Below are 230,686 nucleotides of genomic sequence, written 5' to 3'. Positions count from 1 at the left end.
ATCTTCGCCAATTGAAAAAACTGATCCAGCAGCTCATACATCGAGCGGGATTTCTTATAAGCGATGTTCATGAATTGTTTCTGCTCCGCACCGCTCAGATTCTTATCGGTTTGCAGTACCTCTAAATAGCCCATCACAGAGGTCAAAGGGGTGCGTAAATCATGCGAGATATTCGATACCAGCCGTTTATGCGCGTCCTCTGCTTGCCTTGTACGGGATTCAGCATTTTGCAGACGATCCAGAAGACTGTTAATGCCGGAAGCTAACTTGCGAAGTATAGGGTTTTCGCTAAAGATCCGAACTCGCTCATTGGGCAGAGTCTGTCCGGGTTCGGTGAAGGTAGTCTTGTTCAAAAGAAACTCATGGACATGACTCAGTTCGCGATGAAGCCGCAGTAAGCGGAAGATAAGGACTATGGCCAACAGGACAGCAAGAATCAGGCTGATAGTAAGGACAAGAACCGTCATACTTCACCCCATTTGTAGCCCATTCCCCAGACTGTGATGATATGCCGGGGGAGGGAAGGGTCTTCTTCAATTTTGGAGCGTAGGCGGCGAATGTGTACAGAAATGGTGTTTTCCGCACCCGCACCTGCATAATCTTCACCCCAGATTCGGGTATATAGATTTTCCCGGGTGAACACTTTTTTGGGATGAGAGGCCAGCAAATAGACGATTTGAAATTCCGTGGCCGTCAGACCGAGGGAGACACCGTTTTGCAGGACTGAGCACTGTTCGGGATCAATTAGTAGATCGCCGCAGGAGATGTATGGATTGCTCTGTTCAAGGAGAGGATCGGCTGAAAAATCAATATACCGCCGGATAAGTGCCTTTGCACGGGCTATTAATTCAAAGATACTGAAAGGCTTAATAATATAGTCGTCAGCTCCGCTGCCAAGACCGATGATCTTATCCGTTTCCCCGTCTTTGGCGGTCATAATCAGCACGGGCACGTAGCTGACCGCACGGATTCTTCGCAGCACCTCCAGTCCATCCATCCCTGGCAGCATCAGATCGAGCAGTACAAGCTGAAAAGGGCCGTTGCGCTCAAAAGCTGCCTTTGCCTCAAGGCCGTTCCCGATCCGCACGCATTCCATGCCTTCCTTATGAAAATATCGTTCGAGCAGCCCGGAAATTTCCAGATCATCTTCAATGACAAGAATACGAATCATGTGATTTCTCCTTTGATATGACCGTTTAGCATATTTTTTGCTATTATAATATAATTAAAGCGATTTTTTAGCCGATACTAATCATAGACGGAATTTCAGCTATCATGTAATCTAGAGCATAAGACGTGAATTCACAGTAAAGAATGTAAGAAGGGAGCCGCTGCCGAAATGAATTTAGACAATTGTCCAAAGTGCGGCCGGTTATATGTCAAAAATATCATGGACCTGTGCCAGCCCTGTCTCAAAGAGCTTGAACATCAATATGAAATCTGCGTAGAATATCTGCGCAAAAACAGAGGCACCAATATTCAGGAGCTGTCCGATGCTACGGAGATTCCGATCAAGGAAATCACCCGTTTTATTCGCGAAGGCCGAATTTCCATAGCAAATGCGCCTAATATGATGCTGCCGTGCGAAGTATGTGGAACCTTGATCCGCGAAGGGCATATGTGCGACAGCTGCCGCTCCCGTCTGACGAAAGATCTTGCAAATGCTGCTAAAGAAAGTGCCGCTGCAGAACCTGTTAAGAAGTCATCTGAGGGCGCCTACCGGGCAGTCGATAAGCTCCGCGGTATATAAATTCTGTAAAAAAACGTTTGCAGCTATAAAGAATGTTTCAACGTAGGCCGATAAACTTAGTAAAGATTATCGGTTTTTTTATATCAAAAGGAAGGTGGAAGTTATGAAAATTAACGAGACCGGACGAATTAATGCGATTAATCCGTATCAACGCAGTGCGGAATCGCAAAGGCAGGAACAAATGAAGAAGAGTACGCGTAAAGATGAGGTTTCTATTTCTGACGAAGCTATTAAGCTCTTGCAAGCCCAGAACAGCGGCAAGGTTGATGCAGAACGCGCACTTAAGATTGACAGCTTGAAGCAACAGGTCTCCGCAGGTACCTATGAAGTAGACGCAGCCAAACTCGCAGAGAAACTCGCCCCTTATTTTAAGCAATCCTCCGAGAATTAGGTGAACCCATCCATGGCATTGACGAAATTGCTTGAATTGCTTGAGCGGCTGGACGAAGTGCATCTTCAGATGCTGGATCTGGCCGCTGTCAAGAAACAGACGATTATGGACAACAAGGTGGATGGTCTTATTGACATCATGAACCGTGAGTCCAAATTAATGAAGCTGATTGGACAGCTTGAAGAGCAGCGCACGGAGGCTGCGTATGCCTTTTTGCAGCATGTGGGCATACGCTCCAACCTGAATCTGAATCTGACAGAGCTGTCCCGGCTTGTATTTGACCCTGAAGACAAATTACGGCTGCTGCAAATTCAGCAGAAGCTTTCAGACACAGTGCGTCGCTTGAAGAAAGCCAATGAGCTGAACCAGAAGCTGATTGAGCAGTCGCTTACCTTTATAGATTATTCCCTGGATTTGCTTGTCGGAAGACCGAACCAGGACTTTACCTATCATCATCCATCCGACAAGGGCAACAGCGCAGCACGGCCGGGCCTTTTTGACACCCGCGGATAAAATTGTATTTATTACTGGCTGTTTTGCCGGAGCAATCACAAGGGAGGACCAAGTAGCATGACATCGACATTTCATTCAATTGAGACCGCAAGACGAAGCCTTTTTACGCAGACTGCTGCGCTCAATACAACCGGACACAACATTGCCAATGCAAATACGGAAGGCTATACCCGCCAGCGCGTAAACATGAAAGCCGCCTCGCCGATTGAGGCGTATGGACTCACTAATTCTACCGTTCCCGGCCAGCTGGGTACTGGTGTAGAATTCACCTCCATCGAACGGATCCGGGAAATGTTCCTGGATGACCAGTACCGTGGAGAAAGTGCCGCCAGCGGCAACTGGACCATCCAATCGGATACCCTCGATAAGCTGGAAGCTATTGTAAATGAACCTTCAAATACAGGCATCCGGACCGTACTCGATAACTTCTGGAAGTCCTGGTCAGATTTGAGCAAGAATCCAGAGGACCCAACGGCCCGTAAGATTGTAGTGCAGACCACACAATCGCTCACTGATGCAATCAATTATATGAGCACCCAATTAAATAATCTTGACCGTGATCTTACCTCCAATATTGATGTAAAGGGGAAGGAAATTCAAACCTACCTCAGTTCTATCGTTGACCTGAACCAATCCATTGCCAAGATTGAAGGCATGGGCGATCAAGCCAATGATCTGCGGGATCAACGTGACCTGTTGACGGACAAGCTCTCCAAGATTGCTAATATCACGGTGGTAGATACGGATGCCGGATATAACATCTCATTGGGGGGGCGGAATCTTGTGCAGGGAGCAGCGCTCAGCGCAACGGTAGACAGCGCGTTCCTTAATGCTGCTTATGACTCTGGAGATCTGAAGGCTGGAGAAGCTTACGGGATGATATTTTCCAACAGAACTTATGTCACGGATTACAAGAAACAGCTTGATACCTTGGCTAATACGATTGCTAACGGAGAGGTGCAGGTTACTATTCCGGCAGGCTCTACTGTTCCCGCAGGAACTACTGTACTCAAAGACTCAGAAATCATAAATGTGGACGGGACAAAGACCCCGCTGCTTGCAGGTGCTGCAATTCCTATTCCTCTAACTGGTGATCTAAAGACTACTGTTAAGGGCTTGAACGGCTTGCATCAGTTAGGATTTGGTATGGATGGCAGCTCAGGCCGCGCATTCTTTACCCCTGCTGTCGCAGGTGAAGCTATCACTGCCGGCAATATTCGGTTGAATCCGGAGATTGCAGCCGACCCAAGCCTATTTGCCACTTCGATGCGTGCAACTACTGATACCGCTGGCAAGGTTTCAGTGATCAAAGGCAATAATACCTTGGCCCTAATGTTCAGCAATCTCAAAGATAACAATACATTTACTACAGCAAGCGGCTCTACAACAGGCACTGTCGGGTCCTACCTCAGCTCTATGGTCGGCCAGCTTGGTATCCAATCACAAGAGGCTGCCCGCCAGGCGAGCAATTCGGACTTTCTGGTCGAGCAAGTGAATTCCCGCCGCCAGTCTGTAAGCGGGGTATCACTGGATGAAGAAATGTCGAATATGCTGGTATTCCAGCACGCTTACAGCGCTGCTGCTCGCTTTATGACAACTTTTGATGAAATGCTCGATAAATTGATTAATTCTACCGGCACCGTCGGCAGATAGAGGAGGAAGAGCATATGTTGAGGGTAACCTCCAATATGATGAATTCACAGCTGCTGCTTAACTTGAACCGCAATGCGCGTACCATGAACGATACACAGCTGCAGCTGGCCACTGGGCGGAAGATCAACAAGCCCTCCGACGACCCTGTAGGGATTACATATTCCTTGCGTTACCGTGCGGAGCTTTCGTCAAATGAACAATATACCAAGAACGTAGACAGTGCAGTCTCTTGGCTGGATTATAATGATACAGTGTTAGGACAGGCTGGGGAGGTTGTTCAAAAGTTACGGGAGTTGACGGTGCAAGCATCGACGGGCAGTAATCCGCAGTCTGCTTTAGACAGTATTAATAAGGAAGTCCTGCAGCTCCAAGAACAGCTTGTGGATATTTCAAACAGCAAGCTCAACGGCAAATACATCTTTAATGGTGAGAAATATGATACCAAGCCGTATGATTTTGCCAAAAACGCTGACGGTACCTATAATACTACTCAGGCTGTAATAACAGATCCTGGTCAAATTCAGTATATCGTAGGTGAAGGTGTGCAGATGCCTATTAATTTAACCGGAAATGAGGTGTTTGGAGATACTGCTGATCCCGACAATCTCTTTAAGATTATTAATGATATTTCAGCGGCATTGAGCTCCGGAAATTATTCTGCAGTCTCAGCACAGCTTACTAATATCGACACACGAATGGAGACTATATTAGCAGCCCGCTCTGAGATAGGTGCCAAAACCAATCGTGTTGAATTAATGCAGGATCGTCTAAGTGACCTGAATGTGAATCTTACGGATCTGCAAGCCAAGACAGAGGATGCTGACTACGAGGGACTGATCATGCAGTCTAAGATTCAGGAGAACATCTATAATGCTTCTCTATCCGTGGGTGCGAAGATCATCTCTACTTCTCTGGTTGATTTCATAAGATAGTGGAGGTGATCTCTGTTGATCCAACCTGTCGTACAAATACGCCAGTCTCCTGCTGTTATGAACATAGATGCAGATCCAGGCACATTTTCTATAAGACAGCCCAAGGCTGATGTGAGCATAACGACTACTCCAGGAGAACTTACCGTTCACTCCACCCGTCCAGAGCTAACCGTAGATCAATCAAAAGCATGGGCAGCGTATAACGGTGGTAAAATGCTGGAAATGAATAAACGTATCTATTCCGGTATTGAGCAGTTGTATTTACAAGGAATTGCCAGACGGGTAGAGCAGGGAAATCGGATGGCCGAATTTTTCAAGCCAGGGAATACAATTAGTGAAGTGTATGGAACGGATACTTTGCCGAACTCCTTTCCTGAGATGCGTGGTCCTGCATCCTATGACAATGTGGACATTCATATTCAAACGCAGGCGCCGCAGCTTAGTTACCGGCCTGCACAGGTGGATGTGGAGATCGAAAGGAATGCTCCTGAGATTGAGTTCACCCGTGGCAAGCTGGATATTTATATGCAGAGTTACGGCTCTTTACAATTTATTCCCCCGGAAATCAATGTTCAAAGGTAGCTTCCAAGCTATAGACGTGCCTTACAGCGCCTCTATAGCTTTTCTGCTTTATATTTTTTAAACAACTTAATTTATACTTTAGGAGTGAATAACTTGATTATAGAAACGTTGTCTTGGGGTAGACTTGAAGTGAGTGAAGAACAGATCTACCATTTTCCCAAAGGGCTGCCGGGTTTCGATGAGGAAACTGAGTTCGCCTTAATAGCTATGGAGGAAGCGCCGTTCTGGTATTTACAGTCTGTGAACGATCAAGGATTATCCTTTCTTCTCGGTGATCCGTTTGCGTTTTATCCGACTTATGAATTCGAGTTACCTGATGAGGAGGCGGAAGAACTGGCAATTGGTTCAGATGTTGTTGTCCGCTGTATTATTACGCTTAAGGAGCAAACGGAGCAGTCCACCCTTAACTTGCTTGCTCCAGTTGTACTGAATCCTTTGGAGAGACTTGGTAAACAGGTGGTCCTGCATAGGAGCCCTTATCATACCAAACACAGCCTATTGCAAGATCAATCAGTAATTGACGGAAAGGATGGTGGATGAAATGCTGGTATTGTCCCGTAAAAAAGGCGAGTCCATCGTCATACAGGATCACATTGAGCTGACCGTACTGAGTGTGGAGGGAGATACCGTAAAGATTGGCATTTCAGCTCCGAAGCATGTCGATATTTTTCGTAAAGAGGTATATTTGTCTATTCAGGAAGCCAATCGTGAATCAGCGGCACCGCAGCAGTCCGATCTTCATGCGCTAATTCATAGGCTTCGCGGTTGATTTCATCTAAAAGGTGCACTTCTCTTTGGGGAATGTCGCAGTTGACAAACGCCATTCCACCAAAGAAAGTAGCCCTTTTTTTGTTTTTAATAAGGTAACTTTCGAAATGAATAATATCTTTTAAAAAAAATATAGAAAAACTTTCTGTTTGCTCTACATAGTTTGCCTGGGGTTGTCGATATATAATTTAGACGCTGATCCTGCAGGGCGGCCGACCTTAATGGTTTGGCGTTTACCACATGGATGTGGAACTAACTTAATTTCAGGGAGGAAATATCAAATGATTATCAACCACAATATCGCGGCGATGAACACTCACCGTCAACTGACTACTAACACAGCCAACACTAACAAAAATATCGAGAAATTGTCTTCCGGTCTTCGTATCAACCGTGCCGGTGACGATGCTGCCGGTCTGGCAATCTCCGAAAAAATGCGTGGTCAAATCCGTGGTTTGGATATGGCTTCCAAGAACTCACAAGATGCCATCTCTTTGATTCAAACTGCTGAAGGTGCATTGAACGAATCCCACAGCATCCTGCAACGTATGCGTGAGCTGGCTGTTCAATCTTCGAATGATACCAATACAGATGCTGACCGTAAAGAACTTCAATCCGAAGTTAAACAATTGGTTACTGAATTGGATCGTATCGGTAACACTACTGAGTTCAATACCAAGAAGTTGTTGGATGGTTCTGCAAAAGGCGTAACTGAAGCAGTAGCAGGTACTGCTAAAGTTAACAATAACTCCGGTGTCAAAATTGATGCTACAGCTCTTGAAAATTTGAATAAAGCAGCTGGAACTTCTACAACAAAGTCTAACACCGACGGAGCTTACATGATCGTAAGAACTGGAGTTTCTGATCCTGCTACTACAGGATTTAATGCCGCTGATTATAAAATTATCGGGCCAAATGGTGCCGATTCTACTGGTATTGCAATAACAAGTAAAGATCTACTTACTTTTGACGCTGGAGTTCTTACAGGTGGCGCAACCACATTGGCAGTTGGAGATCTACATGTAAATATGAAGGTCGGAGAAAGTATGACTTTTGTATTCGGTAAAGACGTGGATGCTGGCAGTGATCTGAAAAACTCTATAATGACACAAATTGGTGCGAATGCTGGTCAAACGGCATTTATCTCCGTAGGAGATATGCGTGCGGACGCTCTTGGCGTTAAAACAATTGATATTTCCTCTAAATTCGGTGCAGCTACTGCAATCGAAACGGTTCAAAACGCTATGCAAAAAGTTTCTTCCCAACGCAGTAACTTGGGTGCTATGCAAAACCGTCTGGAACACACTATCAACAACTTGGGTGCTGCTTCCGAGAACTTGAGTGCTGCTGAGTCCCGTATTCGTGACGTTGACATGGCTAAAGAAATGATGCAACAAACGAAGAACAACATCCTTGCTCAAGCTTCACAGGCTATGTTGGCACAAGCTAACCAACAGCCACAAGGTGTTCTGCAATTGCTTCGTTAATTTCTTCTCGTTTGACCAAAGCTCCGGGGAAACCCGGAGCTTTTTTTCTTTTTTTTTGCTTGACAGGGATCAAATCCTAAATTATCCCTAAATGAAACCGATATATACAATATAAATAGCGTTGCTGGAGGTCAGGATAATGAATGTACAGTTTTCACTTACTGCCAGTTCCACAATAAGCAGGCCTAACGGTACAGAGAGCAATCACAGCACAGAGTCGACATCACAGGTGAAACCACTTTCTCCAATTCAAGATACTAAGGAGATGAATTTGAGAGAGAAGCAAGGCGTGAACGTATCTGTGGCCGAAGAACAGCTTATTCGAACCATTGAGCGAGCAGTGAAATCTCTACAAGGGCCTCAGACCACGCTGGAGATCAGCATCCACGAGAAGACGCATGATATTATGGTCAAGGTACTCAATAAAGATACCGGTGAGTTAATTCGTGAAGTTCCCCCAGAGAAAACACTGGATCTCGTTGCTAAAATGATGGAAATCGCAGGAATACTTGTAGACGAGAAAGTCTAACACTTGGAGGTGCTGATTTGGTTACAAGAATCAATGGATTTTCTGGCATGGATATTGACAGTATGGTCAAGAGTATGATGGCAGCTAAACGGGTGCCACTGGATAAGCTCAATCAGGATAAGCAAGTATTACAGTGGACTAGAGAAGGATACCGTGAGCTGAACAGTGTGCTGTATGATTTTCGTACAAATAAACTGAACGATAAATATAAAAAATCCGACTCCTTAAATGCGAATAAGGCCGTGACCACAGGGAATACAACTGCAGTGAAAGCCGAAGCTACAGCAACGGCAAATGGAGTCGATATGAAGGTAAGTGTAAGTAAGCTTGCTACCAAAACCACTCTTCAGACCCCCGGCTTAGGTCAAGGTATACCCAGTTCAACTTCATTGGCACAGCTTGATGGTGTAGCTTTGTCAGAGCTCTCTGAAGAAGAAGAGGCTGCATATCTCAAGAAAGGCTTCGACATTACCATTAACGGGGTGAGTTTCAAGGATAGTGCAGGTAATTCTCTGTTTAATGGTCTTACATCTATCTCTTCCCTGGTGGCAGCGATAAACACCAATACAAAGGCTAATGCTGTTGCAAGTTATGATGAGATTACAGGAAAGCTGTCGATTGCATCGAAGGTTGGGGGTGCAGATGGGAAGATTAAAGTCGAAACCCCGGCTGGAAGCAATTCATTACTGGCACTCTTTTCAAAGAAAACAGTGGTCGAGACTAACGGAGCTGGCCCAGGCGTCACAGATGACAAAACATTGGCTGACCTGCAGAAGATGTTGGATGGGAAAGACCCTGCTCCGGGTGCTCCGGAGAGGTATTATGATTTTGTTATTAACGGGAAGCAGTTTGTATTTACTGCATCGACCTCAATTGCATCAGTAGTGACAGCAATCAATACAAAACCCGATGTCAATGTGACGGCAAGCTTCACAAATGGTAAACTAACGATTACCGGTAACTCTGGTGGAGAAGTGAAGATGGATGGAGCCTCCTACGAATTTTTAGGTCTATTCAAAGGAGCTGTACCTTTTGCTGAAGGCCCGGAGCCGATTAAAGAGGTTATCAAGGGTGAAAATGGAATAGTCACGATTAATGGTGAAGTTATTAATAACGTTACTAGCAACGTTTTCACTATTAATGGGGTTCAGCTAACATTATTGGATGTGACCAAGGATAGCAATGGAACGGATATTCCTGCGAATGTTAAAACTCAAAGTGATCCGGATAAAGCTCTGGAATCCATCAAGGGTTTTATGGATGACTACAATGCCTTAATAAAAGCACTTAATACCAAAGTTAATGAAACTAGGTATCGTGACTTTAAACCACTGTCAGATGAGCAAAAAAAGGAAATGAAAGAAGGCGATATTGACAGCTGGACAGTAAAAGCCAAAAGCGGTTTATTCAAAAATAACGATATTATCACAAGTCTTCTATCCAAAATGCGAGAAGCGATTACCGAGAAACTTGGAAGCCTTAATGCCATTGGTATAACTACAGGGAATTATATGGAGAATGGTAAGCTGGTCATAGCGGATGAGACAAAGCTGAAAAATGCGATAAGCGCCAATCCTCAACTTGCGCTCGATCTTTTTCAAGGTCCCGCCAATGCTCCGGAAAAAGGTATCTTCAACAAATTAACGAATAGCATTACCGGCACCTTAGATATGATCACTGAGCGGGCGGGTACCAATAAATTTTCCATGGACTTAAATAGTACATTTAAAGAGGAAAGTGTCATTGGGAAACAACTTAAAGGTTACAATAATCGGATTTATATTATGCAGAAAAATCTTCAAATGGTAGAAAATCGTTACTATAAGCAATTCTCAGCAATGGAAAGTGCAATGAACAAGCTGACGACACAGTCCTCCAGCCTGATGTCCAGCTTGGGACTATCTTAAAATAAAGGGTGAGACTATCTTGCTTAAATCTCCTTATGAGAAATACCGACAATCCTCTATCCAAACTTCCACGCCTGCACAGTTAGTTGTAATGCTGTATGACGGTGCAATTCGTTTCGTGAGAACGGCAATGGATGGGCTGAGCAAGCACGATTTGGAGAAAACTAATCTTAATCTCGGCAAAGCTCAGACCATTGTCAGTGAGCTGATGAGTACCCTTGACTATACCTATGAAATATCGAAAAACTTATACTCCATGTATGAATATACGAATTTCCTGCTGGTTGAAGCCAATATTCGTAAAGACATGACTAAGGCAGAAGAAGCACTGGGTTACTTAACTGAACTGCGGGAAACCTGGCTTCAGGCTTCGAAGATCGCAGCAGGTCAGGGGCCAGAGCCGACATCTACGGAAAGTGCTAATGGATAAGGACAAGCTTATTGCAGAATTGCAGCAATTGACGCAGAATATGATGGGGCGGTTATATGAAGCTGAATTCGAAGACTTGGAGTCTTTCGTGGAAGAACGGCAGAAGCTGATTGATGACATCATCCGACAGTTCTCGTCGATTCCTGCATCGGCGGCGCAAAAAGTCGAAATCGAACGAATCCTGCAGCACGATCCAGAAATCACCGCCCGCATGAACGCCCTACGCCTGGAAGCTCAAGATTGGCTTTATAAGCGTAACCAAGCTAAGCAACAACGCAATGCCTACGAGGCCGGATACACCCCGGACAGCTTCCTGATGGACCGAAAAAAATAGTGATTTCCTGATGATTCACCACAGGAGCAGGCGGGTATTAAATAGCGTCTGCTCCTTTTTTGATGAAAATATCACAAGTATGACGACTTTATATTAAATTTAGGGATGGTAATTTATTGAAAGAAAACATTTACTATTCCAATTGACAATAAAGAAGCAGCGGTGGTATAGTCGATTTGTGAGCAAGACTCACGTTCATCTGATGACGAAGGGAATGTTTAATCAATGGAAGGTAAAGTTAAATGGTTTAACGCAGAAAAAGGTTATGGCTTCATCGAAACTGCCGATGGTGGCGACGTATTTGTACACTTCTCCGCGATTCAAACTGACGGTTTCAAGACTTTGGATGAAGGACAATCCGTAGAGTTTGATATCGTAGAAGGCGCACGCGGACCACAAGCAGCTAACGTCATCAAATTATAATCATCCGGCGCAGCCGACCTACATATATGGTAGATGGTTAGCAATTGAGACTACGCTAGCGCGGACCTTGGGACTACTCCCGGGGTCCTTTTTTGTTGTACATCAGAGGGTGGATTTATATAGATTACCAATTGAATGTTATGTTCAACCAGTTTCTGGGTAATGTAAACCGTTGGGCTAATTATATGACTCGACACAATTTACTTACTTAGGCGTATGCTTCCGGGAGGATGTGGAAGAAGCGATGAGTGAAGCCTATGCCCATCAAACACTCAGGAGGATGAACAGCTGAATGAAGAAAACATGGCGTGGATTTATGACCGTACTACTTGGAGTTAGCATGTTGTTCGGGGCTCTGGGCAGTGTTTCTGCCGCTTCGGTGCCAAAGGATATTAAGGGACACTGGGCACAAAGCCAACTGCAGAACTGGCTGGACAAAGGATATTTGGGTGGATACCCTGATGGTACGGTTAAGCCCAATAAGGTGATTACCCGGGGCGAATACGTTGCTTTTGTAAACCGCCTCTTTGGATTCACGGATACGGCGGCTATCAGCTTCAAGGATCTTAAAAAATCCAACTGGGCTTACAATGAAGTAGCGAAAGCTGTAAAAGCCGGATATATCGCCGGTTTTAGCGACAAAACCTTTCGCCCTTTAAGCCCGCTGACAAGACAGGAAGCAGCGGCAATTACTGCCAGATTACTTAGTCTGAACACAGGCAGCACTACACTTGCATTCAAGGATAGTGCCCAGATTTCTGTGTGGGCACGGGGCTCCGTTGCTGCGGTAGCCAATAAGAAGATTATTAACGGGTATACAGACGGAACCTTCGGCCCTAAGAAATCGCTGACAAGAGCTGAAGCGGTTACCATCATCGGAAATTCGGTAGCTAACCGGCCGGGTGGCTCTGGTGGTACTGTAACACCTACACCTACGCCTACGCCTACAACAGCACCAACCGCGACACCTGCACCTTCGGCAACACCTGCACCAACACCAATTCCAACTAGCGGTACAGGCGGAGGCAGCGGTGGTGGAGGAGGCAATGGCGGTGGTGGTGGCATCATTGTTCCATCCGTAAGTGGTGTAACCTACGGCCATGTTGGTGTTGTTACAGCTGATGTGTATCTTACACCTTCAGTGACCGGAGCTGTCTATTATGTTGTGGCCCCTTACAGCAGTACTGTATCGGCGCCGAGCGCGTTGCAGATAAGAGATGGTCTGACCAGTGCCGGAACAGCTGGTGTCAATAGCGGGAAGACTGCAGCGACAGGCAATACAACTGTATCCTTCTCTGTCTATGGCTTGCAGGCGGGTACTGAGTATGCAGCCTATGTAACGCTTGCTGATTCTTACGGAAACTGGTCAGAAGTATCGACACTGCGTTTAACCACTGCTGCAAGCAGTGCAACGTCTATTACTGCTGTTAAACCAGGGGAGATAGGTACGGTTACAGCAGATGTGTATGTCACCTACGGGCAGGCAAGTGGGACTGCTGCACCGGTAAGATACGTGGTGTTGCCGGCTAATGCAGCTGATCCGAGTGCAGCCCAAATTGCCCAGGGAAAAGATAGTGCCGGAACAGCGCTGTCAGCTCCTTGGACGGGTTTAATCAGTCCTGCACCTGCTCCTGGAGTAAGACAGACACTGGCGCTAACCGGCCTGACTGCGAATACCAGCTACAAGGTATATCTCATTACCGGCAGTGAAAACACATGGTCACCGGTGGAGATCCTGCGCATTCATACTAAGTAGAAGTAACTGACTTTGGTCCGGAAGAGGGTGATTAAAAACTGCCCTTTCCGGGCCAATTGTGTATTTTCGGGGATTTCATAGCATCTTATGTTAGCTAAATGTAAAGGCTGTCATGATTTGTTTTTTACTTAGCGCTGACAATTTGGTATAATGAAAATGTAAACAAAGGAGGAGTGCCCATGCAATTCAGCATTCGAGGTCAACAAATTGAAGTGACCGACGCTTTGAGAGAATATGTTGATAAGAAGCTCAGCAGACTTGAGAAGTATTTCGATGCACCCCCTACCTCAGAAGGATATGTGACGCTTGGCGTTGTCCGCGGCCTTCATACGGTGGAGGTAACCATTCCACTGGCAGGTGTGACGCTTCGTGCCGAGGACCGCAGTGATGACATGTACGCTTCCATTGATGCTGTTGTGGACAAGCTGGAACGCCAAATCCGCAAGCACAAGACCAAACTTAATCGCAAGTTCCGCCAGGAAGGAAGCCTGAAGACGCTGTTTGTAGAAGGAGCCCCTGGGGCTGTTGCTGTAGAGGAACAGGATTATGATGATTTGGAGGTTGTGCGTAACAAGCGGTTTACCTTGAAGCCTATGGATGTCGAGGAAGCGATCCTGCAAATGAACATGGTTGGACATAATTTCTTTGTGTTCTCCAACATCGACACTTCTGAAGTGAGTGTTGTTTACAAACGAAATGATGGAAAGTATGGCCTGATTGAACAGAACTAGATTCTGAAAATCAGCAAGGCAATAGCTGAGGCTGCGTTATTCGTCTCAGTCTGACGTAGAAAATTAACCGAGCCCCTATTCGTGTGAATCGAATAGGGCTCTTGTGCGTATATAAACGGAGACAGAAAAAAGGGCAACATTGCCCTCCAAAGGTACAGCGGCATTTCAGCGAAAATATGAAGTTAAAACGCGACTGAACTTTTTTTGTAAAATAAGGTTGCGGCCTGCTCGTATTGCGGCATCTCTTACAAACTGTTACAATTTATGAAGCAGCGGAATCGAAATAATATATGGCCCTTTCAATTTTGTGGGATGGGCTCGATTCCACCATCTGTGTTGCATGAAAGGGGTTAACCATGCTAGGACTTGTAAAGAAAATATTCGGCGACACCAATGAACGGGATGTCAAACGTCTAATGAAGACGGTCGAAGTAATTAATGGACTGGAGCCGGATTTTGTGGCGCTTTCGGATGAAGCGCTCAAAGCTAAGACTGAAGAATTCCGCGCCCGTATTGAGAAGGGCGAAACCTTGGAAGAGATTCTTCCCGAGGCCTTTGCAACCGTACGCGAAGCTTCCAAACGGACGCTGGGCATGCGGCATTTTGACGTACAGCTGGTTGGGGGAATGGCGCTGCATGAAGGCCGGATCTCTGAGATGAAGACAGGTGAAGGTAAGACACTGGTAGGAACGCTGCCGGTATATTTGAATGCATTGCTGGGTAAAGGCGTGCATGTTGTAACCGTAAATGACTATCTCGCTCAGCGCGACAGTGCGCAAATGGCACAAATCTATAACTTCCTGGGCTTGACCGTCGGGGTGAACCTGAACGGTATGGACCATGCTGATAAACAAAACGCTTATGCCTGCGACATTACGTATGGCACGAACAATGAATTCGGCTTCGACTACCTGCGTGACAACATGGTGCTCTACAAGGAGCAAATGGTACAACGCCCGCTATACTTCTGTATTATTGATGAGGTTGACTCCATCTTGATTGATGAAGCCCGTACCCCTCTTATTATTTCCGGACAGGCTGAGAAATCGACAGAGTTGTATTACGCAGCAGACCGTTTCGTGAAGAAGCTGACTGCTGAAGAGGACTACACGATTGATATTAAAGTGAAGTCCGTGGCTTTGACCGAGAAGGGTGTCGCTACGGCTGAACGTGCTTTTGGCATTGAGAATCTATATGACCATGCCCATGTAACCTTGAACCATCATATCGTACAAGCTCTCAAAGCTAATGCTATTATGCGCCGCGATGTGGATTATGTAGTAAATGATGAAGAGGTTGTTATTGTCGATGAATTCACGGGCCGTCTGATGGCAGGACGCCGTTATAGTGACGGACTGCATCAAGCGATTGAAGCCAAGGAAGAGATTGAGGTACAGAATGAGAGCATGACGCTCGCTACAATTACGTTCCAAAACTACTTCCGGATGTACCGCAAGCTGGGTGGTATGACAGGTACTGCGAAGACGGAAGAAGAGGAATTCAAGAAGATCTACGGGCTGGAAGTTCTCCAGGTGCCGACCAATAAACCTAACAAACGTGATGATATGCCAGACGTCGTGTACAAGAGCGAAAACGGCAAATTCAACGCTGTAGTAGCGGAGATTGTAGAGCGCCACAAAAAGAACCAGCCGGTACTGGTAGGTACAGTATCCATCGAAAATTCCGAACGCGTATCTGAAATGCTGAAACGCAAGGGTGTTAGACACCAGGTACTGAATGCCAAACATCACGAGGCGGAAGCAGAAATTATCTCTCATGCCGGACAACCGGGAACAGTAACTATCGCTACGAATATGGCTGGCCGTGGTACGGATATTGTACTGGGTGAAGGTGTGACCGATCTTGGTGGCCTGCATATTATTGGTACGGAGCGGCATGAATCCCGGCGGATTGATAACCAGCTGCGTGGACGCGCGGGACGTCAAGGCGACCCGGGCTCAACTCAATTTTATCTGTCGCTTGGCGATGAGCTGATGAAACGCTTCGGAGCGGACAATGTCCTGAATATGATGGACCGTCTCGGATTCGAAGAAGATCAGCCGATTGAGAGCCGTATGATTACCCGTGCAGTGGAATCTGCCCAGAAGCGGGTAGAAGGCAACAACTTTGATATCCGTAAGGTCGTATTGCAATATGATGACGTAATGAATCAGCAGCGTGAGATTATCTACAAACAACGCCGCGAAATTCTAGAGTCTGACAACATTAAAGATATCGTAGTAGAAATGATCAAACCGGTCATTGACCGTGTGGTTAACGCCCACTGCAGTGATGATATTCCGGAAAACTGGGAGCTTCAAGAGGTTGCTGATTATGTAAACAGCAAACTGTTGGAAGAAGGCGTTTTGACACGTGACGATCTCTGGGGCAAGGAAGTTGAAGAGATCATTGAGTACATCTTCACCCGTGTGCTGGAGAAATATGCAGCCCGTGAAGAACGTCTGGGTGCCGAACTGGTACGCGAATTCGAGAAGGTTATCGTACTCCGTTCCGTAGACAGCAAATGGATGGATCATATTGATGCGATGGATCAGCTTCGTCAAGGGATTCACCTGCGTGCTTACGGCGGTACCGATCCGCTTCGCGAATATCAATTCGAAGGCTTTGAAATGTTTAATGCCATGACCGCCAGCATTCAGGAAGAAGTAGCAACCTACATTATGAAGGCGCACATTGAGACGAATCAGGAACGCCAGTCGGTAGTGGAAGAGGACAAAATCTCCACAAATGCCGAGCCTGCCGAGAAACGTCCGGTGCATGTAGAGTCTGCGATTGGCCGCAACGACCCTTGCCCTTGCGGAAGCGGCAAGAAGTATAAGAACTGCCACGGACAGAACGCGTAAGACATTTGGATGATATTCAGATGTCCGGTCTTCCGGTACAATAGTGAGAAGATCTGAAGCTGCGAATGTTTTTTACCAAGTGCGCTTTAGGTCTTGTCCATTGCTTCAAAGGTTATAATGACAATAAAAAGCGGCTGGGCCCGGGGGACTCCCCCCGTTTTGCGGCCCGGCCGCTTTTTTGGACTTTGGGATCTTTTGGTGACCAAGAAGCGGACCACGCGGAATTGTTCTTTAGAACCTAGCCATGAAGGTGAGAGTAACGGAGGGGAAGTTTGGAACTGGAGGAGCGATAGCGTCCGCCTTTATATTTGGATTTCTACCGTGACTATATAAATTGAACTTAAATACTTGAGATAAGGAAAAGGAGCAATGGAGGGGGATTTTGGAACTGGAGGAGCGGTAGTGTCCGCCTTTGTCTTCGGATTTCTACCGCTAATAGCGGATAAAATCAAGAAATCTGAAGACAACAGCGGCCGGAAGTCCAAATATTCACCGTAGTTGCGACTGATCCTGTACTCTAAAACCTTAAGTTCAATCTATATAGCGGTTTAAATCAGGAAATCCAAACATAACATCGGCCGGAAGTCCAAACATTCCACGCAGTTACGGGCATCACCGAATAATACGCTTTGTTCTGAAGAACAATTCCGCCAGCGAAGCGCGTTGGTCTCTAGAAACGCCTAAGTCCAATAAGCCGCCCGGCGCAACCACTTATTTTTGAAAGGTGAAGTGAACCATATGATCGATGCTAACGTGAAGCAAGACCTGCGTGAAATAGGCAAGAAACTAACCAACCTTAGGGGGTCTCTTTGACTTAGATCTGAAGCAGGAGATGATCGCAAACTTTGAGGAGAAAATGGCTGCTCCCGGATTTTGGGATGACCCCGAGAAGGCGCAAGGTGTGATCGCCGAGATGAACGCGGTAAAGTCTAGCGTGGATCAGTATGAGAGGCTGCAGCAGGATTATGAAGATGCCGCAATGATGGCTGAGCTTGCCGATGAAGAAGGCGACGACGCCCTGGCAGCAGAGATTGCCGGAACCATCCGAAGTGTGGGCAGCAAAGTCGATGAGTTCGAGCTTCAACTGTTGCTGAATCAGCCGTATGACAAGCTGAATGCAATTCTGGAGCTGCACCCGGGTGCTGGCGGAACGGAATCCCAGGATTGGGGCCAGATGCTGCTGCGGATGTATACGCGGTGGGCGGAAAAGCACGGATTTAAAGTAGAGGTGCTCGATTATCTGCCGGGTGATGAAGCAGGGATTAAGAGTGTTACACTGCTGATCAAGGGTTTTAATGCCTATGGCTATTTAAAGACTGAAAAAGGGGTCCACCGGCTGGTGCGCATTTCACCGTTCGACTCTTCCGGAAGACGTCATACTTCTTTTGTCTCCTGCGATGTCGTTCCGGAAATAGCCGATGATGTAGAGGTGGATATTCGTACAGAGGATCTGAAGATCGATACGTACCGGGCCAGCGGCGCAGGCGGTCAGCATATCAATACGACCGACTCAGCTGTGCGGATTACTCACTTGCCAACAGGTGTGGTGGTAACCTGCCAGAACGAGCGCTCGCAGATCAAAAACCGGGAACAGGCAATGAAAATGCTCCGTTCCAAGCTGTATGAGCGGAAATTACAGGAACAACAGCAGCATTTGGATGAGATCCGCGGCGAGCAATCTGAAATTGCCTGGGGAAGCCAGATTCGCTCTTATGTATTCCATCCCTATAGCATGGTAAAGGATCACCGCACTTCCGTGGAAACCGGAAATGTCGGAGCGGTCATGGACGGCGATTTGGATCTGTTCATTGACGGGTACTTGCGGAGCCAAATCAAAACAGAGGTTGAATAAGCGGAACTGTATTCCTACGCGTCTTCGGAGGTGTAGGAATTTTTGTGATGTAAGAATGAAATGCCTGTAATTCCCGCAAAGTAGTTGAAACGCTCTGGAACAACAACTTGACTTGGCGGCGATATATAAGCAAGATCACATCTTAAGGAGAAAAGGCATACATGCAAAAAATCAATTCACGCAACAAACCCCCGTTGATCCCGCTGAACGGGCCGCTGCGCCATACCGTAGATATTGTGCTCATCCTGGTCGGGTCGCTGATTACCGCGCTTGCTTTTAATCTGTTTTTCTTGCCGAACCAGATTGCATCCGGCGGGGTATCGGGATTGTCCGTACTTGCCGAAGCCTGGTTTCATGCGGAGCCGGCATTTACGCAGTGGGCGCTGAATATCCCGCTGTTTGTGCTGGGGATCATCTTTCTCGGCAAACAATATGGAATCCGCTCCTTGCTGGGGAGCTTTGTGCTGCCGCTGTTTATTTTCCTGACCAAAGATGGGCCTGTTCCTACAACAAACCCGCTGCTGGCTTCCATCTATGGTGGTATCGGCGTGGGTCTCGGTCTGGGTCTGGTTTTCCGCGGGCGCGGTTCGACAGGTGGTTTGACCATTCTGGCGCAGATTATCCAGAAGATCACCGGGTTCAGCTTCTCACTCTCCGTTGTGCTGCTGGACGGCACGGTCATTACGCTGGCTGCTTTTGTACTGGGGATGGAGCAGGCGATGTACGCATTGATCGGTCTGTTCGTTACAGGCAAAGTAATCAACGCGCTTGAGGTAGGCTTTAGTACGACCAAGGTTGCGTATATTATTTCAGACCAGACGGAAGAGATATCGCAGGCGATCTTAAACGACCTGGACCGTGGTCTGACCAAGCTGAAGGCTGAGGGCGGATACACCGGCGACAATCGTACGGTGCTCATGGCAGTTGTCGGGCAGAATGAGATTACGAGGCTGAAGGCCATTGTCCGCTCGGTCGATCCGGGGGCGTTTGTCATTATAACGGAGGCTCATGAAGTATTGGGCGAAGGTTTTAAAAGAGAAGCATAGATTTTTCCTTAGGGGGAAGCTAAACGCTTCTCTTTTTTCTTAGTTATCGGGTCACGGGCTGAGGTAGAAATTCTAAAAATGCTTTTGAACAAAGTTGACGTTATGTGTTGTATTTATATTAATTCGGACGTATAATAATACATATTTGCAGGACGGTATTCATTCAATTTATGAAGCAGGAAGTGGGGATGACAGTGGAAGGCAAGCTGAGAGCGGCAATTGTCGGATCAACGGGTTATGGAGGCGTGGAGCTGATTAGGCTGCTGCAGAACCACCCTGATATAGAGGTTACTTCAGTGATCTCCTCATCGAGTGCGGGCGAGCCCATTGAGAATGGATTCCCCCACTTAACGGGAATTATCCAGCGCAATCTGGATGGTGTAGACCCGGCAGAGATCGCCGGAAGGGCGGATGTTGTGTTCACGGCTACGCCGTCGGGAGTCAGTGCGAAGCTGGTGCCGCAATTGCTGGAGGCAGGACTGAAGGTCGTCGATTTATCGGGTGACTTCCGGCTGAAAGACGGTGCGGAGTATGAGCAGTGGTATAAGCATCCGGCTCCCCCTCAAGCTTACCTGGAGCAGGCGGTCTACGGCTTATGTGAGGTATTCGGGGAACGTGCCGCCGGCGTGGATTTTATCTCTAATCCGGGCTGTTATCCTACGGCAACACTGCTGGGGCTGATTCCGGCACTGAAGGCAGGCTGGATTAAGCATGACAGTATCATTATTGATGCAAAATCGGGAGTTTCCGGGGCAGGGCGCGGAACGAGTCTGATGGTCCATTTTGCCGAGATCAATGAGAATCTCAAAGCCTATAAAATCAACAAACACCAGCATATCCCGGAAATTGAGCAGGTGCTCACGGAGATTGCCGGAGAGAAGGTAACCGTAACGTTCACCACGTATCTGGTTCCGATGAACCGGGGGATTATGAGTACGATGTATGCCGGGATGAACGGAAATTATAGCGAGCAGGATTTTGTGGAATTATACCGTGAGTATTATGAAGGCAGACCGTTTGTCCGTGTCCGCGGGGCTGGCGTGGTTCCGGCGACGAAAGAAGTCAGCGGCTCCAACTACTGCGATATCGGGTTTGCCACAGATGCCCGTACAGGCCGGGTTACCATAGTGTCCGTGATTGACAACATCGTTAAGGGCGCAGCAGGGCAAGCGATTCAGAACCTGAATTTGATGATGGGATGGGAGGAAACCCGTGGCCTTGGCTACACGCCTGTGTATCCATAAGGTTCAGCGGTCAAACATACAATGAATGAGAGTAAAGCTTATACCGTCGTGGAAGGCGGAAGTATAACTGCACCGAGGGGATTTACCTCTGGAGGGCTGCACTGCGGCCTCAAAAAAACCGACCGTAATGACCTTGCGGCCATCCTTTGCGAGGTGCCTGCCACGGCTGCTGCTGTCTATACGACCAATATATTTCAGGCTGCTCCGCTGAAGGTGACACGGGAAAGTCTGGCGAACGGGGTGTTGCAGGCGGTAATCGTAAACAGCGGAAACGCCAATGCCTGCACTGGTGAACAGGGAGAAGCCGATGCCTACGAAATGCGCGCCGCCGCTGCACGTCATCTCGGTGTGAATGAGCTGGATGTTGCAGTTGCTTCTACCGGGGTAATCGGTGAGCTGCTGAAGATGGATTGTGTACGCAGCGGGATTGCCGGACTTCCGGAGAAGCTGGATGGGGGAGCGGGTGGTGCGGAGGAATTCTGCCAGGCTATTTTGACTACCGATCTGGTGAAAAAAGAATGCTGCGTAAAGGTACAGGTCGGCGGCGAGGAAGTTACAATTGCCGGAGCGGCTAAAGGTTCGGGAATGATTCATCCCAATATGGCCACGATGCTGGGCTTCATGACCACGGATGCGGCCATTGACGGGGAAGCTCTGCTAAACCTGCTGCGCACGGCTACCAATTCAACGTTTAATATGATCACGGTAGATGGAGATACGAGTACCAATGATATGCTGGTAGCGATGGCCAGCGGTCTGGCCGGGAACGAGAAGCTGACGCGGCAACATCCCGATTGGGAAGCTTTTGCTGCTGCGTTTATACATGTCTGCAAGACGTTGGCCAAGGCAATTGCCCGTGACGGCGAAGGTGCAACAAAGCTTATTGAGGTGCAGATCAGCGGGGCAGTCCATGATGAGGCTGCAGGTGCGATTGCCAAAACGGTGGTCGGCTCCAGTCTCGTCAAATCGGCGATATTCGGTGCGGATGCCAACTGGGGACGAATCATTGCTGCGGTGGGACGCGCGGGAGTGCCTGTATCACCGGAGCGTGTAGACATATCGCTGGGTGAGATTGAGGTGCTGAAGCAGTCGCGTCCGGTTGCTTTTGATGAAGAGAAGGCACTTCACTATTTGCAAAAAAGCGATACGATATTGATTACCGTAGCTTTATCTGATGGGGACGGTTCGGCTACAGCCTGGGGCTGTGATCTCACTTATGATTATGTGCGGATCAATGCGGCCTACCGTACCTGACCAACCTGTTGCATAAGTCCATGGGAAGGATACCGATACTATGACCGAAGAACGTATAGAGAAGAATAGGGCCGGCGGGCTGTTCGTGATGAAATGCGGCGGCAGTACGCTGGCGGCATTGCCTGACTCTTTTTTTGAGGATTTAAGAGAGTTGCAGAGCAGCGGTGTGAAGCCTGTTATCGTGCACGGCGGCGGCCCGGCGATCTCCGGAAATTTGGCGAAGCTGGGTATTGAGAGCCGTTTCGTGAACGGCCTGCGGGTGACGACCGAGGAAGTGCTGGATGTGGTGGAGATGACCTTGGCCGGGAGTATCAACAAGGCGATTGTCCGAAGAATTCAGGGCAGCGGCGGGCAGGCACTTGGCCTATCTGGTGTCGACGGCAATCTCATCATGGCGGGGCCGGTAGCGAACAGCGATGAAGTGGGCCAGGTCGGTGAAGTAACCGGGGTCAAAGCTGAGATCATCAAGGGCATTCTTGATTTGGGTTATATTCCTGTAATTGCCCCTATCGGTGTGGATGCAGCAGGCCAGCGCTACAATATTAATGCGGATACAGCAGCTGGAGCGGTGGCTTCTTTTGTAGATTCGCCCAAAATGATTGTAGTAACGGATGTTCCCGGCATTATGCGTACAGTGGAAGGACAGAAGATTGTGCTTCCATCGGTGACGGTGGCGCAAATTGAAGAATTGATCGAAAGCGGCGAAATCTACGGCGGGATGATTCCTAAAGTGCGGGCCGCGATGGACTGCATTCAGGGCAGTGTGTCGGAGGTCGTTATTGTGGACGGCAAGGAGCCGAAAGTACTCAGCCGGGTGCTGCAGGGCGAAGAGCTGGGAACGAGAATTATCTCATCCTAACAGAAATTGATAGAATGCAAGAGAAGATGTACTGCACAGCCATATTGCTGATTGGAATCACAAAATACAGCGCTGCCGGAATACCGGAAGCAGCATGGTGGGAGAGTGACTAAGAATGAGTAAGCTTACGCAAGCGGAAAAGGATTCTTTGACAGGGGCAACGGAAAACCGTTCAGCGGAACTGGAGGATCGGGGGGCTGCTCCTGCCAAGCTGGGTGCGGTATTCCCGTCCTACGCCAGATATGACATCAGTCTGGTCAAGGGCAAAGGCAGCTGGGTATGGGATGATCAGGGGAATAAATATCTCGATTTCATGTGTGGTCTGGCTGTGACCAGTCTGGGGCACGCTCCGGAGAAGGTTGGCGCGAAGCTGAAGGCGCAGATCGATACGCTATGGCATGTGTCGAACCTGTTCCACATTCCGGGCCAGGACCGGGTGGCAGCGCTGCTTACCGGCAACAGCTGTGCGGATCAGGTGTTCTTTTGCAACAGTGGTGCAGAAGCGAATGAGGCTGCGATCAAGCTGGCCCGCCGCTATCACCAGAAGGTAAAGGGCACGGGGCGTTATGAGGTTATTACGTTCGAACAATCCTTCCATGGCCGCACATTGGCGACACTTACGGCTACCGGCCAGCAAAAGGTGAAAGAAGGCTTCCTGCCGCTTCCGGCAGGCTTTAAGACGGTGCCTTTGCATGATCTTCCGGCGCTTAAGGAAGCGATCTCCGAGAATACGGCAGCCATTATGCTGGAGATGGTGCTGGCGGAAGGCGGCGTGCTTGAAGTGAAGCAGGAGTTCCTGGACGCAGTGGTGGAACTGTGCAAGGAGCATGGTCTGCTGCTGATCGTCGATGAAGTGCAGACCGGCATGGGCCGTACCGGCAAGCTGTTTGCACATCAGCATTACGGCATTGAGCCGGATATTTTTACTTTGGCTAAAGGTGTGGCCAGCGGTTTTCCGGCGGGGGTTATGCTGGGCAAAGGCTATTTGCGTGAAGCGTTCAGCCCGGGCAGCCATGCGAGCACCTTCGGGGGCACGCCGCTTGCCGCAGCGGTGATGGAAGCGACCATCGAGACGATGCTTGAAGATGAGCTGCCGCAGCGCGCAGCCGAAATGGGCCGGTACCTCACCGGATTGCTGGGAGAGAAGCTGGCAGATACGCCGTTTGTGAAGGAGATCCGCGGCAAAGGCTTGTTGATCGGCATCGAATGCCAGTCGCCGGTAAGCGATATTGTGCTGGCCGGACAGAAGCAGGGATTGCTGTTCGTACAGGCCGGACCGAATGTGATTCGGCTGCTGCCTAATTTATATGTAAGCAAAGAGGAGATCCACCAGGCGGTGGACATCCTTTCCGAACTAATTCATACTTATGCTAACAAAGAAAACGGGGAGGCAGGTTCATGAGCCAGGGTGTACAAAACGCTGCGAATACAATTGCACAGCAGCTCAAAGGCCGTGATTTACTGGAGCTGAACGATTACAGTCCGGAAGAAATCATGTATTTGATCGATTTGGCCATCGAGCTGAAACAGAAGCAAAAGAACGGCGAGGTCTATCAGCCGCTAAAGGGCAAGACGATCGGACTGATCTTCGAGAAATCCTCAACCCGCACACGCGTTTCATTTGAAGTGGGGATGTATCAGCTGGGCGGACATGCGCTTTTCTTAAGTAAAAATGACATTCAGCTCGGACGCGGAGAAACAGTCGGCGATACGGCGCAGGTAATGTCCCGTTATCTTGACGGCATCATGATCCGTACCTTTGGTCATGATAAAGTGGAGGATCTGGCGCGTTATGCTTCAGTTCCTGTAATCAACGGACTGAGCGACCTGGCTCATCCTTGCCAGGTGCTGGCCGATTACCAGACGGTCTATGAGCATAAAGGCAAGCTTAAAGGGCTGAAGCTGGCTTATATCGGCGACGGCAACAACATGGCACATTCCCTGCTGATCGGCGGAGCCAAGCTGGGTGTGCATGTCTCCATCGCCGGACCGGAAGGCTATGAGCCGGATGCCGCCGTGGTCGCGGAAGCGCGTGAGATCGCCAAGGAGACCGGTTCTGTCATCGTCATTACCCGCAGCCCGCAGGAAGCGGTGCAGGATGCCGATGTCATCTACACGGACGTGTGGGCGAGCATGGGCTTTGAGGCCGAGCAGCTGGCCCGCGAAGCGGCATTCAAGGACTATCAGGTCAATGAGGAACTGGTCAAAGGCGCGAAGAGCGACTACCTGTTCCTGCACTGCCTGCCGGCCCACCGCGAGGAAGAGGTCAGTAGCGGTGTAATCGACGGCCCGAATTCGGTCATTTTTGACCAGGCCGAGAACCGTCTGCATGCGCAGAAGGCTCTGATGGCCGCACTGATGGGCTAATTAATTTTGCCTTAGGCTTAGAGTAAATCAAGATTGATCTTGCAAGGGTCTTGCTTGGTCTTATACTATATAAAACACTATATAGGTTGAACTTAATAAACAGCGTTAGAATTCCGGTGCGGAGCAACGGAGTGAAAGTTTGGAACTGTAGGAGCGATAGCGTCCGCCTTTATAATCAGATTTCTCCCGTTGTACGCGGGCTTATAAATCATAGAAATCTGATTATAACAGCAGCCGAAAGTCCAAACCTTTCACGCAGTTGCGCCTGATCACCAGAGTTCTATAAGCGAATTTTTGAAGTTCATCCTATACCCCTCACACGAAAGGAAGTTGCTTCTTCATGGCTAAAGAAAAAATTGTACTCGCCTATTCCGGCGGACTGGATACCTCGGTCATTCTGAAATGGCTAAAAGAAACCTATGATGCGGAGATCATTGCTTTTACAGCCGATATCGGCCAGAAGGAAGAGCTGGATGGTCTGGAGGAAAAAGCACTGGCGACCGGCGCCTCCAAAGTCTACATTGATGATCTGCGCGACGAGTTCGCGAATGACTTCATCTACCCGATGTTCCAATCGGGCGCACTTTATGAAGGACAGTATCTGCTGGGCACCAGCATTGCCCGTCCGCTGATTGCCAAACGGATGGTGGACATTGCCATCGCTGAAGGCGCTACAGCAATTGCCCATGGCGCAACAGGCAAAGGCAACGACCAGGTTCGCTTTGAGCTGGGCGTAGCTGCACTGGCTCCGAACATCAACGTTATCGCACCTTGGCGGCTCGAAGAGTTCCGCAACCAGTTCCCGGGCCGTGCAGAAATGATCGCTTATGCGGAAGCCAACGGAATTCCGGTACAGGCCTCAGCGGCCAAGCCATATTCCATGGACCGCAATCTGCTGCATATCAGCTATGAGAGCGGCGTGCTGGAGGATCCTTGGTTTGATCCAAGCGCACCTGAGAACAAGGGAATGTTCCTGCTCAGCAACGCGCCGGAGGATGCTCCGGACGAGGCGGAATATTTGGAGCTGGATTTCCTCAAAGGCGATTGTGTTGCGCTGAACGGCGAAGCTTTGACCCCGCTGCAAGTCATGGAGAAACTCAATGAACTGGGCGGCAAGCATGGTATTGGTCGCGTAGATATGGTAGAGAACCGTTTTGTCGGTATGAAGAGCCGCGGCGTGTATGAAACTCCGGGCGGAACGATCCTGTTCACGGCACACCGCAAGATGGAGTCCATTACCATGGACCGTGAAGTGATGAACCTGCGCGACAGCCTCATTACCCGTTACAGCACCTTGGTATATAATGGATTCTGGTTTGCGCCTGAACGTCTTGCTCTACAGGCTCTGGTCAAAGAAAGCCAGCAGAACGTGACCGGTACGGTGCGTCTCAAACTCTACAAAGGCAATATCATCGGTGCCGGCGTCAAGAGTCCGGTCAGCCTGTACAACCCGGATATCGCGACGATGGAAGCTGACCCTACACAAGCTTATGACCAAGGCGATGCCACAGGATTTATCCGTCTGAATGCCCTGCGTTTGAAAGTATCAGCAGGTGTAGCGGAATCTAATAAGTAGAGTGTTTTAACCGCGCGTCGGTATTAATCAAGAAATAAGCTCAGCTTAATTAAGCAGACATCGGAAGGCCGTTCCTCCCGTCAGGACAGGAGCGGCCCTTCTGGCGTCAACAGAGGAGGAAACAACAGGTGAGCAAGCTTTGGGGCGGACGTTTTACCAAAGGAACAAATAAGCTGGTGGAGGAATATACGGCTTCCATCGGGTTCGATAAGGCTTTGGCCGAAGAGGATGTGCAGGGCAGTCTGGCCCATGTCACAATGCTGGGCAAATGCGGAATTCTGCCGCAGGACGATGTAGAAACGATCAAGGCGGGTCTGAATAAGGTGCTGGATAAGGTTCGGGCGGGAGAAATTGTTTTTTCCGTAGCAGATGAAGACATTCATATGAATATTGAAAAGAACCTGATTGAGGAAATCGGTCCGGTCGGCGGGAAGCTGCACACCGGACGTAGCCGTAACGATCAGGTGGCGACCGACATGCATCTATACCTGCGTAATCGGGTGGTAGAGCTGGTCGGGCTGCTGCATGAGCTGCAGGAAGCGCTGATTGGTCAAGCGAAGGATAATGTGGAGACGATTGTTCCCGGTTATACGCATTTGCAGCGGGCACAGCCAATCCTGTTCGCCCACCATCTGCTGGCTTATGTGTCGATGTTCCGCCGGGATGCGGAGCGCCTGACGGACAGCTACAAGCGGATCAATGTGCTGCCGCTGGGAGCGGGCGCGCTGGCGGGGACCACGTTCCCGATTGACCGCCATTTTGTAGCGGAACAGCTTGGCTTCGACAGTGTGTACGAGAACAGCCTGGATGCAGTCAGCGACCGTGACTTTATCGTGGAGTTTCTGGCGAACGCCTCGCTGATCATGACCCATCTGTCCCGGCTCAGTGAGGAGCTGGTGCTGTGGAGCAGCACAGAATTCAGCTTCGTGGAGCTGGATGATGCCTTCTGTACCGGCAGCAGCATTATGCCCCAGAAGAAGAACCCGGATGTACCGGAACTGGTGCGGGGCAAAACCGGCCGAGTCTACGGCAACCTGATTGGCCTCCTGACCGTACTGAAGTCGCTGCCGCTGGCTTACAACAAGGATATGCAGGAAGACAAGGAAGGCATGTTCGACACAGTAGCCACTCTTACAGGGGCGCTGCAGCTGTTTGCACCGATGATCTCCACCATGAAGGTGAACAAGGGGCGGATGCGTGAAGCGGTGAATACCGATTTCTCCAACGCGACCGATATTGCAGACTTCCTGGTCGGTAAAGGCTTGCCTTTCCGCCAGGCCCATGAAGTCATTGGCAAAACCGTACTGTTCTGCATTAACGAGGGGAAATTCCTGCTCGATCTGACACTGGAGGAATTCAAGCAATTCTCGCCGCTGTTCGACGAGCAGATCTATGCAGTCCTGCAGCCGGAAGCGGTGGTGGATGCGCGCAACGTGTACGGAGGCACAGCCACTGTGCAGGTGAAGGCAGCGATTGAACGGGCAGAGGCTTCCTTGCTTGAGGCCAATAAATGGGTAGCGCAGCATGGGAACGCGCTGAATAGTTAACTTTAGGCCAACGCATCATCGAAAGAGCTTAAATCAAGAAAGACTGTCTTCAAGCCGTATCTTAGGATGCGGGAGGACAGTCTTTTTTCTATGCTAGGGAAAAACTCTGTATTGGCAATGAAAAGCCTATTTAGATAATGGCAGCCAGGCCAGCACATCGCGGATCTTGGTATCCCAGTAGCCCCATTCATGTTCGCCCGGGCCTTCCTCATAAGTGAGGGGCAATGAGGTCTTGCTGCAGGCTTCACGGAAGGCCTGATTATCCTCGTACAGGAAATCCTCGGTGCCGCAGCATTGGTAGAGCAGCGGTTTGGGTCCCTTCGAGCCGTCAACTTCTTGAAGCAGCCACAATAAGTCATCCGGAGTGCCTGCGATGTCTTTCTTGCCAAAGATCAGTTCGTATTCTTCACTTTTCTTCGAGGCATCTTCCCAGTTCAAGAAATGATGGGCCATATCGAGTGCCCCCGACAGACTTGCAGCAGCGGCAAAAACCTCCGGCTTGCGCAGCCCCAGCTTGATCGCCCCATAACCGCCCATCGACAGGCCGGCCACGAAGTTATCCTCACGTTTCGCTGACAACGGAAAAAAGGAGCGCGCCAGCGCAGGCAGTTCCTCACTGATAAACGTCCAGTAATTGCCCCCTGAGGCCATATCTGTGTAAAAGCTGCGATGTACCTGCGGCATAACCACAGCAATCCCCAGTTTCGCAACATACCGTTCGATTGAAGTCCGGCGCAGCCAGATAGAGTCATCATCAGACAAGCCATGCAGCAAAAACAGCGTCGGATGAAGATCACCCCGTTTTACATTGCTGAGCCCGATCTGTGTAGTGGTTTGCTGCGGCAAAATGACAGTCATCGAAGTGTTCAGTCCCAATACTTCCGAATAAAATTTGCATTCTATTAAAGCCATTTATTCACTCCTCCTCTCAGCCAAATATAGCACAATGCAAATCCGATATACATCCTCGGCGGAGTTTTTTTGTGCTTGCCGGACATCAATCCGTTTTCATAAGAAGAGGGATTGGGTATTTTAGCTTACGGGACACCGTAAGCTATAAAGTAGCTATCGCTGCAATGGAAGCATTTGAGCACTGCTGATTTTTAAAGACAATGAAGGAGGCGTTTAAAGGATGAACAAGAAGTGGATGATCGGTTCGTTAGCTCTCTCCCTGGGGCTGATGTCTGCGGGAAGCGGGGCACTGGCGGCTTCACTGCCGCTCCCGAATACGGGAGTAAAAAGCGTGGCCGCAGTGGCACCGGGCAAAGAGGGGCCGGTACTGATCAATAATTTGACAGTCAATAGCGTGGTTCCGCTGGTGGCCCATGCCAAAGCTTTGTATACGTATACGCATCGCGGAGGAAGTTCATATATGCCGGAGCTATTTCATTATAATGCTATGGAATACCGGTATCTTTCCAGTGATCTCGGAACGAAGCAGAAGCTGCTCAGTTACATAAAACGTGCGTATACCCACAAGGCCGCAGCTTATTATGTACAAAATCAATTTCTTGAGTATAAGGGGAGAATGGCGCAGGTGAATGCCGACATGGGCAATTCACTGCAATATGAGAAGGCCAAGGCCAGAATGGTTTCCAAAACCACAACCTCAGCAGTGTTCGAGCTTACTGTGCCTTATCCAGAGGGCCAGGGCCCGACAGAAAATGTAGTCGTCGAACTGAAAAAAGTGAACGGGTACTGGAGGATTGACACGTCACCGGACATTCTTTTCTAAGAGGCAGTGAGTGGGTTTGCTATTCGGGCTGAGGTAGATCTGAAGGGTAGACAACACCGGCGAACTTGCCGTTGCTTGTAATAATAATGCAATCATTTCTCATAGGCTCGGGGCGGTTCATTGCTTCAGTCCGCACGTTGGCCGGGGAGGCGGAGAGGTCTGCAATCAGCGGCTTGCGGTTCATCAGCTTGGTTATAGATTCTCTGTAGAAATGATCCATGCCCAAACGTCCGGTGGCTTTCAAAAAGAAGCGCTCGCACATCAGCAGGCCAACAGGTTCATTCACGGAATTGCAGACGACGATACATTTGGATTCCGGATGCTGAAACATCACACGCAGCGTTTCACGGCAGGTGCGCGAGGCGTAGACGGCAGGAGCGCTGCGGACGACGGAGGGAAGTCCGGATGCAAGTATTGTGCTCATAATAATTCATCCTTTCAGATGCTAGTTTACTGTCAGTGTAACGTCATATCATTAACAGCGGTGGCGCTGTAGATTATCAGAGTGTAAAATGGATATATACATTTGTGAAACTTATACTTATATTGCCCAAAAAGACGGTCAGAGCATCCGCTGCTGACCGTCTTTTTCGAATTTCCGGAATGCCCGCCAGTAAAGGGAAGGCTCACTGCTGTTGATTGCTGCGTACGCCATCCTCAACCAGTTGTTTTTTGGGCGATTCCGGCAGAGTGGATTTGCTCATGCCGCCGCGGTTGATGGCGATGACCCGTTTTTGCGCCGGGTACACATCGCGTGAGAGCTTTGTTTTCTCTACGGCCTTGCCGTCCTCATAGCGGGTAATATAGGTCTCAACCACATACCCGGTTTTGCCGTTATGCAGTACCCGTGTTCCGCCGGGAGGCAGCGAGGAGTCGCCTACATATTTATCGGTTGGCGGCAGCACCTCCACGGTCTGGGAGTGGACAGCATAGGTAACGTTCTTCGGGAACGTTCCGAACAGCTTTACAGTTAAGGTGCGCCCCTGTACCGCAGCTTTAATAATCAAGTATTTACCAGTGTTGTTGCGGAAGCGGAAATTGATGTAGCCCTGGGCGAAAGTTGCATCCTGTCCCTTGGGCAGATAGCTGACCGGCAGCGAATGATTGCGCCGCTCCACAATTTCCAGCCCCGAGCGGAGTGCTGCGTTGTAGAGGGTGCTGGAGACCTGGCAGATTCCACCGCCAGTACCGGGCTGCAGCTTTCCGTTCACAATGACCGGTGCTTCACGGAAGCCGTATTCAACCTGAGCTTTTTCAATCGCTTTACCGTAATCGAACACAGCGCCCGGCGGGAGCATTGTGCCGTTAACGGCTTTGGCGGCGGCTTCTACGTTAAAGGACCGCCCGGGTCCGCTTGTACCGAGTGAAGTGCTGAATTGGGTGATTTTCCGTTCAATCCCCTGGTCTTTCAAAGCCCTAAGTGTGACTGCAGGTTCCTGGACGGCCAACGGCACTTCAAGAGTGATCCCTTTACCCTGCAAAGAATCTACGGTACTGAGTGTGGTTGGCAGGGCTGCCTGGAGGGCAAGCTCCAGTCCGTGCCAATCCACCTCGTAGGAGGTCTTCTCTGGTGTATAGACTACCCGGTCATCTTCAGTAATCCGCCGCGTGGCGTCAACGGGAATGCCAAAAGACTCTCTTTCCCAGGCCGGGCTTAAGCTGTTCTGGAGCTGGCTGATCTCCAGATGGGCACCGAAGCTCCAGCTGCGGGGGAAACTCCGGCGGGCACGTACCCGGTCCAAGAGTTTTCCGTCTGTCAGCTCCTTCAGTCCCCGGAGGAAATGTTCCGCTTCGTAGGTCATTCCCGCTTGCTTCAGCGTGAGGGTCAACTCCGTATTACCCTCCGCCTTCAGGATAAGAGGGACCGCCTCCAGCGCCTCCAGCCGCGCATTTAATCCGTTGCGGACCTCGCCGATGTCCATTCCGCCGATGTTCCAGCCTGCCAAATGGGTGTCCTTCGGAATGGTTTTTTGGCTCCCATATAAATGAAGCGCTCCGGCGAAAAGAGAACCGGCAAGGATGAGCCCGGTCAGAGCGATAAGCGCAGCATGGATTTTTTTCATGAAAATTCTCCTTCTGGGGGCGGATTGGCGCTTGAAGCGGCGCGGGCCATAGTAACAATGCTATGTAGTAACAATGCTTAAAGAACGGTTTCTGCAACCGATATATATGTACAGGGGACAACAATCACGCTTTTATATATGTATATGTGCGGCTCCGGCAAAACTTTCGGGTACTCAATCGGTTACGGATTTGTTACAATAGATACGCCTGCGATAATAATGCAGTTTATGGAAGCTCCCGCTGTTTACTGTCGAAAGGCAGGAGCCGGAGCAATATGTCAGAATCGGGAAGTGATAAGATGATCGAAATGCAGGACGTATGGAAGACCTACCCGAACGGAACCCATGCCCTTCAAGGTGTATCCGTTAAGATCGATCGTAATGAATTTGTTTATATCGTCGGACCGTCCGGCGCAGGGAAATCAACGTTCATGAAATTAATTTATAGAGAAGAAACACCGACCAAAGGACAGATATCTGTAGGCGGGTTTAATATAGGTAAGCTTAAGCCGCGCAAGATCCCTTATGTCCGCCGTAATATCGGCGTTGTATTTCAGGATTTTCGCCTGCTGCCCAGGCTGACAGCATACGAGAATGTCGCTTTTGCTATGGAGGTTATTGAAGCACCGAAGAAGATCATTAAGAAGCGTGTCAATGAAGTGCTCGACCTGGTAGGTCTCCGCAGCAAAGCGGGCCGTGAGCCGTCGCAGCTGTCGGGCGGGGAGCAGCAGCGGATCGCGATTGCCCGGGCCATCGTCAACAATCCTTCTGTTATTATTGCGGACGAGCCCACCGGCAATCTGGATCCCGAGACCTCATGGGGAATTATGCAGCTTCTTGACGAGATTAATTTTCGCGGCACAACCATTGTCATGGCTACCCACAACAGAGATATAGTCAACAAAATGCGCAAGCGGGTGCTGGCTATAGAGAACGGTAACATTGTTCGAGACCAGGTGAGAGGGGAATACGGTTATGAGTTTTAAGACCTTCTTGCGGCATGTGCGGGAAGGCTTCAAAAACGTATTCCGCAACGGTTGGATGTCGGTGGCTTCCATCACGTCCATTGTCGTCTCTCTCTTCGTCCTAGGCGTATTTATATTGCTGGTGCTTAATGTTAATTCCGTAGCAGACAAGGCGGACAGCCAGGTGCAGATCAATGTGCATTTAGCGCTGAATACGGATCAGAAGATGCGTGAAACGGTGGAGAACGAAATCGGCAGCATGCCGGAAGTCAGCAAGGTTGAGTTCGTCTCCAAGGAGCAGGGGCTAAAGGAATTCCGCGAAGATATGGGCCCGGATGCCGCCGAGCTTTTGGAAGGTTTTGATGTAGACAATAATCCGCTGCCGGACAAGCTGCTGGTGGAAGTTATCGAACCAACAACCGTTCCTTTTGTCTCCGAAAAGATTGAAGCACTCAACAAGACCCATAAAGAGCAGCCAATCTTTAAAGTTAACTACGGCAAAGGATCGGTAGAGACGCTGTTCAAAGTAACGCGTGCAGTACGCAACATCGGCTTTATTTTTGTGGCAGGACTTGCGCTGATGTCGATGTTCCTGATCTCCAATACGATCCGGGTGACCATTCTTGCCCGCCGCAAGGAGATTGGCATTATGAAGCTGGTGGGTGCGACGAATTATTTTATCCGCTGGCCGTTCTTTATTGAAGGTGCGCTTATTGGCCTGATCGGATCACTGGTCACTTCAGGTGCTCTCTACGTTGGTTACAGCAGTCTGGTGTCTTCCGTACAGGGAGATCCGATGCTTGGGCTGAAACTTGTTCCCTTTGAGGATATTTGGTTGATGCTCTGCGGGCTGCTGGTTGGCCTGGGAGTGCTGATTGGTGTGTGGGGAAGTACCGTGTCGATCCGCAAGTTTTTGAAAGTATAAGTCTTCATTCAATACTACTGAAATTTCGAAATGATATATATTTGAGAATAAAGGATGGGGAGTGCGATTTGAAGAAGATTGCCGCCGGATTAGCCGCTGCACTGCTGGTTGTCACTTTAGTAGGACCCTCTGACGGATATGCCAAGAAGACAAGTGTCGCTGAAATTGACAAGCAATTGAAGAAGCTGCAGCAAGAGGTGCAGACGGCCAAGGCTGCACAGGAAAAAGCGGAATCACGCAATCAGGAAGCCCAGCACTATAAGAACAAGACAACGCTTAATCTCCAGCTTGTGCTGGAGCAAATAGATCAAGTGAAAGGCGAAATGAAGACCACCTCCGGCAAAATCGCCAGCACCGAAGAGTCGCTTAATGTTACCGCGGCCGAGCTGGATGAAGCAGAAGCGCGTGTAGCTTCCCGGGAGAAATTACTGGAATCTCGCGTTCGGCTGATGTATACAGATGGGGCGGTATCGTACCTTGATGTGCTGCTGTCTTCAAAGAGCTTTGCGGATTTTCTCGACCGGGCCGATTCGCTGAAGATGATTGTGGATCAGGATCAGGATTTGCTGGTGCAGCACAAATTGGACAAGCAGACCGTTATTGTGAAGAAGCAGGAGCTTGAAGGGCAATATGCCCAGGCCAAGCAGCTGTACACGAATCTTGAATCCCAGCGCAGCGTGCTTAAGGAAAGGGAAGCGCAGAGACAGGAACTTATCGCTTATTATGACAAGGAAATACAAGATACGGATGATATCAGTGAAGAGCAGAATGCTAAGCTAGTGCAGCTTGCCAGTGAACGTTCCGCTTTGGAAGTGCAGAAGGATAAGATTAAGGCTGAAGAAGCGGCACGCAGGGCAGCAGCAGCGAAAGCGGAGGCGGCCCGCAGAGCGGCGGCAGCGGCAGCTAGAGCGAAGGAGGCTGCGAACGCTAGCAGCTCCAGTTCCGATTCGAATTCCAGTTCGAGTTCTTCGGAATATGTTGGAGGCAGTGGTCCTTTCCTGATGCCGGTAGGCCAGGCGCGTATTTCTTCTCCTTTTGGTCCGCGTACCCATCCGGTTACGGGAGAGGTCGGTAAAATGCATACGGGTGTGGATTTTGCAGTTCCGCAGGGAACAAGCATCCATGCAGCGGATTCCGGCACCGTTATTATTGCAGAATGGTGGAGCGGTTACGGAAACTGTGTAATTATTGACCACGGCGGCGGTGTCTGGACACTGTATGGGCATATCCGTGAAGGCGGCATTAAAGTGAGAGCAGGCGAAAAGGTAGAACGAGGCCAAGTGATTGCTGAATCGGGATCGACAGGGCGTTCAACGGGGCCCCATCTGCATTTTGAAGTCCGGATTGATCAAAAAGCGGTTAATCCAATGCCTTATCTCTAATTTTTAGCACTAATAAATATAAATTCGTTATACGGCATATACTGGGAGAGATACCGTTCTTTCCTGGACGGACTAATGTGGGTTTTACGAGATGGACAAGAAGGGACGGTGGGAACGTTATGTTAAAGAAAAGCACAGCGGCCTTTATGATCGTCGCCGCCTTGCTGTGCGGCAGCCTGCTGACCTTGGGCGTAACCGGATATGTGCAAGTATTTGGACAAGCCGCAGGCGAAGGCCTGGCGGCGTCGGTGCGGCCGACCGGTGGCCTGGAGGACAAGGAGTCACAGAAGCTTGGAACCGCTCTGAGTTTGATTGAGGGCAATTATTACGAGACTGTGGACCGGGAAAAGCTGATAGATGGTGCGGTCAACGGTATGATGGAAGCCCTGGGCGACCCTTATTCCAACTATATGGGCAAGGAAACGGCAGAGAAGTTCGAGGAGAGTATCGAAGGCTCCTTCTCGGGAATCGGTGCGGAGGTTTCCTTGGACAACGGCAAGGTCGTGGTGGTGTCCCCGATTAAGGGCTCACCTGCCGAAAAAGCCGGAATTCAGGCCAAGGATGTTATCCTGTCGGTGAACGGAGAATCGCTGGAGGGGTTGGAGCTGAACGCGGCTGTAGCCAAGATACGCGGCCCGAAAGGCAGCGAAGCCACGCTGCAAATCCAGCGGGCAGGTTCTGCAGTGCCGCTGAAATTTGTAATTACCCGTGCTGACGTGAAGCTGGAGACTGTGTATGCGACCATGGAGAAGAACGGGGTGGGTGTTATCGAAGTGACCCAGTTCTCCATGAATACCGCCGAACGCTTCAAGACAGAGCTGGCTAATCTGGAGAAGCAGGGCATGAAGGGACTTGTCCTTGATGTCCGCAACGATCCCGGGGGTGTGCTGCAAAGAGTCATTGAGATGGCAGAGCAGTTCGTACCGTCCGGCAAAACGATTGTCCAGGTCGAGAATAAGGACAAAACGCGCGAGGTCAGTACCTCAAAGGGCTCAAGCAAGAAATACCCGGTAGTCGTGCTGATGAACAAAGGCAGCGCAAGCGCATCGGAGATTCTTGCCGGGGCATTGCAGCAATCGGCCGGGGCTAAGCTGATCGGTGAGAATTCATTCGGCAAGGGCACGGTGCAGACCAGTTTTGAAAAGGAGCTTGGCGATGGCAGTCTGCTCAAGATTACCATTGCCAAGTGGCTGACGCCGGATGGCACATGGATTCACGGCAAGGGAATTAAGCCGGATATCGCCGTAGCCCAGCCTGATTACTTCTCGGTGGCACCTATTAACAAAAGTGCCACACTGCAATTCAATATGAACAGTTCCGATGTGAAAAGCGCACAGACGATGCTGGAGGGTCTGGGCTACAAGCCGGGCCGCAAGGATGGATATTTTGACGCAGGCACGAAGGAAGCAGTCAAGAAATTCCAAAGCACGGCAAAGCTGAAAGCGACGGGTGTCATTGACGCCAAGACTGCAGAAGCTATGGAGCTGGCGCTGATCAAGGTTATTCAGGACCCGGTCAATGATAACCAGCGGAACAAGGCAATCGAAGAGATTCAGAAGGAAATCAAGGCAACAGCGTCGAAAAAGTAAGAAGGCTGAATTTAGCCTTCTTTTTTTCTATGACGGGTAGACGATAGTGGATTACACTGCAATAGGAGTCAAGCCAGGGAGATAAGGAGTGTGACGAACGCATTGAATGTGATGACGGAACTGCTTACAAGCTGGGGGAATGCGGTCATACATCTGCTTCTTCAGCCTTACTACTATATCGCACTAATATTTATAGCACTGTATTACCGCAGGCAGGTTGCACTGGAGCGGAAGCTGATTCATGTGAAGCAGCATAGCTGGGGGAAGGAAACATGGCGGACGATCTGGAGCGGGCTGGTCATGGGGCTGCTTGTCTCGCTTGCCGCGATCGCCCTGGGCATTTCACTGCCCGGGGCTGCGGTAGCTCTCATCTGGGTGGTCAGTCTGGTATTGATGTTGTTCCGTGTGCGTTTTTTATGCTTCGCCTATTCCATAGGCTTGCTGGGAGTTGCGCAATTTGTGCTTTCTTTCTTCCCGGATAGCCTGCAGAGCGGAGGCGTAAGCACCTTCGCCACGGCGCTGCGGGATATGGATATCCCGGCGCTGCTGGTGCTGGCCGCGTTGCTTCATCTCGCGGAGGCGCTGCTGGCGCGCTGGCAGGGCGCGCGCCTGGCAACCCCGCTCTTCCTGGCAGGGAAGCGCGGCAAGGTCGTCGGCGGCTATCAGCTGCAAGCCTTCTGGCCGCTGCCGTTGTTCCTGCTGATTCCCTCAGGCACGGGAATCGGCGACCTGCCCTGGCAGCCGCTGCTGGGCGGCGGCCTTGGGCTGGTCTCGCTGCCGGTGATCATCGGCTTCAGCGAGATGACCCAGAGCATGCTGCCCGGGCGCAAGGCGGCCCGCACGGCAGGACGGCTGCTGCTATACAGCATCGTCCTGCTGGGCATCAGCCTGCTTGCGGCCTGGTGGAGCCCGCTGACCGTGCTCGCGGCGCTCGCCGCTGTTCTGCTGCACGAAGGCTTAAGCTGGTACAGCGCTCTGGAGGAGCGCAGTACCAGTCCCATCTTCGTGCATCCCCCGGCCGGCCGCAAGGTGCTTGCCGTGCTGCCGGACAGCCCCGCGCAGGAGATGGGCATCCTGCCGGGCGAGATTCTGCTGAAGGTCAACGGGGTCCTGTTGACCGAAGCGGCGCAGCTGCATGAAGCGCTGCGCATGAACCCGGCGTTCTGCAAGCTGGAGGTAAAGAACCGGGAAGGCGAGAGCAAATATCTGCAGCGGGCAATATATGACGGCGACCATCACCAGCTCGGGATGATTTTGGTGCCGGAGCCGGATGAATTGCGTACTGCTGAGGCCAAACCTTCCAGCATCTTCAGCATCATCGGGATGAAGACCGGAACCCGTCGCCGCAGCCTTCCGGCAGATGGACTCAAGCGGACCCAACCTGCCGGTGCTGAACCCAAACAGGAAAACGCCGGAGGCTGATCCTGCTGCAGTATTCGTAAGTGGATTCCATCCACACACATCAACTAAACCAATAAAAGGCCTGCATTCCCGCTAACTGCGGGAGGCAGGCCTTTTTCTAACTGAGTGAATCTATGTATTCCAATCCGTAGAGAAACCGGGAGCGCCTTTCTGTCCGTGAACTACTTCCCCGTTCCACAACCGTTCTCTTTAACGTAATTCCGGCTGGCCATCACTTCTCCTGCTGGTTTTTCAAATAGAATATCGCAATCTGTGTCCGGTCACGCAGTCCGAGCTTACTGAGAATATCGGTAATGTAGTTTTTTACGGTACCTTCACTCAAGTACAGCTTGGCGGCAATTTCTTTATTGGTAAGACCTTCGGCAATGGAAGCGACGACGGCCAGCTCTGCTTTGGTTAAGCCGAAGGATTCCAGCGGCTGGCCCTGTGCGGACACTGTACGTGAGGCGGGCTGCAGAAAGCCGGCCATTTTGCGTGCGATGTCGGGATGGATCAGCATGTTGCCTTCATGCACCGTCTTAATGCCCTGGATGATGCGGTCCGGCGGGATGTTCTTGAGCAGATAGCCGCTGGCGCCGTTACGGAGTGCCTCAATGATATATTCATCATCATCAAAGGTGGTCAGCATGAGCACGGAGATATTGGGATAAGTCTCCTTGACGAGACGGGTGCCCTCCACGCCGGAGCAATTCGGCATTCGGATATCCATTAATACCACATCTGTTTGCGGCAGCGACTGCAGCAAGGCTAATACTTCATTGCCATCGCCTGCTGCACCAACAACCGCAATGTCGGGGTCCAGTCCTACCAGCACTTTTAGGCTTTCACGGATAAAAGAGTCATCGTCAACAATTACTACATTAATCATAGCGGGAAAACTCCTTATCTCTAATTTATGATCACTTGCTGCACCTACGGTTCTTCATGCAACGTTACCTAATCTCCGCCTGCCTATAAACCGGCAGACGGGTAATTGCGGTGAATTGCGGCTCCGTACGCAGCTCCAGTGTTCCGCCGATCAGGTTTGTCCGCTCGGTCATGCCTTTCAGGCCCATGCCGCCGCTGCCCTGCATTCTTCGCAGCTGGTCGCCTTCGGGCACTTTGCCGTTGTTGCCAACCTCCATCACAACCTCTTGCTCACTATAGGACAGTGTGATCCATACTGCCGCTGCTTTTCCGTGCCTTAGGGCGTTTGTGATGGCCTCCTGGGCATTTCTATAAAGTACGACCTGGGTACTTGGATACAGCGGATAAGGATACCCATGTATGGAATACGTGGTTTCAATCCCTGTATCCCGCCCGGTTTCTTCCAGCAGGCGGTCCAGGGCATAAGCCCCTTCAAGCTGTGGCGCAACATTAATCCGTCTTACGGCAGCTCGCATATCGTCCATGCTTGCCGCGAGCTGATCGCGGATCTGGTCCATCATCTTCATTCCGGATTCAGGAGCAGCCGGCAAGGTATGAATGGCAGCTTCAACCATCATTTTGACCCGGATCAGCCTGTGGCCGATATCATCATGAAGCTGGCGGGAAATCCGTACCCGTTCCTCCGATTGTGCGGCATTCTCTACCTGAGAGGTGAACTGCAGCAGCCGGCTACGGGCTTCTTCCAGCTCAAAATGCTTGCGGCGCAGCTCATCATAGAGAAACTGCGTTTCCTCGCGGCCGCGGCCGGTCCGCAGGAGCAGTACATTGAGAAAAACAGCCAGCAGGAAGGTAAGATTCATCACTCCCCATTCGGCAGGTGTTGATTGACTGAAGGCGATATTCAGGACAGCCAGATGAACGTAGGTGAACACGACAGATACCGCCTTTGACTGTTGCCGTGAATAATGCAGCAGCGCCGAGATGGCCGGGAATATCATCAGCGTACCGTACTGGCGGCATAGCCAGGCCGTGAAGAGCAGTTCTATGCAGGACAGCAGCGGCAGTGATTTCGGCAGCCGGTACTCAAGCGTCACCACAAGCAGCAGCAGCAGGAAATGCAGGGTGAATAATTCATAGTCGGCATAGTCGTAGACATATATAGTGATCACCGCAGGGAGCAGAATGAGGCCGCAACGCAAAGAGTTCAGTTCTCTAATCAATAGAAGTCATCCTTTTTTCAATGGAATGCCCGAATCTATCATTCTATTTGTTCTTATGTTCATCTTAGCATATTCCCCGGCCATTTCAGGAGATGACTTTAGTCACCCCAGAAGATGACCTTTCGTACCTTCGGTGATGTTGTTGGCGCGTTACAATAAGAGCATAGAGATTGAGGAACAGGGGAGATGAAGAGATGACACTTGCGGTACTCAGTAATGTAGTGAAACGGTACGACCAGAAATTAACGGTAGATCATGTGAATCTGAGCATCGAGGAAGGCGAAATTTTCGGTTTGCTCGGCCCAAACGGCGCCGGGAAAAGCACAACCATCAGTATGATTTGCGGCTTGCTGAAGCCTGACGGCGGCGAGATTATCATCGACGGGCTGTCGGTGGCAGCAGCTCCGCTAGAGGTGAAAAAAAGAATAGGTCTGGTTCCGCAGGAACTGGCCTTGTATGAAACGATGACGGCTGAGGAAAATGTGAGATTTTTTGGCAAGCTGTATGGCCTGCGCGGCAAGCTGCTGAAAGAACGGGTGGAAGAGGCGCTGGAATTCACCGGACTAAGCGACCGGACGAAGGATAAACCGGCCACCTTCTCCGGGGGAATGAAACGGCGGCTGAACATTGCCTGCGCGATTATGCACCGCCCGAAGCTGATCATTATGGATGAGCCTACGGTAGGTATTGATCCCCAATCGCGGAATCATATCCTCGAGTCGGTCAAGACGCTGAACAAGCTGGGGTCGACCATCATTTACACCAGCCATTACATGGAGGAAGTCGAAGCGATTTGCGACCGTGTAGCAATCATGGATAAAGGTCATGTTATTGCCTGCGGCACAGAGAAAGAACTGCGGGAGAAGGTTGCCCATGAAGAAAAAATTGTCATCAAGGCTGTCAATATCTCGGCTGCCCTGATTAAAGAGCTTAGTCTTCACCCGAGGATTAACCGCGTCAAGGAAGTGGAGCAGGCGGTGGAGCTGTACCTTCCATCCTCACAGAGCGAGCTTCAGGACATTTTGTTTATCTTTTCCAAGCATGAGGGGGTCATTGTCTCCCTGCATATCGAAGAGCCGGATCTGGAGACGCTGTTTCTGAGCCTGACCGGACGGACCTTGCGCGATTAAAGGAGGGGGAACCTGAAATGAACATTTTGATAATTGCGGTGTACGAACTGCGCAGGCTGACCCGTTCACGGTGGGTGCTGATGACTTTGTTCCTGCTGCCGCTGGTGCTGATCTTCCTGCTTGGCGCGTCGCTCTCCGGGGTAGTAGGAGACAAAGAGGCTGAAACTATCGACCCGGTGAAGGTAGCTGTAGTGAATGCCGGGGGGACAGGAAGCTCCAAGATGATCAAGACTTTTCTGGATTCAGCCCAAGTTAAGGATTATATTATTCCCCAAGAGGCCAAAACCAGGCAGGAAGCAGAGAGCGGGCTGCGGTCCGGGATCTACGGCTATGCGGTGATTGTGCCGAAAGAATTTGACAGTGGAGTACAGAGCGGGGGAAAGGCTGAACTGGAGTTCATTCTTGGTAATGACCGGATGGATAACACCGTTGCTGGAACAGCCTTTGACAATTTTCTCAGCATCATGAATTACAAGCAGGCCGCAGCCATGACCCTAGGACCGGAAGCTGTTGGCGCCGGAGCTGATTCCCACCAAGAAGGGACAGCCGTAAAACTTGGCGATTTGAGTAATGGAGGAAGAACTTACACAGCCTCGCAATTTTATGCAGCCTCAATGCTGTTGATGTTTCTGCTGTATAGCGGCCTTACGGTGACTCATTCGCTGTTCAGCGAGAAGGACAATCACACGCTTTATAGAATCAACTCCATGCCGGTTAAAGGGTCGGATTTGTTTATAGGAAAAATGCTGGGCATTGCGATTGTCACCATGCTTCAATGTGCGGCCATCATTCTGTTGTCTCATTGGCTGTTCGGTGTGTATTGGGGCAATCGTCCGGGTCTGCTGGCGCTGTTCTGCCTGCTGATGATCCTCGCTTCCCTGACCTTTTCTGTAATTGCGTGCATGTTCAGCAAAAAAGAGACGGAAGCCACGAGTATCATCAATGTCATTACAGTAGGGATGACCTTTCTTAGCGGCGGCATGGCTCCGCTTCCTGATTCGTGGGTGAACAGTATTGGAGCGTTTACGCTAAATCATTGGACGCTGCAAGCCGTAATCCGAATGATGCTGCACTCAGATCTAGAGCAGATTCTGCCTAATTTATGGATGATGCTGCTGATCTGCCTGATTTTGTTCTGTGCGGCAATTCTCTCATACCGGAAGGTGGGATACCATGAATAACATATTTACGATTGGCTGGAATATGGTCAAGCGAACGATAGGTTCCCGCAAAGGGCTGCTGCTGTATATCCTGTTACCCTCTCTAGTGGTAGCTGGTATTGTCTCCGTTACCGGCGGCATGGAAGATAGCAAGGCGGTTCTGCTGTATACCAACAAGGATACTGGAGCAGCCGGGAATCATCTGATTGTTGAACTGGAGAATAGCGGGGATTACAAGCTTATCGAGCGCAGCGATGAGGCTGATTTGAAGGAAGGTGTCACCTCGCAGGACGGTGCGGCCGGATTGTGGATTCCGGAGGGCTTTACCTCGGGAATTCTGCAGGGGAAAGCGCAGCAGCTTACCGTATATGAGCTGAAGACGACAGAGGATTCTATACTAATCAAGATGAAAACCGATGCTATCGCTGTAGAAATGCTGTCAACCGCAGCTACGGTGAGAAAGGCTTCTGCAACCGGGAGTACGGATTCGGAGGAGAGATTCACCGCGATTCTGAAGCAGGCGGAAGAGCATAATGTAGGCAGTATCCGAACCGATTATAATCTGTACCCGCGGCAGACACTGGGTGTTATTACAGGTATGACACTGATGTTTCTGATGAGCCTCGTGACCAGCAGCGTGTCGCTGATTATGGCAGACCGCAGGGGGCGGACAATGATGCGGATGTTCAGCGCACCGGTACGCTCCTATGAAATTGCGCTCGGCAATTTCCTCGGCAGCTCTATGGTAGGACTGATCCAGATCGCTGTTGTGCTATCGCTGGGTAAGTGGGTGCTCCGTTATGACTATGAGGTGCCGATGTATTTGTACTTTCTGGTCCTCGCTGCATTCATGCTCGTATCCATGGGAATCGCCGGGACGGTGGCAGGTCTGATCCGCAATCCGAACAATACCGGGACGCTGAATTCGCTGATCCTTACACCGACCTGCATGCTGGGCGGCTGCTTCTGGCCGCTGTCCATCATGCCGGATTACATGCAGAAGGCGGCTAATTTCATGCCGCAGAAATGGGCGATTCAAGCGGTGGACATTGCCGCAGCCGGTGGAGGCTGGGATGAGCTATGGCTGCCCTTTGCCATTCTGGGCCTGATGGCCGTTATTCTGCTGGCCATCGGCTCCGCGATTCTTCGCCCTAATGAAGCGGGAATCAAAGCGTAGGAAGAATGAACTGTAACACAAAGCCTTTATTTCTCACAGCAGCAGAAGAGGACTGCTGCTGGCGGGGGATAAAGGCTCTTCGTTCTAAATAATCCTTTGATTACCCAATATTCCCCATAAAAAGAGTTGCTAAAGTTATGATGGAAGCGGTATCATTAAATATTGCGAAGCATGTTTTATCCGTAGTTCACTCAATGAAGTAATGCTAACAAAACTTAAGTGTATGCTTTCCAAGTGAGTTTTGTACGAAGTGGATTCAACGAAGTAATGCTAACAAAACATTTAGGAGGTCGGGAAGATGAGCAGTAACAAGTTGGCTTGGACCTGGAAGGTGAAGGAAGAGGACCTGGAGGAATATGTGCAGATGCACCTGAACCCTTGGCCGGAAATCCTTGAGGAGCACAGCAAAGCAGGAATCAGCAATTATTCGATCTTTCAGAACGGTAATCAGTTCTTCTACTGCTTCGAATGTGAAGACAAAGAGGCGGCTTTTGCCTACATTGCCCAGAGCGATGCCTGCAACCGGTGGAACGCCATTACCTCTAAAATGGTTGAGGGCTCCTTTGATTTTAACGAAGCAACACCGATGGAACCGCTCCGCGAGGTATTTTATTTGAAATAGTACGGTTGCTCATATAAACAATTTGTTGATCAACCGAACATTTGTTTGAATTTGAAGAAGCCTGTCCATATGGGCTTCTTTTTGTTTTTTTTTATCGAAAGATTGTACTGGCGGTTTGAGGCAGAACGAGTGGATTATTTTAGGTTTATATTGTGCTGCTTCGGCCAGGCTTTGGCTTATTTGGAGGGGCTCCATCCCGGGAATGGGGTCACGTCCGCCTCGGGACTGAGCGCGAAACCCTTCGTTGGGCGGTTTTGACTTCGGTCAAAAGCTACTACACTAAAGCAGGAAAGCAATGCTTGATACATAAGGGATCAGTCTTAAAGAGAGCAATCAATAATGGAGTGGAAGGGGAAAAAAGAATGACATGGTTAACGAAATGGTCGTTTGGCAATAAGGGGGCTGTAGGTCTTCTAGTTGTCATGGCACTGGTGGTGGGGATAATGAGCTACACCTCGCTGCCGATGGAATTCATGCCGGAGGCCGATAATCCACAGATCACGGTTACAGTGCTTGGACCCGGTCAGGATGCGCATTCGATGGAAACCTCGGTTACCAAGCCGATTGAGGCGGCGACCTCTCAGGTGAAGGGCAAGACCGAACAAATGTCTACCTCCGGAGACGGATATGCCAAGGTAGACATATATTTTGACGGCAAGTCTGATATGAAGGAGGCGGCGCAGGAAGTCGAGAAAGCTGTGGGTACACTGCAGTTTCCCGAAGGTGTGATGGACCCGTTCATCATTCAGCTGAACACCTCAATGATTCCTGTCTCCCAGCTTACGCTGTCGTTCGATGATGGGCTCACCAAGAATAACCTTGAGATTGCCGAGAATACCATCATCCCTGAGCTGCAGAAGATCGAAGGGGTAGCCAGCGTAGCTTTGTATGGCAAGACAGCTCCTCAAGTTAGAGTGAAGCTTGATCCGAAGGCGATGGCGGCAAAAGGGGTACCCACTGCGCAGGTATTGGGGCTGCTTCAGGGGCGCAATGTTTCCGCCTCCATCGGCGAGCAGACGATCGGCGGCCAGACGGGGAATGTGAATGTAATCTCTTCGATCGACAGTATAGATACCTTGAAGCAGCTGCCGGTCGGGGCTGGAGCAAAGCTGCAGGATATTGCCGCTATTGAGGCCAAGATAGACCAGGAGAGCGTCAGCCGCTCCAATGGTAAAGATGTGCTGTTCGTCGTAATTACCAAGGAAGCAAATGCCAATGCAGTGGATGTAGGCGATAAGGTGCGCAGCGCTGCAGACGATATCAATGACAGAATTAAAAATGCCGAGGCCTCCGTCATTTTCAGCACCTCTGATATGGTGGTCACCTCCGTCAACAGCATGATGCGTGAAGTCCTGCTCGGTGCGTTGTTTGCCACAATCGTAATCCTGCTGTTCCTGCGCAACATCCGGGCTACGCTGATCACGGCGATATCCATTCCGCTGTCCCTGGCGGTTACCCTTTACCTGCTTAAGGTGTCGGGAATTACCCTGAACATTGTTACCTTAGGCGGGGTTGCCGTTGCTGTCGGACGGCTGGTGGATGACAGCATCGTGGTCATTGAGAATATTTACCGGCGTATGCAGAAGGAACCCTTGTCCCGTGATATGGTGATCAGCGCAACCCGCGAGGTGGCCAGAGCCATAACCAGCTCAACGCTTGCTACGGTGGCGGTATTTCTGCCGATGGGGCTGCTGCGCGGCGGACTGCAAGCTTTCTTGCTTCCGTTTGCCTTGACGGTAACTTACTCCTTGCTGACTTCGCTTGTTGTGGCACTGACCGTCGTTCCGCTGCTAAGCTCCTGGCTGCTGCGCGGCTCTTCCCTGAAGGAACATGAGCCCGCCGGATGGTTCACCCGTTTTCTCGATTGGAATCTGCAGCGCAAATGGCTCACGCTGAGCCTGGGTCTGGTGCTGTTAGTCGGCTCTATTGGCGCTTATATTGCCATGCCGAAGGCCGCTCTGGATGCTAGCGATGCCAGCAATGTCTCCGTTCAACTGGTATATCCGAATGATGTTCCGGTTTCGGAGGTGTTGAAGAATGGCAAGCTGCTGGAGCAGGAGCTGATGAACCAGCCGCAGGCCCAGACGGTCATCATGCAATCCGGGAACAGTGCCGATTCGGCGAAATGGGGCAGTGTTACCTCGCTGACCCAGGTGGATTATACAGTAATGATCAAAGAAGGAACAGATGCACAGGTATTTTTGGATCAAGTCCGCAGTCTTCAGGCTTCCTATACGGGGGCAACGCTGACCGCAAATGAAGCCAGCATGATGGGCTCAAGCTCCACCAGTGAATATGTCGATATTGTCGGCAATGATGTCGCAGCTATCAATACAATTGCTGAAGAGGTCGCCGCCAAGGTGAAGAGTATAGAAGGTGTGCAAAAGGTCAGCAGCAACATGGAGGATACCAAGCCGGTATTTGCCTTCAAGGTGAATCCTGCTGAAGCTAACGCCCAGGAAATCTCCATGCAGCTGGGGGCGATGCTCAATCCGGTTCCGCTGGGACAGATCCAACTGGACGGTTCTCCTGCCGGCGTTATCCTTGAACCTGTCATTCAGGCGGAATCACAGGAAGACCTGAAGAATATAACCATCATGACCGCCGCTGGTCCGCAGCCATTGTCGCAAGTGGCAGCCCTTGAGGTCACGGATCAGCCGGCCATGCTGTACCATAAGGACGGCAAACCTTATGTACGGATTACCGCAGAAGTGGATCCGAAGAAGGTATCAGCCATCGGTGCCGATATTAAAAAGCAGACAGACGGCATAACGCTGCCGGACGGTGTAACTCTGTTCGCAGGCGGAGCATCGGCAGACCAGGCCGGGGACTTCGGTGACCTTGGAATGACGGCGCTGATCTCAATCGGCCTGGTGTACCTGATTATGGTGCTCACCTTTAAGACGCTGCGTGCACCACTGGCAATTATGTTCTCGTTGCCGCTTGCAGCCATCGGAGCAATTGTAGCCCTGATCATATCCGGGGTAACGCCCGACTTCACCGCGTTGTTCGGCGCATTGATGCTGATTGGCATCGTGGTCACCAATGCGGTGGTGCTGATCGACCGCATCAAGCAGAATGAAGCGCATATGTCGATCCGCGAGTCCATTCTCGAAGCAACCGGCACACGGATGCGCCCGATTCTAATGACGGCGATTGCCACTGTCTGCGCCATGTTACCGCTGCTCTTCGGACATTCCGAGCAGGGCAGCATTGTCTCGCAGAGTCTGGCCATCGTAGTAATCGGCGGATTAACCGCAGCCACTCTGCTGACGCTGCTGGTCGTGCCGGCCATCTACGAGCTGCTGTACTTCCGCAAATCCGCCAAGGAACGTAAAAAGGCGGCAAAAGCTGCGGTTGCAGCATAGGCCGAACAAGGCAGGGAAGGCTTGTATCAGTGACAATTAAGGTCTTAGCTTGTGTTCGACACTTCCATTACGGAATGTGGAGTTCATGAGCTAAGGCTTTTTCATTTATCCTTATAAAATATTTACAATCAATAATATACATATAAAAACAAAATCCCCTACTGAATTATGTAAAATAATATGATTTTTTGTGTAAATATATAGTTTTAACACATATTCATATATAAAATACTTGTTTTTCCATGGGAATATATGTATGATTAATCTTGTAATAAAATAATAGGCGAGGGGGGAAGTTTTTCTTTTCGCTACACAATTTCTGTCGCCCGGTTTAGTAGTGTTCTTGTAAGTAGCAAGGATATGGTGAAGGATTCATTCCAACTCAATTACTAAAAGGAGATGTTTAATTGTGAAAAAAATTCAAAAATCAGCAATTGCGGCACTTTCTACTATGGCCATGCTCTTAGGATCTGTACCGGCTGCGTTCGCCGATGAAGCCGTTACTCCTGCTGCTGCTCCTGCGGCGCAGGAAGTTCAGGCAGCAAGCGGCGTTGTTACACCGCTGGCATTAGCTTATGGAAATGTAGGGGATCCGACTACGTATTATTATTTCGGCGGCACTACTACTGTTAATGTTTATGGCGTACCTGGAGGTGTTTACACAGTGTATGCTATCGACGAAAATGGTTCTTTTATCGACATAGGCATTGGTCAAATCACTTATCAAGGTTCTGTAAGCAGACAATTATGGGGCTATCACAAAATTTACGTATCTTCCAGTTTCCCAGGAACATTTTCCTTTAACTATTAATAATTATGGATTGATTTCTCCGCAATCGTAATTACTATCTTCATATAAACGTCAAAACCCCACCTGCCCAAATGGACAAGTGGGGTTTTTAGTATTTTCACTCTGTTCTTTAATAATCAGTCCGCTCTTTACGGATCAGTTCCCCGTGCTTTCATACCGCGACAGTCCGAAGCGGAAAATGCCGTAGGCCGCAGCTGCACTTCCTATCGCAGCTACCGGGGCCAGCATCCACCAGCCGGACCATTCGCTTTTGCCGAAGATATAAGCCGCCGGATAAAAGCTGATAAACGCATAAGGAAGCACAGTGGAGATAAACACCCGTACGGCCTGCGGGAACAGCGTGATCGGATATTTGGCCAGGTCGGACAAATTATGCACCATTAAGGGAAAGGCATTGCCGGCATTACGGATCCAGAAGGCTGCCGAATTGCCGGCCAGATTGATCGACACGCGGATAACTACTGCTGTCACAAGAAGCAGGGCAATAATTATGATTTTGCCAAAGGTCCAGTGGAGATGGGTGTGGACCAGTGCTTGCCAGACAATAACGCCGCCGATCAGCAGATTTCCGAGGCCGTTAATGCCGATGCCGGTACAGAACACCTGAAGCACGACAGGCACCGGCCGCAGCAGATAGCGGTCCATTTCTCCCATGTTGACCAATCTGCCCATACGCCAGGTCCCCTCGAAGAACAGGGAGGCAATGCCTTCGGTCAGAAAGATCATCGCGTACATAAAGGTGACTTCCCAGAACTGCCAGCCGTTGATGTCGGGAATCCGGTCATAGATGACCCAGAGGAAGACGAATCCCAGCACCTGTGTTAAGGCAGCTGAACACATTAGAATATAGAAATCCTTATTATATTCCATGATGGCTTTTAACTGCTGTATGTAGAGCCTTTTGTATAGATAGAACATGCGTGATAACTTCATGCTTCGCTCTCCTTCCGCCTAACCTCCATGAATCGTTACCTGACGTACTGCCCAGTTCCACATGCATTTTCCGGCAATCCAGAGTGCAATCCCCCAGAAGAATTGCAGGCCGATCAGCCTGACGCTCTCCCAAGTGTCCGCCTGTTCCAGAAAGATCATCGTCGGTGTGTGAATAATACTCTGAAAAGGCAGGAACAATGCGAGCTTTTCCAGCCAATCCGGGAAAAAGGCCAAGGGTACCAGCGCTCCGGATAGCAGGTTGGTCAGGGCGATTCTTGTCCAGACAATACCCATGGAGCCGGTCGACCAGAAGCATAATAATGCCGCAAGATAGACAACGCCGAACTTTACCAGGATCGCTCCGAGCAGACTGACGGCGAACAGCAGATAGACCAGCGCCGACTGCGGGAAGGTTACACCGGTCAGGAAGGTGGCAAACAGAACGAGCAACACCGTGCTCATTCCTCCTTCAAGCAGGTTGGAGCCCAAGGTTTCCGCAAATCTTGCGCTTTGAAAATCAATGGGCTTAAGCAAATCTACGGCAACGCTCCCATCGAGGATTTTGCCGGAAATGGATGTTTCGGAATACCAGGACAACACAGAGTTGGCCAGAAAGGTAACGAGCAAGTAGGTTTTCATCTGGTCCCAGGAATACCCGCCTACGATATCGCGGCCGCTATAAATGCCCTGCCACAAAAAGTAGATTGCCAGCAGATTGATCGAATTGGCCAGAAAGGTGATCACGTAAGAAGTCCGGTAAGCGAGAACATTTTGCAAGGACCGGTTGGCAATACTTCTGTATTTCTTAAGATTGGGTACAGGCATGACTGCGTTCGCTCCTCCTTATGCACCGGTTTCGTTCAGGTTCAGATTTCCGTCGTATACGGCTTTGATGACTTGCTCGATATTGGCATCCTCCATCCGGAAGTCAATCACCTCGCCATGCTTCATCACCCGGCTAACCACTTCGCTGGCGGTATATTCATAACGGTCAAAGGATACGGAGAACTCCTGATCATTCTGCAAGTCCAGCTTCATTCCCGGAGTCTGCGAAAGCTGCTGGTACAGCTCGGGCAATGGCGAGCCCACCTGGAAGAAGATCACCCGGTTTCTGGCGAAACGGGATTTGACTTCACTTAAGCTGCCGTCATAGATAATGGAGCCGTGGTCGATGATAATCAGCCGTTTGCAGAGGTCCTCAATATCACCCAGATCGTGGGTAGTCAGCATGACTGTAGTCTGCTGCTCTTGGTTGATCTTTTTGATGAATTCGCGGATCTTCTGCTTCACGGAGACGTCGAGGCCAATCGTCGGTTCATCCAGATACACAATCGGCGGGTTATGTAATAAAGCAGCAGCCAGATCCGCTCGCATACGTTGGCCGAGGGAGAGCTTCCGGGCAGATAAGTGAATAAATTCACGCATACCCAGCATCTCAATAAACATCTCCAAGTTGGTCTTGTACACAGCATCAGGGATCTGATAAATATCCTTCAGCAGGGAAAAGGACTCCACAATCGGAATATCCCACCACAGCTGTGTGCGCTGCCCGAATACCGCTCCGATCTGGGCGGCATTCTCCATTCTTTTCCGGTAAGGGTTGATACCGTTTACAGAAATACTGCCCGCGGTAGGCATTAGTATACCGGTCAGCATTTTGATGGTGGTGGACTTGCCAGCCCCGTTCGGCCCGACATAGGCCACCGTCTCACCTGCCTCGATGCTAAGGTCCAGCGACTGCACCGCCATCTTCTCAATATGCCTCGGGATCAGCAGATGCTTGACCGCGCCTTTGAGGCCGGGCTCCTTCACCGCCTGCATAAACGACTTGCTCAGTCCTTTAGCTTCAATAATACTCAAGGGTCATCCTCCTTCAGTGTTGATATTCCCATAAAAAGGCGTGTTCCGTTAATATAGCATTGCTGTAATGTCGAAAACTATCACAATAAATCGAAAGAATTATATTTTTATTAGTTTATGACGAATCCTGCAAAAAAACCTCTGTCTGATGAACATACGGATTTTATAGTGGAGCTATATCTGTCCATACTAGTCAATCTAATGATGCATGTTCTTAATTCGCTGATTTATGTTATAATACGTTTTTCTGAAATCGATTATAATAGATTATGGTAAAAATGGAGGTGGAGCTATTTGAGTATCTTTGACAAGACGAGAGTCTGGTGCCTGCCCGGGGACTTGAAGGAGGAACAACTTAAATTATTCCAGCCAGTCGCCATACAAGAAGGAGCAATACCTGCTGAATTGACAGCGGTTTCTTCGAATGAAAAAGGCAAGGACCGTATTTATCATACAGCAATGATTGCTTCCATCCGCAACGAAATGAAAAAAATCAGCCATTTTATCTCCATTCCTTATGTTGTGTTCTTAACTGGCAAGGAGGGCGTCATTCTGGAGCTGGTATCTTCCTCTCCAGATCTTCAAGCGGATATGCTTCAGGCCGGTGTGGGTGTCGGTGTCAGCCTAGGAGGGCAATATTCTGGTTTAAATGCGGTCTCGTTGGCTATGGAAATGAACTGTATAGGTGTAGTTAGAGGCGAGGAACATTCCAATATTGTATTTAAAGGATGGAATTGCGTATGTGCTCCGCTGCAGAGAGATGGCATAGTGTATGGTTATGTGGATATTTCCTTCAATAAAAATGAACAGATTGAATTTGCCATCCCCTTCGTGCAGCAGGTGGCTGAGAACATTTCGGAGAAGTGGATGGAGCAGCACCCGGAGATGCAGCAGTACCGGCTGGAGGCCAGTTTTCAGGAATTTAGACTGACTGCGCGCGAACAAGATGTGTCCCGGTTATGGCTGATGGAGAAAAGTGCGCTGCACATTGCCAACGAGCTGGGGATTAGCGAAGGCACAGTGCGTAACATGGTCAAGAACATCTACAGTAAAATGCGTGTGAATGACCGGTGGCAGTTCACCAAAAAGCTTGCGCATTAACAGATTTTATACATATAAAAAGAGCCGGCCCGCGATAATTGGTATCCAGGGCCGGCTCTTATTCAATTCTTATAGGGCCGGTTTAGGGATAATCAGCTTTAACCGCAAGAGCAGTTCAGTACTGGCTTGCGTGCGGCCTGCGTTTCATCCAGACGGCTGATCTCCGTAGTATGCGGAGCATTGATGACGATTTCCGGGGTCTCATGGGCTTCCTTGACGATTTGAATCATCGTTTCGATGAAGCCATCCAGCGTTTCCTTGCTTTCGGTTTCGGTCGGCTCAATCATCATACACTCTTCCACAGTCAGCGGGAAGTAGACGGTTGGCGGGTGGTAGCCGAAGTCGAGCAGGCGTTTGGCTACGTCCAGCGTGCGCACGCCGTATTGCTTAAGATTCTTGCCGGACATCACGAACTCGTGCTTGCAGACACCCGGATACGGAATTTCAAAATACGGTGCCAGCCGGTGCATCATATAGTTGGCATTCAGCACGGCGTTCTCGGAAACCCCGCGCAGGCCGTCCGGCCCGTAGGTGCGGATATAGGCATAGGCACGGACGAGAATTCCAAAGTTGCCGTAAAAGGCTTTGACCCGCCCGATGGATTCCGGGCCGCCATAGTTCAGCGAGAAGCTGTCATCTTCATTCTTGACCACTGTAGGCTGCGGAAGAAAAGGAATCAGCTTTGCCTTCACGCCGACAGGTCCGGCTCCCGGGCCGCCGCCCCCGTGCGGGGTGCTCATCGTCTTGTGCAAATTCAAATGCACCACATCGAAGCCCATGTCTCCGGGACGGGTAATGCCCATAATGGCATTGGAGTTGGCTCCATCGTAATAGAGCAGTCCGCCCGCTTCATGCACAATTGCGGCAATCTCCACAATCTGCGTTTCGAACAGGCCGAGTGTGCTGGGGTTGGTCAGCATCAGCGCGGCGGTATCGCTGCCGACAGCTGCCTTCAGCGCTTCAAGATCAACCATTCCTTTAGTATTGGAAGGAATCGTCACCGTATCAAGTCCGGCTGCTGCGGCGCTGGCCGGGTTGGTGCCATGCGAGGAGTCCGGCACAATCACCTTCGTGCGGGTTTCGCCGCGGCTCTCATGGTAGGCGCGAATCATCATCAGGCCAGTCCATTCACCATGTGCGCCTGCAGCAGGCTGCAGGGAGACGGCATCCATGCCGGTCAAAGCGGAAAGATCATTTTGCAGGGTGTACATCAGTTCCAGAGCACCCTGAATGCTTTCTTCCGGCTGGTAAGGATGAATCTTTGCCAGTCCCGGGAAGCGGGCAACATCTTCGTTGATCTTCGGATTGTATTTCATCGTGCAGGAGCCGAGCGGATAGAATCCGTTGTCAACGCCGAAGTTGCGGCGGGACAGCGCGGTGTAGTGGCGGATGACATCCACTTCGGATACTTCCGGCAGCACGGCCGGCTCGCTGCGGAGAAGTCCTGCAGGGATCAGTGCATCAAGGTTCTCGTCCTGCGGAACATCACACTGCGGCAGGGAGTAGGCCGAGCGGCCGGGACGGCTAAGCTCAAAGATCAGACTTTGTTCCGGTTTCATAAACAGCCCTCCAGTGCGCTGGCGAATTGGTCAATTTCGGTTTTGCTTCTTTTCTCCGTGACGGCAACCAGCATATGTCCGGCAAGCTCCGGATAATCACGGCCCAGATCGTAACCGCCGAGATAACCTGCTTTAATGAGCTTGGAATTAATCTCGCTGACTTCACTTCCTTTCGGAAGCTTCAGGACGAATTCGTTAAAGTAAGGAGCTGAGAACGCAGCTGCAGCACCGTTTATTTCACCAAGTTTGCCGGCGGCATAGTGGCTCTTGCGGATGTTCAGCCCGCCAACCTCGCGCATGCCTTCTTTGCCCATCACGGACAAATAGACGGAAGCGCACAGCGCCAGCAGCGCCTGGTTAGAGCAAATGTTCGAAGTGGCTTTTTCACGGCGGATATGCTGCTCGCGGGCTTGCAGCGTCAGCACGAAGCCGCGTTTGCCGTTCCGGTCAACGGTCTGGCCGACAATCCGGCCCGGCATGCGGCGCATCAGATGCTCCGCTACGGCGAAGAATCCGCAGGTTGGTCCGCCCAGCGAAGCCGGAATGCCCAGCGGCTGCGCGTCACCGACGACGATGTCGGCGCCGAGCTTGCCCGGCGTTTCCAGCACGCCGAGCGCCAGTGGGTTGGCGCTGACAATGAACAGACCTTTGACGCCGTGAATCAGCGGCTCGATGGCACCGAGATCTTCTATCGCGCCGAAGAAGTTCGGTGACTGCACCAGGACAGCCGCCGTGTCGCCGTTGATGGCTGCGGCAAGCTTCGCTTGGTCGGTTACACCGTCTTTATAGTCAATCTCTACGACATCGAGGCCCCAGGCACCTGCCGAAGTGCGCAACACCTGGCGGGCCTCCGGATGAACAGTTCGGGAGACAATCAGCTTTTTGCGTTTGGTGGCACCAGCTGCAAGTACTGCCGCTTCTGAGAAAGCCGTAGCGCCATCGTACATGCTGGCGTTGGCCACCTTCATGCCGGTCAGCTCACAAATGTAGGACTGGAATTCAAAGATCGCCTGCAGCTCGCCTTGGCTGATTTCCGGCTGGTAAGGAGTATAAGCAGTGTAGAATTCCGAACGGGAGATGACATGATTGATAACGACCGGGATATGATGGTCATAGAGGCCGGCGCCGAGGAAGCTGGCGTGGGTATCGAAATTGGCATTTTTGTCGGCCAGCTCTTTCATATGGCGCAGCAAGGCGTATTCATCCAGTGCCTCCGACATCGGCATAGTTCCCTGATAACGGACGGCCTCGGGGATATCGGAGAACAGCTCCTCCATGGACTGAATTCCGACTGCTTCCATCATTTCGTGGCGGTCTTGTTCAGTCATTGGCAGATAACGGTGCTTCATTGCGGCTTCACTCCCTGGCTCTTTTTGTAGAATGGCGCTTTGACCACGACAGCCTTGAGCTGCTTGCCGCGGATCTCTATGTTTACCTCTGTACCTATTTCACTGTAAGCTGCATCCAGCAGCGCAAGTCCGAGATTGCGTTTGAGTGTTGGAGACTGTGTTCCGGTAGTCACTTCACCGATCTTTACTCCATTCCCGTATACAGGGTAGTGGGAACGCGGAATGCCGCGGTCGATCATTTCCAGACCGACGAGGCGGCGGGGCAGACCGTCAGCCTTCTGCTTCAGCAGCGCATCACGGCCGATGAAATCTTCTTTATCCAGCTTCACGAAGAACTGCACGCCTGCTTCCAGCGGCGTAATATCCGCCGACAGCTCCTGGCCGTACAGCGGCAGCTTGGCTTCAAAGCGCAGCGTGTCGCGTGCGCCAAGACCGGCCGGTGTCAGGCCGTGTGGAGCCCCCGCTTCCAGCAGGCCGTTCCACAGCGCAGCCGCCGTATCCGGCGGCGCGTAGAGCTCGAATCCGTCCTCGCCGGTATATCCGGTGCGGGAGAGCAGAACGTTCACACCGCACACCTCGGCGTTCTCGATGAAGTGGAAAGGCTTCAGCTCAGCAATGGGAGCCGTTGTAACTTTGGAGAGGATGGCCTCAGCCAGCGGGCCCTGCAGGGCGAGCAGAAGAGTCTCATCCGAGATATTGCTCAGGCTGACTCCGCTGAATTCTGCGGTGAGATGATGCTGCAGCCACTGAAAGTCCTTGTCGATGTTGGAGGCGTTCACGACAAGCATGTAACGCTCTTCACCGAGGCGGTATACGAGCAAATCATCGACAACACCGCCGTTTGGATATAGAAGCAGCGTGTACTGCGCTCCACCGTCTGCCAGCTTGCTGACATCGTTGGTCGTCATTTTTTGCAGGAAGGCTTCCGAGCCGCTGCCGCTAACCATGAATTCACCCATATGTGACACATCGAACAGTCCGGCTTGTCCGCGGACGGCCTCATGCTCCTTGACGATTCCGGTAAACTGCACCGGCAGCTCCCAGCCGCCGAAGTCAATGCATCTGGACTCCGCATAAGCAGAATATAGGTCATAAAAAGGCGTTCTTTTCAAAGCGTTCATGTGCTCACTCCCTTGGTCTGATTACATGCAAGCCTAACGGGATTTCCTTTGCCGGCAGGGACGGAGTCCGTTTCTGCCCATTAAAAAAAGGACAGGCGGAAGCCAAATATGCGCACGCGCATATAGACTTCCGCTCTGTCCTTTGTACCTGAGAGTTACCCTGCTGTGAACCCGGCAGGTTTCCCCGTTGGTGACCAGTACGCTGCAATTGCAGGGCCTGATGCTCTCCAGAGATGCGTCCGGCAAAGGTCCTTTTGCCTGAGAGATTCACCCCGTAGAGGGCTTACTCCTTCGGCGCCGTCTTCAAGAGACGGTCTCTCCCTATGCCATCATTCGCAAACCGTATAATTTTCTGCTGTCTCCATTAAAGCGGGTATGGAGGTGCACTGTCAACAAAAAAACGTCAAAAAGATGACAAATTTTTATTTCCTGTCAGTTATATTGACATTGAGCAGGACGATAACTTAGTCTATAACTAAATTCACAACTCCAATTCGGAAATGAGGCGGCTTGAAATGAGTGAAGTGCTAGATAACCTGCTGTACAGCGAAGAGCATGAATGGGCGCAGCAGGGCGAAGGACGGTTAATACGTGTTGGGATTACGGACCATGCCCAGCATTTACTAGGCGATATCGTATTTGTGGAATTTCCTGAAGTTGGATCGGCTATTTCTGCCGGGGACAGCGTGGGCAGCATTGAATCCGTGAAGACGGTTTCCGAATTATACTCACCGGTATCGGGAACGGTTACCAAGATTAACGATGCACTGGAGAACAGCCCGGAGCTGATTAACGATCAGCCGTACAGCGGGGGCTGGATTTTTGAACTGGAGATCGAAGGCGAGTATGCTGACGCCGTATCGGGACTGCTGGACGCAGCCGCTTACCGTGAACGGGTTGGGGAATAGCAATTGGTTTTGTGGAAAATTAATTAAAGACGGATTTCGCGCATTAGCTGCACTAATGTGAGGAGTCTGTCTTTTTTGCGCTTTCAGCGGCTTGGGAAATCTGCAAGTCCCGGATAAAAATGTGGAGCCATCCGCCACAAGAGGGGCAGCAGTGCAAGGCCAATCATGACGAATAAACAGCATAGAAGGATAAATCTGTAGACTTTGCGAGGGGGTGCAGCCGGTCTGAGCACAAAGTAGTAAACGCCGATAGAGTAAAAGGGGTACAGCAGGACAGCTGCCATGGCCATGCAGACAAAAAAGGTCATCTCACCGGCTGAGCTGGGGATCATTGTGTCCGGGTAATACACGGGATCAAGCTGCAAAAAGATAACCACAAGCGGCACATAAGCGAAAAACAGGTGCAGAAAAAAGCAGCGGATGCGTCCGTTGCCGGCCAGACCGTAGAGCATCCACCAGACTCCCAGCCAGGGCAAGGCAAAAGCGCCGCCCGCAAGCAAAAAACGAACGGCGATTTGAATCAGCTTGCTTAGCGGATATACATTGGCTTGTTCGCCCCAGAAAAGGGAGTACGACGAGAGTAAAAGGAAATAAGCCATGCCCCAACGAAGAACGTAATGATTCCCTGGAGAAACGCGGTAACCAATAGCGAGACTAGTAGACGCAGATTCTTTAAAAATCGGGCGGGATCAGGTGATGCTGCGTTTAGAGTTTCCATACCTGCTCAGACTCCTTTAGAAGCAAATGTAACCTTTCATCATCTGCTGCTCTCCGGGCTGAAAGGCGGAATTATTCTTCGTCTTGAAGCTGCCGCAGCACGATTAGCTCGACACGGCGGTTTTTCTGTTTTCCAAGCAGCGTAGTATTGTCGGCAGCGGGCCGGGTATCGGCATAGCCTGCATACTGGAAGGTATCCGGATCCAGTCCTTCATTGTCGAGGAAGAAACGCAGGATGGAGAGCGCCCGTGCGCCTGACAGCTCCCAGTTGTCGTTATAGCGTGAGCCAACCGACACCGGGGTATTGTCGGTATGCCCCTCAATGCTGATGGATGCACCGATGCCGCGGAACAGGCCCGAGAGCTGGCGGAGCGCAGGGAATGCAGGTGCTTTCAGCTCGGCTTTGCCGGCATCGAACAGGAAACGGTCGCTAAGCGTAATGGCAATGCCCTGTGGTTTATCTGCAACAAAGATCTGATCCCCGAGGTTGTTGTCTTCAACATATTTGGTGATGACGCCCATCAATGAGGCCAGCTTTGCTTCCTGTTCCTTGAAAGCCAGTTCACGTGACGAAGGCGGCTGAGCCGCCTCTCCGGCATCGGCTGTGCCTGCAGCTTCGCTTCCTGTCCCATTATCCTGACTGTTTGCTGAGCCGCTGTTTTCCGTTTCTTGTTGGCTCTCCAGAATGCCATCGCCACCTTCAAGCACGGGGTTGCCGCTCCTGAACGTTTCTGAAAGGGAACCGGTGACAATCTTGTATTTCTGCACGTCCAGACTGCTCATGGCGAACATAATGACGAAAAATATAAGTAAAAGTGTAATGAGATCGGCATAAGTGATCATCCAGCGGTCATTGCTCTCCCGGCCTTCGGCGTGCTGCTTACGCCGGTTTCTCTGCCTCATAGCAGCCCTCTTGCATACTCATGCTCACGGCTTCCGGCAGAGTCCGCAGTGAAGGAGCTAAGCTTCTTGCGCACCAGCTGCGGATGATCCCCGTTCTGCAGGGCCAGAATGCCGACCAGCAGCATCTCCATGCCAGCCAGCTCGGTTTGGCTGCGGGATTTGATCTTGGAGGCAATGGGTAAAAATATTAGATTAGCGCTGGCTACACCGTAAAGCGTCGCTGTAAAAGCGACTGCGATGGATGCTCCCAGATTGGAAGGATCGGTCAGATTGCTGAGGACATGGATCAGTCCCATGACCGTCCCGATAATCCCCATCGTGGGTGCGTAGCCTCCGGCCGCCTCAAAAATTTTGGCGTAGCCGTTGTACTTTAACTCTTTGGCATCCATGTCCAGCTCCAGAATCTGGCGAACCTCGTCAGCATCTGTGCCATCAACGATCAGCAGCAATCCTTCACGGGTAAAGGGATTGGGATGTTCTTCAGCTTTTTGCTCCAGTAAGAGCACACCGCCGCGCCGGGTAATAGCAGCCATGGAGATCAGCTCCTCCGCGTTCTGCTCACTCAGGTCCGGATGCCTGCCGAAGGCCATGCGCAGTGCAGCAGGGATATGGCGCAGTTTAGATGCTGGAAAGCTGATGAGAACAGCGGCGAATGTGCCGCCAAAGACAATTAGTGCAGCATTAGGCTGCAGCAATCCGGAGAGATTGCCGCCTTCCCAAAAGAAGCCGCCGAGCATAGCGGCCAGTCCAGCCAGGAGGCCGATAATTGCGGTGATATCCATAGGTTATGACTCCTTACTTTTCTATATATTATGGTTTGCATGAATGTAGGCAACACTGTATAATAAACGGGAACAAGTATTCTTATCTTCCATATTTTTCAGGATTGTATGGAGAGCCAGTACTTAGGGCCACAATTATACTATACTACTATATTTTAGACGATAGAGGGGAGACGGGCAAATGAGCGATATTGTCGTCAGTACGAAGACTTTTGAACTGGAGTCCGAATACACACCCCAGGGCGATCAGCCTCATGCCATTGAGGAATTATTGGACGGCATCCGGCAGGGCAAGAAGCACCAGACGCTGCTGGGAGCGACGGGTACAGGTAAGACATTCACCGTCGCACAAGTGATTTCCAAGTTAAACCGCCCCACGCTGGTAATTGCGCACAACAAGACGCTTGCTGCGCAGCTGGCGAGTGAATTCAAAGAGTTTTTTCCGAACAATTCGGTAGATTACTTCGTCAGCTACTACGATTACTACCAGCCAGAGGCTTACATTCCCTCCTCCGACACCTACATCGAGAAAGATTCCAGCATCAATGAAGAGATAGATAAGCTGCGCCACTCCGCGACCAGTTCATTGTTTGAACGGCGTGATGTCATTATTGTAGCGAGCGTATCTTGCATTTATGGCCTCGGTTCGCCGAAGGAATACGGAAGCCTCCTGCTCTCGCTGCGGGTAGGGATGGAGAAGCCACGCAACCAGATCTTAAGCAGATTAGTAGATATCCAGTATCAGCGCAATGACATGAATTTTGTCCGCGGTACATTCCGTGTGCGCGGCGATGTGGTTGAGATCTTCCCGGCATCACAGGGAGAACATGCCATCCGGGTAGAACTGTTCGGCGACGAGATTGAACGAATTACCGAGATTGACGTGCTGACCGGAGAATTAATCGGTGAACGTGAGCATATCGCGATCTTTCCGGCATCTCACTTTGTAACCCAGGAAGAAACGATGAAGGTAGCGATCGTCAACATTGAACGTGAACTGGAGGAACGGCTGGCCGTTCTTCGCGACGCAGGCAAGCTGCTGGAAGCCCAGCGGCTGGAGCAGCGGACGCGTTATGACATCGAGATGATGAAGGAGGTCGGCTTCTGCTCCGGGATTGAGAACTATTCGGGACCGCTCACCTTCCGTGAGCCGGGAGCAACCCCTTATACCTTGATGGACTACTTCCCGGATGACATGCTGATTATTATTGATGAATCTCATGTTACCCTCCCGCAGATCAGGGCCATGTATAACGGTGACCGTGCGCGGAAGACCGTCCTGGTAGAGCATGGATTCCGCTTGCCGTCAGCGCTGGATAACCGGCCGCTTCAGTTTGAGGAGTTCGAAGACAAGGTAAGCCAGATTGTCTATGTGTCCGCTACGCCAGGTCCATACGAAATGGAACACTGCGATACGATGGTGCAGCAGATTATCCGCCCTACCGGTCTGCTTGATCCGATTATTGAGGTGCGTCCAACAGAAGGCCAGATCGATGATCTGATCAGTGAGATCCGCGAGCGTGTGGAACGCGATGAACGGGTACTGGTAACGACACTTACGAAGAAAATGTCTGAGGATCTGACCGATTACTTCAAGGAGATCGGGATCAAGGTCCGATATATGCATTCTGACATCAAGACGCTGGAGCGGATGGCGATTCTGCGTGATCTGCGTCTCGGTACGTTCCATGTCCTCGTGGGTATCAACTTATTAAGAGAAGGACTGGACCTGCCAGAGGTATCCCTTGTCGCGATTCTCGACGCCGACAAGGAAGGTTTCCTCCGTTCTGAGCGCTCACTGATTCAGACTATCGGCCGTGCCGCCCGTAACTCTGGCGGCCGCGTCATTATGTATGGTGACCGTATTACGGATTCCATGGAGAAAGCTATGAGCGAAACCGAACGCCGCCGGGCGATCCAGATTGCCTATAATGAGAAGCATGGAATCACCCCGACGACGATCAACAAGAAAATCCGCGAAATCATCGAGGCGACCAAGGTCGCCGAATCCAAGGCCGAATATCTCACTGGCGTGGGCGGCAAGATGAGCAAGAAGGACCGCCAAAGCCTGATGCAGCGTCTGGAGGCCGAGATGAAGGACGCCGCCAAGAACCTGCAATTCGAGCGCGCCGCCGAGCTGCGTGATGCTTTGCTGGAGCTGCGTGCCGAGTAAATATTTAAGCGAGTACCGGAACGGCGCTTCCCAGGCCGTTCTTTTTAGATAAACTGCTCCGTTGGCTGTTGTCAGCGCATCCCGAAGGGACAGCCGTCTTGGCGGTTTCCAGTTTTAGCGCATCCCGAAGGGACAGCCGTCTTGGCGGGTTTCCGGTTTTAGCGCATCCCGCAGGGACAGCCGCTCTGAAGGTTTTCAGTTTTAGCGCATCCCGCAGGGACAGCCGTCCTGAAGGTTTTCGGTTTTAGCGCATCCCGCAGGGACAGCCGTCCTGAAGGTTTTCGGTTTTAGCGCATCCCGAAGGGACAGCATCCCGGCACGCAGCAGCATGCAGCGTGCCGGCCAGTGGAGCACTGACGTTGAAGCGGTCCCTGTAGGGACAAGCGCTCCGAGCACCATAACAGCTAAGTACAGCACCACCCATCTCCTTCGCCAACCTTGCGGGTGTCCAGAGGGCGCAGCCCTTGGGGCCCTCCCTTGGAAGGGAGGGTTTGGGAGGGATCGGAAATATTTTGAAATGTGGCTTTTAAATAAGGCTTTGAACTAGTTTTGAACTAAATGATTTATATAAAGGAGAGGTACCGTTGGCGAACGAAAATATAGTAATCAAAGGCGCTAGGGCGCATAATCTCAAGAACATTGACGTAACGATTCCGCGGGACCGCTTCGTCGTGCTTACGGGACTTAGCGGCTCCGGCAAATCGTCGCTGGCGTTCGATACGATCTACGCGGAGGGACAGCGCCGTTATGTCGAGTCCTTGTCGGCGTATGCCCGCCAGTTCCTGGGCCAGATGGAGAAGCCGGACGTTGATTCCATTGACGGATTATCTCCGGCAATATCGATCGACCAGAAGACTACAAGCCGCAATCCGCGCTCAACGGTAGGTACGGTTACGGAGATTTATGACTATTTGCGGCTGTTATTTGCCCGGGTCGGCCATCCTCATTGCCCGGATCACGGGATCGAAATTACATCACAGACCGTCGAACAGATGGTGGACCGGATTATGCAGTATCCCGAGAAGACGCGGCTGCAGATTCTGGCACCGGTTATTTCCGGGCGCAAGGGTGAACACAAGGGGCTGTTCTCGGACATCTCCAAGCAGGGATTTGTCCGTGTGCGCGTTGATGGCGAGCTGCGGGAAGTTACTGAAGATATTCAACTGGAGAAGAACAAGAAGCATACCATCGAGGTCGTGGTTGACCGTATTGTCATCAAGGATGATATGGAGACTCGTCTGACTGACTCACTTGAAACAGCCTTGAAGCTCTCGGGTGGACAGATTCTGGTTGATGTCATCGGCCAGGAAGAACTTCTGTTCAGTTCGAATTTTGCTTGTCCGGTATGCGGATTTAGTATTGAAGAGCTGGCACCGCGGATGTTCTCCTTCAACAGCCCTTTCGGCGCTTGTCCTGAGTGTGATGGGCTTGGTGTGAATATGGTTGTCGACCCCGATCTATTAATTCCGGATTCCGAGAAATCGATTGAAGAAGGGGCATTTCTGGCCTGGACCGGCAGCACATCGAACTACTACCCGCAGTTTCTGAAATCGGTCTGTGAGCACTTTAAGATTCCGCAAAATGTTCCTGTAAACAGCCTGACTCCTGAACACATGAACAAGCTGCTCCACGGCACAGGCAGCGAGAAAATCCGGTTCCGGTATGAAAATGACTTCGGCCAGAAAAAAGATGCGCTGGTTGCCTTTGAAGGAATTATTCCGAATCTGGAACGACGTTACCGTGATACGGCATCGGATGGAATCCGTGAGTTTATCGAAGGTTTCATGAGCGCCAAGCCTTGTAATGTGTGCAAGGGAAAACGGCTGAAGAAAGAAATTCTTGCGGTCACAATTAATGAGCAGAATGTAGCGGATGTTACGGATCTCTCGATCGGCGACTGTTTGAACTTCTTTGATAATCTGGTGCTTAGCGAGAAGGAAACGGCCATTGCCCATCTTATCCTGAAAGAGATTAGCAGCAGACTTGGCTTCCTGGTGAATGTGGGTCTGAATTATTTGACACTCAGCCGTGCGGCAGGTTCACTCTCCGGTGGTGAGGCGCAGCGGATCAGATTGGCGACGCAGATTGGCTCCAGCTTGATGGGCGTTCTGTACATCCTGGACGAGCCAAGTATTGGTCTGCATCAACGGGACAATGACCGGCTGATCGCCACACTGGGGCATATGCGCGATCTCGGCAACACATTAATTGTGGTTGAGCATGATGAAGATACGATGATGGCAGCAGACTATATTATTGATATCGGACCGGGTGCCGGTATCCACGGCGGACAGGTTATTGCCCAAGGGACGCCGCAGGAAATCATGAAAGACCCGAATTCCTTGACCGGAGACTACTTAAGCGGACGCAAGTTTATTCCGGTTACGTCCAAACGGCGGCCAACCGATGACCGCTGGCTGGAAATTCGCGGAGCCAAAGAGAATAACCTGAAGAACGTAAATGTCAAGATTCCGCTGGGCGTCTTTACTGCAGTGACTGGAGTTTCCGGTTCCGGCAAATCGTCGCTGGTTAATGAAATCCTCTATAAGAGCCTGGCCCGTCAGTTGAATAAGGCCGTTAAGGTCCGTCCCGGCCTGCATAAGGAAATTCGCGGTCTGGACAATTTGGACAAGGTCATAGAGATCGACCAATCGCCGATCGGCCGCACGCCGCGTTCCAATCCGGCTACCTATACCGGGGTGTTCGATGATATTCGTGATTTGTTCTCCAAAACCAATGAAGCCAAGGTGCGCGGATTCCAGAAGGGCCGCTTCAGCTTCAACGTCAAAGGCGGCCGTTGCGAGGCCTGCCGTGGAGACGGAATTATCAAGATTGAAATGCACTTCCTGCCGGATGTCTATGTTCCTTGCGAAGTATGCAAAGGCAAACGATACAACCGCGAAACGCTGGAAGTGAAATACAAGGGCAAAAACATCTCTGATGTGCTGGAGATGACGGTAGAGGATGCAACCGGGTTCTTCCAGAACATCCCGCGCATCCACCGCAAAATGCAGACCTTGCTGGATGTGGGTCTTGGGTACATCAAGATTGGCCAGCCGGGAACGACGTTGTCCGGGGGTGAAGCGCAGCGCGTTAAGCTGGCTTCCGAGCTGTACCGCCGCAGTACCGGCAAGACATTGTACATTCTGGATGAACCGACAACAGGGCTGCATGTGGATGACATCGGCCGCCTGCTGGAGGTACTGCACCGCCTGGTGGATTCCGGCGAATCCGTTCTGGTCATCGAACATAACCTCGATGTGATCAAGACGGCCGATTATGTTATTGATATGGGACCGGAAGGCGGCAGCGGCGGGGGAACGGTACTGGCTACAGGGACACCGGAGAAGTTAATCACCGTTGCGGAGTCCTATACCGGCAAATACCTGAAGCCGATTCTGATCCGCGATACAGAGCGGACTGAAGCTCTGCAGCTGCAGACGTCGGAGACAGTATAACTGCACTTGCTGCAGTTATATTCACTGAATGAGCGCCACAAGCAGATATAATTGTATTCTGTGCAGCTATTTCTTGCAAAAGGGGCGTTTCTAAGCCATTCAAGTGAAAATAGCTGCACGAAATACACTTAAGTTTCCTACAGGTCAAGATCGTCCGATTTAATTGCGTTATTTACATCTAGTCTTATCCGGGTGCACATATAGGTATCAGATCACACTTGTACGAGATTGCCTTTTTGAGCGGGGTACACTTCATTTTGAAGTTTGTAAGTAGCAATCGCCCACAAAGAACTAAAGAGCCACAGCATCTTCGCCGTGGTTCTTTTAGTTTTTGGGATTTATTTTTCAATAATCATTCAGATAATGTTCAGTCAGTCTTGCTGTACTCTGCCAAATTAAAGCTTGGTCAGCTCAGCAAGCTTTGTACCTCAAGCAGGCTTGAAAGCCATTTAGAAATAAGGACAGTTAATAGTTGAATCAGGCATATCGGGAGCATGTCCGCAGTAAGATTCAAAGAGAAGGATTTGCGTTACATATAATTTGCTCTTTGAAAAATCAATAAAACAAGGTGTCAATGAAAAATATCATGATTTTTATCCCGAATCCGGCGCTAAAAAATATTTTTCGTGACTTTTACATAAAATTTATGCAATTCCTATTGCGTCACTGAAATGGTAGCGATAACATAGAGGGAGATATGGATTAGATGAACTTGCTTGACAACACTTTCGAGGAGGTAATGCCATGCTGCTTGCAGAAGCTGCTGCGCAAGAACCGTCTAAATTTCATACCTTCGATGTATTTATGATCGCCTTTACCATCCTGATACTCATTGGGGTCATCCGGCTGCTGCGGGCTCCGCAGAAGAACAAATTTGCGATTGGCTTCGGAGTGGTAAGCTTGCTGGTATTTGCGGTTTCGGACTACGCGATGCTTATGCACTGGTTAAGTTGACACAGGGGCACTGCCTGCTTCAAATTCAAGTCAAAACAATTGCAGATTTAAGTTTACCCAAAGACACCTTTAACCGCCAGCTGGCGTGACTAAAGGCGTCTTTTTCAAATTATGCACGTCTTCATATGAGTAAATTGCATTATGTACAACCTGGAACAAGGTCAGAGAGAGCGCCCGGCGAAGGCTGGGGAAATGGGGGAAGAGCATGGTTAAGAAAAGCCTCGGACTGTTGCTATGCGGAGTATTGCTGACAGGAATAGGAGGCGGATCGCTTTCTGCGCAGGGGGCGCCGTTTCCGGATGGCTTGCAGACTGCGGGGAATGTATCGTCTTCAGGAAAGATCAAAGAAATAGGAAGTACCCTGACCGGCAGCAAAAAGAGTGCAGCCTCGATAACCGATCCGGTACCGCAAATTATCAAAGAGGTTTCCCCGTCGGTAGTAGGAATCATCGGCAAATATTCAGAAGATCGCTCTAATGCACCCAATGACCGTTTTAATCTGTCCCATGGATCAGGTATCATCGTCAGGGCAAACGGCTGGATTATTACGAATGCGCATGTGATGAAGGGGCTGCAGAATGCTGTGGTCGTTACATCGGACGCGAAGTCCTACAGCATCACAAATACGTATCTGGATGAGGTTAGTGATCTGGCACTGATCAAGATCAATGCCAAGGCATTAAAGCCTGCGAAGTTTGCACAAGCTGCTGCCAGCATTCAGGTTGGCGACAAAGTGATTGCCATCGGTACACCCATTTCCTTCTCGCTGCGAAATTCTGCTACGGTAGGGGTGGTCAGCGGTCTTAACCGTTCAGTGGATGCTGCCTATCGGCTCATCCAGAGTGATACAGCGATTAATCCAGGCAACAGCGGCGGTCCGCTCGTCAGCATGAAAGGCGAGGTGCTGGGCGTGAACAGTCTGAAATTTGCCGCAGTAGGCGTAGAGAATATGGGATTTTCTATCCCGTCTGATACGGTGCAGTACATTATGAACCAGCTGTTCAAGTATGGTGAGGTAAAACATCCAAGTCTTGGCCTGGAACTGGAGGAAAGCTGGTCTGCTTTAGTGGGCCTGCCCTCCCAAGATCCATTAACAGTTACGAAGGTCATCTCTGCGGAAGCAGACAAGGCAGGGATTCTTGAAGGGGATGTTTTATACGCGATTAACGGCCACCGTGTCGGCTCCTTAGTGGATGTTAATGAACTTTTCAAAAGCTACGCACCGGGTGCGGTGGTAAATTTGCTTATGCAGAGCGACGGCGATATTGTTACCCGGAAGCTCACGCTTGGCCAGGGCGATCCCCTGATAAACAATGAAGAAGCTGATGTGGAAGGTGATGCTGATGGACAAGCGGAAGAGTAAAAAGGCACTGGGAAGAGAGGGGCGGAATAGGGACCGCAGATATACTTTTCGTGGTCTATCTACAATGATGCTTGCTCTGTTGCTGCTGCTGACTGTGCTCCCGGCCACAGAGGTGCACGCGGCGGAGAAAGCCGAGCTGCAGCTCACCCTTAAGGTCGGCAGTCCGGCTGCAACGGTGAATGGCAAGGAAATTACGATTAAGCAGCCTTTTATGAAGAATGGTACCGTCATGGTGCCGCTCGGCGTGTTTAAGAAAACATTTGGCAGCACGGTTTCCCTCGAACCCGGCGATGTGGTCAAGGTGATGTACGGACGGCATACGGGAACGATGGTGATAGGCAGCAGCACTGCCTGGAAGGATGGCGTCAAAATCAAACTTGCTGCACCGCCGCATATGGTCTCCGGGGTTTTGATGGTCCCGCTGAGGTTCGTGGCGGGAGTGCTGGACGCACGTGTAACTTCCGGCAGCAACGGTGAGCTGGTAGTGTCGCTTGTGCCATCGGTCACTGAAGAAGAGGCGCCCGGGGATAGCGGCATTGACAGCGATGTCGGTAAGACCCGGATAGGGAACAGCTATTTTCAGTGGAGCATGAATTATCCTCCCGGTCTGGTAGTTGGCGACAGCGGCGGCAATGGAGGTGTGGCTACCTTTATGAATTCAGAGAATCAGTATTATCTGGAGGTTCATGCCTCACCGCAGGAGAATCCGGCAGACCCGGAACAATTGCTGGACGGGCTGCTCCGCTCGGCTGAGGAAGGCGGGGAAACGATTTTGGACCGGGAAACTTATCCGAATGCCGTTGTACCCTACGCGCGAATTGTCAGCAAGGATTCCAGCGGCGCACTGTGGGAGAACAGGCAATATAATGCCGGAGGGAGACTCTATGAGCTGTATCTGACCGATGACAATGCAGTAAACTATAAGGATTTTGATAAATATGCGGTGCTGTTGAACTCCTTCCGCCCAACCTTTGACCCGAATGATAAAAGCCAACGTGATCTCTCCACAGTAAAAAACGGGCTGCATGAAGGGTACAATGAGGACTACGGCATTGCGCTGCAGGTCCCGGCAGACTGGAGTATGGATGACCAGCATCTGTATTATGAGAGCAAAGAGGGGAGCTATTTGCGTGTGAAAGTGACATCTGCTCCGTCCGGTTCTACGCTGGAAACCTGGAGCAAGGAGTTGGAGGCGCAGATTCGGGCCAACTATGTGGACGGGGCTTATACGATTAAAGATAGCACGTCTGCAAAAGTTTCCGGTCAACCGGCGCGGGTCATTGAAAGTCTGCTGAACCCGGGCAGCGGCTGGATTACGAAATATCAAACCCTGCTGTTGAAGAATGGGCACCGCTATTACGTAGAATATGTGGTAGTTGCCGGTCAGGATGAGGACAAGGCACGGTTCAAGGATATTTTAAGCTCAATTGATATTGATTTTGAATTAATAAAAGAGAACTTCGGGCGGCTGGAAACAGATGACTATCCGGTACTTTACGCTAAAACAGTCAACAAAAGCTCCAAAACCTATGGCTACAGCATTCATATTCCGTCATTATGGACAGCTGTCCAGGATGTCTTTGAAACCCAGAACGTAGAGTACCGCTTCACCGGAGGGCGTTTCCAAATCACTGTGAGCCCCGAAGGTTCGGCAGAGTACACTGTGAGCCAGCTCCAAAGCTACTATCAGAACACGAAAAATGACCCCAAAGGCCCGCAGGTCGAACGTGTGGAGGACATCACCTTTGCCGAAGTTCCAGCCACAAGCCTTACTGTGCACCAGAGCAAAAACGGCATTCCTTACCGCACCCAGCTCATCGTTTTCAGCAACAATGAACGGGTCTATACCCTCACTGTCACGCTAAATGACGCTAACGCAACGCCTGAGCAGCAGGCTCTCATAGACAAGACGCTGAAGTCTTTTGTGTTGGCGGGGGAGGAAAAATAGGCAGGGCATGTTGAGGAATAAGGAATCAATAGTAAATAGGATAATTATTGCAGACGAAGAACGTCCCAAGTTGCCAATTATGGCTGGGGCGTTCTTTTTTTTATGAAGAAATGAGGAGGAACAGGGGAACGGCGGGGACGTTTGGCTAGAAGACATCTATATGCCGAAAAAACTTCTGCTGCAAAATGTCTGGTGGCCACTCTTGGCCTGGAATGGTGATGGTTACCAGAGTCATGTCAAAAATATGGACAGAGAGATTCAGATACTCTTTGAACCGGGACACTTTTTTATCAGGGCTGGGTTGAAGAAATATTCATTTCTCCTTTGACGATGTGCAAGGCGGAAGGGATGGGTTAGGAATAAGTTCGGTTTAAATAATCCGGTTAAAGTCCTTTCCCTGTATAATTTCTGGCAAATCAATGGCGCAAGGCTGTGATATTTGATACAATTAATAAGTTAAAGAGATGGAAATGACCCGTCCATAGGACGGTTTGGGAGGATATAAATGAACGAGCAAGGAATACGCAGGGAAGACGTGGAGCTGTTGGCTCCGGCAGGTGACTGGGAGTGCATGCGTGCAGCGGTGGCAAACGGGGCAGATGCTGTCTTTTTTGGCGTAGAGAAATTTAATGCACGGGCCAGAGCAAACAACTTCCGCTCGGAGGAGCTGCCGGAGATTATGGCATTCCTGCACAGCTATGGCGTGAAGGGGTTTCTGACCTTTAATATACTGGTGTTTGAGAACGAGCTGGCAGATGCAAAAGAATTAATTGATGCCTGTGTAGATGCGGGTGTGGATGCGGTGATTGTACAGGATTTGGGGCTTGTCAAAATGATCCGCGAGATTTCTCCGGACTTCCCGATTCACGGTTCGACGCAAATGACGATTACTTCACCGGAGGCAGTGGAGTTTACGAAGCCCTTCGGGCTGGAGCGTGTAGTGCTTGGCCGAGAGAACAATCTGAAACAGATTCGCACGATCGGTGAGCAGGCCCGCCTGCCGATGGAAGTTTTCGTGCATGGAGCACTATGTGTGTCCTATTCAGGGCAATGCCTGACCTCGGAAATGTGGGGGGGACGTTCCGCGAACCGCGGGGAGTGTGCCCAGGCCTGCCGTTTGCCGTATGACCTGATGGTCGACGGTGAAGTGAAGCCGATGGGTGATGTAACCTATCTGCTGTCTCCTAAGGATCTGGCGGCCATTGATCTGATGCCGGAGCTGATCGAAGCGGGTGTGACCTCTTTCAAAATAGAAGGCCGTCTCAAAACCCCGGAGTACGTGGCAAACGTGGTGAGCAAGTACCGTAAGGCTATTGACCGGTATTTTGACGGGAACTGGTCTCCGACCTCTAAGGAAGATATCCGTGAGCTGCAGCAGAGCTTTTCCCGCGGCTTTACGCATGGCTTCCTTGAGGGAACAAACAACAAAAAGTTGGTTGACGGGACTTTCCCGAAAAGCCGTGGTGTGTATATGGGCACGGTGGAGCAAATTCTCCGTGATGGCGTAGTTTGCCGCATTCATGCTCCGCTTAAACGCGGAGACGGCATCGTGTTCGACGCCGGTGATCCGACCAAGAAGGAAGAAGGCGGACGCGTGTATGACCTGCGCCGCAAAGGCGTGAAGCTTGAGGGCGAAGCCGGCGAAGGCTGGATCATCGACATTGTGCCTGGTCGCAACGATGTGGATTTGCGCCGCCTGCATGTCGGTGACCGCATCTGGAAGACCAATGATCCGGCGCTCGACAAGGCGCTGCGCCAGAGCTACGAAACCGAGAAGCCGTACCGCGTCTTCCCGGTTCATGTCAAGGTGGAAGGCCGCGCAGGAGAGAAGCTGGCTACATGGTGGACGGACGTGCAGAAGGACGTGACTGTCCGTGTGGACTCGGAGCTGCTGCTGGAGACTGCGCAAAAGCGCCCGATGGACGCCGCCCTGCTGGAAGAACAATTCGGCCGCCTGGGCGGGACCGTGTTCCAGCTTGAGGCGCTTACGTCGCAGCTGGAAGGCGACGTGATCGTGCCTATGCGCGAGCTGAACAGCATCCGCCGCCAAGCGGTGGAGCTGCTTGCCGGCGAGCGCCCGAAACCGCCCGTCTACGTGAAACGGGCGGTAGAGATCTATAGCGACGCTTCCCGCAGGGACGTCGCTGCAAGCGGTGATGCGGAGCTCACCGCGCTGTGCCGCAGCCTGCCGCAGGTGCAGGCTGCCCTCGAAGCCGGCGTAAGAAGCATTTACGCCGACTTCGAATTTATCAAGCAGTTCCCGGCAGCGGTAGACGCTGTCCGGGCTGCGGGGGCCAGCATCACGCTGGCCACGCCACGTATCCATATGCCGGGCGAGAACGGCTATCACGCCAATATTCTGCGCCTGCAGCCGGATGCTGTGCTGGTGCGCAATACCGGCGCGCTGTATTATTATCTGCGCCGCCGCGTGGAGCAGCCGGATGCTGTGCATCCGCGGCTGATTGGCGACTTCTCGCTGAATATCGCCAATCATAAGGCGGTGGATCTGTTCCTGGAAGCGGGCTGCGATGTGGTCACGCCTTCTTATGACCTGAACATTCAGCAAATGGTTGATCTGCTGGACCGCAGCGACACCTCACGGATGGAGGTTGTGATCCATCAGCATCTGCCGATGTTCCACACCGAGCACTGCGTGTACTGCACCTTCATGAGTGAAGGCACAGACTATACGAACTGCGGACGCCCTTGCGAGGAGCAGCGTGCATCTCTGCAGGACCGGATCGGCATGTCCCATCCTGTCCGCGTGGATGAAGGCTGCCGCAATACCGTGTACAATGCGGTTGAACAGTCAGGCGCGGAATACTTGAACAATTTCCGCGAACTGGGCGTTTCTTCTTTCCGCGTCGAATTTCTGGAAGAAACACCGGAGCAGGTTGCCGAGGTCATTAGTCTCTACTCCCGTGCGCTCCGTGGTGAAATCTCCGGCACGCAGGTATGGAAGAGCCTGAAAGCCACCAACCAGCTTGGGGTTACACGCGGACAGCTCGTCAACGCGAAGTAAAGAAGAGTAGGACTGGCTTACCAATCCCATGGTAACCCAGTCCCTAGCTCCGATTCTATGCAGAGCCAGTGTGGCAAAGGAGGGGTGATGAATCCTCCATGACGCACTGGCTCTTTTTGTCTGCAGGATTATTCTTACAGGAGGATTAACCATTTAACTGCCAAAAACCATCCATAACTGCTATAATCAAAATAATTATGCATTTTACCATATCATCTAAAACCGGAAAAAGAAAAGAATACGAAGGAGCTATATGATGAAGATCCGTAAAGCGATTATTCCCGCTGCCGGTCTCGGAACCCGTTTTTTGCCCGCGACCAAAGCGATGCCCAAAGAAATGCTGCCGATTGTAGACAAACCAACGATTCAATATATTGTAGAGGAAGCCGTTGCTTCCGGCATTGAAGACATCATCATCGTGACGGGTAAAGGCAAGCGCGCGATTGAAGACCATTTCGACAACTCATTTGAGCTGGAGTTCAACCTGGCTGAGAAACAGAAGTGGGAGCTGCTGGAGTCTGTGCGCAAATCCTCCGAAATGGCTGACATTCACTATATCCGGCAAAAGGAACCGCGCGGACTAGGACATGCTATCTGGTGCGCCCGCAAATTTATCGGGAATGAACCGTTCGCTGTATTACTCGGAGACGATATTGTTGAAGCGGACAAACCTTGCCTTAGACAGATGATTGAGGTTTACGATCAATATAAATCCTCCATAGTTGGAGTTCAGCCGGTGCCTTGGGAAGAGGTATCCCGATACGGTCTTGTAGATGGTACACCCTTGGCTGAACGTGTCTACAAAGCCAACCGGCTGGTAGAGAAACCGAAGCGTGAGGACGCACCGTCCAACCTGGCAATCTTGGGACGTTATATACTGACTCCGCGTATTTTCGATATGCTCGGAGAACAACAGGTTGGAGTAGGCGGCGAAATCCAGCTTACGGATGCTATTGCCCGTTTAAGCGAAGTGGAGCGGATCATCGCCTACGACTTTGAAGGCAAACGCCATGACGTCGGCGAGAAGATGGGTTTCATCCAGACGACGATTCATTATGCGCTCCAGCATGAGGAACTTAAGGAAGGTTTGCTGCAGTATCTCCAGGAAGTGATCCAGAGCGAGGCTCAGAAAGTCGGTAATTAACTGAGTCCGGTACCCTTATATCTGAGCACGGCATTTACCATAACATAAAATAAATAAGAGCGTTCCGCTGTCTATAACTGCGGGACGCTCTTATTTATTTTTCGAACTAAAGACTTATAAGACGATGTTCATAGTTCCCATTGCAGCGGGCGCTGGTTCCATATGCAATATCGCCCGCTGCCTTGTTGTCCTGTTAATTACTCTTGAAATGATGTGCTTGCAATTTCAGTAATTCTTTCAATTTCCGCAGGATCAGCAGCGATTAGCTTATTATACACATCCTGATCGAGAGCGGTGTTGGCCTTTTGTTGAGCAGCAAGGTACCAACGGGCAATTTCGCGGTTAGTAGCATCAGTATAATTCTCACTCAATCCAAGCTTCAATGTTGCGGCAGCAACCTGAGTTTGACCTGCCATGAACTGAATTCGGCCTGCATTCAAAGAAATTACTGAAGGAATGGCCTGGCCCTGCAAGTCTGTCGTTATCTGACGATAGGCTTCGAGGCCGATCTTAAGATTAAGCTGTTTAACATCGTTATTCTTTTGAGTGAAAGCCTGTTGAGCCAGCTCGTAGGAACGGCTAATAAGCGCGCTATACCAGTTCGTATCCCAGAGGGTGGCACTGTTTACGATATCAGCATAGTTGTCGTTAAAGCCTAGTTTTAACGTTGCTGCCGCAGTATCATTTTCTCCAGCGAGCAACTGCATTCTGCCGATATTTAAAGCAATGTTTGGGGTGATCGAGAATGGACGGCCTTGCAGCTGCTCAGGAGGCAAAGTTTTCAGGTGTTCCACTCCATCAGCCACATGCTTGTAGGCATCAAAGCCACTATTCAGGTATTCCTGCTTTTTAGCTTCATCCTTTTGCACACTTGCTGCATTTGCAAGCGCTTGGGACCGGCTGATTATTGTCTCATACCAATCAATGTCCCACACAAATTTATCGGCATTATCAAGGTAGACGCCCAGGGCAAGATCGCTCTGCCCCTTAAGGTCATAATATCCGACTAATTGCTTCAACAAATCCTTATTATAAGGCTCGTCCTTAAGTGCACGTGAAATTACAGTGTAGGCCTCCTCCAGATACTGCCCATCTTGGGTTTGGCTAAAGACTTGCTGATCCATGGACGATAAGTATATCGCCGATTCCGGGTGGAATGGACGGTCTTTCAGGGCAGCTACCAAAGGTACTTTAATTTCCTCATAAGATTGGCTGACGCCGATCAGTTTTTTGGCTTTCATTGCGTCATTGCTGGATCCGATATAGCTTATCGATATAAAGACCAGATAGATGGTGCCGATGGTGAGTACAGCCAAGTAGCCGATACGCAGTCCGGGTTTACTCCAGCCACGGCGAAGCGGTTTGCTGTCCATGACAGCGGCCATTCCAGCCAGTCCAAGGAAGACAAGGATCCCCATAAAGGCATAGCTTAGGTTGAAATCCAGCAAGCTGTGGACGAGAATGGACAAGGCGATAATCAGGAAGAAGAAGCCATTATCAAATTCATCTTTCTCCCGTTTCACATAACTGCGGATATATTTATAGAAAATGTATCCGATGAAGCCCATAAATACGATGAATCCGACAATTCCAACCTCAATCAGATATTGGAGGAAGAAATTATGCGCCTGGCGGCTGGTATAAGGGTTATTCTGATAGTGCTCATAGAGAGAAGCCCAGCCTCCGCCTCCCGCGCCCAGAATCGGATAATCTTTAACAACCTTAAGAGCATCTTTATAGAAAGTGAACCGCTCTAGTACACTGTGCTGCTTGAAGTTGATATTCTCCAGCCGCGTTTCAATATTATCCGGCAGAACACTACGGACGCTTGTACCAATGAGCAGGAAAGCCGCCATTCCAACAAGTAAGATCGATACCAGTGGAAGCCACAGCCCGGAAAACTTACGGGAAGACATGCCGGATAGCTTTGCTTCCAGCCAAGGTGCAACAACACGCTGAACCGCCCACCCAAGAGCAGCAACGACAGCAGAGGCCCCAAGCAGGTACGCCCAAGCTTTAAGAGCAGCCCCTGAAGTGAAGCTGGTATTCAGCTCTAGTCCCAGCGTAGTCAGCGGATTTGTAACGAGCAGGGCTGCAAGGCCGGAAATGGCAATGTGGATAATCCAGAGAATTTGCTGAGCAGGTTTCAGGAACAGCAGCAGCAGGATGAATACCACAGGCAGCATGACGAGCCCGCCACGGGACAACGTCAACAGCAGCGATACAATAATGGGCACAAGCATAAATCCGTGAGTCAGCGTACCGTACCATTTTTTAGAGCGGACCAAAGCAAATACGGCCACAAAGAGAAAAGCCATCAGGAAGGCTGCATAGGTATTTGCGTATTGGAATATGGAAGTCAACCGAAGACCATTGGAATCGGTCATAACCGCATCCAAATATTTACCATTACTTACGGTATTGGAGAACCAGCCAACCAGACTGCCGGCAAATTTCGAGCTGCCAAGCCAATTCAATAGTCCGAATCCCACAATAAAGTAAGCAACCGCCAGGACAGCGTTTTGGATGACAACATTTACTTGCTTTTGCTTCAAGAGATATAACGCTATAATGAATATTGCAATGTACATGCTCTGAATTAACAGCAGGTTCATCGCCATATAATGCGAGGCTGCACCAAATAGTGACAAAGCATACGTTATTGGAAGCAGCAGTGAGGCAACAGCCAGCAGATCGCGCTGCTCCTCAAGCTTGAATTTATTGAAGTAGAGGCCCATCCACACCAATAACATCAGGCCGCTAAGCAGAGCAGACACATAGACCGGTTTTTCAAAATCAATCTGTTGTCCGTTAAACACCCCCACCTGAAACGGGGTCCAAACCAAAAACACAATAAAAGCGACAACTAATGCCCATATGGGGCTGGATATCTTTTCAACATTTCTCGACTGAACAGCATTTTTTCCGTATACTGGTTTAGACACGTTTTAATCTCCTTTTCTTGTAGGTACGTGGATATTTTAGCATAGCATATGGGCAGAGTCAGTAAAAATCGAGTTTTGAAGATGATTTAGAAAAGAGCTAAAACAAGTAAAATTATACTCAAATAAAACTATGAAAGCTAATTTCCATGAAAGGAAGATTGTTTATGAAAGGAATTATACTGGCTGGGGGGTCTGGAACCAGACTTTATCCTTTAACGATTGCAATATCAAAACAAATTATTCCGGTATATGATAAGCCGATGATTTATTACCCTTTATCAGTGTTGATGCTTGCAGGAATTCAAGAAATCCTCATTATTTCAACACCAAGGGATATTAATGGTTTTAGGGAATTGTTTGGTGATGGTTCACATTTAGGGTTGAACATTTCATATGCTATTCAAGAAGAACCAAGAGGACTTGCGGAGGCATTCATTATCGGTGAAGAATTCATTGGCAATGAACCTGTCTCTCTAATTTTAGGAGATAATATTTTTTATGGTCAAAGTTTTGGACGGTTTCTTCAAGAAGCAGCAGAGATAAAGAGCGGTAGCACTATTTTTGGTTATTTCGTAAAAAATCCTGAAGCATATGGCGTGATTGAATCAGATGAGAATGGAAAGGTTATTTCAATAGAAGAAAAACCTGACACCCCCAAGTCAAATTATGCAGTGCCAGGTCTTTATTTCTACGATAACCAAGTAGTGGAAATTGCAAAGAGCATCAAGCCATCCGCAAGAGGGGAGCTTGAAATAACAGAAGTGAATAATGAGTATTTGCGCAGAGGAATGTTGAATGTCAAACTTCTTGGAAGAGGGATGGCATGGATGGATACTGGAACTCATGATGCAATGCTTGAAGCGAGTAATTTTGTTGAGGCAATACAGAAGCGGCAAGGGTTATACGTTGCTTGTATAGAAGAGATTGCATTTAAAAAGAAATATATTACAAAAGAACAACTATTAGAGCTGGCTAAGCCACTTCTGAAAACAGATTACGGAAAATATTTAGTAATGGTAGCAGAAGATTTTATATAACTATTCATTTTTAGTTAGAAAATTTCAATAAAAATAATTATTCTTATCAGGAGGGAATTATGGGACAATTTTTATTTCATAAGACTAATATTGAAGACCTTGTTGTAATTGAGCCGCAAGTATTTGGAGATAGTCGCGGATACTTTATGGAGACATATAATTATAATGATTTTAAGAACACAGGTCTGGATATGGTATTTGTTCAAGATAACCAATCCAAATCAAAAAAAGGGGTGCTTCGAGGACTTCACTTTCAAACCCAGTTCCCACAAGGAAAGTTAGTACGTGTTCTCTCCGGTGAAGTATTTGATGTCGCCGTTGATTTGCGAAAGGGATCACCCACATATAAGCAGTGGCATGGAGTTCTACTATCTGGAGAAAATAAAAAGCAGTTTTATGTACCTGAGGGGTTTGCTCACGGCTTTGTTGTATTATCTGAAGAAGCTGAGTTTGTTTACAAATGCACAAATTATTATCACCCAGAATATGAGAGTGGTATCCTCTGGAATGATCCGGAACTGAACATTGATTGGAAGATTAAAGATGTGGATGTTTTGCTCTCAGAAAAGGATAAGAAGCTCAAAACACTGGCGGAATTAGGATTATAATTTTTTGTTAGCAAAAAAGTATTCAAATAACAACTAAGGGGAAGAATGAATGTCTACAAATCATGGGATTAATAATGATAATACTACATTAGATGCTGGGATGGCATTTTCAAAAACTATATTGGTAACAGGTGGTGCAGGATTTATTGGAAGTAACTTTGTGTTGCAGATGGCTGCGAAATACCCCGATTATAGGATAATTAATCTTGATGCATTAACTTATGCAGGTAATTTAGATAACCTTAAGAATATAGAAGGAAACACGAACCATGTATTTATTAAAGGAGATATCTGTGATAGTGAGTTGGTTAACAGGATTTTTGAAGAATATGAGCCAACTTCAGTTGTGAACTTTGCTGCGGAGTCGCATGTTGATCGAAGCATCGTTGATCCGCAGGTTTTCCTGAGAACAAATATTATGGGGACACAGACGTTATTGGATGTCTGCAAAAATCATTGGTCAACTAGATCGGATACAAAATATGTTCAAGTATCCACTGATGAAGTTTATGGCTCTCTTGGGGAAACTGGTTATTTTGAAGAAACGACTCCATTAGCACCAAATAGTCCATATTCTGCAAGTAAGGCTTCTGCTGATATGTTTGTTAGAGCCTACTATGAGACTTTTGGATTGAATATTTCGATTACAAGATGTTCAAATAATTATGGACCTTATCACTTTCCTGAAAAATTAATTCCTCTAATTATCTCAAATGCACTTGAAGATAAAGAAATCCCTGTCTATGGGGATGGCTTAAACATTCGGGATTGGCTATTTGTAGAAGATCATTGTAAAGCAATTGATTTAGTTCTACATAAAGGTAAAGCAGGTGAAGTGTATAATGTTGGCGGACATAATGAGAAAGGGAATATTGATATAGTTAAACTTGTTCTGAAAGAACTAGGGAAATCCGAGACTTTAATTAAATATGTCAAAGACAGAGCTGGACATGATAGAAGATATGCCATTGATGCAAGCAAAATTAAGCGGGAATTGGGCTGGGAACCTGAAGTTATGTTTGATGAGGGTATATTGAGAACAATTAGATGGTACTTGAATAATAAGCAATGGTTAGACAATGTTAAGAGTGGCGACTATAAAGAGTATTATTCTAAAATGTATAACGAAAAATAACACTTAGGTATTTGTAATACCATTTAGGAGAAAAAATATGAGAGTGCTTGTAACCGGTGCTAACGGTCAACTTGGGCATGATATGCTTTTATGTTTAAGTAGGCATAATATAGACTGTTTGGGCGTGGATAAGGGGGATTTTGATTTAACTGAATTGGAAGTAACTGCTCAATTTATTAAAGAGTACAAGCCTGATGTTCTAATTCACTGCGCTGCGTTTACCAATGTGGATTTAGCTGAAAGTGAGATAGAGAAGTGCTATGCGTTAAATGTAGATGCGACAGCTAATATTGCTCTTCAATGTAAGTTGGTTGGTTCGAAATTAGTCTATGTTAGTACAGATTATATCTTTTCTGGTGAGGCTGAGAAACCTTATGAAACGGGTGATTGGGCAGAACCAGTCTCTGTTTATGGCAAGACCAAATTATTAGGTGAAAAATCGATTCAAGAAAATATGGATAAATACTTTATCGTTAGAACTTCATGGTCGTTTGGAGTGAATGGCAATAATTTTGTAAATACCATGTTACGCCTTGGAAGTGAAAAAGAAGCTGTAGATGTAGTATGTGATCAGGTAGGGTCACCTACTTATACAAAGGATTTAGCTGAGGGTATCGTTAAAATGATCAGAACGTCTAACTACGGAATTTATCATGTAACTAATGACGGATTCTGCAGTTGGGCTGATTTCGCTGTTGAAATATTTAGGCAGTCTGGACTAAAGACAAAGGTCAATTTTATTACATCTGATAAATTCCCTTCCTTGGCCAAGAGACCCAAAAATTCAATGCTTTCCAAAAAGAGCCTTTGTGAAGGGGGATTTCAGCTCCTGCCAGAGTGGAAGGATGCTTTAAAACGCTACCTGACGGAGGTAGAGTTTAGGAGATCAGAATAAAATAAATGTTAGGGAAGATAAAAAATGAAATATTTTGATAATTTTTGGAAATATAAAGGTTTGTTAAAGGAATTTGTGGTAAGGGATTTGAAGATAAAGTATCGTCGTTCAGTACTAGGATATTTATGGAGTTTATTGAATCCTTTGCTAATGATGATCGTGATGACCGCAGTCTTTTCAAGTATATTTCGATTTGATATTCCTAATTTCCCGATCTATCTCCTTTCAGGTCAAATTATTTTCAACTTCTTTTCTGAAGCAACTACCGTTGCAATGAGTTCAATTATAGGAAGCGGCGGATTGATAAAAAAGGTATATGTCCCCAAGTACATATTTCCTCTTTCGCGTGTGATTTCTTCCTTCGTTACATTATTATTTTCTTTGGTTGCTATTATTATTGTAGTTATTGCTACTAATGTGAAACTTACGCCACTAGTGCTCCTATTCCCACTTCCTCTTATATATGTATTTATATTTGCCACAGGGATAGGGCTTATTATGTCGGTGCTTGCCGTCTATTTTAGAGACATGTTACATCTTTATTCGGTATTATTATCAGCATGGATGTATTTAACACCTATTATTTATCCAATAAACATAGTTCCTGATTACGTAAAGGGCATTATATATGCTAATCCAATGTATTATTTTGTGCAATCATTTAGAGATATAATATTGTACAATCAATTACCAAGTATGCAGACTAATTTGATGTGTATTGCTTTTGCTCTATCTGCATTTTTAATAGGATTAATAGTATTCTATAAAAATCAAAACAAATTTGTATTGCATATTTAAACTTTACGATGTGAAAGGGAAAAATTATGTCACACTATGCAGTAGAAATACATGATGTCTCAATGCGGTTTAACTTAGGACGGGAAAATATCACAAGTCTTAAAGAATACATGATTAGATTGCTGAAAAAAGATATTACAAGGGATGAATTTTATGCTTTAAAGAACGTTTCATTTAATATTGAACGAGGAGATTCTTTTGCCATATTAGGAAGTAATGGATCCGGAAAAAGCACATTGCTAAAAATAATATCGGGTATCTTTAAACCAACAATAGGAGACGCAATCGTAAAAGGAAGTGTGTCCCCATTAATCGAATTGGGCGCAGGTTTTGATATGGAATTGACTGCTAAGGAAAACGTCTTCTTAAATGGAGCGCTGTTAGGCTACTCGAAGAAGTTCTTAATGGAAAATTATGATGATATTATCGATTTTTCGGAATTGCATGATTTTCAAGATGTTCCTCTAAAGAATTTTTCATCTGGAATGACAGCTCGGTTAGGCTTTTCAATTGCAACTATTGTGAAACCGGATATTTTAATAGTGGATGAGATACTTTCAGTAGGTGATTATGCATTTCAAGAAAAGTGCGAACAAAGAATGAATGAACTTACAGCAGGCGGAGCTACCCTTATCTTGGTTTCACATTCAATTGATCAGGTCAAAAAGGTTTGTAGAAACGCAGCTTGGATAAATAAGGGCGAGCTAATGGGTGTAGGACCAGTAAATGAAATCTGTGAGTTGTACAGTAACCATTAAGAAATAAAAATTCAAGAGGAGTGTATATTTTGCTTATCAATAAGACAATTGTTGTTACTGGAGCTGGAGGATACATCGGTCGATTTGTTGTTAAATGTCTGTTAGATCTAGGTGTGAATGTTACAGCCATTGATTATAATACGGAAAAAATTGATGACCGAGCTAACAAAATGGAGGTCAATATATTCTCAGATAATGCCAATATATATGAAGAACTCGGGAGCCCCGATTGTTGTTTGCATTTAGCTTGGAAGGATGGATTTATTCATAATTCCGATGCCCATTTAAAATTCTTGCATTCTCATTATAACTTTGTAAAAAGAATGGTGGATGGAGGCTTGAAGCAAATTGTTGTCATGGGGACAATGCATGAAGTGGGATACCATGAGGGGGAAATCAATGAGAACACCCCAACTAATCCCCATTCTTTATACGGTATAGCCAAAAATAGTTTGCGTCAGTCACTTGAAGTATTGTTGAAAGATAAAGATGTTGTATTTCAATGGCTACGGGCGTTTTATATTTATGGAGACGATTTGAATAATAAATCAATTTTTTCTAAAATCATCGAAAGTGTAAACGAAGGGAAAGAAACATTTCCTTTTACGACCGGAAAAAATAAATATGATTTTATAACTGTTGATGAGTTGTCACTCCAAATAGCATTAAGTGCAATTCAAACAGAGGTCACTGGGACCATTAATTGTTGTTCTGGTAGTGCAGTATCATTAGCAGATATGGCTGAAAAGTTTATCGAACGTAACGGTTATTCTATAAAACTTGATTATGGTGCTTACCCTGATCGTCCTTATGATTCTCCTGCGATTTGGGGGAATAATGTGAAAATTCAGGAGATAATAAAGAACTTTAAAGCAATACAATAAATAAATGATTTTGTATTTGGATGGGGGAAAAGGTTTGTTACTATCAAATAAAAAAAACATTAATAGACTAGGGATATTCTTTTTTTATGATAAAGATGGGATAGTTGATAATTATATAACTTATATGCTGGAAGACATGAAAAAGAATGTCTCTGATTTGCTCGTTGTGTGCAATGGAAAGGTAACTCCCGAAGGTAGACAGAAGTTACAAGAAATTACCGAGGATGTCTTTGTACGTGATAATACAGGCTTTGATGTGTGGGCATACAAAGAAGGTATGCAGTACTATGGATGGGATAAACTTAGAGAATATGACGAAGTTATCTTCTTTAACTTCACTATTTTCGGTCCTTTGTATCCATTCAAAGAAATGTTCGATTCAATGGATGAAAAAGATGTGGACTTCTGGGGAATAACTACGTATCATGGAGCTCCTTACGATCCATTTGGTAAAATTAAATATGGTTATCTTCCAGAACATATCCAATCTCATTTTATTGTTGTGAGAAATGATATGTTAGTTAGCTATGAGTTTAAGAAGTATTGGGATGATATGGGGCCTATTACCTCTTATGAGGAAGCTATATGTTATCATGAAGCGATATTCACTAAAACCTTTAATGATAAAGGTTTTAAATGGAAAGCTTATGTAGACACCTCGGACATGTTAAAACATTCTCATGCACCAATACTAATGGCGGCATTGGAATTGGTGAAAAATAGAAGCTGTCCTATAGTTAAAAGAAGATCCTTTATTCATCATTACGCGGACTTCCTGAACTATACTACGGGGGAGCAGTCCGTCGATATCTATGAGTATATAAGGGATAATCTGGATTATGATGTAAATTTGATTTGGGATAATATACTACGCGTGAATAATCAGGCTGACATTAAAAGAAGCCTTCACCATAATTATATTCTCCCTACAAATATGGTCAAACCTCTTGAAGTATCTTCTAATAATAAAAAAGTAGCATTAATAATGCATATTTATTTTGAGGATTTGATAGACTATTGTTTCAACTACGCACAATCAATTCCTTCGTATGCAGATGTATATATAACAACAAATACTGAGAAGAAGAGAAAGCTTATCCAGGAAGTATTCAGCAAGCTTGAATGTGCTAAATTAGAAGTTATTGTTATTGAAAATAGAGGACGAGATGTTAGTTCGCTATTAGTGGCTAGCAAAGATTTCTTACTTAATTACGACTATGTCTGTTTTGCACATGATAAAAAAACTACTCAAGTAGAGCCGCACTCTGTTGGTGAGTCATTCTCATACAAATGCTTCGAGAATATTTTGCACAACAGAGCGTTTGTAGAGAATATAATTGATACCTTCGAGGAAAATCCAAGATTAGGGTTATTAACTCCACCGCCTCCTAATCATGCGCATTTTTATTCAACAATTGGTTCTGAATGGGGCGGGAATTTTCAGAACACTGTAGATCTTGCAAAGAAACTTAAATTAAAAGTAAGTTTAAACCCAAACGATGAGCCTACTGCTCCTTTGGGAACTATGTTTTGGTTCAGACCAGCTGCATTAAAAACACTTATAAAATATGATTGGAAGTATGAAGACTTCCCGAAAGAGCCTAATCAAAATGATGGGTCAATTCTACATGCGGTTGAGCGCATCTATCCTATAGTTGCACAACATGAAGGATACTATTCTGGATGGGTGCTGGCAGATTCCTTTGCGAGAATTGAGATCACTAATCTTTATTATATGATACGAGAAATTAATAAGGTGTATTTCGATAAATGTGGACCAACAATTCATTACTCGATGGTTACCAATATGAAAAAAAACATGGTGATAAAATTATCATATCTTCAAAAAATAAAAATGAAAATGAAGAAGACATTACCAAAACGCAGTATAGATATATTAAAGAATGTAAAGTTTAGAATGATGAGGAAATAATATTGCATAGGGGAAACGATATTACAGTTGCATAAACGGAAAGAGGCATACGAATGGTTTTTAGTTCATCAGTTTTTTTATTTTTCTTTCTGCCAATTGTATTGTTAGTCTATTATCTACTAAAAATTGAATACAGAAATGCTTTTCTTTTACTTGCTAGTTTGATTTTTTACGCTTGGGGAGAACCGGAATTTGTATTTGTTATTATTCTATCTATACTAATAAATTATGTTTTCGGTATAGCAATACACTATGCGCGTTCTCTTAATGCTAATTTTAGCAAGATTATGATGCTTGTTGGAGTTGCAGCAAACTGTGGACTTTTATTTTACTTCAAATATTTCGATTTTTTTATTACGAGTATAAATCAACTTTCAGGAGCAGATCTGGCTTTAAAGCATATCATCTTACCCATAGGGATTTCTTTCTTTACCTTTCAAGGTCTTTCTTATGTAATTGATGTTTATCTCTGTAAAGTTAAAGTTCAGACAAATCTCTTAAAGTTTGCTTTATTTAAAGCGTTTTTCCCACAACTTATTGCTGGTCCTATTGTTAGATATGTCGATGTGCACGATCAAATAGATGACCGTATAACTACCGTAGATGATTTTGCATACGGTATAAGGCGCTTCGTAATGGGTTTGGGGAAAAAGGTGATTATTGCAAACACCTTGGGACAGGTAGCGGATAATATCTTTAGCCTTCCGCCTCATCAAAACACATTAGCTACGGCCTGGATTGGAGCGATTTGTTATGCTTTTCAAATCTACTTTGATTTCTCTGGATACTCAGACATGGCAATCGGACTTGCAAGAATGTTTGGATTTAAATTCAAAGAAAATTTCGATTTTCCGTACATCTCTAAATCAATAACTGAATTTTGGAGAAGATGGCATATATCTCTTTCCTCATGGTTCAGAGATTATTTATATATTCCTCTTGGCGGTAATAGAAGAGGCAATGTATATGTTAATTTGCTTATTGTATTTATTGTTACAGGCTTATGGCACGGTGCAGCATTCAATTTTATTGTTTGGGGTTTATGGCATGGTATGTTTCTCATTATTGAACGTTTTTTCAAAAAGAAAAAACAATTACCTATTCCGAAGTTCATTTCTTGGTTATACACTTCAGTAGTTGTAATTATAGGCTGGGTATTATTTAGAGCCTCCAATTTATCCGAGGCGGTTGAGTATCTGAAAGTAATGTTTGGAATTCAGCCTTCATATGATGTCGGGTTTAGTGTTGGATATTACTTGAATCCAATGGTTATCACACTGCTATTAATAGCGTGTATTGCATCGATGCCTATATCTAAATATTTAAGGGACAACGTAGGAGGATTCGAAGAACAAACTATTTTTAGCATGGTTACCCAAAACATCTACATTGTTATAATTTTAGTTTTGTGTATGATGTTCCTAGCAACCTCGACATATAACCCATTTATTTATTTCAGATTCTGAAGGGGTCTTTACATGAAAGCATCAAAGTTTTTAAATATCTCAATTGTGGCAATCTTTATTGTGGCAATCGCTGTTCCGTTAATAACGGTTAATAAAACTTCGGGAAAGATATCTGTTGCTGAAAATAGGGCACTGGCTGGATTCCCAAACTTTAAAACGGCTGAGGGAAGTCTGAACACTCATTTTATTAAAGATTTTGAAAATTGGTTTAGTGATAATATGGGCTTGAGAGATAAGCTTGTTATGACTAATACTAAGCTTCAATATAATCTTTTTGGTACATTGACAAAAAAAGATACTCTGATCGGTAAGAATGATTGGTTATATTATGTCAATTCCGATATTCTTAAAGATTATCAGAATTTAAATCTCCCAACTAATGAGCAACTTGTAAATTGGGGAGCATCGTTAAAGAAGATAGATAACTACTTACAAAAAAAAAACATTCCATTTATAACTATGCTAAATTTGGATAAGAAAACAATTTATCCTGAGAATTATCCAAATACGATAAAAAAAGTAGGTCATGTTTCAAGGACTGATATGATTGAAGAATATTTTTCAAAGGATACTTCTTTGAATTTTTTCACTCCTCAAGAAGCGCTGATAAAGGCTAAGGAGAAGGCTACTGTATACTCTCCAAATTATGATAATGCTCACTGGAATTACTATGGTTCTTTTATTGGATATCTAGAACTTATGAATAAAGTTAAAAAATATTATCCTAATGTAAAGATTCTATCTTGGGAAGATTATAATATAACAAAATATAATCGCAAAACCAAAATTTACAATTCTATTTCATTTTCTGAAGAAGACTATGGACTTAATTATACTAAACAACCTACTTCAGTCAGAACATATGGCCTTTTAGATAACTTGAATCTTACTTATAGTAATGAAGCATACACTTACAGCAACAGTAACAAAGCCTTGCCCAAAGCACTTATCGTAGGAGACAGTTACTTCTATGGATTTTTAATCCCTCAATTCGCTGAGAGTTTTTCGGAGTTAACCTTTATACATGCCGACAATATCGATCGATTGCAAAGCTTTGTGGATCTTGTACATCCGGATATTGTTATTTACGAAAATGTTGAAAGAATGTGGGATCACACTATGGGGATCTTGGAGAATTCAAAGGAACTGATGGTGGATTATAGTGAGTTTTCTCATTTACCTAAGTTGGGTAATCCAGATGTCTGGATTGATTATTTTAATAATCAGCCAGTATCGGAACAAAACAAATTTGTCATAAACAACAGTAGTGAAACAGTTAATATTATTGGGTGGGCATTAGATAAGGAAAATAATAAAGTTGCCGGTGGAGTATTTCTAAAAGTAGGCGATAAATATTATGCTGGTAATTATGGAATTCCACGTGAAGAGGTAGCTGCCACTTATAATAATTCAAGTCTCACGGAGAGTGGTTTTACATTCAATATTAAAACTAGTGAGTTAATAGAGCAAAAACAGGTTAGCTTAATTGTGATTTCAAATGATTTGAGTCATCAATTTTCCCCTATAGGAATAGATATTGAGATTAAATGATGATTAAAATTTAGGTTGTAAAGAAACTCAGGTCATTTTTAGACCATGGGTTTCTTTTTATGTTATAGGTATTATTTTTAGAAAATGAAGAAAAATCCTCCTTTTTCGCTATTTTTTGGATATATTTACTCTACCCATTGTTAGGACGTGTATGCTCATGGGCCGGGCTTGCGTACAATTGGAGTAGCAAAACTGTGGCAATTTCGTTCAAGGGTCTTCTTAGTTGACACATGTTTAACACATATTCGAGAAGATACAATTCAACTCATTTTGTGAATCATGAATTCTGAATCACCACTAATCCATCCATAGAATAGTATATGTAGAAATGCTTATTATGATTGGATAAGGTGAAGACTATGGAAATATTAGTTACCGGCGGGGCCGGATTTATCGGCAGCAATTTTGTAATATACATGCTGCAGCAGCACCCGGATTACCAGATCGTGAACGTGGATGCGTTGACGTATGCGGGGAATTTGGAGAATTTGAAGTCGGTGGAGGGCAATCCGAATTATACGTTTGCCAAAGCGGACATTACGGATGTAGAGGCGATGGACACACTGTTCAGCCAGGGAGTCGATATCGTAGTCAACTTCGCGGCGGAATCACATGTGGACCGGAGCATTCTGGAGCCGGATGTGTTTGTGAAGACAAATGTGCTCGGCACACAGGTGCTGTTGGATGCAGCAAAGAAATATAGTGTGACCAAATTTGTTCAAGTGTCTACAGATGAGGTGTATGGAACGTTAGGAACCACGGGACTCTTTACTGAAGAAACTCCACTTACTCCAAACAGTCCTTATTCCGCCAGCAAAGCGGGCGGAGATTTGCTTGTGCGTGCCTACCACGAAACCTTTGGATTGCCGGTTAATATCACCCGCTGTTCTAACAACTACGGGCCATACCAATTTCCGGAGAAGCTGATCCCGCTCATGATTTCCCGTGCGCTTGCTGATCAGGCACTGCCGGTTTATGGCGATGGAATGAATATCCGCGACTGGTTGTATGTAGAAGATCACTGCAGTGCAATTGATCTGGTTATTCATGAAGGGGTAAACGGTGAGGTCTATAATATTGGCGGCAATAATGAGCGCACAAATGTGCATATAGTGAATACTGTGCTGCAGGAACTGGGCAAACCGGATTCTCTGATTACTTACGTGCAGGATCGTCCCGGACATGACCGCCGCTATGGCATCGACCCAACCAAGATTACCAACGAGTTGGGCTGGAAGCCAAAGCATACATTTGAAACCGGCATTAAAGAAACCATTCAATGGTATTTGAATAATAAAGAGTGGTGGACCCGTATTCAATCCGGTGAATACCAGAAATATGCCGAACTTCAGTATGGCAGCCGTTTGGGGGATTCGCTGTAATGTCGAAGATGAAGGTATTGGTTACGGGTTCCGCTGGACAGTTGGGGCAGGACCTTGTACTTTTGTTGCAGCAGCAAGGACATGAGGTTCTAGGCTGTGACCGTCAGGAGATGGATATTACAGATCTCGATCAATGTACTGAGGTTATCAGCGGGTTCAGTCCGGATGCTGTCATTCATTGTGCCGCCCATACGGCGGTGGATATTGCGGAAACTGATGTGGATGCCGCCTATTTAATTAATGCCACTGGAAGCCGCAATGTAGCACTGGCTGCGGAGAAATCCGGAGCCAAGCTGGTATACATTAGTACGGATTATGTTTTTGATGGCATGGGAACTCAGCCTTATCATGAATATGATAATACGGATCCGCAAAGTATTTATGGCAAGTCAAAGCGGGCAGGAGAAATCCTGGTGCAGTCTTTGTCCTCGAAATTTTTCATCGTACGTACATCATGGGTGTATGGCAAATATGGCAACAACTTTGTGAAAACGATGCTGAAGCTGGGACAGGAGAAGCCGCTGCTGCAGGTAGTAGACGACCAGCAAGGTTCACCTACCTACACCGTAGATTTGGCCCGTTTCCTGCTTGAGCTGATTCAAACGGAGAGATACGGAATTTATCATGCCTCTAACAGTGAGTCTTGCACCTGGTATGAGTTTACACAGGCAATTTTCGCGGAGGCAGAAGATATTCTGAGTCTGAAATTCACAGCAAAGCTAGAGCCATGTGCTACAGAACAGTTTCCACGCCCGGCACCACGTCCGCGCAATTCGGTAATGGAGCATTTAGCCATCCGCACGAACGGGTTTGCAGATATCCGGCCTTGGCGGGCCGGACTGAGGGACTTTTTGCTGGAACTGAAATAGATAAGCGCAAACTAAGCTCCTGAACCGTTATCGACGGTCGGGAGCTTTTTGCTGCTGTAACGACTGTTCACATAAACATGTTTTATAGTGCTAAAATTATGCCTTTTATTTCACTTTGTTCCTCCTTTAAGGATACCATCATTCCAGGTAACATAGCCGCAACCTGTTGTTTTCGTTATAATAATGTGTAATAGCTTCAGAACCATAATGAATTCAAGAATCCGAGGATATTTATGAATAACAAAACAGTCAGTGTACATATTGTTACCTTTAACAGTGCGGATGATATTATTGATTGTCTGACGGCAGTACTCGCCCAGGATTATCCGGTGAAGCAGATTGTGGTGGTGGATAATGCCTCAACAGACGGATGCGTGGAAAGAGTGAGGGGGTTTTATCAAAAGATCGAAGAGACGGGGGTTCCTTCTCTTGTTCTCATAGAAAATAAGATTAATACTGGCTTCGCCCCCGCTCATAACCAGGCCCTGGCGGCAACAGATACAGATTATGTACTTGTGCTTAACCCGGATCTGACGCTTGAAAATAGTTATATTTCCAGGCTTATCTTGCAGATGGAGTCAAATCCGCGTATTGGCAGTGCTACTGGCAAGCTTTTGCTCAAAGCTGATCACTCCCTTGTGGACAGCACAGGTCTGCGGATGAATAGAGCCCGGCGTGCCTTTGACCGCGGTGCAGGAGATCCCTCCACAGACTGGCTGGAATCTGGTTTCGTATTTGGCGTATCTGGGGCCGCAGCGATGTATTCACGCCGGATGATTGAAGATGTCAGCATTGAGGGGGAGTTCTTTGATGCGGATTTCTTCGCCTATAAGGAGGATGTGGACGTGGCATGGCGGGCTGGGCTGTTCGGCTGGTTGGCTTACTTTGAAGCAGAAGCCATAGGCTACCACGAACGTGGCTGGAAACCTTCCGGCCGGGACAGCAAACCGGTGTTCATTAGGCGGATTTCGTATATTAACCGCTACAAGATGATCTACAAGAACGAGCCTGCCGGCACGCTGCTTCTCACTTTGCTGTATTCACTGCCGTATGAGCTTGCCGCACACGGTTATACACTGCTTAAGGAACGCCAATTGCTAAAGGCCTGGTCTGCTTTTTTCCAACAACGGAGACATCTTAAACAGAAACGGCGATATATACAAAATAAAGCATCCAGGAAACCGGACGCGTAAGGTAATTTACTGGCACGGGAAATCTGTAAATACCTCCCTAATTAGGCTCCGCCTATCAGGGAGGTTTTTATGTTATAATAGTTGTCGGTAGATTACTATATTAGTCAGGAGCGTAGTGAAGTGAATATAGATGTCAGTATATTAATCTTAAATTACAACACATGTGGCCTGACGATGGACTGTATTAGGTCGGTATATGATTCGGTAACTAATTATTCCTATGAGATCATTTTAATAGATAATAATTCCCGTGATCATTCTGTCGAGTCGATCAGCAAGGAATTCCCGGATGTGCTGCTGATTGCCAACTCTGAGAATGTTGGTTTCGCCCGGGGTAATAATCAGGGGATGGAGGCGGCCTCCGGACGTTATGTGCTGCTGCTTAATTCCGACACGGTAGTGCGGAAGGATACGCTGGAGACGATGGTTTCCTTTATGGACAGCCGGCCGGATCTTGGCGCTTCGGGCTGCAAGGTGATTTTGCCGGATGGATCGCTGGACAAGGCCTGCAAGCGAGGATTTCCGACACCCTCGGCATCCTTTTATTATGCTTTTGGTTTCAGCAAGCTGTTTCCCGGCCGGCCCAGATTCAACGGCTACCAGCTAGGTTATTTGGATCCAGATCTGGATTACCCGGTAGACTGTCTAGTCGGGGCTTTTATGCTGGTTCGGCGGGCGACGATCGAGCAGGTCGGCGGCCTGGACGAAGAGTTCTTTATGTATGGTGAGGATTTGGATTGGTGCTTCCGGATTAAAGAAGCCGGGTGGGGGATTTATTACTATCCGAAGACCTCCATCGTGCATCTAAAAGGCGGCAGCGCGCGGCGCAGACCATTTAAAATTGTCTATGAGTTTCACAGAGCAATGATTTTATTTCATCGCAAGCATTTTAGCAAGAGGTACAACAGTATGATTAATGGAGCGGTATATGCCGGAGTCGGGGTAAAGTTCACCCTTTCGCTTGCCCGCAATATGTTAAAGTCTTCACGCGTGGTTTCTTCACCGGCGCAGAGCCTTGCGGATTCCGGAGAAGCAGGTTCACGCAATGAAACGAATGCTGAGGTGAGATTATGATTCGCCGTAATCAGAGGTTTTTAACACAACTCTATATGGTTGCCGACTTCCTGATTATCCAAATCTCCTTTCTGGCGGCCTGGTGGCTGAAGTTCAAGAGTGGCTGGCTGGAATCCTATAATACGCTTCCGGTTGAATCCTATGCCTATTGGAGCCTTATTTATGGTGTGATTTCTGTATTTATAGGGATTGTGCTTTCCCTGTATTTGCCGAAGCGTAAGAAACGTTTTGTCGATGAATTCCTCAAAATATTTCAGGTGCACATCATGGCAGTCTTTATCCTGCTTGGCCTGATGTTCTTCCTGAAGGAAATCGACGTTTCCCGTCAGTATCTGGCCATATATATGGGTTTTAATATTCTCTCGATCATGCTTTACCGTTATGTGCTGAAGACGATGCTGAAATCACTCCGTGAAAAAGGCTTTAACCGTCAATTCGTGCTGATTATCGGTGCAGGCTCGCTCGGCAAACGATTCTACAACAATTTGGTGCAGTATCCGGAGCTGGGATATGAGACCATTGGTTTTCTTGATGATTATCAGGAATGGGACGGGATAGAGGAACGGCGCTTTAAGCCAATACTCGGCAAGGTGGATGAACTGGCTGGAATACTGGAGCTGCTGCCGGTAGACGAGGTGATTCTGGCGCTTCCGCTTGATGCCCACTCTAAGTATCCCGCCATTATTGCTGCCTGCGAAAAGGCTGGAGTACGGACGCTGATTATTCCAGATTTCTTCGACTACCTGCCGGCCCGTCCTTATTTTGATAATTTTGCCGGAATGCCAATGATTAATGTCCGTGATATTCCTTTAGATATGACCGGGAATAAGCTGGCCAAGCGGCTGTTTGATATTATTTTTTCGCTGTTCGCCATTTTTGTAATGTCGCCTGTAATGCTCATAGTAGCCCTCGGTGTTCGCCTGACTTCTCCGGGCCCGGTCATCTTCAAGCAGGAGCGTGTAGGACTTAACCGGCATAATTTCATGATGTATAAGTTCCGCTCGATGAAAATGCAGCAGGACGGCGAAGAAGATACAGGCTGGAGTACACGGGAGGATCCGCGGCGCACCCGCTTTGGGAGTTTTATCCGCAAGACCAGTCTGGATGAGCTGCCGCAATTTTTTAATGTGCTGCTGGGGCATATGAGTGTGGTAGGGCCCCGCCCGGAACGGCCGTTCTACGTGCAGCAGTTCCGTGGAGAGATCCCCAAGTATATGGTGAAGCATCATGTGCGTCCAGGTATTACTGGATGGGCACAGAGTAATGGTCTGCGTGGGGACACCTCGATTGAAGAACGGATTAAGCATGATATTTTCTATATTGAAAATTGGTCATTGCTGTTTGATATTCGGATTATTGTCAAAACGATTCGCAACGGATTTAAAAATGCCTATTAATTTCACATAGAAACGGTTGCTATCCTTACCCAAGGCCACAGCCGTTTTTTGTTTTTATACTCCAACTTTTGCAAAGGAAACCTACTATAATGGATAAAAAAAAGAGTACTGCATCAGTCATCATGGTTATAGCAATAGTACTTTTGCTTGTGATTACGCTGACACCGGAAGATAAAGAGCCGGCCGCCGGCTTTGCAGCCCACCGGATTGTTGCCCATGCAATGGGTGGCATCAACGGGCATGCCTATACCAACGCTGTTGAAGGTTTTATCGCCAATTATGAGCAGGGAACACGTATATTTGAAGCCGATCTGCTGTTCACCGGGGATCAGAAACTAGTGGCCCGTCATGAGTGGTCAAGGGATATGACTAAGCAGTTAGGACAGAAGGAGGTGCTTCCTGCAGACAAGGAAGGGGAAGTACTGGATTATGCCGAATTTATGGACAGTCCGATTCTGGGCCTATACTCGCCGGCTGATATTGAGAAGATCATGGATTTGATGATGGCTTATCCGGATGCCTATATCGTAACCGATACGAAGGAGGTTGAAGCGGAACTGGTCACACAGCAGTTTGAAGTGATTGTCGAGGCAGCTGAGCGTAGGGATCCATCGCTGCTGAAGCGGATTGTCCCGCAGATTTACAGTCGTGAGATGTTGGATATGATCCGTAAGGTGCATGTCTTTCCCGAAGTCATTTATACGTTATATCAATCGGAGGACAGTGATGAAGTGGTGACTCAATTCGTCAAGGAAACCGGGGCGAACATCACCATGCCTGACGACAGGGCTACCAAGAGCTTTGTGCAAAAACTGAAAAGGGCCGGTGCCCGCGTCTATGTGCATACGATTAATGATGAGAAAGAAATCGTCCAGCTGTCCCGTCTGGGTGTGGACGGGTTCTATACTGATTTCGTTTCTGAAGATGACATGGAGAGGCTCGGAGGCCTGGGGCGAAACTAGCAGCCGGCAGAGGTGATAATGAGCAATCATTGTTCGTTGAACGATGCACATAAAGCTTATTTTCTACCAGAAAGATAAGACTGATCTATAGCATACAACAATGAATTCTTATATTATAAAAAGGCGAAAAAATGTTCGCATTTTTTCGCTCTTTAAATTGACACTCCCCTTAGCGCTGGCATAGACTAGAGTTACGGCTTTTTGCGGTAGCGGAGTGTATTTGGCTTGCTAGATGAATGATGGAGATGGACGATTGATGAATATGATGCGGCAACTGATAGAGCCTTGGCGGCATGTTTTTAAGCTCGATCCGGACCGTGAGCTCGGAGACCTTGAGCTGGAGGCCATTTGCCTGTCCGGAACCGATGCGATTTTGGTTGGAGGCTCCACCGGTGTGACTTATGAGAATACTATTGATCTGCTGAACCGGCTGCGGCGTTATGAGCTGCCTTGCGCACTGGAGATTTCGGATCTGGAGGCAGTCGTTCCCGGTTTTGATTTGTATATGATTCCTATGGTGCTTAATACACCAGACACGGCCTGGATTATTGGCCAACACCGCAAAGCCATTCAACGTTACGGAAGCCTGATTCCATGGGAACTGCTGCTGGCCGAAGGATATATTGTCCTGAATGGCGATTCTTCCGTAGCACGCCTTACGGGTGCAGACCATTCGCTTAGCGCCGAGGGGGCTGCGGCTTATGCCCAGATTGCGGACAAGCTGATGCAGCTTCCGGTTGTGTATCTTGAATACAGCGGCATGTTCGGTGATATGAAGACGGTTCGTTTGGTAAGAGAGATGGTGGAGAACAGCCAGCTGTTTTACGGGGGCGGTATTACCGGCGAGGCAGAGGCTAAGCAGGTTGCAGCCCTCTGCGACACCGTAGTAGTCGGGAACATTATTTACCAGGATATACAGCAAGCACTGCTCACCGTGCAGGCGGTAAAGAAGACCCCGCAGATGCTTTGGGAGTAGCAAGTTGAGATAGCGCTGCTCTTGACATTCTAAGCTTAAACTGAGAAAGGAGCATGTCACACATGCAACTTGTTAACATACAGGAAGCCGTAAGCCGGCTTAATCCTCCACAGCGCCAGGCTGTAGAAGCTACTGAAGGTCCCTTGCTGATTATGGCCGGCGCGGGCAGCGGCAAGACCCGGGTGCTTACCCACCGCATTGCCTGGTTGATTGCGAACCGCAAGGCTCCGCCGTGGGCAATTCTGGCGATTACCTTTACAAACAAGGCGGCCCGGGAGATGCAGGACCGTGTCTCCAAGCTGGTTGGACCAGAAGGACGGGATATATGGGTATCCACGTTTCACTCGATGTGTGTACGGATTCTGCGCAAGGATATTGAACGGATTGGCTTTACCTCCAATTTCTCAATTCTCGATTCTACAGACCAGTTGTCCGTCATCCGCAACTGTATGAAAGACCTGAATATCGATACGAAGAAATTTGAGCCAAAGGCTGTCCAGGCCGTCATCAGCACAAACAAAAATGAGCTGATTACTCCGGCGCAATACGAGCAGAAGATTGGCGATTATTTTGAAGGTCTTGTTGCTAAAGTGTACACCAAGTACCAGCACCGGCTGAGAAGCAACAACTCGCTGGATTTTGACGATTTAATTATGAAGACTATCCAATTGTTCAAGGAAGTGCCTGAGGTACTTGATTTCTACCAGAAGAAATTCAAATACATTCATGTGGATGAGTATCAGGATACGAACCGTGCGCAGTACATGCTTTGCCGCATGCTGGCGGAAAGCCATCACCGGATTTGCGTAGTTGGTGACAGCGATCAGTCGATTTACCGCTGGCGCGGAGCAGACATTTCGAATATTCTTAATTTCGAAGAAGATTATCCGGAAGCGAAGACGATTCTGCTGGAGCAGAATTACCGTTCGACCTCCAATATACTAAATGCAGCCAACGGCGTAATTGCGCTGAACTCCGGACGTAAACCGAAGAAGCTGTGGACGGATTCAGAGGAAGGTCCGAAGATCAAAGTGTTCCGGGGCGACTCCGAGCATGATGAAGGTTATTTTGTCACCGGAGAGATCAGTAAGAGTGCCAAGCAGGGCCAGGCTTACCAGAATCATGCCATCCTGTACCGCACGAATGCACAGTCTCGCGTAATAGAAGAAATTTTGATCAAATCAGACATTCCTTATCAGATCGTCGGCGGGATCAAGTTCTATGACCGTAAGGAAATCAAGGATCTGCTGGCGTACCTGCGCCTGCTCTCCAATCCGGATGATGACATCAGTCTGACGCGTATTATCAATGTGCCAAAGCGGGGGCTGGGTGATACCACTGTGGGCAAGCTGGCTGTAGCAGCAGCAGAACGTGGGGTATCCATCTTCCGCGTGCTGCAGACGGTGGACGATCTGGGCTTTGCCGGACGGACGCGCAATACGCTGGTGGAGTTCTATGATATGATCGAAGCGCTGCACCGGATGGTCGAATTCCTCTCGGTAACGGAGCTGACGGAGAAGATTCTGGAGCTCTCGCAATACCGGCTGGAGCTGCAGAATGAGAATACGCTAGAATCCCGCTCACGGCTGGAGAACATCGATGAGTTCCTGTCCGTGACGATGGAATTCGAGAAGAATAACGAAGACAAGTCACTGGTCTCCTTCCTCACAGATCTGGCACTGATCGCTGACATCGACAGTGTGAATGACGATGAGGAGGAACGCGACGATGCTGTAGTGCTGATGACCATGCACAGCGCGAAGGGGCTGGAATTCCCGACCGTATTTATTATCGGGATGGAAGAGGGCGTATTCCCGCACAGCCGCGCCTTTCAGGACAATGATGAACTGGAAGAAGAACGGCGGCTGGCGTATGTAGGCATTACGCGTGCGGAGAAGCAGCTGTTCCTCAGCTGTGCCCGCAGCCGCACGCTGTTCGGACGGACGACGGCCAATCCGCCGTCCCGCTTCCTGGAGGAGATTCCGGAGGAGCTTAAGGAAGATACCGGCTCTGCTTCGGACCGCTTCCGGCGCGGAGGCGCGGAGGTTGGCGGTGCCTATGGCGGCCGTGGCTTCACCGGCGGCGCCCGGGGGAACTTCGGCAGCCGCGGAGGCGCTGCCGGGAATGCGCCAGCAGGCGGCGTGACCGCCGGCTTTGGCGGCAGCACAGCGTCAGCGGCCGGAGCAGGCCGCGTGACCGTAACCTCCGGAAGCGGTGCGCAGCGCGCATCGGAAGCGGGGGCCGCGGTGCCAGGCGAGTATAAAGCCGGCGACAAGGTAGCCCACGGCAAATGGGGCACCGGCACCATTGTGTCCGTGAAAGGCAGCGGTAACGACACGGAGCTGCAGATTGCTTTTCCGGCACCGGTCGGTGTGAAACGGCTGCTTGCGGGTTTTGCTCCGATTACCAAAGTCGAATAATCCGGGGACGGTTAACGAATGCATTTTTAGAATATAAAGATAAAGTAGAAGTATCATTCACATGCTTTACATTATCCTTATGACGGAGGGATACGCCCGGATGGACGTTATGCATACGATGGAAGAGCTTGTGGCTGAGCTGAATCAATACAATTACCATTATTACACGCTGGATGCACCGCAGGTCAGCGACAAGGAATATGATGTGCTTTACGATAAGCTGGTGGCCCTGGAAGCGGAGAGCGGCATTGTGCTGCCGGATTCTCCTACCCAGCGTGTGGGAGGGGAGCTGCTGAAAGGCTTTACCCCGCATCGTCACCTTGCTCCACTATGGAGTTTGGACAAAGCGCAGAATATTGAGCAGCTGCGGAGCTGGAATGCCCGTGTGCTGCGTCTCGTGAACGACTACAACACGAAGAATCCGGATACACCTCTGCCCGAGCCTTGTTATGCCGTCGAACTGAAATTCGACGGCCTGACCCTGAACCTGACCTACCGTGACGGTGTGTTAGTGCAGGCGGCGACAAGAGGAAATGGAGTGACGGGTGAAGGCATACTGGCTCAGGTGAAGACGATCAAGTCCGTTCCATTGACGATTCCGTTCAAGGAAGGTCTTATCGAAGTGCAGGGCGAGGGGATTATGAACCTCTCGGTGCTGGCCGACTACAATACAAGGGCTGCCGAACCGCTGAAGAATGCACGCAATGGCGCCGCCGGAGCACTGCGCAACCTTAATCCTAAGACTACGGCGAACCGCAGGCTAAATGCTTTCTTTTATAACGTGGGTTATGCTGAAGGGGTGCAGTTTGCCGATCATCAGGAGATGATGAATTTCCTGCGGACCAACCAGTTTAAGGTGAATCCGTACCTCACCTACTTTGCTAACTTTGACGAGGTTACAGAACAGCTGGCGGAGATTGAAGAGAGCCGTTCCGGTCTGGACTATCTGATTGACGGTGCGGTAATTAAGGTTACCGATTTCCGTATCCGCGAAGCGCTGGGTTATACCGATAAATTCCCGCGCTGGGCGGTTGCCTACAAGTTCGAAGCTGAAGAAACGACGACGATATTGGAGTCAGTCAGCTGGAACGTAGGCCGCACAGGCAAAGTCACACCTCTGGCCCGTGTGGAGGCGGTAGAACTGGCTGGAGTTACTGTCCAGAACTGCACGCTGAACAACGTCGGAGATATCGAACGCAAGAATCTTAAGCATGCGCTGGGCACACGGGTGTTTATCCGCCGCTCCAATGATGTCATTCCAGAGATACTCGGCAAGGTGACGGAAGAAAGCGACGGCGGGGAAATTGTATTCCCCGAGAATTGTCCGTCATGTGGCTTCCCGCTCGAAATGCGCGGGGCGCATCTCTTCTGCAACAACAAGCTGGATTGCAAGCCGCAGATTATCGGACGGATCACCCATTTCGCTTCCCGTGATGCGATGGACATTGAGACCTTCAGCGACAAGACGGCCGGTCAGCTGCACGAAGAGTTGAATGTGCGGGAGCCTGCCGATTTATATGAACTGAATTTTGAACAGCTGGTCAAGCTTGATCGCTTCGGTGAGAAGAAAGCAGACAATCTGCTGAAGGCGCTGGAAGAGAGTAAAGGACGTGATCTAGCCTCGTTCCTCTTTGCCCTAGGCATTCCGAACACCGGCAAAGCAACCACACGGATGCTGGCCGATCATTACCGCAGTCTGGAGGCTGTAATGTCCGCTACAGCTGAGGATTTATCTGAATTGCCGGATATCGGCGGGATTGTGGCAGAAAGCATCGTGAGCTTCTTCGCTGATCCTTTTGTGGTTACGGGCATTAACCGCATGCTGGCTTTGGGTGTAGAAGCTAAGGCGCCTGAAGCTCCGCGGCCGGTGAGTACCGATTCCTTCTTCAGCGGCAAGACCGTAGTGTTAACCGGCTCGCTGCAGAAGCTTACCCGTGAGGAAGCTGCAGAACGTCTCGAGGCGCTTGGCGCCAAAGTATCGGGCAGTGTCTCCAAGAAAACCGATCTGGTCATTGCCGGTGAAAAAGCGGGCAGCAAGCTGGCCAAAGCACAGCAATTGGGCATTCAGGTCATTGAGGATGAGGAAGAATTGATCCGGCTGCTGGAGATTTAGACCGTTATACAGCATAATACTGAATAGCAATGTACAGCAAGATACCAAGCCCTGTGATCATTTCGCTTCCTGCGAAAGGTCACAGGGCTTTTTTTGTGAAAGGTAAGTATGTATAAATCAATGGGTACATCTGATACAGCAGGATCATTCCTGTCGAGAAGATGCTTTTCTTTACAGTTGAGATGGAAAGAGAATGTAGTAAGGAGTGGGGATTTTAATCCTGAGAAGGGATAGTCTCTATGTTAAAATGAATGAATATTTATATATTTATTCACATGCACCTGGTTGTAGCTGCAGATTTATCAATTGCCTTGATGGAAGCATATACGCATCATTGTAACGGTCCATGAAAGGAGGACTAAAAATGAACAAAGCCATTACGGCCCAGTCTGTTCACTATGGGATGGGTACAGAGATGATCCACAAAGTTTTTGGCGATCATGGGGAAGAAGCACTCAGAGCTGTCGAGTATGAAGCTGCAAGGCTTGAGAACCTGCTAAGCCGCTTTATACCCGATAGCGAGATAAGCAGGGTCAACAGGTCAGCAGGTATGAAGTGTGAGAAGTTGAGTCCGGATACCTATGAGGTGCTGTCGCTTGCTGCTGAGTTCTAAATTATAGTGATGTGGATTCCAAAGAAGTGGAGCAGCACAAGCTATCTGCGGCAGAGGAGACACTAAAACAAATCAACCATGACATTGAGCAAAGAATAATAGGAGAATTGAGGATAGATAAATGTATGTTTCCGTGGCTGTTAACCGGTATTATAAATCCTATATTTACTAAAAAAGCCATTGATCCAGTCAAATTTCAGGCAGATGATAGTTGTATCGGCTGTGGTACCTGTGAGCAAGTCTTTAACTGCAATAACATTCAAGTTTCTGAAAAACCACAGTGGGGGCAAAATTGTACACAATGTTTAGCGTGTATTCATTATTGCCCCGTCAAAGCCTATCAATATGGCCAAAAAACCGAAAACAAAGGAAGATATACAAATCCCCATATAACCATTGCTGAATTTATAAATGAAAGATGATTGTACAGAAAACGTTACTAGCCCTCATCTTGGTGACAAGGTGTGGGTTCTTTTGTGTCCCGTTGATATATGAACAGTTGATAATTTAATACAACCCCTGACTACATTTGACAATTGGTTAACCTTTCGAAGGTAAGATTGGTTAAGAACTTTATATCAAGGAAGGGGTTTATAATGAAAAAGCTGATGAAGAGTGTGGTAATTGGAGGATTGGCAGCAGCAGTAGTCTCAGGAGCTACACTGGCCGGAGCGGCACAAAGTGCTAAAACTTCTGGGGGAGCTGCAAAAGCCCAGTCCAAAAATCTTATCGTACTAATTGGTGACGGCATGGGTCCGGCCCAAATTTCTGCCGCAAGATATTTTCAGCAATACACCAAGGGAGTCAGCCATCTAAATCTTGATCCCTACTACGTGGGACAAGCGACTACATATGCAGACCGTGGAGAGGACGGCGGGAAAATCGTTTCGGGGATCGTTACAGATTCCGCCTCAGCCGGTACTGCATTTGCTACAGGCCACAAAACATACAACGCAGGCATCAGCGTTTCCAATGAAGATGTATCCAAACCGTTTGCCTCCATTATTGAGGCTGCGGAAACGAGCGGCAAGGCAACAGGACTTGTTACCACAGCCCGGATTACTCACGCGACGCCAGCTGTCTACGCCTCCCATGTCCGCAGCCGTGATAATGAATCAGCGATTGCCTCGCAATACCTGGAGAGCGGCGTAGATGTTCTGATGGGCGGGGGCAAGCAGTTTTTTGTAACCAAAGATGAAAAGGGCAAACGGACGGATAAGAACATCCTCCCTGATTTTAAAGCCAAAGGTTACACTGTAGTTGAAAATAAAACAGCCTTAAATGCGCTTACCTCCAAAAGCAGCAAGGTGCTGGGCCTGTTCGGCAGTTCCCATGTGGCTTATGTTCCGGACCGTACAGCGGAAATTCCAAGCCTGGCGACAATGACCTCCAAAGCGCTGAATATTTTATCAGCGGATAAAGAAGGTTTTGTCATGATGATTGAAGGCGGACGGATTGACCATGCCGGTCATGCCAACGATCTGCCGACACTTGTCCAGGAGGCACTCGACTTCGATGCCGCGGTCAAAACGGCGATTGATTTCGCGAAGAAAAACGGCAACACCTCCGTTGTGGTCACAGCCGACCATGAAACGGGCGGACTGTCCCTCTCCCGCGACAACATTTACGAAATTAATATCGACCTGTGGGATAAGCAAAAACATTCCTCGGAAAGCCTGGCTGCCGCTCTGGAAGCAGCACAGACACCTGAAGAAATCCGCAGCATCGTAACAGCCAATACATGGATTACCGATCTTACAGACGAAGAGGTTGCGCAAATTATGGAAGGCGACGGGTCTTCGTATAAACGTGAAGGAGCCTACAATGCAGTGGTTTCCAAACGTCTGCTCGTGGGCTGGTCAGGCCATGGCCATTCCGCAGTAGATGTGGGTGTCTGGGCTTATGGTCCGATTGCGGAGCAGGTGAAGGGGCAGGTGGACAACACCGAGATCGCAAAGGCGGGTGCCAGCATACTGGGCCTTGATTTGAACAAACGTTCCGCAGAGCTGCAATCCCAATACGTTTATCCGAAGTTCAAAATCAGCCGCGACAACAAAGTGCTTTATCCTGCTGAAGCTTTGATCAAGGCGCTGGGAGGAACTTACAAAGGGGATGCTGCCGCTGCGAAGCTGACATTGCAGAAAAACGTAATTGATGTGAATCTGACAGACAAAACCGCTAAGCTGAACGGCAAGGCTGCTTCTTATATCGTTGATATTGATAACGGTGTATTGTACCTGCCGCTTAGTGCATTCAGCCAGCTGAAGGGTACAACCTTGACTTGGGATGCTTTGTCCGAACGTATTAAATTGAGATAGGAGTGGCTCTGTTGCTCCAAATTCACGATTTGAAAAAGCAATTTCGTGTAGACGGTAGAAATGTGCCGATACTGGATATTTCCGAATGGAGTGTTGAAAAAGGAGAGAACGTAGCGATTACCGGACCCAGCGGGTCCGGTAAAAGCACTCTTCTGCATCTGGTCAGCGGAATTCTGCTGGCCGACAGCGGCGGGATTGTCGTGGACGGCAAGCCGCTCCGCGAGCTCACAGAGGCGAAACGTGATGCTTTCCGGGCTTCCAATATCGGGTATGTGCTGCAGGATTTCCATCTGATCCCCTCTTTGACGGCAAGGCAGAATGTGGAGATTGCTATGACCGCAAAGCTTCCGCTTAAGGAGAAAAGAAGGGTAGTCGACGATTGGCTGGATCAGGTAGGTCTGGCAGACCGTGGCCGGCATCTTCCCTCCCAGCTTTCCCGCGGGCAGCAGCAGAGGGTAGCGATTGTGCGGGCGCTGGTGAATGAGCCGCCGCTTGTGCTGGCGGATGAGCCCACCGGCAGTCTGGACTGGGAAACGGCAGATGAAATCGCCTCGCTTTTACTGGATCTCAGCGTCGCTCATGGACGTACCTTAATTGTTGTAACGCATGATCTCAATATGGCGAACCGTTTTCCCCGCTGTCTGAACATTCAGGAGATTAACCGGATACGCCGGGAATCAGCGCCCAAACTCCAGAGCAGCCCGGAGAAACGGAAGAGGGAATTGTATGAGTCTCTTTAGATTAACACTGCGTAATTTGCTGCACCGGCGGTTTCTGTCGTTGTTGACGGTATGTGCGGTCGCAGTTACGGTTGCTTTTATCGTCCTGCTATCCTTGTCCCGGCAAAGCGTTGAGCAAGGCGCCAAAAAAGGGTATGGCCCCTTCGATCTCGTAATTGGCGCAGCCGGCAGTGAAACCCAGCTTGTGCTGAATACCTTTTATCATATCGGTGCTCCGACAGGCAATATCCCGCTTGCTGTTCTGGATCAAGTGGAGCAGGATCAGGACGTGGATAAGGCCTTTGCAATGACAACGGGAGATAACTATAAAGGCTTTCCGATCGTCGGCATGGACTCCGGATATTTTGTTACCCGTTACGGCGACCGTAACCTTCAGGACGGGAATTTATATGCGCACACCGGTGAGACCATTATTGGGTCGTATGTGGCGGAATCTCTGGGTCTGCACATTGGGGATACATTTACGGGTGCACATGGGCTTGTTCAGGGAGACAGCCATGAAACTGCTGAGGCGGAACACACGGAGGAGCATGAGGAAGATCATGAGGAAGACCATGCTGCCGAGGCCGCCGGAAATTCGCCGGACGAAGCACATAGCGAAGAACATGGCGAAGAACACGCACATGAAAGCTTCCAGTATACCGTTGTGGGCATTCTTCCGCCCCTTCATACCCCAGATGACCGCGCAGTATTTACGACTGTTGATTATGCCTGGGCCGTACATGGCTTGCCTCCTGAGGAGCGGGAGATTACAGCCGTGTTGGTTAAACCGGCAAGTCTGCTGGGGGCCCATGATTTGAAAGAGGTGCTGGATGGCAGTAATGGAGTTCAGGCTGCCTATACAAGCCAGGCGGTTTCCGACGTGCTGAACGCTGTTGATCAGGGTGCACAGCTGCTGAGTGTGCTCACGGCATTATGCGTAATTCTGGCAGCGATAGCGATCCTGCTGTCCTTGATCGCCGCAGTAGGTGAACGTACCAAGGATGTGGGGCTATTGCGTCTTCTTGGCAAATCCAGAGCCTATGTATGGTTGACCTTAACGAGCGAAGGTCTGCTGGTGACAGCTACCGGACTTATCGCCGGACTGCTGCTGGGTCATCTTGGCGCTTACCTGCTGAAGGATGCACTGTTCGCCCAAGCTGGCATTCAAATTGAACCTTATCAGTGGACACCTGATCATTGGCTTATTGCTGCAGGGGCGCTTTCCATTGGTCTGCTGTCTTCGCTGGGGCCTGCATTCCGGATGTACCGGATGCATCCTCTTGCTTTGTTCAAATCCTAGGAGGTACATTCACTTGATAACATTAAAGGGTAGGTTGATCCTGATGACGGCTGCTGTTACAAGCATGCTGCTGCTTCAAGCATGCGGCCAGAACAGTGCAGCTGATGGCGGTGGAGAATCCTTTGCTGCTGCAGTGGAGGCGGACAGTCCGGTAGTAGAGGATGTGGCACAATCACCCGAAGCTACAGAAGTACCCATAGTTCCAAAAGAATCACCGTCAGCTTCGCCAACCGTGAAGCGCTCTCCAGAAGCCGCCAAGGCCACAGCTGGACCTTCACCGGAACCTGAACTGGCTGCGGCGCCATCCATCGCACCTGTATCGGATACAGGTAAAGGGGGAGAGGCCAAAGATGCTACGGCTAAATCTCACGCACCAAATACATCCAAGCCTTCCGCTCCAGCAGCAGTCATTCAGGATACATCGAAGAAGACTGTAGGCTCCAGCAAGAGTAATAGCAAGAGCCCGGCATCTCCAGCACCTGAAACGAAGTCAAAGGCTAAAACAGGGGAAGCAGATAAGAGCGATGGAAAGAGCGGTGCTGTATCTCCGTCTCCACAAGCCAGCTCCCTCCCTGAGGCCAGCCCTGCCCCAACCGCAGTGGCCCATTTGAAGACTTCTTCTACAGGCCACACTGCCATTGATTGGAACGGCTTCTTCGACGGCAGCGACCAGACCCGCCCCTCGGAGCAGTTTTGGGACCTCAGCGGCAGCGAGGTTACGATTAAGGGCTTTATGGGCGAAGTCCTCTCCTTTGAGAAGAACTGGTTCCTGCTGATTCCAGAGCCCGGGGCGGAGTGTCCCTTTGACAATGGGGATGAAACCTACTGGAACAAGATTATGATTGTCTTTGTGCCTGAAGGCAGCAAGCTCCGGCATACCTCCGGCCCACTGCAAATTACCGGACGTCTGGACGTGGGCATCAAGATTGACGAGTCGGGCTACAAAACGATGTTCCGGCTTTATGATGCCTCCTTCAAGAGCATTTAAAGAACCTAATAAAATGAAATAACACCAGCCTTTGTATACCTTATGGGGATACGGGGCTTTTTTTGGGTTTATAGATTGGATAATTTCTAATATATTAGAAGGTAGATTACCACTTATGGAATGGAAAGGATGCCTACCTGTGAGACAAGAAACAATATTGCTAGTGGACGATGAGCGGGAGATCGTTAACCTGATGGATATTTATTTCTGCAACGAGGGTTATCGGCTGCTCAAAGCCTTTGACGGACAGGAAGCGCTGGAATATTTAAAAGAGGAGAAGGTAGACCTCATTATTATGGACGTGATGATGCCCAAGATGGACGGAATAGAAGCCTGCATGAAAATCCGTGAAGAGCAAAATATGCCGATCATCATGCTGTCCGCCAAAAATTCGGATATGGATAAAATTCTTGGACTCAGTATAGGCGCCGACGATTATGTCGGAAAGCCGTTTAATCCGCTGGAGCTTGTGGCCCGGGCCAAATCACAGCTGCGCCGCTATCATAAATTCAACAAGGATACCCAACCAAGGATGAATGACAATGAGCTGATCTTCGAGGATCTGGTCATCGACATATTGAAACACGAGGTTTGTGTGGATGGGCGTAAGGTAAGGCTGACCCCCCGTGAATTTTCCATTTTGGAGCTGCTGGCGAGATATCAGGGTCAGGTGCTCAGCATGGAGCAGATTTACAGGAATATCTGGAATGAGCCTTTTCTGGACGGAGGCAGCACGGTAATGGTACATATCCGCAATATCCGCGAGAAAATTGAGCTGGATCCGAAGCAGCCCCGTTATGTGCAAACTGTATGGGGGATCGGGTATAAATTGGACGGGCCATCCTGAGAACTTGAGGTGATAATACTGTGAATGCAAAATATATAAGTACTATACGCTGGAAATTCATTTGGGCGTTTATTCTCAGCATGTTGTCAGGAGCCATCCTGTTATTGGGAGGTTACCGGCTGGTAAATTCTCTGCTTCACATGAATACGAGTTCACCGTCGGCACCCTATTCCCTGGTTTTGAAATGGATTATTAACCATATTGGCTCAGTGCCGGTAATGACAGCCGTAGGCATTATCAGCTTTTTGGTGTTCTTTTTTTTGTACACGCGAAAAGTAGTATCCTATCTCGAAGAGATCACACAGGGGATTCAGCAAATCACCAAACTGGGAGAGTCACACCGGATTGAAGTGCGGACCAGTGATGAGCTAGGTGTACTGGCAGAGAATATTAATATTATGTCCGAACGGCTGCAGCAGTCCCTGCTTGAAGAGCGTAAGGCGATCCAGGCCAAAAATGAGCTGATTACCGGGGTCTCTCATGATTTGCGTACTCCGCTGACTTCGGTTTTGGGTTATCTGGATTTTATTGAGCAGGACCGCTGCCGGGAAGAGACAGAGGTACGCTATTATGTAGGTATTGCTTATCAGAAAGCACTGGTGCTGCGTAAGCTGATTGATGATCTGTTCGAATATACCCGTGTCAACAGTGGAGGACTGCCGCTTGCAGCAGAACAGCTGGACCTCAAGGCGTTCATTCGGCAGCTGGCGGAAGAGGCGGTTCCAGAGCTAGCCCGGGCAGGCATGGCCTATGAGCTGGTAGACCATACAGAATCCTTATGGATTCAGGGAGCGCCTTACGAGTTGCTGCGAGCTTATGAAAATTTGATTACCAATGCCATCCGTTACGGGCGTGAAGGGAAAAAACTGGAGATCGTACTCACCCGGGAAGGGGATGAAGCGGTCGTGCGGATCAGTAATTTTGGAGAAATGATTGCCGAAAGCGACCTTCCGCATATTTTTGAACGATTCTACCGGGCTGAACGCTCCCGTTCCCGGCATACCGGAGGTTCGGGGCTGGGACTTGCTATAGCCAAAGGGATTGTGGAGCGCCACCATGGAGAAATTACAGCCCAAAGCGATGTGAACCGTACCGACTTTATCACCCGCTTCCCGTTATCTCCACAGGAGTCTTTAGAGAATCTTTAGAACTTGTGCGGGAGGTTCTTAAGAACTTGCCGGTATTCTATGTGTCATGGAGTAGTAAATGCACAGATACCGGGAGGGATAAACTTGAGAAGACTAAATACGGTACGAACCGGATATTTGTATGTTATTGGAGGAAGCTTGCTGCTCAGCGGTGGTGTTCTTATGGTGCTACAGGCGGTGGTTTCCTTTCTATATTCGCAGCATAGCGCAGATTCCGGCGCTTTTACAGTCCGCTTATTGCATTGGATGATCAATCATATCGGCAGGTTGCCTTTGGCTGTAATTCTTTTTACCGCTCTTTCCGGCAGTTTTTTTCTGCTGCGTTCGCAAAAATTATCCGATGATTTCAAGGCGCTGCTGCGGGCATCGGATGAGCTTGCGGCGAATGGCTTCTTTAAGGAACTGGAGGTATCCACCGGAGGAGAGCTGGGCAGGCTGGCTGCTAATCTGCGGAAGCTGAACAAAGGCCAGCAAACAAAACTCACCGGTACGGCAGAGATTGAATCGGCAGCTGCAGAAGAAGCGGGATGGGGCAGCGAAGAGAGTATGGCCCTCATATTAAGGATGAAGACGCTGCTGCGCTTGCTGGATGAGCTGAAGGCTGCAGAAGGAGAGGCCGTTCAGGTGGATGCGGTGAGACGTGAAGCGGCGGGCTTGGAGCGGTTCCTTGTGGACCTGATTGCAAAATGTTGAGCAGGGGCAATGCTGGCACCCGGCTCACCCGCCGAAAGCTGCTGCGTGTTTTTTATACCGGATTTGATCTTGCGGTAATTGGCGTGTTACTGCTGCTGGCAATGCTGTTTTATGTCCGTGTATATGGAGAGGCTGTGGTAAGCCGTCAGGCCGGGAAGCTGGTTTTAGATCAATCAAGCGTCATTACCGATTCAGAGGGGAATGTGCTGCGCCGGATTCCGCTGCCGGAATCGGGATATCGGACGATGGCTCAGCTCGAAGAGATGCCGGCGCTGCTGATCGACACCTTTTTGGCAGTCGAGGACCGCAGGTTCTACAGCCATCAGGGGCTGGACTATACGGGAATCCTGCGCGCCGCCATAAACAATACCGTGAACTTCAGAGTAACAGAGGGAGGCAGCAGCATCACCCAGCAGTTAGCCCGCAATCTCTATCTAAACAGAGATAAAAATATGCTGCGTAAGCTGAACGAGGCCTCCATTGCTACAGCTTTGGAGAAAAGGTTGTCAAAGCAGGATATTTTGCAGCTTTATTTGAACCAAATCTATATGGGCCGGGGGCAGTATGGAATAAAGGCGGCTGCAGAGTACTATTTCGGTGTAAGTGATCTCAAAAAGCTGGAGATTTCGCAAATCGCTGATTTAGCGGCTATCCCGAAAGGTCCTTCCATCTATAATCCTGCGGAGAACAACGCGGTTTCCGAGGGGAGGAGGGAGCTTGTTCTGGGAATCATGCAGCAGCGGGGGCTGATCAGCCCACAGCAAATGGCAGCTGCGCGCAATCAAAAGTACCAGCCTCTGGAAGAAGTTAAGACTGAGGTTGCAGGTGCTTCCTATATTGACGCTGTGCTGAAAGAAGCCTCCCGGCTTACGGGTAAGTCGAGGGAAGAGCTGCAAACAGGCGGTTACAGGATCAAGACAGGAATGAATACAGGCATCCAGAAGACACTGGAGCAAGCATTTCGTAACGCAGATGCCTTTCCTCCCGATGGGAAAAACCAGCAGGTCGAGGCGGCCATGGTGATACTCAATCATCACACCGGGGAGATTGCTGCCATGATGGGAGGGCGCAATCCCCAAACGGGCAGCCTTAATCGGGCGATTATTGATGCGCGCCAGCCTGGTTCCGCCTTTAAGCCGATTATTGATTACGGGCCTGCGCTGGAAAGCGGCAACTTTACTCCATCGAGTATAGTTCCCGACCGTAAGCAGTCTTACGGGAGTTACAGCCCGGGTAATCTGAATGGCGTATACCGTGGTCAAGTTAGCTTGAACCAGGCGCTTCAGCAATCCATCAATGCTCCGGCCGTATGGCTGCTGAAGCAGGTGGGAATCTCCAGCGCCCGTCAATTTGCCGGAAAGCTGGGGTTAGAACTGCCGCAGGAGGATAATAATCTGTCCATTGCGCTCGGCGGGCTCCACAATGGGATATCTCCTCTGAAAATGGCCCAGGCCTACAGTGTGTTTGCGAGCGGGGGGACGTTTAATGAAGCACATACCATTAGCAGCATAACCAATGCGCACGGGCGGGTTCTATACAAGCATGTCTCCAGCCAGCGTCAAGTGATCTCGGCGCGAACTGCGGAAAGCATGACGTTCATGCTCCGCAATGCAGTAAATCAGGGAACCGGGAAAAAAGCGCGGATGAACATACCGGTTGCCGGCAAGACCGGAACGACTCAGGCAGCGCTTCCCGGTGTCGACAGCAAGGCTAATCGGGATCTTTGGTTTGTCGGCTACACACCGGATTGGACAGCCGCTGTATGGATGGGTTTTGACCGTACCGATAAGGATAACTATATGACTGCGGGCAGCGGGATGGCGGCCGCTTTATTCTCCGCAGTGATGAACAAAGCAATAGCTGTTCGGAATTGAAAGAGCGCTGGCCGCAGTTATACACGATTTGCTCCAGGCAGCCAGGCGTCTTTGTCGTACCCACGCTGTTCCCAATAGCCGACATGGTCCTCATTAATGAGTTCAATCCGGTTAAGCCACTTTACCGATTTATAGGCATACATTTGCGGAGTGACCAAACGTACAGGCCCGCCCAGCTGATTCGGAATTGGCTTGCCGTCATGCATGACGGCAACCATAACATCCTCCATTCGCGCCTGTGCGAGTGTCAGGGAGTCCGTATAGACGCCGTCGCCGGAATACAGCTTGACCATCACCGCCTGGCTTTTTACTCCGGCAAGATCAAGCAGCTTGGAGAGGGGCAGACCCTCCCAGGTATTCTTGTACACAGACCAGCCAGTGACGCAGTGGAAATCACTGACCTGCACCTCGCGCTGCAGCTTGACGAATTCCTCCCAGTTCCAGGTGAACTTCTTATCCACCAGCCCGTCAATCGTAAATGACCAATCCGAATTATCGAATGCTGGAATATCGGTTACAGTATACACGCGGAAGTTCCCATCGGCCCCTCCCCCGATTGGTGGTGCTGAATCTGCCAGCGGAATAGGGTCGGGAATTAGTGTGTTGGCATTGTTTGCTGCATAATCCGCGGTGCCGGGCAACTGAAAAGATTTGCCGATCCAGCGGACAAAGGTCGGTCCGAGCGTTACCGCAAGTCCGGCACCCACAGCGGCTTTAATGAAACCGCGGCGGGTATACATCGGCTGCTGGACGTGGGCTGCTCCCGGCTGTTTCTGCTCATCATTAGAAGCAGATGCTCCATTAGCTGACGTTACCGGTTCTGGTACAATAGAGCGTTTCTTCGGTTCTTTGAGCCATTTGACTCTGGTAATAGAGTGGTAGATAATAACCGGAAGTCCAACCCAAGTCAGAAGATCGTGTATAAATAGTGCGGTATTGGCCGCTTTTGGCCCGGCAAGCCTGAATTGCCAGAGTACGACACCCGACACAATCCACCCGGTCAATAGGACCAGCACAAAAATCACATTAGCCTTTTGCCCATTTTTCCCCTTGAGCCTTTTCCAGTGTTTTGCAGCAAGCAGTAAATAATAAATGACCGGAATCAGCAGCACCAGTCCAAACGCGATATGTGCCCATTTCAGCCACACCCTGCCCTCACCCAGAAGCTCCCGCCAGAAACCGCCGACCAGCAATAATCCGCTGAGTGCCAGAAACAGAACCAGCCAGGCATTCCACATATGAATGGAGACAAGCTTCTTCCCGTATCCTTTACGAATGTTCGTGAGTGCTTTCTTCAATTGCCATTCCTCCTCAGCCTTCCGCGCTATGACAATTAGTTCAACTTTTAATTAATTGTACCCTAAAAAAGGGCGGTTGGATAATTCTGCTGGCTGTTAAGAGTTTATATATTCTGCTGTGAAAAAAGCCCACCCTACTCTAATAGAGTAGGATGGACCCTTATGGACCTATATAGATATAGAAGAGAGACGAAGCGCTGAAATCATGCTGCTTATTCAGCGGCCCATTTCTCCAGCGTCTTATCATTGGGTAACAGCAGAGCAAGCAGGCCAAGCAGGGGGAGGAAGCCGCAAGCTATGAACACAGTCACAATTCCGATCCGGTCGATCAGGTCGCCGATAACTACCGAGCCGATCCCGCCGAGCCCAAAAGCCAGTCCAGTAATCAGTCCCGAGACGGTTCCGATATTGCCCGGATAAAGCATTTGTGCATAAATGACTGTTACTGAGAAGCTGGACAGCAGGACAAAACCGGAGATGATTAGCAGAACAGCGGCCCAGAAATGGTTTACAAAAGGCAGCGCCAGCGCAAAAGGCACCGTACTCACCATAGAGATCAGTATGAGATTACGCCGTCCGAAACGGTCGGCTAGCGGGCCACCGAAGAAGGTGCCGACTGCGCCGGCCGCCAAATACATAAAGATGTATATCTGAGCGTCATCGAGCTTCATTCCGTATTTATCCATTAAGTAGAAGGCATAATAGCCGCCGATGGAGGCGCTGTACCAGGAGCGTACAAACACGATAAAGACCAGGATCACGGTTGCGGTCAGAATGCTTTTGCTGCGGGCAGGGTCAAGCGTGCGTCCAGTCGATTTTTTGCGGAACGTATAGCCTGAATTTAGCATTTCTTGGTACCATTTGGCCACATAGGTCTGTACGGCAATTCCGGCGGCAGCGATGACGGTGAACCCAAGTGCACCCATCTGCCCAAAGGGAATGAATACCCATTTCATCAAAAGAGGACCCAAGGATTGTCCGGCGTTGCCTCCCACTTGGAAGATGGATTGCGACAATCCCTTGCGCTGACCTGCAGCCATATGAGCCACACGCATGCCCTCCGGGTGGAACGCAGCCGAACCGAAGCCGACAAGCATAACAGAGAAGATGACCAATACGTAATTTCCGGCAAAAGCGAGCAGGAACACTCCGGCGAACGTGCAGCACATCCCCAGAGGGAGCAGGATCGGTCGGGGTTTACGGTCAGCAGCATAGCCGATTATCGGCTGAATCACCGAAGAAGTGATGTTCAGGGCGAAGGATATCCATCCGACCTGTGCATAGGAGAGCAGCATATTTTCCTTTAAGATAGGAAACATCGCCGGGATAAGCGCCTGAATGGAATCATTGAATAAATGCACAAAGCTTACGGCGAGTAAAATCCGGTAAATAGTATCCTGCTGCAGATTGCGTTGTTCCCGGTCTTTTGCAACTAAAGAGGGAGCAGCGGGTATAGAATTCTTATTCATCTGAGCTCCTTTCAAACGGGTTAATGGGTGAGCATATATATGGAAATCCGATAAATCCTATTTTAGCCACAATCGAAGCGTTATGGGAATCAATTTGTGCTCGAGTCGTTCCAATTATGCGTTAATTTATTATTTTATAAAAAAGGGTTGCAAACATTCATTCAGCATGATATATTATCTCTTGTGCTTATGAGGCATCGACGCTGAACTTGATTAGCGAAGAAGAAATAAGTTGACAAGCAATGCAGAAACATGATATGATCTAATTCCTGTGCAAGAGACATGTCGTTGAAAGCCGGGAGCAAGTTCTTTGAAAACTGAACAAATGGAACGCGTTAATTTTAAAGATTCATTTAATGAATCGTCAGTTTCAAATGAGCAATCGCTCTTTTCAATATCTTTTTCGGATGGTTATTTTCTCGAAGTAATTCGGATGGAGTAACCGCTCGAAAAAACCAATTTGGAGAGTTTGATCCTGGCTCAGGACGAACGCTGGCGGCGTGCCTAATACATGCAAGTCGAGCGGAGTTATGAAGGAGCTTGCTCCGGAATAACTTAGCGGCGGACGGGTGAGTAACACGTAGGCAACCTACCTCTTTGACTGGGATAACTACCGGAAACGGTAGCTAATACCGGATAATTCCTTTGTTCACATGGACGAAGGATGAAAGGCGGAGCAATCTGCTACAAGGAGATGGGCCTGCGGCGCATTAGCTAGTTGGTGGGGTAACGGCTCACCAAGGCGACGATGCGTAGCCGACCTGAGAGGGTGAACGGCCACACTGGGACTGAGACACGGCCCAGACTCCTACGGGAGGCAGCAGTAGGGAATCTTCCGCAATGGGCGAAAGCCTGACGGAGCAACGCCGCGTGAGTGATGAAGGTTTTCGGATCGTAAAGCTCTGTTGCCAGGGAAGAACGTCCGGTAGAGTAACTGCTACCGGAGTGACGGTACCTGAGAAGAAAGCCCCGGCTAACTACGTGCCAGCAGCCGCGGTAATACGTAGGGGGCAAGCGTTGTCCGGAATTATTGGGCGTAAAGCGCGCGCAGGCGGCTATTTAAGTCTGGTGTTTAAACCTTGGGCTCAACCTGAGGTCGCACTGGAAACTGGGTGGCTTGAGTACAGAAGAGGAAAGTGGAATTCCACGTGTAGCGGTGAAATGCGTAGATATGTGGAGGAACACCAGTGGCGAAGGCGACTTTCTGGGCTGTAACTGACGCTGAGGCGCGAAAGCGTGGGGAGCAAACAGGATTAGATACCCTGGTAGTCCACGCCGTAAACGATGAGTGCTAGGTGTTAGGGGTTTCGATACCCTTGGTGCCGAAGTTAACACAGTAAGCACTCCGCCTGGGGAGTACGGTCGCAAGACTGAAACTCAAAGGAATTGACGGGGACCCGCACAAGCAGTGGAGTATGTGGTTTAATTCGAAGCAACGCGAAGAACCTTACCAGGTCTTGACATCCCTCTGAATCCACTAGAGATAGTGGCGGCCTTCGGGACAGAGGAGACAGGTGGTGCATGGTTGTCGTCAGCTCGTGTCGTGAGATGTTGGGTTAAGTCCCGCAACGAGCGCAACCCTTGACTTTAGTTGCCAGCAGGTAAGGCTGGGCACTCTAGAGTGACTGCCGGTGACAAACCGGAGGAAGGTGGGGATGACGTCAAATCATCATGCCCCTTATGACCTGGGCTACACACGTACTACAATGGCCGGTACAACGGGAAGCGAAGCCGCGAGGTGGAGCCAATCCCAGCAAAGCCGGTCTCAGTTCGGATTGCAGGCTGCAACTCGCCTGCATGAAGTCGGAATTGCTAGTAATCGCGGATCAGCATGCCGCGGTGAATACGTTCCCGGGTCTTGTACACACCGCCCGTCACACCACGAGAGTTTACAACACCCGAAGTCGGTGGGGTAACCCGCAAGGGAGCCAGCCGCCGAAGGTGGGGTAGATGATTGGGGTGAAGTCGTAACAAGGTAGCCGTATCGGAAGGTGCGGCTGGATCACCTCCTTTCTATGGAGAATCGTTTCCTGCAACGGAAACATTCAAATCGGAAGCTTAGCTTCCAAGATACTTAACGCGTATCCATTTGTTCGGTTTTGATGGAATTTGCGGGGCCATAGCTCAGCTGGGAGAGCGCCTGCCTTGCAAGCAGGAGGTCAGCGGTTCGATCCCGCTTGGCTCCACCAACAAACTTCATCAATAGTAACACCTTGATCCTTGAAAACTGGATACCGAAACGAATTTGCGTTTTAGAACATCTTTTAGCTGAAACTTGTGTAAACAAGTTTTAATTATAGCGATGCTAGCGATTTTCCTTCTGGGAAAACGCATTGGTTAAGCTAATAAGAGCACACGGAGGATGCCTAGGCGCCAGGAGCCGACGAAGGACGTGGCGAACAACGAAACTGCCTCGGGGAGCTGTAAGCAAGCTTTGATCCGGGGGTGTCCGAATGGGGAAACCCAGCTGTGGTAATTCGCAGTTACTTCTCTCTGAATACATAGGAGAGATAGAGGCAGACCAGGGGAACTGAAACATCTAAGTACCCTGAGGAAGAGAAAACAATAGTGATTCCGTCAGTAGCGGCGAGCGAACGCGGAACAGCCTAAACCAAGGGGCTTGCCCCTTGGGGTTGTGGGACGTCTCACATGGAGTTACAAAGGAATATGGTAGGCGAAGAGGTCTGGAAAGGCCCGCGATAGAGGTAAAAGCCCTGTAGCCTAAACTGTGTTCTCTCCGAGACGGATCCCGAGTAGTGCGGGGCACGTGAAACCCCGTATGAATCCAGCAGGACCATCTGCTAAGGCTAAATACTACCTGGCGACCGATAGTGAAACAGTACCGTGAGGGAAAGGTGAAAAGCACCCCGGAAGGGGAGTGAAATAGAACCTGAAACCGTGTGCTTACAAAAAGTCAGAGCCCGATCTAGGGGTGATGGCGTGCCTTTTGTAGAATGAACCGGCGAGTTACGTTTAACATGCAAGGTTAAGGTGAGAAGCCGGAGCCGCAGCGAAAGCGAGTCTGAATAGGGCGACTTAAGTATGTGGACGTAGACCCGAAACCGTGTGATCTACCCCTGTCCAGGGTGAAGGTGCGGTAACACGCACTGGAGGCCCGAACCCACGTATGTTGAAAAATGCGGGGATGAGGTGGGGGTAGCGGAGAAATTCCAATCGAACTCGGAGATAGCTGGTTCTCCCCGAAATAGCTTTAGGGCTAGCCTCGGTGAATGGAGTGGTGGAGGTAGAGCACTGATTGGGTGCGGGGCCCGCAAGGGTTACCAAGCTCAGTCAAACTCCGAATGCCATTAACTTCTTGCCGGGAGTCAGACAGTGAGTGCTAAGATCCATTGTCAAAAGGGAAACAGCCCAGACCATCAGCTAAGGTCCCCAAGTGTGTGTTAAGTGGGAAAGGATGTGGAGTTGCACAGACAACCAGGATGTTGGCTTAGAAGCAGCCACCATTGAAAGAGTGCGTAATAGCTCACTGGTCGAGTGACTCTGCGCCGAAAATGTAACGGGGCTAAACACACCACCGAAGCTATGGCTAGATGCTTTGCATCTGGGGTAGGGGAGCGTTGTATGTGGGTTGAAGGTGTACCGTAAGGAGCGCTGGACAGCATACAAGTGAGAATGCCGGTATGAGTAACGAAAAGATCAGTGAGAATCTGATCCGCCGAAAGCCCAAGGTTTCCTGAGGAAGGCTCGTCCGCTCAGGGTAAGTCGGGACCTAAGGCGAGGCCGAAAGGCGTAGTCGAAGGACAACAGTTTGAAATTACTGTACCACCGTAATCCGCTATGAGCGATGGGGTGACGCAGGAGGGTAGTGACGCGGACTGATGGATGTCCGTCTAAGCAGTGAGGCTGGTGTGTAGGCAAATCCGCACACCGTTAAGGCTGGGCTGTGATGGGGAGCGAAAATTATAGTAGCGAAGGTCATGATCTCACACTGCCAAGAAAAGCCTCTAGCCAGGAGAAGGTGCCCGTACCGCAAACCGACACAGGTAGGCGAGAAGAGAATTCTAAGGCGCGCGGAAGAACTCTCGTTAAGGAACTCGGCAAAATGACCCCGTAACTTCGGGAGAAGGGGTGCCTCGGTAGGGTGAATAGCCCGAGGGGGCCGCAGTGAAAAGGCCCAAGCGACTGTTTAGCAAAAACACAGGTCTGTGCGAAGCCGCAAGGCGAAGTATACGGGCTGACGCCTGCCCGGTGCTGGAAGGTTAAGGGGAGCGGTTAGGAGCAATCCGAAGCTGTGAACCGAAGCCCCAGTAAACGGCGGCCGTAACTATAACGGTCCTAAGGTAGCGAAATTCCTTGTCAGGTAAATTCTGACCCGCACGAATGGCGTAACGACTTGGGCGCTGTCTCAACGAGAGATCCGGTGAAATTTTAATACCTGTGAAGATGCAGGTTACCCGCGACAAGACGGAAAGACCCCATGGAGCTTTACTGCAGCTTGATATTGAATTTGGGTACGATCTGTACAGGATAGGTGGGAGCCGTAGAGGCAGGAGCGCAAGCTTCTGCGGAGGCGCCGTTGGGATACCACCCTGATCGTATCTAGGTTCTAACCTAGTGCCCTAATCGGGTACGGGGACCGTGTCAGGCGGGCAGTTTGACTGGGGCGGTCGCCTCCTAAAGAGTAACGGAGGCGTTCAAAGGTTCCCTCAGAATGGTTGGAAATCATTCGAAGAGTGCAAAGGCATAAGGGAGCTTGACTGCGAGACCTACAAGTCGAGCAGGGACGAAAGTCGGACTTAGTGATCCGGTGGTACCGCATGGAAGGGCCATCGCTCAACGGATAAAAGCTACCCTGGGGATAACAGGCTTATCTCCCCCAAGAGTCCACATCGACGGGGAGGTTTGGCACCTCGATGTCGGCTCATCGCATCCTGGGGCTGAAGTAGGTCCCAAGGGTTGGGCTGTTCGCCCATTAAAGCGGTACGCGAGCTGGGTTCAGAACGTCGTGAGACAGTTCGGTCCCTATCTGTCGTGGGCGCAGGAAATTTGAGAGGAGCTGTCCTTAGTACGAGAGGACCGGGATGGACGTACCGCTGGTGCATCAGTTGTTCCGCCAGGAGCATGGCTGAGTAGCTACGTACGGACGGGATAAGCGCTGAAAGCATCTAAGCGTGAAGCCCCCCTCAAGATGAGATTTCCCAATTAGTAAGACCCCTTGAAGACGACGAGGTAGATAGGTTGGAGGTGGAAGTGCAGCAATGCATGGAGCTGACCAATACTAATCGGTCGAGGGCTTATCCAACAAATTAAGACGCAGATTCGTTTCGGATTCAGTTTTCAGGAATTAAGGTTCCTGAAGCATTTACGCTGTAAATGCCCGTTTGGTGGCGATAGCGGAGGGGTTCCACGCGTACCCATCCCGAACACGACCGTTAAGCCCTCCAGCGCCGATGGTACTTGGACCGAAGGGTCCTGGGAGAGTAGGACGCCGCCAAGCACACAAAGCCATTGTTGATTTATTGACAGTGGCTTTTTTGTGTTTGTGCAGGGCTGTGGAAATGCTGTGGATAATTTTCAGGAAGTGCAGAAAACTTACACACATGTGGATACAATATTAGAAAGGCAACTACCTCTGAAAGATGTGGATGAAAGACATATTCTCGGAGATTCGTCAAGAGAAAATCCAAGTAATACACGGGTTTTGTGGATAATATGTGGAATTTGTGGATAGAGACTGTGGAATCGTGGATAACTATTTTTTGCCGGAAAGATATTCTTTCCGGTTCTTTGTGCTGCTGTGTATAAGTTGTGGATAACCATTGGATTCTTTATAATCTTTCTTGGCGGATTCGCGTACCGTTTCTGGGCTTGATATACTCTTAATAAGCACTATTCTATTTGATAATGAGGTGAAGGTATTGGAGATCAGGCAATTGCAGCTGGAGGATTTTGAGGCAAGCCTTGGCTTGTCCGAGTACGCTTTTCAATTCAAACTTAACGGTGACGACAGAGTGAAATCCAAACAAAAGTTCAAGCCGGAAGGAGTCTGGGGCATTTTTGAGGAAGGGGAGCTAAGTGCGAAGCTGACACTGCTGCCTTTTCAGGTGTATGTGCAAGGCAAAGCGGTCTCCATGGGTGGGATTGCCGGAGTGGCGACATGGCCGGAGAACCGCAGACAGGGACTTGTGGCCAAGCTTTTGTCCCACACGCTGCAAACAATGAACGAGTCAGGTCATACATTATCCTTCCTGCATCCCTTCTTGATTCCTTTTTACCGCAGGTTTGGGTGGGAGATCTACTGTGAATATAAGAAGTACACGATACCGGTGGGCAAGTTTCCGCGGAAGGCCGAAATGGAGGGGCATGTAGAGCGCGATAAAGCGAACATTGAAGTATTGGAACAGTTATACGGGCGCTTTGCTTCCGGGTATAACGGTGCGCTGCTTCGTGATCGTGAATGGTGGGAGAACAGCGTAGTGGATGAGGATACACATCATTGTGTGTTTTATTCTGCAGCGGGTGAACCGGGAGGTTATGTGCTTTATAAAATAGAGAACAAAGAACTGGTTATTGATGAATTCATTTTTATGGACGAAGAAGCCCGCCGGGGATTGTGGACTTTTCTCGCTAACCATGATTCGATGGTCACCGCTGCGAAATTAAAGCTGGTGCCAGCCGATGATATGCTGCCGTTTTTGCTTCCGGATCCCCGTATTCCGCAGGAGAATTATCCTTATTTTATGGCGCGTATTGTTAATGCCAAAGCCTTTGTGGAAGGACTCACCTTTAAGGAACAGAGTGAGCTGCAAAAGCGCACGTTGTATATTGAGGATGAGCATGCCCCTTGGAACGAAGGGCTGTGGGAGTGGAAGGTCGATCAGCAAGGCGAGGCATCTTTAATACAAGTAGAGGGTAACGGAGAGCAGGCAGATTTGCGCTGCGGTATTGGAACATTGACGGTGCTGCTGCTTGGATACAAACGTCCGGGAGAATTGCACCGCTGTGGGCAGTTAACCGGCAGTCTAGAAGCGGTGGAGTGGCTGAAAGGGATTATGCCGCAGGCACGGACCGCATTGTTTGATTTCTTTTGATCGTAAGCAGCTCTTCCGCGCTGAATGAAGCAGGGAGAGCTTTTTATTTTTCATATTAAAAAATGCATGTTGATCTAAGGGTTATTCCGAATACAATGGCGGCAATAAGTAAAAAATAAGACTAACCACTTGGAATTCAGTGAGAATATGTTATAATATGAAAAAAGTCAAAGAAAGTCAAAGTCAACGCATCCCAAAAGCAGTCTCTCCTAAGTTGTAAAGCCTGAAAGGCAGGACATTGTGTCCGATTCGCCATCAGGTGCTTCGGTTAAGTTCTTAAGAGATCACCGACGGACGGATGTACAGCAAGAATTACCCTAACGCTTTGAACACTGGAGGATGAGTGATGCGTAATATCTCCGATATTATCGAACAATATCTGAAGAATATTTTGCATGAAAGTCCCGAAGGTACGGTGGAAATTCAGCGTAATGATCTGGCGGACCAGTTTTCCTGTGTACCGTCGCAGATCAATTATGTCATCAGTACGCGCTTTACTTTGGAGAAGGGCTATGTGGTCGAGAGCAAACGTGGAGGCGGAGGTTACATCCGGATTCAGCGCTTTGAGCTTCCTCAGAATGTGGCGCTTTACGCACATCTCAAATCCACGATAGGCAATGATATTGACCAGAATTCCGCCGAAGGGCTGATCTACCAGCTTGAGGAGGCCCTGTTCTTAACCAAGCGTGAAGCGTGTCTCATGCGCGCCGCTGTTTCCCGGGATTGTCTGACGATTAATCTGCCCTACCGGGATGAGATTCGTGCCAAGATTATGAAAGCCATGCTGATTTCTTTGCTTGGTAAATAATACGAATGGTAAGGGGGACACCGCTTATGCTTTGCCAGGAATGCGGCGTCAAACCGGCTACCCTTCATTTCACCAAAATTGTGAGTGGAGAGAAGACGGAATTTCATATTTGTGAAAGCTGTGCGCGGGAGAAGGGGGAGTTAATTCCCGGAACCGCGGGCGGGTTCTCCATTCACAGCCTGCTCTCCGGTTTACTGGATCTGGAAGGTTCCGGCAAGGAGAAATCCGCGGCAACCAAAAATGCACAGGGACTGAAATGCGAGAATTGCGGCATGACGTATTCCCAGTTCAGCAAACTTGGACGGTTCGGCTGCAGCTCCTGCTATAAATATTTTGACAGCACGCTGGATCCGCTGTTCCGAAGAGTGCATGGCAGTACCGCTCATGTAGGCAAGCTGCCAAAACGTGCGGGGGCACAAATTATGTGCAAACGGCAAATTGATGAACTGAAGTTGGAATTGCAGCAAAGCATTATGCAAGAGGAGTTCGAAACTGCAGCCGAGCTGCGGGATCAGATCCGCCGACTTGAAAAAGAAATGGCACAAGAGTAAAGTCTTTCATATATAGGGGGGATGCGGCATGTCAAGTCTCCGGTTTACCGAACAAGCGCTTAGTGACTGGATGCGCTGCGGTGGCAGCCATTCTGAGATTGTAATCAGCAGCCGTATGCGTATCGCCCGCAATCTGGAGCACCTGCCTTTTCCTTTGCTGGCATCTGCCGAGCAGGCGGAAGAGGCGCTGGAGCAGCTGGCACCCGTGTTTCAGGGAGAAGCTGCAGCGGACTTTGGTACCTTTCAACTGCTGAAGCTGGATGAGCTGGATGAGCTGGATAAAAAAGTGCTGGTGGAGAAACATCTGATCAGTCCAAATCTAGCCAATGATTCACGGGGTGGAGCGGTCATTCTGAACGAGGATGAGTCGGTCAGCATCATGATCAATGAGGAAGACCACCTCCGGATTCAATGTCTGTTTCCCGGCCTGCAGGTTAAAGAGGCTTGGGTAAGGGCTACGGCCATCGACGATATTTTTGAGGCTTCTGTCAATTATGCCTTTGATGATAGAAGAGGGTACTTAACGAGTTGTCCCACCAATGTAGGAACCGGGCTAAGAGCCTCGGTGATGCTGCATTTGCCGGCACTGGTTATGACCCATCAGATCAACCGGATTCTATCCGCTGTAAATCAGGTGGGACTGACCGTAAGAGGAATTTATGGTGAGGGCAGCGAAGCAGTAGGGAACATCTTTCAGATATCCAACCAGATTACGCTGGGACAGACCGAAAGTGAAATCATTGAGAATCTTCACAGTGTGGTCACCCAGATTATAGAGCATGAACGGAATGCCCGTGAACGCCTGCTGGTTGATTCCGCACTGCGGATTACCGACCGGATTAAACGTTCTTACGGCATTTTGTCCTATGCGGCAGTAATGGAGCTTAAAGAGTCGGCCCAGCGGTTATCCGATTTGCGGCTTGGAGTCGATTTGGGGATACTGGAAGGGCCTTCGATTTCAGTGCTGAATGAGCTGAATGTCAAGACACAGCCCGGATTTTTGCAAAAGCTGTTCGGCGATGAGCTCACGGCTACTGAACGTGATATGTACCGGGCAAAGCTGCTCCGGGAAACACTGGGATCACAACATTAATTATAGATATTTATTATTCGTGGAGGTGCAGGAGATATGATGTTTGGAAGATTTACGGAACGCGCACAAAAAGTGCTGGCGCTGGCGCAAGAAGAAGCTGTTCGTTTGGGACACAACAACATTGGGACAGAACATATTTTGCTCGGACTGATTCGTGAAGGAGACGGCATAGCCGCGAAAGCTCTAATCGGACTTGGTCTGGGTCTTGAGAAAATTCAGGATGAAGTGGAAACACTGATCGGCAGAGGACAGGAGCAGCCAACAAACATCGCGTATACTCCTCGTGCCAAAAAAGTTATTGAGCTGTCGATGGACGAAGCCCGCAAGCTGGGACACACTTACGTCGGCACTGAGCATATCCTGCTCGGACTTATCCGTGAAGGCGAGGGTGTAGCTGCCCGTGTACTTAACAACCTGGGGATCAGCCTTAACAAGGCCCGCCAGCAAGTGCTGCAGCTGCTCGGCAGCAGCGAAGCTACTTCCAGCCACAGCGGTGCGCCTGCCAATGTCAGCACACCAACGCTGGATGGCCTGGCCCGTGACCTTACCGCCTATGCCAAGGATGGCAACCTGGATCCGGTTATTGGCCGCAGTAAGGAAATTGAACGTGTCATTCAGGTGCTGAGCCGCCGGACGAAGAACAATCCGGTGCTGATCGGTGAGCCTGGGGTTGGTAAAACAGCCATTGCCGAAGGTCTGGCCCAAAAGATCATCAATAATGAAATTCCGGAAACGCTGCGCGACAAACGCGTAATGACTCTGGATATGGGTTCTGTAGTAGCCGGAACCAAATACCGCGGTGAGTTTGAAGACCGCCTTAAGAAGATTATGGATGAGATTCGCCAGGCAGGAAACATCGTGCTCTTCATTGACGAGCTGCACACCCTGATCGGTGCAGGCGGTGCGGAAGGTGCCATTGACGCCTCCAACATCCTGAAGCCGGCTCTGGCCCGTGGAGAGCTGCAATGCATCGGTGCCACTACGCTGGATGAATACCGCAAATATATTGAGAAAGATGCAGCCTTGGAACGCCGCTTCCAGCCTATTACGGTGGATCAGCCTTCTCCTGAGGAAGCTGTACAGATTCTTTACGGACTACGTGACCGTTATGAAGCCCATCACCGTGTGAAGATCACGGATGAAGCCATCGTAGAGGCTGTAAAACTGTCCGACCGTTACATTCCTGACCGGTTCCTTCCGGACAAAGCAATTGACCTGATTGATGAAGCCGGTTCTAAGGTAAGATTGAATTCTTACACGATTCCGCCGAATCTGAAGGAACTGGAAATGCGTCTGGATGATATCCGCAAGGAGAAGGATTCAGCCGTACAGAGCCAGGAATTCGAGAAGGCTGCAGCACTGCGGGATACGGAGCAAAAGATCCGCGAGGAACTGGACACGACCAAGAACCAGTGGAAAGAGAAGCAAGGCCGCACCGACTCGCAGGTTACACCGGAGGATATCGCTCAAGTGGTAGCCAGCTGGACCGGCATACCGGTCAGCAAGCTGAAGGAAGAGGAAACCGACCGTCTGCTTAATATGGAGTCTATCCTGCATGAACGGGTAATCGGCCAGGACGAAGCCGTCAAGGCAGTCAGCCGGGCCCTCCGCCGGGCACGTGCAGGACTTAAGGATCCTAAACGCCCTATGGGTTCTTTCATCTTCCTGGGTCCAACCGGGGTTGGTAAAACCGAGCTGGCACGGGCGCTTGCTGAAGCAATGTTCGGTGATGAGAATGCGGTGGTCCGGATTGATATGTCGGAGTATATGGAGAAACACTCCACTTCCCGTTTGGTAGGAGCGCCTCCAGGTTATGTGGGTTATGAAGAAGGCGGACAATTGACCGAGAAGGTACGCCGTAAACCATATTCCGTAGTACTGCTGGACGAAATTGAGAAGGCTCATCCAGAAGTATTCAACATCCTGCTGCAGGTGCTGGAAGACGGCCGTCTGACCGATTCCAAAGGCCGCGTGGTCGATTTCCGCAACACTCTGATCATTCTTACCTCCAATGTAGGAGCGCAGGCGATCAAGAAGAATTCGACACTGGGCTTCACAGCGGTGCAGGATGCGGGAGCAGACTACACCAATATGAAGGGCAAGGTTATGGATGAGCTGAAGAAGAGCTTCCGTCCCGAGTTCCTGAACCGGATCGATGAGATCATTGTCTTCCACTCTCTGGAAGAAAAGCATATCGCAGAAATTGTTACGCTGATGTCCGATGAGCTGCGCAAGCGGCTGCGTGAGTACGATGTGGACTTTGAGCTGACAGAGGGAGGCAAAGCCTTCCTGGCCAAAGAGGGCTATGATCCAGCCTTCGGCGCACGTCCGCTTCGCCGGGCGATCCAGAAGCATATTGAGGACCGGCTGTCTGAAGAACTGCTGAAGGGCAACATCAAAAAAGGTGATTCCCTCAAGATTGATGAGGTGAACGGTGAGCTTGTCGTAACTACCGTTGAGCCGCCAGCAGCTTCCCTGGAAAAAGAAGTAGAAACTGAGAAATAATATCCATCTGTGAAACATAGCTCCCGTTCCTCCGTATAGAGGGGCGGGGGCTTTTTGTTGCTGTTCAGACCCTTTTGGTGATAATTCATCCGAATTTCAGGAAAGTTAATGAGATACTCCTCAAAAGTAGCTCTGAACTGACCTTCCGTTCAAGGTGCAGAAATGGTAAACTTTGAATAAGAGAAAATTATCCGCAATTTAAGCAGTTCAGACGGTAAGGAGTACACATGGCTAAACCAAAAACTAAATTTTTCTGCACCGAATGCGGCTACGAATCGCCGAAGTGGTTCGGCAAATGCCCGGGCTGCCAGGCATGGAACTCCATGGTTGAGGAGACCGAAAGCGTAGTCAAAACACAAGGAATGAATGCACCTATTTTTCAGAGTAAAGAAAAGGCGCAATCGATCATAAATATAGAAAGTGACAAAGAGCCCCGTATATTGACAGGCATCGGTGAGCTTAACCGGGTTCTCGGCGGAGGTATTGTGCCGGGTTCGCTGGTGCTGGTCGGAGGCGACCCCGGCATCGGGAAGTCAACCCTGCTGCTGCAGACCTCGCATGCATTGACTACTCAAGGTTTACGCGTATTGTACATCTCGGGAGAAGAATCTGTTCGGCAGACCAAACTCCGTGCCGATCGCCTCGGGGCGTTGTCGGCAGAGCTGTATGTACTGTGCGAGACGAATATGGAAAGCATCGAGGAAGCCATTGAACAGATCAAACCTCAGTTCCTCGTCATTGACTCCATCCAGACGGTATTCATGCCGGAAGTAACCAGTGCACCTGGCAGCGTGACACAGGTTCGGGAATGTACGACAAGATTTATGCGTATCGCCAAAATTCGCGGGATCGCAACCGTACTTGTTGGTCATGTCACCAAGGAAGGCGCGATTGCCGGGCCCCGAATGCTGGAGCATATGGTGGATTGCGTGCTCTATTTTGAAGGAGAGCGGCATCATACGTACCGGTTGCTGCGGGCAGTCAAAAACCGCTTCGGTTCAACCAACGAGATCGGTATCTTTGAGATGGGGGAGATCGGGCTTACAGAAGTGGAGAATCCCTCCGAGCTGTTCTTGTCCGAACGTCCGCTAGGTGTAGCGGGTTCAGCAGTAGTGGCGAGTATGGAAGGAACCAGACCGGTGCTTGTTGAGCTTCAGGCACTTGTCGCTGCAACTCATTTCCCTTCCCCCCGCCGGATGTGCACAGGTATGGACCACCAGCGGATGGCGCTTATTATTGCGGTGCTGGAGAAACGGATGGGGATGTTCCTGCAAAACCAGGATGCTTATCTGAACGTTGCCGGTGGGGTAAAGCTGGATGAACCAGCAGTAGATTTGGCTGTAGCTATCAGCATTGCTTCCAGCTTCCGCGATATATCAACCAAGCCTTATGATGTCTTCTTTGGTGAAGTCGGTCTCACCGGTGAGGTCAGGGGGGTCTCACGCGCGGAAATGCGGGTGAAGGAAGCGTCTAAACTTGGCTTCCGGAGAGTGATTATGCCAGAGAAGAGCATGAAAGGCTGGAAACATCCGCAGGATATCCAGATTATTGGCGTCAGTACCGTAGCAGATGCACTATCGGTCGCGTTAGATTAGGGGGCATAGGAAGATGAAAGAATATAATCAATTAGATAATATGAATGATCTGCTGAGGATGGCGGCACCCGGAACTCCCTTCCGGGAAGGTCTGGAGAATGTGCTGCGTGCAAAGACAGGAGCTTTGATTGTTGTCGGATACAGCCCTGAGGTGATGGAAGTTGTCGATGGGGGCTTCTCCATTAACTGCGATTTTTCACCCAATTATTTATATGAATTAGCCAAAATGGACGGAGCCATTATTCTGAGCGAGGATTTGAAGCGGATACTGTACGCAAATACGCAGCTTATTCCCGATTCCTCCATCTCATCCATTGAGACAGGGATCCGCCACCGCACTGCAGAGCGTGTCGCCAAGCAGACGGGCAAGCTGGTGGTATCCATTTCCCAGCGGCGCAACATCATTACCCTATATCAAGGTTCCATCCGTTATGCGCTTAAGGAGATTGGGGCAATTCTGGCCAAGGCCAACCAGGCTATACAAACCCTTGAGAAGTACAAAGCAGTACTTACCCAGGGTTTAACGAACCTTTCCGCTTCTGAATATGAAGGCATCGTTACCGTGGTTGAAGTTGTCGGGGTGATCCAGCGGGTGGAGATGGTACTGCGCATTAAAATGGAAATCAAGCGCTATATCAACGAACTCGGCAACGAAGGGCGCTTGATCAGCATGCAGATGGAAGAACTGGTTGGAAATACAGAGGAAGAAGCATGGCTTCTGTACAGAGACTATGCAAGAGAGGAACAGGAGGACAAAATCCGCGAAATTATTGCCGGACTCAAACGTTCCAGCGACGATGAGCTGATGGATGACAATCATATTGCCCGTCTGCTTGGTTATTCCTCTACAGCGATTGCCTCCGAGGAAGTCGTTACTCCGCGCGGGTACCGGCTGCTTAATAAGATTCCACGCCTGCCGAATGTGATCATCCACAATCTGGTGGAGCGCTTCGAAATGCTGCCGAATCTGATGACCGCGAGCATCGCGGAACTCGATGAGGTGGATGGAATCGGAGAGGTTCGGGCACGAAATATCCAAGACGGACTTAAACGTCTGCAGAAACAAGTTCTTATTGACAGGCAAATGTAAATAACATACAATCACGTAATATTGAAGAAGTTAGGCTCAAAGTAATAAAATAGAGGTGAAGAAATGATACAAAAATCAATTCCGAGTCTTTTTACCATTGGTAACCTGATGCTTGGAATGTTTGGTATCATGATGGCGTTTGACGGCAAGCTTAGCATGGCCGCTATCATGGTGATTATCGCTATGCTGCTTGACGGACTAGATGGCCGTGTAGCGCGGGCGCTGGGCTGCGAGAGTGAATTTGGCAAAGAGCTGGATTCCCTATCCGATGTCGTATCCTTTGGTGTGGCACCTGCGCTAATTATGTATCTTACAAGCCTGCAGGATTTGAGTTCTGCGCTCGGCTGGACTGTAACAGCAATATTCCCGGTATTCGGGGCGCTGCGGTTGGCCCGTTTTAATGTCCGCCCGGGAATCCCCGGATATTTTGTCGGTTTGCCTATTCCTGCTGCAGGTGGCGTGCTCGCCACACTGGCTCTTTTTCATAAAGATGTTTCTGCTCCATTCATGATTGTTGCCACTTTGCTCTTATCTTATCTGATGGTCAGCACAGTCAAATACCCTAACTTCAAGAAGATCGGACTGCCCAAAAAAGCGGTCGTTGGTGCGCCGTTAGTGATTATTGTGGCGGTAGCAGTAGCAGTTGTGTTCCCGGAGCAGATTGCCAAGATGATCTTTGGACTGCTCGCGCTGTATGCTTTGTACGGATTTAAGCATAATATTGACCGGCTCACGGCACGTCGCCGTCACCGCCGCAGAAGACGTTCGGAAGACAAGATCTATCACTCCAAGAACGGGTAGTATGCAAGTTATTCCTCTGTATGATAGTTCCTTTATATATACCGAAAAAGGCTTTGCCCTCCCTGACCTCAGTGGACGGCAAAGCCTTTTTCGGTTGAACGAATGAAGAAAGCATACAAGAGCGTCTGCAGCCATGATTAGGATAGGTTGAACAAACCGAGCGTAGCGCATTTCTGCGATTCCTTCACTACAACCTCGTCCATATTAATGTCAAGCAGATTGCACAGTGCAGACATATAGAACAATTCCCGCCCCAGCTCGGAGGCGACAACTTCACGGCAGTTCTCACACAGCTGGCCCTCAAGATGAGTTCCTGCGAGTTCCTTAGCTTGTTCAAGTCCCAAAGCGGGCTCGAACACCTGTTTGGTGGCATGCAGCTGAATACAGCCGCATTCGGTAATGGCCTTGACAACGGCACGGTTGACGGATGCGCTGCTCTGCCCGTTCTTGGACATTACATCCAGAAGACTACGGTGACGGAGCAGCAGTTCGGAGACTTGATCCTGAAAGGCCTGTAAACTTGGTGCGCTCATTTTTCATTCACCCCTGGGTTCGTAATTGAGTTCATTATATGCCAGGGCCCCCCTGTTTTCAACGGGAATAGGAGTTCCTGGGAATCTTTACAGGAGCGGTAAGGTAAAAGTATGAGAAAAAATAAGCAACCCCCGATTACCGTCCTGAAAATTGGAACATACTGGTGAAGTATAGATCATTTTAGGATGAATAAAAGGAGGTGCTTAAGGTTATGTGGAAAAAAGTGATGTTGACGCTAGCCGGGTTATGCGGAGCCTGGTCCGGTTTTTCGCTATACCATACGGCAGAAAAAGGGTTCCCGGAGGGAATGGGAAAGCTGGGGGAAAACCTGCCTGTGGAAGGAAGCATTTTATTTACGGTGCTGGGTGCCATTATTTTTTTGTTTGCGGGGACTTTATGCGCGGAGTGGGCAGGTTCAAAGCTGCATGAGGCGGTGTTGTACTGCTCGCGAATTCCGATGAATGAATTGGCCGCAGGTGCCGCAGGACTTACTGGAGGGCTGCTGTTGTCCCTGCTGCTCCATCCGGCCATGGACTGGCTGGGGAAGGCAGGTGAGCTGGTGCAGGTGGCTGCCACGCTAGCTCTGGGTTATATGGGGCTGCGGATCGGTCTGGAGAAGAAAGAGGAGTTGGCCTCGCTTTGGACAACCGGGCGCTGGGGACAATCGGCTGAACCGGAGGGCCGCGGACTGGAGGAGCATAAAATTCTCGATACCAGCGTCATTATTGACGGGCGGATTGCCGATATCTGCAAAACGGGATTTATCGAGGGGACGATTGTCATCCCTGAGTTTGTTCTGGAAGAGCTTCAGCACATCGCCGATTCTTCCGATCTGCTGAAACGCAACCGTGGCCGGCGCGGTCTAGATATACTCAATAAGATCCAGAAAGAACTGGATGTGAAGGTGCTTATCTACGAAGGCGATTTCGAAGAGATCTCCGAGGTGGACAGCAAGCTGGTCAAGCTCGCCAAAGTGCTGCGCGGCAAGGTGGTAACCAATGATTTCAATCTCAATAAGGTCTGTGAGCTGCAGGGGGTTTCCGTACTTAATATCAACGATCTGGCAAATGCGGTAAAACCGGTTGTTCTGCCGGGAGAGGAGATTATCGTACAGGTCATTAAAGACGGCAAGGAGCATGGACAAGGGGTAGCCTATCTCGATGATGGAACAATGATTGTCGTTGAAGGCGGACGCGAGTACATCGGCACGACGATGGAGGTTTTGGTTACAAGTGTGCTGCAGACCTCAGCCGGCAGAATGATTTTTGCCAAACCGAAGCTGCTGGAAAAAGCGCAATAAGCAAGAAGCCATACTGCAAAATGTCTTTTGGGTTGGAAATGACCGCCAAACACGTTATGATGGGGATATACGTGAAAGACAGGAGCAAAAAGAATGTCAAACAGTGTGGGCGCCGTGATTGTGGCGGCAGGCAGAGGAACACGGATGGGGACCGCCGAGAGCAAGCAATATTTGCTGCTTCAAGGCAAACCCATTATCGTGCATACGCTGGAGGTGTTCCAGCAGCATGAACTTATCTCTGGAATTGTACTGGTTGCTGGCCAGGAGGACATAGAACGCTGCCGGGAATGGGTAGAGGCCTATAAGCTGGACAAAGTGAAGGCTGTCGTTCCCGGAGGCTCCGAACGTCAGCACTCCGTACATTTGGGGCTAAAGCAGCTGGACACCAACTGGGTCATGGTGCATGACGGTGTACGTCCATTCGTGCAGGAGAGTGAGATTGATGCTTGCTACGAACGGGCCAGAGCGGTCGGCGCATCCGTACTTGCAGTGCCGGTAAAGGATACGATCAAGCAGGTAGACGGTGATGGTAAGGTGCTGTCTACGCCGGATCGGCGAAGTCTGTGGGCGATTCAGACCCCGCAGACTTTTCGTCTGTCTGATTTGCTTGCGGCGTATGCCGCGGCGGAGCGGGAAGGATTTATTGGCACCGATGACTCCAGCCTGGCCGAGCGCAGCGGGATTCCGGTATCTGTGGTGGAGGGAAGCTACAGGAACATAAAGATCACAACGCCGGAAGACCTCGATTTTGCCGAATTTACAGAAAGAAACAGGGGAGAGGGTTAAGCATGATAGCTGTAGGACAAGGTTTTGATGTACACCAGCTGGTAGAGGGAAGACCGTGTATTATTGGCGGAGTCACCATTCCTTATGAAAAAGGGCTGCTGGGGCACTCCGATGCGGATGTGCTGCTGCACGCGGTAAGTGATGCTATTCTGGGGGCGCTTGGGCTTGGTGATATCGGCAGGCATTTTCCCGACACCGATCCGGCCTTCAAGGATGCGGACAGCCTGAAGCTATTGGAGCAGGTATGGAGTCTTGCCCGCGAGCGTGGCTATAGGCTCGGCAATATCGACTCAACTATTATTGCCCAGAAGCCAAAGATGGCTCCGTACATCCCGCAGATGAGTGAGATCATTGCCCGCGCGCTTGGAGCGGAAACCTCGAAAGTGAATGTAAAAGCGACCACTACCGAACAGCTCGGATTTGCCGGACGCGGCGAAGGAATTGCGGCACAATCTATTGTCTGCCTGCTCCAAGATGTGATATCATCTTGAGATGGCTGCAAGTGACCTAATTTTAACCATTATGAAGCGGAGGGAATACTATGGCGGATCAAGTCCGGGTGCGTTACGCACCGAGCCCTACGGGACATTTACATATCGGAAATGCCAGAACAGCACTGTTTAACTATTTATTTGCCCGTAATCTGGGCGGAAAATTCATTATCCGGATCGAAGATACAGATGTAAAGCGCAATGTCGCCGGCGGGGAAGAAAGCCAGCTGAAATACTTGAAGTGGCTGGGAGTAGACTGGGATGAGAGCGTCGATGTTGGCGGAGAATACGGCCCTTACCGCCAGACCGAACGCCTTGATTTGTATCGTATCTACTGGCAGGATTTGCTAGACCGCGGTCTGGCTTACCGCTGCTATTGCACCGAAGAGGAGCTGGAAGCGGAACGTGAGGAACAGACGGCCCGCGGCGAAACTCCGCGTTATTCCGGCAAGCACCGCGATTTGACAGAGGCACAACGCCTCGCGTTTGAAGCGGAAGGACGTATTGCCAGCATCCGCTTCCGGGTGCCGGAAGATCGCACATATACCTTTGAGGACATCGTAAAAGGCAGCATTTCTTTTACTACTAAAGAAATGGGCGATTTTGTAATCGTGAAGAAGGACGGAATTCCGACCTATAACTTTGCTGTAGCGATAGATGATCATCTGATGGAAATCTCCCACGTGCTGCGCGGGGAAGACCATATCTCCAATACGCCGCGCCAGCTGATGATTTATGAATCACTTGGCTGGGAACCGCCGCTATTTGGTCATATGACGCTGATTGTCGGCGATGACCACAAGAAGCTGAGCAAACGGAATGAATCCATTATTCAATTCATCGAGCAGTATGATCAGCTCGGCTATCTGCCGGAAGCGCTCTTTAACTTCATCTCGTTGCTTGGCTGGTCTCCGGAAGGTGAAGAGGAAATCTTTAATAAAGAAGAGCTGATCTCGATCTTTACCGCTGACCGCCTGTCCAAGAGTCCCGCTGTGTTCGACACGAACAAGCTGGCTCATTTGAACAATCACTACATTAAGCATGCGGATCCGAAGCGGATTGCAGCATTGGCCATTCCTCATCTGCAAAAGGCGGGAAGACTCCCGGCTCAGCTTAATGATGAACAGCAGACCTGGGCGGAAACACTTGTTGCACTGTACCAGGAGCAGCTGACGGCTGCATCGGATATTGTCGGGCTGTCCGAAATGTTCTTCCGCAGCCATGTGGAGCTCGAAACGGAAGCGGCTCAGATTCTGGCTGAGAGCCAGGTTTCTGAAGTTCTCTCCGCTTTTCTGGCCAAGGTGGAAGGTACTGAAGACTTCACTGCCAGCAATATGGCTGTTCTGATTAAAGAAGTGCAGAAAGAGACGGGCCACAAAGGAAAAGCGCTGTTTATGCCAATCCGTGTCGCTTTGACGGGTCAGACACATGGCCGTGACCTGAATGTGACGATTGCCCTGCTGGGCCGGAACCGAGTCATTGAACGTTTGAAATCACAAATCAAAGGGGCCTAAGCTTTGATGACCTGGGGGCAAACCTCTTGTCAGTCCCTTATCTTTTCGCTAAGATAGAAGAATATTGTAATAGCTGTGATCAGGAAAAGTAAGCGCATAAGGACAATTGCCAGAGAGAATAACCTCGTGAGGAACTTCCTTAAGAGGCTGGAAGTTATTCATTTGTCCGCCGCTGAACATGCGCCTGTGAGCTGCAGGGTTGAGCGTTCCCTTAAGGGACGTTAGACTGTGCCGGGAACGTTGCCGTTAATGACGCAAGAGGGATGCTGCATCCAGAGGCCGGAATGTTGGGCTGGGGAATATGCAATCATCCAAGCAGAGTGGAACCGCGGTTAAACGCCTCTGCAGCTTTTAGCTGCAGAGGCGTTTTTTGTTGAAATAGGAGAGCAGATTCTTTGGACATAAAGATGGATTTCTGACCAAGCCTAAGCCCGCGGCAAACGTGTAGAGAGATAGATAGTGGGCTGCGCCAATACCTTCCTTATGCGTACCTGTAAACAGGAGGCGGGGAAGCCAAGAAGAGGGGAACCGTGATGTTTAAGCATATCAAGTCGGACATTCGGGCAGTATTCGACAACGATCCCGCAGCCCGCAGCAGATTCGAGGTTGTCTTCACTTATGCCGGACTTCACGCCATTTGGGGTCATCGGATGGCCCACTCTTTTTACAAACGGGGCTGGTTTACGCTGGCGCGCATCGTTTCACAGATCAGCAGGTTTATGACCGGTGTCGAAATTCATCCTGGCGCCCGTATCGGGGATCGGTTGTTTATCGACCATGGCATGGGGATAGTCATTGGCGAAACTTGTGAAATCGGTGATGATGTTATTATCTATCAAGGGGTTACGCTTGGGGGAACCGGTAAGGAAAAAGGGAAACGTCATCCTACTGTCGGCAATAATGTTGTAATTGGTTCCGGTGCGAAAGTACTGGGATCATTCCGGATCGGCGATAATTCCAATATCGGCTCCAACGCGGTTGTACTGCGTGAAGTGCCCAATAACAGCACTGTGGTAGGCAATCCCGGCCGAGTGGTCAAGCGCAACGGGGAACGGGTATCCGACCGTCTCGATCATACCAAGATGCCGGATCCGCTGGTAGATTCCCTGCGTTTCCTGCAGAAGGAGATTGAGGAAATCCGGGAACAGCTCGGGAACGAGGATAAGCAGAAAGCCGAGCAGCGGCGGCTGGAGAGCCAGCAATATATAGGTGACTATGAAATTTAAGCATCCCGGTATTCCAGTGAATGCCGGAACATCAGAAAGGATTGGGAACAGCATGGCTTTGCAAATCTACAACACAATGAGTCGCAGCAAGGAGCAGTTTGTGCCTCTGAAGTCAGGCGAGGTAAAAATGTACGTATGCGGACCAACCGTCTACGGCTATATGCATATCGGAAATGCCAGACCTGTTATCGTTTTTGATACGGTCCGCAATTATTTAGAGGCAATCGGCAATGAGGTCCGATATATTACCAATTTCACCGATGTCGATGATAAGCTGATCCGCAAAGCGGAGGAAATGAATACTACCGTAGCTGAAGTTGCTGAAATTTTTATCGCTGCCTACGGTGAAGATCTTGCCGGTCTGGGCGTAAAGCCGGCAACAATGAATCCGCGGGTTACACAAAGTATGGATCTGATCATTGAGCTCATTAAGGAGCTAGAAGCAAAAGGTTATGCTTATGAGAACGGCGGCGATGTATATTACCGCACGGGCAAATTTGCCGATTACGGCAAGCTGTCCCGCCAGAATCTCGGGGAGCTGCAATTCGGGATTCGTGTGGAAGTGGATTCACGCAAGGAGAAACCCGAGGATTTTGTGCTATGGAAAGCGGCCAAACCGGGTGAAATCCATTGGCACAGCCCTTGGGGGAATGGACGTCCCGGCTGGCATATCGAGTGCTCGGCCATGGTCCGTGAATATTTGGGCGATACTATTGATATCCACGGCGGAGGGCAGGATCTACAGTTCCCGCATCATGAATGCGAATGTGCACAAACGGAAGTGCTGACCGGCAAGCCGCTGTCGAACTATTGGATGCACAACGGATTTCTCAACATCGGAGACGAGAAAATGTCGAAATCGCTCGGCAACGGGCTGCTAGTCAAGGATATCCGCCAGCGTTTCAAAGCCGGAACGATCCGCTATTTCATGCTCTCCACCCATTACCGCAATCCGCTGAACTTTTCAGAAGAAGCGCTGCTGTCTGCCGAGAAAAGCGCCGAGCGGATCGCGCTGGCAGAGAGTAATGTGAAGCATCGTCTGGAGATTGCTCCTGAATGGGCTGTGGAAGCAGCGAGCGCAGAGACCGTGGATCGCCTGGCGAATATACTGGAGACCTTCCATGCTAAAATGCAGGATGATTTTAATACCCCGGATGCGATCACTGCTGTATTCGACTGGGTAAGCCTTGCGAATCTTACGCTTGCGAACAACGAGGCGAAATCCGCGGATTTTGCGGCGCTGCTGAAGGCTTTTTCGGAGATGAATGCGGTTCTGCGCCTTGCTCCCGAGCTTGAAGAAGAGGTCGCAAGTGAAGATGTGGAGCGGCTGATCGCAGAGCGGGCAGAAGCGCGCAAGAATAAGAACTGGGGACGGTCCGATGAAATCCGCGACGAGTTGAACCGTTTGGGCATCCTGCTTGAAGATACTCCACAAGGAATGCGGTGGCGTCGTAAATGAGCGGCGAGTTCAATGTGAACAACGCTTGGTTCCCGTATGAACCCTCCAAGCCGGTCCGGCAGCTCTCGCCAATCGTGCTCGCTTATGCGGGAGACGCGATTTATGAAGTGGCTGTCCGCCAATATCTGATCTCGCTGACGAATCTGCGTCCGAATCACTTGCACCGCACGGCAACCGGACTGGTCTCGGCTAAGGCGCAAAGCACCATTCTTGCCTTTCTTGACCCGATGCTCACGGATGAGGAGAAGGATGTCGCCCGGCAAGGACGGAACGCTAAGTCAGGGACGATCCCCAAAAATGCGGATGTGCTGGAATACCGCCATGCCACCGCTTTTGAATGCCTGATCGGGCACCTGTATTACACAGGGCAGCAGGAGAGAATACAAGAACTTGTCCACAGCAGTATAGAGTACATGATGAACCGGCCCAAGTGAGGCCATAAAACTTATAGAACAGGAGGCATGAACATGGAAGAAGAAATAAAGACAGAAGAAGAAATACTGGCCGGTAAGCATTCGGTGCTTGAAGCGCTTCGTGCCGGCCGTACACTGAACAAGATTTGGATCGCCGAAACGGCGCAAAAGCATTTAACCGCACCGATCGTTGCTGAAGCGCGCAAAGCGGGAATTGTGATCCAGCATGTAGATAAGCGGAAGCTGGACCAGCTTGCACCCGGAGTGCAGCATCAGGGAGTGGTGGCTCAGGCTGCGCCGTTCGCTTATGCGGAAGTTGCCGATATTCTGGCTGCGGCCGAGGCCAAAGGGGAACCGCCTTTTCTTATCCTGTTGGATGAGATTGAAGATCCGCATAATTTGGGCTCCATTCTACGGACAGCTGATTGCACCGGCGTACACGGGGTGATTGTGCCCAAACGGCGCTCTGCGCAAATTACGGCCACCGTGTCCAAAACCTCGGCTGGAGCTGTAGAATATGTTCCCGTAGCACGGGTCACCAATCTTGGCCAGACTATAGACCGGCTTAAGGAGCTGGGCGTCTGGGTGGTCGGAACAGATGTTGCTACGGATCAGAACCTGTATGAATCGGATATTTTCACCGGTCCGGTAGCTGTTGTTATTGGCAATGAGAACAAGGGAATGGGCCGCTTGATCCGTGAAAAATGCGATGTACTGCTGAAGCTGCCAATGGCCGGTAAGATCAACTCTTTGAATGCCTCAGTTGCGGCCGGCGTCATTATGTATGAGGTATTGCGGCGCCGGCAAGTACAGGGATAGCTATGGCAGACTGGCGCGATGTGCTGCTTGTGGATGGATACAACATGATCGGCGGCTGGCCGGAACTTTCGGCACTGTCGGAGACAGGCATGCAGGGAGCACGCGACCGGCTGCTGGATATGCTGGCCGATTATCAGGCATTCACCGGGCGGCGCGTCATTGCCGTATTCGATGCTTACCGTGTTCCGGGACTTGGCCGTTCCTTTGTGCAGGGGAAGGTGCAGGTCTTTTTCACTAAGGAAAAAGAAACCGCAGACGAATGCATTGAGCGGCTGGTTGGAGAATTCGCTCACCGCCGCCGGCAGATTTATGTGGCAACCAGCGATTTTGTGGAGCAGCATGTAATCTTTGCCCAAGGTGCGTTGCGGATTTCTGCCAGAGAGCTGCGGCTGGAGATCGAAGAAAATCAAAAGCAGGTTAAGAAAGCTATCGAGCCGCAGGGTACCAGCTCCCAGCGGCATTCCCTGGAAGAGAAACTTCCACCGGAGATGCGGAAACGCCTGGAGGATTGGCGGCGGCAATGAAGCATCCGGAAACCCGTAATCAATTGATTAAATTCCAAAAATTGTTATAGAAGATTGTTTTTGGACAAATACGGTTGACGGTGTAAGGTAACATAATATATACTGATCCTATATTTCGAGAAGTGACGATGTGTCTTGCGTTGCAGCCGGGGGGATTCTTGGTGAGTGTCGACCTCAAGGAATTAATGCTGTCTGAGTATGATTTCATAAGTGATGAAGAAATTGTCGAGATCTTCCGTGGTGGCGACAGTGGCGCATTGGAGCACTTGATTAACAAGTACCGTAATTTCGTACGTGCCAAGGCCCGTTCTTATTTTCTGATTGGAGCGGATCGTGAAGATATCGTACAGGAAGGCATGATAGGCCTTTATAAGGCAATTCGTGACTTCAAGGGCGATAAGCTGTCTTCGTTTAAGGCCTTTGCCGAACTCTGTATTACCCGTCAGATTATAACCGCCATTAAGACGGCTACCCGCCAGAAGCATATACCGCTTAATTCGTATGTCTCTTTGGACAAGCCTATATACGATGAAGATTCCGACCGGACGCTGATGGATGTCATTTGCGGGACTCAGGTGCTGGATCCGGAAGAACTGATTATTAACCAGGAGGAATTTATCGGCCTGGAGGATAAGATGGCGGAGATTCTCAGTGATCTCGAACGCAAAGTTCTGATGCTGTATCTGGACGGCAGGTCCTATCAGGAGATTGCGGAAGATTTGAAGCGGCATGTGAAGTCGATCGACAATGCTTTGCAGCGAGTGAAACGTAAATTGGAAAGATATCTGGAAGTGCGTGACAATTAATGATATAATGGACAGGAAAGGCTCGGTCATCGAGTCTTTTTTTAGTGTTTATGCAAGTTTTGATGGATAAGACAGGATTTTAGTGGATTGCCGTTGCTAATAGGTTTATTCATAGTCGGATTGCTCCATAATGGTAAGAATAGTGCCTATCGATGTTCTATCGAGAAATTCCGTCCGTGAAGTCATTCATGACGACCTTGCACAAGGCAGCGAACAGCTGGGAAAGACAAGAACAAGACAATGAATGGAACACGGCTACATTACCCGAAATTACCCAGTGCGATGGGGAATTCTTTCGTTGACACAGGGCTTGACATTATGCTAAAGTGTTTTAGGTAGGCCTAAATTCGCGGGTTTTTTTTAGGATCAATATTTGCGTCTTCTAATTATAAGATTAGAAGTACGTCTTCGGGAGGTGCATATCATGCGGGTAATTATCACTTTGGCTTGTACAAGTTGCAAACAAAGAAACTATGCGACAACCAAAAACAAGCGAAATCACCCCGACCGCTTGGAGATGAAGAAATTTTGCAAGTTCTGTAACGAGCAAACTCCTCATCGCGAAACCAGATAGTCTTTGGAGGTGTAGTCGGCGTGAAACGTAGTTTCAAGTCATTGTTTTCCTTTTTCACTGAGAGCTGGAGCGAGCTCAAAAAAGTTCGCTGGCCTAGCCGTAAAGAGTTGAAAAACTATTCATTGATCGTTCTCGGTACAATTGTAGTTATGGCGCTTTACTTCTGGGTTCTGGACATCGGTATTTCCGCTCTGATCGAAACGATTATTTAGAGAGGTCCCAGGTGGCTTGTATGGAAAAAAGATGGTATGTTGTTCATACCTATTCCGGGTATGAGAATAAGGTTAAGGCCAATTTGGAAAAACGCGTTGAGTCCATGGGCATGGAAGACAAAATATTCCGTGTTCTTGTTCCTATGGAAGAAGAACTGGTAAACAAGGATGGCAAGAAAAAAACTGTCATGCGTAAAGTTTATCCTGGTTATGTTTTGGTCGAAATGGTTCAGACTGATGATTCTTGGTATGTTGTCCGCAATACGCCGGGCGTTACCGGATTTGTCGGTTCGACAGGTTCCGGATCTAAACCTACCGCTCTGCTTCCGGAAGAAGTTGAACAAATTCTGAAGCATATGGGCATGGTTGAACCTAAAGCGAAGATTGATTTCGAAATTAAGGAATCCGTACGTATTATGGTTGGTCCCTTTGCGAATTTTGTGGGCTCCGTGGAAGAGATTTTGGCTGACAAGAGCAAGATCAAAGTGCATGTTAACATGTTTGGACGGGAAACCCCGCTGGAGTTGGATTTCACTCAAGTGGAGAAAATATAACAGTGTCAAGGGTTTCTTGTGGGAGAACGCTTTAAGCGTTCGAATACCACTATTTACGCAAGGAGGTGTCACTCATGGCTAAAAAAGTTATTAAAATGGTGAAACTGCAGATTCCTGCAGGGAAAGCGAATCCAGCGCCTCCAGTAGGTCCGGCGTTAGGTCAAGCAGGTGTCAACATCATGGCATTCTGTAAGGAATTCAACGCTCGTACTGCCGACCAGGCTGGCCTGATCATCCCGGTTGAAATTACAGTATTTGAAGACCGTTCGTTTACCTTCATCACTAAAACTCCTCCGGCTGCCGTTCTGCTTCGCATCGCTGCTAAAGTAGAAAAAGGATCCGGTGAACCAAACAAGAAAAAAGTAGCGAAGCTCGGCCGCGCAGCGGTTCGTGAAATCGCTGAAACAAAAATGCCCGACCTGAACGCTGCATCTATCGAAGCTGCAATGCGTATGGTTGAAGGTACTGCCCGCAGTATGGGTATCACAATCGAAGACTAATATGTATTCGATGCACCGGTCATTCATGACCGCAATATGTGGGAGGAATTTCCGCTAACACCACAAAGGAGGAACATTTTCATGGCTAAACATGGTAAGAAATACATGGAATCTGCTAAGCTGATCGACAGCGAAGCAACATACGAGCCTTCAGAAGCTGTAGAGCTTGTGAAAAAGGCAGCGACTGCCAAATTCGACGAAACCGTTGAAGCAGCAGTTCGTCTGGGTGTAGACCCGCGTAAACAAGACCAAGCTGTTCGTGGTGTTGTTGTCCTGCCTCACGGCACAGGCAAAACGCAACGCGTACTTGTATTTGCAAAAGGTGAAAAAGCGAAAGAGGCAGAAGCTGCTGGCGCGGATTTTGTAGGCGATCAGGATATGATCAACAAGATCCAACAGGGCTGGTTTGAATTTGATGTCTGCGTAGCTACACCTGATATGATGAGTGAAGTTGGTAAACTGGGTCGTCTGCTCGGTGGTAAAGGCCTCATGCCTAACCCTAAAGCTGGCACAGTTACTTTCGACGTTACCAAGGCTGTGCAAGAAATCAAAGCCGGTAAGATCGAATACCGTCTTGATAAAGCCGGTCAAATTCACGCACCTATCGGCAAAGTGTCCTTTAATGCTGAACAATTGAACGAAAACCTTAAATCCCTCATCGACGCTCTTAACCGTGCGAAACCGGCTGCTGCTAAAGGTGTTTACCTGAAGAACATTGCTATTTCGTCAACTATGGGACCTAGTGCTCGTGTGAATACAACTTCTTACAGATAATAGGGGTTGACTCTTAGAGTCATCTTTGATAATCTATAACAGTTGTGAACTTTAAGGTGATCATTCTTCAACTTGAATATGCTTACCGTAGACAGTAGGTGCCGTAGGGCTTAATTTCCTACCGAGGTGTTGTGATAGAAACAAGAAGTGCCGGGTACATGCCTGTGTAACTTACGTTTTATCAAGCCTTCGTGAATCTGCGGAGGCTTTTCTAATGCCTGCGTAGGAACGACGAGAATTTTCCGGAAGAATCGTCGTCACATAAATTTTCAGGAGGTGTATACAAATGGCAAATGCAAAAGTAATCCAAGCTAAACAGGAAGCGGTTGATGTTGTAACAAGCAAACTGCAGAACAGTGTTTCCACTGTTGTTGCGGACTACCGTGGATTGAACGTTTCGCAAGTGACCGAACTGCGTAAGCAGCTTCGTGAAGCTGGCGTTGATTTTCAAGTCCTGAAAAACTCTTTGGTGCGTCGTGCAACTGCGGCGTCTGATTTGACTGAGTTGGACGCAGTTCTGACTGGTCCTACAGCAGTAGCATTCAGTGAAACTGATGCAGTAGTAGCAGCCAAGATTTTGAATGACTTCGCTAAGAAGAACGACGCTCTGAAACTGAAGGGCGGCGTTGTAGAAGGTAAAGTTATCGACGCTGACCAGCTGAAAGCACTGGCTGAGCTTCCATCCCGCGATGGTTTGCTGTCCATGCTGCTTAGCGTGCTTCAAGCTCCAGTGCGCAACTTCGCGCTTGCAGTTAAAGCAGTCGCTGAGAAAGAAGAACAAAGCGCGTAAGCCTTTGTCTCTAGCATCATAATCAATACCACAAATAAATTTAAATATAAAATGGAGGTTCAATCATGAGCAAAGAAACAATTTTAGAAGAAATTAAAGGCATGAGCGTATTGGAACTGAACGACCTGGTTAAAGCAATCGAAGAAGAATTCGGCGTAACTGCAGCAGCTCCAGTAGCAGCTGGCGGCGCAGTAGCAGCAGTAGCAGAAGAACAATCCGAATTTGACGTAATTTTGACAGGCGCTGGCGCTTCCAAAATCAACGTTATCAAAATCGTTCGCGAAATCACAGGTCTGGGCTTGAAAGAAGCTAAAGACCTCGTAGACAACGCTCCAAAACCAATCAAAGAAAAAGTAAGCAAAGAAGAAGCCGATGCTACCAAAGCAAAATTGGAAGAAGCAGGCGCAGCTGTAGAAGTGAAGTAATTCGCTTCAATAAGGTAATGCCCCGGGGAGGACTTCTCCTTCCGGTTCTTGCAACCCCCTTGAACTTGTTCAAGGGGGTTGCTGTATACAATAGGAAGAACAAAATGAAAGGGAGGATCTTATGTCGCAGCATTATTACTCGCAGCAGCCGGAAGCGCGTCATGACAGACGTACCCTAAGCACGGTTCTGAGAGGGAAAACCCTGCGGTTTACCAGCGACGCCGGTGTTTTTTCCAAAGGAGATATCGACCATGGCAGCCGTGTTCTAATTGAGGCTATGGACATTCCGGATGGATCTGCAGTGCTTGACGTAGGCTGCGGGTACGGACCGATTGGCATTAGTGCAGCGTTTCTGGTCCCGGGCGGCCATGTGACGATGATTGATATTAACAGCCGTGCGGTCGAGCTGGCTCGCGAGAATGCCCAGCATAATGGAATCCGCAATGTTACGGTTATGGAAAGCGATGTGTTGTCTGCAGTAAAGGGACAGAAGTATGATGTCATACTTACCAATCCTCCGATACGTGCCGGCAAAGCGGTAGTGCATCGTATTTTTGAAGAGGCGTATGAGCATTTGAATGAGGGTGGAAGTCTGTGGATTGTAATCCAGAAGAAACAGGGGGCACCTTCAGCGGCAGCAAAACTCGAAAGCTTGTTTCCGGTTGTGGAAGAAGTGGGGAAAGACAAAGGCTATCGTATTATCAGGGCGCAAAAAAATAGTTGATTAATCATTGACTTGTGATATAGATAGTGGTATTATTATAAAATGTCAGTATTAAGCTAGGCTCCATGTCTTTAGTTTGCTGAAATGTCAAGTAATATATTGTCGCCCGGCAAGCGCATGCCGTACGGCAAGTTTGTGCGAATTCAGTTCTCTATGTTACTGTCGCGGCGAAGGTCGCCGGGGAAATAGATAATAGCGCATAAACTGTTGCTTGGTGACGTATAATACGTACGTTTTGGGCAAATCTACTGGATAAGGAGTATTTTGGTCATGGATAGATGCGCTCTTTTTTCGAAAGATTTCGATAAGGGCTTTTCTCTATTTGTGGCTGAATCCTTGTGTTATGGTTCCATTATAATGGTCCAAACAAGGGTTCGCAATCAATTTTTAAGTGAGTAGACATGAGGGGTGAGTAAAGTTGGCAGGACATCTTGTTCAGTATGGTCGACGCACTCGGCGGAGCTATGCGAGAATTAACGAGGTACTCGAGGTCCCGAACCTGATCGAGATCCAACAAAAATCTTATGATTGGTTTTTGGAGGAAGGATTGCGGGAAATGTTCCAGGACATCTCGCCGATCCAGGATTTCACAGGGAATTTGGTGCTTGAGTTCATTGATTACAGCCTGGGTGAACCGAAATATACGGTTGACGACGCTAAAGAGCGGGACGTAACATATGCGGCTCCTCTGCGGGTGAAAGTACGGCTCATTAATAAGGAGACCGGTGAGGTCAAAGAGCAGGAAGTGTTCATGGGAGATTTCCCGCTGATGACGGAGACCGGCACTTTTATTATCAATGGTGCGGAACGGGTTATTGTCAGCCAGTTGGTTCGCTCTCCAAGCGTCTATTTCAGCACAAAAGTGGATAAGAACGGTAAAAAAACCTACACCGCCACAGTAATTCCTAACCGCGGAGCCTGGCTGGAGCTTGAGACCGACGCTAAGGACATTATGTATGTCCGTATCGACCGGACTCGTAAGATCCCGGTTACCGTGCTTCTGCGTGCTCTCGGGTTCGGCAGTGATGCTGAAATTCTGGAACTGCTTGGCAATGATGAATATATTCGCAATACGCTGGATAAAGACAACACGGACTCTACGGAAAAGGCGCTTATCGAAATCTACGAGCGTCTGCGTCCGGGCGAACCGCCGACACTTGATAATGCCAAGAGCCTTTTGGTCGCACGTTTCTTTGATCCGAAGCGCTATGATCTGGCCAATGTAGGCCGCTACAAGATCAACAAAAAGCTGCACATTAAAAATCGTCTGTTCAATCAGCGTTTGGCTCAACCTCTGGTTGATGAGTCCACAGGTGAAATCCTGGCGGAATCCGGCCAAATGGTTGACCGTCGTCTGCTTGATGAGCTGATTCCTTATTTCGAGAAGAATGTCGCTTCCAAAAACTACCGTGTAAGCGGTGGGGTTATGGACAGTATTGATATCCCACTACAAACGATCGACGTGTTCTCGCCTATTGAAGAAGGACGGGTTATCAAGCTGATTGCCAATGGCAATATCGACAAATCAGTGAAGCATATTACTCAGGCTGATATTATCTCCTCAATCAGCTACTTTATTAATTTGTTGCACGGCATCGGCAACACCGATGATATCGACCACCTGGGTAACCGTCGTTTGCGTTCTGTAGGCGAACTGCTGCAGAACCAATTCCGTATCGGGTTGTCCCGTATGGAGCGCGTAGTGCGTGAGAGAATGTCGATACAGGATGCTAATGCGATTACGCCACAGGCTTTGATCAACATTCGTCCGGTTATCGCGTCGATTAAAGAGTTCTTCGGTAGTTCGCAGCTGTCCCAATTTATGGACCAGACGAACCCGCTGGCTGAACTGACGCACAAACGCCGTCTATCGGCACTCGGACCCGGCGGTCTGACTCGTGAACGCGCGGGCTTTGAGGTTCGTGACGTCCATCACAGTCACTACGGCCGTATGTGTCCAATTGAAACGCCGGAAGGTCCGAATATCGGGCTGATCAACTCCTTGTCCACCTTTGCCCGCATTAATGAATACGGCTTTATTGAAGCGCCGTACCGTTGGGTGGATCCGAAGACTGGCAAGGTGACTGAACAGATCGATTACCTGACTGCCGATGAAGAAGATAACTATGTAGTTGCTCAGGCTAACGTACTGATCGACGAAGAGGGCTCCTTCAAAGAAGACATGGTTATCGTTCGCTACAACAAAGATTCAGACAATATTACAACAATGCCAAGTAATCGCGTGGATTACATGGATGTATCGCCAAAACAGGTTGTATCGGTCGCTACGGCGCTCATTCCGTTCCTTGAGAACGATGACTCCAACCGCGCACTGATGGGATCGAACATGCAGCGTCAGGCCGTTCCGCTTCTAATTCCTAAAGCGCCGCTTGTCGGCACAGGAATGGAACATAAATCCGCTAAGGATTCGGGCGTATGTATTGTTTCCAAGTATGACGGTATTATTGAACGCTCGTCGGCCAACGAAATTTGGCTGCGCCGCGTTGAAGCTGTCGAAGGCAAGGAAGTTAAAGGTGATATCGTTAAATATAAATTACACAAATTTATGCGTTCGAACCAGGGTACCTGCATTAATCAACGTCCGCTGGCTAAAAGAGGCGACATTGTTAAGAAAGGCGACATTCTGGCCGATGGACCATCCACGGAAATGGGCGAACTTGCTCTTGGCCGCAACGTAGTTGTTGCGTTCATGACTTGGGAAGGTTACAACTACGAGGATGCGATCCTGCTGAGTGAGAAACTGGTTAAGGAAGATGTATACACTTCGATTCATATCGAGGAATACGAATCCGAGGCTCGTGACACCAAGCTGGGACCTGAAGAGATTACGCGTGATATTCCGAATGTCGGTGAAGAAGCGTTGCGCAATCTTGATGAGCGCGGCATCATCCGCATCGGTGCGGAAATCAACGCTGGTGATATTCTGGTAGGTAAAGTTACTCCTAAGGGTGTAACTGAACTGACTGCCGAAGAACGCCTGCTGCACGCTATCTTTGGTGAGAAAGCCCGCGAAGTGCGCGATACTTCGCTGCGCGTTCCTCATGGTAGTGACGGTATTATCGTTGACGTTAAGGTATTTACACGCGAGAACGGCGATGAGCTGCCTCCGGGTGTGAATCAGCTGGTTCGTGTCTACATCGCTCAGAAACGTAAGATTTCTGAAGGTGACAAGATGGCCGGACGTCACGGTAACAAGGGTGTCGTTGCCCGTATCCTGCCTGAAGAAGATATGCCATTCCTTCCTGACGGTACACCGGTGCAGGTTGTCCTGAACCCTCTGGGCGTTCCTTCCCGTATGAACATCGGCCAGGTGCTCGAAGTTCATATCGGTATGGCTGCCCTGCAGCTCGGTATTCACGTAGCTACTCCAGTATTTGATGGAGCGCGTGAGAACGACGTGTTTGATACGATGGAAGAAGCCGGCATGCAGCGTAATGGTAAGACAGTGCTTTATGACGGCCGTACAGGTGAACGCTTCGAGCGTGAAGTTACTGTCGGCGTTATGCACATGATCAAACTGGCGCACATGGTTGACGATAAGATTCATGCCCGTTCCACAGGGCCTTACTCTCTCGTTACACAGCAGCCACTCGGCGGTAAAGCCCAGTTCGGCGGACAGCGTTTCGGGGAGATGGAAGTTTGGGCGCTTGAAGCTTACGGTGCTGCATATACACTTCAAGAGATTTTAACTGTGAAGTCCGATGACGTGGTAGGCCGTGTCAAGACGTACGAATCCATTGTCAAAGGCGAGAATGTTCCAGAACCAGGTGTTCCGGAATCGTTCAAAGTACTCATCAAGGAACTGCAGTCGCTTGGTATGGATGTTAAGATCCTCAGCGGTGACGAGCAGGAAATTGAAATGAAGGAACTGGATGATGAGGATGAGACGTCAGGCGACAAGCTGAGCCTCAATTTGGAAGGCGCAGAAGTCGGAATAGAGTAATTCAACTGTAAGAATCAATTTCATTTAAAAAGGACCGTGCCCTCTTTTGATCTAACCGTCAAGGGAGGGCCTCCGGTACTAAATCAGGATATAGGTTAAGGAGGGTTGCTCCTTGTTGGACGTTAACAATTTTGAATTCATGAAAATCGGGCTTGCTTCTCCGGAGAAGATTCGTTCTTGGTCCCGCGGAGAAGTGAAAAAACCGGAAACCATTAACTATCGTACATTGAAGCCGGAAAAAGAAGGTCTATTCTGCGAACGTATCTTCGGACCGCAAAAAGACTGGGAATGTCACTGTGGTAAATACAAACGCGTCCGTTATAAGGGCGTAGTGTGCGACCGGTGCGGCGTGGAAGTTACCCGCGCTAAAGTTCGCCGCGAACGTATGGGCCACATTGAACTGGCGGCTCCTGTATCTCATATCTGGTATTTCAAAGGTATTCCAAGCCGTATGGGTCTGGCACTCGATATGTCCCCGAGATCGCTTGAAGAGATCATCTACTTTGCATCTTATGTTGTAACCGATCCAGGTGAAACACCACTGGAGAAGAAACAACTGCTGTCCGAGAAAGAATATCGCAGCTACCGTGAGAAATACGGCTACGGTTTCCAAGCCGGCATGGGTGCCGAAGCCGTGAAGAAGCTGCTTCAGGATATCGACATCGAGAAGGAATTGGAATTCCTCAAGGAAGAGCTGCGCACCGCCCAAGGCCAACGCCGCAACCGGGCGATTAAACGTCTGGAAGTTATTGAAGCGTTCCGCAACTCCGGCAACAAGCCTGATTGGATGATCATGGATGTGCTTCCGGTTATTCCTCCGGAGCTTCGCCCGATGGTTCAATTGGATGGTGGCCGTTTTGCTACGTCTGACCTTAACGATCTCTATCGTCGCGTAATCAACCGGAACAACCGTCTGAAAAGACTGCTTGATCTGGGTGCTCCTGATATTATCGTGCAGAATGAGAAACGGATGCTTCAGGAAGCTGTCGATGCACTTATCGACAACGGCCGTCGCGGCCGCCCTGTAACGGGTCCTGGTAACCGTCCGCTCAAATCGCTCAGCCATATGCTGAAAGGTAAACAAGGACGTTTCCGTCAGAACTTGCTCGGTAAACGGGTTGACTATTCCGGACGTTCCGTTATCGTTGTAGGACCGTATCTCAAAATGTACCAATGCGGACTTCCAAAGAAAATGGCACTTGAACTCTTCAAGCCGTTTGTTATGAAAGAATTGGTAAACAAGGGCTTAGCCCATAACATCAAGAGCGCAAAACGTAAAGTTGAGCGTGTGAGCCCTGAAGTATGGGATGTGCTTGAAGAAGTAATCAGAGAGCATCCGGTTCTACTGAACCGTGCCCCTACACTTCACCGTCTCGGTATTCAAGCGTTTGAACCGATTCTGGTAGAAGGCCATGCTATCCGTCTTCACCCGCTCGTATGTACGGCTTACAATGCCGACTTTGACGGTGACCAAATGGCGGTGCACGTTCCTCTATCTGCAGAAGCTCAAGCGGAAGCACGTCTGCTTATGCTGGCCTCCGGTAACATCCTGAACCCTAAGGACGGCAAGCCGGTTGTTACCCCTTCCCAGGATATGGTCCTCGGTACGTTCTACCTGACCATGGACAACAAGGAAGAAAAGGGTACGGGTATGATTCTGCGTACCGTGAACGAAGCTGTTTCAGCTTACCAGCGTGGAACCGCAGGTCTGCACGCCCGTGTAGCTATTCCTGTTAAGGCTCTGGGTAAAACCTGCTTTACAGAACAGCAACAAGGCGCAATGCTGATTACTACGGTCGGAAAGATCATCTTTAACGAGATCTATCCTAGCAGCTTCCCTTATATCAATGAAGCGACCAAAACAAACCTGCTGCAAGGCACACCAGAGAAATACTTTATCTATGAAAAAGGCGCGGACATCCGTGAGCTGATTATGAATGCTCCGGAAGCAAGTGCTGTAGGTAAGGAATACCTCGGTCTGATTATTGCCCGCTGCTTCGAAACCTATCACACGACCAAAACATCTGTGATTTTGGATAAAATCAAGCAACTCGGCTTTACTTACTCCACACGTTCCGGTGTTACGGTTGCCGTATCGGACGTTATCGTGCCGGAGGAAAAAGCTACAATCCTGAAAGAGTCCGAGGCTAAGGTCGATGTGGTTGCCAATCAATATCGCCGTGGTCTGATCACCAATGACGAACGGTATGACCGTGTTATTGAGATCTGGTCGAAGACGAAGGATGATCTTACCAACGTGCTGTTGAAATCGATGGACCGTTTCAATTCCATCATGCTCATGGTTGACTCCAAAGCGCGTGGTAACAAATCGCAGATTACCCAGTTGGGTGGTATGCGCGGACTGATGGCTACACCATCGGGACGGATTTTCGAATTGCCGATCAAGGCGAACTTCCGTGAAGGCCTGACCGTCCTCGAGTACTTTATCTCCACTCACGGAGCGCGTAAAGGTCTAGCCGATACAGCACTGCGTACAGCCGACTCCGGATACTTGACCCGTCGTCTCGTTGACGTTGCCCAAGACGTTATTGTCCGTGAAGAAGACTGTGGTACCGATAAAGGCTTCACTGTCAGCCGTATTCAAGATGGCAAGGAAGTTATCGAAGATCTGTATGACCGTATTGAAGGCCGCTACTCCTTTGAAACTGTACGTCATCCGGAAACGAAGGAAATCCTCGTTCACCGCAACGATCTGATTGACTCCGACAAAGCTGAGGCGATTGTTAACGCTGGTGTGACCAAACTGCAGATCCGTTCTGTGCTGAGCTGCCGTGCGCGTCACGGTGTCTGCAAGAAATGCTACGGACGTAACCTGGCAACAGGTAAATTCGTGGAAATCGGAGAAGCTGTCGGTATCATCGCGGCACAATCCATCGGTGAGCCGGGAACCCAGCTTACAATGCGTACGTTCCATACCGGGGGTGTTGCCGGTGATGACATCACGCAAGGTTTGCCGCGTATCCAGGAGTTGTTTGAAGCCCGTAACCCTAAAGGTCAGGCTACAATCAGTGAAATTGACGGGGTAATCAAGGAAATCCGCGAAACCAAGGACCGCCGCGAAATCGAGGTTCAAGGTGAAGCTGAATCCAAGACTTATTCCATCACCTACGGTTCGCGTCTGCGTGTCAGTGAAGGCCAGGAGATTGAAGCTGGCGATGAGCTGACTGACGGTTCGATCGACCCTAAAGAAATGCTGCGCATCAAAGGGATCCGCGGGGTACAAAACTACATTCTGCAAGAAGTACAGCGTGTATACCGTAACCAAGGCGTTGAGATCAATGATAAGCACATTGAAGTTATGATTAAGCAGATGCTGCGCAAAATCCGTATAATCGATGCAGGTGATACGAATCTCTTGCCAGGTGCATTTGCGGACATTCATGAATACGAAGCTGCGAATAAGGAAGCCATTCTTTCTGGTAATGAGCCTGCAGTTGCCAAACCGGTACTGCTCGGTATTACTAAGGCATCCCTGGAGACAGATTCCTTCCTGTCTGCGGCCTCCTTCCAAGAAACTACCCGCGTCTTGACTGATGCTGCAATTAAGGGTAAAGTAGATAAGTTGCTTGGACTCAAAGAAAATGTTATTATCGGTAAGTTGATTCCTGCAGGTACTGGCATGAATCGTTACCGTAATGTGAAGCTGAGTGATCCGAATGTCGAAAGCTCGCAAGAAGCTTTAGAAACGGTTCCTGCTGAATAGTTAAATAATCATGGCGGGCAGTTGATTATGCCACGGCTATTTATAGACGTGGCGCTGCTGCCTGCTGTGAATATTAATAAATTTATTGCCGATTCTCTTGACATCATCTACTGATAATGCTAATATGTCTAAGGTGCGTGAGTAGCCTGGTTATTCTTGTTCATTGGAGGTAATGATTTATCATGACTGATGATAGAGGACTGCAGGATGCTCAGGTCAAGATCGGTACCAAACAAACCGTTAAGGCGGTGGAGTTGGGCCAAGCCGCAGAAGTCTATGTGGCAGAGGACGGAGATCAACGGCTTACTTCCAGAATTGTTATGCTTTGTAACAAACAAGGTGTGAAGGTCACTTATGTAGACACGATGCTGAATTTGGGCAAGGCTTGCGGTATAGAAGTTGGTGCTGCTATGGCAGCCGTCTTAAAACAATAGCACGAGAAGCGTTTTTGTACCGGGGTACACTTCGGCAACAAAGACTTTTCATTTGTCTTTTTATGAACCGCCTGGGTCTGTGGACTTAATGTTCGTAAATAGATTACTATTTCAGGAAGGGGGTGGCACAACAATGCCAACTATTAATCAACTGGTTCGTAAAGGCCGTCAAGCCAAAATCGAAAAATCCAAATCTCCCGCTCTTCAAAAAGGGTTCAACGCCCTCAAACGTGAGACTACAAATTTGAGCGCCCCGCAAAAACGCGGTGTGTGCACTCGTGTAGGCACAATGACTCCACGTAAACCAAACTCCGCGCTTCGTAAGTATGCCCGTGTTCGTTTGACGAACCGTCTTGAGGTGACTGCTTACATTCCGGGTATTGGACATAACCTTCAAGAGCACAGTGTTGTATTGCTGCGCGGAGGTAAAGTTAAAGACCTTGCAGGAGTTCGTTATCACATCGTTCGTGGCGCTTTGGATACAGCAGGCGTTGCTAACCGTATGCAAGCTCGTTCCAAGTATGGTGCTAAACGTCCTAAAGCAAAGAAATAAGTTAAGAATATCTGAATAACAAACATTGAGAAAGGGGGATATCCATGCCACGCAAAGGTCCAGTTACTAAGAGAGATGTATTGCCAGATCCATTGTATAATAGCAAGTTGGTTACTCGTTTGATCAACCGTATTATGCTGGGTGGTAAAAGAGGTGTCGCTCAAAGCATTCTGTACAATTCGTTCAAGTTGATTCAAGAACGCACAGGCAAAGATCCGATGGAAGTTTTCGAAGCTGCCATCAAGAATATTATGCCGGTATTGGAAGTTAAAGCTCGTCGTGTCGGCGGTGCTAACTACCAAGTGCCTATCGAGGTTAAACCTGAAAGACGTACTGCTTTGGGATTACGTTGGCTCGTAAACTACTCACGCAACCGCGGTGAGAAGACGATGGAAGAGCGTTTGGCGGCTGAGATCATCGACGCTTCCAACAACACAGGCGCTTCCGTTAAGAAACGTGAAGACACGCACAAAATGGCTGAAGCAAACAAAGCGTTTGCTCACTACCGCTGGTAGGATTTAAGGCCGTTCAAATAACTTATATTTTGAAGGGAGACCCAATTCATGGCAAGAGAGTTCTCCTTAAAAAATACACGTAACATCGGGATCATGGCGCATATTGATGCTGGTAAGACTACTACCACTGAGCGGATTCTATTCTATACAGGCCGTACGCACAAAATCGGTGAAGTTCACGAGGGTGCTGCTACAATGGACTGGATGGAGCAAGAACAGGAGCGCGGAATTACTATTACTTCCGCCGCTACAACTGCTGCATGGAAAGGTCACCGCATCAATATCATTGATACCCCTGGACACGTTGACTTCACAGTTGAAGTTGAACGTTCCCTTCGTGTATTGGATGGGGCAGTAGGCGTTTTCAGTGCGAAAGAGGGCGTTGAGCCTCAGTCTGAAACCGTATGGAGACAGGCTGACCGTTATGGCGTTCCCCGGATCGCATATGTAAATAAAATGGATATTATCGGTGCGGATTTCCTAAACGTTATCGACAGCATGCGTGATCGCTTGCAAGCCAATGCAGTTGCTATTCAACTGCCAATTGGTGCCGAAAACGACTTCATTGGTATTATTGACCTGGTTGAGCAAAAAGCTCATATGTTTAAAGACGATCTGGGTCAAAATATTGAAGTAACGGACATTCCGGCTGAATATCTGGAACAAGTTGAGGGGCTGCGTCTTGAGTTGATCGAGAAAGTAGCAGAACTTGACGAAGATCTGACTATGAAGTACCTGGAAGGCGAAGAAATTTCAGTTGATGAGATCAAAGCTGCTCTGCGCAAAGGCGTTGTAGAAGTTAAGATCTTCCCTGTAATTGTCGGATCCTCCTACCGTAACAAGGGTGTCCAACTTATGATGGATGCTGTCGTTGATTACCTGCCATCCCCACTGGATGTACCGGCTATTCAAGGTCATCTGGATGACGGAACTGAAGCGGTTCGCCACTCTTCGGACGAAGAACCATTCTCAGCACTGGCATTTAAAATCATGACAGACCCTTATGTGGGTAAACTCACGTTCTTCCGCGTGTATTCCGGTGTTCTGGAATCCGGTTCTTATGTAGTTAACGCTACTAAGAACAAACGCGAGCGTATCGGCCGTATCCTGCAAATGCATGCGAACAGCCGCCAAGAAATCTCCATCGTTTACGCTGGTGATATCGCGGCAGCCGTTGGTCTGAAGGACACAAGTACTGGCGATACACTTTGTGATGAGAAACATCCGGTTATTCTGGAGTCCATGAACTTCCCTGATCCGGTTATCGAAATCGCAGTTGAACCAAAAACCAAAGCTGACCAAGATAAACTGGGTGTTGCTCTCGGTAAGTTGACTGAAGAGGATCCAACTCTTCGTGCTCACACTGATGAAGAAACAGGCCAAACGATCCTGGCAGGTATGGGTGAGCTTCACCTTGATATTATCATTGACCGTATGCGCCGCGAATTCAAAGTAGAAACCAATGTGGGTAAACCACAGGTTGCTTACCGCGAAACATTCAAAGCACCAGCTCGTGTCGAAGGTAAATTCGTTCGCCAATCCGGCGGTCGCGGTCAGTACGGTCACGTATGGGTTGAATTTGAACCTCTCGAGCCAGGTACTGGCAGCAAGTTCGAAAGTAAAGTAGTCGGTGGCTCTGTTCCTAGAGAGTATATCGCTCCTGCACTTGCCGGTATTGAAGAGCAAATGAAAAACGGCGTTATCGCAGGCTTCCCGCTTGTTGACGTTAAGGCTACCATCGTTGATGGTTCTTATCATGATGTTGACTCCAACGAAATGGCGTTCAAAATTGCCGGATCGATGGCACTCAAAGCAGCTAAAGACAAGTGTAAGCCTGTCCTGCTTGAGCCAATCATGAAAGTGGAAGTAACTGTTCCTGAGGAATATATGGGTGATGTAATGGGTATGCTGAACTCCCGTCGCGGTCGGATCGAAGGTATGGATTCCCGTGGTGGAGCGCAAATTATCCGTGCGAAGGTGCCTCTTTCCGAAATGTTCGGATACTCCACAACACTCCGTTCTGGTACTCAAGGACGCGGCGTATTCTCCATGGAGCTTTCTCACTATGAAGAAGTTCCTAAATCCATTGCGGAAGAGATCGTTGCTAAGAACAAAGGCGGAGAATAATTAATTGTTTTAACTTGCTGTCCGGGTACAACCGATCAGTCATCCTAGATAAGCAACTAGCCCGGCGGCTCAAATATAAGGAACCCCACAATAAGGAGGAACTGTTCAAATGGCAAAGGCAAAGTTTGAACGTAACAAACCACACGTTAACATCGGTACTATTGGTCACGTCGACCATGGTAAAACAACTCTGACTGCTGCAATCACTACTGTATTGTCCAAAAAATACGGTGGCGCTGCTGTAGCATTCGACCAAATCGACAAGGCTCCTGAAGAACGCGAACGTGGTATCACTATCTCCACAGCTCACGTTGAATATGAAACTCCTAACCGTCACTACGCACACGTAGACTGCCCTGGTCACGCCGACTATGTTAAAAACATGATCACTGGCGCAGCGCAAATGGACGGAGCTATCCTGGTTGTATCCGCAGCTGACGGCCCTATGCCACAAACTCGCGAACACATCCTGCTGTCCCGTCAAGTAGGCGTTCCTTACATCGTTGTATTCTTGAACAAATGCGACATGGTTGAAGACGAAGAGTTGCTTGAACTGGTTGAAATGGAAGTTCGCGACTTGCTGAGCGAATATGATTTCCCAGGCGATGATACTCCAATCATCCGTGGATCTGCTCGTGAAGCTCTTCAAAACCCTGATGGCGATTATGCACAGAAAATCGTTGAGATGTTTGAAACGATTGATACGTACATTCCGCTTCCAGAACGCCAAACTGACAAGCCTTTCTTGATGCCTGTCGAAGATGTATTCTCCATTACTGGCCGCGGTACTGTGGCAACTGGTCGCGTAGAACGCGGAACAGTTAAAGTCGGAGAAGAAATCGAAATCGTTGGTATTCATGAAGAAACTAAGAAATCCGTAGTTACGGGCGTTGAAATGTTCCGTAAATTGCTGGATTCCGCTCAAGCAGGCGACAACATCGGCGCACTTCTGCGTGGTGTTGACCGTAACATGATCGAGCGCGGCCAAGTAATTGCTAAGCCGAACTCCGTTAAACCACACACTGAGTTCACTGCTCAGATCTACGTTCTGACTAAAGAAGAAGGCGGACGTCACAAACCATTCTTCACTGGTTACCGTCCACAGTTCTACTTCCGTACAACTGACGTAACTGGCATCATCAACCTGCCAGAAGGTACTGAAATGGTTATGCCTGGTGACAACATCACAGTAACTGTTTCCCTGATCTCCCCAATCGCTATTGAAGAAGGTACTAAATTCTCCATTCGCGAAGGCGGACGTACAGTTGGAGCAGGTAGCGTAGCTTCCATCCAAAAATAATTCGGTTCTATCCGTTAGGATAGTGCTGAACCATAAAGGCAGGGATTCTTCTCCGGAAGACTCCCTGTTTTTTTGCATACAAAAAACTCTATTTCCTTATAAAGACCGGAAATAGAGTTGAATTCAAATGAAATGATTAGGATATTTCTTGGGTGTACGCTGGGCCTGGAACTTTGGATATTACCACATGCAAACTTGCGGGTTGATGACCATTGTTACGGTAGGAAAAGGATTCATCACCGGTGAGATGGATAACATCACCTTCAGCTAGATCCTGCTCTACATCGTTAACATTAATGATTCCGTTTCCCTTCAGAGCAAGGATGAATACATCTGCTCCGGGATGTTTATGCGCTGGAAGTTGTTGGCCTGGCATGAAATTAAGCATAAACATTACACTATCGCCTTTTTGAAACAGGATCTTCTTCGTAAACCGTTCCTCCTGATACTGAATTGCTTCTACTAATGTCTTTTTCTCCATCATCAATCCCTGCCTTCATTTTTATTATGTCTTAAAGCTTAACTTCATACTCACAATGCTCATGACCTGCAGCATTGCATTTTACTTCTCTGACAGATATCCGTCTTCCCATGATTTTGGATAAAGCCCCTTCCAGAATAGCTCCTTCCAAATCACAAATCAGTTTCTCTTCCTCCAGTGTAGGGAGACCTTTGCAAAAGCAGTCCTCCACCGCGATGCTGATCTTGCGGTCATCCTCATGCAGGATGCGTGGAATCCCTATTTTCAAATCCTCGAATAATTGTAGTAACTCTTCGAGTGTGTTCACTGGTAGACTCTCACCGATTTTTCGGCCAACAGTAAGTGTAGTTCCTTTACCGCCAAGGGGGAGACCCTGGTTCATTCCGATAAGGCGGATGGTGCGGAATAGTTCAAGCGGGACCATGTTGCCGAGCACAGATCTGTCCATACTTTTCATATCTTCGAAGGTATATTGCAGCATAGATACTCCATCTCCTTTAGATCTCTCTATAGGACCCATTATGACGGATATTGATAAGATATTCCTTGATGCAGATCAATTTTTTTGAAAAAAGTTGTGAGGGCAGTCACTGGGCAGCATTAAAATCCTTGTTATGGTGAGAATAGCAGAAAGGAGGGTGAGTGAATGGAATGCACAGTATGCAATTCACATTCTTGTGTTTCTCAGGTGCCCGTATTCAAAAATCTATCAGATGAAGAATTGATAATGGTAGAAGCGATAGTAGAATCAAGCCATTATGCTAAAGGAAATCTCGTGTTCAGAGAGGGAGAAGAGTCAGATTCGCTTTTTGTAGTAAAGAGTGGTCTCATTAAGCTCACGCAGAGTAATAAAGAAGGCAAGCAGCATATCCTCCGATTCTTGTTCCCCGGCGACTATTTCGGACAGTTTGCTTTGCTGCACCACAAACAAAATTATGTAACAGCCGAAGTTGTAGAGAGTGGAAGTGTATGCCGGATGCACCGCAAACAATTTGTTCCTTTATTGGAGAACAACGCGGCGCTTGCATTCAGCTTTTTAATGTCAATGAGCGAACAGTTGCATCAAGCTGAAGAGCTGGCTGGTGCAATGCATATATATGATGTAGAAAAACGCCTCGCCCGGTTGCTGCTTTATCTGCATAACAGAAATCAATCGGATGATTCTTCCCGTGAACAAGGTAACAGCATTGATTTGCCAGCTGCCAAAAAAGAGTTCGCCGCTATGATAGGTGCTACTGCCGAAACCCTTAGCCGCAAGCTGAATTATCTGGAAAGTATGGGGATTATCACGGTCCGTAAAAGAAGGGTAAACATTTTAGATCTAAAAGCACTGAATCAAATGGCAGAAATGAAAAAATAGATTCTATCAAAAGACAATCAACGACCAAAATTGCAGAATTCAGCGGAGAGTTAATAGATCTCAGCATGGATACTAACGCTGCTGTAGAGCAGCTGGTGGCAAGCAGTGACGAAGTGAGTAGTACGTTCCAACGGAACTGCAATTCGGCTAAGGAGTCTCAGGGGATGGCTAGGGACAGGCATGAGCACTTGGACAGCCTTACCGGTCAAATCCATCTGATTTATGAAAGCACCAATGAAATGGAACGGTCGGTGAATGAACTAAGAGCTCATCACAGCAAATCCAGATGATTGTTGCAGCTGTTCAGGAAATTGCCGATCAGACCAAAATTCTTTCACTCAATGCTACTATAAAAGTTGCGAGGGCTGGAGAGTATGGCAGAGGCTTCAGCGTAGTTGCGCAGGAGGTCAACCGACTGGCCGAGGATACCAAGAATATCGTTGTACGCATCGGCGAGCTAACCCATCTATCAGGGATGCTGACATCTCAGGTTGTTAAAGAGATCCGCAAGGTACAGGAACTGACTAAGAGCGGTAGACATCAATCTGTTGAGACCGCCGGCTGTTTAGTGAAATCTTGGATTCCATGCAGACCAGCACCCAGGAAATTGTCAACATAGAAGAAGAGATAAGAGTGTTGATTCAAACTATCGAAAGAGTCGGCTCTACAACGGCAACATTCTGCCGCCTCAGCTGAGTATTTCCGTTCAGCTACAGAGGGTCTTTAATTAGAAACGACCACATATGTGTCATATATATAGAAAGAAAACAACTTATGAAAAAAATCATGAGTTGTTTTGTGTTTTTGCTTGCAAAGTGTCCGCCTATTATATATAATAATAAATGTTGTTCTGAGACGTTGCGATGATGTGAGAGGTTACTGACACACCCGGCCCCTTTGCCATGAGGTCGACGTCAGAAAATTTTCACGGAGTATGTCCGATAATAAATTGGGCGATAGAAGGAGGGACTAAAATGGCAAAGCAAAAAATTCGTATCCGCTTGAAAGCATACGACCACAGAATTCTTGATCAATCCGCAGAGAAAATCGTTGAAACAGCAAAACGTTCGGGTGCTGGTGTATCCGGGCCGATCCCGCTGCCAACTGAGAAGCAAATCATTACTATTCTCCGTGCGGTACACAAGTACAAGGATTCCCGTGAACAGTTTGAACAACGGACTCACAAACGTTTGATCGATATTGTGAACCCAACACCACAAACTGTGGATGCCTTGATGCGCTTGGATCTACCGTCCGGTGTAGATATCGAAATCAAATTGTAATACTATCTATTAAAGTAACTAGGAAAAGAAAAGAGGTGTCAACATTGAAAGGTATCTTAGGAAAAAAACTCGGTATGACTCAAGTGTTTACTCCAGAAGGTAACGTAATCGCGGTTACGGTTATCGAAGCTGGTCCTTGTGTGGTACTGCAAAAGAAAGACCTGAATATCGACGGATATGAAGCAGTGCAGTTGGGCTTTTCCGATAAGAAGGAAAGTCGCTCCAACAAGCCTGAACAGGGTCACGCCAAAAAGGCAAATGCAACACCTAAGCGCTACGTTCGCGAAATTCGCGGTGTTGACCTCGGGGCACTCGAGGTTGGACAAGAGCTGAAGGCTGATATCTTCGCTGAAGGCGAATTTGTTGACGTAACAGGTACATCTAAGGGTAAAGGTTTCCAAGGTGTTATCAAACGCTGGGGACAAAGCCGCGGACCAATGGCACACGGATCGCGTTACCACAGAAGACCAGGTTCCATGGGTTCCATCCAAGCTAACCGTGTTCCAAAGGGCAAACGCCTGCCAGGACATATGGGTCATACGACCGTAACGGTTCAAAAGCTTGAAATCATCAGAGTAGACGTTGAACGTAACGTATTGCTGGTTAAAGGCGCTATTCCAGGTCCTAAAAACAGCTTTGTGAAAGTTAAACAAACCGTTAAGAAATAATTACTGAAGAAAGGAGGAACATGAAATGCCAAAAGTAACACTTTTTAATATTAGTGGTAACGAAGTTGGCGAAGTTGAATTGAGCGATACAGTGTTCGGTATTGAACCGAATGTGCATGTTCTGCACGAAGCTGCGCTTATGCAAAGAGCTTCCCTTCGTCGTGGTACACATAAAGTAAAAGGACGTTCTGAAGTGCGTGGCGGCGGACGTAAGCCTTGGAAACAAAAAGGTACAGGTCGTGCTCGTCAAGGCTCCATTCGTTCTCCACAATGGAAAGGCGGCGGCGTAGTCTTCGGACCAACACCACGCAGCTATTCCTGGAAACTGCCTAAGAAAGTTCGCCGTTTGGCCATCAAATCTGCGTTGTCCTCGAAAGTGCTCGGGAATGACATTATCGTATTGGATAGCTTGACAATGAATGCTCCGAAAACGAAAGAATTCGCAGCGATTCTGAACAATCTTAAAGTAGGCAGCAAAGCCCTGATCGTAGCTCCTAGCTATGATGACAATGTGGCACTTTCCGCTCGTAACATCCCTGGGGTGAAATTCGTAGCGGCTGACGGCATCAATGTTCTTGACGTACTGACGTACGACAAACTGATCATCACTAAAGAAGCAGTTCTGAAGGTAGAGGAGGTGTTCGCGTAATGAAAGATCCTCGTGATATTATCAAACGTCCGGTGATTACGGAACGCACATCCGAATACATGAGCGAATTGAAATACGCTTTTGAAGTGGATATCCGTGCTAACAAGACCGAAATCAAAAAAGCTGTCGAGGCTATTTTCAAAGTTAAAGTAGTTAGTGTGAACACAATGCGCGTACCTGGCAAACTGAAACGTTACGGCAAATACTCCGGATATACTCCAGAGTGGAAAAAAGCCATCGTGAAACTCAGCCCGGACAGCAAACCGCTCGAATTCTTTGAAGCGGTAGAATAATACTCTGTAAAGTAAGGAGGGAATACAGTGCCAATCAAAAAGTACAAACCGACATCTCCGGCCAGACGTAACATGTCCGTGTCTACGTTTGAAGAAATCACAACAAATGAGCCAGAGAAATCTTTGCTTGCGCCGCTGTTCAAACATGCGGGCCGTAACAACCAAGGTAAAATTACAGTTCGTCACCATGGCGGCGGACACAAACGTAAATACCGTATCATCGACTTCAAACGGACTAAAGACGGCATACCAGGTAGCGTTGCTACGATCGAGTATGACCCGAACCGTACATCCAATATTGCTTTGATCCACTATGCTGATGGAGAGAAACGTTACATCCTCGCTCCTCAAGGCCTTAAAGTTGGGGATAAGATTGAGTCCGGCCCTGCGGCTGACATCAAAATTGGTAACAGCCTTCCGCTGGCGAACATTCCAGTTGGTACAGTTATCCACAACATTGAACTTAAACCAGGCAAAGGCGGCCAGTTGGTACGCGCTGCCGGTACAGAAGCTCAATTGCTGGGCAAAGAAGAAAAATACGTTTCTGTTCGTTTGACTTCCGGTGAAGTTCGCAGAATCCTCAGCGTATGCCGTGCAACGATCGGATCCGTAGGTAACGGTGATCATGAACTGATCAAGATTGGTAAAGCCGGACGCAGTCGCTGGCTGGGCAAACGTCCTGAAGTACGCGGTGTTGTAATGAACCCTAACGATCACCCACACGGTGGTGGTGAAGGCCGCGCTCCAATCGGACGGAAATCGCCTATGTCACCTTGGGGTAAACCAACCCTCGGCTACAAAACGCGTAAGAAAAACAAAGCATCTGATAAATATATCGTTCGCCGCCGCACGAAATAAGACGCTTCTGGCAAGTTAGCTTAACGCGAAGCGTCGATTCGCGGTTTGAAGAACCGGATGAAGGGAGGATTCACACATGGGTCGCAGTTTAAAGAAGGGGCCGTTCATCGATGGCTACCTGCTGAAAAAAGTTGAGGAATTGAACGCGGCAGATAAGAAAGTCGTTGTTAAAACCTGGTCCCGTCGCTCAACCATTTTCCCTCAGTTTATCGGACATACGTTTGGTGTATATGACGGCCGTAAACACGTGCCAGTATACGTAACGGAAGATATGGTAGGTCACAAGTTGGGCGAGTTCGCGCCAACACGTACTTACAAAGGCCACGCGGGTGACGATAAGAAAACAAGAAGATAATTAAGGTCTTCGTTTGAGAGGAGGGAAAACAATGGAAGCAAAAGCACATGCAAGATCGGTGCGGATTTCCGCTCGCAAAGCGAAACTGGTTGTTGACTTGATTCGCGGCAAGCAAGTGGGGGAAGCAATTGCAATTCTTCGCCACACTCCAAAATCCGCTTCTCCAGTAGTTGAGAAGTTGCTTAACTCGGCGATCGCCAATGCTGAGCATAACTACTCTATGGACGTGAACAGTTTGTTCGTTAGCGAAGTTTTCGTTAACCAGGGTCCTACGATGAAGCGTTTCCGTCCACGCGCCATGGGCCGTGCAAGTCGGATCAATAAACGTACCAGCCACATTACTTTGGTGGTATCTGAGAAATAAGGAGGGATAACACGTGGGTCAAAAGGTAAATCCAGTCGGACTCCGAGTCGGAATTATTCGCGATTGGGAATCTAAATGGTATGCAGGCAAAGATTTCGGTACTCTTTTAATGGAAGACGTCAAAATCCGGGAATACCTTAAAGGTAAGTTGAAGGATTCCGCTGTTTCCCGCATCGAGATCGAAAGAGCGGCAAGCCGCGTGAACGTTACAATTCATACTGCTAAACCAGGTATGGTAATTGGTAAAGGCGGAGCAGAAGTAGAAGTACTTCGCAGCGCAGTTACAACTATCGCTGGTGGCAAAAAGGTTCACATCAACATCAACGAAATTAAGCACCCTGAACTGGATGCAATTCTTGTTGCTGAAAGCATTGCACAACAATTGGAACGTCGTGTATCGTTCCGTCGTGCTCTGAAACAAGCAATTCAAAGAACTATGCGTTCCGGTGCAAAGGGAATTAAAACTCAAGTTGGCGGACGTCTTGGCGGCGCTGAGATTGCCCGTTCAGAAGGTTATAGCGAAGGAACAGTTCCACTTCATACGCTTCGTGCCGATATCGATTACGGAACGGCTGAAGCACATACTACTTACGGCCGTATCGGTGTAAAAGTATGGATCTACCGTGGAGAAGTTCTTCCCCCAGCTAAGAAACAAGCTGCTCAGGAAGGAGGCAACTAATCATGTTGGTACCAAAACGCGTTAAACACCGCAAGCAACAACGCGGTCACATGAAGGGTATGGCAAAAGGCGGTACCGAATTGAACTTCGGCGAATTCGGCTTGCAAGCTTTGGAGCCGTCTTGGATCACTAACCGTCAGATCGAAGCTGCCCGTATCGCAATGACACGTTACATCAAACGTGGCGGTCAAGTTTGGATCAAGATTTTCCCAGATAAGCCTATTACTCAAAAACCTCTTGAGGTTCGTATGGGTAGTGGTAAAGGTAACGTTGAGAAATGGGTAGCCGTAGTTAAACCGGGCAAGATTATGTTCGAACTCGGAGGCGTGTCGGAAGAAATCGCTCGTGAAGCGATGCGTCTTGCCGCTCACAAGCTGCCTATCAAGACTAAGTTTGTGAAACGTGAAGAATTGGGTGGTGAAGCAAATGAAAGCTAATGAACTTCGCAACTTAACCACTGCCGAGATTGAACAAAAGATCGCAGGATTCAAAGAAGAACTTTTCAATCTCCGTTTTCAATTGGCAACTGGCCAATTGGATAACCCGACTCGGATTCGTGATGTGCGTAAGGAAATAGCTCGTGCTAAAACCGTTATCCATCAAAGAGTACTCGGGATCAGCTAAGTGAGGGCGGATTAATGATCCGTAATCAGGAAGGAGGCTAACTATGAGCGAAGAACGTAATGCACGTAAAGTGCTGATCGGTAAAGTAGTCAGCGACAAAATGGATAAAACCATCGTAATTGCTGTTGAAACCTATAAGAAACACAACTTGTATCACAAACGCATCAAGTCTACGAATAAATTCAAAGCACATGATGAGGAAAACGTTGCTAAAATCGGTGATACTGTAAAAATCATGGAAACTCGTCCTTTGTCTAAAGACAAACGTTGGAGACTTGTTGAAGTGGTTGAAAAAGCGGTTATCATCTAAGATAATGAGCAGAGCCTTTCCGGAAGGAGGAAATTAATAATGATTCAACCATTTACACGTTTGCATGTGGCTGATAACTCTGGTGCGAAGGAACTGATGTGTATCCGCGTACTGGGTGGTACTGGACGCCGTACAGCAGCAATCGGTGATCTGATCGTTTGTTCCGTTAAACAAGCAACACCAGGCGGCGTTGTCAAAAAGGGTGATGTTGTTAAAGCGGTGGTTGTTCGTACTAAACGTTCTGTGCGCCGTAAAGACGGTTCTTACATCGCATTCGACGAAAATGCAGCTGTTGTTGTTAAAGACGACAGAAGCCCGCGCGGAACACGTATCTTCGGACCAGTTGCTCGCGAACTTCGCGATAAAGACTACATGAAGATCGTTTCCTTGGCACCGGAAGTAATCTAATAAAGTTACCCATAAAGTAACGTGAAGTTCTGAGAAGGTTAGTCATAGGAGGTGTAATAAATGCCTAGAGTGAAAAAAGTTCTGGAATCCCATAACAATAAACTGCATGTGAAGAAAGATGATGTGGTACTTGTGATCAGCGGGAAAGACAAAGGTAAAAAAGGCCGTGTCATCGCTGCTTATCCTCGTGAAAACCGCGTCCTGGTAGAAGGCGTGAACATGGTGAAAAAACACCAGAAGCCTAACCAGTTGAATCCGCAAGGCGGAATCATCGAACAAGAAGCTTCGATTCATGTGTCCAACGTAATGCACATTGATCCGAAGAGCGGTAAAGTTACTCGTATCGGTTACAAAGTACTCGATAACGGTAAGAAGGTTCGGGTAGCAAAGAGATCCGGAGAGATTATCGACTAATACAGTCCTAAAGAAAGGAGGTAAATCTTCATGGCAGCAAGAATGAAAGAACGTTATTTGAATGAAATAACACCTGCTCTGATGCAGAAGTTTAACTATACAACTGTTATGCAAGTACCTAAAATCGAGAAGGTTGTCATCAACATGGGTGTGGGTGACGCTGTTCAGAACTCCAAAGTACTTGATGCTGCAGTTAATGACTTGCAACTGATCGCTGGTCAAAAGCCAGTAATCACTAAAGCTAAAAAATCCATCGCCGGTTTCAAACTGCGCGAAAACATGCCGATTGGGGTTAAAGTAACACTGCGCGGCGAGCGTATGTATTACTTCCTGGACAAATTGTTCAACGTAACGCTTCCACGCGTACGTGACTTCCGCGGTGTTTCCACTAAAGCCTTTGACGGCCGTGGTAACTACACGCTTGGTCTTAAAGAACAACTGATCTTCCCAGAAATCGAGTATGACAAAGTGGATAAGGTCCGCGGTATGGACATCGTTATCGTAACGACTGCAAAGACGGATGAGGAATCCCGTGAGCTGCTGAATCAGCTGGGAATGCCTTTCGCTAAGTAAGAATCATCCATTTCTCCGAAACTGTTTAGGAGGTGTCAGGCTAAAGTGGCAAAAACTTCGATGAAAGTTAAACAACAACGCGAGCCTAAGTTCAAAGTACGTGCATATACACGTTGTGAGCGTTGCGGTCGTCCACATTCGGTACTGCAAAAGTTCAAAATTTGCAGAATTTGTTTCCGTGAGTTAGCTTATAAAGGCCAGATCCCTGGCGTGAAAAAAGCAAGTTGGTAAGAAGTTTATAAACGGGAAGGAGGTTTACACACATGACTATGTCTGATCCTATTGCAGATATGCTTACTCGTATTCGTAACGCCAACACTGTGCGTCACGAGACAGTAGAAATGCCTGCTTCTACTATGAAAAAACAAATCGCGGACATCTTGAAGCGTGAAGGTTTCATCCGTGATGCGGAATTCGTTGAAGATAGCAAACAAGGGATTATCCGTATCTTCTTGAAATACGGCCCTAACCAAGAGCGCGTTATCTCTGGTCTGAAAAGAATCAGTAAACCAGGCCTTCGCGTTTACACGAAGAGCAATGAAGTGCCTCGTGTACTCGGCGGCCTAGGAATCGCGATTATCTCCACATCTAAGGGAGTTATGACCGACAAAGAAGCTCGTCAATCAAAATCGGGCGGAGAAGTTGTCTGCTACATTTGGTAATAAACGTCACAAGATAAGGAGGTGCAACACATGTCTCGTATTGGTCGCAAACCAATCGCAGTACCTAGCGGTGTAGATGTCACTTTGGACAACGCCGTTATTACAGTAAAAGGTCCTAAGGGCACTTTGACTCGTGAGCTTCATAAAGACATGAAGGTTACAGTTGAAAATAACGAAATCACCGTTGTCCGCCCGTCGGACAACAAATTGCATCGTTCACTTCACGGCACAACCCGCTCCGTTGTCAACAACATGGTGAGTGGTGTGACTGAAGGTTTCTCGAAATCTCTGGAGCTGGTTGGGGTCGGATATCGTGCAAGCAAATCCGGAGATAAAATCGTTCTGAACGTTGGCTACTCCCACCCGGTTGAAATTACACCGGAAGCGGGCATCGAGTTCGAAGTTCCTGCGAACACGAAGATCATCGTTAAAGGTATCGATAAAGAACGCGTTGGCGCTTATGCTGCCAAAATCCGTTCCGTACGTGAACCAGAACCGTATAAAGGTAAAGGTATCAAATATGAAGGCGAGCGTATCATCCGCAAGGAAGGTAAAGCCGGTAAGAAGAAATAATCGGCTTACTCTTCATTGTAAGATACCCCGTGCATCTTAAAGTGAAGCTGTTTACGGCAAACTGAAGGGAGTGAAAGGGAAGTCATGATTACAAAAGAGGATAAAAACAAGGCTCGTCTCAAAAGACACCTGCGTGTTCGTAAAAAAATCCAGGGAACTACTGAGCGTCCACGTTTGAACGTGTTCCGTTCTTCGAAACACATCTACGCTCAATTGATCGATGACGTGACAGGCGTTACAATCGTATCCGCCTCGACACTTGATAAAGATCTGAGCGCTACAATCGGCAATGGCGGCAGCGTTGAAGCTGCAAGCAAAGTAGGTCAACTGATCGCTGAGCGTGCTAAAGCTAAAGGTTATGCAGTGGTTGTATTTGACCGCGGTGGATACTTGTACCATGGACGAATTCAGGCTTTGGCTGATGCAGCTCGCGAAGCTGGTCTTGAATTCTAGAATATTTCTTAAAAGGAGGTTAACGACTTGCGTGTAGATCCGAACAGTTTAGAGCTGACAGAAAGAGTTGTACACATTAACCGTGTAGCAAAAGTTGTAAAAGGCGGACGCCGTTTCAGCTTTAGTGCACTTGTTGTTGTGGGCGATGGCAACGGCTACGTTGGTGCTGGTATCGGTAAAGCCGGCGAAGTTCCGGATGCCATCCGTAAAGGCATTGAAGACGCCAAGAAAAACCTGATTCACATTCCAATCGTAGGAACTTCGATTCCCCATCTGGTTACTGGACATTTCGGCGCAGGACGCGTGCTGCTGAAACCAGCATCAGAAGGTACTGGCGTTATTGCCGGCGGTCCAGTTCGTGCGGTATTGGAATTGGCAGGCGTTGGCGACATCTTGACAAAATCTTTGGGTTCTTCGAATTCCATGAACATGGTCAATGCAACTTTAGAGGGTCTTTCCCGTCTGAAACGCATTGAAGAGGTCGCGAAACTTCGCGGCAAATCTGTCGAAGAATTGCGCGGTTAAGGAGGGGAACGTCAATGGCAAAATTGCAAATTACCCTCGTACGCAGCGTAATTGGACGTCCAGAAACACAACGTGTTACTGTTAAGACGCTCGGCCTGCGTAAGACTAACTCGTCCGTGGTTCACAATGACACTCCTGCAATTCGCGGAATGATCAACAAAGTGAGCCACTTGCTGTCCGTTACAGAAATCGAAGGCTAAACGCCTCGTATAAATTAACAAACATAAGGAGGTGCAAACGATGAAGTTACATGAACTTGCTCCAGCTCCGGGTTCCCGCAAAGAACGCAATCGCGTTGGTCGCGGACCTAGTAGCGGTAACGGAAAAACTTCCGGTCGCGGTCATAAGGGTCAAAACTCCCGTTCCGGCGGTGGTGTTCGTCCCGGCTTCGAGGGTGGACAAAACCCACTCTATCGTCGTCTGCCTAAACGTGGTTTCATCAATCCTACCCGTAAAGAGTATGCGATTGTGAACCTGGAAGATCTGAATAGCTTTGCTGAAGGAACTGAAGTGACTCCACAGTTGCTGATTGAAACTGGTGTTGTCAAGAATTCCAAAAGCGGCATTAAGATTCTCGGTAACGGCGAACTAGCCGTTAAATTGACTGTACAAGCAAATAAGTTCTCTCAATCTGCGGTAGAGAAAATCGAGGCTGCCGGCGGTAAAACCGAGGTGATCTAATGTTCAAGACGCTTAAGAATATATGGCATATTGAAGATTTGCGCAAAAAGATCCTGTTTACCCTGCTCGTTCTGATCATCTACCGACTCGGTTCGTTTGTACCGGTTCCTGGTGTGAACAAAGAAGTACTGGAAACAACAAATCAAAGCGGCGACGCTTTGATGGGTCTTCTGAACACCTTCTCGGGCGGAGCGCTCAAAAACTTCTCGATTTTTGCGATTAGTATTTACCCGTACATTACCGCATCGATCATCGTGCAATTGCTGTCGATGGATGTTATCCCTAAGTTTGCCGAATGGGCTAAACAAGGGGAACACGGGAAAAAGCAGCTAGCGCAAGTGACCCGTTACGGCACAGTAGTGCTCGGTTTGATTCAAGCTTTTGCGACTTCAATCGGATTCAACCGGATCTACAGCACTGAGATGATTCCGAATGCAACCTTTGCGGATTACCTGCTTATCGCGATCATTCTGACTGCAGGTACATCGTTCCTGATGTGGCTGGGTGAGCAGATCACGGAAAAGGGAATAGGAAACGGGATTTCGATCCTGATTTTTGCGGGAATCGTCGCTGCCATACCGGGACATATCACGGCCACGGCTCAGTCCAGCTTTATACAGCCGGATCAGATGTTCCTGAATATTCTTAAAGTCGTTATCGTGTTGATCTTGGTTGCGGCGATTATTGTTGGAGTAATCTTCGTACAGCAAGGGATTCGTAAGATTCCTGTGCAATATGCCAAACGCGTAGTCGGCAACAAGATGTATGGTGGACAGAATACGCATATTCCGCTGAAGATTAACGCAGCAGGCGTTATTCCTGTCATTTTCGCTGTTTCTCTACTGCAATTCCCGGTGGTACTCTCCAGCTTCTGGTCAACACATGAGTGGGCGAAATGGGTTGCTGGCAACCTGAAGTTTAATGAGCCTCTCGGTATGGTTCTGTATGTGCTTATGATTATTGGATTTACGTTCTTCTATACGTTTGTTCAGATGAATCCACAGCAGATGGCCGATAACATGAAGAAGAATGGCGGTTATATCCCGGGCATCCGTCCTGGTAAAGCAACGGAGAAATATCTCACCAAGGTAATGTCCCGTCTGACTATGTCCGGCGCGCTGTTCTTGGCGTTTATATCCGTACTTCCTGTATTCTTCGGGAAGCTCTCCGGTCTACCAGATTCGGTTCAGATTGGTGGTACATCCATCCTGATCGTAATTGGTGTAGCACTGGATACCATGAAGCAGATCGAGAGCCAATTGATCAAACGCCATTACAAAGGCTTCATCAATAAATAGTGGATAGGTTCCGGCGAAGCATGAGATTTACAGACTTCCCGGCACCTATTGTGCTGTTTCTTGCTTGGTGGCGAACTTTTGGGGGGAGAGAGAAATCGTGAACATTCTATTCATGGGCCCTCCTGGGGCAGGCAAGGGGACACAAGCAGCAGTTATCGTTAAAGAGCTTGGCATTCCGCATATTTCGACAGGTGACGCCTTCCGCTTGGCAATCAAGCAGGGTACTCCGGTCGGACTGAAGGCCAAATCTTACACCGAGCAAGGCTTGCTTGTACCTGATGATGTGACTATTGGGATCGTTGAAGAACGGCTTCAGCAGTCCGATTGCGAAAAAGGTTTCTTATTGGATGGCTTTCCAAGAACCCTTTCGCAAGCGGAAGCGCTGGAAGATATCTTAAGCCGCCTCAATATTTCATTGGATCATGTAATCAACTTGAATGTAGACCGTGGACTGCTGATGGCGCGTCTTACGGGACGTAGAATCTGCAGAGTTTGCGGAGCATCCTACCATTTAATTTTCAACCCGCCGAAGCAAGAAGGCATTTGCGACATTGATGGCGGTGAGTTGTATCAACGTCCGGATGACAACGAAGAGAGCGTAGGCAAGCGTCTGGATGAGTATGATAACAAGACAGCACCGCTGCTTGCGTTTTATGAGAATAAAGGTCTTTTGCGTCAGGTAAACGGAGAAAACGAAATCAATGTCGTTACTTCCGAAATCGTATCTTTGTTGCGAGGTTAATGTAATGATCATTTGTAAATCCGAACAGGAACTTGCCTTTATGAGGGAAGCTGGTCGAATTGTTGCCGAGAGTCACCGGTTGATTGCAGAGGCTATCCAGCCTGGTATCACAACCGGAGAGCTCGACAGAATCGCCGATCAATACATTCGCAGTCAAGGTGCTGTGCCGTCTTTCAAAGGTTACAACGGTTTTCCTGCCAGCATTTGCGCTTCAGTCAACGAACAATTGGTGCATGGATTTCCGGGTAAACGCAAATTGATGGAAGGCGATATAATAACGCTTGATATCGGTGCAGAGTACCGCGGTTATCACGGTGATTCCGCTTGGACCTACGGAGTGGGCAGCATTTCTGATGAAGCTCAGCGCTTGCTGGACGTCACGGAAGGCTCCTTGTACGCAGGACTGGCGTTAGTCAAACCGGATGTGCGCTTGTTTACAATCTCCCATGCGATCCAGCAAACTATTGAAGACGCCGGATTCTCCGTCGTACGAGAGTATGTGGGTCACGGCATCGGGGCAAAACTGCATGAAGAACCGCAAATTCCGAACTATGGCATAGCGGACCGCGGACCACGTCTGAAACCGGGTATGGTACTCGCGATTGAGCCGATGGTGAACGTAGGGGACAGATATGTCAGAACGCTGGAAGATAACTGGACGGTCGTTACGGTAGACGGCTCATTGTGTGCTCACTTCGAACATACAGTAGCAGTTACACCGGACGGCATGGAAATTTTCACTAAACTGAATGCGTAGGTGATCTTGATGAATACTCAGAGCAGCCCGCAGATTGGTCAATTGGTGAGAATTCTCAAAGGCAAAGATGCCGGAGAGGCTGCCGTTGTTATCGCAGTTGTGGATAGCAGATTTGTATATATTGCCGATGGGGACAAACGGAAGTTTGATGGGCCGAAGAAGAAGAACATTCAACATCTGGAGCTCATACCCTTTATCAGCAGTGAGGTTGTGAACAGTTTGGAAGAAACCGGCCGGGTTACCAACGGAAAGCTGCGTTTTGCAGTGATGAAGTATGGCGGACCTGCTGGAATAAGTGCAGATGAGAAAGGAGACTAACTGTGGCTAAAGAAGATGTCATTGAAGTCGAAGGTACGGTCATTGAGCCGTTGCCGAATGCAACGTTTAAGGTTGAGCTTGAGAACGGTCATCAAATACTTGCCCATGTGTCCGGGAAATTGCGGATGCACTTTATCCGTATCCTAACCGGAGACAAAGTGGTCGTGCAGTTATCGCCTTACGATTTATCTAAAGGTCGTATAACTTACCGTAAATAGATGGGAACTACAACAAAAGTTTTGCTTCGCAAAACTTTGAGGAGGTAATTAACATGAAGGTAAGACCTTCTGTGAAGCCCATTTGCGAGAAATGCAAAGTCATCCGCCGCAAAGGGACTGTTATGGTAATTTGCGAAAATCCGAAACACAAACAAAAACAAGGTTAAGAAGGGGGTGTAGCGTAAAATGGCTCGTATAGCTGGAGTGGATTTGCCACGTGATAAACGCGTTGAGATCGCCTTGACTTATATTTTCGGAATCGGTAAAACGACTTCCCAGAAAATTCTTAATGAAACAGGCATTGACGTTAACACACGTGTCCGTGATTTGACGGAAGATGAAGTCAGCAAACTGCGTGAAATGATCGACAAGTCAGTTAAGGTTGAAGGTGACCTTCGTCGTGAAATTTCCTTGAATATTAAGCGTCTTACTGAGATCGGCTGTTACCGCGGTGTTCGCCACCGTCGTGGATTGCCTGTTCGCGGTCAACGCACCAAAACGAATGCCCGTACCCGGAAAGGCCCGCGTCGTACGGTAGCAAACAAAAAGAAATAATAAGGGGGGATAAGAGACAATGGCTAAACCGAAAAAAGTCGTACGTACCAAACGTCGCGACCGGAAGAATATCGAGAGCGGCGTGGCACATATTCGTTCCACGTTCAACAACACTATCGTTACGATCACGGATCCTCACGGAAATGCAATTTCCTGGGCTAGCTCCGGCGGTCAAGGATTCAAAGGTTCCCGTAAATCGACTCCATTTGCAGCGCAAATGGCAGCCGAAAGTGCTGCTAAAGCAGCGATGGAACACGGCATGAAGTCCGTTGAAGTTATGGTTAAAGGACCGGGCGCGGGCCGCGAAGCAGCCATCCGTTCCCTTCAAGCCGCAGGGCTTGAAGTAAACCTCATTAAAGACGTAACTCCGGTTCCTCACAATGGATGCCGTCCGCCGAAACGTCGTCGCGTATAGTGAAATCAGAATTGTGATTGTGGTATAATTCTGACGCATCTGCTAATAATAGGTGTTTAGGCATACTACATGATGCACCTGATGGGGTGACAGTTTCATATAGGAGCGACGTTTGAAGGAGGGGTACACTCGTGATAGAAATCGAAAAGCCGAAGATTGAGACCGTAGAAGCCAATGATGAAGGAACCTATGGGAAATTCGTAGTTGAACCGCTGGAACGTGGATATGGCACGACTCTGGGGAACTCGCTTCGCCGGATTCTGCTTTCCTCCCTTCCGGGAGCCGCAGTAACATCGGTCCAAATTGACGGCGTTTTGCATGAGTTCTCGACCGTTCCTGGCGTAATGGAAGATGTGACGGAAATCATTCTGAACCTTAAAGCTCTTTCTCTGAAGATCCATTCAGATGAAGAGAAAGTGTTCGAGATTGATGCTGAGGGTGAAGGCATCGTTACCGCAGGTGATATCCGTGCGGACAGCGATGTTGAGATCCTCAATCCGGATCTTCATATTGCAACGCTGGGACCTGGCGCGAGACTTCACATGCGTATTTTTGCAGGCCGTGGTCGCGGCTATGTCCAAGCAGACCGGAACAAACGCGACGACCAGCCAATCGGTGTTATTCCAGTTGACTCTATCTACACTCCTATTTCCCGCGTGAATTACGGCATTGATAACACTCGTGTCGGTCAAGTGACGAACTATGACAAGTTGACGCTGGAAATTTGGACAGATGGCAGTATCAGACCGGAAGAGGCTGTAAGCCTCGGAGCCAAAATTTTGAACGAGCACCTCGTATTGTTCGTAGGACTTACGGACGAAGCGAAAGACGCCGAAATTATGGTTGAAAAAGAAGAAGACAAAAAAGAAAAAGTACTTGAGATGACAATCGAAGAACTTGATCTTTCTGTCCGTTCCTACAACTGCCTCAAACGTGCCGGTATTAATACCGTACAAGAGCTGACTACGAAAACTGAAGAAGATATGATGAAGGTTCGTAACTTGGGCCGCAAATCTTTGGAAGAAGTTCAAGAGAAGCTAGAGGAACTTGGTTTGGGTCTCCGCACAGAAGAATAGTTAACAGATTGCTTGAGTACTTGAGTGAAGGAGGGAAAACAAATGGCATACCAAAAATTGGGCCGTGATTCCAGTGCGCGTAAAGCATTGTTCCGCGACATGGTTACGGATCTGTTCCTTTACGAGCGCATCCAGACAACGGAAGCCAAAGCGAAGGAAGTTCGTTCCATCGCTGAGAAACTGATCACTAAAGCGAAAAAGGGCGATCTTCATGCTCGTCGTCAAGTAGCTGCATTTGTTCGTCGTGAAACTGTTGACGGTGAACAAGATGCAATCCAAAAACTGTTCTCTGATATTGCTCCTCGTTACACAGAGCGTCCAGGCGGATACACTCGTATCCTGAAGCTGGGACCTCGCCGTGGCGATGCTGCGCCTATGGTTTATCTTGAACTGGTAGACCGCGCGTAGTAACGCAAGTAATGATTTCCGGAATTATCCCTTTCCCCCATGATCCTCGGAGCATGGGTAGGAAAGTATTAACCGTTATTGTGCTGCAGGGGCGCTAAGGCCCTGCTGTACAACTAACCGCGGGAATCACCTTGTATAGAGTAGAAGGAGCTCCCGCCGGGGCTCTTTTTTTTTGAAAACCAAGTATGGACTGACGGGAGAACGGAATGCGCAATCTATTGATGAAAGTCAATTATGACGGGACCCATTATGATGGCTTTCAGACCCAGCCTCAGGGCAATACGATTCAAGACCGGCTGGAACAGGCCATACTCCATCTGACGGGCGAGGCGCTCAAGATAACCGCCTCTGGACGGACAGACGCGGGTGTGCATGCTTATGGACAGCCATTTAACTTCATGACCTCCTCTCAGATCCCGCTTGAACGCTGGTGTCTAGCCCTGAATGCTAGGTTGCCGCAAGATATCGTGGTTACCGAGGCGAGGGAGGTTCCGCTATCGTTCCACTCTCGTAGAGGAGCAAAGCGCAAAACCTATCGGTACACCATTAATGGCAACCGGTTTCCGGATCCGTTTCAGCGGCGCTGGCAGCATCACCACCCGGTGAAACTCGATATACCGGCAATGCAGAAAGGTCTTACACATTTACTGGGTACCCATGACTTCACCTCGTTCGCATCACGGAAGTCCACGAAGACTTCCCATGTCCGAACGATCTTTGAGGCTCATATGGAGATTGACCGCAGTATGTGTCGACCTGACTCTGTAGACCAGGGTGTCATTCACACTTATATTACGGGCAGCGGATTTCTGCAGCATATGGTTCGCATTATTATGGGAACGCTGATTCACGTGGGAGAAGGCAAATACCATGCGGATAAGGTTGCGGATATTCTAGCCGCATGCGATCGGGCAGCAGCAGGGCCAACTGCCGTATCCAAGGGCTTGGCGCTGTGGAGTGTTGAATATGACGAGGATGGAATTTAAGCGAGAGCGTTCTATACTTTTTTTAGAAAAATTATAGTCAATAAGCTTAAAAATCACTTGCACTTGTCATGTTTATGCTGTAATATAAAATTTGTGTTTTCTTGATGGCTATCCCACAGCCCCGATCAAGAAGATGCCGACAAATAAGCTTTTTTTAACTCACATAATTGTAATCCAATGAGAAACAAGATATACGAAACAGATGATTTTCGTACGAGAACAAGGAGGAAACATTCATGCGTACCACCTATATGGCGAAACCAAACGAAGTTGAACGCACTTGGCACATCATTGATGCCGAAGGCAAGACACTTGGTCGTTTGGCCAGCGAAGCCGCTGCATTGATCCGTGGCAAACACAAACCGCAATTCACTCCACATGTTGATACTGGAGATTTCGTAATTGTTATCAACGCTGAGAAGATTCACCTGACAGGTAAGAAAATGCAAAATAAGAAATACTACCGTCACTCGATGCACCCAGGTGGCTTGAAAGTCACTGTTGCAGAAGACCTGATCAAGACTAAACCTGAACGCATGATTGAATTTGCAGTTCACGGTATGATTCCTAAGACTCGTCAAGGGGATCACATGAAGCTGAGATTGAAAGTCTATGCAGGCGCCGAGCATCCACATGCAGCACAAAAACCTGAAGTTTACGAACTTCGCGGATAAGAATAGAGGAGGACAGTTTCATGGCACAAGTACAATACTATGGGACAGGTCGTCGTAAACATTCGGTAGCACGTGTTCGCCTTGTACCGGGTGAAGGACGCATTGTCATTAACAAACGCGAGATGGACGAATATTTCGGTGTGGAAACATTGAAAATGATCGTGAAACAACCTTTGAATCTGACTGAAACACTGGGCAACTACGATGTAATCGTTCTTGCACATGGTGGCGGCATTTCTGGTCAAGCCGGAGCAATCCGTCACGGGATCTCCCGTGCACTTCTGAAAGTAGATCCAGAATACCGCGGTGCCCTTAAGAAAGCCGGCTTCCTGACTCGTGACCCACGTATGAAGGAACGTAAGAAATACGGCCTCAAAGCAGCTCGTCGTGCTCCACAGTTCTCGAAACGTTAATATCTCTTGTTTTTCGAGGATATCAAGCCTCTGGCCTTTATGGCCAGGGGCTTTTATTTTTGCCATAATGACAGCTGTGACCATAGCAATGACTTGTTTTTATCTAACACTAAAGCCATGCAATATGGATCTCCAGAGTTGATCATTATCATGGAACATGTCCGGGGCTTCTGGGATTTGTAAGGCGCAAACATTGTTAAAAGGCCAAGGCGTTTCGATAATTCCATATACAGGTGCATGATTAATAACAAGCAGGTTAAATGTTCCTTTAACCATTCCGTTTAACACATCCAGCAGTTCAGCGGTTTCATGTATTGTGGCTTCGGTGCGAATAAATAATACCTTGTCAGCGTCCATGAGGGTCTGGAGGAATCGCGGGATGCGGCGCTGTAGTTTTTCTTTTAATTCTGGATAGCTGACAAGCTGTTCCGGTGTATTTTCAATCAGTGGAAAATCATGATGAGAAAAAGCATGGTACGCTGCATCCCTAACAATAAAACATTCCGCCTCCCGTAATACTAAGATTAGGAAATTTCATGAAATGGGCGAACCGATTTCGCAATAGATTGCTTGCACCTGCCAAAACGGGGGGTCTCCACCCAATCAATCACCCCACCTACTTTTCGCAATAGAGTGCGGGATAATTGATCTGCAGCGAGGCAGTTATGTCCTAAACTGAATATAACGTCATAGGTACCCTTAATCTCATTCAATATCATACGGATCCCCCCGGATAATTTACTATATAAAATTAATCACAGGAGAAAAGCGTTTGGACGATCATACTTATTTCATTTGAAACAGGCACTTACTCATATCGAGACAAGACATGGCCTCATAATCTATAAAGGGTTAAGTATAGTTGAGGCGGTGTGAGTAATGGTAAAAATATCGGTTTTGTTGCCCGTATACAACTCATCACTTTATATTGAGGAGTCAATTCAGAGTATCCTTCAGCAATCGTATCCTGATTTTGAACTACTGATTATAGATGATGGGTCTGTTGATGGAACCTTGGGAAGAATAAAGGGTATTCATGACAGCCGTATAAAGGTGATTTCTCATGCCGTAAACATCGGGCTTATCAGAACATTGAACGAAGGCCTTTCGTTATGTACGGGTGAATATATTGCCCGAATGGATGGGGATGACATCGCTTTGCCGCATCGTTTCGAACGTCAAGTGGCCTTTATGGATGCGAATCCGCATATAGGGGTTTGCGGTAGCCAAGCAGAATATATCGGCATAGCCGGGACTACAGTTAAACCACTAATTCATGACGAAATAAGGTGTTGGCAGTTTTTTCACTGTACGTTTGTGCATCCTACTGTCATGCTTAGAAAATCCATTCTGGATAATCATGGAGTGAAATATTGGGATTACCCTCATGCGGAGGATTTTGAGCTGTGGAACCGCTTGGGAGAGGTAACCCAATTGATCAATCTGCCTGAAGTGCTGCTAAAGTACAGGGTGCATACTAACCAGATATCTTACGTCCATGAAGCTATGCAAGAACAGATAGCTGAGAGGATCATCAGGCAACAATTTGGGCAAATCGGGCTCAATCCCACCTATGAGGAGTATCAGCTGCATAGGGATTTCTGCCATTTTAGGATTCAGGTTCATGATTTCAATCAATACAACAGAGCATTAGCATGGGCTCATAAAATCTTGGAGGCGAATAATCGAGTCCAAAAATACAACCATGAGGTTTTAAATTCGGTATTATCTCAATGCTTTACCCTCTCTCAATAAGCTTGCTGCGGTTTTCTTTAGACTGGTATTACTCCGGTCGTAAAACACCCGTTAACTACGTGAACAATGCTCTATTAGCGCATTAACGAGTTGGTGGGTTTTAAAGTAGAAGTTGTGGTTTGATAATTCACAGTTCCTGACTATATATTCTCCTTATTACAGCATGTCTCTCGGTTTTTAGGGATATCAAGCCTCGAGCCTTTATGGCCAGGGGCTTTTGGCTTTTTATGCCGCTATAAATACTATAAAATGCATTGACTTCCTCAGAGAAAGTTATATACTATTCCGTATAAGAATAGTTGGAATTGTCGTCATAAGTTCAGCATTATCTTTAAGCTGCATAACTAGGATGGAGGAATACCGTAATGAATCTGCTTGAGAAAGAAGATTTGATTAAAGTTAAGGCCGAGGAACTGGAAAATGCCTCACCTGAAGAGATAATTCGGTGGGCAGTAGAAACTTTCCCTAACATCACCTTTGCCTGCAGTTTCGGAGCTGAAGATGTAGTGCTTGTTGATATGCTGCAGAAGGTTAGTCCGTCAACGGATGTTTTTTATTTGGATACGGATTATCATTTCAAAGAAACCTATGAGACAAGAGATATTATGGCTGATAAATATGGAATGGAGTTCGTGCGTGTGTCGCCGCAGATCTCTACTCAGGAACAAGCACTTCAATACGGTGATGCGCTATGGAGTGTCGATCCTAACCAATGCTGTGCGATCCGCAAAGTAGAGCCGCTTACCCGCATTCTTTCCCAATATGATGCCTGGATTACCGGGATTCGCCGTGATCAGGCGCCGACCCGCGCCAATTCCAAAAAGGTAGAGTACGATTATAAATTCGGACTGGTTAAATTTAATCCGATTGCGCACTGGACGACTGAGGATGTATGGAATTACATCCGCGAGAACGATGTTGTGTATAATCCGCTCCATGACCGCAATTTCCCGAGCATCGGCTGCGAGCAATGCACCCGTGCTGTTATGCCTGGCGAAGATCCGCGTGCCGGAAGATGGTCCGGTTCGGAAAAAACGGAATGTGGACTGCATAAATAAGCAAGGGACGAGAAGCGAGACACAGGAGGAGAAAAATTAGATGACGTCAATACTTCCACATGGAGGAACACTGATTCAGCGTACAGTGGAGGGAGCGCAGAGAGAAGAACTGCTGCAGCAAGCTTCGGACTATAAATCAATCGCAATTAATACATGGACTATCTCTGATCTGGATTTGATTGCCGTGGGAGCCTTCTCACCGCTTACCGGCTTTTTAAATGAAGAAGATTATCATTCTGTCGTGAAAAGCATGAGACTTGCAGATGGCACCGTATGGAGTATTCCCATCACACTTGCTGTCGAAGATGAGGTGGCCTCAGGTCTGGCTGTTGGAGATACCGTGTCTTTGGTCGGTGAAGAAGATGGTGTGATTTATGGTTTGCTGGATGTACAGAGCATTTACAGCGTAGATCAGCAGCTTGAAGCACAGAACGTCTTCAGAACGACAGATCCGGAGCACCCTGGCGTCAGTAAATTGCTGGCCCGTCCGGCAACCTATGTAGGAGGACCTATAACGGTCTTGAATCGTCCGCAGCCGGAGAAGTTCGGGGAGTTCTATTTTGATCCGGTCAAGACGCGGCAAATTTTCGCTGATAAAGGCTGGAGAACGGTTGTTGGCTTTCAGACCCGAAATCCCGTTCACCGTGCACATGAGTACATTCAGAAGTGTGCTATGGAGGTTGTGGACGCTCTGTTCCTCAATCCTCTGGTCGGCGAGACCAAATCCGATGATGTGCCGGCCAATGTGCGGATGAAGAGTTATCTGGCACTGCTTGAGAATTACTACCCGGCAGACCGTACATTCCTTGGAGTATTCCCGGCAGCTATGCGTTACGCGGGTCCAAGAGAAGCGATATTCCATGCCATGGTCCGCAAAAATTACGGCTGCACCCATTTCATCGTGGGCCGTGACCATGCCGGTGTAGGTGACTACTATGGAACTTACGAAGCACAAGAGATTTTTTCCAATTTTACTGCTGAGGAGTTGGGGATTACACCGCTATTTTTTGAGCACAGCTTTTTCTGCATCAAATGCGGAAATATGGCCTCCAGCAAGACCTGCCCTCATCCGGGTGATCAGCATCTGACACTATCCGGTACGAAGGTGCGTGCGCTGCTGCGGGATGGCCAGTGCCCGCCTCCGGAATTTACGCGGCCTGAGGTTGCGCAAATTTTGATTGAGGGAATGTCTCAGGAAGTTAACGCCTAAATACGAAGAGCCAGTACTATTTGGCCCTCTTGTCCCATATAGATGAGTAGAATCTATCGGGACGAGGGGGTCTTTGTTATGTCTGGCCGAAAGCAGCGGAAAGTCTCGGTCTGGATCTCATGGAACAGTATAAAAAAAAGCATGCTGGGCGCAGTGCTGCTTGCTGTGATGATCGGCATCATTGCCTATGATATGCCTACCGCCAAAACGCTGAACTATTGGAGCCTGCCATTGTCCGGTAAGATTATAGCCATCGATGCAGGCCATGGCGGACCTGACGGAGGGGCAGTCAGCCGTGAGGGACTGATTGAGAAGGATATTAACCTCGCGGTCTCACTGTATCTGCGGGATTATTTGCAGCAGGCGGGGGCGATTGTAGTTATGACGCGTGAAGGTGATTATGACCTGGCCCAGGAGGGCACCAAAGGATATTCCAAGCGCAAGACAGAGGATCTGAAGCAAAGGGTAAGGACTATTGAAGAGAAGGGCGCGGACCTCTTTATCAGCGTGCATATGAACAGTGTCCCTTCCGGCCGCTGGAGCGGAGCGCAAACCTTCTATTATCCCAACAACGAAGGGAATAAAGCGTTAGCGGGCTTTGTACAGGATGAACTCAGGGCTACGCTGGAGAATACCGATCGTGTAGCTAAAACTGTGAATACAGTGTTTCTGTTAAAAGCATTGAAAATGCCGGCTGTACTTGTGGAGGTAGGTTTTCTGTCACATCCGCAGGAGTCGGCTTTGCTTGGAGATGATGTCTATCAGCGGAAGGTGGCAACGAGCATTTACCGCGGGATTATGCGGTATGCTTCAGAGCAGCAGTGAGGAGGGACTACTCATCCGCAGAGGGGGAATGCTATAATAGACAAAAATACCGGAACCTTACCCGTCCGGAAGGAACAGAGGTGCTTTCCATGCTGACCAGGGAACAAATTCAGGAACTATTGCAGTCGCTTACAGACCCGGAATCCGGAAAAAGCCTTGTGGAGCTGCAGTTGATTCGCGATATTATGATTAAGGAAGACCGCATATCCTTATCGCTTGTATGTCTGGACCAAGATGAGAAGAGCCGTATGGAGTTGGAGCAGCAGGTGCGTGATCTGCTTACAGCGGGCGGAGCCGGCAATGTACATATCCGGCTGCGTGATGCCACCGACTATGAGCGCTCTATCTTGCGCGGAGAGAGCGTGGACGATAAGCCGGAAGATCATCAAGGGGACAAGCTTAAAGGGCATGCAGCCGGTCTTGAGGGCCATGAGCTGATTGGTGAGAACTCCGGCGTGAACTTCATCGCTATCGCCAGCGGTAAGGGCGGGGTCGGCAAATCAACCGTGACGGTAAATCTGGCAGTGGCACTCGCCCGAAAAGGGAAGAAGGTCGGATTGATTGATGCTGATATCTATGGCTTTAGTATTCCGGACATGATGGGGATTGAAGAGGGGCCGATTGTCGAAGAAGGCACAATTATACCTGTAGAACGTTTCGGAGTGAAGGTCATGTCCATGGGCTTTTTCATCCGTGAGAATAGTCCTGTCATCTGGAGAGGACCCATGCTTGGCAAGATGCTCCGCCAGTTCTTCAGCGACGTAGGTTGGGGAGAGCTTGACTACATGCTGCTTGACTTGCCTCCAGGTACGGGTGATGTGGCGCTGGATGTGCATCAGATGCTGCCGCACAGCAAGGAAATTATCGTAACTACGCCCCATGCAACAGCAGCCTTTGTAGCGGCCAGAGCAGGATCAATGGCTTTGCAGACAGAGCATGAGATTCTTGGGGTCATTGAGAATATGGCCTACTATGAATGCTCGGAATGCGGCAAAAAGGACTATATTTTCGGCCGCGGCGGCGGGGCGAGACTAGCAGAGACACTGCATACGGAGCTGCTGGCCCAGATTCCGCTTGGCGCACCGGATAATCATATCTCCGAACCGGATTTCTCACCGTCTGTATATAAACCCGAAACAGCCACCGCACAGCTGTTTGCGGAGATTGCCGATAAATTGATTGCGAAGTATGAGAAGTAATTCAAATTGGCATTAAAAAGAGGCCGTCCCAATTCTAAGTGGGACAAGGCCTCTTTTTATTTTAGGAACCGGAATCATCGCCGCCTTCTTGCTTCTGGCTGTCCCCGCCGCTTCCTTGATCGCCGCCTCCTTTTTCCTGACCTTTCTTTTCAACCTTCGGCTGAAGTTCATCCTGGACTACCGTTTTAAGCAAACCAAGCACTTCCATGCGGAATAGAGGATTCTGCATCGCTTCCTGCATAATGGTCATGGATTGCTTCCGGTAATCCGAAGTTTTAGTAAGGTCTAGGAACATTTTCATCATTTCGGGCGACTTCATGATCTCTTCAATTGATTTTTGATACGTTGGATCTTTGATCAACTGAAGATGCAGCTCCTTGCTCTGGGTATTGATCGCTTTAGCAAATTCACCGGCAAATTGCGGATCGGTCATGATTTTTTCAATTTCTTTTTGATACTCAGGAGCTGTAATTGTGTCTTTAACGGCAATCCGGATTTGTTCCGTCGTTTGGAGCGGCATCATTTTCATGCTCAACCCGCCGCCGCCTCCTTCGGAGCCGGAGCTTGGACTGGAGAGTGCCTCCTCTACGGCTTTCTTTCCATCATCGCTTTTTAATATATCAACAACCATGGTCTTCATTTCCTTGTATCCCATCTGCCCGGAAGATGAACTGCTCTGTTCTCCTCCGCAGGCTGTTAAAGCCATAATTAAGCTTAAAGCCAGGCCTCCGGCCCATAAACTCCTCCATTTCATTGGCGCTGCCCCTCCTTTGTAGGATTCCTGACTGTAGTATGCCGCGAGGACACACATTTATGTTGCTGTATAATGGTTTTTTGACGGTAAGCTTGGTAAAATAAATCTGACACGGGGAGGTGAACTGGCTGAGTATAAAGAAATGGTTTTATTTGTTCTGGACCACGCTTCTGATCGGTGCGGGCGGAGCGGTAGTAGCTGGACTTGCACTGCAGGCTGTGAATGGCCGTATCGAGTTCAAAAGCACTGCCGATCTTTTCATTTACCCCCTGATCCTTTTTGGCTATGGCATGCTTGTCAGCGTTTACTCGCAGCTCGGCTTCTTTGCGTATCTGATTCTCAACTATATGGGAACGGGTGTGTTTCGGCGGAAGGTCTGGCAGTACATACAACTGGTGCTGGCTGTGCTTGCCCTGCTTGAGCTGATCTTCCTGCGAACCTTTGTAGGGGGAGAACGAAACGTCGTCTCTGATTTGATTCTGGGCATCGTTATATTGCTTACAGCCATTATTGTGTCCTATTTTAAAGTACGAAGCACGAATAGTTCAGCCTGGATTCCGACATTTTTCTTTATGACAGCCATCACGATAGTGGAGACGATTGGTGTACTCCGCATAGGAGTGGACAGCGCTACCGTATTTATTGTAATTCCGCTTATTGCAAGCAATGCATTCCAAATTCTGATGCTGCACCGTATTCTGAAACCAAGAACAGGATAATTATGACAATACAAAGAACCCCGTTCTCCAGATGAGAAGCAGGGTTCTTTGTGATTCCTCCAGCCGGCGATTAAAATCAGGAGGAGGAGGTTAATCTTAAAGACATACTACATATTTTAAAGATGCGGCTGGGCTGTTCATGCTCACAAAACTTTGAGGAGGGGAATATATGAACATCAAGCGCTATATGATAAAAGACACAAACGAAACGCTCCTGAGCAAGCTTGATCCGAACGAAAGCGGCGACTTAACCAAGGAGGAAGCCGAGGTCAAAATGAAGGAGCTTAAAGAACGTCTCACCGAGCTGCAGGATATTCTATTTGCCCAGAAAAAGCATTCCCTGCTTGTCATCCTGCAAGGGATGGACTCCAGCGGGAAAGACGGCACCGTAAAGCATATTTTCTCCGGAATCAACCCTCAGGGTTTTATCGTCACCAGCTTTAAAAAACCGTCTCTTGAGGAAGAAGCCCATGATTTCCTTTGGAGAGTGCACATGAAGACGCCGCCCAAGGGCTATATTGCCGCATTCAACCGCTCGCATTATGAAGATGTCTTGGTTCCCCGCGTGCACGGCAGTCTGTAAAAGATGAGATGAAACGCCGGTTTCGTTATATCCGCCAGTTTGAAGAAATGCTGGTGGAGGAAGGAACAACGATCATCAAACTCTTTTTGCATATCTCAAAGGAGAAGCAGCTTGAGAAAATTCAGGAGCGGCTGCAGGACCCGGCGAAACATTGGAAGTTTGACGCCAGTGACCTGCAGGAGCGGGAATATTGGGATGATTATCAGGAGGCTTATCAAGATGTATTTAAAGAAAGCAGTTCAAAAAGCGCGCCCTGGTATTGGATTCCGGCCAATCGCCGCTGGTACCGCAATTATCTCGCATTAGCCATTGTGGTGAAGACGCTGGAAGGGCTGGATTTAAGTTATCCGAAGCTGAACACTCCAACGCCCGATATATCAGAGCTGATATCACCACGCCATTAAAAATTACAGATGAAGCAGGATAGAGTGGCGGCGGGTTAGCCTACATTCCGGCAGCGTCTTCTATTCCATCGTCCAACCAAGCGGAATCACGTACTTCCTGACCCTCAGCGCTGCCTTGGTTGATTAACTCGGACACGGTAACAAATTCGTAGCCCTGGCTGCGCAGCTTGTCAATGATAAGCGGAAGAGCCTCGTGAGTTTGTTTACAGGAATCGCTGGCATGCAAAAGCACAATATCTCCGGGATGAGCCTTTGTCGTTACTCGATTTACGATATTGTCTACACCGATGTTCTTCCAGTCTAAAGAATCGGTATCCCACTGAATAACCTTATAACCCAGGTCGCTGGCCACCTGAAGCACTCTTTTGTCGAAATCACCGTTTGGCATGCGGATCAGATTCGGTTCCTTGCCAGTCAATTCGGTAAGCACAGTATGTGCTGTCGAAATTTGGGTGCGGATTTCCTCGTTGCTCAGCGCGCTGTAGTTTACATGCTTGTGACCATGGCTGCCAATCTCATATCCTGAATCTTTAATGCTTGTTACAATTTCCGGATGAGTCTTGCTCCAGGGTGACGACAGGAAGAAGGTGGCTTTATCCACTTTTTTCTCTTCCAGCACCTTAAGGATCGGTTCGGGCCTTTTTTCTCCCCAGCTAATATCAAAAGTTAAAGCGATCAGCTTCTTCTCCGTCGGCACGCTGTATATCGCAGAAGGGGCCGTTTCGGAAAAAACGGTAATGTTGCCCCTCTCGACATAAACGACACCGGCGGCAAGAAGCGCAGCGGCAAAAATGTAAATGAACCGTTTTATCTTCTTGCCGCTGAATACATAAAAAGAATTCATACTGACAGCGCTCCTCTCCTATGCGAAATGCTTGTTTGTTCTAAATGTATGCTCGTACCCACCGCTTATGACCTCCTCTAGGACAGAAATCATAGTTAAGGCTTTTTAAGCGGGTGACGTCAAAACTTCCAGGAGGTGTCTATGCTATCCTTTTTTACGTTTGCCAAAGATTTAACCACGATCCGCAAAGCCTTAATACTGGCAGCCATTCTATTCATCGCAGGGGGCATGATTGGCTGGATAGGCACCGGCGCTATGCAAAAATTGATTGAACAGCAGCTGCAGGGTCTCAGTAATATTAGTAAAGATCTAAAAGAGTCCGACTATCCACAGTGGAGTTTTTTCAAATTTATATTTTTAAACAATAGCATCAAGAGTGTGTTCATTATTTTCCTCGGTGCCTTCTTTGGAATACTGCCTGCAATTTTTCTGCTCATCAACGGTGCGGTCATCGGATATTTAATCCACTTGTCGGTGCTTCAGGAACAGGATTTGTATACGCTTATCGTTAAGGGGCTACTACCGCACGGGATCATTGAAATTCCGGCAATCATTATCGCCTGTGCTTTTGGATTGCAGTTCGGCGGTAAAATATTCGCAGGTATATTCGGTACAGCCGCTAATAAAGAAAAGGGGAGCAACGCTTGGCCAGTCTTTATGAAGCAAACATTAACGGCATCGGTGTGGATTGTGATCCTTTTATTGATCGCAGCAATAATTGAAAGCACGATTACATTTTCACTTTTATCATAAAAAACCCGGGAATTGAGCATAACATTAAAGCCATTCGATTTTGGGGTTTCCTGACAACCGGTGCTATGTATTCGCGGCAAGACCATAGAGGTGATTTTTTCGTAATTATGGTTATAGATATTGCGCTCCGGTTAATCTAGTGTAAACGGATAAACAGGTACAGCTTCCCGTCATCCATGGACTATCTTCTATCACACAAGCAGCGGCATTTGAAGTTTCTGTAAAGATTAAATTTCATGAAGGAGGCCAAGCATATGTTGGGAATGTTGTTCAACGAGAAGGAGTGTAAGGAGCTGGACTATGTTTTGCGTAAAGAGCTTGATGAGATGCTTCTGGATTTAAGTGATCAACGCTTGGACCAAAATATCAGGCATGCCATTGCCAATCGATATAAAACAGTATTTCGTATGTACGCACGTTTTGCTCCTCAGAAAGAGCTGTCTAAGTATGCGTGGGGCGGCCGGTCATCCCAATTTAAACATTGAAATTAGAGGGCTGTTACTTAGGATTTAATCGCTTGTCCATGAAATTAACTAAATAGGTTGACTAAAAGGGAGCCGCTATGATACATTATATCTCGCGCTCCTTTTCTATGTATTGAAAAGCAGCTGCAGGCTAGGAAAAACGAAAAAAACTTTTTTTCAAAAAAAGACTTGCCAAAATGATAAACACTGTGATATATTATAAAGGTCGCCGCTGAGACGCGGTGAAGAGTTAAAAAGAGACATTGATCTTTGAAAACTGAACAACGAGTGAGTGGGAAATCACGCAAGTGAGATCCAAAACTGATGAGTTTCATAGCGTATTTATACGCTTTAGAAATTTCATCGTGAGAATGTAAATTCTCGTCAGATGTTTCAAATTGAGCAATCGCTCTTTCTAAATACCAATTTGGAGAGTTTGATCCTGGCTCAGGACGAACGCTGGCGGCGTGCCTAATACATGCAAGTCGAGCGGAGTTATGAAGGAGCTTGCTCTGGAATAACTTAGCGGCGGACGGGTGAGTAACACGTAGGCAACCTACCTCTTTGACTGGGATAACTACCGGAAACGGTAGCTAATACCGGATAATTCCTTTGTTCACATGGACGGAGGATGAAAGGCGGAGCAATCTGCTACAAGGAGATGGGCCTGCGGCGCATTAGCTAGTTGGTGGGGTAACGGCTCACCAAGGCGACGATGCGTAGCCGACCTGAGAGGGTGAACGGCCACACTGGGACTGAGACACGGCCCAGACTCCTACGGGAGGCAGCAGTAGGGAATCTTCCGCAATGGGCGAAAGCCTGACGGAGCAACGCCGCGTGAGTGATGAAGGTTTTCGGATCGTAAAGCTCTGTTGCCAGGGAAGAACGTCCGGTAGAGTAACTGCTACCGGAGTGACGGTACCTGAGAAGAAAGCCCCGGCTAACTACGTGCCAGCAGCCGCGGTAATACGTAGGGGGCAAGCGTTGTCCGGAATTATTGGGCGTAAAGCGCGCGCAGGCGGCTATTTAAGTCTGGTGTTTAAACCTTGGGCTCAACCTGAGGTCGCACTGGAAACTGGGTGGCTTGAGTACAGAAGAGGAAAGTGGAATTCCACGTGTAGCGGTGAAATGCGTAGATATGTGGAGGAACACCAGTGGCGAAGGCGACTTTCTGGGCTGTAACTGACGCTGAGGCGCGAAAGCGTGGGGAGCAAACAGGATTAGATACCCTGGTAGTCCACGCCGTAAACGATGAGTGCTAGGTGTTAGGGGTTTCGATACCCTTGGTGCCGAAGTTAACACAGTAAGCACTCCGCCTGGGGAGTACGGTCGCAAGACTGAAACTCAAAGGAATTGACGGGGACCCGCACAAGCAGTGGAGTATGTGGTTTAATTCGAAGCAACGCGAAGAACCTTACCAGGTCTTGACATCCCTCTGAATCCACTAGAGATAGTGGCGGCCTTCGGGACAGAGGAGACAGGTGGTGCATGGTTGTCGTCAGCTCGTGTCGTGAGATGTTGGGTTAAGTCCCGCAACGAGCGCAACCCTTGACTTTAGTTGCCAGCAGGTAAGGCTGGGCACTCTAGAGTGACTGCCGGTGACAAACCGGAGGAAGGTGGGGATGACGTCAAATCATCATGCCCCTTATGACCTGGGCTACACACGTACTACAATGGCCGGTACAACGGGAAGCGAAGCCGCGAGGTGGAGCCAATCCCAGCAAAGCCGGTCTCAGTTCGGATTGCAGGCTGCAACTCGCCTGCATGAAGTCGGAATTGCTAGTAATCGCGGATCAGCATGCCGCGGTGAATACGTTCCCGGGTCTTGTACACACCGCCCGTCACACCACGAGAGTTTACAACACCCGAAGTCGGTGGGGTAACCCGCAAGGGAGCCAGCCGCCGAAGGTGGGGTAGATGATTGGGGTGAAGTCGTAACAAGGTAGCCGTATCGGAAGGTGCGGCTGGATCACCTCCTTTCTATGGAGAATCGTTTCCTGCAACGGAAACATTCAAATCGGAAGCTTAGCTTCCAAAACACTCACTCGTGTTCAGTTTTGAAAGAGCAAGTCTCTTTCGTATGCGTTTGGTGGCGATAGCGGAGGGGTTCCACACGTACCCATCCCGAACACGACCGTTAAGTCCTCCAGCGCCAATGGTACTTGGACCGAAGGGTCCTGGGAGAGTAGGACGCTGCCAAGCGGACAACCAATTCGTTGGTTGATTCAAAAATGTTATATATGTTATATGGGCTTTTAGCTCAGTTGGTTAGAGCGCACCTCTGATAAGGGTGAGGTCGGTGGTTCGAGTCCACCAAGGCCCACCATATAACATTAAATTCCTTTATGGGGCCATAGCTCAGCTGGGAGAGCGCCTGCCTTGCAAGCAGGAGGTCAGCGGTTCGATCCCGCTTGGCTCCACCAACAAACTTCATCAATAGTAACACCTTGATCCTTGAAAACTGGATACCGAAACGAATTTGCGTTTTAGAACATCTTTTAGCTGAAACTTGTGTAAACAAGTTTTAATTATAGCGATGCTAGCGATTTTCCTTCTGGGAAAACGCATTGGTTAAGCTAATAAGAGCACACGGAGGATGCCTAGGCGCCAGGAGCCGACGAAGGACGTGGCGAACAACGAAACTGCCTCGGGGAGCTGTAAGCAAGCTTTGATCCGGGGGTGTCCGAATGGGGAAACCCAGCTGTGGTAATTCGCAGTTACTTCTCTCTGAATACATAGGAGAGATAGAGGCAGACCAGGGGAACTGAAACATCTAAGTACCCTGAGGAAGAGAAAACAATAGTGATTCCGTCAGTAGCGGCGAGCGAACGCGGAACAGCCTAAACCAAGGGGCTTGCCCCTTGGGGTTGTGGGACGTCTCACATGGAGTTACAAAGGAATATGGTAGGCGAAGAGGTCTGGAAAGGCCCGCGATAGAGGTAAAAGCCCTGTAGCCTAAACTGTGTTCTCTCCGAGACGGATCCCGAGTAGTGCGGGGCACGTGAAACCCCGTATGAATCCAGCAGGACCATCTGCTAAGGCTAAATACTACCTGGCGACCGATAGTGAAACAGTACCGTGAGGGAAAGGTGAAAAGCACCCCGGAAGGGGAGTGAAATAGAACCTGAAACCGTGTGCTTACAAAAAGTCAGAGCCCGATCTAGGGGTGATGGCGTGCCTTTTGTAGAATGAACCGGCGAGTTACGTTTAACATGCAAGGTTAAGGTGAGAAGCCGGAGCCGCAGCGAAAGCGAGTCTGAATAGGGCGACTTAAGTATGTGGACGTAGACCCGAAACCGTGTGATCTACCCCTGTCCAGGGTGAAGGTGCGGTAACACGCACTGGAGGCCCGAACCCACGTATGTTGAAAAATGCGGGGATGAGGTGGGGGTAGCGGAGAAATTCCAATCGAACTCGGAGATAGCTGGTTCTCCCCGAAATAGCTTTAGGGCTAGCCTCGGTGAATGGAGTGGTGGAGGTAGAGCACTGATTGGGTGCGGGGCCCGCAAGGGTTACCAAGCTCAGTCAAACTCCGAATGCCATTAACTTCTTGCCGGGAGTCAGACAGTGAGTGCTAAGATCCATTGTCAAAAGGGAAACAGCCCAGACCATCAGCTAAGGTCCCCAAGTGTGTGTTAAGTGGGAAAGGATGTGGAGTTGCACAGACAACCAGGATGTTGGCTTAGAAGCAGCCACCATTGAAAGAGTGCGTAATAGCTCACTGGTCGAGTGACTCTGCGCCGAAAATGTAACGGGGCTAAACACACCACCGAAGCTATGGCTAGATGCTTTGCATCTGGGGTAGGGGAGCGTTGTATGTGGGTTGAAGGTGTACCGTAAGGAGCGCTGGACAGCATACAAGTGAGAATGCCGGTATGAGTAACGAAAAGATCAGTGAGAATCTGATCCGCCGAAAGCCCAAGGTTTCCTGAGGAAGGCTCGTCCGCTCAGGGTAAGTCGGGACCTAAGGCGAGGCCGAAAGGCGTAGTCGAAGGACAACAGTTTGAAATTACTGTACCACCGTAATCCGCTATGAGCGATGGGGTGACGCAGGAGGGTAGTGACGCGGACTGATGGATGTCCGTCTAAGCAGTGAGGCTGGTGTGTAGGCAAATCCGCACATCGTTAAGGCTGGGCTGTGATGGGGAGCGAAAATTACAGTAGCGAAGGTCATGATCTCACACTGCCAAGAAAAGCCTCTAGCCAGGAGAAGGTGCCCGTACCGCAAACCGACACAGGTAGGCGAGAAGAGAATTCTAAGGCGCGCGGAAGAACTCTCGTTAAGGAACTCGGCAAAATGACCCCGTAACTTCGGGAGAAGGGGTGCCTCGGTAGGGTGAATAGCCCGAGGGGGCCGCAGTGAAAAGGCCCAAGCGACTGTTTAGCAAAAACACAGGTCTGTGCGAAGCCGCAAGGCGAAGTATACGGGCTGACGCCTGCCCGGTGCTGGAAGGTTAAGGGGAGCGGTTAGGAGCAATCCGAAGCTGTGAACCGAAGCCCCAGTAAACGGCGGCCGTAACTATAACGGTCCTAAGGTAGCGAAATTCCTTGTCAGGTAAATTCTGACCCGCACGAATGGCGTAACGACTTGGGCGCTGTCTCAACGAGAGATCCGGTGAAATTTTAATACCTGTGAAGATGCAGGTTACCCGCGACAAGACGGAAAGACCCCATGGAGCTTTACTGCAGCTTGATATTGAATTTGGGTACGATCTGTACAGGATAGGTGGGAGCCGTAGAGGCAGGAGCGCAAGCTTCTGCGGAGGCGCCGTTGGGATACCACCCTGATCGTATCTAGGTTCTAACCTGGTACCCTAAACGGGTACGGGGACCGTGTCAGGCGGGCAGTTTGACTGGGGCGGTCGCCTCCTAAAGAGTAACGGAGGCGTTCAAAGGTTCCCTCAGAATGGTTGGAAATCATTCGAAGAGTGCAAAGGCATAAGGGAGCTTGACTGCGAGACCTACAAGTCGAGCAGGGACGAAAGTCGGACTTAGTGATCCGGTGGTACCGCATGGAAGGGCCATCGCTCAACGGATAAAAGCTACCCTGGGGATAACAGGCTTATCTCCCCCAAGAGTCCACATCGACGGGGAGGTTTGGCACCTCGATGTCGGCTCATCGCATCCTGGGGCTGAAGTAGGTCCCAAGGGTTGGGCTGTTCGCCCATTAAAGCGGTACGCGAGCTGGGTTCAGAACGTCGTGAGACAGTTCGGTCCCTATCTGTCGTGGGCGCAGGAAATTTGAGAGGAGCTGTCCTTAGTACGAGAGGACCGGGATGGACGTACCGCTGGTGCATCAGTTGTTCCGCCAGGAGCATGGCTGAGTAGCTACGTACGGACGGGATAAGCGCTGAAAGCATCTAAGCGTGAAGCCCCCCTCAAGATGAGATTTCCCAATTAGTAAGACCCCTTGAAGACGACGAGGTAGATAGGTTGGAGGTGGAAGTGCAGCAATGCATGGAGCTGACCAATACTAATCGGTCGAGGGCTTATCCAACAACTTAAGACGCAGATTCGTTTCGGATTCAGTTTTCAGGAATTAAGGTTCCTGAAGCATTTACGCTGTAAATGCCCGTTTGGTGGCGATAGCGGAGGGGTTCCACGCGTACCCATCCCGAACACGACCGTTAAGCCCTCCAGCGCCGATGGTACTTGGACCGAAGGGTCCTGGGAGAGTAGGACGCCGCCAAGCGGATATTCCCTGATAGCTCAGTTGGTAGAGCACTCGACTGTTAATCGAGTTGTCACAGGTTCGAGTCCTGTTCGGGGAGCCATGCTCTCATAGCTCAGTAGGTAGAGTGCTTCCATGGTAAGGAAGAGGTCACCGGTTCGAATCCGGTTGAGAGCTCCACAGATTTACATGGCCCGTTGGTCAAGGGGTTAAGACACCTCCCTTTCACGGAGGTAACATGGGTTCGAATCCCATACGGGTCACCAACAATATTTATTATTACCCTTTGAAGGCATACATATGGAGGCTTAGCTCAGCTGGGAGAGCATCTGCCTTACAAGCAGAGGGTCGGGGGTTCGATCCCCTCAGCCTCCACCATAAACTTCTTGATATTTATAGAAGTTATGGGCATTATAAAGGTATCCATCATAGGGGATTCGCCAAGCGGTAAGGCAACGGACTCTGACTCCGTCATCATAGGTTCGAATCCTATATCCCCTGCCAAATGCGAGCCATTAGCTCAGTTGGTAGAGCACCTGACTTTTAATCAGGGTGTCGAAGGTTCGAGTCCTTCATGGCTCACTTTTATTAGTATTATGCGCGTGTGGCGGAATGGCAGACGCACCAGACTTAGGATCTGGCGTCTTACGACGTGGGGGTTCAAGTCCCTTCACGCGCACCACTTATTTGCGGACGTGGCTCAGCGGTAGAGCATCGCCTTGCCAAGGCGAGGGTCGCGGGTTCGATTCCCGTCGTCCGCTCCATAATTTTTGCGCCCTTAGCTCAGCTGGATAGAGCGTTTGACTACGAATCAAAAGGCCGGGAGTTCGAATCTCTCAGGGCGCGCCATTTTTAATATTAACGGGATGTAGCTCAGCTTGGTAGAGCACCTGGTTTGGGACCAGGGGGTCGCATGTTCAAATCGTGTCATCCCGATTGTACACCTATGCGGGTGTAGTTCAATGGTAGAACTTCAGCCTTCCAAGCTGATAGCGTGGGTTCGATTCCCATCACCCGCTCCATAATTTTATAGTTTCGGGATGTAGCTCAGCTTGGTAGAGCACCTGGTTTGGGACCAGGGGGTCGCATGTTCAAATCGTGTCATCCCGATACTCAGCTAACCAGCTGACATTTAACTCTTACTCCGGTAGGAGTTTTTTGTTTACTTAAGTGAATGATAGAGTGATAGTGAAGCTCTCCATAACCTAAGTGGGTTTTATGCGTGCTTGTGGAACGGATGAACCTAACATCACAAGATGTGGCGGGAGAACTCGCTCAAGGCTCTGTGACCGTACTTTATGATTGATTTAGGTATTTGGAAGGTTAGGCAATCCAAGCCGTTCTGTTCGATTGAACAGGGTCTTGTTATTAGAATGCTAGGGCGTCAGGAAACCCTCATAATGCTACGAAATGAACCCCACCATTTTTAATGGTTCTTTATATATAGATAATATAAATTTATGCCAGCCATTGTTCTTTACATAAATACCCTGTTAATCAGCCAATATAATAAGTATTTTATGACTGTATAAAACGCCAAATTGGTGTATAATCGTAATTACTGCGACGCTTTACAGCGCAATAAGTTGAAGATTTCCGGGCGGTTTTGTTGTATGATATGTGGAAAGCTTCAAATAGACAATGTTAAGAACATTGATCCGGAAGAGGATGGGGGGAGCAGCATGACCGAACTTACGACTACCGTTAGCAAAAGCAACTCCAACAATCTGCTGCGGCGGGACGTACGGTTCCTGGGGAATATTCTGGGCGAAGTCTTGGTTCATCAAGGCGGTAACGAATTGCTGGAAATCGTGGAGAAGATCCGCGAGACCAGTAAATCGCTGCGCTCATTGTTTTTGCCTGAACTGCACAATGAATTTAAGGAACTAATTAATTCACTGGATCCTGAGAATCGCCACCTGGTGATACGGGCATTCGCCATCTATTTTCAATTGGTGAATATCGCCGAACAGAATCACCGCATTCGCCGTAAACGCGACTATGAACGTTCAGCCGGGGAGACTGTACAGCCCGGGTCCATAGAAAGCGCTATTCAGGAGCTACGCGAGCGTGACTTCTCCCATGAGGATGTCCATGAAATCATGAATGGTCTCTCACTAGAGCTGGTCATGACGGCTCACCCTACTGAAGCTATGCGCCGGGCGATCCTTGATATTCATAAACGGATTTCCGACGATGTAATGGGATTGGATAATCCTACCTTGACTTTCCGGGAACGCGAACAGCTGCGCGAGAAACTGCTGAACGAGGTCATCACGTTGTGGCAGACCGATGAGCTGCGTGACCGCAAGCCTACGGTACTCGATGAAGTGCGTAATGGGATGTATTATTTCCATGAGACGATTTTTCAAGTATTGCCGGATGTGTACCAAGAGCTGGAGCGATGTCTGAGCAAATACTATCCAGGCCAGAATTGGCATGTACCGACGTATCTGCGTTTTGGCTCATGGATCGGCGGGGACCGTGACGGCAATCCTTCGGTGACTGCTGCGGTTACGCTGCAGACGCTGCGCTTGCAGCGCAAGCTTGCTATCCGGGAATATCAGCGTATCATGCGCGAACTCATGCAGTACCTGAGCTTTAGTACAAGCATCGTCGAGGTGACGCAGGAACTGGTGGATTCCATTGAACAGGACCGCAACATTATCAATCTTAACCGGGTTGATGCCTGGCGCAATGACAACGAGCCTTACCGGATTAAACTCAGTTACATGATCTCCAAGATACAGAACGTGCTGGATGATGAGAAAAAGGGTACGCCTGAGCGCTACTCATCACCAGAACGATTCATAGATGATTTGAACGTGATAGACCGCAGTCTGCGTCATCACTATGCGGATTATGTAGCGGATACCTACATTAAGAAGCTGATCCGCCAGGTGGAGCTGTTTGGCTTCCACACGGCTACACTGGATGTTCGCCAGCACAGTCAGGAGCATGAAAATGCGATGACAGAAATTTTGGCCAAAATGAACATCACGCAGGATTACGCTAAACTAGAGGAAAATGAAAAAATTCGAATTCTGGAGAATTTGCTGAATGATCCGCGTCCTCTAACTTCACCTTACCAGACTTACAGTGAGAGCACAGAGGAATGTCTTGCGGTGTACCGCACGATCTTCACTGCGCAGGAGGAATACGGCAAGCAGTGCATTACCAGTTATTTGATCAGTATGGCTGAAGCAGCGAGCGACATCTTAGAGGTTATGGTTTTCGCAAAGGAAGTCGGCTTGTTCCGCAAAGATAATGATGGAACTGTCGTATGTACACTGCAGGCAGTGCCGCTGTTTGAGACCATTGATGATTTACATGATGCGCCACAAATTATGCATACACTGCTTAGTATGCCGATCTACCGTGATGCCGTTAGTGCGATGAGCGATGTACAGGAAATTATGCTTGGCTATTCGGACAGCAACAAAGACGGCGGGGTAGTTACCGCGAACTGGGAGTTGCGTGTTGCATTGAAGCAAATTACGGCTACTGCAGAGGAATTCGGGATTAAGCTGAAATTCTTCCACGGACGTGGTGGTGCGCTCGGACGGGGCGGGATGCCGCTGAACCGCAGTATTCTTGCTCAACCGGCCTCAACCATTGGCGGTGGCATCAAGATTACGGAACAGGGTGAGGTTATTTCTTCCCGGTATTCGATGCAAGGTATTGCTTACCGCAGCTTGGAGCAGGCAACCTCGGCGCTTGTGACGGCAGCTATTAATGCCAGAATGCCTGAGGCTGATCTGTACGAAAGCAAGTGGGAAGAGATTGTGGCCCGGATTTCCGAAGTTTCGCTTAACAAATATCAGGATCTGATCTTCCGTGATCCGGATTTCTTTGCTTATTTCAAAGAATCAACACCGCTGCCTGAGGTTGGAGAACTCAATATCGGTTCCCGTCCTTCGAAGCGTAAGAATAGTGACCGTTTTGAGGATCTGCGCGCCATTCCATGGGTGTTTGCGTGGACGCAGAGCCGTTATCTGCTCCCGGCCTGGTATGCCGCTGGAACAGGGCTGCAGAGCTTCTATGAGGATAAGGAAGAGAATTTGAAGATCATGCAGCATATGTATGAGAACTTCTCCTTCTTTACTACGCTCATTGACACCCTGCAAATGGCTATTGCCAAGGCCGATCTGATTATCGCCAAGGAATACGCAAGCATGGGTAAGAATGAGGAAGCCCGTCAGCGGATATTCGGCCAGATCGAAGCCGAATTCAAGCTGACCTCAGAGCTCATTCTCAAAATTACCGGCCAGCAGGATATTTTAGACAACGTTCCTGTGATTCAGGAATCTATCCGGCTGCGCAATCCATACGTTGATCCACTCAGCTACTTGCAGGTGCAGTTGTTGGCCGAGCTGAGAGCTCTTCGCGAGGTTGAAGGCGATGACGCCGAGCTGCTGCGTGAGGTGCTGCTCACGATCAATGGTATTGCTGCCGGTCTGCGGAACACGGGCTGATACCTGATCCGACTTCATGCTTTGTAATATTTGATCATCAAGAAGTAGATCTATGAAGTTGATTTACTGTAGTTAATATTCATGATGTTCTTTCTAAGTTGTTGATTTTTCGAAGCCGGCAAAGCCGCTTCCTTCAAACCCGTCCGCCTCTGGTATGGAGGCTGGACGGGTTTTTGTGTGTTTCTATGTAGCCGGCCTTAATGGCCCGGCAAGAGAAGCGGATCTTGTTCCCTTTATATTAGCTGAAGCTGCCGTTACCGAGCAGCTTCCGGCCTTATGCCTCTCAGCCTTTGTTGCCGAAAGGTAATTTGGGCTGAATTACATGGCATTCCAATGCCGGTGATGGAGCAGCGAAGAGCAAATTTGGAACTGGAGGAGCGGTAGCGATCGCCTTTATTGCCGGATTCCTACCGCTGCCAGCGGTTCGAATCAGGGAATCTGACAATAACAGCGACCGGAAGTCCAAATGTTTCCCGCCGCTGCGATTAATCACCGTCTCAGCAATGCGTGAATTTTGCCCAATATACCTATAGGTAACAATACAATCCTTGATTTTTGCCGGAACATGAATTACGATTTAAATGCTTGTACCGTGGACATTCAAGAGATGAAATACCAAGGGCGGCAAGTCTGGGGGAGTTAACAGGTGGAGAATTTGGAAGGCAGATTGACAAAGCTCGCCTTGAAAGGCGACCAAAGGGCATTTGCCGAGCTTGTGGAACTATATAAAGACAAGATATATCATCTGGCTTACCGGATGCTGAACAACCGCCATGAGGCGGAGGATATCGTTCAGGAGACTTTTTTGCGTGTGTATCGAAATTTGGACCGTTATGATGATAAGCAGAAGTTCTCAACCTGGATTTACCGGATTGGCACGAACCTCTGTATTGATAGGCTGCGCAAGCGCAAACCAACGTATTCGCTGGATGCCGAGATGAACGATCAGGAAGGTATTGACGGCTATTCGATGATCCCGAGCGACAATGTGACACCGGAGACAGAGCTTTTGCTCTCTGAGACACAGTCGCTGATTTATGAGGCTATCGATAGTCTGCCCGTCAAGTACAGGTCCGTGATGATTCTGCGTTATTTGCAGGATTTGTCGCTTCAGGAGATCAGTGACGTGCTGGATATGCCCGTAACGACGATCAAGACACGGGTTCACCGCGGACGTGAATTTTTACGTAAAAAATTAGGCCCTAAAATGTAAAAATAGATTTATTTTTATGAAACGTCCTTCAGGGAGCGACGTATGTAAGTTAAGCAAGTCTTATGCGCCCTGTCTCTTTGTTTTGAAATAATTAAATAGCACTCATGAAAGGATTGGCTCCTATGGAATGCAAACTGGCCGTCTCTATGATGCACGACTACCTGGATGACGACTTGCCCGAACTGCAGCAGAGGGAATTGAAGGAGCATCTTCTATCCTGTCCGGATTGCCGTGCGAAGTTCAAAGAATTGGAACAGACCGATATGCTGATGTTCTCGCTGATGCACCAGAACCCTGTTGCCTCGGAGGATCTTGTAGGCCGGATTATGAATTCATTACCGAAATCCAAGAAGGAAAGAGCGTTTATCACTTGGATCAAGCGACATCCCGCGCTTACTGCGGCGTCCTTGTTTATTTTTGTGATGTTGATGAGCTCCGTTACTTTTTGGAATCAGGATAGACAGCTTGTAGTCAGAGGAAGCGACCTCGATCAGGTTGTCATCAAGGGAGATACGGTTATCGTACCTTCCGGCAAAATCATTTCCGGAGATCTTACGGTGGAGAACGGTAAAACTCAAGTATATGGGGAAGTCAACGGCAATGTGACTGTGATCGACGGCACTCTGTACAAGGCTTCAACCGCTCATATTTCCGGGCAAGTCAAAAGCATAGACCAAGCGGTAAGTTGGCTCTGGTATAAAGTGACGAACATGTTCTCTGAAGTTGCCTACCGTTAATTAGACATGGTTGCTTTTAGCAGAAAACTCATTTGCGCCTCTTTTTCCGGAAAGATGGCGCTTTTTTGTTGTCATTAAACGTCTGAAATATAAAACCCCAACGACCTAAACTTGCAACCTGAGCGTGAACGTTATAACCTAGATATTGATACAGAACTTACAGACATTTTACATAAACCCAGCTAATATGAAATGACGGGGGTTTTAGGCAATGAGTTATTTTACTGACCTTACATGGAAAGAGTCCATTAAAGATATAATCGATATCCTGATTGTCAGTTATATTATTTATAAAGTGCTCAATATGGTTCGCGGAACGCGGGCGGTTCAACTCCTGAAGGGGATATTGGTGCTGGTTATTATTTGGGCGCTGAGCACCCTGCTGGATTTGTATACCCTGAAATGGCTGATGAATCAGATTTATACCTTTGGGATCTTTGCGATCTTTATTATCTTTCAGCCGGAACTGCGAAGGGGACTGGAGCAGCTGGGGCGGGGCAAATTTTTTGGACGAACCTCGGAGAATGATGAGGAAGTCAGTAAATTAATCGGCGAAGTCATTAAAGCCATGAATTATTTATCCCAGCGAAAGATAGGGGCCTTAATTGTCTTTGAAAGGGCGACTGGACTTAATGAATTTACTGAATCCGGCATTCCGATGCGTTCTGTTGTCAGCTCTGAGCTGCTGATCAATATTTTTATTCCCAACACCCCGCTGCATGACGGTGCGCTGATTATGCAGGATGGTCAAATCGCTGCCGCAGCCTGTTATTTGCCGTTGTCGGAGAATCCGTTCATCAGCAAGGAGCTGGGGACACGTCACCGGGCGGCCATTGGGATCAGCGAAGTCGCGGATTCTGTGTCTGTTGTGGTCTCCGAAGAGACCGGGCAAATTTCACTGGCGATTAACGGGCAAATTGTTAGGGACATTAAGGAAGAATCGCTCATCTCGAAGCTGCACCAGGAGCTTAGTGCGACTTCCCCGCTGAAGGAGAAAAGTTCTGCTTTCTGGAAACGGAGAGGGGGCAAGAGCAATGGATAAGTGGATGAAGAACAACAACTTCAACAAAATTCTTGCGCTTGTCTTCGGTGTGATTTTATGGACCATTGTACATGTGGATACGGAGCCTACGAACCAGACCACGGTTAATACTGAATCGAAAATCATTGAGAATGTTAAGATAGCAAGAAGCGGATTTGATGACGACAAGTATATCTACACCATGGACGTTGACAGCGTAAGGCTGGAGGTTCGGGGCAAAAGATCCGACCTTAACTTTAAGTTGTCGGATGCCTATAAGGTATCGGTGGATTTAAGCGGATTACAGCCGGGGGATACAACGCTGCCGCTAAACTATTCGCTGCCCAGCGGGGTGATGTATGAATCCATGGAGCCTAAACAAGTGAACGTGCATGTGGAACTGCGGACTACAAAGTCATTTCCGGTCACAATAAGTACGAAGGGCGAGCCGGCGGCGGGTTATCAGGTCGGCACCCCGGTGATTCAGCCGGAGACTGCTGAGGTTACGCTGGCTGACAGCGAGCTGAGCAGGGTGGCTAAAGTGCAGGGGATCATCGAGCTGGATGGCGAAAGTGAAACCTTCAAAGAGAAGAAGCTGAAGTTGTATGCCTATGACAGCAGCGGCAAAGAAATAGAAGATGCAGTGATCGAGCCTGCTTCCGTATCTGTGGAACTGCCGATCACCCTGCCTTTCAAAAGCTTGCCGCTGGATATTAGCTTCAGCGGTCAGCTTCCCGGCTCCCTCGTAGTATCCAGGGTAACTCCTGAGGTCGATGCGGTGAATGTGTTTGGGAACAAGGAGGTGCTGGCAGGGCTGTCCTCCTATGAGGCGACCCTGGATTTAAGTTCTATCACATCTGCGGGTACACAGCAGCTGCCACTGGAGCTTAAGCCTCCTGAGGGAGCCACGAAGGTCGAGCCGGGAACGGTGAAGGTGTCGGTGACGACCGCAGAAATTGCCCAGCGGACGATTGAGGCGGTTCCCATTAAGCTGGAAGGGTTGGCCAACGGACTCACAGCCCTGATGACGGATCCGTCCAGCAAAACTGTGTCACTGACTGTATCCGGGGCACCTACCCTGCTGGATCAACTGGATCAGGACAATATCAGTGTGGTCGCGGATGTCGGCGGTTATGCCGCCGGTGTTCATCAGATATCTCTTCAGGTCTCGCTGCCAAGGTTCATCGTGCTGGTGAATTCCGCTCAGCCGCTTACAGCAACAGTGGATCTGCAAGTACCTTCAACGCCAGAAAGTTCGGAGGCACCAGCTACCGAGACAGCAGTCACCCCGGAGCCAAGTTCTGAGCCTGCTGCCGGTGAAGAAATTACTGCCGAGCCCTCCCCCTCTCACAACGGCGATAGTGCAGCCTCGCCCACACCGTCCCCGACTGAAAGCACGGCAGAGAGCAGCAGTATACCCGCTGGCAACGGGAATAGCAATAATGCCGGAAGCACAGGCGGAACGTAACTTTTTAAACTGGAATACGTCTATTTAGATGTATTTTGGTACACGGAATAATTAAACTTTCATACAATAATTCATTAAGCTGAAGCAGCGTAATCAAAGGAGAAATAAAGATGGGTAAGTATTTCGGAACAGATGGTGTACGCGGAGTTGCAAACCGGGAATTAACAGCAGAAATGGCCTACAGTATTGGCCGCTGCGGAGGGTATGTGCTTACGAGTAACGTAGAGAAGCCTAAGGTAGTCATAGGGATGGATACACGGATTTCCGGTCCGTTGCTGGAATCGGCGCTTGTAGCCGGCCTGTTGTCCATTGGGGCCCATGTTATACGTCTGGGTGTAGTGAGTACACCTGCTGTTGCATATATTACAAGATTGCTTAAGGCCGATGCGGGTGTCATGATCTCTGCCTCACATAATCCGGTGGAGGATAACGGCATTAAATTTTTTGGCGGAGACGGCTTCAAGCTGACTGACGAGACTGAACTGCGGATTGAGGAACTGATGGATGCGGAGAAGGATGAGCTGCCCCGCCCTATTGGATCTGGCCTAGGTACAGTTACGGTAGACAACGATGCTAAATATCTTTATCTGGAATATTTAAAGACAACTATTTCCCAAAGCTTCAAAGGAATCAAAGTGGTGCTTGATTGCGCTCATGGTGCAGCGTATGAGCTGGCCCCGCGGCTATTCAGAGAGCTTGGCGCCGAGGTCATTGCCATTGGAGCAGAGCCTGACGGGCTGAACATTAATGACGGCTTCGGTTCCACCCACCCTGAAACCTTGCGTGAGGAAGTACTGCGCCAAGGCGCGGATTTAGGACTTGCCTTTGACGGCGATGCCGACCGCCTAATTGCTATCGACGAGAAGGGCGACGAGGTTGACGGAGACTTTATCCTTTGCATCTGCGGAGATGCCATGAACCGTGCAGGCAAGCTGAAGGATGGAACTATTGTCTCTACAGTAATGAGCAACATCGGTTTCTACAAAGCGACTGAGAAATTATCGCTGAATACAGCCAAGACGGCTGTCGGCGACCGTTATGTGATGGAAGAAATGCGCCGCGGAGGATACAACCTGGGCGGAGAGCAGTCCGGGCATGTCATTTTCCTCGATTATAATACAACCGGAGACGGCATTCTCACGGCAATTCAGCTGGTGGACACGATGAAGGCCTCAGGGAAGAAGCTAAGTGCGCTGAAATCGATGATGATCAAATATCCGCAGGTGCTTGTGAATGTACGTGTGCAGGATAAGACCAACTACCCTAACAATCCGGCAATTGAAGCGGCGATTAATGAGGTAGAAGGCAAGCTTGGCGATAATGGCCGTGTACTGGTACGTCCTTCCGGAACCGAACCGCTGATCCGTGTAATGGCGGAAGGACCGGATAAGGCTGAACTGGATCTTTTTGTCGGTCAGATTGTTGATGTAGTACAGCGCGAATTGGTCTAATTTGTTATTTCTACTGGCAGCCAGTGGATGGAATCGACAGATTTATTCACTGGCTGCCTGATCAATATACCCAGTTTGTTGAAGTGTTCCAAAAGGTTTCACGAGTTATAGCATTGCCAAAGTGATGTAAGGTGCATATAATGATTAAGTGTCATTCCAGAAGGAAAGCGGGGATAGTAAGGTTACAGCAATAGCAAGCGCCAGAGCTTGATCTTGCGCGGGGGAGAAGGGAAAGCCTGCAAGATGCCAATCAGGGCAAGGCTTGAACGGATCACGGCAGATGTAAGCTGACGAGGTGGAGGCGTTCGAAATGTTCGGCGGGGACCTCCCGGTGATGCACCAGAGCCGTAAATGGAAGCGGAAAATGAGCGGGCGACCACTCTTACAACGCGACTATGGGTGCAAATTAGAAATGTTATTTCATGGGTATGTGCGATCTGGAAAGTAAACAGAGGTCTGCTGCGGCAGAGGAGAAGACTGTGCATTTCATGAACACCTAGCAGGTGACAGGTTTATTTTGTTGGACTTATGACTACAACAGAATATTTGCTTTTTCTCAAGTAACATGCCGCACGGCACGTTTCTTTCCTTATGCCGCCCACATTACGATAAAATGGACGGGGGAAAATATAATGTGTGGTATTGTAGGATATATTGGTAATCAGAATTCGCAGGGGATCTTGGTTGAAGGATTGAAGAAGCTGGAGTACCGTGGATATGATTCGGCAGGTATTGCCGTATTTACCAAGGAAGGACTGCAGGTCGTGAAGGCTCAGGGCCGTATGGCAAACCTGGAGTCGAGACTTGAAACCACTCCGCTGACAGGAAGTGCCGGAATCGGGCACACCCGCTGGGCGACTCATGGTAAACCTTCTGATGAGAACTCCCATCCTCACACCGATGAAAGCCAGAAGTTCTCGGTAGTTCACAACGGGATTGTCGAAAACTACCTGGACCTTAAAGAAGAGCTGATTGCCGGCGGATGCCACTTCACTTCCGAAACAGATACAGAGGTTATTTCCCACCTGATCGCCCGTGAATATGAAGGAGATATCGTAAAAGCTGTTCAAAAAGCGATCACTTTCATGCGCGGTGCGTTTGCACTGGGTGTTCTGACTGAATATGAGCCGGATAAATTGGTAGCTGTGCGTCAAGCCAGCCCGCTGATTATCGGCCTTGGGGAAGGCGAAAACTTTATCGGGTCCGATATTCCGGCACTGCTGGAATACACCCGCAATGTATATATTTTGAACGACGGCGAAATGGCTGTATTGACACGGGATGCTGTCGAACTGATGACGATTGAAGGCAACTTTATTTCTCGGGAAATGATTACTGTCGATTGGGATGCAGTTACCGCAGAAAAAGGCGGTTATGAGCATTTCATGCTGAAAGAAATTCACGAACAGCCTAAGGCTTACCGCGACACTATGCGCGGCCGTATGAATGCTGAAGGCAACAAGGTTATTCTGCCGGAGCTGAACCTGACCGTTGAGCAAATCAAGAATATCCGCAACATCCAGATCGTTGCTTGCGGTACAGCCTACAATGCGGGTCTGGTTGGACGCAGCCTGATTGAATCCCTGGTTCGTATCCCGGTAGAGAACGATATCGCTTCGGAATACCGTTACCGTTCACCAATCGTAACACCGGAAACACTGGTCATCGTTGTCAGCCAATCTGGCGAGACTGCTGATACACTGGCTGCTTTGCGTGAAGGTCAAGCAAACGGTGCGCATGTACTGGCAATCACCAACGTTGTGGGCAGCTCCATCGCCCGTGAAGCCAATGATGTACTTGTGACACTGGCTGGACCGGAAATCGCTGTAGCGTCCACTAAGGCTTATACTTCGCAGATTATCGCATTTACTTTGCTTGGTCTGTACCTGGCTGAAGTACGCGAAACGCAAAGCGAAGCACAGGTTGCCGAGATTCTCGCCGCTATGCAGTCACTGCCTGAGCAAGTGGAAGAAATTCTGGCACAGAAAGAAGCGATCAAAACCTATGCCGAGCAAATTTCAGAGCACAAACACCTGTTCTTCATCGGCCGCGGCGTAGACTATGCGGTAGCTCAGGAAGGCTCACTGAAGCTGAAAGAAATCTCCTACATTCACTCCGAAGCTTATGCTGCGGGTGAACTGAAGCATGGTACCCTGGCGCTGATTGAAGAAGGCGTTCCAGTCATTGCCTTGGCTACCCAGGAGTCCGTTCTGGAGAAAACCGTCAGCAACATCAAAGAAGTGAAAGCCCGCGGCGCAGACGTGCTGGCAATCACTCATGAAGAGCATGTAACCGACCTGCTGAGATCGGTAGATCAGGCATTCGTGATTCCTAAGACCCTGCCGCTGCTGACGTCTGCTTTGTCCGTAGTAACGCTACAATTGCTGGCTTACTATGCTTCGCTGGCCCTGGGCCACGATGTGGATAAACCACGTAACCTGGCGAAGAGCGTTACGGTGGAGTAGTAGGGGTTTTGATAAGAATTCTTGTGTCTGGTGACATTAAAGTTGGTGTACAGACATTAATGTAAGTGCTCGGACAATAAAGTTAGTACCTTTACAAATAGTTGGTCCATGAAGTTGAAGAGGCCCTTTAATACCGACAAAAAGTCCCGATGATGCCTTAAATCATCGGGACTTTTTTTATGATTGGCTGAGCAATAAAACTTTAACCTAGTTCTGAACTCACAAACATTCCTGTAAGGCTTAAGATTTGGTCTTTGTCAAAAAAGGAGCGCCTCGGTATGATGGGTTTGTCGACGGGTTTATAACCCAACACCATCAAGGAGGCGCTCTTATTATGAAGTTTAAACAATCAGACGATCAAAATCAACGCATTGACCACATCTCACCTTGTTGTGGGTATAGATATCGCGAAGGAAACTCATGTTGCACAAGCGACTAATTTTCGTGGTATCGTACTTAGTAAGCGACATCTTACATTCTCAAATACAATTGAAGGATTCGAAAAATTAGATCGGTGGATCGAGGGAATAGGGCGGAAACACGGCTTAAAGGATCTCATAATCGGGATGGAGCCGACCGGACACTACGGGTATAACCTGGCCAATTGGCTTACCGACAAAGGCATAGGCGTTGTAATGGTGAATCCGGCAACCACCAAACGAAACAAGGAGAACCGCGATAATTCTCCCTCCAAAAGTGATCCGAAGGATGCGCTTGTCATTGCTGATGTGATCAGTCGAGGCTACTACTATGAATACTCGCGACAGGCTATCGTCTTTCAGAAGTTACGAAACGTTATCGGTCTCCACGCCTTGGTCAGGTGAAACGAAGGAATGTAAGGGCATAGACCCGTAGAGTCATGGGATGGTGAACCCCCAAGGAAATTGTGGAGTATGCGTGCAGAAGAATAACACTTGGAGAGCTGTTCCACACGCTTCTTCTGTTCCCGCATACCCAAGATCGAGACAACGGTGTCTAATGAGCTTACTTTCTGAACGTTAACTGTATTCCGAGGCGACGAAATCCTACGAATGAGTGAGTATATGTGAGATAAACCCTTAAACCGAGGGATGGGTCAGGATAGTTTAGAAGTCGTATGGGAAGATTATTAAAAAAACTGAGGGGCGATCTCCATGCGACGCGGTGTAATGACATGTACTCTGATCATAATTTGTTTTTTGGCATCAATTCAAACAGCTTACGCTAAAACGAATCCAGACCCATATAGGGTCATACTTACCTTGTTAACGCCCAAGATACAAGAACAATTAGATATTTATTACAAGGATAAACTGAATGAAAAACCTACGTTTGCTCCATTTCTTGATCCATTGAACGTATTGGTTGGATATCAAGATTCCCATATCATCGTTAATGTAACAGTATCACCTTATATCGGTCCACATCTTGATGTTGGAACTGACTTTATTTCCTTCATGATTGACAATATGGGAACGGTAGAAGTAATCGGGTTTGAGCATCTTAAGGATTTTGAGCTGCCCCCCAATTGGAACCACATTATTAAGAATGAGAAAGGTGTGGGCAAAACTAACGAGGAACGATAGCTCAATTCAGACATGACTGCAGCCGGCCAAACGATCGGCTAATCTTTTCATTACGCTAACGGGCAGGATAGCTTGATGATTTCCCCGAATACTCTACATATGGAGCTAAAGTTCGTAAATAAGACGTTATCTGAAATTACTGTAAAGTAAAAAAACAAGAAAACAGGTGATATTCGTTATGAACTGTCTTGGATGTAGAATCGTAAATCTTTTAGAACCACATGTTAACGTTATCTATGAAGACGAATTAGTAATATGCGTATTAGATATCGCACCTTTTAATGAAGGTCATATATTAATACTTCCTAAAAAGCATTTTTATGATTCGGATGAGATGGACAGGGATACTTTATATGCAATTATGAATGCCTCAGTCTACATATCTAAAGTACTTAAAGAAGTCTATAAACCGGATGGAATCACCATTTGTCAGAATGGTGGAATGTTTAATGACTTGACACACTATCACATGCACGTAATACCTAGATTTAAGGATGATGGTTTTACATGGTCCGATCCGATCATAGATCATAAAGCAGGAACTAGATTATTAGAAACAAGAAATAGAATTTTACAAGAAATTGAAAGGGTATCCCAAGGAGATAGTAACTTCAGATAACAATGCCTTCCACGCATCGGCGGACAAGCCGCCTCGGTCGCCAGAGGTATTTCGAAGAAGAGGATTCAGGCGACACATCCGCACCACCTAACCGCATCGCAGCCGCTCACATTCGTTCGCTTAAGGTGGTGGGACATCGTGAACACGGAAACGTTAGCTGAGATTCGGCAAAAACTAAAACAAATTAAAAAACTACTTGGAGTGAATCATTGATGGAAAGACTAGGAGGTAAGGAAGTAAACAGTGTTTTGGGGTACATCGGTGGCGAAGGTGGTTATCTTGGTAACTTTACATATGCTTCTCATGCTCAATTTTATCCTATGTATTGTGGTGTAGACATTGATCCCAATGAATTCCAAGGTACGACAAGGCAAAGATTTACAAGAATATTATCCGAGGCAGAACCATTTATTCAGTCGAAGATATTACATGGAGTAATAGATAAATATACCTTGGAGTTTTTTGAAGATCGGTTCAATGAAGAAATTTTGACTCAATATGAATTTGAACAAAAAAAGCGAATACACGACAACAAGATTACTGGAGTAAGCTGAAACAGGAACATCCTAGTATACTTATTGATCATTCACAAAGTCATTTACAAATCAATCAAATCGTTAATGCAATTAGCAAGCTGCTTGAGAATTTAAATGAGATAAGAAATAACAAGTCTTATACCCATCCCAATGAAGAAATAATTGGTGAAGAAGAGGCGAAACTTGTTTTGAATTTATTTAGAAGTATTTTACAATATATTGATTCCAAAATATAAGGAGAGTTTGGAAGCTGGTCAAAGATGTGCCGAACAGTATCGGAGAGACATCTGCTGAAGTCCCCCTTGCCAAATGTGAATGCGGTAAGCTGCTCAACTAACGGGGGAACGAAAGCGTAAAGAGCAGACTGCTAAATCGGCTGCTTTTGTTTAACCTAACTGGCAGTCAAGCTCAATGTTATTATACATCGGATTTGTTTGGATCGGTCTCCAGAGGATGCGAACGATGCTGACAATTTTGTGCAAGAAATGCACGGCAAGTCACTTTTATTTACGATAGTATTTAACTCGAAGGGAGAACGATGGATTGGTTGGAGAGGATACTTATTTTCCAAAAGCTGACGATTCTTCAATTCAAATACGTTGTTAAATCAACGACTCTAGTCTAATACTTTATTTTCACAGAACATCAAGTAGTCGTCATCCGTATCAGAAAATTACACAGGCCTTACACTTCGAAACGCAACAGTCTGTATAATGGATGATGTAAATTCTATAGCTGCCGCCAAATATTTCACAAAAACAGCAGCAGTTGTATGATTCATCCGCATTGACCTTGCTAAGGAGTGAGTACACATGAGCGCAAGAATAAAAGATGTAGCTAAACGAGCGGGTGTTTCTGTCACCAGTGTGTCCCGAGTTCTGAATAGTGAGAAATATATTAGCCAACATATTCTTGAGAAGGTGAACCAGGCGATCAAGGAATTGAACTACACCCCAAGCCAGATTGCCCGCAGTTTAAAAAAGCAGAAAACCGATACAATTGGTGTCATCGTTCCCGATCTCACGAATTATTTCTGCTCAACTATATTAAGCAGTATTGAGGAAAGTGCCAGCGAATATGGCTACAATCTAATCGTCTGCAATATTGCAGAAAATCTGGATAAGGAATTAAAATATCTGTATGCTGTTCAGGAGATGCGGGTAGACGGAATCATCATCATGCACCAAAAGGTGAACGAACGTATCCTTTCTTTTATAGAAAGTGCTTCTATGCCTATCCTGTTCTCTTGTGTCCGCTCCCCGCTGCCGGACAGGTTCTCTGTGCTGATTAATGACTATCAGGCGGCACTGGATGCCACCGAATATCTGATCGGCCTCGGTCATCGCCAGATTGCCTTCCTGGGTGGGGATCTGGAGGATGTAACGGCAGGCCGTAGTCGCTATCAAGGTTATTTGGATGCCTTAAACAAATCCGGTATTCCGCTCAATCCTAATTTCATCAGGTTTGGCAACTATAAACTCGAAAGCGGACGATTAATGATGCAGGAGATTCTGGAGCAAGGAGAGCGGCCTACTGTTGTTTTTGCTGCCAGTGACGATATGGCAGTAGGTGCCATGAACTGTGCGCTTGATTATGGACTTAGTGTTCCTGAGGATATATCTGTCATGGGATTTGACGACAGTCTGATTGCAGAGGCCGTCAGGCCAATGCTTACTTCTATGCAGCAGCCTGTCCGGGAGCTCGGACGGACTTCGCTTGAATATCTGCACAACTTAATTCAAGAAGGGGAGCAGCCGGACTGTAAAGACATTTATCTGCCGCACCGGATCATGGAGCGGGCAAGCTGTCGAAGAATATAATATGAAACACTGTACATGCAGGTCCGTCTAGGTTGACGGACCTGCTTTTTTTTATATCAATTACGAACAAAACAATCGACTAACTTTAATATAAATCGACTGAAAAGCAGGAGTTCTTTTAACAAGAAATGATTATGCTAGTGAAGAAAAGTTTTCCGGTATCGATACCATATGAGTGATTACGGTGAGAAAGAGGTACAGGCCATGCATAAAGATATCATCACGGTTGAGGGTAAGCTCACTCCGCTTAGTTCTAAAACTCATATTACTTACCAATTCCACTTGGATTACCCCTTGTCTTCACTGGAGATCGATTTCAGGTATGCACCCAAACAGTTTTTAGACAGAGAAGCATCACAGCCGCTTATATTAGAAGCTATCGAGATATACTCCGATCCGGCTTGGGTGGCATTGCATAAGAAGCAATGGGACAATTTCTATCCCTTGCAGAATTTGTTGACATTATCTCTGGATAGCCCCTTGGGCTTCCGCGGCTCAGCACACCGGCATGCTCCAGAGCAGAAGCACATGATCTGCCCGGATGGGAGCAAGACTTCTCCCGGGTTCATCTCAGGGGACATTCCCTCCGGAGTATGGAAGATAACGATCAGCGTGCATTGTGTTGTTACACCCGATTGCCGCTATGAATTATTTGTGAGGGGGACCGGCAGATGAGATGGCTTCCATTTGAGCTTCATACCCATACTCCCCATAGTGATGGGACACATTCTCTACTGGAGATGTGCCGGGCAGCAGCAGAGCTTGGGCTTACAGGCATCGCGCTTACAGATCATAACACCGTATCGGGACTGGCAGATGCTGAAGCTGTCAGCAGGGAGACAGGCATTACTATCATTCCCGGCATGGAATGGACGACGTTTTACGGCCATATGCTGACCCTTGGCGCTCCTTATTGCGAATGGAGGGATCTCGGTCCCTACGATATTCATAAGGGCATCGCTCGTGTTCATGAGCAGGGAGGCATCGTGGGCATTGCCCATCCTTACAGCTTCGGCAGTCCGATCTGTACAGGCTGCCACTGGGATTACACCGTAAGCGACTGGAATCAGATTGATTATATGGAGGTATGGCATGAAACGAACCCTTCCATGAAGAATCATAATGTGCCTGCTTTCAGACAATGGACCGAGCTGCTGAACGAAGGGTACAGGATATCCGCTACAGCCGGTAGGGATTGGCATAGATCCGATTCGGCGGACAAGCTGGCGGCTTACACGTATATTGGCCTTCCCGATGCACCATTGCCGCATTCATTAACTGATATCATTAACGCAATCAGGCAGGGACAGATCTGCCTAAGCATGGGGCCGCTTCTGGAAGTCAGTCTTTCTCTTGGAGCTGACCAATATGGACTTGGGGACGAGGTTCCCTTAGCCATCAGGGAGGACCATCCTGTTGCAGGGATGACTGTACAGATCACACGTTCAAACCAGCCTGAGCGTCCTTGGGGACCGGAGGAGGGCAGCCTGATCATCGTAGATTCTAATTTGGGGGAGCTGGCAAAAGTACCGGCCTTCGGGTATAACGGATTGCCTATTATGCTGACAACCGCAGGATTGCGATGGCTGCGTGTACGGCTGTTTGGCATCATCGACGGAATCCTGACAACCATTGCCTGCACCAATGCGATTTATTTCGCAAGCGGGCAGCGGGATGAAGAATAATTGCAAAGGAGGGATAGCAATGCAATATCCGAAGCTGATCGCCCATGCAGGCTGCGAGGGAACGAGCTACAATTCGCTTGAATCCTGTGAAGCCGGAGTGAAGGCGGGGGCTCCTATTCTAGAAGTGGATGTCAGAGTAACCAAGGATAATGTGGCTGTTCTCCAGCATGATGATGAGCCTTCCGTCCACCAGTTGAATTATGGGCAGCTGCTGGAGACAGGGCAAAAGCCGGAGACGCTGAACCGGGTATTAACACGGTTCAGTCAGTTGCCCGTCGCCTTCAATCTGGATCTCAAAACAGAAGAGGCGGGGTTGGCGGCCATAGCTGATGTAACAGCCACATCTACCTGGAGTCAGGTATGGTTCACAGGGGCCACAGGGCTGATAGCGAATTCCGGATATTCCAGACATGTAATGTGGAATTTACCGAAGGAACTCAGTGAGTTGGACGAAGTAAGCTATCGGCAGCAAACGGCAGAGCTGTGCCATCGAGCGGCTGAAGCGAAGTTCGGCGGTGTGAATATCCAATATGAATGCTGCCGGCCTTATTTGGTTCAGCAGGCCCATCTTCACGGGTTGCAGGTTTGGATCTATACATTACCCTATGATCAGGACTTGTTCTTTAAATATATGGACATGGGCGTAGATGCAGTTACTGTCTATGAGGTGAAGAAGTTTGCAGCGCTGAGAGCTGTTATGCCTGAGGACGGCGGGGCATGAAGAGCAGCGCTCCCGCCCTCACCCTGCTGGAATTGGCCGGACCGCTGTTTCTGAGCCAACTGGTGCAGACGGTTATCTTCACAATCGATACCTTGATGCTTAGCAATTATTCTGATCTTGCCGTTGCAGCCATAGGTACGGTCTCGCAATTGCTCTCTACAATCAATCTGCTGTTCGGATTCGCCACCATAGGGGCCGGAATCATTATGAGTCAATTGAACGGCTCGGGGAAGCGGGCCGAGGCGGCCGATGTCGCCCGGACCGCAATAATAGCGAATCTGCTGCTCGGTGGTATAGCTAGCATAGGACTGTTCTTATTCCCTGAACCGGTCCTGCGCGCCATCTCCTTGCCTGAAGAATTGATGCAGTACGGGACAGTATTTCTATCGGTGACAGGACTTGCCTCCTTTGCCACGGCCTTCATTATGACTGCGGAAATGACCTTGCGCATGAACGGTATGGTCAAGCGGATGCTTCTGCTGTCCTTCGCGATGGTCGCTCTCAATACGTTTGGCAATTATATAATGCTGTATGAACCGTTCGGCCTGCCTTCCTATGGGGTTGAAGGTGTAGCATGGGTGACTTTCGGAAGTAAGCTGGTTGGTGTGGCGTTGGCTGTGTTCCTGTTGATCCGTGCGATGGGCCAAACTCTGTTCAGCGTTAAAGGCATCTTACTCCGACTTGCTGATTTACGGGAAATCTTCAAGCTGGGTATTCCTTCAGCAGGTGAGAATCTCTCCTATTCTGCTTCTCAGGTAGTCATTATGATGATGGTAACGCTTCTCGGGACTACAGCCATCACCACTAAGATATACACACAAACGCTTACCGGATATATTTTCCTGTTATCTGTCTCTATCGGTCAGGCGACTTCGATTATGATTGGTCATCTGATTGGAGCTGGAAAATCGGAGAAGGCGAGTACCACCGGGCTTAGGCATCTGAAAATCGGTCTCTTCCTGAGCTGCTCCGTCAGCCTGTTGCTGTATCTGGTATCCAAGCCACTGATGGGTTTGTTTACGGAGGACAGCAATGTCATTATCATGTCTGCCAACCTGATCCTGCTGTCCGTCCTGCTGGAAGCTGCCCGTGCCTGCAATGTTATTATGATTGCTTCGCTGAATGCCAGCGGTGAAGTGAAATATCCTGTCATTATGGGACTTATTCTGATGTGGGGAGTAAGCGTCCCTGCGGCTTATCTGTTCGGTATCGTATGGGGTTACGGGATATACGGCATTTGGCTGGCTTTTATTATAGATGAATGGATTAGAGCCTACTTCATGCTCCGACGCTGGAAATCAGAGAAGTGGCGGCAAATTCGCTTGTCTGCTATCGATACCAAATACAGAAGCACAGAATTGCAGCCCGATTCCGGAGCTGTCTAACGTTAACTTTACACAATATTTTTATTCTCCAAAATGAATAGTAGGGAGGGATAGTCCCCTTGTCCGACCACATGTCAAAGGCTACACCGCTGGGCGTCTTAAACCAACGTATGCTGCATAAACGCAACAAAATGATCCGGAGGCAGCCTCCGTTTGCCTGGTATCTGTTTCTTCTGCCCACCTTGCTTGGCATTTCGGTGTTCATGATCTACCCGCTGGCTGAGTCGCTGCGGCTCAGCTTCACCAAGGGGGCTGATGAGCGGTTCGTTGGACTGGAGAATTACGTGAGTGTGCTGGAATCAGGCACCTTCTGGTATTCGGTGTACAACACGCTCTACATTACCGTCTTCCAGCTTCTGATTGCCATTCCACTAGGTTTCATCATTGCTTGTCTAATCAACAATTTACGTCGTGGCTCAAACTTCTTCAAGGTGCTGTTCTATCTGCCCAATGTCACTTCTATTGTTGCAGCTGCCACTGTCTTTCTGGCGCTTCTACATCCCGATGGGCCACTCAACTATGTGCTGCAATTGCTCGGTTTCGAGAAGGTAGTCTGGCTGTCACAACCCCTCTCTGCCAAGTGGGGGGCGATCATTCTCTCTGTTTGGCATTGGCTGGGCTTCGTCATCATTATTAATCTGGCCAATTTGCAGGCGATATCAAGCGACTACTATGAAGCGGCTTCTATAGATGGGGCTTCACGTTTCAAACAGTGGCTGTACATCACCCTGCCAAATATGCTTGGAAGTCTGACTGTCCTGTTTATCATTGGCTGGATCGGCGGCTTGCAGCGGTTCTCCGACGCTTATATGCTCGGTGGCTTGCAGGGAAGTCCGGCGCGGTCCTTGCATACTGTTGTAGGGTTTATATTCGAAAGAGGGTTCGGTGGGCATGAATATGGTCTGGCCTCTGCGGCGTCATATATTCTATTCCTCTTTATACTTGCTTTCACTTATATCAATACCAAGGTCACGAAGATGAAAATATAAGGAGGAGACTCGTAACATGTTGAGCGTAACAGGAAAAGGGAAACTGTCGGGCGGATTGCTGTTCCTGCTCCTGCTTGGTATGGGTGTGCTGATGTTGTATCCCTTTCTCTGGATGTTAAGCGTCAGCTTGGAAAGAAGCAGCAACATAGCCGTTCCGTTTCCACCGCGGATCATTCCTGAACAGTTCTCCATATTCAACTATAAACTGGTATTCGAGAATGGGGTTCTGTTCAAGACCTATGCCAATTCAGCTATCATTTCATTGTTCAGTGTCATTCTCAGTGTGTCTTCTGCCCTGCTGGCCGGCTACGCCTTCTCCAGGGGGGAATTCAGAGGCAAGAAATTCCTATTCTTCGCAGTCCTGGCCACCATGATGATTCCGTTCGAGGCCAGACTGATTCCGATGTTCAGTATGTTCAATGATCTCGGTATGATTAATACCAAATATCCCCTGATATTTCCGGCGATCATTAATGCGCTAGGTATTGTGTTGGTGAAGCAGTATTTTGACCGTCTCCCTGAAGGGTTACGTGAATCAGCCAAGATTGATGGGGCCAATGAGTTCACAATCTTTATCCGTATTTTCGCTCCCCTGACCGGACCGATTACAGCAACACTGGCGATTCTGGCCTTCCAGGACAGCTGGAATTCCTTCCTGTGGCCGCTCGTTGTCATCAACGATCAGGATATGAAGACGGTACCGCTATTTCTTTCCAGCTTCTCTTCAGAGAATGGCAACCGGTTGGTGGGGGTTACGATGGCTACAGCGGCAATGAGTATTCTGCCGATCCTGCTTGTGTTTCTCTTTTTACAAAAATACATTATTCGCAGTATTGCCCTTAGCGGCTTGAAGGGAGAGTGATAACTGGAGAATGCGAGGTCACTTCAAGCGACAGGACTGGTAAGCAGGCAAGTGGCAATTTATAAAAAATATAATGGAGTTAGGGGAGCTAACAATGTTTAGTAAATCGACCCTGAAGTTGACAGGAACGCTGCTGCTGGCGTCTACTATGATTCTAAGTGCATGTGGGACAAACGGTAATTCGAACGGGGCAGTGAAGGCCAATAATGAGCCGGCAGAAACTGAAGGCACCAAAAGTGCAGTGGCGGCGAATGAAGCTCTGACAGGAACACTGAAAGTACAACTTGTGGGCGATTTCTCGCTGGAGGACAAGACCGATGCAATCTCAGGCAAAACCTCCAAGGGTGTAAAGGTGCTGAAAGAGGAGTTCGAGAAGCAGTATCCTAACGCAGCTGTCGAGTTTGTACTTATGGGCTGGGATAACTACAACGAGAAGACTCAAACTATGCTTCAATCAGGAGCAGCCGATGTATATCAAGTGCCTGGGATTGCCGCTTTTGCCGAACAAGGTCTGCTGGAGCCGTTGCAGTCCTACATTGATAAAGACAGCTATGATCTGGGGAGTTATCTGAATGGACAGGTGGATGGCTGGAAGGCCATGGGACCGGATGATCAGGAGCTACAGATTTATGGCTTGCCTTTTATCGGCGATGCGCGGGTAATTGTATATGACCGGCAGTTGTTCGATGAATGGGGGGTGGAATATTTGTCCGAGTCTCCGACTATCGAGGAGGTCATGGAGAAAGCCTCCAAGATGACAGGCAAGAACCCCAAAACGGGCGAACAGAACTATGGTCTGACCTTCAAGGGCGCCGATGCTGCCGATACTGTAATGAATATTAATGAATCGCTGGGTGGACAATGGGGCACAGGATTCTTGTGGAAGGATATGAAGCTGAACTTCGAAAGCGAGACCATGGTGAAATCAATCGATTGGTTGAAAGAAGCGATTAAGTATGCACCGGAGGGCGTAATGGCCGGACAAGGCTCTGAAAACTTCCTGACGGAAAATAACAACATTGCGATCAACCTGCGTGAAAGTCCGGGATTTATCAATGGTCTGGCCAACTTTGGGCTTGAAGACCGCTACGAGGCGGCCTTGCTGTTCAAAAATCAGGATACAGGTATGGGCGGCATGTTCGCCGGAAGCCCGTTCGCAATTGGAGCATCCAGCAGCAAAAAAGACCTGGCTTGGGAATGGTTGAAATTCAGCGGCAGCGAGTTCTTCCAGCAATATATGTGGGATGAACAGCGTTCGCAGAGTATGCCAGTCATCAAGGCAGCTGAGAAATGGCCTTCTGTTCAGGAGATTGGACAAATGGACATTATTCTGAAGCAAATGGGCCAGCTGTGGACACCACGTTATCCATACCGCTCCGGTCAACCGCGCTATATTCTGTCAGAGAATGTAGAACGTGTTCTGTTAGGTGAACTAGGTGCGGCCGAAGGAATGAAGAAGGCTCAGGAGGAAGGCACTAAATGGTTGGCCGATCAGCAGTAATGCTATGATGTAGACTATAGAGAAGTCTTGCCCTGGCAAAATGTAACTGACTAATGTATTCATACGGAAAATGTGCCGGCATAAGGCGATACCTAATTCGATAGGGAGTTGTCCATAAAGCATGAATGGGCTGCTTGGGACAGCTCTATTTTTTACACGGATTGATGTGTGTGCTTAGGTGGGCACTTCGCAAATGGACCGTTGTTCCAAGCGCATTATTCTATGATTTTCCAAACGATCGTCGCAGGACAAGAACGTAGTCCCATAAGAACCCGCGCCCAGCGCGGTTTTTCTGTTTTATGCCGAAAATGGACAAGAACATGATTAGACATTCGTTTGTCGAAGACACCGGATATATTTGAATTGCATAAGAAGAGGACGATAATTATGAAAGTCCGCTGCTATAGAGAAATAGGCGAGTTGATTCTTCTTAATAGAGAAAAACACGGCTTAACTTTCAAAATATTGTAAAATCAAAATTAGTATAGTAACCTATTTGTATAATATTCCCACTAAAGAATATTATATTGTTTTATTCTATTTAGGAGGTGAGAAAATGAAGAAAAAATTTCTAGCTATCGTTTTTGCATTCGTTATGTGTGCATCAGTATCTAGTACTGCTCTAGCCGATGGTAGAGGAGGTGGCAAAGACCTTCCTGGTGGCAATCCTCCTCCTCCTCCAGCCTATTGCCCTAACGGAATTCATGGGCCTTGTTATTTGCCTTAGAGAAATTTATGCACCTTAGATATTGCCTGATTAATGCAATGATTTGGCGGGAGAATTCCTCCCGTCACTTCATTTCTAAGACGGCCACTTTGTTAATACAACTCCCTAATATAACTCCAAAGATTCTTACTTAAAAAGCGAATATTAGGGGGAGTGTGTCAAATAGTTTATTATACTCCGGTCTAATACTTTATTTTCTCCATACACTTGTCTGGGGTATAGAAACAACATAGTTATGAAACAGACATTAAGGTTATGAAGTTGTCTGATAATAAAAGTTGGCACAACAACCCAGACATCATAAGCCGTCCTGAAATCTCAGGACAGCTTTATTTTTTTAATGGAGACTAAGAGCAAATTGTTGAACAATTATTATTGTTTGGTGATAAAAAAGTTGGATGCTTCGCAGCCTTCTTTTTGCTTCCTCTCAGATATCATGGCGCGATTACGGAGTATTGAATCGTTTTGCAACGGCCCCCCTGTTCCGTGTAAGATAATATGGAGGGGGCTTGTCATTATGACGGTAGGGCTCCGTTCAACGGAAACCTTTCTTTAATGATAAAAAGTTCGGTGAAACGTTAAAGCGAATTTGGCAAGAAAAGCTTCAGCTTGCGCAGGGTCATTCCTCACGGAGCGGGCTTCGAATAGAGGTGAATGAATATTGCCGACGATTATGGTAGTGGATGACGACGCCCTTGTCCGCGAACTGGCAGGGCTGTTATTAAGAGACGAAGGTATGGACGTCGTAGAGAAAACGGATGGTCTCGAAGCCTGGGATTATTACTTGCATCATTCCGTCGATTTAATCATTTTGGATATTATGATGCCCGGCATGGACGGTTGGGAGCTGTGCAGAAAGCTGCGGGAGGCCGGGGACAAGCCGATGCTGATGGTCACGGCCAAAAAGGAGTCGCTGGACAAAGTCAAAGGCTTTCGATTGGGGACGGACGATTATTTGACCAAACCTTTTGATCCGATGGAGATGGTTATGCGGGTCAAGGCACTGCTTAAAAGGTATCGGATCGCTACCTCCCATATCGTGAAGCTCGGTCGAGTCATTCTCGATAAAACGAGCTACCAGGTTCACTTTTCCGATACGGGCGAAGAATGGGCTCTTCCTTTAAAAGAATTTGAGCTGCTTTACAAACTGGCCAGTTATCCCGGGCAAATTTTTACGCGCGACATGCTGATCCGCGACATCTGGGGTTACGCGTACAACGGGGATGAACGCACCGTGGACACGCATGTCAAACGTCTGCGCGACAAGTTTGAGCAGTATGCCGAAGATTTCCGCATCGTAACGATGCGCGGCATGGGCTACCGTCTGGAGGCGTATCATGATTAACTCGCTCTATGCCCGCGTCGTGTTCACGTTTCTGGGAGTCGTCATAGTCAGCCTGCTCTCGGTTTTATTCGTTCAAAGCTATTTCTACAAAGGCCATATCGAAGCGACAGTGGAAGAGAAGATGATTGGCAATGCCCAAATGATCATTCAATTATATAAGAAATTGGCTCCGAAGGATGCGAAGGCTTTCGTGGAAGTAAGCAATTCTATGCCCTTTTATAAGATACGATTTTATGACAGCGCTGGAACGCTGCTGAACCCGGGGAGCGCTGCTCCAGACCGGCAGAAGGATCAAACTTATCTGCAGCAAGTGCTTAAGCAAAACAAAATTTATCACAACGGGTCCAGCGATGATGACGAGATTACGGTTGGCCTGCCTTTTGCGCTGAACGGTTCGCCGCACGTCTTGTTGGTTACGACTCAGACCAGTTTTGTCCTCGACGAAATCGATTCCTTGATCCGGTATCAGCAGCTGTTTACTCTCGGTTTGGGAAGTATTCTGGTGTTGATCGCTGCGCGGTATATGGTCAGGCCCCTTCGGAAGCTGACGCATGCAACGCAAAGAATGGCCAGGGGTGATTTTAACGTTGGCCTGTCTACCAAACGTCGTGACGAAATTGGACAGCTTACCCTAAGCTTTAACGCGATGGCGGCTGAATTGGGAAGGCTGGATATGCTCCGTCGGCGGTTTGTTTCCGATGTATCCCACGAAATCCAATCTCCTCTAACGTCGATCAAAGGATATACCCGTGTGCTGAAGATCAAGTCCATGGACGAGAAAACCCGTATGCGGATGTTGAATATTATCGACGAGGAGAGCGACAGGCTGTCCCGGCTGTGCGACGATCTGCTGGAATTGACCAGCCTGGAGCACGAGCATGCAAAGCCCGCCCCGCAAAAGTTTTGTCTCGACGAGCAACTGCGTAAAGCTGTCATTCGCCTGGAACCGCAATGGTCTGCCCGCAATCTGGATATGCAGCTAATGCTGGAACCGATAACCATTGTGGCGGATGAAGACAAGATGAATCAGGTGTGGAACAACTTGCTTGGCAATTGCATCAAATTTACCGCCGATCATGGAAAGATAATGGTGGAGTCCTTCAAGAAAGGCGAAAGCGCAGTCGTCCGAATGACGGACAATGGAATCGGCATACCTGAGGAGGAAATCAGCCAAATTTTCAAACCGTTCTACAAAGTGGATAAAGCGAGAAACCGCAATGTTAGCGGCAACGGAATCGGTCTTTCCATCGTCAAGCGAATTGTCGATCTTCATCATGGAAAAATTGAAGTGTCCAGCAGATTGGGGGGCGGAACCTCCTTCTCGATCACACTTCCCCTCGAAGATACAAAGCCCGAATTGTAATCCTCCGTTCAAACTGAGGACAAATTCGGGCTTTATACTATCCTCGAAAGCCAATTTTATATATTTTGATCAGAAGGAGGACCAAAAATGAAAGTATTGATTGCCATCTTGACCCTCCTGACATTCAGCATGTCGGGAACCTATGTCCAGGCGAAGGAGAACCGGAAGCAGCCGCCCCCCGCAACCGCAGCCGCCGAACGCCAGCTTTGGCAATCGAAAGGGTATGGCCATATAATCGAAATAGAAGGCCAATCCGTTAAGGTCTACAGCTACACCAAGGACAGCTTGGTACCGTTCGGGAAAGGGAATATCGATAACAACGGCGACATTTATATTAATGAAATTTACGACAACACCAAATCCCTGGAGCAATTTAATGCCCCACGATTTCCGATGGGCCGCTTCGTTAACGGCAGCTTGACCGATGGCTTGGGGTACGTGCAGCATCTCACACGGATCGATAATCTTCCCAAGGTGAAGTATAACGGATTCAGCAATGATCCCGTACAAAATTTTGAAGTATTCTGGCAATCCTTTGAAGAGAATTTCAGTTTCTTTCCGCTCGTCAAAGTGAATTGGAAAGAGGTGTACAAAGAGTATCGGCCCAAAGTTGGCGCCGCTACCTCCGAGAAGGAACTGGAGGACATTTTGACGCAAATGTTTCAAAAGCTGAACGACGGACACAGCGTCATATTCGGTAAAAAGGGTATGATCTTCTCCAAGTCCAAAGTTGAGCGAGAGGAATTTTTCGAAGCCAATTCGAAGTCGATGCAACGAAACGTCGAAGACGGATATATAAAAGGGGCGGTAAAGAGCAAGCTCGACGGGCGCATTGTTTATGGCCAAACGAAAAGCGGCGACGCTTACATCAAGCTGATTGGTTTTGACGAGTCCGATCCGCAGAAAGTTGACCAAGCGCTGGCGGAAATGGTGCAGGATCTGGCGAACTGCCGCAACTTTATGATCGATATGCGCTTTAATGAGGGGGGCGAGGACTTCTTCGGGTTAAAAATAGCCGGCTTGTTTGCCGAGAAACGCAAGCTGGCGTATGCCAAACAGGCCCGAACAGGCGGATACGAGCAATTCTCCAAGCCTACGCAGGTATATATCGAACCGGGAGCAAAGCAGTTTTCAGCTGACAATATTGTGGTGCTGACCAGTCCGCTAACGGTAAGCGCCGGCGAGACAGGGACGATGGCCTTAAAAGCATTGGACAAAGTAACGGTTATCGGGGAAAAGACGTGCGGATACTTTTCGGACATGCTGCTTAGACTGTTGCCGAACAAACAGTTATTCTCCCTGAGCAACGAACGCTATACATCGCCTGACGGCACTAATTACGAGCAGCGCGGCCTGCCGCCGGACGAAAAGATCATGATCAAGCAAGCCGATATTGATGCCGGCAAGGACCCGGTGATGAACCGAGCTTTGGAATTGCTTAAAAAGAAGCTATAAGGGATATCCCTTTCACTCATCGGGACTCCTCCAATGGGATAAAATACAAGCCCCTGGCAAATGTAAATGCCGGGGGTTTTTGGGCGTTCATTCCGCAAAATCACCGGTCATCATGCGAAATTACCTGGGCCCTTTCTAGAGGATCACAAAGCGCGCCTTGTATTGGTTTCTTACCCCCGTATAGTCCGAATTGAACCTGGTGGAGGGACTTTGGAAATGTGCCTCAGAAAACGCTGATTTGTTGTAGACTGAGAAGGATTTAGCTAAGAGGCAGCTATAATTCTAATATACATTTACATTACGAATAATCCGAAGATATACTAATTGCAGTGGATATATCATCCAATTTGTTCTTAATCAATGAAAGATCACTAAATTATAAAGAGGGGTTGCATTAAACTGAGCTTGTTTGTTTATGCGGTCACAAGCTAATTTTGTACAGCCCTGTTCCTTTGCCCGATCGGGAGTGGTTTCATAATTACTCCTTCCATTGATCGATATGATGTATTATGGCGTCATATAAAAATTCGGCTAAATCTTCATCGCTATGTTCGAGATAATAATTTGAAATCCCGAGGGTGATCCTATTAAAATTTCCATCGAAGAAATCAGCAGAGATCAAGAAGAGGAGATCCGCATCAGGTGTCATGAAGTGGATGACGAAATAAACGAGATTGTAAATAAGCTGACAACAGAAGCTCTCGTTATACTGGGATATCAGGATGACAGTGTGAGCCGTATTAATCTCAGTGATATCTATTATTTCGAGGCCGTTGACGGAAAGGTGTTTGTGTACAGCAAGAACAAGGTGTATGAAGTCAAACAAAAGCTGTATGAGCTAGAGGAATTATGCAGTGAAAAGAACTGTTTTCGTGCATCCAAATCTACGATTTTGAATATTGCCAGGATTGCAAGTATTCATCCGTCTATAAGCGGCCGGTTCGTAGCATTGCTTGATAATGGGGAACGTGTAGTTATCTCAAGACAGTATGTACCTGTGCTCAAAAACAGACTTGGATTATAAGGGGGATCGACATGAGGTTTTCTGAATTTGTAAAAGAGACCATTAGGGAGTTCTTGATGATCTTCGCATCCGTAGTCATTATAATTACAATTTTACGGCAAATTTTTGCTCCCGATATAGCCTTTGATCTGAAGTCGATATATATCCTTATGGCCTTTTCATTTTTGAGTGCATTAACGGGAATTATTTTGTATGCTCCTCATGGGATAAGTGAGAAGAGAATGCGTGTCCGAATTGTCGTCCATTTCTTCACCTTAGAGTTCCTTTTGATTTCTCTTGGCAGCTTAATTGGTGCTGTAAGTAGTGTATCCGGCGCACTCACTCTTGCAATCGAAATTGCAGTGGTTTATGCCATAGTTCGTCTATTGTCCTATGAGAATGATAAAAAGGAAGCAAACAGGATCAACGAAAGACTAAAGGCAGTTAAGAAAGGAACTTACGAGTAGTCTATACAATCATAAAGCAGCATTTAAGGCTCTTTAAAAGAAGGCGGTAAGCTCTATGCTTACTGCTTTTTTGCATCTTATTGGTTCGTGGATACAGCTTATCGTTTTTCTATATACACCCTTTTCGCAGTTTTTTATGATGAGTTCATTAGAATATCTAGAGTTGAAAATCCTATTCGGGATTTATGAAATTGATTTTCATTTACTATTAAGTGGGGGTAGAACATGACGACCTGTATTATGGAGGATGTGCGTACGATAATCGAAGTTTCAGACGTGGTCAAAAAATACAATAATCTCGATGTGATGAAAGGGGTTAATCTGAGCATACGTGAAGGTGAGATATTTGGGTTGCTAGGACCTAATGGGGCTGGGAAGTCTACGTTGATGAATACTATATTAGGACTTTTACGTTTTAACAGTGGCTCAGTGAAGATATTCGGCAAAGACTTTTCAACACATGCAACAGAAATTAAACGTGAAATTGGTTACGTTCCTCAGGAAATTGCTGTATTTGAAACGTTAAATGCGATAGATAATGTCACTTATTGGGGCGGATTGTATGGTCTGCGAGGAAATGAGTTAGCACAACTGGTTAAGAAGGCACTGGAGTTTACTGGTCTGTGGGACAGAAGGAAATCGAAAGTGAGCACCTTTTCAGGCGGCATGAAGCGAAGGCTCAATATTACTTGTGCGATTGTGCATAAACCGCGTGTTCTATTTATGGACGAACCGACGGTTGGGGTTGATCCGCAAACACGCAATCATATCTTGGAATCTATCCGTTTAATGAACAAAGAAGGCACGACGGTCATTTATACGACTCACTATATGGAAGAGATTGAAGCAATTTGTGACCGTGTTGCTATCATGGATTTTGGTCAGTTAATTGCACTTGGGACAATTGACGAATTAATCGCAGACCATATCCACGAACAGTGCCTAAGATTGGAACTCACTGCTAATACAGCGGAAGCTGTCAAATTAATCGAGTCCTTTGATGGAGTATTGTCCTTTAGTGTTAACAAAGAGATATTAGAAATTAAACTAGACAAAGATGACAGTTGTATTCCTCTTATATTGGAACAATTAATCAAGCAACACTTTAATATAAAATATATGGCAGTAGAAAAACCGGATTTGGAAACTGTTTTCCTCCAATTAACAGGTAAAAAGTTGCGTGATTAATTCGGAAAAGAGGATATGCAATGAGTATTTTGTTCCAGATGTTCTATACGGTTAAACGGATGATCATGAATCCAAAAGCAATTTTGATTAATCTGCTTACCTATGCCATCATTATTCTCATTTTGGGTTCGGTATTCGGTAGTACATATGATATACAAAGGTCATTGGGGAAGGTCACAATAGCTTATGCAAACCTTGATTCAGGCAGGTATGGCGCTATTTTTGATGCTGTTTTACATTCAAATGATGTTACTCAGCTTGCGGAACTAAAGCCGGTTAAGTCATTAGATGATGGAAAAGTTCTTATTAAAAAGGATAAAGCAGATGCCATTATTTATATTCCTGATAATTTCTCTGACGATAGAGATCTCCCCCATGTCGTCAATGTCTACTTATCAACAGATTATGGTGTACCTACGCTGGTTGTTAAGAACATTGTAAGTAGTCTAACCAATTTGATGAATACGTCTAGCGTTATTTACAACATAACAGGACAAACAGAAGTTGATGCGATGGGTTCCGAGCCGCAGAAGAATAATGAAGAGAATGTAAAAGAACAATCCTTAACAAGCTCAAGTTCAAATTCAAGTTCGCAGGCGACGACTGCGATGGGGTATTACAGCATAGCGATGATACTGATGCTGTTATTATACGGGCAAGAATACGGGATTTTTATGGCGGCTGAAGACTACTTGGGCACTTTAGGTAAACGAATGCGCTTGTCTGCTGTGAAACCGTATGTACAATATATTGGCAAAGGACTTGGTTTATCATTGGTGACATTTTTCCAAGGGGTCATCTTACTCTTGCTTACAAAGTACGTATATGGCGTGGATTGGGGAAACCATATTATAGTTGTACTTCTTACTTTGTTTATATTATCCATACTCGTTACACTACTTGGGATGATGCTGGTTATTATTACACGTAGCATTCAAAAAGCACAATCATTATCCAATTTTATAACGCTTGGGGGGACTTTCATCGTTGGCGGTTTTGTAATCGTGGACTTTGGATCACTTGCCTATCTATCACCAAGCTATTACGCTAAGACTGCTCTTTTCAATGTTGTATATGGGAATCAAGTGGAACAGGCACTTATTAATATAGGCGTAATGATATTGATTTGTGTCGGATTTGTGCTTGTAAGCCTGGTTGCTTCGAGGAGGACGGCAGAATGACAATATTTCTTAATTGTATTAGACGTGTTTTCCAGAAGGGTTGGAGTTTGTTGTTTATTTTTGTTATACCGATTTTACTGATTGTCTTTTTGATTGTGGTGACATCTCAGGAAGTTCAATATGAAGTTGGGATAATAGATGAAGACAATACCTTGTTTACTCAAGGTTTTATAGAACAATTGAAGGGGCAGTACGAGATTATCAATCTGACGAGTAATGATGATGTCAAAGGAATGGTTATTAATTCAGAACTAGACGGCGGGTTGCTTTTTCAGCAGGGCTTCACCGAAAGCCTGTTGAATGGTGAGGACGTCTCTGTATTAATCTATGACTTAGCAGGTACTGACATCTTTGGTCCTGTAAAAGTGTATGTGTCAAGCTATGTATCTTCTGCAAAACAAATTGCAAGAGCGTCTGGAGGTGATCAGGAAATTTTTTACCAAGGCATGGACCTTTACAAAAACAGTGCGTTCAACGTTACATATGAAAGTGCACTTAATTATGCAGGCTCAGAACGAGACGTCAGCAATGCGGTAGAATCATTAGGGTTTATTGCTTTTGGTATGGTATTTCTCATGACATTCTCCTCCAGTATAATCCTGCAGGATAAATTATCAGGTGTGTATGATCGTATTGCAGTTACGCCCGTTTCAAGATTAAGCTATCTCCTACAAAACATGCTGGCATGTTTTGTGATCGCTGCTATTCAATCAGTACTGTTACTGAGCATTATATCTAGCATAGTAGATTTTTCATTTGGGCAGACCTCTGAGGAGAAACAAGAAGTGTTGCTCGTGTGCTTGGCTTTCTCTCTTGTTTGTGTCGCCCTAGGTGTAGCAATCAGCAGATTCTCGAACACCCGCCTAATGGCTGGTTCGCTTTCGACTTTAATTTACTTTCCTATGCTAATGCTTGGGGGTTGTTTTTGGCCGCGGGAGATTATGCCTAAATTTGCGCAGCAGATCGGAGATTTTTTTCCGACGGCATGGTTTTTGCAGGCAGGTAGAGATGTTATAGCCGGGAAAGGTATTGCTGCTGCCTCACAGCAACTGATATATATGCTTAGCTTTGCAGCTCTACTTATATTTGTTTCCTTTATCGTAAAAAATGAAAAGGTAAGGACGTGATATGAACATAGAGAAACAATTTTGATAGATCAATAAAGTGCTGATGCTGTCAGAATTGTGCGTAAACGGGGAGAGTTGATGCATATTATAATCGGAAAAGAGGTTTTGAATCAATGAATAACAATATTATTTGGGGGATAGTATTATTAGCGCTGAGTTTGTTTTTTAAGCCATTATTGGCGATGGTGGGGCTGAATGAAAAGTTGTTAGGATTGTACTGGCAAGGTGAAACTGTGTTTTCATTGAGTCCATTCTTAGTTCGGATTATTCTTGCAATAATTGGGATTATCATGCTTATCATCGGTGGTATGCAAGCTGCAAAGCAGAAGAATACATAGTGAATTCTAGTGGTTCCACACTTTCTTTTTTACGCGTTTATCAAATGTCCCGAAAATTCTAATAAAATCAACAAAATTAGTTTACCTATGTCCCACAAAGTTCCCACTGAGCACTTAAAGTTTGCCGCGATCATTTTGTGCTCAAATGGGGTATCAAATAAAGTCCAAAAAAAGAAGGGCCTGTGCACAATATCTGCAGGCTCTTCTTTTTTTTGGGCGGACGGCGCAGCCGTTTCAGCTTGTACCATTGACATTATAGGAGGCAAAAGATAAGATACAGGTTATTATTCGTAATAATTACTATTAAATATCGAGGTGGTTGTAGAATCTTCATAAACAGCAGCTTCAATTCATGATTAGGATTCAGGCCGGCAGTACAAAGCAGCCCGATTTTGGGCTATAATGAGAATAGTTCTCAATTAAAAAATGATGCGTTGTATATATGAAAGAGGTGAAAGCGACATGAAGGTGGGGGAAGCAGATTGGTATGATATTGAAAGCCTGCAGCTCAGGCATAATGCACTCGCGGAAGGACTGAACGGCTTATATCGTCCGCATTCGACAAAGAGCAGTCTACAGATTCCGGAGCAGTTCGGTGAAGGTTACTGGGAGCGGTTCAGGGTCAGTTCCGCTATTGAGATTACTGTGTGTGAGTTGTGCTTCCTTGAGAACGTCGAGATGCGCAGCAGCGAACAGAAGGGCACCTTCAAATGGAGCTACTGCCTGGGTGCGCCGATTGAGTGGCAGGTCCGGACATCGAACCGTGATTATCGCCTTAACCACGGGGAACTTTCTGTATTCGGGCATCAGCCGGCGGATTGTGTGGGGATGTATCAGGCCGGAATGCCGTATTACGGAATTACCGTCAAGGCAGATCCGTATTTATTCGAACCAGTGCGCCAACTCAGTAGTGAGGCTGGCCGGCAGGAGCCTTTTCAGACGCATACCGCTACTCCGCTGATGCAGCGGATCTTCCAGGAGATGCTCCGCTGCAGCTTTGAAGACAGCCTCAAGCGGATCTATCTTGAAGGGAAGGTTATGGAGCTGACCGCTGTATATATGCATGAAGCGCTGGGCAGACCTGTGGTGCGTTCAGCTCTGTCCAGAACCGATATCGATTCGCTCCTTAGGGCCAAAGAGATTCTGGATCATGACCTGCTTGCTGCTCCCGGCATCCAGGAGCTCTCTAAGCGGGTATGTCTTAACGAAAACAAACTGAAAAAGGGCTTCAAGCAGCTTTTTGGCATGCCGGTTCATGCTTATATTATTGATAGCAGACTGAAGGCTGCGTATCGTCTACTCGAAAACGGCTCATCCACAGTAACTGCTGCAGCGGTTATGACGGGCTTCAGCAATCCCAGCTTTTTTGCCGAGAAGTTCCGCCAGAAGTATGGCTCCGTCCCCTCACGCTACTTCGGCAGAGCCTAGCTGTATCAGAATAATCCGTTTCTGTATGCCAATCCTCCCGATTCGGGTGTCGGATAAAGTTGTTTTATGCGATAGTTACAATTGATAATGATTATCAATTAACCGCAGGGAGAGATTCGAAATGATCAAAGCAAAAAGACTTCAAACCAAGGATTACATATTGATCGGTATCTTCAGCATTCTAATTTATGCGGTCAATGCCATTGTTGGCTCCATATTGACCCCTGTAATAGGAGCGGCGGCTATGCCGCTCATTGCTGGTTTTTGTCTCTTTTTCTCAGCGGTTGTGTACCTGGTCATGGCGATGAAGGTTGCTAAAAGAGGGGCTCTGCTAGTGCAAAGCATTGTTAACGGACTGGTGTATACCCTGATGGGAGTTCCGCTGATGCTGGTATTCTTCGCACTGGCCGGGCTGTTCGGTGAAGCTGTTCTGTTCTGGGGAGACGGAACCCAGTACAGAAGACTGACCAGACAATCACTTGCGTACGCGGTCTACGGCTGCTTCTATGGCATGGGCACCACGGTAACCATTTATGTCTACGGCAGCGCTTATCTCTCCGGCATGTTTGATGCAGATACGCTGGATAGAATGTTGTACTTTGCTTACTCTCCGGCATGGATTTCTGCAAGCATTATGTTTGCCTTCGGAATGACGCTGCTCGGCAGCGGCTTCGCCTCCAGGCTGCTGAACAAGCATTTCATCAAAGCGGGTGTCATCCGATGAAAGGTAATTCCGAGGCGCTGGGACTGCTGAAGACTGTATCCGGCAAAAAAGGGCTTCTGGTTACAGCCAGCATCTTCACCATACTCTCCAGTCTACTGCAGGTCGTTCCCTTTGCAGCGGTATACCGCATCATCGAGGAGCTGCTGCTTCATGCCCAGGATATTGGCGGAATTAACAAGAACCTGGTTGTGCAGTGCGGGATTATCGCCTTACTGTCGCTGCTGGGCTCCTTAATTACCCTCTATATCGGAGGGATGTGTTCGCACATCGCCGCATTCAACATTCTTTATGAGCTGCGGGTACGGCTGTCCGACCATGTAGCCAAAGTGCCGATGGGTTATCATACCCGGACTGCTACCGGAGAGCTGAAGAAGATTATTGAGACCAGTGTAGAAAAAATAGAGAAGTTTATCGCCCACCAGCTGCCTGATCTTGTAGCAGCGGTGATTGTCCCGCTGCTGCTTCTGGGGTATTTGTTCTGGTTGGATTGGGTTATGGCACTGGTGCTGCTGCTGCCGATCGGGGCAGGCTTCTGGCTGCAGGCCAGAGTGTTCGGGAGTGAAGGCGGACAAAAGGTGTACCGGGAGTTCCAATATGCTGTAGAAGAGATGAATGCAACGGGTGTGGAGTATGTGAGAGGCATGCCTGCTGTCAAGGTGTTTGGTATTACCGCAGATTCCTTCTTGACCTTCCGGGACGCGGTGACCCGCTACCGCGATATTTCCCTGCGGATTACGAACCTGTGCAAAACCTCGTACAGCCTGTTTTTTGTTATTATCGGCTCGT

General features: G+C 48.3%; 213 protein-coding genes, 15 tRNA genes, 7 rRNA genes, 2 pseudogenes, 1 riboswitch and 1 other annotated feature (2 of these 239 only partly in view). Of the genes and pseudogenes, 210 read left to right on the top strand and 27 right to left on the bottom strand.

Features of this window, described 5'->3' with window-relative positions; all coding sequences use genetic code 11:
* Both NST99_RS30995 and NST99_RS30990 read right to left on the bottom strand, forming a co-directional pair.
* On the bottom strand, positions 1 to 467 hold the beginning of the coding sequence (locus NST99_RS30995) for a sensor histidine kinase (RefSeq protein WP_341096772.1). 493 nt of this gene lie to the left of the window's left edge; the window shows 467 of its 960 coding nt (coding positions 1-467); its start codon is at positions 465 to 467; its stop codon lies beyond the left edge, outside the window.
* Positions 464 to 1,171: a response regulator transcription factor gene (locus NST99_RS30990; protein WP_341096771.1), complete on the bottom strand. Its 708-nt coding sequence runs from the start codon at positions 1,169 to 1,171 to the stop codon at positions 464 to 466. Before NST99_RS30990 ends, NST99_RS30995 begins: the two co-directional genes overlap by 4 nt.
* 168 nt (positions 1,172 to 1,339) lie before the next feature.
* On the opposite strand from NST99_RS30990, the gene NST99_RS30985 reads away from it, so the two are divergent.
* The 26 genes from NST99_RS30985 (at position 1,340) to argH (ending at position 28,795) form a co-directional block, all read left to right on the top strand.
* Positions 1,340 to 1,750, top strand: a complete 411-nt coding sequence (locus NST99_RS30985; protein ID WP_076109633.1) for a TIGR03826 family flagellar region protein — start codon at positions 1,340 to 1,342, stop codon at positions 1,748 to 1,750.
* A gap of 103 nt (positions 1,751 to 1,853) precedes the next feature.
* Positions 1,854 to 2,141: a flagellar biosynthesis anti-sigma factor FlgM gene (flgM, locus tag NST99_RS30980; protein WP_038597336.1), complete on the top strand. Its 288-nt coding sequence runs from the start codon at positions 1,854 to 1,856 to the stop codon at positions 2,139 to 2,141.
* A 12-nt stretch (positions 2,142 to 2,153) separates the two neighbouring features.
* Positions 2,154 to 2,654 (top strand): flagellar protein FlgN, encoded by a 501-nt coding sequence (locus NST99_RS30975; RefSeq protein ID WP_341096769.1) that lies wholly within the window; start codon positions 2,154 to 2,156, stop codon positions 2,652 to 2,654.
* A gap of 57 nt (positions 2,655 to 2,711) precedes the next feature.
* The gene (gene flgK, locus NST99_RS30970) at positions 2,712 to 4,307 is read left to right on the top strand and encodes a flagellar hook-associated protein FlgK (RefSeq protein ID WP_341096767.1); all 1,596 of its coding nucleotides are present in this window, start codon (positions 2,712 to 2,714) and stop codon (positions 4,305 to 4,307) included.
* Positions 4,308 to 4,321: 14 nt separating this feature from the next.
* Positions 4,322 to 5,239, top strand: a complete 918-nt coding sequence (gene flgL, locus NST99_RS30965) for a flagellar hook-associated protein FlgL (RefSeq protein WP_341096765.1) — start codon at positions 4,322 to 4,324, stop codon at positions 5,237 to 5,239.
* 15 nt (positions 5,240 to 5,254) lie between these two features.
* Positions 5,255 to 5,821: a DUF6470 family protein gene (locus tag NST99_RS30960; protein ID WP_341096764.1), complete on the top strand. Its 567-nt coding sequence runs from the start codon at positions 5,255 to 5,257 to the stop codon at positions 5,819 to 5,821.
* 93 nt (positions 5,822 to 5,914) lie between these two features.
* A complete protein-coding gene (gene fliW / locus NST99_RS30955) occupies positions 5,915 to 6,361 on the top strand; it encodes a flagellar assembly protein FliW (protein ID WP_341096762.1) in 447 nt (148 codons plus the stop codon).
* A gap of 1 nt (position 6,362) precedes the next feature.
* On the top strand, positions 6,363 to 6,590 hold the full coding sequence (gene csrA, locus NST99_RS30950) for a carbon storage regulator CsrA (RefSeq protein WP_341096761.1): 228 nt from the start codon (positions 6,363 to 6,365) through the stop codon (positions 6,588 to 6,590).
* 280 nt (positions 6,591 to 6,870) lie between these two features.
* Positions 6,871 to 8,076, top strand: coding sequence for a flagellin N-terminal helical domain-containing protein (locus NST99_RS30945; protein WP_341096760.1), 1,206 nt, complete (start codon positions 6,871 to 6,873; stop codon positions 8,074 to 8,076).
* A 139-nt stretch (positions 8,077 to 8,215) separates the two neighbouring features.
* The gene (locus tag NST99_RS30940; protein ID WP_341096759.1) at positions 8,216 to 8,605 is read left to right on the top strand and encodes a flagellar protein FlaG; all 390 of its coding nucleotides are present in this window, start codon (positions 8,216 to 8,218) and stop codon (positions 8,603 to 8,605) included.
* A 47-nt stretch (positions 8,606 to 8,652) separates the two neighbouring features.
* A complete protein-coding gene (fliD, locus tag NST99_RS30935; RefSeq protein ID WP_341096758.1) occupies positions 8,653 to 10,512 on the top strand; it encodes a flagellar filament capping protein FliD in 1,860 nt (619 codons plus the stop codon).
* 19 nt (positions 10,513 to 10,531) lie between these two features.
* Entirely contained in the window at positions 10,532 to 10,942 is a 411-nt protein-coding gene (fliS, locus tag NST99_RS30930; protein ID WP_341096757.1) for a flagellar export chaperone FliS, read from the top strand.
* The gene (locus NST99_RS30925; RefSeq protein ID WP_341096755.1) at positions 10,935 to 11,276 is read left to right on the top strand and encodes a hypothetical protein; all 342 of its coding nucleotides are present in this window, start codon (positions 10,935 to 10,937) and stop codon (positions 11,274 to 11,276) included. The genes fliS and NST99_RS30925 overlap by 8 nt, the downstream gene beginning before the upstream one ends.
* A gap of 225 nt (positions 11,277 to 11,501) precedes the next feature.
* Positions 11,502 to 11,699 carry a cold shock domain-containing protein gene (locus tag NST99_RS30920; protein WP_019915069.1) on the top strand — a complete coding sequence of 66 codons (198 nt, stop codon included), beginning with the start codon at positions 11,502 to 11,504 and terminating at the stop codon, positions 11,697 to 11,699.
* 292 nt (positions 11,700 to 11,991) lie between these two features.
* Entirely contained in the window at positions 11,992 to 13,455 is a 1,464-nt protein-coding gene (locus NST99_RS30915; protein ID WP_341096754.1) for an S-layer homology domain-containing protein, read from the top strand.
* A 179-nt stretch (positions 13,456 to 13,634) separates the two neighbouring features.
* On the top strand, positions 13,635 to 14,186 hold the full coding sequence (hpf, locus tag NST99_RS30910; protein WP_341096753.1) for a ribosome hibernation-promoting factor, HPF/YfiA family: 552 nt from the start codon (positions 13,635 to 13,637) through the stop codon (positions 14,184 to 14,186).
* 356 nt (positions 14,187 to 14,542) lie between these two features.
* Entirely contained in the window at positions 14,543 to 17,050 is a 2,508-nt protein-coding gene (gene secA, locus NST99_RS30905; RefSeq protein WP_341096751.1) for a preprotein translocase subunit SecA, read from the top strand.
* Positions 17,051 to 17,788: 738 nt separating this feature from the next.
* Positions 17,789 to 18,902, top strand: a protein-coding gene (prfB, locus tag NST99_RS30900; RefSeq protein ID WP_341096750.1) for a peptide chain release factor 2 whose coding sequence is annotated in 2 segments (ribosomal slippage) — positions 17,789 to 17,860 and positions 17,862 to 18,902 — 1,113 coding nt in all. Because the reading frame shifts where the segments join, the coding sequence is not laid out codon by codon here.
* 161 nt (positions 18,903 to 19,063) lie between these two features.
* Positions 19,064 to 19,948, top strand: a complete 885-nt coding sequence (locus NST99_RS30895; protein ID WP_076109619.1) for a YitT family protein — start codon at positions 19,064 to 19,066, stop codon at positions 19,946 to 19,948.
* Between the two features lie 170 nt (positions 19,949 to 20,118).
* Complete coding sequence (gene argC / locus NST99_RS30890) at positions 20,119 to 21,192, top strand: N-acetyl-gamma-glutamyl-phosphate reductase (RefSeq protein ID WP_445745001.1); 1,074 nt, start codon at positions 20,119 to 20,121, stop codon at positions 21,190 to 21,192.
* Between the two features lie 21 nt (positions 21,193 to 21,213).
* On the top strand, positions 21,214 to 22,446 hold the full coding sequence (gene argJ, locus NST99_RS30885; RefSeq protein WP_341096748.1) for a bifunctional ornithine acetyltransferase/N-acetylglutamate synthase: 1,233 nt from the start codon (positions 21,214 to 21,216) through the stop codon (positions 22,444 to 22,446).
* A 40-nt stretch (positions 22,447 to 22,486) separates the two neighbouring features.
* On the top strand, positions 22,487 to 23,305 hold the full coding sequence (gene argB / locus NST99_RS30880) for an acetylglutamate kinase (protein WP_341096747.1): 819 nt from the start codon (positions 22,487 to 22,489) through the stop codon (positions 23,303 to 23,305).
* Positions 23,306 to 23,420: 115 nt separating this feature from the next.
* Positions 23,421 to 24,707, top strand: a complete 1,287-nt coding sequence (locus NST99_RS30875) for an aspartate aminotransferase family protein (RefSeq protein WP_341096745.1) — start codon at positions 23,421 to 23,423, stop codon at positions 24,705 to 24,707.
* Positions 24,704 to 25,672, top strand: a complete 969-nt coding sequence (gene argF / locus NST99_RS30870) for an ornithine carbamoyltransferase (protein ID WP_341096744.1) — start codon at positions 24,704 to 24,706, stop codon at positions 25,670 to 25,672. The genes NST99_RS30875 and argF overlap by 4 nt, the downstream gene beginning before the upstream one ends.
* A 340-nt stretch (positions 25,673 to 26,012) precedes the next feature.
* Positions 26,013 to 27,248, top strand: a complete 1,236-nt coding sequence (locus NST99_RS30865) for an argininosuccinate synthase (RefSeq protein WP_341096742.1) — start codon at positions 26,013 to 26,015, stop codon at positions 27,246 to 27,248.
* 128 nt (positions 27,249 to 27,376) lie between these two features.
* Positions 27,377 to 28,795: an argininosuccinate lyase gene (gene argH / locus NST99_RS30860; RefSeq protein ID WP_341096740.1), complete on the top strand. Its 1,419-nt coding sequence runs from the start codon at positions 27,377 to 27,379 to the stop codon at positions 28,793 to 28,795.
* Positions 28,796 to 28,921: 126 nt separating this feature from the next.
* Here the strand turns inward: argH and NST99_RS30855 are convergent, their stop codons facing one another.
* On the bottom strand, positions 28,922 to 29,707 hold the full coding sequence (locus NST99_RS30855) for an alpha/beta hydrolase (RefSeq protein WP_341096739.1): 786 nt from the start codon (positions 29,705 to 29,707) through the stop codon (positions 28,922 to 28,924).
* Between the two features lie 220 nt (positions 29,708 to 29,927).
* Between NST99_RS30855 and NST99_RS30850 the strand changes: the two genes are divergently transcribed.
* Entirely contained in the window at positions 29,928 to 30,530 is a 603-nt protein-coding gene (locus NST99_RS30850) for a DL-endopeptidase inhibitor IseA family protein (RefSeq protein ID WP_341096737.1), read from the top strand.
* Positions 30,531 to 30,549: 19 nt separating this feature from the next.
* Here the strand turns inward: NST99_RS30850 and NST99_RS30845 are convergent, their stop codons facing one another.
* Together NST99_RS30845 and NST99_RS30840 are read right to left on the bottom strand one after the other, a co-directional pair.
* A complete protein-coding gene (locus NST99_RS30845; protein ID WP_341096736.1) occupies positions 30,550 to 30,954 on the bottom strand; it encodes a hypothetical protein in 405 nt (134 codons plus the stop codon).
* A gap of 202 nt (positions 30,955 to 31,156) precedes the next feature.
* On the bottom strand, positions 31,157 to 32,593 hold the full coding sequence (locus NST99_RS30840; RefSeq protein ID WP_341096735.1) for a VanW family protein: 1,437 nt from the start codon (positions 32,591 to 32,593) through the stop codon (positions 31,157 to 31,159).
* Between the two features lie 299 nt (positions 32,594 to 32,892).
* Here NST99_RS30840 and ftsE point away from each other — a divergent pair, with 299 nt between their 5' ends.
* The 5 genes from ftsE (at position 32,893) to NST99_RS30815 (ending at position 38,876) form a co-directional block, all read left to right on the top strand.
* Positions 32,893 to 33,579: a cell division ATP-binding protein FtsE gene (ftsE, locus tag NST99_RS30835; RefSeq protein WP_038600957.1), complete on the top strand. Its 687-nt coding sequence runs from the start codon at positions 32,893 to 32,895 to the stop codon at positions 33,577 to 33,579.
* Positions 33,569 to 34,483, top strand: coding sequence for a permease-like cell division protein FtsX (ftsX, locus tag NST99_RS30830; RefSeq protein WP_341096733.1), 915 nt, complete (start codon positions 33,569 to 33,571; stop codon positions 34,481 to 34,483). The genes ftsE and ftsX overlap by 11 nt, the downstream gene beginning before the upstream one ends.
* A gap of 68 nt (positions 34,484 to 34,551) precedes the next feature.
* The gene (locus tag NST99_RS30825; protein ID WP_341096732.1) at positions 34,552 to 35,865 is read left to right on the top strand and encodes a murein hydrolase activator EnvC family protein; all 1,314 of its coding nucleotides are present in this window, start codon (positions 34,552 to 34,554) and stop codon (positions 35,863 to 35,865) included.
* 119 nt (positions 35,866 to 35,984) lie between these two features.
* Entirely contained in the window at positions 35,985 to 37,454 is a 1,470-nt protein-coding gene (locus tag NST99_RS30820) for a S41 family peptidase (RefSeq protein WP_341096730.1), read from the top strand.
* Between the two features lie 111 nt (positions 37,455 to 37,565).
* Positions 37,566 to 38,876 (top strand): PDZ domain-containing protein, encoded by a 1,311-nt coding sequence (locus tag NST99_RS30815; RefSeq protein ID WP_341097801.1) that lies wholly within the window; start codon positions 37,566 to 37,568, stop codon positions 38,874 to 38,876.
* Between the two features lie 211 nt (positions 38,877 to 39,087).
* On the opposite strand, the gene NST99_RS30810 is transcribed toward NST99_RS30815, so the two are convergent.
* Positions 39,088 to 39,744, bottom strand: coding sequence for a response regulator transcription factor (locus NST99_RS30810; RefSeq protein ID WP_341096728.1), 657 nt, complete (start codon positions 39,742 to 39,744; stop codon positions 39,088 to 39,090).
* Between the two features lie 64 nt (positions 39,745 to 39,808).
* A complete protein-coding gene (locus NST99_RS30805; protein WP_341096727.1) occupies positions 39,809 to 40,963 on the bottom strand; it encodes a sensor histidine kinase in 1,155 nt (384 codons plus the stop codon).
* A gap of 194 nt (positions 40,964 to 41,157) precedes the next feature.
* On the opposite strand from NST99_RS30805, the gene NST99_RS30800 reads away from it, so the two are divergent.
* The 6 genes from NST99_RS30800 to NST99_RS30775 all read left to right on the top strand — a co-directional run bounded on the left by NST99_RS30800 (position 41,158) and on the right by NST99_RS30775 (position 49,231).
* Positions 41,158 to 42,093 (top strand): ABC transporter ATP-binding protein, encoded by a 936-nt coding sequence (locus tag NST99_RS30800; protein WP_341096725.1) that lies wholly within the window; start codon positions 41,158 to 41,160, stop codon positions 42,091 to 42,093.
* 17 nt (positions 42,094 to 42,110) lie between these two features.
* Complete coding sequence (locus NST99_RS30795; protein ID WP_341096723.1) at positions 42,111 to 43,274, top strand: ABC transporter permease; 1,164 nt, start codon at positions 42,111 to 42,113, stop codon at positions 43,272 to 43,274.
* Complete coding sequence (locus NST99_RS30790) at positions 43,267 to 44,430, top strand: ABC transporter permease (RefSeq protein ID WP_341096721.1); 1,164 nt, start codon at positions 43,267 to 43,269, stop codon at positions 44,428 to 44,430. Before NST99_RS30795 ends, NST99_RS30790 begins: the two co-directional genes overlap by 8 nt.
* A 298-nt stretch (positions 44,431 to 44,728) precedes the next feature.
* Positions 44,729 to 45,052: an L-rhamnose mutarotase gene (locus tag NST99_RS30785; protein WP_341096720.1), complete on the top strand. Its 324-nt coding sequence runs from the start codon at positions 44,729 to 44,731 to the stop codon at positions 45,050 to 45,052.
* A gap of 362 nt (positions 45,053 to 45,414) precedes the next feature.
* A complete protein-coding gene (locus NST99_RS30780; RefSeq protein ID WP_341096719.1) occupies positions 45,415 to 48,420 on the top strand; it encodes an efflux RND transporter permease subunit in 3,006 nt (1,001 codons plus the stop codon).
* Positions 48,421 to 48,829: 409 nt separating this feature from the next.
* Positions 48,830 to 49,231 (top strand): hypothetical protein, encoded by a 402-nt coding sequence (locus NST99_RS30775; RefSeq protein WP_341096718.1) that lies wholly within the window; start codon positions 48,830 to 48,832, stop codon positions 49,229 to 49,231.
* A 135-nt stretch (positions 49,232 to 49,366) separates the two neighbouring features.
* Here NST99_RS30775 and NST99_RS30770 read toward each other — a convergent pair whose 3' ends face one another.
* Genes NST99_RS30770 through NST99_RS30760 form a run of 3 tightly spaced genes read right to left on the bottom strand, consistent with a single transcriptional unit; the run spans position 49,367 to position 52,024 of the window.
* Entirely contained in the window at positions 49,367 to 50,164 is a 798-nt protein-coding gene (locus NST99_RS30770; protein WP_341096717.1) for an ABC transporter permease, read from the bottom strand.
* A gap of 18 nt (positions 50,165 to 50,182) precedes the next feature.
* Complete coding sequence (locus tag NST99_RS30765; protein WP_341096715.1) at positions 50,183 to 50,989, bottom strand: ABC transporter permease; 807 nt, start codon at positions 50,987 to 50,989, stop codon at positions 50,183 to 50,185.
* An 18-nt stretch (positions 50,990 to 51,007) separates the two neighbouring features.
* Positions 51,008 to 52,024, bottom strand: a complete 1,017-nt coding sequence (locus tag NST99_RS30760) for an ABC transporter ATP-binding protein (protein ID WP_038597244.1) — start codon at positions 52,022 to 52,024, stop codon at positions 51,008 to 51,010.
* Positions 52,025 to 52,318: 294 nt separating this feature from the next.
* Between NST99_RS30760 and NST99_RS30755 the strand changes: the two genes are divergently transcribed.
* The gene (locus NST99_RS30755) at positions 52,319 to 53,125 is read left to right on the top strand and encodes a LuxR C-terminal-related transcriptional regulator (protein ID WP_341096713.1); all 807 of its coding nucleotides are present in this window, start codon (positions 52,319 to 52,321) and stop codon (positions 53,123 to 53,125) included.
* Between the two features lie 98 nt (positions 53,126 to 53,223).
* Here the strand turns inward: NST99_RS30755 and gcvPB are convergent, their stop codons facing one another.
* Genes gcvPB through gcvT form a run of 3 tightly spaced genes read right to left on the bottom strand, consistent with a single transcriptional unit; the run spans position 53,224 to position 57,154 of the window.
* Entirely contained in the window at positions 53,224 to 54,684 is a 1,461-nt protein-coding gene (gcvPB, locus tag NST99_RS30750; RefSeq protein WP_341096711.1) for an aminomethyl-transferring glycine dehydrogenase subunit GcvPB, read from the bottom strand.
* Positions 54,681 to 56,033 carry an aminomethyl-transferring glycine dehydrogenase subunit GcvPA gene (gene gcvPA / locus NST99_RS30745; RefSeq protein ID WP_341096710.1) on the bottom strand — a complete coding sequence of 451 codons (1,353 nt, stop codon included), beginning with the start codon at positions 56,031 to 56,033 and terminating at the stop codon, positions 54,681 to 54,683. The genes gcvPB and gcvPA overlap by 4 nt, the downstream gene beginning before the upstream one ends.
* Positions 56,030 to 57,154: a glycine cleavage system aminomethyltransferase GcvT gene (gcvT, locus tag NST99_RS30740; RefSeq protein ID WP_341096709.1), complete on the bottom strand. Its 1,125-nt coding sequence runs from the start codon at positions 57,152 to 57,154 to the stop codon at positions 56,030 to 56,032. The genes gcvPA and gcvT overlap by 4 nt, the downstream gene beginning before the upstream one ends.
* A gap of 236 nt (positions 57,155 to 57,390) precedes the next feature.
* Positions 57,391 to 57,487, bottom strand: a riboswitch (glycine riboswitch).
* Positions 57,488 to 57,669: 182 nt separating this feature from the next.
* Between gcvT and gcvH the strand changes: the two genes are divergently transcribed.
* Positions 57,670 to 58,062, top strand: coding sequence for a glycine cleavage system protein GcvH (gene gcvH / locus NST99_RS30735; protein WP_038597232.1), 393 nt, complete (start codon positions 57,670 to 57,672; stop codon positions 58,060 to 58,062).
* 83 nt (positions 58,063 to 58,145) lie between these two features.
* On the opposite strand, the gene NST99_RS30730 is transcribed toward gcvH, so the two are convergent.
* From NST99_RS30730 to NST99_RS30720, 3 genes are all read right to left on the bottom strand, one after another.
* Positions 58,146 to 58,661 (bottom strand): hypothetical protein, encoded by a 516-nt coding sequence (locus tag NST99_RS30730; protein WP_341096706.1) that lies wholly within the window; start codon positions 58,659 to 58,661, stop codon positions 58,146 to 58,148.
* A 190-nt stretch (positions 58,662 to 58,851) separates the two neighbouring features.
* On the bottom strand, positions 58,852 to 59,682 hold the full coding sequence (locus tag NST99_RS30725) for a flagellar motor protein MotB (RefSeq protein WP_341096705.1): 831 nt from the start codon (positions 59,680 to 59,682) through the stop codon (positions 58,852 to 58,854).
* Positions 59,679 to 60,464, bottom strand: a complete 786-nt coding sequence (locus NST99_RS30720) for a flagellar motor protein (RefSeq protein WP_341096704.1) — start codon at positions 60,462 to 60,464, stop codon at positions 59,679 to 59,681. Before NST99_RS30720 ends, NST99_RS30725 begins: the two co-directional genes overlap by 4 nt.
* Before the next feature lie 181 nt (positions 60,465 to 60,645).
* Here NST99_RS30720 and uvrB point away from each other — a divergent pair, with 181 nt between their 5' ends.
* Entirely contained in the window at positions 60,646 to 62,637 is a 1,992-nt protein-coding gene (gene uvrB / locus NST99_RS30715; RefSeq protein ID WP_341096703.1) for an excinuclease ABC subunit UvrB, read from the top strand.
* A gap of 201 nt (positions 62,638 to 62,838) precedes the next feature.
* Here uvrB and NST99_RS30710 read toward each other — a convergent pair whose 3' ends face one another.
* Complete coding sequence (locus tag NST99_RS30710; RefSeq protein WP_341096702.1) at positions 62,839 to 63,054, bottom strand: hypothetical protein; 216 nt, start codon at positions 63,052 to 63,054, stop codon at positions 62,839 to 62,841.
* A gap of 167 nt (positions 63,055 to 63,221) precedes the next feature.
* On the opposite strand from NST99_RS30710, the gene uvrA reads away from it, so the two are divergent.
* From uvrA to galU, 6 genes are all read left to right on the top strand, one after another.
* Complete coding sequence (gene uvrA / locus NST99_RS30705) at positions 63,222 to 66,095, top strand: excinuclease ABC subunit UvrA (RefSeq protein ID WP_341096700.1); 2,874 nt, start codon at positions 63,222 to 63,224, stop codon at positions 66,093 to 66,095.
* A 744-nt stretch (positions 66,096 to 66,839) separates the two neighbouring features.
* Complete coding sequence (locus NST99_RS30700) at positions 66,840 to 67,049, top strand: hypothetical protein (RefSeq protein WP_038597219.1); 210 nt, start codon at positions 66,840 to 66,842, stop codon at positions 67,047 to 67,049.
* Between the two features lie 184 nt (positions 67,050 to 67,233).
* On the top strand, positions 67,234 to 68,412 hold the full coding sequence (locus NST99_RS30695; RefSeq protein ID WP_445745053.1) for a S1C family serine protease: 1,179 nt from the start codon (positions 67,234 to 67,236) through the stop codon (positions 68,410 to 68,412).
* The gene (locus tag NST99_RS30690) at positions 68,363 to 70,360 is read left to right on the top strand and encodes a stalk domain-containing protein (RefSeq protein ID WP_341096695.1); all 1,998 of its coding nucleotides are present in this window, start codon (positions 68,363 to 68,365) and stop codon (positions 70,358 to 70,360) included. The genes NST99_RS30695 and NST99_RS30690 overlap by 50 nt, the downstream gene beginning before the upstream one ends.
* A 505-nt stretch (positions 70,361 to 70,865) precedes the next feature.
* On the top strand, positions 70,866 to 73,382 hold the full coding sequence (locus NST99_RS30685; protein ID WP_341096693.1) for a DUF3656 domain-containing U32 family peptidase: 2,517 nt from the start codon (positions 70,866 to 70,868) through the stop codon (positions 73,380 to 73,382).
* A gap of 256 nt (positions 73,383 to 73,638) precedes the next feature.
* On the top strand, positions 73,639 to 74,526 hold the full coding sequence (gene galU / locus NST99_RS30680) for a UTP--glucose-1-phosphate uridylyltransferase GalU (protein WP_341096692.1): 888 nt from the start codon (positions 73,639 to 73,641) through the stop codon (positions 74,524 to 74,526).
* Positions 74,527 to 74,723: 197 nt separating this feature from the next.
* On the opposite strand, the gene NST99_RS30675 is transcribed toward galU, so the two are convergent.
* The gene (locus tag NST99_RS30675; RefSeq protein WP_341096689.1) at positions 74,724 to 77,471 is read right to left on the bottom strand and encodes an O-antigen ligase family protein; all 2,748 of its coding nucleotides are present in this window, start codon (positions 77,469 to 77,471) and stop codon (positions 74,724 to 74,726) included.
* 164 nt (positions 77,472 to 77,635) lie between these two features.
* Between NST99_RS30675 and rfbA the strand changes: the two genes are divergently transcribed.
* The 29 genes from rfbA to NST99_RS30530 all read left to right on the top strand — a co-directional run bounded on the left by rfbA (position 77,636) and on the right by NST99_RS30530 (position 111,425).
* Positions 77,636 to 78,508 (top strand): glucose-1-phosphate thymidylyltransferase RfbA, encoded by an 873-nt coding sequence (gene rfbA, locus NST99_RS30670; protein WP_341096686.1) that lies wholly within the window; start codon positions 77,636 to 77,638, stop codon positions 78,506 to 78,508.
* Positions 78,509 to 78,567: 59 nt separating this feature from the next.
* On the top strand, positions 78,568 to 79,116 hold the full coding sequence (gene rfbC, locus NST99_RS30665; RefSeq protein ID WP_341096685.1) for a dTDP-4-dehydrorhamnose 3,5-epimerase: 549 nt from the start codon (positions 78,568 to 78,570) through the stop codon (positions 79,114 to 79,116).
* Positions 79,117 to 79,216: 100 nt separating this feature from the next.
* Entirely contained in the window at positions 79,217 to 80,251 is a 1,035-nt protein-coding gene (gene rfbB, locus NST99_RS30660) for a dTDP-glucose 4,6-dehydratase (RefSeq protein ID WP_341097800.1), read from the top strand.
* A 37-nt stretch (positions 80,252 to 80,288) separates the two neighbouring features.
* Complete coding sequence (gene rfbD, locus NST99_RS30655) at positions 80,289 to 81,146, top strand: dTDP-4-dehydrorhamnose reductase (RefSeq protein ID WP_341096683.1); 858 nt, start codon at positions 80,289 to 80,291, stop codon at positions 81,144 to 81,146.
* 24 nt (positions 81,147 to 81,170) lie between these two features.
* Positions 81,171 to 81,944 (top strand): ABC transporter permease, encoded by a 774-nt coding sequence (locus NST99_RS30650; protein WP_341096682.1) that lies wholly within the window; start codon positions 81,171 to 81,173, stop codon positions 81,942 to 81,944.
* Positions 81,945 to 81,970: 26 nt separating this feature from the next.
* On the top strand, positions 81,971 to 82,702 hold the full coding sequence (locus NST99_RS30645) for an ABC transporter ATP-binding protein (protein WP_341096680.1): 732 nt from the start codon (positions 81,971 to 81,973) through the stop codon (positions 82,700 to 82,702).
* Between the two features lie 29 nt (positions 82,703 to 82,731).
* Positions 82,732 to 83,586 (top strand): NAD-dependent epimerase/dehydratase family protein, encoded by an 855-nt coding sequence (locus NST99_RS30640; RefSeq protein ID WP_341096678.1) that lies wholly within the window; start codon positions 82,732 to 82,734, stop codon positions 83,584 to 83,586.
* 16 nt (positions 83,587 to 83,602) lie between these two features.
* Entirely contained in the window at positions 83,603 to 85,519 is a 1,917-nt protein-coding gene (locus NST99_RS30635) for a rhamnan synthesis F family protein (protein WP_341096676.1), read from the top strand.
* Between the two features lie 53 nt (positions 85,520 to 85,572).
* The gene (locus NST99_RS30630) at positions 85,573 to 86,985 is read left to right on the top strand and encodes an MBOAT family O-acyltransferase (RefSeq protein ID WP_341096674.1); all 1,413 of its coding nucleotides are present in this window, start codon (positions 85,573 to 85,575) and stop codon (positions 86,983 to 86,985) included.
* A gap of 12 nt (positions 86,986 to 86,997) precedes the next feature.
* The gene (locus NST99_RS30625; protein ID WP_341096672.1) at positions 86,998 to 88,536 is read left to right on the top strand and encodes an alginate O-acetyltransferase AlgX-related protein; all 1,539 of its coding nucleotides are present in this window, start codon (positions 86,998 to 87,000) and stop codon (positions 88,534 to 88,536) included.
* A 359-nt stretch (positions 88,537 to 88,895) separates the two neighbouring features.
* A complete protein-coding gene (rfbB, locus tag NST99_RS30620) occupies positions 88,896 to 89,918 on the top strand; it encodes a dTDP-glucose 4,6-dehydratase (protein ID WP_341096671.1) in 1,023 nt (340 codons plus the stop codon).
* 8 nt (positions 89,919 to 89,926) lie between these two features.
* Positions 89,927 to 90,787: a dTDP-4-dehydrorhamnose reductase gene (rfbD, locus tag NST99_RS30615; protein ID WP_341097799.1), complete on the top strand. Its 861-nt coding sequence runs from the start codon at positions 89,927 to 89,929 to the stop codon at positions 90,785 to 90,787.
* 233 nt (positions 90,788 to 91,020) lie between these two features.
* Positions 91,021 to 91,980, top strand: coding sequence for a glycosyltransferase family 2 protein (locus NST99_RS30610; protein WP_341096669.1), 960 nt, complete (start codon positions 91,021 to 91,023; stop codon positions 91,978 to 91,980).
* Positions 91,981 to 92,106: 126 nt separating this feature from the next.
* Positions 92,107 to 93,054 (top strand): glycosyltransferase family 2 protein, encoded by a 948-nt coding sequence (locus NST99_RS30605; RefSeq protein WP_341097798.1) that lies wholly within the window; start codon positions 92,107 to 92,109, stop codon positions 93,052 to 93,054.
* Positions 93,051 to 94,451 carry an undecaprenyl-phosphate glucose phosphotransferase gene (locus tag NST99_RS30600; RefSeq protein ID WP_341096667.1) on the top strand — a complete coding sequence of 467 codons (1,401 nt, stop codon included), beginning with the start codon at positions 93,051 to 93,053 and terminating at the stop codon, positions 94,449 to 94,451. The genes NST99_RS30605 and NST99_RS30600 overlap by 4 nt, the downstream gene beginning before the upstream one ends.
* 89 nt (positions 94,452 to 94,540) lie before the next feature.
* The gene (locus NST99_RS30595; RefSeq protein WP_341096665.1) at positions 94,541 to 95,413 is read left to right on the top strand and encodes a phosphatidylinositol-specific phospholipase C/glycerophosphodiester phosphodiesterase family protein; all 873 of its coding nucleotides are present in this window, start codon (positions 94,541 to 94,543) and stop codon (positions 95,411 to 95,413) included.
* Between the two features lie 265 nt (positions 95,414 to 95,678).
* Positions 95,679 to 96,389, top strand: coding sequence for a heptaprenylglyceryl phosphate synthase (locus NST99_RS30590; protein WP_341097797.1), 711 nt, complete (start codon positions 95,679 to 95,681; stop codon positions 96,387 to 96,389).
* A 62-nt stretch (positions 96,390 to 96,451) separates the two neighbouring features.
* Positions 96,452 to 98,809 (top strand): DNA helicase PcrA, encoded by a 2,358-nt coding sequence (gene pcrA / locus NST99_RS30585; protein ID WP_341096662.1) that lies wholly within the window; start codon positions 96,452 to 96,454, stop codon positions 98,807 to 98,809.
* Positions 98,810 to 98,909: 100 nt separating this feature from the next.
* Positions 98,910 to 100,922, top strand: coding sequence for an NAD-dependent DNA ligase LigA (ligA, locus tag NST99_RS30580; RefSeq protein WP_341097796.1), 2,013 nt, complete (start codon positions 98,910 to 98,912; stop codon positions 100,920 to 100,922).
* 364 nt (positions 100,923 to 101,286) lie between these two features.
* Positions 101,287 to 101,535 (top strand): FAD:protein FMN transferase, encoded by a 249-nt coding sequence (locus NST99_RS30575; protein WP_341096660.1) that lies wholly within the window; start codon positions 101,287 to 101,289, stop codon positions 101,533 to 101,535.
* Between the two features lie 11 nt (positions 101,536 to 101,546).
* A complete protein-coding gene (locus NST99_RS30570; RefSeq protein ID WP_341096658.1) occupies positions 101,547 to 101,957 on the top strand; it encodes an EFR1 family ferrodoxin in 411 nt (136 codons plus the stop codon).
* A gap of 174 nt (positions 101,958 to 102,131) precedes the next feature.
* Positions 102,132 to 103,853 carry an alkaline phosphatase gene (locus tag NST99_RS30565; RefSeq protein WP_341096656.1) on the top strand — a complete coding sequence of 574 codons (1,722 nt, stop codon included), beginning with the start codon at positions 102,132 to 102,134 and terminating at the stop codon, positions 103,851 to 103,853.
* Positions 103,854 to 103,882: 29 nt separating this feature from the next.
* Positions 103,883 to 104,593: an ABC transporter ATP-binding protein gene (locus tag NST99_RS30560; protein ID WP_341096654.1), complete on the top strand. Its 711-nt coding sequence runs from the start codon at positions 103,883 to 103,885 to the stop codon at positions 104,591 to 104,593.
* Positions 104,580 to 105,875 carry an ABC transporter permease gene (locus tag NST99_RS30555; RefSeq protein WP_341096652.1) on the top strand — a complete coding sequence of 432 codons (1,296 nt, stop codon included), beginning with the start codon at positions 104,580 to 104,582 and terminating at the stop codon, positions 105,873 to 105,875. Before NST99_RS30560 ends, NST99_RS30555 begins: the two co-directional genes overlap by 14 nt.
* 13 nt (positions 105,876 to 105,888) lie before the next feature.
* Positions 105,889 to 106,863: a hypothetical protein gene (locus NST99_RS30550; protein WP_341096650.1), complete on the top strand. Its 975-nt coding sequence runs from the start codon at positions 105,889 to 105,891 to the stop codon at positions 106,861 to 106,863.
* A 193-nt stretch (positions 106,864 to 107,056) separates the two neighbouring features.
* Entirely contained in the window at positions 107,057 to 107,710 is a 654-nt protein-coding gene (locus NST99_RS30545) for a response regulator transcription factor (protein ID WP_445745052.1), read from the top strand.
* A 20-nt stretch (positions 107,711 to 107,730) separates the two neighbouring features.
* The gene (locus tag NST99_RS30540; RefSeq protein ID WP_341096647.1) at positions 107,731 to 108,858 is read left to right on the top strand and encodes a sensor histidine kinase; all 1,128 of its coding nucleotides are present in this window, start codon (positions 107,731 to 107,733) and stop codon (positions 108,856 to 108,858) included.
* Positions 108,859 to 108,942: 84 nt separating this feature from the next.
* Complete coding sequence (locus NST99_RS30535) at positions 108,943 to 109,551, top strand: hypothetical protein (protein ID WP_341096645.1); 609 nt, start codon at positions 108,943 to 108,945, stop codon at positions 109,549 to 109,551.
* Entirely contained in the window at positions 109,545 to 111,425 is a 1,881-nt protein-coding gene (locus tag NST99_RS30530) for a transglycosylase domain-containing protein (RefSeq protein WP_341096643.1), read from the top strand. Before NST99_RS30535 ends, NST99_RS30530 begins: the two co-directional genes overlap by 7 nt.
* Positions 111,426 to 111,442: 17 nt before the next feature.
* On the opposite strand, the gene NST99_RS30525 is transcribed toward NST99_RS30530, so the two are convergent.
* Together NST99_RS30525 and NST99_RS30520 are read right to left on the bottom strand one after the other, a co-directional pair.
* On the bottom strand, positions 111,443 to 112,723 hold the full coding sequence (locus NST99_RS30525) for a molybdopterin-dependent oxidoreductase (RefSeq protein ID WP_341096642.1): 1,281 nt from the start codon (positions 112,721 to 112,723) through the stop codon (positions 111,443 to 111,445).
* A gap of 212 nt (positions 112,724 to 112,935) precedes the next feature.
* The gene (locus NST99_RS30520) at positions 112,936 to 114,192 is read right to left on the bottom strand and encodes an MFS transporter (protein ID WP_341096640.1); all 1,257 of its coding nucleotides are present in this window, start codon (positions 114,190 to 114,192) and stop codon (positions 112,936 to 112,938) included.
* Positions 114,193 to 114,649: 457 nt separating this feature from the next.
* Between NST99_RS30520 and NST99_RS30515 the strand changes: the two genes are divergently transcribed.
* The 12 genes from NST99_RS30515 (at position 114,650) to pssA (ending at position 129,687) form a co-directional block, all read left to right on the top strand.
* A 16S ribosomal RNA gene (locus tag NST99_RS30515) occupies positions 114,650 to 116,205 on the top strand.
* Positions 116,206 to 116,305: 100 nt separating this feature from the next.
* A tRNA-Ala gene (locus NST99_RS30510) sits at positions 116,306 to 116,381 on the top strand.
* A gap of 146 nt (positions 116,382 to 116,527) precedes the next feature.
* Positions 116,528 to 119,455, top strand: a 23S ribosomal RNA gene (locus NST99_RS30505).
* A 78-nt stretch (positions 119,456 to 119,533) separates the two neighbouring features.
* A 5S ribosomal RNA gene (rrf, locus tag NST99_RS30500) occupies positions 119,534 to 119,650 on the top strand.
* The 16S, 23S and 5S rRNA genes sit together here with 1 tRNA gene alongside, the layout of an rRNA operon.
* 421 nt (positions 119,651 to 120,071) lie before the next feature.
* Positions 120,072 to 121,244, top strand: a complete 1,173-nt coding sequence (locus NST99_RS30495; RefSeq protein ID WP_341096638.1) for a GNAT family N-acetyltransferase — start codon at positions 120,072 to 120,074, stop codon at positions 121,242 to 121,244.
* A gap of 346 nt (positions 121,245 to 121,590) precedes the next feature.
* The gene (locus NST99_RS30490; RefSeq protein ID WP_038597151.1) at positions 121,591 to 122,052 is read left to right on the top strand and encodes a CtsR family transcriptional regulator; all 462 of its coding nucleotides are present in this window, start codon (positions 121,591 to 121,593) and stop codon (positions 122,050 to 122,052) included.
* A 26-nt stretch (positions 122,053 to 122,078) separates the two neighbouring features.
* Positions 122,079 to 122,603, top strand: coding sequence for a UvrB/UvrC motif-containing protein (locus NST99_RS30485; protein ID WP_341096636.1), 525 nt, complete (start codon positions 122,079 to 122,081; stop codon positions 122,601 to 122,603).
* A 28-nt stretch (positions 122,604 to 122,631) separates the two neighbouring features.
* The gene (locus NST99_RS30480; protein ID WP_038597147.1) at positions 122,632 to 123,696 is read left to right on the top strand and encodes a protein arginine kinase; all 1,065 of its coding nucleotides are present in this window, start codon (positions 122,632 to 122,634) and stop codon (positions 123,694 to 123,696) included.
* A 36-nt stretch (positions 123,697 to 123,732) separates the two neighbouring features.
* Complete coding sequence (gene clpC, locus NST99_RS30475; protein ID WP_038597145.1) at positions 123,733 to 126,201, top strand: ATP-dependent protease ATP-binding subunit ClpC; 2,469 nt, start codon at positions 123,733 to 123,735, stop codon at positions 126,199 to 126,201.
* A 227-nt stretch (positions 126,202 to 126,428) separates the two neighbouring features.
* Positions 126,429 to 127,796: a DNA repair protein RadA gene (gene radA, locus NST99_RS30470; RefSeq protein WP_038597143.1), complete on the top strand. Its 1,368-nt coding sequence runs from the start codon at positions 126,429 to 126,431 to the stop codon at positions 127,794 to 127,796.
* 13 nt (positions 127,797 to 127,809) lie between these two features.
* Complete coding sequence (gene disA / locus NST99_RS30465) at positions 127,810 to 128,886, top strand: DNA integrity scanning diadenylate cyclase DisA (RefSeq protein ID WP_341096634.1); 1,077 nt, start codon at positions 127,810 to 127,812, stop codon at positions 128,884 to 128,886.
* 63 nt (positions 128,887 to 128,949) lie between these two features.
* Positions 128,950 to 129,687 carry a CDP-diacylglycerol--serine O-phosphatidyltransferase gene (gene pssA / locus NST99_RS30460; protein ID WP_038597137.1) on the top strand — a complete coding sequence of 246 codons (738 nt, stop codon included), beginning with the start codon at positions 128,950 to 128,952 and terminating at the stop codon, positions 129,685 to 129,687.
* 137 nt (positions 129,688 to 129,824) lie between these two features.
* On the opposite strand, the gene NST99_RS30455 is transcribed toward pssA, so the two are convergent.
* Entirely contained in the window at positions 129,825 to 130,220 is a 396-nt protein-coding gene (locus tag NST99_RS30455; RefSeq protein WP_038597135.1) for a hypothetical protein, read from the bottom strand.
* A gap of 212 nt (positions 130,221 to 130,432) precedes the next feature.
* On the opposite strand from NST99_RS30455, the gene NST99_RS30450 reads away from it, so the two are divergent.
* The 25 genes from NST99_RS30450 to tuf all read left to right on the top strand — a co-directional run bounded on the left by NST99_RS30450 (position 130,433) and on the right by tuf (position 156,729).
* Positions 130,433 to 131,521, top strand: a complete 1,089-nt coding sequence (locus NST99_RS30450) for a PIN/TRAM domain-containing protein (protein ID WP_341096633.1) — start codon at positions 130,433 to 130,435, stop codon at positions 131,519 to 131,521.
* Positions 131,522 to 131,614: 93 nt separating this feature from the next.
* A complete protein-coding gene (gene ispD / locus NST99_RS30445; RefSeq protein WP_341096632.1) occupies positions 131,615 to 132,307 on the top strand; it encodes a 2-C-methyl-D-erythritol 4-phosphate cytidylyltransferase in 693 nt (230 codons plus the stop codon).
* Positions 132,308 to 132,309: 2 nt separating this feature from the next.
* Positions 132,310 to 132,798, top strand: a complete 489-nt coding sequence (gene ispF / locus NST99_RS30440) for a 2-C-methyl-D-erythritol 2,4-cyclodiphosphate synthase (protein ID WP_341096630.1) — start codon at positions 132,310 to 132,312, stop codon at positions 132,796 to 132,798.
* A gap of 50 nt (positions 132,799 to 132,848) precedes the next feature.
* Positions 132,849 to 134,312: a glutamate--tRNA ligase gene (gene gltX, locus NST99_RS30435; protein WP_341096628.1), complete on the top strand. Its 1,464-nt coding sequence runs from the start codon at positions 132,849 to 132,851 to the stop codon at positions 134,310 to 134,312.
* Between the two features lie 533 nt (positions 134,313 to 134,845).
* Positions 134,846 to 135,538 (top strand): serine O-acetyltransferase, encoded by a 693-nt coding sequence (gene cysE / locus NST99_RS30430; RefSeq protein WP_341096625.1) that lies wholly within the window; start codon positions 134,846 to 134,848, stop codon positions 135,536 to 135,538.
* Positions 135,539 to 135,590: 52 nt separating this feature from the next.
* The gene (gene cysS, locus NST99_RS30425) at positions 135,591 to 136,997 is read left to right on the top strand and encodes a cysteine--tRNA ligase (protein ID WP_341096624.1); all 1,407 of its coding nucleotides are present in this window, start codon (positions 135,591 to 135,593) and stop codon (positions 136,995 to 136,997) included.
* Positions 136,994 to 137,431, top strand: a complete 438-nt coding sequence (locus tag NST99_RS30420) for a Mini-ribonuclease 3 (protein WP_341096623.1) — start codon at positions 136,994 to 136,996, stop codon at positions 137,429 to 137,431. Before cysS ends, NST99_RS30420 begins: the two co-directional genes overlap by 4 nt.
* A 33-nt stretch (positions 137,432 to 137,464) precedes the next feature.
* Positions 137,465 to 138,229, top strand: a complete 765-nt coding sequence (rlmB, locus tag NST99_RS30415) for a 23S rRNA (guanosine(2251)-2'-O)-methyltransferase RlmB (protein ID WP_038597120.1) — start codon at positions 137,465 to 137,467, stop codon at positions 138,227 to 138,229.
* A 2-nt stretch (positions 138,230 to 138,231) separates the two neighbouring features.
* Entirely contained in the window at positions 138,232 to 138,753 is a 522-nt protein-coding gene (locus tag NST99_RS30410; protein WP_341096621.1) for an NYN domain-containing protein, read from the top strand.
* A 161-nt stretch (positions 138,754 to 138,914) separates the two neighbouring features.
* A complete protein-coding gene (gene sigH, locus NST99_RS30405) occupies positions 138,915 to 139,559 on the top strand; it encodes an RNA polymerase sporulation sigma factor SigH (RefSeq protein WP_020427086.1) in 645 nt (214 codons plus the stop codon).
* A gap of 424 nt (positions 139,560 to 139,983) precedes the next feature.
* Positions 139,984 to 140,133, top strand: coding sequence for a 50S ribosomal protein L33 (gene rpmG, locus NST99_RS30400; protein WP_074086515.1), 150 nt, complete (start codon positions 139,984 to 139,986; stop codon positions 140,131 to 140,133).
* Positions 140,134 to 140,153: 20 nt separating this feature from the next.
* Positions 140,154 to 140,345, top strand: coding sequence for a preprotein translocase subunit SecE (gene secE / locus NST99_RS30395; protein WP_038597114.1), 192 nt, complete (start codon positions 140,154 to 140,156; stop codon positions 140,343 to 140,345).
* 20 nt (positions 140,346 to 140,365) lie between these two features.
* The gene (nusG, locus tag NST99_RS30390) at positions 140,366 to 140,899 is read left to right on the top strand and encodes a transcription termination/antitermination protein NusG (RefSeq protein WP_020427084.1); all 534 of its coding nucleotides are present in this window, start codon (positions 140,366 to 140,368) and stop codon (positions 140,897 to 140,899) included.
* A 74-nt stretch (positions 140,900 to 140,973) separates the two neighbouring features.
* Positions 140,974 to 141,399, top strand: coding sequence for a 50S ribosomal protein L11 (gene rplK, locus NST99_RS30385; RefSeq protein ID WP_020427083.1), 426 nt, complete (start codon positions 140,974 to 140,976; stop codon positions 141,397 to 141,399).
* 81 nt (positions 141,400 to 141,480) lie between these two features.
* Positions 141,481 to 142,173, top strand: coding sequence for a 50S ribosomal protein L1 (gene rplA / locus NST99_RS30380; protein WP_038597112.1), 693 nt, complete (start codon positions 141,481 to 141,483; stop codon positions 142,171 to 142,173).
* Positions 142,174 to 142,240: 67 nt separating this feature from the next.
* Positions 142,241 to 142,395 (top strand) — a sequence feature (ribosomal protein L10 leader region).
* Between the two features lie 64 nt (positions 142,396 to 142,459).
* Positions 142,460 to 142,963: a 50S ribosomal protein L10 gene (gene rplJ, locus NST99_RS30375; protein ID WP_038597109.1), complete on the top strand. Its 504-nt coding sequence runs from the start codon at positions 142,460 to 142,462 to the stop codon at positions 142,961 to 142,963.
* Between the two features lie 65 nt (positions 142,964 to 143,028).
* On the top strand, positions 143,029 to 143,388 hold the full coding sequence (rplL, locus tag NST99_RS30370; RefSeq protein WP_038597106.1) for a 50S ribosomal protein L7/L12: 360 nt from the start codon (positions 143,029 to 143,031) through the stop codon (positions 143,386 to 143,388).
* Between the two features lie 121 nt (positions 143,389 to 143,509).
* Positions 143,510 to 144,112, top strand: coding sequence for a class I SAM-dependent methyltransferase (locus NST99_RS30365; RefSeq protein WP_341096618.1), 603 nt, complete (start codon positions 143,510 to 143,512; stop codon positions 144,110 to 144,112).
* Between the two features lie 418 nt (positions 144,113 to 144,530).
* Positions 144,531 to 148,076: a DNA-directed RNA polymerase subunit beta gene (gene rpoB, locus NST99_RS30360; RefSeq protein ID WP_076112958.1), complete on the top strand. Its 3,546-nt coding sequence runs from the start codon at positions 144,531 to 144,533 to the stop codon at positions 148,074 to 148,076.
* A gap of 112 nt (positions 148,077 to 148,188) precedes the next feature.
* A complete protein-coding gene (rpoC, locus tag NST99_RS30355; protein WP_038597098.1) occupies positions 148,189 to 151,800 on the top strand; it encodes a DNA-directed RNA polymerase subunit beta' in 3,612 nt (1,203 codons plus the stop codon).
* Positions 151,801 to 151,982: 182 nt separating this feature from the next.
* Positions 151,983 to 152,234 carry a ribosomal L7Ae/L30e/S12e/Gadd45 family protein gene (locus NST99_RS30350; protein WP_340896375.1) on the top strand — a complete coding sequence of 84 codons (252 nt, stop codon included), beginning with the start codon at positions 151,983 to 151,985 and terminating at the stop codon, positions 152,232 to 152,234.
* 133 nt (positions 152,235 to 152,367) lie between these two features.
* Positions 152,368 to 152,787 carry a 30S ribosomal protein S12 gene (gene rpsL / locus NST99_RS30345; RefSeq protein WP_038597092.1) on the top strand — a complete coding sequence of 140 codons (420 nt, stop codon included), beginning with the start codon at positions 152,368 to 152,370 and terminating at the stop codon, positions 152,785 to 152,787.
* A 44-nt stretch (positions 152,788 to 152,831) separates the two neighbouring features.
* Positions 152,832 to 153,302: a 30S ribosomal protein S7 gene (rpsG, locus tag NST99_RS30340; RefSeq protein WP_036652908.1), complete on the top strand. Its 471-nt coding sequence runs from the start codon at positions 152,832 to 152,834 to the stop codon at positions 153,300 to 153,302.
* 48 nt (positions 153,303 to 153,350) lie between these two features.
* Positions 153,351 to 155,429, top strand: coding sequence for an elongation factor G (gene fusA / locus NST99_RS30335; RefSeq protein WP_340896377.1), 2,079 nt, complete (start codon positions 153,351 to 153,353; stop codon positions 155,427 to 155,429).
* Positions 155,430 to 155,538: 109 nt separating this feature from the next.
* On the top strand, positions 155,539 to 156,729 hold the full coding sequence (gene tuf / locus NST99_RS30330; RefSeq protein ID WP_038597087.1) for an elongation factor Tu: 1,191 nt from the start codon (positions 155,539 to 155,541) through the stop codon (positions 156,727 to 156,729).
* Positions 156,730 to 156,865: 136 nt separating this feature from the next.
* Here the strand turns inward: tuf and NST99_RS30325 are convergent, their stop codons facing one another.
* Both NST99_RS30325 and NST99_RS30320 read right to left on the bottom strand, forming a co-directional pair.
* Positions 156,866 to 157,210 (bottom strand): cupin domain-containing protein, encoded by a 345-nt coding sequence (locus tag NST99_RS30325; RefSeq protein WP_341096613.1) that lies wholly within the window; start codon positions 157,208 to 157,210, stop codon positions 156,866 to 156,868.
* 31 nt (positions 157,211 to 157,241) lie between these two features.
* A complete protein-coding gene (locus NST99_RS30320) occupies positions 157,242 to 157,691 on the bottom strand; it encodes a V4R domain-containing protein (RefSeq protein ID WP_341096612.1) in 450 nt (149 codons plus the stop codon).
* Between the two features lie 165 nt (positions 157,692 to 157,856).
* On the opposite strand from NST99_RS30320, the gene NST99_RS30315 reads away from it, so the two are divergent.
* From NST99_RS30315 to rpsI, 37 genes and pseudogenes are all read left to right on the top strand, one after another.
* The gene (locus NST99_RS30315; protein ID WP_341096610.1) at positions 157,857 to 158,570 is read left to right on the top strand and encodes a Crp/Fnr family transcriptional regulator; all 714 of its coding nucleotides are present in this window, start codon (positions 157,857 to 157,859) and stop codon (positions 158,568 to 158,570) included.
* A 65-nt stretch (positions 158,571 to 158,635) separates the two neighbouring features.
* On the top strand, positions 158,636 to 158,860 hold the full coding sequence (locus tag NST99_RS30310; RefSeq protein ID WP_341096608.1) for a hypothetical protein: 225 nt from the start codon (positions 158,636 to 158,638) through the stop codon (positions 158,858 to 158,860).
* A pseudogene (locus NST99_RS33820) lies at positions 158,857 to 159,069 on the top strand (methyl-accepting chemotaxis protein); the annotation flags it as partial. The gene NST99_RS30310 and the pseudogene NST99_RS33820, both read left to right, overlap by 4 nt.
* A gap of 475 nt (positions 159,070 to 159,544) precedes the next feature.
* Complete coding sequence (gene rpsJ, locus NST99_RS30305; protein ID WP_017692074.1) at positions 159,545 to 159,853, top strand: 30S ribosomal protein S10; 309 nt, start codon at positions 159,545 to 159,547, stop codon at positions 159,851 to 159,853.
* Between the two features lie 44 nt (positions 159,854 to 159,897).
* Positions 159,898 to 160,521, top strand: a complete 624-nt coding sequence (gene rplC / locus NST99_RS30300) for a 50S ribosomal protein L3 (RefSeq protein WP_076112955.1) — start codon at positions 159,898 to 159,900, stop codon at positions 160,519 to 160,521.
* Positions 160,522 to 160,546: 25 nt separating this feature from the next.
* Positions 160,547 to 161,170: a 50S ribosomal protein L4 gene (gene rplD / locus NST99_RS30295; RefSeq protein WP_038597074.1), complete on the top strand. Its 624-nt coding sequence runs from the start codon at positions 160,547 to 160,549 to the stop codon at positions 161,168 to 161,170.
* The gene (gene rplW / locus NST99_RS30290) at positions 161,170 to 161,463 is read left to right on the top strand and encodes a 50S ribosomal protein L23 (protein WP_019908225.1); all 294 of its coding nucleotides are present in this window, start codon (positions 161,170 to 161,172) and stop codon (positions 161,461 to 161,463) included. Before rplD ends, rplW begins: the two co-directional genes overlap by 1 nt.
* 27 nt (positions 161,464 to 161,490) lie before the next feature.
* Positions 161,491 to 162,321: a 50S ribosomal protein L2 gene (gene rplB, locus NST99_RS30285; protein ID WP_038597071.1), complete on the top strand. Its 831-nt coding sequence runs from the start codon at positions 161,491 to 161,493 to the stop codon at positions 162,319 to 162,321.
* A 76-nt stretch (positions 162,322 to 162,397) separates the two neighbouring features.
* Complete coding sequence (gene rpsS / locus NST99_RS30280; protein ID WP_019908227.1) at positions 162,398 to 162,676, top strand: 30S ribosomal protein S19; 279 nt, start codon at positions 162,398 to 162,400, stop codon at positions 162,674 to 162,676.
* A gap of 31 nt (positions 162,677 to 162,707) precedes the next feature.
* A complete protein-coding gene (gene rplV / locus NST99_RS30275; protein WP_019908228.1) occupies positions 162,708 to 163,040 on the top strand; it encodes a 50S ribosomal protein L22 in 333 nt (110 codons plus the stop codon).
* Positions 163,041 to 163,053: 13 nt separating this feature from the next.
* Positions 163,054 to 163,719 (top strand): 30S ribosomal protein S3, encoded by a 666-nt coding sequence (gene rpsC / locus NST99_RS30270; protein WP_038597067.1) that lies wholly within the window; start codon positions 163,054 to 163,056, stop codon positions 163,717 to 163,719.
* 2 nt (positions 163,720 to 163,721) lie between these two features.
* Positions 163,722 to 164,156, top strand: a complete 435-nt coding sequence (gene rplP, locus NST99_RS30265; RefSeq protein WP_036652954.1) for a 50S ribosomal protein L16 — start codon at positions 163,722 to 163,724, stop codon at positions 164,154 to 164,156.
* The gene (gene rpmC / locus NST99_RS30260; protein WP_019908232.1) at positions 164,146 to 164,343 is read left to right on the top strand and encodes a 50S ribosomal protein L29; all 198 of its coding nucleotides are present in this window, start codon (positions 164,146 to 164,148) and stop codon (positions 164,341 to 164,343) included. The genes rplP and rpmC overlap by 11 nt, the downstream gene beginning before the upstream one ends.
* Positions 164,344 to 164,386: 43 nt before the next feature.
* Positions 164,387 to 164,653, top strand: coding sequence for a 30S ribosomal protein S17 (gene rpsQ / locus NST99_RS30255; RefSeq protein WP_038597064.1), 267 nt, complete (start codon positions 164,387 to 164,389; stop codon positions 164,651 to 164,653).
* A gap of 39 nt (positions 164,654 to 164,692) precedes the next feature.
* A complete protein-coding gene (gene rplN / locus NST99_RS30250) occupies positions 164,693 to 165,061 on the top strand; it encodes a 50S ribosomal protein L14 (protein ID WP_019908234.1) in 369 nt (122 codons plus the stop codon).
* A 60-nt stretch (positions 165,062 to 165,121) separates the two neighbouring features.
* The gene (rplX, locus tag NST99_RS30245; protein WP_019908235.1) at positions 165,122 to 165,475 is read left to right on the top strand and encodes a 50S ribosomal protein L24; all 354 of its coding nucleotides are present in this window, start codon (positions 165,122 to 165,124) and stop codon (positions 165,473 to 165,475) included.
* A 30-nt stretch (positions 165,476 to 165,505) separates the two neighbouring features.
* Positions 165,506 to 166,048 (top strand): 50S ribosomal protein L5, encoded by a 543-nt coding sequence (gene rplE / locus NST99_RS30240; RefSeq protein WP_038597061.1) that lies wholly within the window; start codon positions 165,506 to 165,508, stop codon positions 166,046 to 166,048.
* 45 nt (positions 166,049 to 166,093) lie between these two features.
* Entirely contained in the window at positions 166,094 to 166,279 is a 186-nt protein-coding gene (locus NST99_RS30235) for a type Z 30S ribosomal protein S14 (protein ID WP_036589425.1), read from the top strand.
* Positions 166,280 to 166,311: 32 nt separating this feature from the next.
* A complete protein-coding gene (rpsH, locus tag NST99_RS30230; protein ID WP_019908239.1) occupies positions 166,312 to 166,710 on the top strand; it encodes a 30S ribosomal protein S8 in 399 nt (132 codons plus the stop codon).
* A gap of 30 nt (positions 166,711 to 166,740) precedes the next feature.
* The gene (gene rplF / locus NST99_RS30225) at positions 166,741 to 167,283 is read left to right on the top strand and encodes a 50S ribosomal protein L6 (RefSeq protein ID WP_038597058.1); all 543 of its coding nucleotides are present in this window, start codon (positions 166,741 to 166,743) and stop codon (positions 167,281 to 167,283) included.
* An 84-nt stretch (positions 167,284 to 167,367) separates the two neighbouring features.
* On the top strand, positions 167,368 to 167,736 hold the full coding sequence (gene rplR / locus NST99_RS30220) for a 50S ribosomal protein L18 (RefSeq protein WP_038597055.1): 369 nt from the start codon (positions 167,368 to 167,370) through the stop codon (positions 167,734 to 167,736).
* A gap of 27 nt (positions 167,737 to 167,763) precedes the next feature.
* Positions 167,764 to 168,261: a 30S ribosomal protein S5 gene (gene rpsE, locus NST99_RS30215; protein WP_036652980.1), complete on the top strand. Its 498-nt coding sequence runs from the start codon at positions 167,764 to 167,766 to the stop codon at positions 168,259 to 168,261.
* 14 nt (positions 168,262 to 168,275) lie between these two features.
* Positions 168,276 to 168,461 carry a 50S ribosomal protein L30 gene (gene rpmD / locus NST99_RS30210; protein WP_019908243.1) on the top strand — a complete coding sequence of 62 codons (186 nt, stop codon included), beginning with the start codon at positions 168,276 to 168,278 and terminating at the stop codon, positions 168,459 to 168,461.
* A 40-nt stretch (positions 168,462 to 168,501) separates the two neighbouring features.
* Complete coding sequence (gene rplO, locus NST99_RS30205; protein WP_020427058.1) at positions 168,502 to 168,942, top strand: 50S ribosomal protein L15; 441 nt, start codon at positions 168,502 to 168,504, stop codon at positions 168,940 to 168,942.
* Complete coding sequence (secY, locus tag NST99_RS30200) at positions 168,942 to 170,240, top strand: preprotein translocase subunit SecY (protein ID WP_341096602.1); 1,299 nt, start codon at positions 168,942 to 168,944, stop codon at positions 170,238 to 170,240. Before rplO ends, secY begins: the two co-directional genes overlap by 1 nt.
* A gap of 97 nt (positions 170,241 to 170,337) precedes the next feature.
* A complete protein-coding gene (locus tag NST99_RS30195) occupies positions 170,338 to 170,982 on the top strand; it encodes an adenylate kinase (protein ID WP_038597049.1) in 645 nt (214 codons plus the stop codon).
* A gap of 4 nt (positions 170,983 to 170,986) precedes the next feature.
* Positions 170,987 to 171,739 (top strand): type I methionyl aminopeptidase, encoded by a 753-nt coding sequence (map, locus tag NST99_RS30190; protein ID WP_341096601.1) that lies wholly within the window; start codon positions 170,987 to 170,989, stop codon positions 171,737 to 171,739.
* A gap of 9 nt (positions 171,740 to 171,748) precedes the next feature.
* Positions 171,749 to 172,057, top strand: coding sequence for a KOW domain-containing RNA-binding protein (locus NST99_RS30185; protein ID WP_038597045.1), 309 nt, complete (start codon positions 171,749 to 171,751; stop codon positions 172,055 to 172,057).
* Positions 172,058 to 172,059: 2 nt separating this feature from the next.
* The gene (gene infA, locus NST99_RS30180; protein ID WP_018753971.1) at positions 172,060 to 172,275 is read left to right on the top strand and encodes a translation initiation factor IF-1; all 216 of its coding nucleotides are present in this window, start codon (positions 172,060 to 172,062) and stop codon (positions 172,273 to 172,275) included.
* Between the two features lie 53 nt (positions 172,276 to 172,328).
* The gene (rpmJ, locus tag NST99_RS30175; RefSeq protein WP_003322638.1) at positions 172,329 to 172,442 is read left to right on the top strand and encodes a 50S ribosomal protein L36; all 114 of its coding nucleotides are present in this window, start codon (positions 172,329 to 172,331) and stop codon (positions 172,440 to 172,442) included.
* Positions 172,443 to 172,461: 19 nt separating this feature from the next.
* Positions 172,462 to 172,830 (top strand): 30S ribosomal protein S13, encoded by a 369-nt coding sequence (gene rpsM / locus NST99_RS30170; protein ID WP_020427053.1) that lies wholly within the window; start codon positions 172,462 to 172,464, stop codon positions 172,828 to 172,830.
* Between the two features lie 19 nt (positions 172,831 to 172,849).
* Positions 172,850 to 173,245, top strand: coding sequence for a 30S ribosomal protein S11 (gene rpsK, locus NST99_RS30165; protein WP_019908251.1), 396 nt, complete (start codon positions 172,850 to 172,852; stop codon positions 173,243 to 173,245).
* A gap of 131 nt (positions 173,246 to 173,376) precedes the next feature.
* The gene (locus NST99_RS30160) at positions 173,377 to 174,321 is read left to right on the top strand and encodes a DNA-directed RNA polymerase subunit alpha (protein WP_036680585.1); all 945 of its coding nucleotides are present in this window, start codon (positions 173,377 to 173,379) and stop codon (positions 174,319 to 174,321) included.
* A gap of 42 nt (positions 174,322 to 174,363) precedes the next feature.
* A complete protein-coding gene (rplQ, locus tag NST99_RS30155) occupies positions 174,364 to 174,729 on the top strand; it encodes a 50S ribosomal protein L17 (RefSeq protein ID WP_019908254.1) in 366 nt (121 codons plus the stop codon).
* 206 nt (positions 174,730 to 174,935) lie between these two features.
* Positions 174,936 to 175,715 carry a tRNA pseudouridine(38-40) synthase TruA gene (truA, locus tag NST99_RS30150; RefSeq protein WP_076112950.1) on the top strand — a complete coding sequence of 260 codons (780 nt, stop codon included), beginning with the start codon at positions 174,936 to 174,938 and terminating at the stop codon, positions 175,713 to 175,715.
* Between the two features lie 236 nt (positions 175,716 to 175,951).
* Complete coding sequence (rplM, locus tag NST99_RS30145) at positions 175,952 to 176,389, top strand: 50S ribosomal protein L13 (RefSeq protein ID WP_038597038.1); 438 nt, start codon at positions 175,952 to 175,954, stop codon at positions 176,387 to 176,389.
* Positions 176,390 to 176,409: 20 nt separating this feature from the next.
* Positions 176,410 to 176,802 carry a 30S ribosomal protein S9 gene (gene rpsI, locus NST99_RS30140; protein ID WP_025706574.1) on the top strand — a complete coding sequence of 131 codons (393 nt, stop codon included), beginning with the start codon at positions 176,410 to 176,412 and terminating at the stop codon, positions 176,800 to 176,802.
* Between the two features lie 99 nt (positions 176,803 to 176,901).
* Here the strand turns inward: rpsI and NST99_RS30135 are convergent, their stop codons facing one another.
* Positions 176,902 to 177,297, bottom strand: coding sequence for a DUF1796 family putative cysteine peptidase (locus tag NST99_RS30135; RefSeq protein ID WP_341097795.1), 396 nt, complete (start codon positions 177,295 to 177,297; stop codon positions 176,902 to 176,904).
* Positions 177,298 to 177,681: 384 nt separating this feature from the next.
* On the opposite strand from NST99_RS30135, the gene NST99_RS30130 reads away from it, so the two are divergent.
* The 5 genes from NST99_RS30130 (at position 177,682) to NST99_RS30110 (ending at position 182,849) form a co-directional block, all read left to right on the top strand.
* Positions 177,682 to 178,557 (top strand): glycosyltransferase, encoded by an 876-nt coding sequence (locus NST99_RS30130; protein ID WP_341096598.1) that lies wholly within the window; start codon positions 177,682 to 177,684, stop codon positions 178,555 to 178,557.
* A 365-nt stretch (positions 178,558 to 178,922) separates the two neighbouring features.
* The gene (locus tag NST99_RS30125) at positions 178,923 to 179,615 is read left to right on the top strand and encodes a phosphoadenylyl-sulfate reductase (protein WP_076112931.1); all 693 of its coding nucleotides are present in this window, start codon (positions 178,923 to 178,925) and stop codon (positions 179,613 to 179,615) included.
* Positions 179,616 to 179,655: 40 nt separating this feature from the next.
* Positions 179,656 to 180,825 carry a sulfate adenylyltransferase gene (sat, locus tag NST99_RS30120; RefSeq protein ID WP_341096596.1) on the top strand — a complete coding sequence of 390 codons (1,170 nt, stop codon included), beginning with the start codon at positions 179,656 to 179,658 and terminating at the stop codon, positions 180,823 to 180,825.
* Between the two features lie 78 nt (positions 180,826 to 180,903).
* On the top strand, positions 180,904 to 181,650 hold the full coding sequence (gene cwlD / locus NST99_RS30115; protein WP_341096595.1) for an N-acetylmuramoyl-L-alanine amidase CwlD: 747 nt from the start codon (positions 180,904 to 180,906) through the stop codon (positions 181,648 to 181,650).
* An 89-nt stretch (positions 181,651 to 181,739) separates the two neighbouring features.
* Positions 181,740 to 182,849 carry an Mrp/NBP35 family ATP-binding protein gene (locus NST99_RS30110; protein ID WP_341096593.1) on the top strand — a complete coding sequence of 370 codons (1,110 nt, stop codon included), beginning with the start codon at positions 181,740 to 181,742 and terminating at the stop codon, positions 182,847 to 182,849.
* Between the two features lie 61 nt (positions 182,850 to 182,910).
* On the opposite strand, the gene gerD is transcribed toward NST99_RS30110, so the two are convergent.
* On the bottom strand, positions 182,911 to 183,603 hold the full coding sequence (gene gerD / locus NST99_RS30105) for a spore germination lipoprotein GerD (RefSeq protein WP_341096591.1): 693 nt from the start codon (positions 183,601 to 183,603) through the stop codon (positions 182,911 to 182,913).
* Positions 183,604 to 183,731: 128 nt separating this feature from the next.
* On the opposite strand from gerD, the gene NST99_RS30100 reads away from it, so the two are divergent.
* The 3 genes from NST99_RS30100 to NST99_RS30090 all read left to right on the top strand — a co-directional run bounded on the left by NST99_RS30100 (position 183,732) and on the right by NST99_RS30090 (position 185,309).
* Complete coding sequence (locus tag NST99_RS30100) at positions 183,732 to 184,322, top strand: KinB-signaling pathway activation protein (RefSeq protein WP_038600885.1); 591 nt, start codon at positions 183,732 to 183,734, stop codon at positions 184,320 to 184,322.
* Positions 184,323 to 184,491: 169 nt separating this feature from the next.
* Positions 184,492 to 184,905: a hypothetical protein gene (locus NST99_RS30095; RefSeq protein WP_341096590.1), complete on the top strand. Its 414-nt coding sequence runs from the start codon at positions 184,492 to 184,494 to the stop codon at positions 184,903 to 184,905.
* A gap of 8 nt (positions 184,906 to 184,913) precedes the next feature.
* Positions 184,914 to 185,309 carry a hypothetical protein gene (locus tag NST99_RS30090; protein ID WP_341096588.1) on the top strand — a complete coding sequence of 132 codons (396 nt, stop codon included), beginning with the start codon at positions 184,914 to 184,916 and terminating at the stop codon, positions 185,307 to 185,309.
* Positions 185,310 to 185,349: 40 nt separating this feature from the next.
* Here the strand turns inward: NST99_RS30090 and pdaB are convergent, their stop codons facing one another.
* A complete protein-coding gene (gene pdaB, locus NST99_RS30085) occupies positions 185,350 to 186,153 on the bottom strand; it encodes a polysaccharide deacetylase family sporulation protein PdaB (RefSeq protein ID WP_341096584.1) in 804 nt (267 codons plus the stop codon).
* Between the two features lie 141 nt (positions 186,154 to 186,294).
* Between pdaB and NST99_RS30080 the strand changes: the two genes are divergently transcribed.
* The 49 genes and pseudogenes from NST99_RS30080 to NST99_RS29840 all read left to right on the top strand — a co-directional run bounded on the left by NST99_RS30080 (position 186,295) and on the right by NST99_RS29840 (position 227,748).
* Positions 186,295 to 186,906 (top strand): stage II sporulation protein M, encoded by a 612-nt coding sequence (locus NST99_RS30080; protein ID WP_341096583.1) that lies wholly within the window; start codon positions 186,295 to 186,297, stop codon positions 186,904 to 186,906.
* Between the two features lie 254 nt (positions 186,907 to 187,160).
* Complete coding sequence (locus NST99_RS30075) at positions 187,161 to 187,391, top strand: hypothetical protein (protein ID WP_025336637.1); 231 nt, start codon at positions 187,161 to 187,163, stop codon at positions 187,389 to 187,391.
* 403 nt (positions 187,392 to 187,794) lie between these two features.
* Positions 187,795 to 189,350: ribosomal RNA gene (locus NST99_RS30070) — 16S ribosomal RNA — on the top strand.
* A 105-nt stretch (positions 189,351 to 189,455) separates the two neighbouring features.
* Positions 189,456 to 189,572: ribosomal RNA gene (gene rrf, locus NST99_RS30065) — 5S ribosomal RNA — on the top strand.
* A gap of 47 nt (positions 189,573 to 189,619) precedes the next feature.
* A tRNA-Ile gene (locus tag NST99_RS30060) sits at positions 189,620 to 189,696 on the top strand.
* A gap of 21 nt (positions 189,697 to 189,717) precedes the next feature.
* Positions 189,718 to 189,793 (top strand) — tRNA-Ala (locus tag NST99_RS30055).
* Positions 189,794 to 189,939: 146 nt separating this feature from the next.
* Positions 189,940 to 192,867 (top strand): 23S ribosomal RNA (locus NST99_RS30050).
* 78 nt (positions 192,868 to 192,945) lie between these two features.
* Positions 192,946 to 193,062: ribosomal RNA gene (rrf, locus tag NST99_RS30045) — 5S ribosomal RNA — on the top strand.
* A gap of 6 nt (positions 193,063 to 193,068) precedes the next feature.
* Positions 193,069 to 193,144, top strand: a tRNA-Asn gene (locus tag NST99_RS30040).
* A 1-nt stretch (position 193,145) separates the two neighbouring features.
* Positions 193,146 to 193,221 (top strand) — tRNA-Thr (locus tag NST99_RS30035).
* An 11-nt stretch (positions 193,222 to 193,232) separates the two neighbouring features.
* Positions 193,233 to 193,307, top strand: a tRNA-Glu gene (locus NST99_RS30030).
* Positions 193,308 to 193,343: 36 nt separating this feature from the next.
* A tRNA-Val gene (locus NST99_RS30025) sits at positions 193,344 to 193,419 on the top strand.
* Between the two features lie 52 nt (positions 193,420 to 193,471).
* Positions 193,472 to 193,545, top strand: a tRNA-Gln gene (locus tag NST99_RS30020).
* A 5-nt stretch (positions 193,546 to 193,550) separates the two neighbouring features.
* Positions 193,551 to 193,623 (top strand) — tRNA-Lys (locus NST99_RS30015).
* Positions 193,624 to 193,639: 16 nt separating this feature from the next.
* A tRNA-Leu gene (locus NST99_RS30010) sits at positions 193,640 to 193,723 on the top strand.
* Positions 193,724 to 193,730: 7 nt separating this feature from the next.
* Positions 193,731 to 193,805, top strand: a tRNA-Gly gene (locus NST99_RS30005).
* A gap of 8 nt (positions 193,806 to 193,813) precedes the next feature.
* Positions 193,814 to 193,890 (top strand) — tRNA-Arg (locus tag NST99_RS30000).
* Between the two features lie 13 nt (positions 193,891 to 193,903).
* Positions 193,904 to 193,977 (top strand) — tRNA-Pro (locus NST99_RS29995).
* A gap of 12 nt (positions 193,978 to 193,989) precedes the next feature.
* Positions 193,990 to 194,063, top strand: a tRNA-Gly gene (locus NST99_RS29990).
* 14 nt (positions 194,064 to 194,077) lie between these two features.
* Positions 194,078 to 194,151: transfer RNA gene (locus NST99_RS29985), tRNA-Pro, on the top strand.
* Positions 194,152 to 194,723: 572 nt separating this feature from the next.
* Positions 194,724 to 197,516: a phosphoenolpyruvate carboxylase gene (gene ppc / locus NST99_RS29980; protein ID WP_341097793.1), complete on the top strand. Its 2,793-nt coding sequence runs from the start codon at positions 194,724 to 194,726 to the stop codon at positions 197,514 to 197,516.
* A gap of 646 nt (positions 197,517 to 198,162) precedes the next feature.
* Positions 198,163 to 198,729, top strand: coding sequence for an RNA polymerase sigma factor SigW (gene sigW, locus NST99_RS29975; RefSeq protein WP_038596958.1), 567 nt, complete (start codon positions 198,163 to 198,165; stop codon positions 198,727 to 198,729).
* Between the two features lie 122 nt (positions 198,730 to 198,851).
* Entirely contained in the window at positions 198,852 to 199,466 is a 615-nt protein-coding gene (locus NST99_RS29970; protein WP_038596956.1) for a zf-HC2 domain-containing protein, read from the top strand.
* 211 nt (positions 199,467 to 199,677) lie between these two features.
* The gene (gene cdaA / locus NST99_RS29965) at positions 199,678 to 200,508 is read left to right on the top strand and encodes a diadenylate cyclase CdaA (RefSeq protein ID WP_038596954.1); all 831 of its coding nucleotides are present in this window, start codon (positions 199,678 to 199,680) and stop codon (positions 200,506 to 200,508) included.
* The gene (locus NST99_RS29960; protein ID WP_341096582.1) at positions 200,501 to 201,955 is read left to right on the top strand and encodes a CdaR family protein; all 1,455 of its coding nucleotides are present in this window, start codon (positions 200,501 to 200,503) and stop codon (positions 201,953 to 201,955) included. Before cdaA ends, NST99_RS29960 begins: the two co-directional genes overlap by 8 nt.
* A 110-nt stretch (positions 201,956 to 202,065) precedes the next feature.
* Positions 202,066 to 203,406: a phosphoglucosamine mutase gene (glmM, locus tag NST99_RS29955; protein ID WP_341096581.1), complete on the top strand. Its 1,341-nt coding sequence runs from the start codon at positions 202,066 to 202,068 to the stop codon at positions 203,404 to 203,406.
* A 632-nt stretch (positions 203,407 to 204,038) separates the two neighbouring features.
* A complete protein-coding gene (gene glmS / locus NST99_RS29950) occupies positions 204,039 to 205,871 on the top strand; it encodes a glutamine--fructose-6-phosphate transaminase (isomerizing) (protein WP_038596945.1) in 1,833 nt (610 codons plus the stop codon).
* Between the two features lie 334 nt (positions 205,872 to 206,205).
* Positions 206,206 to 206,671, top strand: a pseudogene (locus tag NST99_RS29945) (IS110 family transposase); the annotation flags it as partial.
* Positions 206,672 to 207,004: 333 nt separating this feature from the next.
* On the top strand, positions 207,005 to 207,436 hold the full coding sequence (locus NST99_RS29940) for a DUF3888 domain-containing protein (RefSeq protein ID WP_341096579.1): 432 nt from the start codon (positions 207,005 to 207,007) through the stop codon (positions 207,434 to 207,436).
* A 178-nt stretch (positions 207,437 to 207,614) separates the two neighbouring features.
* On the top strand, positions 207,615 to 208,055 hold the full coding sequence (locus NST99_RS29935) for an HIT family protein (protein ID WP_341096577.1): 441 nt from the start codon (positions 207,615 to 207,617) through the stop codon (positions 208,053 to 208,055).
* A 212-nt stretch (positions 208,056 to 208,267) separates the two neighbouring features.
* Positions 208,268 to 208,609: a hypothetical protein gene (locus NST99_RS29930; protein WP_341096576.1), complete on the top strand. Its 342-nt coding sequence runs from the start codon at positions 208,268 to 208,270 to the stop codon at positions 208,607 to 208,609.
* The gene (locus NST99_RS29925) at positions 208,606 to 208,827 is read left to right on the top strand and encodes an abortive infection family protein (RefSeq protein ID WP_341097792.1); all 222 of its coding nucleotides are present in this window, start codon (positions 208,606 to 208,608) and stop codon (positions 208,825 to 208,827) included. Before NST99_RS29930 ends, NST99_RS29925 begins: the two co-directional genes overlap by 4 nt.
* A gap of 576 nt (positions 208,828 to 209,403) precedes the next feature.
* Entirely contained in the window at positions 209,404 to 210,411 is a 1,008-nt protein-coding gene (locus NST99_RS29920) for a LacI family DNA-binding transcriptional regulator (RefSeq protein ID WP_341096573.1), read from the top strand.
* Positions 210,412 to 210,582: 171 nt separating this feature from the next.
* Positions 210,583 to 211,086 (top strand): hypothetical protein, encoded by a 504-nt coding sequence (locus tag NST99_RS29915; protein ID WP_341096571.1) that lies wholly within the window; start codon positions 210,583 to 210,585, stop codon positions 211,084 to 211,086.
* A complete protein-coding gene (locus NST99_RS29910) occupies positions 211,083 to 212,096 on the top strand; it encodes a CehA/McbA family metallohydrolase (protein WP_341096570.1) in 1,014 nt (337 codons plus the stop codon). The genes NST99_RS29915 and NST99_RS29910 overlap by 4 nt, the downstream gene beginning before the upstream one ends.
* A gap of 19 nt (positions 212,097 to 212,115) precedes the next feature.
* The gene (locus tag NST99_RS29905; RefSeq protein WP_341096569.1) at positions 212,116 to 212,817 is read left to right on the top strand and encodes a glycerophosphodiester phosphodiesterase; all 702 of its coding nucleotides are present in this window, start codon (positions 212,116 to 212,118) and stop codon (positions 212,815 to 212,817) included.
* Positions 212,814 to 214,202, top strand: a complete 1,389-nt coding sequence (locus NST99_RS29900) for an MATE family efflux transporter (protein ID WP_341096567.1) — start codon at positions 212,814 to 212,816, stop codon at positions 214,200 to 214,202. The genes NST99_RS29905 and NST99_RS29900 overlap by 4 nt, the downstream gene beginning before the upstream one ends.
* A gap of 59 nt (positions 214,203 to 214,261) precedes the next feature.
* The gene (locus tag NST99_RS29895; RefSeq protein ID WP_341096565.1) at positions 214,262 to 215,191 is read left to right on the top strand and encodes a carbohydrate ABC transporter permease; all 930 of its coding nucleotides are present in this window, start codon (positions 214,262 to 214,264) and stop codon (positions 215,189 to 215,191) included.
* A gap of 16 nt (positions 215,192 to 215,207) precedes the next feature.
* Positions 215,208 to 216,053: a carbohydrate ABC transporter permease gene (locus NST99_RS29890; protein WP_341096563.1), complete on the top strand. Its 846-nt coding sequence runs from the start codon at positions 215,208 to 215,210 to the stop codon at positions 216,051 to 216,053.
* A gap of 94 nt (positions 216,054 to 216,147) precedes the next feature.
* Positions 216,148 to 217,554 carry an extracellular solute-binding protein gene (locus NST99_RS29885; protein ID WP_341096561.1) on the top strand — a complete coding sequence of 469 codons (1,407 nt, stop codon included), beginning with the start codon at positions 216,148 to 216,150 and terminating at the stop codon, positions 217,552 to 217,554.
* A gap of 1,388 nt (positions 217,555 to 218,942) precedes the next feature.
* Positions 218,943 to 219,626, top strand: a complete 684-nt coding sequence (locus NST99_RS29880; RefSeq protein ID WP_341096559.1) for a response regulator transcription factor — start codon at positions 218,943 to 218,945, stop codon at positions 219,624 to 219,626.
* On the top strand, positions 219,619 to 220,989 hold the full coding sequence (locus NST99_RS29875) for a sensor histidine kinase (RefSeq protein ID WP_341096558.1): 1,371 nt from the start codon (positions 219,619 to 219,621) through the stop codon (positions 220,987 to 220,989). The genes NST99_RS29880 and NST99_RS29875 overlap by 8 nt, the downstream gene beginning before the upstream one ends.
* A gap of 87 nt (positions 220,990 to 221,076) precedes the next feature.
* A complete protein-coding gene (locus NST99_RS29870; protein ID WP_341096557.1) occupies positions 221,077 to 222,444 on the top strand; it encodes a S41 family peptidase in 1,368 nt (455 codons plus the stop codon).
* A 652-nt stretch (positions 222,445 to 223,096) separates the two neighbouring features.
* Positions 223,097 to 223,468 carry a LytTR family DNA-binding domain-containing protein gene (locus NST99_RS29865; RefSeq protein WP_256718263.1) on the top strand — a complete coding sequence of 124 codons (372 nt, stop codon included), beginning with the start codon at positions 223,097 to 223,099 and terminating at the stop codon, positions 223,466 to 223,468.
* Positions 223,469 to 223,479: 11 nt separating this feature from the next.
* The gene (locus NST99_RS29860; protein ID WP_341096556.1) at positions 223,480 to 223,914 is read left to right on the top strand and encodes a DUF3021 family protein; all 435 of its coding nucleotides are present in this window, start codon (positions 223,480 to 223,482) and stop codon (positions 223,912 to 223,914) included.
* A gap of 225 nt (positions 223,915 to 224,139) precedes the next feature.
* Positions 224,140 to 225,102 carry an ABC transporter ATP-binding protein gene (locus tag NST99_RS29855; protein WP_341096555.1) on the top strand — a complete coding sequence of 321 codons (963 nt, stop codon included), beginning with the start codon at positions 224,140 to 224,142 and terminating at the stop codon, positions 225,100 to 225,102.
* A 20-nt stretch (positions 225,103 to 225,122) separates the two neighbouring features.
* On the top strand, positions 225,123 to 226,283 hold the full coding sequence (locus tag NST99_RS29850) for an ABC transporter permease (protein WP_341096554.1): 1,161 nt from the start codon (positions 225,123 to 225,125) through the stop codon (positions 226,281 to 226,283).
* Entirely contained in the window at positions 226,280 to 227,410 is a 1,131-nt protein-coding gene (locus NST99_RS29845; RefSeq protein WP_341096551.1) for an ABC transporter permease, read from the top strand. The genes NST99_RS29850 and NST99_RS29845 overlap by 4 nt, the downstream gene beginning before the upstream one ends.
* Positions 227,411 to 227,523: 113 nt before the next feature.
* On the top strand, positions 227,524 to 227,748 hold the full coding sequence (locus tag NST99_RS29840; protein ID WP_341096550.1) for a hypothetical protein: 225 nt from the start codon (positions 227,524 to 227,526) through the stop codon (positions 227,746 to 227,748).
* Between the two features lie 29 nt (positions 227,749 to 227,777).
* On the opposite strand, the gene NST99_RS29835 is transcribed toward NST99_RS29840, so the two are convergent.
* Positions 227,778 to 228,002 carry a hypothetical protein gene (locus NST99_RS29835; protein WP_341096549.1) on the bottom strand — a complete coding sequence of 75 codons (225 nt, stop codon included), beginning with the start codon at positions 228,000 to 228,002 and terminating at the stop codon, positions 227,778 to 227,780.
* A 208-nt stretch (positions 228,003 to 228,210) separates the two neighbouring features.
* On the opposite strand from NST99_RS29835, the gene NST99_RS29830 reads away from it, so the two are divergent.
* The 3 genes from NST99_RS29830 to NST99_RS29820 all read left to right on the top strand — a co-directional run.
* On the top strand, positions 228,211 to 229,176 hold the full coding sequence (locus NST99_RS29830) for a helix-turn-helix domain-containing protein (protein ID WP_341096548.1): 966 nt from the start codon (positions 228,211 to 228,213) through the stop codon (positions 229,174 to 229,176).
* A 121-nt stretch (positions 229,177 to 229,297) separates the two neighbouring features.
* Entirely contained in the window at positions 229,298 to 229,900 is a 603-nt protein-coding gene (locus tag NST99_RS29825) for an MptD family putative ECF transporter S component (protein ID WP_341096547.1), read from the top strand.
* Positions 229,897 to 230,686: the 5' portion of an ABC transporter ATP-binding protein gene (locus NST99_RS29820; RefSeq protein ID WP_341096545.1), read on the top strand. It continues 1,013 nt past the right edge of the window; the window shows 790 of its 1,803 coding nt (coding positions 1-790); it begins with the start codon at positions 229,897 to 229,899; the stop codon falls past the right edge of the window. Before NST99_RS29825 ends, NST99_RS29820 begins: the two co-directional genes overlap by 4 nt.

The sequence above is a fragment of the Paenibacillus sp. FSL L8-0470 genome, from assembly GCF_038008625.1.
GTDB lineage: Bacteria > Bacillota > Bacilli > Paenibacillales > Paenibacillaceae > Paenibacillus_AQ.
This window is presented reverse-complemented; position numbering and strand designations above follow the sequence as displayed.

Bases quoted from the DNA above. Each gene is read 5' to 3' on its own strand.
- ftsX (WP_341096733.1), top strand. From the start codon at position 33,569: ATGAGTTTTAAGACCTTCTTGCGGCATGTGCGGGAAGGCTTCAAAAAC.
- rplJ (WP_038597109.1), top strand. From the start codon at position 142,460: ATGGCAAATGCAAAAGTAATCCAAGCTAAACAGGAAGCGGTTGATGTT.
- NST99_RS30895 (WP_076109619.1), top strand. From the start codon at position 19,064: ATGCAAAAAATCAATTCACGCAACAAACCCCCGTTGATCCCGCTGAAC.
- NST99_RS30095 (WP_341096590.1), top strand. From the start codon at position 184,492: ATGAACATCAAGCGCTATATGATAAAAGACACAAACGAAACGCTCCTG.
- gcvPB (WP_341096711.1), bottom strand. From the start codon at position 54,684: ATGAAACCGGAACAAAGTCTGATCTTTGAGCTTAGCCGTCCCGGCCGC.
- secY (WP_341096602.1), top strand. From the start codon at position 168,942: ATGTTCAAGACGCTTAAGAATATATGGCATATTGAAGATTTGCGCAAA.
- ispD (WP_341096632.1), top strand. From the start codon at position 131,615: ATGTCAAACAGTGTGGGCGCCGTGATTGTGGCGGCAGGCAGAGGAACA.
- rplM (WP_038597038.1), top strand. From the start codon at position 175,952: ATGCGTACCACCTATATGGCGAAACCAAACGAAGTTGAACGCACTTGG.
- NST99_RS30720 (WP_341096704.1), bottom strand. From the start codon at position 60,464: ATGGATATCACCGCAATTATCGGCCTCCTGGCTGGACTGGCCGCTATG.
- argB (WP_341096747.1), top strand. From the start codon at position 22,487: ATGACCGAAGAACGTATAGAGAAGAATAGGGCCGGCGGGCTGTTCGTG.
- rpsH (WP_019908239.1), top strand. From the start codon at position 166,312: ATGACTATGTCTGATCCTATTGCAGATATGCTTACTCGTATTCGTAAC.
- ftsE (WP_038600957.1), top strand. From the start codon at position 32,893: ATGATCGAAATGCAGGACGTATGGAAGACCTACCCGAACGGAACCCAT.
- NST99_RS30945 (WP_341096760.1), top strand. From the start codon at position 6,871: ATGATTATCAACCACAATATCGCGGCGATGAACACTCACCGTCAACTG.
- NST99_RS29935 (WP_341096577.1), top strand. From the start codon at position 207,615: ATGAACTGTCTTGGATGTAGAATCGTAAATCTTTTAGAACCACATGTT.
- rpsM (WP_020427053.1), top strand. From the start codon at position 172,462: ATGGCTCGTATAGCTGGAGTGGATTTGCCACGTGATAAACGCGTTGAG.
- NST99_RS30850 (WP_341096737.1), top strand. From the start codon at position 29,928: ATGAACAAGAAGTGGATGATCGGTTCGTTAGCTCTCTCCCTGGGGCTG.
- NST99_RS30975 (WP_341096769.1), top strand. From the start codon at position 2,154: ATGGCATTGACGAAATTGCTTGAATTGCTTGAGCGGCTGGACGAAGTG.
- rfbA (WP_341096686.1), top strand. From the start codon at position 77,636: ATGAAAGGAATTATACTGGCTGGGGGGTCTGGAACCAGACTTTATCCT.
- rpsI (WP_025706574.1), top strand. From the start codon at position 176,410: ATGGCACAAGTACAATACTATGGGACAGGTCGTCGTAAACATTCGGTA.
- cysS (WP_341096624.1), top strand. From the start codon at position 135,591: ATGGCTTTGCAAATCTACAACACAATGAGTCGCAGCAAGGAGCAGTTT.
- NST99_RS29915 (WP_341096571.1), top strand. From the start codon at position 210,583: ATGAGTGATTACGGTGAGAAAGAGGTACAGGCCATGCATAAAGATATC.
- NST99_RS29825 (WP_341096547.1), top strand. From the start codon at position 229,298: ATGATCAAAGCAAAAAGACTTCAAACCAAGGATTACATATTGATCGGT.
- rpsS (WP_019908227.1), top strand. From the start codon at position 162,398: ATGGGTCGCAGTTTAAAGAAGGGGCCGTTCATCGATGGCTACCTGCTG.
- NST99_RS30795 (WP_341096723.1), top strand. From the start codon at position 42,111: ATGAACATTTTGATAATTGCGGTGTACGAACTGCGCAGGCTGACCCGT.
- NST99_RS30855 (WP_341096739.1), bottom strand. From the start codon at position 29,707: ATGGCTTTAATAGAATGCAAATTTTATTCGGAAGTATTGGGACTGAAC.
- NST99_RS30110 (WP_341096593.1), top strand. From the start codon at position 181,740: ATGCTGACCAGGGAACAAATTCAGGAACTATTGCAGTCGCTTACAGAC.
- glmS (WP_038596945.1), top strand. From the start codon at position 204,039: ATGTGTGGTATTGTAGGATATATTGGTAATCAGAATTCGCAGGGGATC.
- glmM (WP_341096581.1), top strand. From the start codon at position 202,066: ATGGGTAAGTATTTCGGAACAGATGGTGTACGCGGAGTTGCAAACCGG.
- rfbB (WP_341097800.1), top strand. From the start codon at position 79,217: ATGGCATTTTCAAAAACTATATTGGTAACAGGTGGTGCAGGATTTATT.
- NST99_RS30325 (WP_341096613.1), bottom strand. From the start codon at position 157,210: ATGGAGAAAAAGACATTAGTAGAAGCAATTCAGTATCAGGAGGAACGG.
- NST99_RS30785 (WP_341096720.1), top strand. From the start codon at position 44,729: ATGAGCAGTAACAAGTTGGCTTGGACCTGGAAGGTGAAGGAAGAGGAC.
- NST99_RS29830 (WP_341096548.1), top strand. From the start codon at position 228,211: ATGAAGGTGGGGGAAGCAGATTGGTATGATATTGAAAGCCTGCAGCTC.
- rplP (WP_036652954.1), top strand. From the start codon at position 163,722: ATGTTGGTACCAAAACGCGTTAAACACCGCAAGCAACAACGCGGTCAC.
- gcvPA (WP_341096710.1), bottom strand. From the start codon at position 56,033: ATGAAGCACCGTTATCTGCCAATGACTGAACAAGACCGCCACGAAATG.
- map (WP_341096601.1), top strand. From the start codon at position 170,987: ATGATCATTTGTAAATCCGAACAGGAACTTGCCTTTATGAGGGAAGCT.
- NST99_RS29890 (WP_341096563.1), top strand. From the start codon at position 215,208: ATGTTGAGCGTAACAGGAAAAGGGAAACTGTCGGGCGGATTGCTGTTC.
- NST99_RS29860 (WP_341096556.1), top strand. From the start codon at position 223,480: ATGAGGTTTTCTGAATTTGTAAAAGAGACCATTAGGGAGTTCTTGATG.
- NST99_RS30590 (WP_341097797.1), top strand. From the start codon at position 95,679: ATGCGGCAACTGATAGAGCCTTGGCGGCATGTTTTTAAGCTCGATCCG.
- rplA (WP_038597112.1), top strand. From the start codon at position 141,481: ATGGCTAAACATGGTAAGAAATACATGGAATCTGCTAAGCTGATCGAC.
- NST99_RS30410 (WP_341096621.1), top strand. From the start codon at position 138,232: ATGGCAGACTGGCGCGATGTGCTGCTTGTGGATGGATACAACATGATC.
- rfbC (WP_341096685.1), top strand. From the start codon at position 78,568: ATGGGACAATTTTTATTTCATAAGACTAATATTGAAGACCTTGTTGTA.
- rpsK (WP_019908251.1), top strand. From the start codon at position 172,850: ATGGCTAAACCGAAAAAAGTCGTACGTACCAAACGTCGCGACCGGAAG.
- NST99_RS30810 (WP_341096728.1), bottom strand. From the start codon at position 39,744: ATGATTAATGTAGTAATTGTTGACGATGACTCTTTTATCCGTGAAAGC.
- NST99_RS30645 (WP_341096680.1), top strand. From the start codon at position 81,971: ATGTCACACTATGCAGTAGAAATACATGATGTCTCAATGCGGTTTAAC.
- NST99_RS30800 (WP_341096725.1), top strand. From the start codon at position 41,158: ATGACACTTGCGGTACTCAGTAATGTAGTGAAACGGTACGACCAGAAA.
- NST99_RS29940 (WP_341096579.1), top strand. From the start codon at position 207,005: ATGCGACGCGGTGTAATGACATGTACTCTGATCATAATTTGTTTTTTG.
- NST99_RS30080 (WP_341096583.1), top strand. From the start codon at position 186,295: ATGCTATCCTTTTTTACGTTTGCCAAAGATTTAACCACGATCCGCAAA.
- rpsQ (WP_038597064.1), top strand. From the start codon at position 164,387: ATGAGCGAAGAACGTAATGCACGTAAAGTGCTGATCGGTAAAGTAGTC.
- ispF (WP_341096630.1), top strand. From the start codon at position 132,310: ATGATAGCTGTAGGACAAGGTTTTGATGTACACCAGCTGGTAGAGGGA.
- NST99_RS30320 (WP_341096612.1), bottom strand. From the start codon at position 157,691: ATGCTGCAATATACCTTCGAAGATATGAAAAGTATGGACAGATCTGTG.
- NST99_RS30490 (WP_038597151.1), top strand. From the start codon at position 121,591: ATGCGTAATATCTCCGATATTATCGAACAATATCTGAAGAATATTTTG.
- NST99_RS29870 (WP_341096557.1), top strand. From the start codon at position 221,077: ATGAAAGTATTGATTGCCATCTTGACCCTCCTGACATTCAGCATGTCG.
- NST99_RS30545 (WP_445745052.1), top strand. From the start codon at position 107,057: ATGGATATTTATTTCTGCAACGAGGGTTATCGGCTGCTCAAAGCCTTT.
- rplK (WP_020427083.1), top strand. From the start codon at position 140,974: ATGGCTAAAAAAGTTATTAAAATGGTGAAACTGCAGATTCCTGCAGGG.
- rplW (WP_019908225.1), top strand. From the start codon at position 161,170: ATGAAAGATCCTCGTGATATTATCAAACGTCCGGTGATTACGGAACGC.
- NST99_RS29970 (WP_038596956.1), top strand. From the start codon at position 198,852: ATGGAATGCAAACTGGCCGTCTCTATGATGCACGACTACCTGGATGAC.
- gcvT (WP_341096709.1), bottom strand. From the start codon at position 57,154: ATGAACGCTTTGAAAAGAACGCCTTTTTATGACCTATATTCTGCTTAT.
- NST99_RS30480 (WP_038597147.1), top strand. From the start codon at position 122,632: ATGTCAAGTCTCCGGTTTACCGAACAAGCGCTTAGTGACTGGATGCGC.
- pcrA (WP_341096662.1), top strand. From the start codon at position 96,452: ATGCAACTTGTTAACATACAGGAAGCCGTAAGCCGGCTTAATCCTCCA.
- sat (WP_341096596.1), top strand. From the start codon at position 179,656: ATGACGTCAATACTTCCACATGGAGGAACACTGATTCAGCGTACAGTG.
- NST99_RS30185 (WP_038597045.1), top strand. From the start codon at position 171,749: ATGAATACTCAGAGCAGCCCGCAGATTGGTCAATTGGTGAGAATTCTC.
- NST99_RS30090 (WP_341096588.1), top strand. From the start codon at position 184,914: ATGAAACGCCGGTTTCGTTATATCCGCCAGTTTGAAGAAATGCTGGTG.
- NST99_RS30455 (WP_038597135.1), bottom strand. From the start codon at position 130,220: ATGAGCGCACCAAGTTTACAGGCCTTTCAGGATCAAGTCTCCGAACTG.
- NST99_RS30485 (WP_341096636.1), top strand. From the start codon at position 122,079: ATGCTTTGCCAGGAATGCGGCGTCAAACCGGCTACCCTTCATTTCACC.
- rplR (WP_038597055.1), top strand. From the start codon at position 167,368: ATGATTACAAAAGAGGATAAAAACAAGGCTCGTCTCAAAAGACACCTG.
- NST99_RS30920 (WP_019915069.1), top strand. From the start codon at position 11,502: ATGGAAGGTAAAGTTAAATGGTTTAACGCAGAAAAAGGTTATGGCTTC.
- NST99_RS30865 (WP_341096742.1), top strand. From the start codon at position 26,013: ATGGCTAAAGAAAAAATTGTACTCGCCTATTCCGGCGGACTGGATACC.
- NST99_RS29855 (WP_341096555.1), top strand. From the start codon at position 224,140: ATGACGACCTGTATTATGGAGGATGTGCGTACGATAATCGAAGTTTCA.
- rplN (WP_019908234.1), top strand. From the start codon at position 164,693: ATGATTCAACCATTTACACGTTTGCATGTGGCTGATAACTCTGGTGCG.
- NST99_RS30450 (WP_341096633.1), top strand. From the start codon at position 130,433: ATGTGGAAAAAAGTGATGTTGACGCTAGCCGGGTTATGCGGAGCCTGG.
- rpmG (WP_074086515.1), top strand. From the start codon at position 139,984: ATGCGGGTAATTATCACTTTGGCTTGTACAAGTTGCAAACAAAGAAAC.
- flgK (WP_341096767.1), top strand. From the start codon at position 2,712: ATGACATCGACATTTCATTCAATTGAGACCGCAAGACGAAGCCTTTTT.
- rpsJ (WP_017692074.1), top strand. From the start codon at position 159,545: ATGGCAAAGCAAAAAATTCGTATCCGCTTGAAAGCATACGACCACAGA.
- argF (WP_341096744.1), top strand. From the start codon at position 24,704: ATGAGCCAGGGTGTACAAAACGCTGCGAATACAATTGCACAGCAGCTC.
- rplL (WP_038597106.1), top strand. From the start codon at position 143,029: ATGAGCAAAGAAACAATTTTAGAAGAAATTAAAGGCATGAGCGTATTG.
- NST99_RS29900 (WP_341096567.1), top strand. From the start codon at position 212,814: ATGAAGAGCAGCGCTCCCGCCCTCACCCTGCTGGAATTGGCCGGACCG.
- rfbD (WP_341096683.1), top strand. From the start codon at position 80,289: ATGAGAGTGCTTGTAACCGGTGCTAACGGTCAACTTGGGCATGATATG.
- NST99_RS30765 (WP_341096715.1), bottom strand. From the start codon at position 50,989: ATGCCTGTACCCAATCTTAAGAAATACAGAAGTATTGCCAACCGGTCC.
- NST99_RS30420 (WP_341096623.1), top strand. From the start codon at position 136,994: ATGAGCGGCGAGTTCAATGTGAACAACGCTTGGTTCCCGTATGAACCC.
- fliD (WP_341096758.1), top strand. From the start codon at position 8,653: ATGGATATTGACAGTATGGTCAAGAGTATGATGGCAGCTAAACGGGTG.
- NST99_RS29930 (WP_341096576.1), top strand. From the start codon at position 208,268: ATGGAAAGACTAGGAGGTAAGGAAGTAAACAGTGTTTTGGGGTACATC.
- argC (WP_445745001.1), top strand. From the start codon at position 20,119: ATGAAGCAGGAAGTGGGGATGACAGTGGAAGGCAAGCTGAGAGCGGCA.
- NST99_RS30350 (WP_340896375.1), top strand. From the start codon at position 151,983: ATGACTGATGATAGAGGACTGCAGGATGCTCAGGTCAAGATCGGTACC.
- radA (WP_038597143.1), top strand. From the start codon at position 126,429: ATGGCTAAACCAAAAACTAAATTTTTCTGCACCGAATGCGGCTACGAA.
- rplQ (WP_019908254.1), top strand. From the start codon at position 174,364: ATGGCATACCAAAAATTGGGCCGTGATTCCAGTGCGCGTAAAGCATTG.
- NST99_RS30365 (WP_341096618.1), top strand. From the start codon at position 143,510: ATGTCGCAGCATTATTACTCGCAGCAGCCGGAAGCGCGTCATGACAGA.
- gltX (WP_341096628.1), top strand. From the start codon at position 132,849: ATGGCGGATCAAGTCCGGGTGCGTTACGCACCGAGCCCTACGGGACAT.
- tuf (WP_038597087.1), top strand. From the start codon at position 155,539: ATGGCAAAGGCAAAGTTTGAACGTAACAAACCACACGTTAACATCGGT.
- NST99_RS30985 (WP_076109633.1), top strand. From the start codon at position 1,340: ATGAATTTAGACAATTGTCCAAAGTGCGGCCGGTTATATGTCAAAAAT.
- rplE (WP_038597061.1), top strand. From the start codon at position 165,506: ATGGCAGCAAGAATGAAAGAACGTTATTTGAATGAAATAACACCTGCT.
- rfbB (WP_341096671.1), top strand. From the start codon at position 88,896: ATGGAAATATTAGTTACCGGCGGGGCCGGATTTATCGGCAGCAATTTT.
- rpmC (WP_019908232.1), top strand. From the start codon at position 164,146: ATGAAAGCTAATGAACTTCGCAACTTAACCACTGCCGAGATTGAACAA.
- NST99_RS30690 (WP_341096695.1), top strand. From the start codon at position 68,363: ATGAAGAAGCTGATGTGGAAGGTGATGCTGATGGACAAGCGGAAGAGT.
- hpf (WP_341096753.1), top strand. From the start codon at position 13,635: ATGCAATTCAGCATTCGAGGTCAACAAATTGAAGTGACCGACGCTTTG.
- NST99_RS30530 (WP_341096643.1), top strand. From the start codon at position 109,545: ATGTTGAGCAGGGGCAATGCTGGCACCCGGCTCACCCGCCGAAAGCTG.
- NST99_RS30600 (WP_341096667.1), top strand. From the start codon at position 93,051: ATGATTCGCCGTAATCAGAGGTTTTTAACACAACTCTATATGGTTGCC.
- NST99_RS30565 (WP_341096656.1), top strand. From the start codon at position 102,132: ATGAAAAAGCTGATGAAGAGTGTGGTAATTGGAGGATTGGCAGCAGCA.
- NST99_RS29960 (WP_341096582.1), top strand. From the start codon at position 200,501: ATGGATAAGTGGATGAAGAACAACAACTTCAACAAAATTCTTGCGCTT.
- NST99_RS30630 (WP_341096674.1), top strand. From the start codon at position 85,573: ATGGTTTTTAGTTCATCAGTTTTTTTATTTTTCTTTCTGCCAATTGTA.
- secA (WP_341096751.1), top strand. From the start codon at position 14,543: ATGCTAGGACTTGTAAAGAAAATATTCGGCGACACCAATGAACGGGAT.
- NST99_RS30730 (WP_341096706.1), bottom strand. From the start codon at position 58,661: ATGGCTTATTTCCTTTTACTCTCGTCGTACTCCCTTTTCTGGGGCGAA.
- NST99_RS29875 (WP_341096558.1), top strand. From the start codon at position 219,619: ATGATTAACTCGCTCTATGCCCGCGTCGTGTTCACGTTTCTGGGAGTC.
- NST99_RS30555 (WP_341096652.1), top strand. From the start codon at position 104,580: ATGAGTCTCTTTAGATTAACACTGCGTAATTTGCTGCACCGGCGGTTT.
- NST99_RS30940 (WP_341096759.1), top strand. From the start codon at position 8,216: ATGAATGTACAGTTTTCACTTACTGCCAGTTCCACAATAAGCAGGCCT.
- NST99_RS30610 (WP_341096669.1), top strand. From the start codon at position 91,021: ATGAATAACAAAACAGTCAGTGTACATATTGTTACCTTTAACAGTGCG.
- NST99_RS30310 (WP_341096608.1), top strand. From the start codon at position 158,636: ATGGATACTAACGCTGCTGTAGAGCAGCTGGTGGCAAGCAGTGACGAA.
- NST99_RS29835 (WP_341096549.1), bottom strand. From the start codon at position 228,002: ATGTCAATGGTACAAGCTGAAACGGCTGCGCCGTCCGCCCAAAAAAAA.
- NST99_RS29920 (WP_341096573.1), top strand. From the start codon at position 209,404: ATGAGCGCAAGAATAAAAGATGTAGCTAAACGAGCGGGTGTTTCTGTC.
- disA (WP_341096634.1), top strand. From the start codon at position 127,810: ATGAAAGAATATAATCAATTAGATAATATGAATGATCTGCTGAGGATG.
- NST99_RS30845 (WP_341096736.1), bottom strand. From the start codon at position 30,954: ATGAGCACAATACTTGCATCCGGACTTCCCTCCGTCGTCCGCAGCGCT.
- rpmJ (WP_003322638.1), top strand. From the start codon at position 172,329: ATGAAGGTAAGACCTTCTGTGAAGCCCATTTGCGAGAAATGCAAAGTC.
- flgM (WP_038597336.1), top strand. From the start codon at position 1,854: ATGAAAATTAACGAGACCGGACGAATTAATGCGATTAATCCGTATCAA.
- clpC (WP_038597145.1), top strand. From the start codon at position 123,733: ATGATGTTTGGAAGATTTACGGAACGCGCACAAAAAGTGCTGGCGCTG.
- NST99_RS30725 (WP_341096705.1), bottom strand. From the start codon at position 59,682: ATGAGGCAGAGAAACCGGCGTAAGCAGCACGCCGAAGGCCGGGAGAGC.
- NST99_RS30915 (WP_341096754.1), top strand. From the start codon at position 11,992: ATGAAGAAAACATGGCGTGGATTTATGACCGTACTACTTGGAGTTAGC.
- NST99_RS30575 (WP_341096660.1), top strand. From the start codon at position 101,287: ATGAACAAAGCCATTACGGCCCAGTCTGTTCACTATGGGATGGGTACA.
- NST99_RS30075 (WP_025336637.1), top strand. From the start codon at position 187,161: ATGTTGGGAATGTTGTTCAACGAGAAGGAGTGTAAGGAGCTGGACTAT.
- NST99_RS30520 (WP_341096640.1), bottom strand. From the start codon at position 114,192: ATGAATAAGAATTCTATACCCGCTGCTCCCTCTTTAGTTGCAAAAGAC.
- rplD (WP_038597074.1), top strand. From the start codon at position 160,547: ATGCCAAAAGTAACACTTTTTAATATTAGTGGTAACGAAGTTGGCGAA.
- cwlD (WP_341096595.1), top strand. From the start codon at position 180,904: ATGTCTGGCCGAAAGCAGCGGAAAGTCTCGGTCTGGATCTCATGGAAC.
- NST99_RS29905 (WP_341096569.1), top strand. From the start codon at position 212,116: ATGCAATATCCGAAGCTGATCGCCCATGCAGGCTGCGAGGGAACGAGC.
- ppc (WP_341097793.1), top strand. From the start codon at position 194,724: ATGACCGAACTTACGACTACCGTTAGCAAAAGCAACTCCAACAATCTG.
- fusA (WP_340896377.1), top strand. From the start codon at position 153,351: ATGGCAAGAGAGTTCTCCTTAAAAAATACACGTAACATCGGGATCATG.
- rpsG (WP_036652908.1), top strand. From the start codon at position 152,832: ATGCCACGCAAAGGTCCAGTTACTAAGAGAGATGTATTGCCAGATCCA.
- NST99_RS29910 (WP_341096570.1), top strand. From the start codon at position 211,083: ATGAGATGGCTTCCATTTGAGCTTCATACCCATACTCCCCATAGTGAT.
- NST99_RS30700 (WP_038597219.1), top strand. From the start codon at position 66,840: ATGCTGCTTGCAGAAGCTGCTGCGCAAGAACCGTCTAAATTTCATACC.
- NST99_RS30595 (WP_341096665.1), top strand. From the start codon at position 94,541: ATGGATAAAAAAAAGAGTACTGCATCAGTCATCATGGTTATAGCAATA.
- NST99_RS29840 (WP_341096550.1), top strand. From the start codon at position 227,524: ATGAATAACAATATTATTTGGGGGATAGTATTATTAGCGCTGAGTTTG.
- rplX (WP_019908235.1), top strand. From the start codon at position 165,122: ATGCCTAGAGTGAAAAAAGTTCTGGAATCCCATAACAATAAACTGCAT.
- uvrB (WP_341096703.1), top strand. From the start codon at position 60,646: ATGAGCGATATTGTCGTCAGTACGAAGACTTTTGAACTGGAGTCCGAA.
- rpsL (WP_038597092.1), top strand. From the start codon at position 152,368: ATGCCAACTATTAATCAACTGGTTCGTAAAGGCCGTCAAGCCAAAATC.
- NST99_RS30130 (WP_341096598.1), top strand. From the start codon at position 177,682: ATGGTAAAAATATCGGTTTTGTTGCCCGTATACAACTCATCACTTTAT.
- gerD (WP_341096591.1), bottom strand. From the start codon at position 183,603: ATGAAATGGAGGAGTTTATGGGCCGGAGGCCTGGCTTTAAGCTTAATT.
- ligA (WP_341097796.1), top strand. From the start codon at position 98,910: ATGGACGTTATGCATACGATGGAAGAGCTTGTGGCTGAGCTGAATCAA.
- rplF (WP_038597058.1), top strand. From the start codon at position 166,741: ATGTCTCGTATTGGTCGCAAACCAATCGCAGTACCTAGCGGTGTAGAT.
- NST99_RS30840 (WP_341096735.1), bottom strand. From the start codon at position 32,593: ATGAAAAAAATCCATGCTGCGCTTATCGCTCTGACCGGGCTCATCCTT.
- gcvH (WP_038597232.1), top strand. From the start codon at position 57,670: ATGAGTGAAGTGCTAGATAACCTGCTGTACAGCGAAGAGCATGAATGG.
- flgL (WP_341096765.1), top strand. From the start codon at position 4,322: ATGTTGAGGGTAACCTCCAATATGATGAATTCACAGCTGCTGCTTAAC.
- rplO (WP_020427058.1), top strand. From the start codon at position 168,502: ATGAAGTTACATGAACTTGCTCCAGCTCCGGGTTCCCGCAAAGAACGC.
- galU (WP_341096692.1), top strand. From the start codon at position 73,639: ATGAAGATCCGTAAAGCGATTATTCCCGCTGCCGGTCTCGGAACCCGT.
- NST99_RS30685 (WP_341096693.1), top strand. From the start codon at position 70,866: ATGAACGAGCAAGGAATACGCAGGGAAGACGTGGAGCTGTTGGCTCCG.
- NST99_RS29845 (WP_341096551.1), top strand. From the start codon at position 226,280: ATGACAATATTTCTTAATTGTATTAGACGTGTTTTCCAGAAGGGTTGG.
- NST99_RS30780 (WP_341096719.1), top strand. From the start codon at position 45,415: ATGACATGGTTAACGAAATGGTCGTTTGGCAATAAGGGGGCTGTAGGT.
- cysE (WP_341096625.1), top strand. From the start codon at position 134,846: ATGTTTAAGCATATCAAGTCGGACATTCGGGCAGTATTCGACAACGAT.
- NST99_RS29885 (WP_341096561.1), top strand. From the start codon at position 216,148: ATGTTTAGTAAATCGACCCTGAAGTTGACAGGAACGCTGCTGCTGGCG.
- NST99_RS30125 (WP_076112931.1), top strand. From the start codon at position 178,923: ATGAATCTGCTTGAGAAAGAAGATTTGATTAAAGTTAAGGCCGAGGAA.
- nusG (WP_020427084.1), top strand. From the start codon at position 140,366: ATGGAAAAAAGATGGTATGTTGTTCATACCTATTCCGGGTATGAGAAT.
- rlmB (WP_038597120.1), top strand. From the start codon at position 137,465: ATGGAAGAAGAAATAAAGACAGAAGAAGAAATACTGGCCGGTAAGCAT.
- NST99_RS30820 (WP_341096730.1), top strand. From the start codon at position 35,985: ATGTTAAAGAAAAGCACAGCGGCCTTTATGATCGTCGCCGCCTTGCTG.
- rpmD (WP_019908243.1), top strand. From the start codon at position 168,276: ATGGCAAAATTGCAAATTACCCTCGTACGCAGCGTAATTGGACGTCCA.
- NST99_RS30925 (WP_341096755.1), top strand. From the start codon at position 10,935: ATGGATAAGGACAAGCTTATTGCAGAATTGCAGCAATTGACGCAGAAT.
- NST99_RS30625 (WP_341096672.1), top strand. From the start codon at position 86,998: ATGAAAGCATCAAAGTTTTTAAATATCTCAATTGTGGCAATCTTTATT.
- rfbD (WP_341097799.1), top strand. From the start codon at position 89,927: ATGAAGGTATTGGTTACGGGTTCCGCTGGACAGTTGGGGCAGGACCTT.
- csrA (WP_341096761.1), top strand. From the start codon at position 6,363: ATGCTGGTATTGTCCCGTAAAAAAGGCGAGTCCATCGTCATACAGGAT.
- pdaB (WP_341096584.1), bottom strand. From the start codon at position 186,153: ATGAATTCTTTTTATGTATTCAGCGGCAAGAAGATAAAACGGTTCATT.
- cdaA (WP_038596954.1), top strand. From the start codon at position 199,678: ATGAGTTATTTTACTGACCTTACATGGAAAGAGTCCATTAAAGATATA.
- truA (WP_076112950.1), top strand. From the start codon at position 174,936: ATGCGCAATCTATTGATGAAAGTCAATTATGACGGGACCCATTATGAT.
- NST99_RS30815 (WP_341097801.1), top strand. From the start codon at position 37,566: ATGACGGAACTGCTTACAAGCTGGGGGAATGCGGTCATACATCTGCTT.
- rplV (WP_019908228.1), top strand. From the start codon at position 162,708: ATGGAAGCAAAAGCACATGCAAGATCGGTGCGGATTTCCGCTCGCAAA.
- argJ (WP_341096748.1), top strand. From the start codon at position 21,214: ATGAATGAGAGTAAAGCTTATACCGTCGTGGAAGGCGGAAGTATAACT.
- NST99_RS29850 (WP_341096554.1), top strand. From the start codon at position 225,123: ATGAGTATTTTGTTCCAGATGTTCTATACGGTTAAACGGATGATCATG.
- NST99_RS30790 (WP_341096721.1), top strand. From the start codon at position 43,267: ATGAATAACATATTTACGATTGGCTGGAATATGGTCAAGCGAACGATA.
- NST99_RS30990 (WP_341096771.1), bottom strand. From the start codon at position 1,171: ATGATTCGTATTCTTGTCATTGAAGATGATCTGGAAATTTCCGGGCTG.
- pssA (WP_038597137.1), top strand. From the start codon at position 128,950: ATGATACAAAAATCAATTCCGAGTCTTTTTACCATTGGTAACCTGATG.
- NST99_RS30770 (WP_341096717.1), bottom strand. From the start codon at position 50,164: ATGAAGTTATCACGCATGTTCTATCTATACAAAAGGCTCTACATACAG.
- NST99_RS30315 (WP_341096610.1), top strand. From the start codon at position 157,857: ATGGAATGCACAGTATGCAATTCACATTCTTGTGTTTCTCAGGTGCCC.
- NST99_RS30875 (WP_341096745.1), top strand. From the start codon at position 23,421: ATGAGTAAGCTTACGCAAGCGGAAAAGGATTCTTTGACAGGGGCAACG.
- NST99_RS30650 (WP_341096682.1), top strand. From the start codon at position 81,171: ATGAAATATTTTGATAATTTTTGGAAATATAAAGGTTTGTTAAAGGAA.